The organism is Rhizobium sp. OAE497 (genome assembly GCF_040546565.1).
Classification (GTDB): Bacteria; Pseudomonadota; Alphaproteobacteria; order Rhizobiales; family Rhizobiaceae; genus Rhizobium.
On record NZ_JBEPOA010000002.1, the window covers coordinates 396,379 to 622,177 of the forward strand.

The window sequence follows — 225,799 nt, forward strand, 5'->3', positions numbered from 1 at the left end:
TGCGGGCCGAGAATATTGAAGGTGATCAGGATGTCTTCGAAGCCGGCGGCCGCGAAGACCTCGGCCTCGGTCACCTTCTGGCAATTGATGCCCTTGGCGCCGGCCGCCACCTGGGCAACGGCGAGCGCCGGGATCTTGTGCGTCTTGATATGCGGGCGAAAATTCAGGCCGTGCTCGTCCATATAGGACTGAACCCGCTGTATATTGGCGGCCAGCTTGTCTTCGTCGATAACGGGGCGGGGGGTCGAGAGATCCGCGATCCTGTCACCGGCCTTGGCGACGACGGCAAACTGGTTGTCATGCATCTCAGGCGGCTCCGCGTTCGCTTCCATGAGGATCGGCCACGATCGGCCAGATATTCTTCGGCGCCCGGCGGTAAGGCGTCGTCGCCGGGTTATTGGGATAGGGCGTTCCCGCCGAGCAGTAAAGGATCTCGGCCGCAATCTTCGAGAAGGAGGCGAAGAAGTGGTTGGTCGACTTTATGACCAGGATCTTCTGTTTGGCCGGATCGATACCCATCACCGAAAACAGGCTCGGATCAAAGCTCTGCGCGCGTGTCGAGTTGAGAATGATGTCGATACCGTCGAGCACGATATGCGCGGCATCGCCGAAGGGCGCCAGGCTCTCGCCGAACTGCATTTCGGCATTCTTCACCAGCTTGACGACCTTCACCGTGCCATCGACGGGATTGCCGGTGCCGGGTGCGGATTTGGCGCCGAAGCGGAGCGGGATTTCGGCGCCCTCGCCCGCCGCAAAACAGATCTGGACGGCAATCGGATCCCAGATCGTGCCGATCGCAGCGCTCGTCACACCGCGGGCCAGCAATTCCTCGAGGATGACGGTCGCATCGCCCGCCGTGCCGCCGCCGGGATTGTCCCAGACATCGGCGATGACCACAGGCCAGGCCTTGGCGGCGATCGCCCGCGATACCGCTTCCTTCTCGTCGATCTGCGGCACCATGAACGTGCCACGCTTGGAAAACAGCTCCATGCCGAGTTCACGCGCCAGCGCCGCACCCTTTTCCGGCTTGTTGTCGGTGACGACCAGAAGCTTGGTGCCCATCTCCGGCACGTCGCCAACCATGAAGCCGTGAACGACCGAGATCGACAGGACGTCCGGGTCTTCCTTCTCGATGCGCATGATCTTGTCGACGAAGGAACGCATCGGGTCGCGCGAAGTCGGGAAGACGTCGATCATCCGACAATCGAACACCGAATTCACAGGCTTTACCCGGCCCTCGAGCGCATCGACGGCGATGCGCCACAGGTCTTCGGCGCGATCGACGAAATCGGTATGCGGGAATTCCTTGAAATAAACGGCGAAGTTCAGCGCTTCGATGCGCTTCTTCGTCAGATGGCTGTGCGGATCGAGTTCGGCGCAGATCAGCACGTCGGGGCCGACCATCTCACGCATGCGGCTCAGGAGGTCGCCTTCGGTATCTTCATATCCGGCAGCGACCATGGCGCCGTGCAGGCCCATGACGATGGCATCGACGGGCATCGCGGCGCGCAGCTGTCCGAGGATCTCGTCGCGCAGCTCTTCATAGGTATTGCGGTTGACGAGGCCGGCGGGATCCGCCCAGGTGGCCGTGCCCTCGATCAGCTCCCAGCCCTTTTCGGCAGTGACGCGGCGGCCGACGGTGATCGGCGCGGTGCAGAGCGTCGGCGTTTCCGGATGCTGGCCAGGCGGCGCATAGAGGGATGCCTCGAAGGCGCGGCGATCCACACAGATCGGGGAAAAGGTATTGGTCTCGGTCGCCAGTGCTGCCGTGAAAATGCGCAAGTGAGTTGGCCTTGTTTTGTCGGCCCTGCGTCAACCCATCGGGTTCGGCAGGTAGCCGGTGAATCCGCAGATTTTCCACCGTCCTTCGTGGAGCCTGCAATAATAGAGCGTCTGCCACTGCATGATATCGCGGCTGCCGTCGCTCTTCGTCAGGCCTCCGTCGAACTTCTTGCGGACAAGCGCCATCTCGCCTTCGATCTCGATGTCTTCGAGGGTCGTGGTGGTGAAGATCGCCGTGCGCGTATCCTCAGCAAAGCTCTGCGTCGCGAAGTCCTTGGCCTGCTTCAGCCACTCGTCGCGATAGGCTTTCAGCGTCGGGAAAGCGAGGCGCCATTTGTCCGGGCTGACTTCCTTGCGGCCATCGATGCCGATGAAGCCTTCCTCGACGAAATCATGCTCGACGGCGGACCAGTCGGCGGCCAGAAACGCATCGATATCGCGCGTCACCAGCATCTCCCAAATGGTATGCCTGGCGGCATCGGAGGCGGGGAAAGGATTCTTGAAAGGATCACGCATGTTCGCCCCCGATTTAAATAGTTTTCATAAATGGCGTTTTTCGCTGGTCAAATTCCGCTTTCTATGGTCACTTGTCAACTTATCAAGAAAATAATTTGCAGGGATCCGCGTATGTCCATCAAGCGATATGGCACTGTTCAAACCGGCGCCGGCGGCAAGCCGCTGCCTTTCGCGCGTGCCGTTGAAGCCGATGGCTGGCTCTATGTTTCCGGCCAGGTTGCCATGGAAAATGGCGAGATCATCGAAGGCAATATCATCCCGCAGACGCACAAGACGATCGCCAATCTGATCGCCATCCTTCATGAGGCCGGTTACGGCGTCGAGGATATCGTGCGCGTCGGCGTCTGGCTCGACGATCCCCGCGACTTCTGGACCTTCAACAAGATCTACCAGGAATATTTCGGCGAGCACCCGCCGGCACGCGCCTGCGTCCAATCGTCCATGATGGTGGATTGCAAGGTCGAGATCGACTGCGTCGCCTATAAGAAGAAAGACTGACGGCGGCGATTAAGGGGGGACCGGCTTGGATATCTTTTCTACATTGCAGGAAGACAAGAGCCGGCTCTCAGCCTCCGAGAGCCGCATCGCCGAAATCATCGTCAATGATTTCGAATTCGCGGTGAATGCCTCGATCATCGAGCTCGCCGAGCGGGCGGCGGTCTCGCCGCCGACGGTGACACGCTTCTGCCGCCGGCTCGGCTGCGAGAGCTTTTCCGATTTCAAGGTTCAGCTTGCCCGCACCGCCCATATCGGCGTGCGCTACCTGAAGCCGGAATCGAAGAGCGGCGATCCGGCCGATGTCGCCCAAGACATCATCACCAAGGCGCAGAACGCCCTCTTCCTGCTGCACCGCTCGCTGGATCTCGCCGCGATCGAGGCGGCCGTCGGGCTGATCTCCAAGGCCGAGATGATCTACGCCTTCGGCTCCGGCGGCAACTCCTCGATGATCGCCGACGAGCTGCAGAACCGCCTCTTCCGCCTCGGCCTGCGCATCACCGCCAGTTCCGATCACAGCATGCAGCTGATGATGGCCGCCGCAGCGAAATCCGGCGACGTTATCATCGGCTCCTCCTTCTCCGGCCGCAATGCCGAGCTGGTGCGTGCTTTTGCACTGGCGCGCGAGGCGAAGGTGAAGACCATCGCGCTGACGCAGACCGGCAGTTCGGTCGCCAAGGCGGCCGAGGTCGTCGTGCCGATCGACCTGCCCGAGGGCACCAATATCTACCGTCCGACCTCGACGCGCATCGCCTATATCGCGACCGTCGACATTCTGGCGAGCCTCGTTGCCTACGCCATACAACCGAAGGCGACGACGACGCTGAGACGCATCAAGCAGCAGCTGGTCACCCACCGTGACGGCAGCGACGACAAGCAGCTGCTCGGAGACTGATAAACAAGAGGGAAGCAGCAATGACACAATCGGTGGCCATCGTGACGGGAGCAGCAGGCGATATTGGCGCGGCGATCGCCGCCCGGCTTGCCGATGATCATGATGTCATTCTGCTCGCCGATATCGATGCAAAGGCAGCCACCGCGACCGCCGGAAAGCTCGGCGATGCCGGCCGCTTCATTGCCGTTCAATGCGACGTGACAAGCGAGGCCAATGTCGCGGCTCTTGCCAGGCGCGCCGCCGGAACCGGCAGCCTGCGCACCCTCGTCAACAATGCGGGCGCGGCGCGAGCCGTCAGCCTGCATGATACGACGCCCGAGATCTGGCGCGCCGACAACGCGCTCAATCTCGAAGCCGCATTCCTGACCTTCCGCGCCGTCGAGGATCAGCTGAAGGCGTCCAAAGGTTCCGTCGTCAATATCGCTTCCGTCAACGGCATGAATGTCTTCGGCCATCCGGCCTATAGCGCCGCCAAGGCGGGGCTGCTGCATTTCACCCGGCTGGTCGCTGTCGAATACGGCAAGTTCGGTATCCGCTCGAATGCCGTTGCCCCCGGCACCGTGAAGACGCAGGCTTGGGAGGCGCGGGCCGCCGCCAATCCCAACGTCTTCGAGGACGCCCGCCGCTGGTATCCGCTGCAGCGCGTCGTCGACCCGAAGGACGTCGCCAATGCCGTGAGCTTCCTGGCCGGGCCGATGGCAGCTGCCATCACCGGCGTCTGCCTGCCGGTCGATTGCGGCCTGACGGCTGGTCAGGCGGAGCTCGCCCGCACCTTCTCCCAGTCCGAGCACTACTGAAAAACATAAGAGAAAGTGAGAGGAACGAGATATGAAACCGGTTTACTACCGCCTTGAGAACAGCTGGAACCCCAATGGCGAACCGAACGGCGAGTTTACCTTCACGCTTTTCAACCTGTCCGATGAGGCCCTTTCCGGTTTCAGGCTCGTCTATACCTCCCTCACCCGCGTCATTGATGCTGCCGCTTGCGGCAACGCCACCTTCCTGCGCCGCAATGCCAATTTCCACGAATTCGGCCCGCCGGCCGGCCTGAGCGTCGCACCCGGCGGGAGCTGGACCTTCACGGTCGCCGGCCTGCATCGCAAGGCGCAGCATTGCACCGATGGCGCCAAGTCCGCCTATCTGACGCTCTCATCCGGCGAGCATGTGCCGGTCGCCGTTTCCGATCTGCTGCAAGAAGGCGCGGCCAGCGAGCCGCCGCCGGTTCTGCTGCCCGAAGGACGCCTTGACCTGCCTTTCGCGCTGCAGCCCTGGCCGGCCGAGATCGATGCCAAGCCCGGCGATGGTTTCCCTGTCGTTCTCTATCCGCAGGGCGCTTCGAGCGAAGAGCTTTCGTCGATTTCGACCGTCATCTCGCTGACGCGCCGTCTTTTCGAAAGCGATCATTCCGTCTTCAATCTTGTGCCCTCGCCGCAGGGCCGGGCGCTCACTTTCAGCAAGGATGCGGCGCTCGATGCCGAAGCCTACAAGCTGACTTTCGCAGCCGATCGCGTGACGCTCACCTATTCCGGCGCGGCCGGGCGCCAATACGGCCTGACGACGCTTGCCCAGCTTCTGAACGGCGCTCGCGTCACCAAGGGCAAGTTCCGCTTCCCGATCTCCGGGACGATCTCGGACAAGCCGCGCTATGGCTGGCGCGGTTGCCATTTGGACGTCTCCCGACAGTTCTATCCGGTCGCCGACGTCAAGCGGCTAATCGATATACTCGCCTGGTTCAAGCTCAACATCTTCCATTGGCACCTGACCGACGACGAGGCCTGGCGCCTGGAGATCAAGGCCTATCCGCAACTGACGACGACGGGCGTCCTGCGCGGTCCCGACGAGCCGCTGCTGCCGCAGCTCGGCAACGGCGCAGAACCGGTTGGCGGCTTCTATTCGCAGGACGATATCCGTGACATCGTTGCCCACGCCGGCGCTCTCAATGTTGAGGTCGTTCCCGAGATCGATATTCCCGGCCACAATGCCGCGACGCTGATCGCCCTGCCCGATCTGACCGATGGCCAGGAAGCGCCTGACAGCTACCACTCGGTCCAGGGCTATCCGAACAACGCGCTGAACCCCGCCGTCGCGCTCACCTACGAATTCCTCGAAAAGGTGTTCGACGAGATGGTCGAGCTCTTCCCCTCCGCCTACATCCATATCGGCGGCGACGAAGTGGCGAACGGCTCGTGGCTCGCCTCGCCGATGGCCAAGAAGCTGATGGAAGAGGAAGGCATCACCAACGGTACCTTCGGCCTGCAGTCCTATTTCCTCAAGAAGGTGAAGGCGATGCTGACGGCGCGCGGCCGCAAGCTCTCCGGCTGGAACGAAGTGTCTCATGGCGGCGGCGTCGCTTCCGAGGACACGCTGCTGATGGCCTGGGAAAATCCGCAGGTCGGCATCGAGCTCGCCAAGGAAGGCTACGATGTGGTGATGACGCCGGGCCAGGCCTATTATCTCGACATGGTGCAGGCAACGGCCTTCCAGGAACCGGGCGCAAGCTGGGCCGGCACCGTGCCTCCGGCTCATACCTATGCCTATGAAGCGGCCGGCGAATTCCCCGAGGAATTGCAGCACAAGCTGAAGGGCGTTCAGGCCTGCATCTGGTCCGAACACTTCCTGTCGCGCGGCTATTTCAACCGCCTCGTCTTCCCGCGCCTGCCGGCGATTGCCGAAGCGGCCTGGACGCCGAAGGCCTTGAAGGATTGGGATCGCTTCGCGGCCATCGTTCCGCTCAGCCCGAAACTCTGAGGAGGAAGCGATGCGGATCGCGATCGGCGGGCTCCATACCGAATGCAGCACCTATTCGCCGGTGCTGATGTCGGTCGAGGATTTCAAGGTGTTGCGCGGGGAGGAACTTCTCCGCGCACCGCAGTTCGATTTTCTCGATGGCAGCGGCGCCGACCTTTCGCCGCTGCTTCACGCCCGCGCCGTCCCCGGCGGCCCCGTCTCGCGCGTCGCCTATGAAAGCTTCAAGGCCGAGTTTATCGAACGGCTGAAGGCGGCGCTGCCGCTCGACGGGCTCTATCTTGCCATGCATGGTGCCGTGAATGTCGAAGGCATGGACGATGCAGAGGGCAACTGGATCTCGGCGGCGCGCGATATTGTCGGCGACGCCTGCATTGTCGCGGCGAGTTATGACCTGCACGGCAATGTCAGCCAGCGCATCATCGACCAGCTCGATATCTTCGCCGCCTATCGCACGGCCCCGCATATCGATGTGCGCGAGACGATGGTCCGCGCCTGGTCGATGCTTCTGGAAGCGCTCAGGACCGGAAAGCGGCCGGGCGTCGCCTGGGCGCCGGTGCCGGTTCTCTGGCCGGGCGAGCGGACTTCGACCGAGGACGAACCGGCAAGGAGCCTCTACGCCAAGCTTTCGGATTACGATGCGCAAGACGGCATTCTCGATGCCAATCTGATGATCGGCTATGTCTGGGCCGACGAGCCTCGGGCGACGGCTTGTGCCGTTGCGACCGGCACCGACAAGGACGCGGTGTTGACTGCAGTAAACCGCATTGCCCAATCCTATTGGGACGCGCGGTCCGATTTCCGCTTCGGTCCGGTGACCGGTCCACTGGACGAGATGCTCGATATTGCCGGAAAATCCGCGACAGCGCCCGTCATTCTCGCCGATTCCGCCGATAACCCGACCGGCGGCGGCGTTGGCGATCGCGCCGATGTGCTGAGCGCCGTCCTCGCTCGCGGCTTCGACGATGCCCTCTTTGCCGGCATTACCGATCGCCCGGCTGTCGAGGCCTGCTTTGCGGCGGGCAAGGGCGCGCAAATATCGCTTTCCGTCGGCGGCAATCTCGATCCGTCGAGTGCTCCGGTCCGCTTCGACGCCGAAGTCGTGACGCTCCACGATCCCGGCTCCGCTGCCGAGCGTGAAGCCGTGGTCAGAACCGGTGGTGTAACCGTCGTGCTCGCGGCGCGCCGCCGCCCCTATCACAACATCGCCGATTTCACCCAGCTTGGCCTCGATCCGAAAGCGGTGCGGCTGCTCGTCGTCAAATCCGGATATCTCTCCCCGGAACTGGCGCCGATCGCCAACCCCAACCTGATGGCCTTGACCGAGGGTGTGGTCGGTCAGGACATCGAAAATCTGGTAAGTCTGCGGCGCAGCCGTCCAGCCTTTCCCTTCGACAAGAATTTCAGCTACACGCCGCAGGCGCGCCTGTCCTCCCGCTGGCGCGACTGAAACCGATCTGCCGCGATCCGAGTGCGGATGGGATCTCCCTCCCCGTCCGCCTCGGCGCGGCTCTAGCCTCGAACGACGACAATGAAACGCCTGATCCCCGACGTCTTCCGCAACCCGGCTATCCGGGTGAGCATGATTGCCATCTTCACCTTCGGCTTTGCCGGAGCCACGACCTCGCCCTACCAGTCCGTCGTCGGCATCCGTGAGCTCGGCCTGTCGAACGCGCTCTACTCGGCGCTGATCTTTGCCGCAGCCACGGTGAACGTCATTGTCAGCATCCTGCTCGGCAATCTGGCGGACCGGCTCGGCGAATACCGAACGATGATGCTGGTTGCGGCGGTCTTTGGCATTATCGGCTACGGCGCGATCTTCGTCTTTCCGACGCAGGAGATCTTCGTTCTCAGCGCCCTGCTTCTGCTTCCCGTTTATGGCTCTCTGAACTCGCTGCTCTTCGCCAATGTTCGTGCCGCGACGGGAAAGATGGAGCGTAGCGAAGTCGCGACCGTCAATTCCGGTGTCCGCGCGATGATCTCGCTCTCCTGGGTGCTGGTTCCCGGATTGACCGGCATCCTGCTGTCCGGTTCGCCGACCATGCTGCCCGCCTATCTCTTTGCCTGCATTTCCTGCCTGGTCTGTCTCGGGCTGATCGGCCTCTTCCTGCCGCGGCAAAGCGGAACCGATCGCGCTGCCACCCATCACCTCTCCTATCTCGCAGCCCTCGGCCAGGTGATCTCGCCGAAGATCTTTGGACGCGTCGTCGCCATTGCGCTGATCAGCAGCACGCTTCATGTCAACGGCGCCATCCTGCCGCTGGTGGTGACCGGTGCTGCGCATGGGACGGTTGCCGATGTCGGTATTCTCGTCGGCATCGTCGCCTTTCTCGAAGTCGTCTTCATCATCGTCTGGTCGCGCATGCTGCGGGTCATCAGCCAGCTCAAGGCATTGGCGGCCGGCGCCGTCATCTACGCCGTCTACCTGCTTCTTCTCGCCGTCGCCTACGAACCATGGCATGTCTACGCCCTCACCCTCATCAGCGGCATCGGCGCCGCGGCTCTGATCAGCATTCCGATCACCTATCTCCAGGACCTGATCGCCGAACGCCCTGGCCTTGGGAGCGCGCTGATCTCGGTCAACATCTTCCTCAGCGCCGGTTTGAGCGCCCTGCTCTTCGCTGCCGGCACCGCCGTGACCACCTATTCCGGGACCGCGCTGGTCGGCGCCTTGTCCGGCCTCATCGGCACCGGCTGGCTGCTCTATCTCGATGGAAACAGACGCAGCCTCTAGAAGCCTGAATTCATTGGATTTCTTCGGGTTTGAGCACTCCGGTTGCGTTTTCAGCCGAACGAGATGCAATTGTTTCTATTCGATTTTCTTTTCGCAACGGAACTGAAAAGCAATTTTCTTTCCCTCAGTTCGGCGGAGGTGCATACGGTGGTGTTTGCGCACCTCTTTCACCGGAAACCGAGTTTCGCCTTAGAGCCGCCAGCATTGGCCACGCGTTAAACCGTCCCTGCTCCGCAAGCCGTGCCAGAGAGCGCAGATATCCGCCGGGAGACGCCACGCTCTCGCCTTTCTGGAGAATGCAGGCGACGACGGCAGCGGCGTTTTGCGGTCCCATTGCCGCTGATGCTTGCCGATAGGCTGATGGCCCGATCTGCAGCATGGTGCTGACGAGCGTGGTGGCCTGAATGAGATCCTGCCAGTTCCGTACTCTCGCATTCGGTCCGTAGAGGGCGATGTCGGGGCAATAATCGATGATGGTACTGAGAGACACAGACCTGGGGATAACATTCTCTGCTGTAACGGAAGCGTCATCTTCGGCATGCATGGTGTCAGCGTGGTTGACGGAGTTTACGGTGGTAAACTCAATCTCTGCGCTTTCCGGCCGCGCTTCAGAATCAAGATAAGATTCGGATTCTGTTATCTGTATGTGCCGCTCATTTTGAGAGTCATTGGCGCTCGAATTTTCCGCTTTAATCTGCGTTTCCAGCCGCTTGAGGATTTCGGTGCGGAGATCTTCGAGTTCTGCCAGAACCGATGCGATCAGATGTGGCGGAGCGACCCGCGGAAGCTTGTTCAGGATCAGGTGAAAGGCTTCCTGGACGCGCCACCAATCGCCTCCGGCGTCTTCGGTGATCGCGGCGCTAATCAGCTTGGAAATATCCCGGCGGCACAAGGTTAGCCGCTCCTTGATCAGCTGCACATGCAAACGCTCGGCAGCGACCTTTTCCGCCAGACGCTCGATCTCGGCAGCGCGCGCAAGCAATGGCGCCAGCGAAAATCCGTAGGCCTCGCTGATATCGCCCTGCCGGGTCTTGCGTGCATAGCGCTTGCCGTTCGGGCTATCCTTGCGGATGACGAGACCGGCGGAAACGAGTGCGGCCATATGACGGCGAACCGTCGGCTCGGCCATGCCATGGCAGCGGATCGACAGCTGCGTATTGGAGGGAAAGACAACGAGATTGCGCTCGCTGGAGAGCTCGTTGTGGGGATAAAAAGATAAAAGCGCATTCAGCACAGCAAGCGCTCTGTCCGAGATATCGAGCAGAGGTTTGGCCTGGCAAAGGGCGCGATAGATTTTCCATTTGTCGACCGAAGGGCTTTCCTCGATCTTTTGTGCCTTGATCTGACTTGCGAGCAAGCCAAGTGTCATCGGCCGCCGCCCGAAAGGCGTCGTCACACGTCCGCTGTCCATTTTTCTTCGCCTTCTTCAAGGCAAAAGATATGGGCTCACCAAAAATAGGTGCCGAAGACTCTTGACTATGGGGAGTGGAAATGTGATTCTCTGGGTGTCTAGATCAGAGAGGGCTTCCACTACGGCAACGTTTTGGGGGCCTTTTCTTTTGCTATTGATCTCCGTTCTTTCCTGACAACTGATCCTTCTCGAACGCCTCGAAGAGACGATCCAGATTGTCTGCGATATAGGCGCCGAAGGCCGATGCCCTAGCTGCCTTCAGCGCGATCGTGAATTGCTTCCCGTCATTCTTGATCTTCGCCTTGACCGAGCCGTCGCGGCGCTGCCACTGCGTTACGGCAGCGGGTTCAGCATGCGTCGCGGCAGTCGAAGACGGCTTGCGGCTGAGGAATCCGGCAAGCAGATCGAAGCGGATGTCGGGCTCAGCAGCGATGAAATCATCGGTCTCGACAAAGAGCTTGGCGCGCTCTGGCGCATTCTCTTTTTCGAACTTGACCGAGAGCTCATGCCAGCGGTCACGGCCAATCGCACGAGCCGCACCGATGGCTGAGAGCACATCGGCGGGAATACGGCGGGTGACCGACAGCATCTTCGAGATCGTCGTTTTGTCAGCACTGAGCGCCGACATGATGGTCTCGCGGTCGAAACCGAGCTTGTCGAGCTTGTCGGCAAACATCGTGCGTTCGATGAAGGAGAGATCGGCGCGGGCGGAATTTTCCTGGCCCTGGGCGATGACGTGATCGCGATCGTCGAGCTTCTTGACGACGGCGCGAACCGGCCGGCCGAGCTCTTTCGCAACGCGGGCGCGGCGATGGCCGAAGGCGATCTGATACTTGCCGTCTTTCTGCGGATGCGGACGCACGAGAATAGGGGAGTCCTGCCCGCGCGTACGGATCGCTTCCAGAAGCTCCTGGAACTGCTCGTCGGTCTGCACCAGGCGGTCGGCGACGAAGGAATCCTCGATCAGCGCTGTGTCGAGATCGATTACCGTCTCGCCATGCGCCAGCTTTTCTTCGATATCGCGTGCGGCATCGGCCCGGGCAGCGAGCGCATCGATGCTGCGCGTCACCGCACCGAGCGCGCCAATACCCTTGAAGGTGATCTGTTTCTCGGCACCCGATTCAGGTTCGTTGTTTACAGCGGTAAACTTCTTGGAATCGTCCATCAGGCCCGAGAGGATGTTCTTACGTGCCATTTATCTCCCTCCGGCCCATCGATCTGTCTGCTGTGGTCAATTGCGCCCGGGTCATTTGCGACCCCAGGCTTTGTGGATCAGATCGGCAATCTCGCCATTGACGGCATCCATGGCCTCCATCGCGCGGTCATAGGTGGCGCGGGTAAAGGCGCTGCGCTCGACTTCGTAAAGCGTCTGGTTGGTCATCGCCGCATCCGAGATTGCCACGCTGCGCAGCATCGGATTGGTGAGAACGTGGTTGCGGAACATCGAGCGCATGAAGGCGACCATCTGTGTCTGCGGCCCGTCCTGCGGATCGTAGCGGGTCACAAGATAGCGCAGCCAGTCGAGGTTCATGTTGCCGCCGGCGCCCTTCAGCGTGTTCAGCACTTCGCCGAGCATCTGCAGGAACTGGCACATCGACATGACGTCGAGCATCTGCGGGTGAACCGTGATCAGAACCGCGGTCGCGCCGCAGATGGCGCTCATCGTCAGGAAGCCGAGCTGCGGCGGGCAGTCGATAACCACGACATCATAATCATCGGCAACGGAGGACAGCGCCTCGTCGAGACGGGCAAAGAAGATACGGCCGTAATCGCTGGTCTTGCCCTGCGCCAGAACGCGCGGCGTATCATGCTCGAATTCCATGAGCTCGAGATTGCCGGGCACCAGATCGAGGTTCGGGAAATTGGTCTTGCGAATGATTTCCTTGAGCGGCCGGCGCTCGTCATCGTAACGGATCGCCGCATAGAGCGTCTCGTTCTCGTTGACGTCGAATTCCGGCTGGAAGCCGTGGATCGCCGAAAGCGATGCCTGCGGGTCGAGATCGACGGCGAGCACGCGGTGGCCGGTGAGCGCCAGGTGCTGGGCGAGATGGGCGGCACTGGTGGTCTTGCCGCTGCCGCCCTTGAAGTTGACGACGGCGACGACCTGTAGATGCTCGCTGCCCTTGCGGTGCGGTACATAGCGCGTGCCGCCGCGGGCGTTCTGATCCAGGAACTGGCGCATTTCGTCCATTTGCTCGGCCGTATAGGAACGGCGGCCCGATGACGTGACCTGGGGGAGGGGGCCTTTGCCCTCCAGCGACAGATTTCTCAAATAGCCGCTGGTGACGCCCAGAAAGCGCGCGGCCTCGGCGAGCTGGAACTCGCGCAGATCCTTCATCGCCCGCGGCGGGAACATTTCCAGACGATGCTGCTTCAGCTTGTCTGACAGTTCCTGGGCCTGAGCGATGATCAGCTGATCGACGTCAGAAATTGCCTTATCAATTGTCGTTGCCATATTCATGGAAATCTCGAAAATGCGATTTAAACGCCTTACGGGCTTTGAAAGCGCATTTAGCTCCGATTCTCATTTTCTTGCAAGGCAATTAGGGTTAACAGGGGCTTAACCCGCTTTGTTCGAGGCCTTTTCACCGTGAAAATCGTCGCCGGCTAAGAATCGGCAGCGATTCAGCGGTGAATCCGGAGGCAGTATGGGCAGCGGAAGAAATGTGGATCTTCATTTCCGTTGGAGAATGAAGATTAACCATATCAGCGCATTAGCATCTGGCCGTTTTGGGTCCCGAAAGCTGCGAATCGAATCACATCCGCTAGCTGATGGTTCATTCTACACCTGATTTGCGCTGTTTGAGCAATGCGAAACACCCGCCAGCCACAGCTTTGCGAGGGGTATACCCGGTCGAGCGAGATCGGCGCGAGCCGGACAGTGGTGTCTGAGCGCAGCGATCCAAGAAGCGTGCCGTGATGGTCCTGGCACGCTCCTCCCTCTCTAACTCATGCACTTCGCAGATCAGCCGTCCGGCGTGAGCACGATCCGGCCGTTGAGTGCGCGGCTCTCCATGCGCTCATGTGCGGTGACGGCTTTGCTGAAAGGCAGCACGTCGATTTCCATTTCGCCCAGGCCGTCCGCTGCGACCCTCAACGCCGCTTCCAAAGCGGGGCGAATGGTGTGCGGATGTGTCGGCAGATAGGCGCCGGCATTGAAACCGGTCACCGAAACGCAACCGAGCCAAAGATCATTGGTCTTCACTTCGTGGCTCCAGTCGCCGCTGGCGTTGCCGGCAACGATGAGCCTGCTGCCCGGCCTCATCAATGCGAAGCTCTGGCTTCGGACCGCTCCGCCGACAGCGTCGATGACGACATCGAACTTCTCGTCCGCCAAGGCACTGGTCAGATCGGCTGAATCGACGATCCGGTCATAAGGCAGCTTCGTTCTGGCGGCGGCTTCAAGCTTGCTCGCGCGCACCGAGCCGACAACGCGCGAGGCACCAAGTCGCTTGGCAATTCCCGGGAACGCAGCGGCAAATCCCCCGAGCGCGCCGTGGACGAGCACCGTCTCTCCCTCGGCGAGATGGGCGACACGAGTAAGGGCAACATGGGCCATTGCGGCGTTGGGAATGACGGAGACGGCAAGGGCCGGATCGATCGCATAGCCTTCGGTTGAAATGACAACGTGCGTCGGAGCGATATAGACGGATGCGTAGCCGCCCGTGCCCGTGCCGGACATTGCGACAACCTTCTCCCCAACGTTAAAGCCCGTCACGCCTTCACCAAGCGCCCGTATCGTTCCCGCCACTTCGAGCCCGGGGACAAACGGCGGCTGCGCCATGCCGGGCACATCCTTGAACTGGCCTTGGCGGAAGAGCAAGTCGATGAGGCCGACAGCGGCGTGGGTGACATCGATCGCCACCTGGCCCGGATCGGGCGCGGGATCAGGAAGATCAACCATCTTGAGAACGTTTGGATCACCGAAGCCAGTAGCTTGGACAGCCTTCACGGGAAATTTCCTTTTTACTCGACCATCATTAATAACGCACCTAATGATGCGTTAAATGCATTTAACGAACATTGCGATGTGTTACAAGGGGTGGCTCTCTCGTTTTGGATAGCGTAAGGAAGACGAATGAGAGAGAGAGCTCGGTCGATCGAAGACAAACAGCAGCGTTCGGAGGCTTTGCTTGATGCCGCCGAAGCTTTGGCTATTGAGCTCGGCGGCATCCGGTTCATCACCGTCGCTGCCGTGACCGAGCGCGTTGGGCTGCACCGTACGGGCGTGCTGCGATATTATGCGAGCAAAGAGGAACTGCTGCTCGAACTCGCCGAACGTGGTTGGCGGCGCTGGCGGGATGCGATCGTGGCCACACTTAGCGGCCGAGCTGGCTTGGGACCGGCGGAGATTGCTGGACTGTTCGTTGACACCATCACGTCCATGCCGGTCTTTTGCGACCTGCTGACCCATGTGACGCTCAGCCTCGAGGGGGACGTCGATATCGAGCGTGCTCGTCGTTACAAGACCAACGCCTTCGCCGCGCATGATGATATCGTCGCTGCGGTGGAGGGGGCGGGAAGCATGACCGGCGAGCAAATCGCGGGCCTTGTCGCTACGACACTAATGTTGGCCTCAGGTCTCTGGCAGGTGTCGCACCCGACACCGACGCTTGCGAGATTATATGCGCAGGAGCCGAGGTGGGGTCATGTCGCGCTCGATTTCGCGCCGCGCCTGCGCCAGCTATTACAGGCGACAGCGCTAGGGCTTGCGAGCGATACCGGAGCGGCCTGAAAGCGGCTCCGTTGTGATGACCGCCATCACCTTCCCGGAATCGCAACCTTCGCCTCGATCGCCCGGAAGATACGGCCGAAGACTGCGCCCATCAGCAGGTAGCAGGTGCCGGCGATCAGGAAGGTTTCGAAGGGGGCGTAGGTCTTGGCGACGAAGACGCGGGCGGCGCCGGTCATTTCCATGACGGTGACGGCGCTGGCGAGCGTCGATCCTTTCATCACCAGGATGAGCTCGTTGCCGAGTGCCGGGAGGATGGCGCGGTAGGCCTGTGGCAGGATCACCTTGATCAGCAGGATGCGGTGGTGAAGGCCGAGCGCCTTGCCCGCTTCCCATTGGCCTGCCGGTAGCTGGCGGATGGCGCCGGCAATCAGCTCGCCGGCATAGGCGGCCGAGTTCAGGCCGATCGCCAGGATGGCGCAATAGACGGGATTGCGCAGCAGCGGCCAGAAGATGCTGTGGCGCACGGCGTCGATCTGCCCGAGGCCGTAATAGATGATGAAGAGCTGGACGAGTAGCGGGCTGCCGCGCACCAGGAATGTATAGGTCGATAACGGCGCGCGGATCGCCTTCCGGTCCGAGGTCAGCGCCAGCGCGATCGGCAGGGCGAGCAGCTGGCCGAGCGCGAAGCTGGCGATGGTGATCAGGATCGTCAGAAGGAAGCCGTTCTTGACGGCCATGAAGGCGGGCAGGAAGAGATCGAAGGACAGCATGGCTTACCTCATATGCGGCGTCAGCCGCGTCTCGTAGGCCTTGAGCAGCAAGGTCGAGATCCCGGTCACGATGACGTAGAAGCCGGCGGCTGCGAGATAGAAGGCGAGCGGCTGGTGGGTCGCTCCTGCTGCCACCACCGATTTGCGCATCAGCTCCTCGAGGCCGATCACCGAAACGAGGGCGCTTTCCTTGAGGATGACCAGCCACTGGTTGGTGAGCCCCGGCAGCGCCTTCACCATCATCTGCGGCAGGACGACGAGCAGGAAGGCGCGCGGGCGGCGGAAGCCGAGCGAGAGTGCCGCCTCCCATTGTCCTTGCGCGACGCTCAGAAGCGCGCCGCGGAGGATCTCGGTGAGATAAGCGGCGGAGACGACCGAGAGCGAGGCGATGCCGGCGGTCAGCGCGTCGACCTCGACATAGCGGCCGGCAAGCTTGGTCAGCAGTACGGTGCCGCCGTAGAAGATCAGGAAGATTACCAGCAGTTCCGGAAGGCCGCGGATCAGTCCGACATAGCCCATGATGATCCGCCGGGTCAGGGAATTGCCATAGACGGCAGCGGGCGCCAGTACGGCGGCGATGACGAAACCGACGACAAAGCTGCCGAAGGCGACGATCAGCGTCGTCGTCAGCCCCTGCAGCAGTTGTCCCTGATATTGGTAGAGCGCCTCAAACATGCGGTTCTGCCTCCGGCGCCGATCCGAAGCGGCCGGCCAGTGCGGCAAAGAATTCCGCAGAGAAGCCGATCATGTTTTCGAAATGCGAGACGAGGATGTTTTCGTCGGGCGAATGCAGCATGGCGCCATGATGCGTCAGGCCTGCGCCGAAGAGTGTGGCGCCGAATTTGTGGATGAAGGGATGGGCAAGGCCGGATGCGGCCGAACTTGGCTGGATGATCGCCGGGCGGCCGAACCATTTCTCCAGCAGCTCGGCGCCGAGATCGACAGCCGCATGCGACGGATCGCTTCGGACCCCCAGCACTTCGGCATCGAGAACCTTCAGCGCGATATCGTCAAATCCTTTGGCGTCGAGATGGCGGCGCAGCAGCTCGGCGATCTCCACCGGGTTCTGGCCGGGCGCCAGGCGGAAGTCGAGTTTCGCCATGCCGGTGCAGGGCAGTACGGTCTTGGCGCCTTCGCCGTCATAGCCACCGTGGAAGCCGTTGACGTTGAGGCAGGGCTCGAAATTCAGATGTTCATAGAAGGTCGCGGCATCGACGCCTTCGAGCAGCCGGCGTCCGCCAGTCTCCTCCTGCAGGCTTTCGAGCGGGAAGGGGGGCTTTGCCGCAAGCTCGCGGCTGCGCGGATCGGGCGCGATGACGCTGTCGTAGAAGCCGTCGATCAGGATATGCCCGGAGGCATCGCGCAACGACGAGATCGCAGTCGCAAGCCGCCAGAGCGGGTTGTCGAAGATGGCGCCGAGGCTTGAATGAAGATCGGCGCGGGCCGTGCGGCATTCGAGTTCGACGGCGAGGATGCCCTTGAAGCCCATCAGGATGATCGGGCGGCCGGATTTGTCGACCTCGCCATATTCCCACCAGCAGAGATCGGCCTTGGTGTCGGGGAAGCGCTTGTCGAGGAAGCGGTTGAGCGACGGGCTGCCGATCTCCTCTTCGCCCTCGGCGATCCAGATCAGCTTGAAGGGCAGGGGGCAGGGATGTGTCTTGCGGAATTCGCGCCAGCCGGCGAGGCGGCTGATGAACTCGCCCTTGTCGTCGGCCGAACCGCGGCCATAGAGGCGGCCGTCGCGTTCGGAGAGCGTGAAGGGCGGCGCGGTCCAGAGATCGACCGGATCTTCCGGCTGCACGTCGTAGTGATTGTAGATCACCAGCGTGAAGGGGCCTTCGCCGGTTTCGCCGACCACGAAGGGGCCGACATCGCCGGAATGTTGTTCGGTGGCAAAACCCGCCTCGGTCAGCAGCCGTTCGATGCTGTCGGCGCAGGCTTCCATGCCTTCGCCACGGGCGCTGACGGACGGGATCGCGACGAGATCGGACAGGTCTTTGACGGCGGCGGCAAGAATGTCGGCGGGAATGCGCATAGTGTCTCCTGAAAACGGGAGGCGGGATTACCGCCTCCCGCCTGCCATCACTTCTTGGAGATGTCGTAGCCGAACCACTTTTCGGCGATGGTCTTGACCGTGCCGTCCTTCAGCATCGCATCGACAGCGCCATCGACCTTGGTCTTCAGCTCGGTCTTGCCCTTGCCCATGGCAACGCCCTGGCCCTTGCCGAATTCCGGGAAGTCGGCGCTGGTCAGTAGCGGGCCGGCATAGGCGAGCTTGTCGGCGCCGCGGTCCTTGATGAGCGGCTCCCAGGCGGAGCGTTCCATCAGGCCGGCGTCGATGCGGCCGGCAACGAGGTCGTCGGCGATCTGGTCGGGACGGTCGTAGACGCGCACGTCGGCATCCGGGAAATGCGCGCGGATGACCTGCTCGTGGGTCGAGCCGGACTGTACGCCGATGGCAGCCTTGCCGAGCGCCTTGGCGAGATCGGCAGCGGACTTGGCGGAGGCGGCATCGCTGCCCGGAGCGGTGACGATGGCGTTCGGCGCATCGGCATAGGCAACCGAGAAGTCGACCTTCTGCGAGCGCTCGTCATTGATCGAGACGCCGGAGATGACGAGGTCGAACTTGCCGACCTGCAGGCCGGGCAGCAGGCCGTCATAGGCCTGGTTCTGCCAGTTGCATCTTGCGGCGATGCGCTTGCAGATCTCGTCGCCGACATCCTTGTCGAAGCCGATGATGTTGCCGCCGGCATCGACGGATTCCCACGGCGGGTAGTCGGCGCTGGTGCCGATCCGCAGTTCGTCGGCCGAGGCGGCGCCGGCGAGCATCGAGAGAGCGAGTACGGTCAAAAGTCGTTTCATGAAATTCCCCTTTTGTTTGGAAACGGACTCAATCCGCCGCCCGGGACGGGCGGCAGGAATTCTTGGGATGGGTGGAGATCAGGCGGCCGAAGCGGCGGCTTCCTTCAGGAATTGCGAGATGCGCTTCAGGCCTTCCTTCAGCACGTCTTCGCCATTGGTGTAGCCGATGCGCAGATAGCCCTCCATGTCCATGGCGCTGCCCGGCGTCAGCATCACGCCCTTCTGGTCGAGCAGACGCAGGCAGAATTCTTCGGAGGTGATCGGCAGGTCGTATTTCAGAAGCGCGGTCGTGCCGGATTTCGGCTTGATCCAGGAAATCAGCGGTTCGGCATCGACCCAGTCGGAGAGGATTGCCAGCGCCGAGCGGGTGATCTCGTGGCTGCGCTTCAGGATCTTGTCCTTGTTCTCCAGCGCGATCGCCGCGAAATGGTCGTCGAGACGGCCGACGCTGATCGTGTTGTAGTCGCGGTGGACGGAGACCGCGTGGATCAGCTCTTCCGGCGCGACGATCCAGCCGAGGCGCAGCCCCGCCAGCGAATAGGTCTTCGACATGCTGCCGGTGCTGATGCCCTTTTCGTAGAGATCGGCGATCGAGGCGGTCATTCCGTCTTCGCCTTGCTGATCCGTGCCGCGATAGACTTCGTCGCAGAGGATCCAGGCGCCGCATGCGCGGGCGATCTCGACGATCTTTTCGAGATAGGCGCGGTCCATCAGCGAACCGGTCGGATTGTTCGGGTTGTTGATGGCGATCAGCTTGGTGCCCGGCGTTGCCAGCTTCTTCAGCTCTTCGAGATCGGGCAGGAAGCCGGTCTTTTCGGTGAGCTTCAGGATCTGGATATCGGCGCCGATGCTTTCGGGGATCGAGTAGTGCTGCTGATAGGTCGGCAGCACGGAGATGACGCGGTCGCCGCGCTCGACGAGCGTCAGGTGAACGAGTGCATTGGCGCCGATCGCGCCATGGGTGATGACGGTGTTTTCGAGCTTCTGGTTTTCATAGAGACCGGCCACCAGATTGCGCAGGCGAACGCTGCCTTCGATCTCGCCATAGGTCAGCTTGAGCGGCAGCAGTTCGGCGGCGATATCGGTCTTGCCCGCCATGTCGAGCAGTTCGGCGACGGTCAGGGATTCGACGCAGGTCTCGGCCAGATTGAGCTCGCACGTCGTCTCGTACTTGTTCATCCAGATTTCGACGCCGAAATTGCGGATCTTCATGTCATTCTCCTCGGTATTACGATTATTGGCCGCGTGCGGCGGCGAGCAGGGCGACGGCGGCGGCGACATCCTCGAGGCCAAGGCCGATCGAGCGGAAGAAGGCCGGGCGTTCGCGGCTCGGGGCCTTTGCCCGTCCGGCAAGCAGTTCCGGAAGGTCGCCGCAAAGCGCATCCGGGCTCCAGGCGCCGGAAGCGGCAGCAAGCTTCATTTCACCGGCCGAAGCAGGCGTTGTGGCGCGGTAGTCGCAGTACACGTCGAAGCCCGAAAGTGCTGCCGGATCGACTTCATGGGCATTGGCAACATTGGTGCTGATCGAGGTGACGACGGCGGCCTTCGAGAGCGCGGCCGTATCGATGACCGGCTTGCCCGATGAGGTGCAGAGCAGAACGACATCGGCGCCGCGCACTGCCTGGTTGACGTCGGTAAACTTGGTGATGGTGCAGCCGCCAGCGCTCTTCTCGGGAATGCCGGTGCGGCCGGCGATATTCGGCGAGGCGATGCGGATCTCTTTCCACGGCCGGATCGCCTCGGCATAGCGCAGGTGCGCCAGCGCGACCGGGCCGGAGCCGACGATGGTCAGTACAGAGGCACCGGCATCAGCCAGGGCATCGGCGGCGATGACGGAGGTCGCGGCGGTGCGCTCGGTCGTCAGCTTCTTGGAGTCGCAGAGGAGAACCGGCTCGCCGGTTTCCATCGACATCAGTAGCGTCCAGGCCGTGACCAGCGCCTTGCCGTCGCCGGGGATGTAGGGAGAGAGCTTGGCGCCGAAGACCTTTTCGCCGGCGAGAACGCCGAGATAGGTGATGAAGTCACCGGCATCGCGCGGGAAGAGGCTGAGCGTCTGCGGCGGCTGCACGGCATCGCCGTCGGCCAGCGCCCGGAACATGCGCTCCAGCACCGAGCGGACATCGACTTTCGGAAGAAGCGCCGTGATATCGGCTTCGTGGAGAACGATCGGTTGCGTCATGCTTTCCTCGCCTTTACATGCGGAACAGCCGATGGAACGCAGCTATCCGTTCGCGCGGCCGGATAGGACGCACGGCGAGATCGCGATTGATCTGACTGCCCAATGTGATTAGAGGAAGCCTATGAGCAATATATTGCACAGTCAAGGCGGGGGCGATGTCTTGTCGCATGTTTCTGGGAATCTTCGCAGACTAAGGCAGGCCTCGGGTCTGAGCCAGGTAGCGCTGGCGGAAGCTTCGGGCATCAGCAGGCGAATGATCGTCGCGGTCGAGGCGGGCGATGCCAATATCAGCCTCTCCAGTCTCGACAAGCTGGCGGCGGCCATGGGGGTCGGCTTCGTCGATCTCGTTCGCGATCCGAACCGCACGTCCTCATCCGATATCAACGAAGTGACCTGGCGCGGGCGCGGAGCGGCAAGCTCCGGCGTGCTGCTCGGCACGGCACCCGCCGCGCATGAGACGCAGATGTGGCATTGGTCGCTCGAAGCCGGCGAACGCTACGATGCCGAGCCTGATCCGCAGGGCTGGCACGAAATGATCTTCATCATCGAGGGCGTTCTCACGCTGTCGCTCAGCGGCACCGAGACCGATTATCCGGCCGGGACATTTGCGATCTACAGCTCGGCGCAGATCTATTCCTATCTCAACAACGGCAGCGAGACCGTTCGCTTCATCAGGAATGTCGTCTCTTAAACGCAGCCGGATGATCTGCTGTAACGTTTAATCAAATCGAGCGGCAAAATCCGAGAGATCGTCTCACTCCGGCTTTCCGGAGTGAGAGAATGTCTCGTTCAGTGGCGTACTGCGAAAGCTGCCTCGATACGCTGACCTTCTTCGGCGATAGCGGGCGCCGCGCTGTTCTGAAGGTCCTGAAGCAGGGAATTGAGCGCCAGGTCGAGGCAATGCGCCGGGAATTCGGCACTCAGCTCCTTGGCATTTTCGCGTGCGAAAGCAATCAGTCTTGCCAGCGACGCCAGCTCCTTCAGCTGCTCTTCGCTCTTCGCATGGGTGACGTCGATGACCGCATCTTCCATTGTCAAACCTCGTCAGATCGCCGCCTTGGGACGTGGCGGCAATGTGACGTTAGGGGAAGTTCTCGCGCGGCGCGCGTGACACAAGCGTGACACACCTGCAGGCATCAGAAAACACTTGCAGATTCAACTTCAAATTCCGCAATGTGACATCGCCGCTACAGGACATGACAAAGGCGCGAACCTTTCGGCCGCGCCTTCGAAACTTTGATACTGACGGCTGCTTAGCCGTTCAGCGGCTGGCTGGTTTCCGAAGCGGAAGCGCCGACCGCGGTGTCGCGATGGCCTTCGGCCTGCGCCATGGCCTTGACCAGCGAGACGATCTTTTCGCGGATCTGCGGGTCGTTGATCTTCAGGAAGGCGCGGTTGAGCGCGAGGCCTTCCTTGGAGCGCAGGAATTCGGAGACCGGATCGGCCTTCTGCGGCATTTCCAGGCCTTCGAGCGTCAGCGGCTGAGAGTCTTCCTGCTGGAAGAAATAGCTCGGCGGCGCCGAAAGCACTTCGGCGATCTTCTGCAGGCGGCTGGCGCCGATGCGGTTCATGCCCTTCTCATACTTCTGGACCTGCTGGAACGTCACGCCGATCTGATCGGCCAACCTTTCCTGGCTGAGGCCGAGAAGGAGCCGGCGCATTCTTACTCGGGAGCCGACATAGACGTCGATTGCATTCGGGGCCTTGGCGTTCATTTGTTTTTTCCGTTTACCGCGAGGTTCGATGGGCGTCCTTGCGGGAGACCGATCACTTGGGGGGCCAATAGATAGTGTATGAGCTAAGTGAAAAATTCAATCACTACTTCTGGGGATGGACCATTCGCCGCTGCGCGCTTGTGTATATAGTACTTACGGGTGGTTTTGGACATTTTCCGGGCGCTGCGCTTCTGCTTCCAGCCAGGCCCGAAATGCATTTGTTTCCAAGCTCTTCGTTTCCAAGAGGTCGGTCATAACGACGAGCGGGTTCGCGAGGTCAAGGCCGTGCACCCGCCTTCCATGCAGCCAGCTCGCGGCATCGGCCGATATCACGATTGCGAGATTCGCAGGCGACGCCGCGGGCACAGCGCGCAGATGGGAGAGCAGATCGGCAAATTCGGCGGTCGGGGCGAGCCTGACCTGCAGCTCCGGCACGTCCTGCCGGCGGCCGAGGAAATAGGTGGCGGCATATCGGCCGGTCACGGCATAGCCGATCCGATGACTACGGCAGAAGCCGTCGAGTCGCTGCGGAAGTGCCGCCAGATGGTCCGGCGCCAGGGCAAAATGCTGCCAGCGGTTCGGCCGTGACGACGCGGCGTGAGGCAGGTTGTCGACGATCGCTTGGGGATGGTCGAGGCGGTAGAGATGAGCGCCGACATCGCGATTCCGGCTGACCCACCCGGCCTGTATTGCCTCAGCGATGGCGGTGCGGGCCGACGTTGCCGAGATGCCGGCGGATCGGCCGAGTTCCGCTGCCGTGAAGGGTCGATGGCGAAGATGCCAGAGGGCGCAGAGCAGCGAGAGTTTGGTTTTTGAAGCGGGGATCGGCTTTGCGTCCAGCATGAGCTCGCCGCGCGGGCGGAGATCGACACCGTCACGAAACACACCCCATCCGGCGTCACCGAGCGCAATTGCCAGGGAGGAGGCGGGATCGCCGGTCACGAGAACCGGCGTGACACCGATCTTTCCGAGTGTTTCAGCGGTGCGCCGGGCTCGCGCCTTCAGGGCCGGCCAGTTGGGGATAGGGGATGCAGGTTCGCGAACCAGCAGCAGCCGCGTCCGCTGCCCGAAGAGTTCGAGTTCCGGCAGACCGGCCGCTGCAACGAGATCGGCGCGCCGGGACGACAGAAGCGTCTCGAACTCGCCGATCACCGCCGCGGCCGGCCGCAACTGCATCAGCCACCGGCCGGAAGCGGAGCGGCGGGATCGATCAGGCCCTGCGCCCGCAGATCCGACCAGAGCGCCGCCGGGATCGGCCAATGAAGATAGGAGAGGTTCTGCTCGAGTTCCTCCACCGAGCGGGCGCCGGGAATGACGCTGACGACGAGCTTGTGCGCCAGCGGAAACTGTAGTGCTGCCGCAGCGAGCGGAACATCGTAGCTGTCGCAGACGGCCGCGAGCTTCGCGACCTTATCTAGCACTTCGGCCGGTGCATTGCGGGTGTTGAAGGTCGCGCCATTGACCGCGCCGGTCGCCAAAATCCCGGAATTATAGGGGCCGCCGATGACCAGCTTGGTGCCCTTGCGCTCGCAGGCGGGCAGCAGGGTCGCAAGCGGCTCCTGTTCGAGCAGCGTGTAGCGTCCGGCGAGCAGGAAATAGTCGAACTGACCGGCCTCGACGAAATCCGACAGCATCTGCCACTGGTTGATGCCGACGCCGATCGCCTTGATGACGCCTTGCGACCGCAGTTCGTCGAGCGCGGGGTAGGCGCCGTCCATCGCTTCCTTGAAACGGCTGCGGGCATAGGGATCCTCTCCCTTCGCAAAATGAATTGCCTCGTCGGGATCATGGATTGCCAGCATGTCGATATAATCGGTGCCGAGCCGTTTCAGCGATCCCTCGATCGAGCGCAGCACGGCATCGCGCGAATAGTCGAAATCGGCCCGGAAGGGTGGTGCCTCGTCCCAGAGCACGGGTTTGACCTCGCTCTGGGGGATCGGCACCAGATCGTAGCCGACTTTGGAGGAAATCACGATCTCGCTGCGCGGCAGCGTGCGGATCGCTTCCCCCAGCCGCGTTTCGGCAAGGCCGAAGCCATAGACCGGGGCGGTATCGAAATAGCGCAGCCCGTTTTCAAAGGCGGCATGCACGGTCTCGTGCGCCACCTTCGGATCTGTCGCCCGGTACATATTGCCAAGGCCCGTTCCTCCCAAGCCCATGGTGGTGACCGCAAGGCCGCCTTTGGTTACGCTTCTCTTCTCCAGATCGGGCATTGCTCTTCCTTGACCATCCTGTTCATCCGGGCGCCAGCGGAGCGGGCCGCGGTGCCATCACGAATGGCATAGTGGCACAGAATTTGTCGTACAACAATGTAACCGGACGAATAGATTTTTGACGGCAGAGATCGCAGCGCGCGGGCTTGCCTTCGGCCCGGGCGGCATATTTTCTTTGCTAAATCGAAATTGCGCTGTCGGATTGTGGCGGCGACGCACGTCCTTGGGATGTCCATGCAATCAAAGGAGGAAACCGAACCATGCCGAGTACCATCCGTCTGCACCGCGTGCTGGCCACCAGCCCTCAGAAGATCTATCGCGCCTTCATCGAGGCCGATGCACTGGCGAAGTGGCTGCCGCCGAACGGCTTTGCCTGCACCGTCCATCACATGGAGCCGAAGGTCGGCGGCACGTTCAAGATGTCGTTTCGCAATTTCACCAACGGTGACAGCCATTCCTTCGGCGGCGAATTCAAGGAGCTGATCCCGGGCGAGCGCGTGCGCTACACCGACAAGTTCGACGATCCGAACCTGCGCGGCGAAATGGAAGTCACGGTGATCCTGAAGAAAGTGTCCGTCGGCACCGAGGTCGACATCACCCAGGCCGGCGTTCCGGATCTCATTCCGCCGGAAGCCTGCTATCTCGGCTGGCAGGAATCGCTGCGCAACCTCGCGAAACTGGTCGAGCCGGAGATCACCAACTGATCTTCCTTCATCGCAAGACGGCGCGCCGAGAGGCGGGCCGTCCTGCCGCGCAGCAAACGCGTAATTGAAAATATCCAAGCTTTAGACATGCTTAATCGCTAATTAACGCTGTCCCCCTACTGTTCACCAAAAGGTCTTTGGCTGCTCTTTGCGTGCGGCGGAGAAGCCTGTGGTCACCGGGGGTTCTTACTGCATGTCTCGCTTTTCCATTCTCGGCCTGGATGCGTCGGCTGTTATCGATGCGCTGAGCCGCTCGCAGGCCATCATCGAGTTCGATCTGAAGGGCAATATCCTGACGGCGAACGAGAATTTCTGCAAAGCGGTCGGCTACCAGCGATCCGAGATCGTCGGCCGCCACCACAGCATGTTCGTGCTGCCCGACGAGGCGAAATCCGAAGAATACCGGGCCTTCTGGGCGAAGCTGGCGCGCGGCGAATACGACCAGTGCCAGTATCGCCGCCGCGCCAAGAGCGGCCAGGAAATCTGGATCGAGGCTTCCTACAATCCGGTCTTCCGCCGCGGCAAGCCCTACAAGGTCGTCAAGATCGCCACCGACATCACCGCGATCAAGCGCAAAAGCGCCGAGGATGCCGGCAAGCTCGCGGCGCTGTCGCGCGTTCAGGCAGTCATCGAGTTCACGCCCGACGGACGCATTCTCGGCGCCAACGAGAATTTCCTTTCGGTGCTCGGATATTCGGCCGACGAGATCGTCGGCAAGCACCACTCGATGTTCTGCGAGCCGGGCTATGCCCAGTCTCAGGAATATCGCGACTTCTGGGCCGACCTGCGCACCGGCAAGTTCTCGAATGGCCAGTTCATGCGGCTCGGCAAGGATAACAAGCGCATCTTCATCCAGGCCTCCTATAACCCGATCCTCGATCACAATGGCGAAGTCTTCAAGGTCGTGAAATTCGCGATCGACGTGACCGATCGCATGCATGCCGTCGAAGAGCTCGGTTCGGCGCTGGAGCGTCTCTCGCAGTGCAATATCCGCATCACCCTCGACGAGCCCTTCGTCGGCGAATTCGAGCGCCTGCGCCGCGACTTCAACAAGTCGATCGGCGAATTCCAGAAGACACTCGTCAACGTTCTCGGCCAGACCGGCGACCTGAGCAAGAGCAGCCAGGAAGTACGCGAAGCCTCGGAGCATCTGGCGGAGCGCTCCCGCGAACAGGCAGCCGCCCTCGACGAGACGACGGCGGCGCTGAGCGAGATCACCGCGACGGTCCGTTCGTCCACTGAAAATACCAAGGAAACGCGCCAGCTCGTCCAGAGCGCCCGCGTCTCGACCGCCGCTTCCACCGAAGTCGTTCAGCAGACCGTCGATGCCATGCAGCGCATCGAGGCGGCGTCGCGCGAAATCAGCCAGATCATCGGCGTCATCGACGAGATCGCCTTCCAGACCAATCTGCTGGCGCTGAATGCCGGCGTCGAGGCCGCGCGTGCCGGTGAAGCTGGCAAGGGCTTTGCGGTCGTGGCGCAGGAAGTGCGCGAGCTCGCCCAGCGTTCGGCCAATGCCGCCAAGGAAATCAAGGTGCTGATCAACAATTCGGGCGCCGAAGTTCTCGAAGGCGTCCGTCTCGTCGGCGAGACCGGCGAGGCGCTGAAGGAAATCGACGTCCTCGTGAAGCGCATCGACGGCAATGTCGACAAGATTGCCAAGGCCGCGGACGAGCAGACGACGGGTCTCGGCGAAATCAGCAAGGCGGTTGGCCGTCTCGATCGGATGACGCAGGAAAATGCGGCGATGAGCGCCCGCACCACGGCGATCTCGAGCACGCTGGCGCTCGGTGCCGACGCGCTGTCGCAGCTCGTCAGCCTGTTCAAGCTGAACCGCCGCGCCGTGCAGCGCGACGACGGTTCGTCGGTCAAGTCCAACTGGAAGCGCACGGCGGCCTGATGCCGCCGCCCCGCCGGGCGGGCTGACTAGCCCTTGGCGGCCATCTCGGCTTCCATTTCCGCAATATCCTGGAAACGGTCGGCGATGCGGGCATGCGGCCTGCCGCCATCGGCGGCGCCGATCGCCACGACGATTTCGTCCGGGCCGGGTGCATCGGCAATCAAGAAATTGGCGGTCAGGAAATGCGAGCGCTTGCCGCTCTCGCTCTTGTGCATCATCGGCAGCGACAGAAGCGCGCCCGGGCCGTTGCGGGTATTGGCGAATTCCAGGTAGTTGGTGCCGCCGATCGCTTCGCGGAACGGATTGCCGAAGCGCAGCGTGTGAATCATCGCCGAGGCGTGCTCGATCTCGCCGTTGATTCCGACCGCTGCCGCCTTGCCGCAAGCCTCGATCTTGCCGGCATCCATCTGGCGCAGCAGTCGCGTCGTCATCTCATGGCTGAGGTCGCCGGCGATGCGGATGATTTCCGGCCGCAGATCCTCGACGAAGCCGCGCCCGGCCCAGGGGTTGTGGATGACGGCCGCGACGACGACCATGGTCACCGGCCGGACTGCCGCCTTGCCGCCTTCGACATGCGTTTCTTCGAGGAAGGTGGAAATCTTTCTGATGCCGAGTGTCATGCCTTGCGCCGATACGAAATGTTGAAACTCCCAAAAGCCTAGCGGCTAAACGGCGAACGTCTTCCTCCGATCGGCGGAAGGGCGTTGCGTCGGCTTCCATCGAAACGGAGTAGATTTCCGCCGAATGCGCGCGCATGATGCGGGCAGCTGGAGGGAGCGAGGCAGTTTGGATCAGAAGTCTCAGATATTAGCGCTCCGCGACGTCGCAAGCCAGATCAACAGCGGCGGCGATCTGCAGACCGTGCTGCAGCATCTGATCGCGGCGGCGTGCCGCCATGCCCATTGGTCGCTCGGCTCGATCATGGGCATCGATGCGGCGCATGGTTATGCCTGTGTCATCGTCCGCTACGATCCGACGCTGATCGAGCGGCAGCTGCCCGAGAAGTGGGAGCTCGCGACCAGTCCGTCGCTGATTGCCCTGCAGCGCAACGAGCCCGTCTATCTCCGCGACGCCCGCGAGTCCGTCGAGTTTCCCGGCTACCGCAAGGAAGCCTTCGAGCGCGATTACCGCACCGTCGTCGTTATGCCGATGAACTGCAAGGACGCCGAGGGCCGGCCGATGGTGCTGAGCGTCATCTCGCGTCAGATCACCGACGTCTCCGAGGACGACCTCGCCTTTCTCGGCGCCATCATCCACATGGGCGCCATCGCCGTCGAGCGCGAACACCGGCTGGAGGCCGAAAAGCGTGCGGCACAGCGGCTCGAGCGGGCGCTGCAGGCGCATACCTCGCTGCTCGAACATGTGCTCAGCGACGGTGCCGTCGCGCCGCTCTCGGCCATGGTCGGCATGATGCTGCCGAACCCGACCGTCGTCGTCGATTTCACCGCCAATCAGGTCATTGCAGGACGCCCGCCGAATGCGCTCTACGATGAGGCCTCCTGGCAGGAGGCGGCAGCGACGACGCTTGCCCGTCCCTTGATGAAGACGGCACGCGAGGCGATCGATCGCGGTGCGACCGATGCCGCCAGCCTGTTTCTCGATGATGGCGCGCAACGTTTCAGAATCTCGGCGCGCATCGAGCCGCTGACGGTCGATAATCAGCTGGTCGGCGCATTGATCATCTTCCCGACCTCGCGCGAATTCAGCGATCTCGATCTCTTGATGCTCGACAGCGCCAAGTTCGCGCTCAGCGTCCAGATGATGCGCAGCTTCATCCGCTTCCGCTTCGAAACGAGAACGCAGACCGAACTATTCTTCGAGATCGTCGAGGCACGCTGGCGCAATGCCGGCGATGTCGCCCAGCGCGCCCAGCGCCTGGGGCTGAATTTCGCCACGCCGCAGCAGATGATCGTCATCGATTTCCCCGACAAGACGAAAGCCTTCGGCGGTGCCTCCGTCGATGTCGAGCATACGCTTGCCCGCATCATGCAGCAGGCCTCGTTGCAGGCAAACCTGATCGCCATCGATGGCGGCGTCGTCTGCCTCGTGCCCCACGACGCGAGCAAGCGGCAGGAGCGCACGGTCAAGCTGACGCGCCGCATCGCCGAAGAACTCGGCCGCTATTTCGACGAGCCGCCTGTTGTCGTCGCGGGCAATCGCTGCGCGGCGCTGTCCGATTATCCGGCGGCCTGGGAACGCTGCAGCCGGATGATCCGCATTGGCCGGTCCTTTGGGCTCACCGGTGCCGTCTCGGCGCAGGATTTCGGGCCGCTGCCGATGCTGGTCGCGGCATCCGAGGCAGGCGACGTGCGCAGCTTCGTGCAGGAAAGCGTTGGCGCCATCGCCGAGCATGACCGCGAGAACGGCACGCCCTATCTCGAGACGCTCTCCACCTACCTGCAGGAAGGCTGCCGCAGTCAGGCCTGCGCCGATACGATGGGCCTGCATGTGACGACGCTGCGCTATCGGTTGTCGCGCATCCAGGAGCTTTTCGGCGTCGATGTCGAGACGCCGGAAAAGCGCTTTGCCGTCGAGCTGGCGATCCGCCTGCACGGCGTCATCGACAATCGGGTCAGCGCTGAAAAGTAACCTCTGACAGCCGGTATCTGTGGTTTTGCAGCGCCTGCCTCTGGCCGTTTTCCCTCTCCTACGGATCACAGCAGAAGTTTTCCGCTCACTCCGTCGAAGCCAAGGAAGAACGGCTGCACCGGCAACGATAGCCTCTCTTCATCAAGCACGAGGAGGCGCTGAGAGATGGTGGAGATAGCGGCAAAGGCGGATGCGCCGATCGACCCGATCGCCCTGCGCCGGGCCTTCGGAACCTTCGTGACGGGCGTCACCGTCATCACCACCCGTGACGAGGATGGCACGCCGCGTGGCATGACAGCGAATTCCTTCACCTCCGTCTCGCTCGACCCGCCTCTGCTGCTGGTCTGCATCGCCAAGTCGGCGTCCAGCTATCAGGCTTTCACTGGCGCCGGTTGCTTCGCGGTCAATATCCTCCATGAAGGACAGGTAGGCGTATCCGCGACCTTTGCCTCCAAGTCGCCGGACAAGTTCCAGTCCGTCACCCACGACCATATCCATACCGGCGCACCTGTCCTGACCGACAGTCTCACCTGGTTCGACTGCACGACCTACAATACCGTCGATGCCGGTGATCATGCGGTTCTGATCGGCGAAGTCCGTGCTTTCGGCACCAGCCCGACGGCGCCGCTCGGCTTCTGCCGCGGCCGCTATGCCAGCGTCAAGGATCCGCTGCCATCAGGCTGGCTCGCCTCGCATGGCATGATCATCGGCTATCTGATCGAAGCCGGCGATGGCCTGCTGTTGCGCTCGGATGGCAAGGGCGGCTGGGTGCTTCCTTCGGCGCGCCGCCGCAAGGCCGACAGCCAGCTGGTGGTCGAAGGCGGCGATGCGCTGAGCCTCGTTCCGGAAGAGACCTTCCTCTATTCCGTCTTCGACGTAGCCGACAGCGATCCCGGCTATCTCGTCTATCGTGCCCGGCTGGCGGGCGAGGGGGCGGGCGTCAACCTGCCTGCCGACCTGCGTTTCTTCGCCATCGACGATCTGCCCTACGAAGCGATCGCCACCCACGAACTGCGCTCCATGCTGCGCCGCTACGTCCGCGAGCGGCAGGCCGGCCGGTTCGGCATCTACATGGATTCGGACGACGGCGGCCGCGTCGCGATGATCGACGGCGAAGCGCGTGCCTGGATCCAAGCCTCCCAAGACCAAGGACAGTGACATGAAGACGACGGTAAGCTCCATCGAAGGGTCGCGACAGGGCCTGTTTATCAATGGCGAATTCGTGGCGCCGAAGAACGGCAACTACATCGCCAGCTACGACCCGACCACCGGCGCGCGCTGGTACGACCTGGCCGAAGCCGATGCCGACGACGTGGCAGCCGCCGTCGCTGCCGCGAATGCTGCCTTCCGCAATCCGGCCTGGCGGCGCATGACGCAGACGGACCGCGGCGCGCTGGTGCGCAAACTCGCGGAACTCGTCCGCGCCAATGCCGATACGCTCGCCGAGATCGAGACGCGCGACAACGGCAAGCTGCTGAAGGAAAGCCGGGCGCAGATGCGCTCGATGCCGGATAGCTATCACTATTTCGCGGGCATGGCCGACAAGCTGCAGGGTGACACCATCCCGATCAACCGGGCCGATACGCTGAACATCAACCTGCGCGAACCGCTCGGCGTCGTCGGTATGATCACGCCCTGGAATTCGCCGCTGATGCTGCTGACCGGCACGCTGGCGCCATGTCTGGCGATCGGCAACACCGTCGTCATCAAGCCGTCGGAGCATGCGACCGCCTCGACGCTGGCGCTGGCCGAACTGATCCATGAAGCCGGCTTCCCGGCGGGTGTCGTCAATGTCGTCACCGGCACCGGCAAGAGTGCCGGCGAGGCGCTGACCCGCCATTCGGGCGTTGCCAAATATGTCTTCACCGGCAGCACCGCGACCGGCCGCCGTATCGCCGGCAATGCCGCGCAGAACCTCGTGCCCTGCTCGATGGAGCTCGGTGGAAAGTCGCCGCATGTGGTCTTCGGCGACGTCGAGATCGAGCATGCCGTCAATGGCGTCGTCTCTGGTGTCTTTGCCGCTGCCGGGCAGACCTGCGTTGCTGGTTCGCGCTGCTTCGTCGAAGCCAGCATCTACGACAAGTTCATCGATGCGCTGATCGCCCGCACCGCCCGCATCCGCGTCGGCCTGCCGACGGTCGATGATACCGATATCGGCCCTCTGGCGCTCGCCGACCAGCTTTCCAAGGTCGAGGGTTATGTTGCCTCGGGCGTCAAGGAAGGCGCCAAGGTCGCGGCCGGTGGCCGCCGTCCGCAGAAGGCAGGTCTTTCGAGCGGCGGCTGGTACTACGAGCCGACCGTCATGGTCGATGCGCAGAACGACATGGGCTTCATGCGCGACGAGATCTTCGGCCCGGTGGTCGGCGTCATGCCGTTCCGCGACGAGGCGGAGATGATCGCGCTCGCCAATGACAGCCATTACGGCCTCGCCTCCGGCATCTGGACCAAGGACATCGATCGGGCGCTTCGCTTCGCCAACCAGATCGAGGCCGGCACCGTCTGGGTCAATACCTATCGCTCGGCCTCCTTCATGTCCGCCAATGGCGGCTTCAAGGAAAGCGGCTACGGCCGGCGCGGCGGCTTCGAGGTGATGCATGAGTTCTCACGGCTGAAGAACGTCATCATCGATTATTCCGGCGCCATGCAGGACCCCTTCGTCATCCGTCTGAAGTGACGGCACGCACAAAATTGAACCCGAAAGGGAGGCTAGCAGATGAAATTCGCAGTATCGCTGACCATGGAACGCTTCTCGCCCGACATCCCGATGTCGACGGTCAAGAACAATCTCCTGCAATTGGCACGGATGGCCGACGAAGGCGGCTTCGAGGCGCTCTGGACTGCCGAGCACCACACGATCGAATGCACGATCTCTCCCAATCCGTTCCAGACGCTGGTCTGGCTGGCACAGCACACTGAGCAGATCCGCCTGGGTACCTCGACGCTGGTGGCGCCGTACTGGACGCCGATCCGTCTCGCCGGCGAATCCGCGCTCTGCGATCATCTGACCAACGGTCGCCTGGAATTCGGCATCGCCCGCGGCTCCTATCAGTATGAGTTCGACCGGATGGCCGGCGGCATGCCGCAGCAGGAAGGCGTCGCCTACATGAAGGAGATCGTCCCGGCGGTGAAGAAGCTCTGGGCCGGCGACTACGCCCATGACGGGCACTACTGGAAATTCCCGACCGCCACGTCGGTGCCGAAGCCACTGCAGCAGCCGCATCCGCCGATCTGGGTCGCGGCCCGCGATCCGGGCTCCTTCGACTGGGCGATCGCCAATGGCGCCAGCATCCTCTCCACGCCGCTTTCGCAGCCGGCAGCCGAGATCCAGGTTCTGGCCGACAAGTTCAACAAGGCGGTTGCCGATCATCCCGAGGTTCCGCGCCCGCGCTTCATGATGCAGCGCCGCACCTGCGTCTACGACAAGGCCGACGGCTGGGAACTGGCCGTCAAGCACAGCATGGATTACGGCCGTGCCTTCGAAAACCTGATGCAGAATATCGGCAATGTCCGCGAAGGTTTCCCGGAAGCGGTGCCCTATGAAGCGGTCAAGGGCAAGGACAACTACAATCCGGACAATATCCGCAAGAACCTGATGTTCGGCACACCCGACGAGGCGATCGAGAAGCTGCTGGTCTATGAAGAAGCCGGTGTCGATCAATACTGTCTCGGCCTGACCTTCAACCTGCCCTTCGAGCTGCAGAAGCGGACGATTGAGCTGTTCGTCAAGGAGATCATGCCCTTCTTCGCCGCACGCGAAAAGGACAAGCAGCGCAAGGCGGCGGCAGGCTGACATGGCAGAGGCACAGCGCCATACCGTCGGAGACGTGACGCTCAACTACCGGATCGACGGTAGCGGCGATCCGCTGGTCTGCATCCACGGCGTCGGCTCTTATCTGGAGGCGTGGTCGGGTGTGGTCGAGCGCCTGAAGGACAGTTTCACCATCCTGACCTTCGACCTGCGCGGCCACGGCCAATCGAGCCGGGTGAAGGGCCGCTACGAGATCGACGATTTCGTCAACGAGGCGCTGGCGCTCGCCGACAAGGCAGGCTTCACGAGTTTCAATCTCGCCGGCTTCTCGCTCGGCGGGCTGATTGCCCAGCGCCTGGCGCTGACCCACCTGGACCGGCTGCGCAAGCTCGTGCTGCTCTCCACGGTGGCCGGGCGCACGCCGGAGGAGCGGACGCGGGTTCTGGAGCGTCTCGCGGCGCTGCGGGCCGGTACGCCGGCCGACCATCACAATGCCTCGCTGTCGCGCTGGCTGAGCGAAGAATTCCAGGCCGCGAACCCCGAGGTCATAGCAAGGCTTCGCCAGCGCGATGCGGAGAACGATCCGGAATGCTATGCGGCGGCCTACCGGGTGCTCGCCGAGACCGACTTCGGTGGCTTCCTCGACCAGATCCGCTGCCCGACGCTCATTGCGACGGGTGAGGACGATGCCGGATCCAATCCGCGCATGGCCCGCTACATGCACGAGCGCATCCCGGGCTCGACGCTGTCGATCCTGCCTGGCCTGCGCCATTCCATTCTCATCGAGGCGCCGGAAACGGTGGCGAACCTGATGCGCGGCTTCCTGGCCGCCAAGGAGACGAACCATGGATGAGGCGCTCAGAAAAAGCGGCGAGGCCGTTCGCCGCAAGGTGCTGGGTGACGACTATGTCGACCGCGCCATCAACGGCGCCGACAGCTTCTCGGCACCGTTCCAGGATGTGCTCAACGAATATTGCTGGGGCACGGCCTGGACCGACGAGGGGCTCGACCTCAAGCAGCGCAGCCTCCTCAACCTCGGCATGCTGGCGGCGCTGAACCGCATGCATGAATTCGGCATCCATTTTCGCGGCGCGATCCGCAATGGCCTGACCGATGACGAACTGAGGGCAGCACTCGTGCAGATCGCGGTTTACTGCGGCATTCCGGCCGGCGTCGAAGCCTTCCGGGTCGCCCGCTCCATTCGCGAAGAGATGCGTCAGAAAGGAGAGCTCTGACTTCCATCGATTCAAGGAAGCGACCGGCCTGCGGCTGCTTCAAATCGCCGGAAGACGAAAAGGTCTCTTCGACATCAAGATTGCATGACGGTACGGGAATGAGCCCGGGCCAAAAACCAAGAATGACAATAAAGGGAACCATCGCATGAACAGACTGACCAAGATTTCCGCAGCGGCAGCATCGCTTGCCGTGGCCTTCGCCGCCCTCCCGGCCAATGCCGGTGCCGTCCTCGATCGCGTCATGGCGGCCAAGGACCTGAAGGTTGCGACCGACGCCAACTGGGCGCCGCAATCCTTCATGAACGAGAAGAACGAACTCGACGGCTTCGACGTCGATGTCGCCAAGGATATCGGCAAGCGTCTCGGCGTGAAGGTCGAGTTCGTGACCCCGGGCTGGGACATCATCACTGCCGGTAACTGGGCGGGCCGCTGGGACATGCATGTCGGCTCGATGACGCCGACCAAGAAGCGCGCCGAGATCTTCGATTTCCCGGCCGTCTACTACTATACCCCGGCAGCCGTTGCCGTTCACAAGGACAGCAAGGCGACGAAGCTTTCCGATCTTGACGGCAAGGTGGTCGGCACGACGGCAACCTCGACCTTCGAAGCCTATGCCAAGGGCGACCTGACGCTCGATGCCGCCGGCGCGCCTCCCTTCAAATACGAGTTCAAGCCGAAGGAAGTGAAGTCCTACGCCAACTCGACCACCGCCTTCGACGACCTGCGTCTCGGTGACGGCACCCGTCTCGATGCCGTCGTCTCCTCGCTGCCGAGCATTCTCGACGCGGTGAAGGCCGGCTACCCGATCAAGCAGATCGGCGACCCGGTCTTCTACGAGCCGCTTGCCGTTGCGATCGAGCATGGCGACAAGGAATTCAACGACAAGATCGCTGAAGCCGTGAAGGGCATGCAGGCCGATGGCACACTGAGCAAGCTCTCCGTGAAGTGGTATGGCGTAGACTATACGGTCGTAAAGTAACCACCGCCAGAAGCGGACGGTCCGGGCAACCGGACCGTCGATTTGCCGCAAGGGACAAGAGATGCTTTATCCCGATACCGTCGAGTCTGAAGTGCTCGTCCATAAGCCGTGGTTCATCGCGACGATGTTTGCGGTCGTGCTGGCTTTCTTCCTGATGTTCAACATGACCGGCACGGCGATGGGCGAATTGATGCGCCCGGTGATCGGCGATCCCTCTGCCAGCGGCCTGTACGGACGTTTCGCGATCGCCTTCGTCATCGCCGTCATGTTCGTGCTCAATGTCGTGCTGATCGGCTTTGCGCCGCTCAGAGTGCAGATCGCCGTCGTCTGGCTGGAACTGTTGCTTCTGTTCCTCGCCTTCTTCGCGACCTTTCATCTGAGCCTGCCGTTCATCGCCGAAAAGCTGCCCTTCATGATTACCCAGGGCCTGGTGACGACGATCTATGTCTCGGCAATCTCGATCGTCATCGCCTCGGCTATCGCCATTCTCGGCGCCGTCGCCAAGCTCTCGACGAATGGCTTCGCCTATGCGATCGCCAGCTTCTACACGTCGTTCTTCCGCGGCCTGCCGCTCCTCATGCAGGTCTATCTGATCTATCTCGGCCTGCCGCAGCTCGGCTTCGTCATCGATGCGGTTCCGGCCGGTATTCTCGCCCTGTCGCTCTGCTACGGCGCCTACATGACGGAGATCTTCCGCTCGGGCATCCAGAGCATCGACCGCGGCCAGTGGGAAGCCTCGCGCTCGATTGGCTTCGGCTTCGGCATCACCATGCGCAAGATCATCCTGCCGCAGGCGCTGCCGGTCATCATTCCGCCGACCGGAAACCAGTTCATTTCCATGCTGAAAGACAGCTCGCTGGTCTCGGTCATCGGCGTCTGGGAGCTGATGTTCCTTGCCCGCACGCTCGGCCAGAAGACCTTTCAGCACATGGAAATGCTGATCTCGGCCGCCATGCTCTACTGGATCATGTCGATCTGCCTGGAGCTCATCCAATCCCGCATCGAGCGTCATTACGCCAGGAGCAAAGTCCGATGAACGGCGACAAGATCATCGAAGCGAAGAACGTTTCCAAGTGGTACGGCGCCTTCCAGGTGCTGAAGGATATCAACCTGACGGTCAGCAAGGGCGAGCGCATCGTCGTTTGCGGTCCTTCGGGCTCCGGCAAGTCGACGCTGATCCGCTGCTTCAACCGGCTGGAAGCGCATCAGGAAGGCGAGATTTCGGTCAACGGCATCACGCTGCACAACAGGATGCGCAATGTCGGCGAGGTCCGCAAGAATGTCGGCATGGTGTTCCAGCACTTCAATCTCTTCCCGCACATGACGGTGCTGATGAACTGCATGGTCGGGCCGATGTGGATCAAGGGCGTGCCGGAGGCGGAAGCCAAGAAGACGGCGCTGAAATTTTTAGAGCGCGTGCGTATTCCCGAACAGGCCAACAAATATCCGATCCAGCTTTCGGGCGGTCAGCAGCAGCGCGTCGCCATCGCCCGCTCGCTCTGCATGCAGCCGGCCGTGATGCTCTTCGACGAGCCGACCTCGGCGCTCGACCCGGAAATGGTTTCTGAAGTGCTGGAGACGATGACCGGGCTTGCCAAGGACGGCATGACGATGGTCTGCGTGACGCACGAAATGGGCTTCGCCCGCGCCGTCGCCGACCGGGTGATCTTCATGAATTCAGGCCAGATCGTCGAGGAAGGCAAGCCGAACGACTTCTTCACCAATCCGCAGCACGAGCGGACCAAGCTGTTCCTCAGCCAGATCCTCAAGCACTGAGCGGCTTCCACCGCTCAGGCCCTGGCGAAACGCAGGCACATCGGCGTGCCGATGCGGATGCTCTTGCCGCTATCAACAAGTGCTCCGGTTTCCGGATCGCGGGCAAAGATGCTGACGACGTCGCCGTCTTGATTGGCGCAAAGCAGATGGCTGCCCTGCGGGGCGATCGCGAGATTGCGCGGCGTCCGGCCACCGCAGGGGACCTGACCCATTGGCGAGAGCCTGCCGGTCTCGGCATCGACCGCGAAGACAGCGATGCTGTCATGGCCGCGATTGGCGCCGTAGAGAAACCGTCCGTCAGACGAAATCTGCAGGTCGGAGGCGTGGTTTGCGGCAGCGGCCTGTTCGGGAACGGTCGGATAGACGGCGATCTCTTCGAGTGACTTGCCGCCTGCGCCGATCCGGTAGCTTGCCACCGTCGAGTCGAGTTCGTTGATGACGAAGACGAAGCGCCCGGACGGATGCAGCGCGACATGGCGCGGTCCGGCGCCTGGTCTTGTCGCGGTCACGCTGATCTTTTCGAGTTGCCCGTTTTCCAGGCTGTAGACCGTCAGCCTGTCGGTGCCGAGATCGGCGACCAGCAGCAGATTGGGCGCAATCTCGGTGACGCTGTGCGGATGGCTGCGTTCCTGGCGGGCGGCATTGGGGCCGGTGCCGGATTGCGCGGCGCTGATGCGGCCGGGCGCCAGCGAGCCGTCTGCCCGGCGATCGAAGGCGACCAGTGCCTGATCCGGGCCACCCGCACCCATCGCGTAATTGACGACGAAGAGATGCCGTCCATCCCGGGAAATCGCGTTATGCGCCGTCGTTGCGCCAAGCGAAGGCTGCATGTTGAGGTGGTCGAGGCGTCCGGTCTTCCTGTCGAAGGACAGGGCAGTGACCAGACCCTCGTACCAGCCCTCGATCTCGGAATTGGCATAGACGAGGCTGCCGTCCGGCGTCGGCGAGAGGAAGGTCGGATTGACGATCTGTGGGGCGGAAGCCAGCCGCTCGGCCGTCAGGGTCTCGTCATCGAAGAGGTGGACCGAGAGACCGTCGCCGTTGGCGCCTTCGAAATAGGAGGTCGGCTGGTTGAGCGTGCCGATGAAGAGCAGATGTTTCATGGCGGGTCGCCTTACAGGATCAGGATGGCTCTGAAATCGTTGACATTGGTCCCGGTCGGGCCTGTTTCGAACAGGTCGCCGATCGCCTGGAAGCCGCTATAGCTGTCATTGCCGTCGAGCACGCGGCGCGGATCGAGAGCGGCGGCGCGCAGGCGCTTGACGGTGCCGCCGTCGGCAAAGGCGCCGGCATTGTTCTCCGAGCCGTCGATGCCGTCGGTATCGGCAGCGAGCAGGTGGATGTCGTGGCCGTCGAGCGCAAGGGCGGCGGCGAGCGCGAATTCGCCGTTGCGGCCACCCTTGCCGCCCTTGGCGCGAAGCGTCACCGTCGTCTCGCCGCCGGAGAGGATGACGACCGGCTTCGTGAAGGGGCGATTGCGGCCGAGCACTTCCCTGGCGATCGCCGCATGCACAAGCGCCACGTCGCGGGATTCCCCTTCGATCGCATCGGACAGGATCGCTGCTTCGATGCCGCTTGCGCGGGCAAGCGCGGCGGCCGCTTCCAGCGAGACGCCGGCCGAGGCGATGATGTGATGGCTATTGCGGGCAAAGGCCGGATCATCGGGCAGGGGAGCATCGGCCCTCTTCGAATTCAGGTGATCGAGCGCCGCCTGCGGCAGCTTCAGTCCGTACTGCGCGATAATCTCCAGTGCCTCATGCCGGGTCGAGCGATCGGGTACGGTCGGGCCGGACGCGACATGGGCCGGGTTGTCGCCCGGAATGTCCGAAACGATGAGGCTGACGACACGAGCCTTCGTCGCGGCGGCGAGACGGCCGCCCTTGATCGTCGAGAGATGCTTGCGCACGACATTCATCGCCGAGATCGGCGCGCCGGATGCCAGCAGCATCTCGTTCAGCGCAATCTCGTCATCGAGCGTCAGTCCCTCCGGCGGCGATGGCAGCAGTGCCGAACCGCCGCCGCAGACCAGCGCGATGACGAGGTCATCGGCCGTCAGGTCCCGGACCGTTTCGAGCAGCCGCTTCGATGCGGCAAGACCGGCGGCATCCGGCACCGGATGGGATGCCTCGATGATCTCGACATGCTCGGTCTCGCAGCCATAGCCGTAGCGGGTAACGACGACACCTTCAAGCGGGCCGTCCCAGAGGCTCTCCAATGCCCGCGCCATCTGCGCCGCGCCTTTGCCCGCGCCGATCACCACCGTTTTACCCTTTGGCTTTTCCGGCAAATGTGCCTTGATCCCCGTCAGCGGGTCGGCGGCCTTGACGGCGGCGTGGAAAAGCGAGGTGAGGAATTCACGCGGCGAGGAGATGGAATGGGTCATGGAATGATCTGCGCTTGATGTCGTTACTATGCGTAATCGTGCTGCGGCTGCCGCTGCAAGACGCCTTTGAGAATATCGGCCGCTTTCTCGGCAATCATGATCGTCGCGGCATTGGTATTCGACGAGATCAGCCGCGGCATGACGGAACTGTCGCAGACCCGGAGCCGATCGATGCCGCGCACCTTGAGATCCGGATCGACGACGGCATCTTCGCCACCGCCCATGCGGCATGTGCCGACGGGGTGATAGGCCGAGCGGCCGTACTGCCGGGCGAACTGCCGGTATTCCTCTTGCGTGCGGATATTGCCGTCAGGCAGATGCAGCCGTCTGACGAAGGGCCGGAAGGCCGGCTGGGAGAGGATTTCCTGGCAGATCTTGATGCCGTCGACGGCGCGTTCCAGATCGTAGGGCTCCGCAAAGGCATTGGGGTCGATTGCCGGGGGAACGGATGGATCCTTCGAGCGCAGAGTTACTGTCCCACGCGAGCGCGGCCGGACGTGATAGGAATTCAGCGTGCAGCCATTGCCGCCGGGCACGCCGCCGATCCCTTCCTCGACACCAGCCCCCGGCAGGAAGTGGAACTGCAGGTCCGGGGTCTTCTCAGCCTTGTCGCCCCACCAGAAACCGCCGCCCTCAACGATGTTCGAGGCCACCGGCCCCTTGCCGAACAGGGCGTATTCGATGCCGGCCGCGACCTGCCAGTGACGCTTCTTGTAGCGGTCGATGCCGTGCGAGCCGCTGAGTTCGGCGAGAACATCGACATCCATGTGGTCCTGCAGGTTCTTGCCGACCTGCGGCAGATCCCTAACGACATCGATATCGAGCGCCCGCAACTCGTCGGCAGGGCCGAGGCCCGAGAGCATCAGCATTTTCGGCGAACCGATGGCGCCCGATGTCAGGATGACTTCGCGTTCGGCCCTCAACAGCACCGGCCGGCCGTTCTCGATGATCTCGATGCCGACGGCGCAGCCGTTCTCAATGACGATCCTGTTGACGGCGGTATCGGTGCGCACCGTCAGGTTCTTGCGATGCACAGCGGGCTTCAGATAGCCGACGGCGGTGCTGCTGCGGCGTCCATTCTTCGTGGTCGTCTGATAGAAACCGGCGCCTGCCTGCGATCCGGCATTGAAATCGGGATTGAAGGGAAGACCGGCTTCCTGTGCGGCGCGCACGAAGACGCGCGTCAGCGGATGCGGGTTCTGCGAGCTGACGCCGAGCGGTCCTTCGGTGCCGTGGTGAGCGCCGCCGAATGTGTCATTGCCTTCGGACTTGCGGAAATAGGGGCGCACATCCTCGTAGCCCCAGCCGGCGCATCCTTCGAGGTCGCGCCAGCCGTCGTAATCCTCGGGGCAGCCGCGGGTGAAGACCTGTGCGTTGATCGAGCTGCCACCGCCGAGCACGCGAGCTTGCGGATAGACCATCTTGCGCCCGGCGATCTCGCGCCCGGCCACCGTCTCATAGCCCCAGATCAGCGGGCCGGCCGTCATCTTGAAGAAGCCTACGGGGAGATGGATATACATATTGCTGTCGCGCGGGCCGGCTTCCAGCAGGGTCACGGAAACATCAGGGTCCTCGCTCAGGCGCGCAGCAAGCACGCATCCCGCCGAGCCGCCCCCGACGATGATGTAATCGGGCATTCTCTCCTCCGTAAATCCGCTCGATACCGATCGCTCCTCGTTGTCCCGGCATCAATTCGCGATCACAATCTCAAGTCTCTTGCCCCTCGTCAAGAGAAAGGGTACGGTTATCGTCTTGAAGGGTTGTCGTACAAATGCTATGACGACGTCGCTTCAGATGGAGGTGCCGGGGAAAGAAGGACGGCATCGCCATCTTCGTCATTCAACGGGAGGTTTTCGAATGATCGATAAGATAAATTCGCATTTCGGCAGCATGAACCGCAGATCGTTTCTGGCAACAGTCGCGGCGGGCGCAACCGTCGCAGCGCTACCGAAACAGCTTTTCGCCGCAGACAAGCCGACGCTTGTCACGTCCATCCGCTCGCTCTCAAATCCTTATCATGCCGTCTGGAAGACCGGTGCCGAGGCCTTCGCCTCCGCCATCGGCCTCGACCACGTCACGCTTGTCTCCGAAGGCAACAGTGAAAAGGGCATTGCCGACATCAAGGCCATGCTCGCCAAGACCGGCGGCAACATGGTGCTGAATTCCGACCCGAATGACACGCCGGATGCGCGCCCGATCGTCGAGGCCTGCGCCAAGGCCGGCGCCTACGTCGTGACCCAGTGGAACAAGCCGGCGGACCTGCATCCGAAGGACTTCAATCCGAACTACGTCTCGCATATCGAGTTCGACGGTATCTCGAGCGGCAAGCAGATCGCCGAAATCCTCTTCAAGTCGATCGGCGGCTCCGGCGGTATCATCGCGCTCGGCGGCCAGATTTCCAATACGGCGGCGATCGAACGCAAGAAGGGCCTGGAAGACGCGCTGGCGGCCAACACCAACATCAAGCTCCTGGATTTCCAGGTGGCGAACTGGAAGTCTTCGGAAGCCTATGACCTGACGAGCAACCTGCTGACCCGCTTCGGCGACGACGTGAAGGGCATCTGGGCCGCCAATGACGACATGGGCACCGGTGCGCTCGAGGCGCTGCGCGCCGAAAACCTCGCGGGCAAGGTCCCGGTCGTCGGCGTCGACGGCATCAAGGCTGCGGTCGATGCGGTGCGCAAGGGCGAGTTCGCCTGCACAGTGACGTCCGGTCCGTTCTGGCAGGGCGGCATGGGCCTGGCGATCGGTCTCGCCGCGCTCCAGAAGAAGTTCGACCCGGCCAAGGAGCCGGCCGACCATCGCGAATTCTACGGCAAGGCCGTGCTGATCGCGAAGGAGAACGTTGAGGAATATTACAAGACCAACATCGACTCCCATCCGACGCTCGACTGGAACGATCTCTGGGGCCGCGTCACGGGTGCGATCCGCACCTAACCCGAGCTCGTGTCTCCTCCCGCAGCCAGCGGCTCCTCCGCGGCTGCCTCCTCGCTGGCGGGCGCTTCGGCGCCTGCCAGCAACTCCGGATGACGCAGCGAGGTGCAGTCTGTTGACCATCAATGCCGAAAACATCAAGACTATGACCAAAAGCGAACAGGCAGGTGACATGCCGACTGTTGGAAGCCGCCTGTTCGGCGGGCTCGATCGCAAGCGCTTGCGCGCCTATGCCCCGGCATTGGTGCTGATCGCACTCTGCATTCTGATCACCATCGCCAATCCGAATTTCATCGAACCGCGCAATCTCGTGCGCATCGCCAATTCCGCCGCGGTGCCGCTGACGCTTGCCATGGGTCTTACCTTCATCATCCTGCTCGGCAGCATCGACCTTTCGGTCGAGGGATCGCTGTCGGTGGCCGCAATGGTCACCGTGCTGCTGGCCACCAATGATGCGAATGCCAATGCCTATGGCTGGCTCGCCGTGATCGCCGCCATCGCTGCCAGCACGCTGATGGGCTTCACGACCGGCATCATCCAGACGTTTCTGAGGATCCCCTCCTTCATGGCGACGCTCGGCGTCTGGTTCATCGGGCTCGGGATCTCCGTCTATATGCTCGGCGGTTCGGCTGTGCGCCTGATGGATCCGTCGATCCGCGATCTGGCGCTGGCGCGCTTTCTCGGATTGCCGGTGGCAGTCTGGGTGGCGCTTGCCGCCTTCCTGATCGCCTGCACCGTTCAGTATTATACCCGGCTTGGACGCCACATCATGGCGATCGGCGGCGGTGAGGATGTGGCCGAGCTTTCGGGCATCAATCTGCGCCGCGTCCGCATCATGGCCTTCGGGCTCGCCGGCTTCTTCTTCGGCGTTGCCGGCGTGCTGGCCGCCGCCCAGCTTGGCCGTTCGGATGCGGTCATCGCCGACGGCCGCCTGTTTGCCGCCGTGACCGCCGTCGTCGTTGGCGGAACGGCGCTTACCGGTGGCGAAGGTGGGGTCATCAATACGCTGGTCGGCGTGCTGATCGTCACCGTGCTCAGCAACGGCATGATCCTGCTCGGCGTCTCCCCCTATGTGCAGCAGACCGTCCAGGGCCTGATGATCATTGCCGCCGTCGCGCTGTCGCTCGACCGCCTGCGCCTCCAGATCGTGAAGTGACCGCCATGTTGTCAGCCAACGAAATCAGCAAATCCTTCGCCGGCGTTCACGCATTGAAGAACGTCTCGCTCGAAATCCGCCCGAACGAGGTCGTTGGCCTCATCGGCGAAAATGGTGCCGGCAAATCGACGCTGATGCGGATCCTCGCCGGAACGCACCAGCCCGATGGCGGCACGCTCATGCTCGACGGGCAGCCGTTGAAGTTGCGCAATGCGCGTGATGGCGCGGCCCACGGCATCGGCATGGTGTTTCAGGAACAATCCCTGCTCCTGAACCTCTCGGTCGCCGAAAACATCTATCTCGGCCAGGAAGACCAGTTCGTCCGCTTCGGCATCATGGACTGGAAGGCAATGCGCGCCGCCGCCCGCCGCCAGCTCGAAAAGATCGGCGTCGATATCGATGTCACGGCGCGGACCTCGGAACTGACCTTCGCGGCACGTCAGATGGTCGAGCTCGCCAAGGCGTTGACGCTGGAAGAGACTGTCTCGCGCCCGCTCGTCATCCTGCTCGATGAGCCGACCTCGGTCTTGAGCGGTAGCGATATCGACGTGCTCTTCAAGCGGGTGCGCTCGCTGAAGTCGCGGGCAAGCTTCGTCTTCGTGTCGCACCGGCTCGATGAAGTCCTGCGCATCTCGGACCGCGTCTACACGATGAAGGACGGCCAGGTGGTGGCCGAGCATCGGGCGGCCGATGTTACCGGTCCTGAACTCCACGAGATCATGGTCGGCCGCGGGCTGCAGGCAACCTATTACAAGGAAGACAAGCAGCTGCCGCCGAAAAGCGAGATCGTCGTCGATGCCAGCAGGCTGTCGATCGACGGCGCTTTCCACGATGTCGACCTGCAGATCCGCTCCGGCGAGATCGTCGGCATTGCCGGTGTCGTCGGCTCCGGCCGCGAAGAGGTGACGCGGGCGATTGGCGGCTTCCTGACGCATACGGCCGGTACGCTCAAGATCAATGGCGAGCCGGTGCATTTCCGTTCGCCCGAACAGGCGGTGCGCAAGAGCATCGGCTATATCCCCCGCGAACGGCGCGTCGAGGGGCTGGTGATGTTCCTGTCGATCGCCGAAAATATCAGCCTTGCCGATCTCTCCTCCGTCATGCGCGGCGGCGCAATCGATTACCGGCGTGAACGCAAGCTCGCCGCCGACTGGATCAAGCGCCTTCGTATCAAGGCGCCTGGGCCGGATATCGCCTGCCGTAAACTCTCGGGCGGTAACCAGCAGAAGGTAGTGCTGGCACGCTGGATGACGGCGGGCTCGCGGATCCTGATCCTCGATCATCCGACCCGCGGCCTCGATGTCGGTGCCAAGGAAGAGGTCTACGAGCTCGTCCGGCAGCTCTCCTCGGAAGGCGTCGCGATCCTTTTGATATCGGACACGCTGGAAGAAACGATCGGCCTGTCGCATCGCGTGCTGGTGATGCGCGACGGGGCTGTCACCGCCCATTTCGATGCGGCTCCGGGCGCCAAGCCGGATCAGGTCGATCTCGTTGCGGCAATGGTGTGAGGAGGCAATCATGTTCAAGGACATCAAATCCCTTCTCACTGCAGGCTGGATGCAGGGCGCCATTCCGCCGGCGTTGCTGGTCGTGCTGGTGCTGGTCATCGAGATTGCCGCACCCGGCTTCCTCACCGGCGATACGCTGATCCTGCTGCTGTCTAACACCGCCGTCCTCTTCATTCTCGCGGCGGGCGTTACCTTTGTCATCCTGATCGGCGGTATCGACCTGTCGATCCAGTCGGTGGCATCGCTCTCGAGCGTCATCCTGGCGCAGCTCTTGCCGCAGATCGGTATGCTCGCCTTCCCGGTCGCGATCCTGTCGGGCCTCATCTTCGGCGTGCTCAGCGGCTACGTCCATGTTCGGCTGAAGGTGCCATCCTTCGTTGCTACCTTGGCGACTGGTGGCGTCGTTGCCGGTATCGCGCTCTGGGCCGCGGCCGGACGGGCGATCACCATCGAAGAGGGTGGCCGTGAAAACACGGCCTGGATCAACGGCAATTTTGCCGGTCTGCCGACTGTTATCTGGATTGCCGCGATCATCGGCGTGCTAGCCTTCGTTGGCCTGCGCTATACCCGCTTTGGCCGCCACAGTCTGGCGATCGGTGCCGGTGAGCCTGCGGCGATTGCGGCCGGCATCAATGTCGAGCGCACCAAGATCGTCGCTTTTGCGATCTCGGGCATGCTAGCGGCGATTGCCGGCTGCATCCTTGCCGCCCGTCTTTCCAGCGGCTCGCCGAATCTGGCCAACCAGCTGCTCCTGCCCGCGATCGCTGCCGTCATCGTCGGCGGTACCGCCATCACCGGCGGCCTCGGCGGTGTGGCGCGAACGGCGGTCGGCGCGCTGATCATCTCGATCGTGCGCATCGGCATGACCTTCATCGGCATCAATATCTTCGCCGAAAACGTCGTCTTCGGTTCGGTGCTGATCCTCGCCGTCGCCATCACCATCGACCGCAGCAAGATTGCGATCATCAAATGAGGATGGCACTCAACAAAAAAAGCCGCGCCCAGGGGCGCGGCTCTCAGAAAGCGGGCCGATCGTTACATCGTGTCGAGGCCGATCAGCTCGATCTTGTAGCCATCCGGATCTTCGATGAAGGCGATATGGGTCGTGCCGTGCATCATCGGGCCCGGCGGGCGCGGGATCTTGGCGCCCTGCTTTTCGAGCGCGGCGCAGACAGCGTAGATGTCGTTGACACCGAGCGCCAGGTGGCCGAAGCCGGTGCCGAGTTCGTAGGGCTCTTCGCGGCCCCAGTTGTAGGTCAGTTCGATGACGGTGTCGGTCTCCTCCGGACCGTAGCCGACAAAGGCGTTGGTGAACTTTCCGCCCGGATAATCATCCTTGCGCAGAAGCGTCATCCCGAGCAGTTCCGTGTAGAACTTGATCGACCTGTCGAGGTCGAACACGCGGATCATGGTGTGCATATTTCGAAATTGGCCGGACGCTGCGGTCATAATACGGATCCTCCTGCAAGTTATCGATTTTACACTGGTTTTTAGCGAATGGCGAGCAGCGGAAAGTAACCCTGCACTTGATGTTCGAAACCAGTGTTGTATGATAACCATGTAAGTGACCCAATTGTCCAGATGTTTTCCCGCTGAACCGGAGCAACCGCATGAATGCCCATTCGCCCCTGCAGGAAAGAGCGCTCGCCGCCCTCGCTGCCGCCATGCCGGCAGACCTGTTGCTGACGGATGGCGAGGCGCTCGAGCGCTATAGCCGTGACTGGTCCGGCGAGCATTACGGCCGCCCGCTGGCGGTCGCGAGGCCCCGCTCGGCCGAAGAGCTCAGCCAGCTGATGGCCTTCTGTCACCAAGAGAAAATCCACGTTGTTCCCCAAGGCGGATTGACCGGTCTCGTCGGCGCGGCGGTGGCGAGCTATCCGGGTGGTGAAGTGGTCGTCTCGCTGGAGCGGATGAACAAGGTGCGCTCCGTCAATCCGATCGATTATGCCATGGTCGTCGAAGCTGGCTGCATTCTTGAAGATGCTAAGCGCCATGCGGAAGCCAAGGACTGTATCCTGCCGATCACCTTCGGCGCGCAGGGGACCTGCCGCATCGGCGGCAATGTCTCGACCAATGCCGGTGGCTTCAATGTGCTGCGTTACGGCATGACCCGCGATCTGGTGCTCGGCCTCGAGGTCGTGCTTGCCGATGGCCGCATCTGGAATGGCCTCAGGACGCTGCGCAAGGACAATCGTGGTTATGACCTGAAGCAGCTTTTCATCGGCAGCGAAGGCACGCTTGGGATCGTCACGGCCGTAGCGCTAAAAGTCTTTCCGAAGCCGGAACAGGTCGAGACCGCGCTGGTCGGCCTCTCCTCGGTCGATGACGCGATGCAGCTCTATGCCCGGGCGCGCCGCCAGTGCAGCGACCTCCTGACGGCCTTCGAGCTGATCCTGCGCGGCGGCCTGGAGATCGCCATCAACTCCCGGGACGACCTGCCCGATCCGTTGAGCGAGCCCTATCCCGTCTATGTGCTGATCGAGGCGTCGGCCGCCGGGCGCGTCGATCTCCGCGCACTGCTCGAAGGTTTCCTTGCCGATGCATCCGATCTCGTCCTCGACGGCGTCATCGCAAGCAGCAAGGCACAAGGCGACCGCCTCTGGCTGCTGCGCGAAATGATGGTGGAGGCGCAAGGGCGCGGCGGACGATATCTCAGGACGGATGTGTCCGTTTCCATTTCGAGCCTCGCGGCCTTCGTGACCGACACGCTGGAAGCGCTTTCTGACAAGTATCCGGAAGCGATCGCCGTGACCTACGGCCATGTCGGCGACGGCAATATTCATCTGAACATCGTGCCGCCCGTCGGCATGCCTGCCGATCAGTACGATGCTCTCTTTCACGCGACGGAAGAGGTGATCTTCGACGTGACGGACAAGCATGGCGGCTCGATCAGTGCCGAGCACGGCATCGGCCGGGTCAAGCAGAGCGCCTTCCTGAAACGCGCCGACCCCTTGACGCTGGAGCTTTCGCGCCGGATCAAGGATGCCTTCGACCCGAAGCATCTGTTGAGCGAGGGGCGTGTATTGGCAAGTGCAGCAGGCAGTGCAGAGGGGTAGGAAATGACGTTGAAACTCGACAAGGTCAATCGGGGGCCGCATCTGTCGACGCTGGTCGCGAGCTCGATCTCGCGCGAGATCGCCCAAGGGCGTCTGCGGCCGGGCGATCAGCTTCCGACCGAACAGCAGCTTGCCCAGACATTCGGCGTCAGCCGCAACGTGGTGCGTGAGGCCATCGCGCGCTTGCGCTCCGAGGGGCGCATCTGGTCGCAGCAGGGCCGCGGCGCCTTCGTCGCCGATCAGCCGAACGCCACCGTGCTGACTATCGATTACGAGGCGCTGCAGCAGGCAAACGCCTTCCAGTCGCTCTTCGAGCTTCGCGGCATCCTCGAAGTCGAGGCAGCAGCGCTTGCCGCCAAGCGGCGGACAGCCGACGATCTCGGCGCCATGAAGGAGGCGCTGGTGACGATGCGCGATGCGCCCTATGGCAGCGTCATGTGGCTGAAGACCGATCTCGAATTCCACAAGACCGTCGCTGCGGCGACCGGCAATGTCTACATGGTGCAGTTCCTGATGTTCGTTTCCGAGCGGGTGCGCGAATCCATTCTCGCATCGGGCAACCAGCAGCGCTCGGAAGACCTTGCGGCCGTCACGCTCGGCGAACACCAGCGTATCCTCGATGCGATCGAGGCCGGCGATGGCGACGAAGCCCGCGATGCGATGCGCGACCATCTCCATGGCGCCGCAAGCCGCGTCGGTCTTGCCGGAGAACAATCCGAGTAATCTGTTGAGGATCAGACATGACTGGAAGACTTGAGGGAAAGACGGCCGTCGTCACGGCGGCCGGGCAGGGGATGGGGCGTGCCACGGTGCTGGCCTTCCTGCGGGAGGGCGCCCGCGTCTGGGCGACCGATATCGACGCTGCCAAGCTTGAAACGCTGAACGAACATGCCGGTGTGACGACGCGCAAGCTCGATGTGCTGAACCCCGCGGAGATCACCGCCTTTGCCGGTGAGATCGGTGCCCCCGATATCCTCTTCAACTGCGCCGGCTTCGTGCATCACGGCTCGATCCTCGATTGCGACGAGGACGCCTTCGATTTTTCCGTCAACCTGAACATCCGCGCCATGTACCGGATGATCCGGGCCTTCCTGCCGGGCATGATCGACCGTGGCGGCGGCTCCATCGTCAACATGGCCTCGGTCGCCTCGACCGTCATCGCCGCGCCGAACCGCTTCATCTACGGCACCACCAAGGCTGCCGTCATCGGCCTGACGAAATCCGTAGCGCTCGATTATGTCGGCAAGGGCATCCGCGCCAACGCCATCTGCCCGGGCACGGTCGAAAGCCCGTCGCTGCAGGATCGTATGCGTGCGCTCGGTGACTACGACCAGGCGCGAGCCGGCTTCATCGCCCGCCAGCCGATGGGACGGCTTGGAACGGCGGAAGAAGTCGCCGATCTCGTCGTCTACTTAGCCAGCAATGAATCGGCCTTCATGACCGGCAATGCCCTCGTCATCGATGGCGGCTGGGCGAACGCCTGAAGACAAACCCCTTGAACGGATAATCGATATGAAGCTTCTGAGATACGGCCAGCGCGGCGCCGAAAAGCCCGGCATCCTCGACAGGAACGGCAAGGTGAGGGACCTGAGCGGTCAGATCGATGACATCGCCGGCGCCAATCTGACGGCTGCGGGCCTCGCGAAGATCGCTGCCATCGACATCGAAAGCCTGCCCGTCGTCGCCGAGCCAGGCCGCCTTGGTCCCTGCGTTTCTCGCACCGGCAAGTTCATCTGCGTTGGCCTGAACTATGCCGACCATGCTGCAGAGACGGGAGCGGCCATTCCCGAAGAGCCGATCCTGTTCATGAAGGCGACGAGCGCCATCACCGGCCCCAACGACAATGTGATCATTCCCCGCAAGTCGAAGAAGACCGACTGGGAAGTCGAGCTCGGCATCGTCATCGGCGATGAAGCCCGCTACGTCTCGGAAGCCGATGCGATGAAGCATGTCGCCGGCTATTGCCTGATCAACGACGTCTCGGAGCGCGAGTTCCAGGCGGAGCGCGGTGGCCAGTGGACCAAGGGCAAGTCGGCCGACAGTTTCGGCCCGATCGGCCCCTGGATGGTGACGCGCGACGAAGTCGCCGATCCGCAGGACCTGAAGATGTGGCTCTCCGTCGATGGCGTGATGCGCCAGAACGGCTCGACGAAGACGATGATCTTCGGCGTGTCCTTCCTCGTCCACTATATCTCGCAATTCATGAGCCTGCAGCCCGGCGACATCATCTCGACCGGCACGCCTCCAGGCGTCGGCCTCGGCATGAAGCCGCCGGTCTTCCTGACGGCGGGCCAGACGATCAAGCTCGGCATCGAGGGTCTCGGCGAGCAAACGCAGCTGACTGTTGACGCTGCCTGACGATAACGGGGAGCCGCATTTGCGGCTCCCCGTTCACCGCAGCTGCATGGTGTTGAGCAGCCGAAGGGCGGCGCAGGCTGCCCCGTAGCCATTGTCGATATTGGTAACGAGAAGGCCGGGCGCGCAGCTGGCGAGCATCGCATTCAGCGCCGTACGCCCCTCTTCGGCCGCCCCATAGCCGACAGAGGTCGGGACGCAGATGAGGGCGCCGCCATAGAGGCCGCCAAGGACGCTTGCGAGCGCCGCATCCATCCCGGCTACGGCTATGACGATTGGAAAGCGCCTGATGTCCTCGACCCTGTCCATCAGCCGCCAGAGACCGGCGACGCCGACATCGATGATGAAGGTGGACTCGACGCCGGCGTGGCGAAGGGTGCGTTCGGCCTCGCGCGCTGCCGGGGCATCCGATGTTCCCGCTGAAACGATCGCGACCTTTCCGGTGAGCGATAGCGGCGGCAGCTGTCCGAAATAGGCGGTCTTCGACGTCTCGCACCAGTCGGTCTGTGCCTTGAGATGCGCCGGTAGCGCATCGTATTTCGCCGCACCGAGACGGGTCAGAAGCAGGCTCGCATCACGCTGCCTTGCGCTTTCGAGAATGCCCGCGATCTGCTGCGGCGATTTCCCGGCGCAGAAGACGGCTTCGCTGAGGCCGATGCGGTCGGCCCGGGTGAAATCGAAGACGGTATCGGTGCTGCTCATGGCCGCGCACCGATGAAGGCGCTGCCGTTTCGGTAGGGCTCGAAGGTCACCGGCCTATCCTGATAGGCTTCAGGCAGCATCTCGCTGATAACGGCGCCCATGTCCCCTGTGCGCTGAAGGCTGCCGGTATCAAGTTCGATGACGACGCCGCTGCGGCGGATGCGGCAGCGGACAGTCTTCGGACCTATCGCTTCTGTGAGAAACGTCTCGATGCGATGCACCGCTGCCAGCGTTCCGGCATCGATGGCGAGCGATGTCTCGATCCGGCTGGAAAGGCAGGGCGAGGCGGGCAGTTCCGACAGGTCTCCGAGACCCGCCTCACGGGCGAGACGCCGCACATCGGCCTTGCCGATCCCGGCCTCCACGAAGGGGTGCCTGACGCCGAAATTGCGGGCGGCATCGAGGCCCGGCCGGTATTCGCCGAGATCGTCCAGATTGGTGCCCGACAGCACCTGCCGGGTGGTCCGTGCGGTGATGGCGCCGTAGAGATTGCCCTTGCAGAAGAAGCAGCGATTGACGGGGTTGGCGATGTAATCAGGGTCGGAGAATTCGCCGGCATCGATCAGCTGCAGGTCCCAGCCTTCCCTATCCGCGAGTATTCGTACCCGCTCCGTCGCCTCCGGCGGCACGGCCGGCGAAACGGCGTGCATGATGCCGGCGTGCCCGGCGCCCAGGCGCTGGACCGCGATCGTCGCCAGTGTCAGCGAGTCGATGCCGCCGCTGACGGCGATCGAGACGTCGCCCAAGGTGTCGAGTACGGTGTCGAGCGCCTGACTCACATCAAATCTCCTCTCTTCTGCCTCAGCAAACCTTCCAGCAGTCGGCGCAACCCGTTGCGGGCCGCCGCGCTCGACGTCGAGGCCAGCGTATCGGATTCGAGCTTGGCGCTTCGCCCGGATGGGCGTTCGACAACCTTGAAGGCATAGATCTGGCCGCCGTGCTCGACGGTTTCTTTTTCGCGGCGCAGCGTCATGCGCGCCGCCGTCGAAAGCCGCAGGCCGATCGTCGTCGTCTCGTCGAGGATGGCATTGGCGACCTCTTCCTTTGCGGCCGGGTCGGCAAGCACGCGCAGATGCGTCATCATCCGGCCCTTCTTGCCGAACACTGGCGCCTGGATGACATCGCGCACGCCGTCCTGGCTGCGCAACCTGTCGATCGCCTGGGCGATGTCCTCGCCGGTCTGGTCGTCGATCTCGCATTCGAGGACGGCAACTGCCTCCTCGCTGATAGCTGCGTTTTCCCGCCGCTCGAAGGAGAGCACCCGCAGGCAGTTGCTGACGCCCGGTAGCCGCTTGCTGCCGAAACCATGGCTCGATGCCTTCAAGATCCTCCGCCTTGGAGCCGCCGATTTCCCGCAGAGATAGGCGAGGATTGCCGCACCGGTCGGCGTTACGCGCTCGCCGGCAATGCCGTCGTCGATGACCTCGAAGCCCTCGAGCAGGTGAACGGTTGCCGGTGCCGGGACAGGGAGGAGCCCATGCGCGGTCTTCACCCGGCCGCTGCCAAGCGGAATGGGGCCGACGGTCCAGCCGGTCGCGCCGATCCGGCCGATCAGCCATCCGGCCGCGACGATATCGGCGATCGAATCCCAGGCGCCGACCTCGTGGAACGTCACGTCGTCAGGTGCTCTGCCATGCACCCGCCCCTCGGCCTCGGCGAGCTTTCCGAAAATGCCGGTGGCATGGCGTATGGTTTCGGCATCGAGTGCCGATTGCGCCAGCGCATCGCGGATCGTCCGCCACGCCACGTGGTCGTGTTCGTGGTGATCTGCTTCGTGATCGTGGGCCTCATGTTCATGGTGATGACGGCCATGATGGTGATGATGATGCCCGTGGCCGTGATCATGCGCGTGGTCAGGCCCGTGATCTCGATGGCGGACGGTGAAGCGGCTGCCGGTGAGGATGCCGTCACTATGGGCAACAAGCGCGCAGTCGACGCGCTCGATCAGCGGGCAAAGCTTTAGTGCGGCCTGCAGGCCTTCCTGCAGGTCTGGCCGGAAATCGAGCAGGGCGGCGACGAACATGTCGCCTGCAATGCCGCCCACCGGATCGAGATGAATTTCGAGCACGTTTCCGTCCCTATTTTCCGGTCCTGTGGGCGGTCAGCGACACGCCGTTGGCGGCCGCGATGACATCCGAGAGCGCCGGTACGAAGGATTGGCCCTGGCCGGCGGCAACGGCGGTTGCAAAGCTGTTGCGCACGGCTGCTCCGACCGGGTTGACCGCCTGCAGCGCCTGCGCGAGCGAGGCGAGGTAGGACATGTCCTTCAGCGCATTCGCCATCGCGAAGCGCTGGGCGTTCTCGTTGCGGTTCAAAACGAATTCGAAGAAGGCCTGGTAGAAGCCGCAATCCATGCGGCTGCCGCGCAGCACGCTGTCGAAGACCTCTGGTGTCAACCCCGCCTTGGCGGCGATCATCGGCGCTTCGGAATAGATCGCCGAATAGCCCATCGACACGAAGTTGTTCAGAAGCTTCATCGTGTGACCCGTTCCGGCGGGACCGGTCTCGATGATGCGGGCGGCGAAGGCTTCGAGGATCGGCCGGGCGCGGGCAATGCCATCGGCGGAGCCGCCCGCCATCACATCCAGCTTGCCCTCGGCCGCTTCCTTCGGCGTGCGGGCGAGCGGCGCATCGACGAGCGTGATGCCCTGCTCCGAAAGCTCAGCGGCAAGCCTGATCGTCACGGCCGGGTTGGATGTCGAGCAATCGATCAGCAGCATCCGCTTGCCGGAGGCGAGCAGGCCATCCGCACCCGGCAGCAGCTGCTGGACCTCTTCCGATCCGGTGACGCAGAGGATGACGACGTCGGATGCCAGCGCCAATTCTTTCGGCGTTGCCGCTTCGCTGGCACCCTGGGCCTTCAGCGCCTCCACAGCCTCGCGCCTGCGATGCGCCATCACGGTTAGCGGCCAGCCCTTGCTCAGAAGATTGGCCGCCATGCCGGAGCCCATGGCGCCGAGACCGATGAACCCGATTTTCTCTTTCATGCTTTCCTCCCGGTTGGTTTCGGTATCCCGGTATGCGGGCTTTTGCTTTTTCTAGTGGTATGGTTTAGCAACGGCAGTATTGGCAGCCCGGCGCCGGACGGCGAGATTGGACTTCGGAACGGAATGAAGGACAGGGACAGCGCGGTTTTCAACACCATCCCGCAGACGCCCAATCTGCGCAGCGGACTGGCCGACAGCCTGATCGCGCAGATCGAATCCGGCGATCTGAAGCCCGGCCAGCGTCTGCCGACCGAGCAGGCGATCATGGAAGCGACGGGCGTCAGCCGCACGATCGTGCGTGAGGCGCTGGCGACGCTCAGGGCCAAGGGGCTGATCACCACGCGCCAGGGGCTCGGCGCCTTCGTTTCCAACGATCCGACGCCGCGCTCCTTCTCCATCATCCCGAACGACCTGGAATCGATCGACGAAGTGCTGCGCGTTCTCGAACTGCGCATCGGCATCGAGTATGAGGCCGCCGGCCTTGCGGCCCTGCGGCGCACGCCGGAGGATATCGCCCGCATGCAGGCGCGGCTGGATGCGCTCGATCAGGCGATCGAACAGGGTGGCTACGGGGCCGAAGAGGATTTCGCCTTCCACCGCTCGATCCTGGTCGCAACGCAGAATTCCTATTACGGACGGCTGTTCGATACGTTCGGAACGGCCATGGTGCCGCGCCAATGGGCGCGCCTCGACAACATGACGGCGCTCGAGCGCGAGGGACATGCAGCCCGCATGCGCAAGGAACATCACGCGATCTTCCAGGCGATCCGCGACGGCAATGAAGCGGCGGCGCGCAAGGCGCTGCGCGCCCACCTGTCGAAGAGCACGGCGCGCTTCGAAGAGCTCCGCGACGCCCGCCTTCATCGATAGCCGGTCAGCCCGCATAGCGAGGCACGACATAGGGCCCCTCCGGAATGATCGCGACATCGGGATCGCTGCTTCGTGAAATGCTGCGGGCGATCGCGGCCGTCAGGTCGTCGATTACGCCGACGCCGGTCAGCTCCCTGTCGCCGCCGGAAAGCCCGCTCGTATAGAGTTCGACGCGCCCGAGCCGCATCGACTTCAGCTGCATCTCCGTCTGCCATTCATCGATCTCGGCAAGGCTCTTGGCCGTCAGCGTCGCCAGAAAGCGTTCCGGGCCGAGCTCGACGAGGCGTGCCTGCGCCTCGCGGAATTCGGGCGAGCCGAAGCCTTCGGAACATTCCGACGCGATGATCAGCGTGCCGCCGGGTTTCAGGATATCGAGCGGCGTCACCATGCCCTTGATCGTCTGGTAATAGGTCTTGTCGAGCGGATAGCCGGCTGACGAAGTGACGACGGTGGAGAATTTGCGGCCGAGCGGGATCTGCGTCGCCCCGCTGACGAAATCGACGGCCGCCTGATGGCTGGCGATGATCTCGCCGAAGGTGACGCAGACGAGATCGCGATCCTCGTCGAGAACGGTGTTCAGCGCATAGACCTCGCCGAGCATGCGGACGATCTCCAGCTGCTCTTCGTGCAACGGATTGCCGATCAGATTGCACTGGACGGCGAGCGGATCTTCCATGAAGCGGGCCGAGTGGAAGGTGCGGATCGTCTCGTGATGGGCGACACCCGGCGCGATGACCTTGCGCCCGCCAGACCATCCGGCCATGAAATGCGGCTCGACTAGGCCGGTGGCGATCTTGAGATCGGCCTCGGCAAACAGCCGGTCGAGCTTGACCGGCGTGTTCCGTGTTTTCGTGAAACCGAAATCGATATGGGCGTCTTCGTCGCGGGCGTAGTGGTTCTCGACGCGGACATTTTCGAGAACCCAGGGATCGCCGACGAGCTCGGCCAGTTCATCGCCGAGATTGGGACGGTGGAGGCCGGTCGCGACCAGCACCGAGATTTTTTCGCGAGCAATGCCCGAGGCGATCATCGTCTCGATCATCGGGCGCAGGAACAGCCGATTGGGCACCGGCCGGGTGATGTCGCAGATCAGAATGCAGGCGCTTCTGCGTTCCCTTGCAAGCTCGGCAAGCGGTGCCGAGGCAATCGGATTGTCGAGAGCGCCCCGAATGGCCGCCTTGGGGTCGGCGAGCTTCGGAAGCGCCTGCTTGCGGATCACCGCCGGGCGGGCGCCCGGTGGAAGGGTGATGTCGAGATGGCCGCGGCCATAGGAGAGGGCGATATCGGTCATATCAGGCCTGCTCCGCCACGCCGCCGAGATAGAGCTCGCGCATCAGCGACATGTCCTTGAGTTCGGCAATCGGCCCCGATGTTGCGATGCGGCCATTCTGCATCAGGTAGCCGCGGCTGGCGACCGAGAGCGCCAGCCCGGCATTCTGCTCGACCAGCAGAACGGAGGCGCCGAAGCTCTTGCCGATATTCAGGATGATCTGCTGGATTTCTTTCACCAGCAGCGGCGAGAGGCCCAGCGAGGGCTCGTCGAGCAGGAGCACGCGCGGGCGCGCCATCAGCCCGCGGGCAATCGCCAGCATCTGCTGCTGGCCGCCGCTCAGCGATCCGCCTTTCTGCTGGCGTTTGGTCGCGAGGATCGGAAAGAAGCTTTCCATGGTCTTGACGTCGGTCTCGACGGCATCGGTATCGCGCCGCGCATAGGCGCCAAGCCGGAGATTTTCCTCGACCGACATGTCGGCAAAGATCCGCCGCCCCTCGGGAACGAGGACGACGCCGCGCTTGGCCATGATGTCGGGCGTGCGGCCGGTGACGTTCTCGCCGGCGAAACTGACGCTTCCCGACCGCGGTTTGACGAGGCCGACGATGGTGCGCAGCAGGGTCGACTTGCCTGCGCCGTTCGGGCCGAGAATGGTGATGATCTCGCCTTCGCCGAGGGTGAGCGAGACATCGCGATTGACGACCGTCGCGCCGTAGCCCGTCGTCACGTTTGAAACACTGAGCAGCGTCACAGCGCACCTCCGAGATAGACTTCCAGCACTTTCGGATCGGACAGAACGGCCTGTGTCGGCCCGTCGGCGATCTTCGAGCCGAAATCGAGGACGACGAGGCGCTTGCAGAGCATCTGCATCAGCTTCATGTCGTGATCGATGACACAGACGCTGATGCCGTGGGCAGGGAACTGCTTGACCAGCCCGACCAGCGTTGCCGTCTCCTTATCGTTCAGCCCGGCGGCGGGTTCGTCGAGCAGGATCAGCGATGGCCGTGTCGCGAGCGCCAGCGCGATGCCGAGCAGACGAAGATTGCCGAAGGGCAGGACACCGGCACGTTCATTCGCGAGCGCCGTCAGGCCGACGAAATCGAGCAGTGCCGCCGGCGTCGTCCACGGATAGGGACGACTGGTCTTGCGGGCGTGTTCGCAGGCGATCTGGACGTTTTCGAGCACGGAGAGCCCGGGAAAGGCCATCGCCTGCTGGAACGTATAGCCGATGCCCGCTCCCGATACTTCGTGGGCCGCAAGGCTGGTGATATCGCGGCCGCGCCAGGTCACGTGTCCCTCGGTTGGTTTGTAGACGCCGGTGATGACGTTGAAGAGCGTCGTCTTGCCGGACCCGTTCGGGCCGACGATGCCGAGGATCTCTCCCTCTTCGATCGAGAGATCGACGCCGGAGAGCGCGGTGACGCCGCCGAACTGCTTCTTCAAGCCCGATATTTCGAGAATGGCGTTCATCGTCCGGCCTCCGAAGCGTGGTTGCGTCCGGCGGCAGGGGACGGCGCCTGTTTGCGGCTGGCGCCGAACAGCCGCTGCCATCCATCGGCGAGGCCGGCAATCAGGCCGTTCGGCAGAAGCAGGATGACCGCGATCAGGCAGACGCCGTAGAGAATGCGCGACTGGACCGGGTCGAGGTTCAGAACCTCTGGCAGGAAGGATACGAGGATGCCGCCTGCAATCGGCCCGAGAAGCAACCGGGCGCCGCCGATCATCACCATCAGTGCCAGATAGATGCTGGGGAAGGAGGCGAACTGGCTTGGTGAGATGTGGCGCAGGAAATAGGCGAGAAGCACGCCTGAGACGCCGGCAAAGACGCCGCTGACGACGAAGGCGCCGATCTTGTGGCGTCCGACATTGATGCCGAGCGACGCCGCCAGTTTTTCGTTCTCGCGGATGGCGCGCAGCGTGCGTCCATAGGGCGAGTTGATGATCGCCCAGCTGGCGATGGCGCTGAGCGTCACGAAGGCCAGGACGACGAAGTAGTACGGCACGAGATCGTCGGCGCGCATGCTGAAGAAGCCGACCGGCAGCTGCAGGTCGAGCCCGGTCGCCGCCCCGGTGAAGTCACCGCCATTGGTCAGCACGATGGTCAGGAGCTGGCCGAAGGCGAAGGTCATGATGACGAAGTGGTGGCCGCTGACGCGCAGCGACGGCACGCCGATGACCGCCGCAAAGGCCGCTGCCGCAATGCCGCCGATCGGCAGCGCCAGCCAGAAGCCGATGCCGGTGTCGCGGGCAAGCAGCGCGGCGGCATAGGCGCCGACGCCGACGAGTGCCGCATGTCCCATCGAGAGAATGCCGGTCTGACCGAAAAGTACCGAGAGACCGTAGAGGGCGACGATGTTGATGCCGGCCGAAATGGCGAGCGACAGCATGCGGTTGCTGGCGCCGATTGCCGGAACGAAGGCGAGGATCGCCAGCACGACGAGAGCCGGGGCCAGCGAGCGGAGCGACGAAAGAGGGGTGTTCATAGCATGTGCCTTTCGTGCGTCACGCCATCTTCGGGCCGCTGGTGCCGCCGAACAGGCCGTTCGGGCGGAAGAGCAGCACGAGGATCATCAGGGCGAAGGAATAGGCGTCGGTCCACGCGGAGAAGCCGTAACCGGCGCTGAAACCCTCGACGATGCCGAGGATCAGGCCCGCGACGACGGCGCCGGTCAGGTTTCCGAGGCCGCCGATCAATGCGACAGCAAATCCCTTCATGACCATGGTGCCGCCGGTGAACGGCGTGATCGGGAAGAGCGCGATCAGCAGCGCGCCGCCGAGACCGGCAAGGGCGCTGCCGAGCACGAAGACGCCGGTGATATAGCGGCGCACGGGGATGCCCATCAGGGCCGCGGTATCGCGATCGTCGACGGCGGCGCGAAGCGCGCGGCCATAGCGGCTGCGGGTGACCATGACGAAGGTGAGCGCCACGACGGCGATGGTGACCAGGATGACCATGACGCGAACCGAGGCGATGCGCACGCCCGCGACATCCCAGATGCCGGTCAGCGGCCGCGGAATGCTCTTCTGGTTCGGATCGTAGAAGAAGATGACGATGTGCTGCAGTACGACGATCAGGCCGAGCGAAACGATGAAGCCGTTGGTCGGGCGCGTGAGCGTGAAGCGGAAGAGCGCGCGCTCGAGAACGAAGCCCATGACCCCGACGGCAAGAATGGCGAGCACGAGAGCCAGATAGAAGCTCAGGCCTGCCTGCACGGCGAGCCAGGTCACGATGCTGCCGATCATCAGGAATTCGCCATGGGCGAAATTGATGATGCCGGTCAGTCCGAAGATCAAGGTGACCCCGACGGCGATCAGCGTGATGACGCTTGCGATCGACAGACCGTTGAGGATTTGCTGAATGAGAATGTCCACAGCCCTGTTCCGCTGTTGCGCGGACCGCACGGGCGGCCCGTCGGTTTTCTGAATGAAAGTCCCGCCGGCGCAGGGGGCCGGCGGGAGGCGCATCGGCAGTTTATTCCGCAGGGGCTTCGGCGGGTGGCTGCTGCATCGCGCAGGAGATATCGCCGCCCGGAGCTGCGGCGCAGACCTCGGTCGCGTGGGTCACCTGATGGCTCTTGTTGAAGGAGAGATCGTCGGAGACGACGCCCTTGTGGTGCAGCGATTCAAGCGCTGCGACCGTCTTGTCCGGATCGAGCGAACCGGCCTTGGTCCAGGCTTCGGCGAGCATGTGCACATAATCGTAGTAGAGCAGCGAGACCGAGGAGGTCACGCCCTTCGGGGCGCCGGCGGCGAAGTAGGCCTTGAAATAGGTCTTCGCATTGGCGTTGGAGGATTCACCCCAGCAGATCGGCACGCAGCTCATGGCGACCGGGACGTCGGCACTGAGACCGCGCTCCTTCCAGATGCCCGGGTCGACGCCGAACAGGAAGTAGCTCGGGGCAACGCCGAGTTCGAGCGCCTGCGGCAGGGCCGTCAGCGTCGAGTCGCCATTGTACCAGAAGTGCACGACGTCAGGATTGAGGCTCTTGGCGCGCGTCAGGAACGGCGAGAAGTCGGTGGTATCAGGCGGATAGGAGATGACCTCAGGCACTTCCTGGCCCTCGGCCTTCAGTGCCTTGACGTAATAGGAGGTCAGGAACTGGCCGGTCGCGTCGTTGCCGACGATGACGACGGATTTTTTCAGCGGATGGCCGACAAGCGGCGTCAGCAGGCTGAGAACGCCGCGGGCGGTCGAGCCGGAGCGCTGGAATTCCTGCGGCTCGGACTGGAAGAGGTAATGGTTTTCAGCGCCGGGGGCGATGGACTGCGGGTTCAGGATCTTGGCCAGCGTGCTGTTGCCGGCAAACTGGATGACCTTGGCAGGCTGGGTGATCTTGGTCATCGCCAGCGTGAAGTCGTGGGTTTCGGAACCGAAGATCGCCGAGACCTTTTCGTCGCGGACCAGCTCCTGCGTTGCCGCGATTGCGGTGGAGATATCGGTGCGGTCGTCGCGCTTGACCATCTCGACCTTGTAGGTCTTGTCACCAACCTTGACGCCTCCCGCGTCGTTGATTTCCTTGACCGCGAGGCCGACGCCTGCCGGCAGGGTGTGACCGGCCGAGACGAAAGCGCCCGATTCCGCCGCGACGACGCCGATCTTGATCGTGTCTTCGGCGGCTGCCATTTGCATAGACGCGCCGAGGCCCAGCGCTAGAGAAATGCCTCCCAAAACAAGTGATCGCACGGTCTCATCCTCCCGATGCAGATTTTGCGTACTTACCGGGTTGTCGTACAACCCTGTTTTCTGATAATTGGGTTGACGGAGAATGTCAAGCAAGTCCAACCAAGCGGCGCCGGCTCGGCCGGCTACCGCAAAAACGAGGGAGTGAGTTATGCGAACCAAGGAATTCGGCCGTACCGGCCGGAAGGTCAGCGAGATCGGATTTGGCGCCTGGGCGATCGGCGCAGCATGGGGGGAAGTGAATGACGAGGAGGCGCTTGCGGCCCTTCACGCCGCTCTCGATACCGGCGTCACATTCATCGATACGGCCGACGTCTATGGCGACGGCCATTCGGAGCGGCTGATTGCCAAGGTGATGAAGGAGCGGGGCGGTGCGCGTCCGTTCATCGCCACCAAGGCCGGGCGTCGCCTGCCGCAGCAATCGGTCGAAGGCTATAGCGCAGAAAACCTCGACGGCTGGATCGATCGTAGCCTGAACAACCTTGAGACGGATTGCCTCGATCTCGTGCAGCTGCATTGCCCGCCGACGGATCTCTACTACCACCCGGAGGTCTTCGGCCGCCTCGACAAGCTGGTCGAGAAGGGCAAGATCCGCAATTACGGCGTCAGCGTCGAGCGCGTCGAGGAGGCGCTGAAGGCGATCGAATATCCTGGCGTCGTCAGCGTCCAGATCATCTTCAATGCCTTCCGCCAGCGTCCGATCGAGCATTTCTTCAAGCAGGCTCTGGAAAAGAAGGTGGCGATCATTGCCCGCGTGCCGCTGGCAAGCGGCCTTCTGTCCGGGAAGTTCAAGAAGGACACCAAGTTCGAGGCCAACGACCACCGACTGTTCAACCGTAACGGCGAGGCCTTCGATGTCGGCGAGACCTTCTCCGGCGTGCCCTATGAAGTCGGTCTCGAAGCCGTCGAGAAGGTTCGTCCGCTGGTCTCCGGCGATACGACCATGGCGAAATTCGCGCTGCGCTGGATCCTGATGTTCGACGCCGTGACGGTGGCGATCCCCGGTGCCCGCAACCCGGCGCAGGCGAGCTCGAATGCGGAGGCCGCGGGTCTTCCGGCCATTTCCGACAGCGCGATGCAGGAGATCAAGTCGATCTACGACACCTACATCAAGCACTATGTGCATCAGCGCTGGTAGGGGATTTCAGCCATGACGAGCCCTATCATCGATTCCCATCATCACTTCTGGGACCCCGCCAGCGGCGGCGACTATGGCTGGTTGAGCGGCCCGTTCGAGCCGATCAACCGCGTCTTCGAGCCTGATGATCTTCGCCCGGCGCTGCAGAAGAATGGCGTCTCCGGCACTGTCCTCGTCCAGACCTGGAACGATCTTGGCGAGACCTGGGACTTTATCCGCACGGCCGAAGCCACGGATTTCGTCGCCGGCGTCGTCGGCTGGGTGGACCTGACGGACCCGAAGCTCGGCCGGACGCTTGCCGAGCTCAAGTCTTCGCCCGAAGGCAAATGGCTGGTCGGCGTCCGCCATCTGATCCAGACGGAGAGCGATCCGAACTGGCTGTTGCGCGCCGATGTGAAGGCTGGGCTGCTGGCCGTTCAGGCCTCCGGTCTGGTCTACGATCTGGTGCCGAACCTGCCGCAGCTGCCCTCCTGCATCACCACAACGCAGGCCTTTCCGGATATGCGCTTCGTGCTCGATCACATCTCGAAGCCCGAGATCCGCAATCGAGGCTTCGACGAATGGGCGGTGCTGATCCGGCAGTTCAGGGGGCAGCGTGATCACGTCTGGTGCAAACTCTCCGGCATGGTCACTGAAGCGGACTGGCAGAGCTGGACGCCGGAGGATCTCAAGCCCTACGTCCATGAGGTGCTCGACGTCTTCGGCACGGATCGCTGCATGTTCGGCACCGACTGGCCGGTCTGCCTCGTTGCGGCCAGCTACGATCGCGTGGTCGAGGCGCTGCAGGAATGCCTCAAGGATCTCTCCAGCGCCGAGCGGGAACGGATCTTCGGGCTGAACGCCATCGAGGCCTATCGTCTCCCCGGCTTTCAGGAGCGCAAGGCATGACTGGCGCTAAGACCTCAAGCAAGATCGGCTTTGCCTCGCGCCTCGGCTTCGGCGCGAGCGGCATCGGCACGCTCTATCGCGACGTCACCGAGGCGCAGGCGGCCGAGGTGCTGGCTGCGGCCTATGGCGGCGGGATGCGCTATTTCGATACCGCGCCGCTCTATGGTCATGGGCTGAGCGAGTTGCGTCTCGGCACCTTCCTGCGAACCATCGATCGCAAGACCGTCACCGTCTCGACCAAGGCCGGCCGCTATATGGCGCCGCCCTATGGCGAGGCGGTCGATTACGGCCTCTGGGCCTCGCCGCTGCGGCTCAAGCCGGTCTTCGACTACAGCTATGCCGGAACGATGCGTTCGCTGGAGCAGTCGGCGAGCCGGTTGGGCATTGCCGATTTCGATCTGGTCTATATCCATGATGTCGACCGCTTCACCCATGGCGATGCCTATGAGCGGCGCTTTAACGAGGCCGTCGAGGGCTGCTACCGGGCGCTCGACGATCTCCGCAAGGCCGGTCACATCAAGGCGATCGGCGTCGGCGTCAACGAGAGCGATGTTGCCACGCGCTTCATCAGGGCCGGGTCGTTCAATGCGGTGATGATGGCCGGGCGCTACACCCTGCTCGACCGGGCCGCCGAGGCTGACCTTTTGCCGGAAGCTCAGCGCCAGGGCGTCGAGATCGTCGTTGCCGGGGTGTTCAATTCGGGCATTCTCGCAACAGGCCCCGCAAGCTCGGGAACGACCTTCGATTATGGCGCGCCGCCCGAGCATGTGGTCGCAAGGGCAAAGCGGATCGAGGAGATCTGCACGCGTCACGGCGTTCCGCTGCAGGCGGCGGCGATCCAGTTCGCCTTCCGCAATCCGCAGGTCTCCGCCGCCGTTCTCGGCATGAGCCGGCCGGAGCGCATCGCGCAGAATCTCGACTGGGCGAAACTGCCGATCCCCGAGGCTCTGTGGCAGGAAACCGACGCGCTCTTCGAGCGTGAAGGCTAAGATCAGGCGCCCGCGTGGAGATCGCGCGGGCGTCCTTCAGCGCCTGGTGCTGCCGACCCGCGAGAGCAGGATGACCGGCAGAAGGCTGACGAGCACGATCGCGAGCGCCGCGATCGATGCCTCTTCATAGGTGCCTCGGGCCGCCTCGCCGTAGAGATGCGTGGCGAAGGTCTCGACATTCAGCGGGCGCAAAAGCAGCGTCGCCGGCAGTTCCTTGACGCAATCGACGAAGACCAGCAGCGCGGCGGCGGCGATCGCCGTCTTCGACAGCGGCAGATGCACGAGGCGGAATGTGCCCGATGGCGTCTGTCCCAGCGTGCGCGATGCGTGGTCGAGCGAGACAGGAATGCGCGCCAATCCGGCATCAATGCCACCCGCGGAAATCGCCAGGAAGCGGACCGTCAGCGCATAGACGAGCGCCGCCCCCGATCCCATGAAGAACAGGCCGGTCGCGATGCCGAACCATTGCGCACCGGCATGAAAGATCATCCGGTCGGCGCCGCCGAGAACGATCAGCACGCCGATCGCGACGACCGTGCCTGGCGCGGCATAGCCGGTTGCGGCAAGCCGCAGCATCGACGATGAGCCGGTACCGGGCCGCAGACGGGCGGCATAGGCGAGCATCAGGCCGAGAAGGATGGCGGCGGCGGTGGCGAGCGAGGCGAAGAGCACGGTGTTGACCGCTTCGCTGAGGAAATTGGCGGAAACGCCGGCGAAGCGAAAGCGCTTCCAGGCTTCGGAAGCCAGATAGATAGCCGGCGCGCCGAAGCCGAGGATAACAGGTAGGAAGCCGAGAACCGCGAGCAGGATGCCTTTGGGCAGAGACACGTTTTGCGGCTGCAGACCGCGGCTGCGGCGGCTGTCGGTGGCGTAGCGCTGATTGCGACGCGCCCAGCGCTCGATGGCGATCAGCGCCACGACGATGAAAAGCAACGCCAGCGCAATCTGAGAAGCGCCGGGCAGGTCGGTGCGGGTGATCCAGGTCGTGTAGATCGAGACGGTCAGCGTTCGCACGCCGAGGAATTCGGCGGCACCCACATCGTTCAGCGTCTCCATCAGCGCCAGGCTGACACCGACGGCAACGGCCGGGCGGGCGAGCGGCAGTGCAATGTGCCAGAAGACGCCGCGTCTGGTGATGCCGAGCATCCGCCCGGCCTCGATGAGATTGGCCGACTGCGTCAGGAACATCGCCCTGACAGGGATATAGACATAGGGATAAAGGACAATGCCGAGAAGCAGGATGCAGCCGGTCATCGAGCGGATATCCGGCAGGCGGAATTGCCGCGGGCTCTCATAGCCGAGAATCCAGCGGATCGCGCCCTGCACTGCGCCGATCGGGTGCAGGATATCGAGATAGGCATAGGCGATGATGTAGGTCGGCACCGCGAGCGGCAGGAGCAGCGCCCATTCGAGAATGCGCCGGCCGGGAAAATCGTAAGCCGTCACCAGCCATGCCGCCAACGTGCCGATGGCTGCCGTCATCAACCCAACACCGGCAAGCAGGATCACGGTATCGGCGAGCGCGACCGGCAGGATGGTGGAGAACAGATGGCTCCAGAGCGAAGGCGAGCCCTTGAAGGCCACGAAGGCAAGGCCGCCGAAGGGCAGCAGGACGAGAAATGCAACAAGCCCGGCTCCGGAAAGCCAGGCGCTGACGGGCCGCCTCGCCGGGCGGTTTGCCGCTGATATCAGGGACATGCGATCATCCGGGAAGGGAAGGGGCGCCGGCTAACCAGCGCCCCGATCGCCTTAGTTGTCGAAACCGACCTTGTCGACGAGCGCGCTCGCCTCCTTGCGGTAGCCGACGATCTCGGCAAGCGGCTTGCTGTCGATCTTCAATTCGCCGAAGGAGGCGATGATCGGATCGACCGAGGCGCCAGCCTTGACCGGATATTCGTAGTTGGCTTCGGCATAGATCTTCTGCGCCTCGTCGGAGACGAGATATTCGAGAAGCTTCACGGCTTCGGCCTTGTTCGGCGCGTGCTTTGCGACAGCAGCACCGCTGATGTTGACCTGCGTTCCGCCGTTCTTGAAGGTCGGCAGGACCACCTTGATCGCCTCGCCCCACTTCACCTGGTCCTCGCCGCCCTTGCCGGAGCGCATGAGGCCGACATAGTAGGAGTTGGCAATGGCGATGTCGCAGACGCCGCCGAGGATGTCCTTTGCGCCGTCGCGGTCACCACCGGCCGCCTTGCGGGCGAGGTTGTCCTTGACGCCGGAAAGCCACTTCTCGGTTTCCGCTTCGCCGTAATGGGCGATGTAGTCGGCAAACAGCGCCGTGTTGTACGGATGCTGGCCGGAGCGGATGCAGATCTTGCCCTTCCACTTGGGATCGGCGAGATCCTCGTAGTTGAAGGCCGTCAGATCGACATCCTTGGCGGCGTAGAGCACGCGGGCGCGCATCGACAGACCGAACCAGTAGCCCTTCGCATCGCGAAGCTGTTCCGGAATGGCGGCGTTGAGCGTTGCGGATTCGATCGGCTGGGTGACGCCCTTTTCGGCGAGATCGACCAGATTGCCGGCGTCGACGGCCATCAGGATATCTGCCGGAGAGGCTTCGCCTTCGCTTGCCACGCGTTCGGCAAGACCATCCTTCAGGAACACGGTGTTGACCTTGGTGCCGGTCTTTGCCGTGTAGGCTTCCAGAAGCGGCGCGATCAGCGCCGGCTCTCTTGTCGTGTAGAGATTGAGCTCGGCGGCCGAAACAGTGACCGGAAGAGCGCACAGAGAAACAGCGGCGAATGCCGCAGACATTTTAACTTGCATCATATCTACCCCCGTAAATGAATGCGCCCCGTAGCTGCAGTTCTTGAGGATGATAGTCAAGTTTTAAGCCGAAGCATCACGAAGACGTGATGTGTCGACGGCTCTCAGACGGAAGCGAAGACGCGGGCGTTTTCGACCGAAATCGTCACCGCACGCGCCGTCTCCGGCAGGCGCCGCATGGTCCGCGCCTTCAGTGGTGCGGCAAGGCCGTCGACCGCAAGCGTCAGTTCCTCGACCTCGCCGTGGAAGGCCCGTCCCTCGATCCTGGCGGCGATGGCGCCGTCGCCGAGCGAGACCTCGATATCCTGAAGTCGGATAAAGACTGTGGCCGCGTCCTGCTCCCCAAGGTCGAGCTCGTGGGCGAAGCTGCCGATCGCCGTTTCCATCCGCCCGTTCCTGTTGACCCCGGGGATCTTGTTGGAGGGCGAGAAGAAATCGGCGGCATAGGCGCAGTTCGGCCGGTCGTGCAGGTCGTAGCCGGAACCCTGCTGGACGATCTCACCGGCGCGCATCAGCACGACACGGTCACCGGCCGACAAAGCTTCCTGCGGATCGTGGGTGACGATGATCGCGGTCGTGCCGAGCGAGCGGATCAGCGCGATCGTCTCGCCGCGCACCTGGTCGCGAAGACCCTGGTCGAGATTGGAGAAGGGCTCGTCCATCAAGAGGATACGCGGCCGCGGGGCAAGCGCCCGCGCCAGCGCGACACGCTGCTGTTCGCCGCCCGAGAGCATATGCGGATAGCGATCGGTCAGATGAGCGATGCCGGCAATGCGGACAACCTCCTCGGCCATCGCTGCTGCCTCGGCCTTCGGGCGCTTGCGCAGGCCGAAAAGAATGTTCTCCATCGCCGTCAGATGCGGAAAGAGCGCGTAGTCCTGAAATACGAAGCCGATATTGCGCGCCTCGGGCTCAATGAAGCGCTGCGCCCCAGAGACTTCCTCGCCGTCGAGCCGCACCGATCCCGCATCCGGCCGTTCGATCCCGGCGATGACGCGCAGCAGGGTCGACTTGCCGCAGCCGGAATGGCCGACCAGCGTGACGATCTCCCCGCGATCGACCGTCAGCGACAGTTCGGCAAGGGCTGCCTGCGCGCCGAAGCTGCGGCTGATGGTGCTGACTTCGAGAGCGGGTGAAGACGTCGTCGCCTGCATGCGGTTCCCTGAATTTTCGGTTCGATACCCCTTACTTCAGGAAGGCCGCGAGATGCAAACCGCGCGCCGGCGAAACAGGCGCAGCAAAAATGGCGCAGCCGCGCAAAATTTAGGCATCGGCGTACCGCTCCTGCCCAAAGCGGGCTGTGCCGCAAAGAGAAGTTGCGATACATGCTCTGTCAGCGAACGCCATCGAGCCCATCAGCCCCCGATCCCGAACGCTTCCATTTCTTCAGCACATGACCGCAGCACAAACCTTTGCTGCAGGAGGAATACCTATGGCCGTAGTGAGCGAAACCGCGCCGCGTTTCCAGAAGACGACAATGTCGATCCTGATGGCAGTCAGCTTCTGCCACATGCTGAACGACATCATGCAGTCGCTTCTTGCGTCGCTCTATCCGCTCTTCAAGGCCAATTATAACCTCGACTTCGTGCAGATCGGCCTGCTGACGATGACCTTCCAGGTCACGGCGTCGCTGCTGCAGCCCTTCGTTGGCATCTTCACCGATCGCTGGCCGATGCCCTATTCGCTGCCAGTCGGCATGGCGAGCACCTTCTGCGGCCTGATCCTGCTCGGCAATGCCGGCAGCTTCGAGCTGCTGCTCGTCGCCGCCAGCCTGATCGGCTTCGGTTCGGCCGTTTTCCATCCGGAATCCTCGCGCGTTGCGCGTCTGGCCTCCGGCGGTCGCCACGGCTTCGCGCAGTCCTTCTTCCAGGTCGGCGGCAATGCCGGCCAGGCGATCGGCCCGCTGATTGCCGCCTTCATCGTCTTCCCGCTCGGCCAGCACAGCGTCTCCTGGCTGTCGGGCATCGCGCTGATCGGCATGATCGTGCTCGGCTGGGTCGGCAACTGGTACATGAGCCACCGCCGCCAGAATGCCGGCAAGCCCGCCGTCAGCCGCACGCCGCCGCTGCCGCAGAACAAGGTCGTCGTCGCCCTGCTCATCCTCGTGCTGCTGACCGCGACCAAGAACGTCTACATGGCGAGCGTCTCCAGCTATTTCACCTTCTATGTGATCGACCGCTTCCAGCTTGGCGTTCAGCAGGCGCAGCTGATGCTTTTCCTGTTTCTCGGTTCCGTTGCCGTCGGCACCTTCCTCGGCGGCCCGATCGGCGACCGTCTCGGCGCCCGCTTCGTCATCTGGTTCTCGATCCTCGGCGTCATTCCCTTCGCGCTGATGCTGCCCTATGCGAACCTGTTCTGGACCGGCGTGCTCAGTGTGGTCATCGGCCTGATCTTCGCCTCCGCCTTCTCGGCAATCGTCGTCTTCGCGCAGGAGCTGGTGCCGGGCCGTGTCGGCTTGATCGCAGGCGTGTTCTTCGGCTTCGCCTTTGGCGCCGGCGGTCTTGGCGCTGCTTTCCTCGGCGACTTTGCCGATAGCCACGGCATCGAATTCGTCTACCGCATCTGCTCCTACCTGCCGCTGCTCGGCCTGCTGACGATCTTCCTGCCGAAGATCCCCAAGCACGCCCACGCATGACCCGACACGCTCGCGCGTGACGCAGAGCCCGGCGTAAATTATCCTAAGGCCCTATCGCGCCGCATGCGTTCCAGGTGATAGCGTGCGGCGCAATGACATGCCGGAGGATGACATGACGAAGAAGACGGTTGGCGATTGGCGGGCTTTGGCCGAGAAGGAACTGAAAGCCTCGCCGGAGACGCTCGTCTGGAAGACGCCCGAGGGCATCGACGTCAAGCCGCTCTACACCCCAGGCGATCTCGCCTCTGCCGATCATCTGGACAGCATGCCGGGCCTTGCGCCCTTCACCCGCGGACCGCGCGCCACGATGTATGCCGGGCGTCCCTGGACCATCCGCCAATATGCCGGGTTCTCGACCGCTGAGGCCTCCAACGCCTTCTACCGCAAAGCGCTCGCCGCCGGTCAGCAGGGTGTGTCGGTCGCCTTCGATCTCGCCACCCATCGCGGCTATGACAGCGACCATCCGCGGGTCGAGGGCGATGTCGGCAAGGCCGGCGTGGCGATCGACAGCGTCGAGGACATGAAGATCCTGTTCGACGGCATTCCGCTCGAAAAGATCTCGGTTTCGATGACGATGAACGGCGCCGTCATCCCGATCCTCGCCTCCTTCATCGTTGCCGGCGAAGAGCAGGGCGTGTCGCGCGCCGATCTCTCGGGGACCATCCAGAACGACATCCTCAAGGAGTTCATGGTCCGCAACACCTACATCTATCCGCCCGAGCCCTCGATGCGGATCGTGGCCGATATCATCGAATATACGGCCAGGGAGATGCCGAAGTTCAACTCGATCTCGATCTCCGGCTATCACATGCAGGAAGCCGGGGCGACGCTGGTGCAGGAGCTCGCCTTCACGCTGGCCGACGGGCGCGAATATGTCCGCGCCGCGATCGCCAAGGGCCTGAACGTCGACGACTTCGCCGGCCGCCTCTCCTTCTTCTTCGCGATCGGCATGAACTTCTTCATGGAAGCCGCGAAGCTGCGTGCCGCCCGTCTGCTCTGGACGAAGATCATGGAGGAATTCGAGCCGAAGAAGGCGTCGTCGCTGATGCTGCGCACGCACTGCCAGACGTCGGGCGTCTCGCTGCAGGAGCAGGATCCCTACAACAATATCGTCAGAACCGCCTTCGAGGCGATGTCGGCCGTGCTCGGCGGCACGCAGTCGCTGCACACCAATTCCTTCGACGAGGCGATCGCGCTGCCGACGGAATTCTCCGCCCGCATTGCCCGCAACACCCAGCTGATCCTGCAGCACGAGACCGGCGTCACCAAGGTCGTCGATCCCCTGGCGGGCTCCTATTATGTCGAGAGCCTGACCAAGGAACTTGCCGACAAGGCCTGGGCGCTGATCGAGGAGGTCGAGGCGCTCGGCGGCATGACGAAGGCGGTCAACGAAGGCCTTCCGAAACGGCTCATCGAGGAAGCTGCGACGCGCCGTCAGGCGGCGGTCGACAAGGGCGACGAAGTGATCGTCGGCGTCAACAAGTACCGGCTGGAGACTGAGGAAGAACTGGAATTCCTGGCGATCGACAATGCGGCGGTGCGTGCTGCGCAGGTCAAGCGGATCGAGGACACCCGCCGCCGCCGTGGCAGCGGCAAGGTGCGTGAGACGCTGGAAGCGCTCTCGGAGGTCGCCCGCAGCGGAGAGGGCAACCTGCTTGCCGCTGCCGTCGAGGCGGCGCGGGCGCGGGCCACTGTCGGCGAGATATCCGACGCGATGCGCCAGGCTTTCGGCGATCATGCGGCGGTCCCCGAGGTGATCAGGGATGTCTATGGCGAGGCCTATCGCGACCAGCCGGAACTCGAAATCCTGAAGGCGCGTATGGCCGATATCAGCGCCAGCCTCGGGCGCAAGCCGAAGATCATGGTCGCCAAGCTCGGCCAGGATGGACACGACCGCGGTGCCAAGGTGATCGCCTCGGCCTTCGGCGATGTCGGCTTCGATGTGCTGGCCGGTCCGCTCTTCCAGACGCCTGATGAGGCGGCCGGCATGGCGCTGAGCGAGAAGGTCAATGTCATCGGCGTCTCGTCGCTGGCCGCCGGTCACAAGACGCTGCTGCCGCAGCTGGTCGATGCACTCAAGGCCAGGGGCGGCGGCGATGTCATCGTCGTCTGCGGCGGCGTCATTCCGCGCCAGGACTATCAGTTCTTGACCGACCACGGCGTTGCCGCCGTTTTCGGCCCCGGCACCAATGTGCTCGACGCCGCAAATTCGGTGCTCGACCTCCTGCAGGGGATCAGGCGCAATACCTGATCCGTCTCAGAAGCTGTCCTCGTCGCGCGACAGGCTCTTCTTGAAATGGGCGATGAAGCTCTTGATGATCGGCGAAGGCTCGACCTTTCGGTAGGCGATCGCCAGATCCGAGGTGACCGAGCAGCCCTTCAGCCTGGTATAGGCAATGCCCGGAAGCTGCACGCACTGGAATGAGCTGGGCACCAGCGCCACGCCGGTGCCGAGCACGACCATGCTGGCAATGGTGATGAAGTCGCGGCCGGAACTGTTGATATCCGGCTCGAAACCCGCTTCCCGGCAGGCGGCGATCGTATTGCGGTGAAAGCCGACATCGGGCGGCTGGCGCGGGGTGATGAAGACTTCGCCGGCCAAGGATTTCAGCGCGACGGACGGCGATGCCGCGTGAGTGTGGTTCGCCGGCAGCGCCACGACGAATTCCTCGCGCATGGCGATCTCGGCCGCCAGCCCCGCTGGCAGCGCGATCGGTGGGCGGATGAAGCCGAGATCGAGCGTCTTGTCGGCGATCTTTTCCAGCTGCTGGCGCATCTCGATCTCGATCAGCTGAAACTCGACGCCAGGCCGCGACGCCTTGAACTTCGACAGCGCATCGCCGAGCACGCCGGAATAGGCCGCCGAGGCGACATAGCCGACGGCGACGCGCTCCAGATCGCCTTTCGCCGCCCGGTGGACGGCCTCGACGGCGCTTTCCGCAAGTCCAAGAACACGCCGGCCCTGCTCTGCGAGCTCCAGTCCCGGCCGGGTCAGGCGCAGCGAGCGGCGGCTGCGATCCAGAAGCGACACGCCTAACAGCGCCTCGAGCTTAATGATCTGCTGGCTGAGACCCGGCTGCGCAATCCCGAGCCGCGCTGCGGCACGCTCGAAATTCTGCTCCTCGGCGAGGGCTACGAAATATCTCAGATGCCTGAGCTCGAGAGCTGCGCTACTGACCAAATGCCACCTCTGTTCATAATCGGCGCTTCTGAAAAACGCTGACTACCTTATTGGATCATGGAAATGAATCCGTCTAGTAACGTGACTGAAATTGTCAAGTTTTGAGACGGATCGCCCCCGTCCGGGTCTCCATGAGGTTGCCGTGCGCCTGAAGAATGTTTCGCTCGTCCTGCTGTCCACCGTTTGCTCAGCAGCGCTTCTTCCGGCCGCGGCCTTTGCACAGGAGGCCACCGAGCTTGCGCCGATCACCGTGCAGGGTCAGACCAAAGAAGATCCGAAGGCGCCGGTGAAGGGCTTCGTCGCCAAGACCAGCTCGACGGCGACGAAGACGGGAACGCCGATCCTCGAAACGCAGCAGTCGATCTCGGTGATCACGGCCGATCAGCTGAAGGCGCAGAACGCCCAGACCGTCGGCCAGGCGCTCGACTATACCCCCGGCGTCGTCAGCCAGCCAGGCGGCTCGGATCCGCGCTTCGACGCGCCGCGCATCCGTGGCTTCGATGGCCGCCAGTCGCAATATCTCAATGGTCTGAGACTGATGCGCACGGCCGGCGCGCCGGCGATCGATCCCTACCAGCTGGAGCGCATCGAAGTGCTACGCGGCCCGGCCTCCGTGATGTTCGGCCAGGGCAATCCGGGCGGCATCACCAACCTGATCAGCAAGCGCCCGACCTTCGACAGCTTCGGCGAGGTCGGCCTGCAGTTCGGCAGCTACGATACCTATGGCACCTATTTCGACGTCGGTGGCCCGGTCACCGACGGCTCGGACTTCGCCTATCGCGTCACGGGTCTGGCCCGCACCGCAAGCGCCCAGGTCGACGAGCTCGACAACGACCGCTATTTCATCGCCCCCGCTTTCACCTGGCAGCCCGACGAAGACACCAAGCTGACGATCCTGACGAGTGTGCAGCACGACAATCCAAGCACGCCGTCCGGTGTCCCGGCGCTCTTCGCCGATACGCTCGGCCGCGACTTCTATGTCGGCGACAAGAGCTTCGATCACTCCAACCGGACGCTGACCAATCTCGGTTATGAATTCGAGCACCGCCTCAACGACACCTGGACCTTCCGCCAGAACCTTCGCTACTCGAATTTCGACTGGAACTATCAGGCGCTGGGGATGTCTTCGACTGTTGCAAATCCCGCCTACGGTCCGGGCGTCGGAGCGGATGGCCATTCAATTCTTCGCAATGCGACCTTTCAGGACGAATTGCTCAATACGTTCAGCGTCGACAACAACCTGCTTGGTGAGTTCGAGACAGGTGATTTGGAGCATAAGCTCCTGGTGGGGCTCGACTACCGATATTTCAGCAACAACGTTCACACGCGATTCTTCCGGGCGACGCCGCTCGATATCTTGAACCCGGTCTACGGTGGTCCGATCAGTCTGCTCTCGCGAACCACTGACACGATAGTGGACACCGATCTTAGCCAGGTTGGCATCTATATTCAGGACGAGATGGCCTACAATAATTGGCGGGCAACCTTCGGGCTGCGCCAGGATTGGGCGAGCACCGAGGGCGACACGACCAATTTCCTGCCGGCAACGCCGGTCAGCAGATCACTGGATCAGAACGACCACAAGCTGACGGGCCGCGCGGGCCTGGGCTATGTCTTCGATAACGGTATTGCCCCTTACATCAACTATAGCACGTCGTTCGAACCGGTTGCGCCGTCGACCAGCTTGGCAAACCCTGTGCCGACCGAAGGCAAGCAGCTCGAGATTGGCGTGAAATATCAGCCTGATGGTTGGGACGGATTTTTCTCTGCAGCGGTCTACGATCTCCGCCAGAAGAATGTTTCGAACACCCAGAGCATTGGCGGCACTTCCGTGACCAATCAGATCGGCGAAGTCCGTGCCAGAGGTGTTGAGCTCGAAGGTGTAACGAGCCTGACCGATGGCCTGAATCTTCGCGCAGCCTACACCTACACTGATACCAAGGCTGATGCGCCCGGGACATTGCTGAACGGCCTTCCGCTCGACAACGTTCCCGAACACGCCGCCAGCCTCTGGGTCGATTACAGCTTTGCCGAAGGCTCTCCGCTCGAAGGTGTAGGCATCGGTGCCGGTGTTCGCTATGTCGGCGAGCGCTATGGATATGCCACATACGGCAGCCCTGCAGCGCTGCATATCTACAACCTCGACGCCGTCACCCTCTTCGACGCCGCGCTCACCTACAAGAAGGAAGGCGTCACCGCCTCGCTCAATTTCCGCAACCTTGCCGACAAGGACTATATCGCCAGCTGTAGCTCGTTCGGCTGTACCTATGGCGACGGGCGCACGGTGATGGGCAAGCTGACGTTCAATTGGTAACCAGCAGCCGGCTGCGATCTGCAGCCGGCTTAAGCCTCGTCGAGCGCGGCTCAGCGGAAGGCGGCGAGGTTTTCCTTCAGCCATTGCGGCAGGCTCTTCGGCGGCGTGCCGGTCAGCGCCTCGACGGTCGAGGTCGTCTCGCCGAGGACGGATTCGCGAAAGACCTGGTCGAGACCTAGCAGCAGTTCGGCGACGAAGGGCGGCAGGCCGCCTGCCAACAGTGCCGCATGCTGCTCTTCCGGCGAGCGATGTCCGTAAGTGACTGGCCGTCCGAGCTGGGCGGAAAGCTCGGCGGCGACTTCCGCCATCGTCCAGGCGCGCGAACCGGTCAGGTGATAGGCGCGCTGCGACCAAGGCCAGACTTCTTCCAGCAGGGCGGCGCGTGCCGCTCTTGCAATGTCGGCGGTGTCGATGAAATTCACCCGGCCGTTTCCGGCCGCGCTCGCCCATTGTCCGGTAGCGATCTCGGCCGCCGACCGTTTCAGGATATCGGGAAAGGCGGATGGCCGCAGCACGGTGGAGGCGACCGGCTGGCGCGCGAGATGCGCCTCGATCTCCATGTGCCAGGCGAAGGGGTTGAGCCGGGTTGCCGGGCCGAGTGCCGAGAGCTTGACGATATGGCGCACCCCGGCGCTAACGGCGGCATCGATCAATGCGATCTCGTTGGTCACCTGCCGCGGAGAGGTGCCATGCGAGAGAAACAGACGGTCCGCACCCGAAAGCGCTGACGCCAAAGTCTCCGGCCGGTCGAAATCGATGACGGCGATCTCCGCGCCTTCGGCTATGCCGGTGGCGTCGGGCCGGCGGGTCAGCGCCACGGGGGTGATGGGATCAGCGGTCAGAAGCCGGGTAAGTTCGGCGCCGACGCGGCCGGTGGAACCGGCGATTGCGATGCGGCTGGTCGAAGCGGATTGCAAAGATTCGTTTGGCATGGAGGCACAACCTATGTATCTTGGAACGACTGTTCCATTATTGTTGAACCGATCGTTCCAAGATGTCAAGCGAGGATGCATGAGCGGAAAACCGCAATTCGACGAGGCTGCCGTTATCGATGCCGCCCTGATCGTCTTCTGGCGCCAGGGCTATGCGGCGGCCTCGATCAGCGACCTGACGGAGGCGACCGGCCTTTCGCGCTCAAGCATCTATCAACGCTTCGGCGACAAGGACGGACTGTTTCGCGAGGCGCTGGCGGCCTATACGCGGCGCGTGCTTGCGCGCATGAACGGCGCCGAGGCGCCCTCCGCACGTGGCGCCATCGAGGCGATCCTGCGCGGCTTCGTGCCGGAACAGCCGATGAGCCGTCCGGCCGGCTGCCTGATTGCCCGAAGCTGCGTGGAAAAGGGTGAGTTGAGCGCGGAAGGGCAGGAGGCGGCCCTGCAGGCGGCAGCCGATCAGCTGCAGATCTTCGCTGCGCTACTGCGCCAGGCGATTGCCGCGGGCGAGCTCAGCCGGGATGCGGATGTGGAGGCGCTCGCCTGGTACTATCTCGGCGTGCTGCAGGCAGTGCTGAATTTCCCGAATGCCGGCGCAGACAGCAGCGCGCTCCATCATATGATCGATGTCGCGATGATGGCCTGGCCGCGCCCGTGAATCTCAAACGCCCGGCTGGGCGCCGAAATAGTTGAAATAGGCCCAGGCGATGGCGAAGAGGGCCACGATGGTCAGCACCACGATCAGCTTGCGCAGCGCCGGGTTGATCTGGCGCGGGGGCTTCGGCTTGTTGGGCTTTTTGAATTTGATGACGTTGTCGTTCATGGCACGGTTCTAACCCGATTTTCCGGCGCAGGGCAATCGGCGGTCAGAGGAGACCGCGCTTTGTGAGATTGCTCATCAGCGCCGAGATGCCGAAGGTCCAGGGCGGGCATTCGGTGGAGAGGCGCACGGTATTGGCAAGCGTCCCAAGCCCCGCCGAGGAGATCTCGACGATATCGCCGATCTTGTGGGTAAAGCCCTGATTCTTGGTGTCGCGATCCTGCGTCGGCGCAAACAGCGTGCCGAGGAACAGCATGAAGCCGTCAGGATACTGGTGATGGGCGCCGCAGGTCTGCTTGACGAGATCGGCCGGGTCGCGGCTGATCTTCGACATCGAGCTCTTGCCGTGCAGCACGAAGCCGTCCTCGCCGGTTACCTTGAGGTCGAGCTCGGCCTTGCGCACGTCATCCAGCGTGAAGCTCTGGTCGAACAGGCGGATGAACGGGCCGATCGAGCAGGAGGCGTTGTTGTCCTTCGCCTTGCCGAGCAGCAGCGCCGAGCGGCCCTCGACGTCGCGCAGGTTGACGTCGTTGCCGAGCGTCGCGCCCTTGATTTCGCCGCGGCTATTGACCGCGAGCACGATTTCTGGCTCCGGATTGTTCCAGGTGGAGATCGGGTGCAGGCCGACATCCGCACCCCAGCCGACCGAGGACAGTACCGGCGACTTGGTGAAGACCTCGGCATCCGGACCGATACCGACTTCCAGATATTGCGACCACATGCCCTCTTCGATCAGCGCCTGCTTGACCTTGGCGGCTTCCGGCGAGCCGGCCTTGATATTGGCAAGGCTGCCGCCGATCAGCGCGCCGACGCGGTCGCGGATCGAGGCGGCGCGGTCAGGATTGCCGGCCGCCTTTTCCTCGATGACGCGCTCGATCATCGACTGCGCGAAGGTGACGCCGCAGGCCTTGATCGCCTGCAGGTCTGCGGGCGCCAGGAGATAGAGCTTCGATGCATCCGGCTTGCCGTTGCTGTTCTTCGAAACATCGTCGAGCGTACCGATGGCTTCGCCTTTCGCGGCGCGCACGAAGGCGGCGGGATCGTCCCGCTCGAGAAGCGCGCTCAGCGTCGGTGCATCCCTTGAGGTGATGTCGATCAGCTGTCCGTCGCGGATGGTGACGATCGACGGGCCTGAAACCTTGGGGTTCCAGACGCGGCCGACGAAGAGACCGGCCGAGGCGGCGGCGTCGAGAAGCTGAGACATGATGAGCCCTCCAATGCTGATGAGCGATCGCTCATTTTATCATCTGATTGCCGCCCTCCAGCAGCGCCGGAAATCGATCACATTCGCTCCGCGGCGGCAAGGCCGGTTGCCGGAAAAACAGACTGCACGTTTGGTTGAAAGGCTAGATTTCGGACTTGCGGCAGAGCTCTCAGCGGCTAGGGTCGGCATCGGCTTTCAAACATGTACCCGGGGAGAGGAGGCCCCGTTCGCAATGCTGAAATCCTTCGAACATGTCGGCATGACCGTCAGCAATATGGACCAGGCCGTTGCATTCTATTGCGATCTTCTCGGCCTGACGCTGCATCTCAGGAAAAAGACCGATGACGGCTCGGATCTCGCCTTTCTCGATGCCGGCGGCGGCATGCTGGAGATCATCGCGCCGGTGAATGGCGCCAAGCGGGCCGTCGATGTGCCCGACGATACCGCCGGGCTCCGCCATCTGACTTTCCTTTACGCAAGCGTCGATGAAACCTTTGCCAAACTCGAGGCGGCCGGCGTCGATCTCAAGGAGCGGCCGCGCTTCACCTACAATCCCGAAGTGTTGCACAAGGTGGCCTTCGTGCGCGATCCCGACGGCATCATCATCGAGCTTGCCGAGCGTAAAAACTAAGGCCCCGCGACAAACAATTCTTGCTCGGATTTTACATGCGCAAGTAACGACTCCGTAAGTCTGCTCTGGCAGTCTCCTCTGTAGATTAAATTACATATTTCAGTTGGATACCATGAGCCGTAGCAAAGACGATTGGATCAATCAGCGCGCCTATTCCATCTGGGAAGAAGAGGGCCGCCCGCATGATCGCGGCGGCGCTCACTGGCAGCAGGCCGCTGCCGAATACGAGCAGCTGGAAAGAACACGCGCCTCGGCGGATGGAAATGAGCTGATCGAGATGCTGCGCCGAACCGGCCGGCTGATGCGCGCTGCCGAAAACGATGCTCTGCGCGTGGTCCGGCCGGAACAGAAGCCGGCACGCAAGGCCATCAAACGCGCATAAAAATTCTCATATTGCGGGAACTTTAGTTCTCCTTCCGCGTTTGACCGGATCGGTTTGCGCGGCTGGGAGGGCCTGATCCGCAATGCGAGCCATTCGCGTTCTCTCTACGATCATCACGCTTTTCATCATTCTCGGCATCGCTTTCTTCTTCCTTGCCTGGAATTCGGAGATCGCGCCGCAGAAAGTCGCCGACCGGCAGCCGTTCGATCCCGCCTTGGTCGCCCATGGCGCCAGCCTTGCAGCGGTCGGAAACTGTATCGCCTGTCATACGGTCCCCGGGAAGGAGGCGTTTTCCGGGGGCCTGAAGCTGCCGACGCCTTTCGGGACGATCTATTCGACGAATATCACCCCGGATGAAGAGACCGGCATCGGTCTCTGGAGCGAGGCGGCTTTCCAGCGCGCCATGCGTCATGCTGTCGATCGGCAGGGGGAACACCTCTATCCGGCTTTCCCCTATGATCATTTCACCCGGGTCACCGACGAGGATAACAAGGCGCTCTATGCCTATCTGATGACGCGCACGCCGGTGAAGGCGACGGCGCCGAAGAACGAGCTGCCTTTCCCGCTCGATGTCCGCCCGATACTTGCAGGCTGGAAGCTGCTGTTCTTCGATGACGGCGCCTTCACCCCCGATCCGCAACAGAGCGATGAGTGGAACCGCGGCGCCTATCTCGCCGAAGGTCTCGGCCATTGCGGCGCCTGCCACACTCCGCGCAATTCGCTCGGCGCCGAAGACAAGGCGAAGCATTTCGCCGGCGGCGAGGCCGAGGGTTGGCAGGCCTATGCGATCAATGCCGATAGCCGCGCGCCGATCCCCTGGGACAAGGATGCGATCGCCTTCTATCTGCGCCACGGCTATCACGAATTGCACGGCGTCTCGCGCGGACCGATGGCGGAGGTCACCGGCAATCTCGCAGCGCTTCCGGATGCCGATGTCGAGGCGATCGCCACCTATGTCGCTTCCGGCATGGGCGAGCCGTCCGCCGATCGCGCCGCCAAGGGCGAGGAGCTGAAGAAGCAGTTCGGCTCGGAGGCCGACGGCATCGTGACGGCAGCCGTCGACGCCAAACCATCCGGCGATCTCGCTTCACATCCCGGCGCGCAGATCTACACGGCCACCTGCGCCAGCTGTCACGAGGCGGGCAAGAAGCCGCCCTTCGGCGGCATGAACTTCCACCTCAGCACCGCGGTCAACGCGCCGAACCCGCAGAACATCATCAACGTCACCCTGTTCGGCCTGCCGCCGGCCGATGGCCAGGCAAGCGCGGTCATGCCCGCCTTCGGCGGCGCATTGAACGACCAGCAGGTTGCCGATCTGCTCGGCTATCTCCGCCAGCGCTTCGCCGATGGCAAGCCGGCCTGGGCCGATCTGCCGCAACAGGTGAACCGCACCCGATCCGGCGATTATTTCGTCGCCGTCCGTCCTTCCGAAGGCATTGAAAGGGCGCCGTCCAATGTCGGCGCAAAGGCAGCGCAATGACGACACTCAATGTGAATGGACAGAGCCATCAGATCGACAGCGAGCCGGATACGCCGCTGCTCTATGTTCTCAGAAACGACCTCGAGCTCAATGCCGCTAAGTTCGGCTGCGGTCTCGGCCAGTGCGGCGCCTGCACCGTCATGGTCGATGGACAGGCGGTGCTTTCCTGCGTCACGCCGCTGATCGCGGTCGATGGCAAGGAGATCGTCACCGTCGAGGGTCTCGGGACGATCGACAAGCCCGGAACGCTGCAGGCCGCCTTCATCGAAAAGCAGTCGGCGCAATGCGGCTACTGTATCGCCGGGATGATGATGAGCGCTGCGGCACTGCTGAAGCAGAACGCCAAGCCGAGCGACGACGAGATCCGCAACGCGCTGCGCACCAATCTCTGTCGATGCGGCACGCATATGCGCATTCTCGCCGCCATCCGGCGTGCGAGCGAGCTCATGGAGGCCGCCGAATTGCCGGCAGCAAACAGGAGTGCCGGCTGATGGATATTCTCACCAGGGACGAAATCACCCGCCGCGGCCTGCTTGCCGGAACCGGCGCCCTCGTCGTCAGCTTCTCCGTTGTCCGGGCCTTTGCGCAGGACGCGCCCGCTGCGGCACCTGACAAGCCCAAGTTGCCGGGCAGCCTTGATGACGACCGCTATCTCGATAGCTGGATCAGGATCGATGCCGATGGCAGCATCACCGTGTTCACCGGGAAGGCCGAGCTCGGACAGGGCATCCGCACACCGCTGATCCAGGTCGCCGCGGAAGAGCTCGATGTCGAGCCCGGCGACATCACGCTGGTGACCGCCGATACCGGCCGCACGCCCGATGAAGGCTTCACGGCCGGCAGCCAGTCGATGCAGAACAGCGGCACGGCGATCCGCAATGCGGCGGCGCAGGTGCGCGAGATGCTGATCGCCGAAGCCGCGCGCCGCTTCTCGCTGCCGCCTGAGCAGCTGAAGGCGGAGAAGAAAGCGGTCACTGGTCCCGATGGAAAATCGGCGACATACGGCGAGCTCGTCGCCGGGCAGTTTCTGCATGTCGAAGCGCAGCCGAAATCGAAGCTGAAGGCGCCCGACATGCTGCGCGTCATCGGCCGGGATGTGCAGCGCGTCGATATTCCCGGAAAGGTCACCGGTGGCGTCGCTTATGTCCAGGATCTGAAGCTGGAGGGCATGGTGCATGCCCGCGTCATCCGCCCGCCAAGCTATGGCGCGACGCTGAAGGAACTCGATGCGACGCCGATCGAGGCCATGCCCGGTGTCGTCTCGGTGATCCGCGACGGCAATTTCCTGGCCGTCGTTGCCGATCGCGAATGGCATGCCGTCAAGGCGATGCGCGCGCTGGAGAAAGTAGCCCGCTGGGATGAGCCGGCGACGCTGCCGGATCAGGCCGATCTCTACACCGTTCTTGTCGGCATGGAGAAAGAGGTCGGTACCGTGGCGGAATCGGGGGCACCCGCCTTCCCCAATGGCGCAACCTATGAGGCGACCTTCACGCGGCCCTATCATATGCATGGCTCGATCGGCCCCTCCTGCGGTGTTGCGCATCTGAAGCAGGATGGCACGATCGATGTCTGGTCGCATACGCAGGGTGTCTTTCCGGATCGCACCGCGATCGCTCAGATGATCGGCCTGCCTGAGGACAAGGTGCGGGTCATCCATATGGAGGGCTCCGGCTGCTACGGCCATAACGGCGCCGATGACGCGGCGGCGGATGCAGCGCTGATCGCCATGAAAATCCCCGGCCGTCCGGTCCGCGTCCAGTGGATGCGCGAGCAGGAGCATGGCTGGGAGCCTTATGGGCCGGGTATGGTGACCAAGGTCAGGGTATCGCTCGACGCTTCCGGCAAGATCGACAACTGGACCTACGATCTCTGGAGTAACTCGCATGGCACCCGTCCCGGCGACGCCGGATCGCTGCTTGCCGGGCGGACCAAGGCCGATGCGGTGCCGCTGAAGTTGCCGAAGCTCTCGATCAATCCGAACGGCAATGGCGACCGCAATGCCGATCCCCTCTATGCGATCCCGAACCGGAAGATCCTGTGGCACTTCCTGCCGGATATGCCGATCCGCGTTTCGGCGCTCCGCGGGCTCGGCGCCTATGCCAATGTCTTTTCGATCGAGAGCACGATGGATGAACTGGCAATCGCCGCCAAGGCCGATCCGGTCGAATTCCGCCTGCGCCACCTTCAGGACAGCCGCGCCAGCGATGTCGTGAAAATGGCGGCGGAGAAATTCGGCTGGGGGCAGGGGGAGGTGCCGCAGGGCCATGGCCGCGGCTTCGCCTTTGCGCGCTACAAGAACCACGCCGCCTATCTGGCGCTGGCGCTCGAAGCGCGCATCGAGCCGGAAACCGGCCGCGTCCAGGTGATCCGTGCCGTCGCCGCCATCGACAGCGGCCAGGCGGTTAACCCCGACGGCATCCGCAACCAGACGGAGGGCGGCATCCTGCAGTCGATCAGCTGGACGCTCTATGAGCAGGTGACCTTCGACCGCACGCGGATCACCAGCACAGACTGGTCGAGCTATCCGATCCTGCGCTTTGCGAGCGTCCCTGAAAGCATCGAGGTGCATGTGATCGACCGCCCCGGCCAGCCCTTCCTCGGCACCGGCGAGGCGGCGCAGGGGCCAACCTCGGCAGCCGTCGCCAACGCCATCCGCAACGCGACGGGCAAGCGCCTGACCGATCTGCCGCTGTCGCGCAGCCGCGTGCGTCAGGCGGCGGGTTTGGGATGAAAGGAGGTCAGCGGCCCGCGCTGCGATAGCGGTCGCGGGCCGAAGGCTTTGCCGTCGGTGATTTCAGGCGAAAGCGAACCAGAACCTCGGCGCCATCGAGCGAGGCGCGCGTGCGCTCCAGCTCGTCGCGTTCCCGGACGGCCTGTATCCAGTGTTCCGCATCATGTCCGCTCAGGTGGCCGGAAAGTTCCCAAAGCGCATAGGCGCGCTTGGCGATCCACTCGTCTCTGGCATCGGCCATCACGTTCTCCAGCAATGATTTAATGAATGGATGTCGCTTCCGAAAATTCGGTCTCGCCGAGCATTTCCAGCAGATGGCAGCGGGCGCGATTGACCCGGCTCTTGATCGTGCCGATTTCACAATTGCAGATGACCGCCGCCTCTTCATAACTAGCGCCCGAAACGACGAGGAGAAGGGCGACGCGATGCGTGTTGCGCAGTTTGGCGATCGCCGCCTGGACATCGAGCGCCCGCATCGCCCAATCCTGCGTCGATTTCACCGGCAGCTGGTATTCGCTGAGATCGTCGACGGAGCCGACCGGCTCGCGCCGGCGACGCCGGTAGGCGCTGCAATAGGTGTTGCGCATGATGGTGAAAAGCCAGGATTTCAAGCTGGTACCGTCGTGAAACTGGTCCATATGCCCGAGCGCCCGCGACAGCGTCTCCTGCACAAGATCGTCGGCATCGTTCTCTCCGCGCTCGAAGCGCCGGGCGAAGGATTTGAGGGCGGGAAGAAGAGAGACGATTTCGGCCTGGTGGCTGGACAAGGCAACTGCGGTCTGGGTCATGGCGGTTTCCTTCTGGTGGAAGGGTAATGCCGCTTGATGGGCTGCGTTCCGGGGGGGGTGCCGTTGGGTACGAAAGCGTACTGCGATTTATTGGCCGGCGGCTGGAAATGACGGCCGAAGGCCGGAAAACAAGAAAGGCGCGGCTTGTGGCCGCGCCTTTCCGTTGTCCCTAGGGGACGTTCTTATGCTTCGCCGTAGGCAGCGATTGCCGCTGCGACTGCGCCGATCTGCGTGTCGTTCATCGCCTGGATCTGGTCCGAGGTGAAGGCCTTCAGCGGATCCTCGTCGAGGCCAGCGATATCTTCGGCAGCGATGCCGGAGATTGCCTTGACGTTGATTGCTGCGATGTCTTCTTCGGAGAACTCCTTGAGGTCTTCAGGCGACATGGCGGCGATCTGCGTGGCGGTCAGCTTTGCAGTCTGGTCGGAGGTCAAGCCGCCGATCTGCTCTGCCGACATCCCGGTGATCTGGGAGGCCTTCAGACCGGTGACGGCCGTCACGCTGAGCTTGCCGATCTGGGCAGCAGAGAGACCAGCGATCTGCTCGTCCGTCAGCGCGCCAACCTGGACTGCCGAGAGGGCACCGAGCTGGGCATCGCTGAACTTGCCGAGCTGGCCAGCCGTAAAGCCGGTGATCTGCTTGGCGGAGACCGCACCGATCTGGTCGACCGACAGCTTGCCGATCTGGTCGTCGCTCAGTGCACCGATGGCGGTGTTGCTCAGACCTGCGACTGCAGCCTTGGTGATCGCAGCCACACCATCCTCGGAGAGGCCGGTGATGTTGTCGGCGGTGAGGCCGGCAGTCTGAACTGCGGTCAGGAGACCAGCCTGGGTCGCCGTCAGGCCACCAACCTGCTCGTCGGTCATCGCAGTGATCTGCGTTGCCTTGAGGCCGGTGGTGCCTGCGTTGCTCAGCTGGCCGATCTGGTCAGCGGAGAAGCCAGCGATCTGGTCAGTGGTCAGAGCGCCGACCTGTACTGCAGAGAGGGCACCCATCTGTGCGCTGCTGAACTTGCCGAGCTGGGCAGCCGAGAAGCCAGCCATCTGGGTCGAGAGCAGGCCGGAGATCTGATCCGTGCTCAGCTTGCCGATCTGTTCTTCGGTCAGAACACCGATGGCGTCGTTCTTAAGGCCGTTGATTGCCTTGGCGCCGATGGCGCCAATTTCATCGGCAGAGAACTTCTTGACGTCATCAGCCGACAGGGCGCCGACCTGGGCAGCCGAGAGAGCACCTGCCTGAGCGACGCTGAGCCCTTCGAGCTGCACGTCGGACATGCCGGAGATCTGGGTTGCCTTCAGTCCGCCGACAGCGGCGTTGCTGAGCTTGCCGATCTGGGCGGCCGAGAAGCCGGCGATCTGCGTATCGCTCAGAGCGCCGACCTGAGCGGCCGTCAGGGCACCGATCTGCTCATCGCTGAACTTGCCGAGCTGACCTGCGGTGAAGCCGGCGACCTGCGTGGTCGTGACTGCACCGATCTGTTCGGCAGAGAGAGCGCCAAGCTGGTCATCGCTGAGGACGGCGATTGCCTCGTTCTTCAGGCCAGGGATGGCCTTCGTACCGATCTTGGCAACTGCGTCTTCAGACAGGCCGGTGATGTTGGTAGCGCTGAAGCCGCCAACCTGGGCTGCCGTCAGGAGGGCCGCCTGGGTGTCGGTGATGCCGCCAACCTGTTCGTCGGTCAGGGCAGTGATCTGCGTTGCCTTGAGACCGGAAACAGCCTTGTCGCTGAGCTTGCCGATCTGGTCGTCCGTGAAGCCACCGATCTGCGTGGTCGTCAGAGCGCCAGCCTGAGCCGCCGTCAGGGCGCCGACCTGTTCATCGCTGAACTTGCCGAGCTGACCTGCGGTGAAGGCAGTGACCTGCGTGGTCGTAACCGCGCCGATCTGTGCAGCCGAGAGCTTCGCAACCTGACCGTCGGTCAGAACGGCGATGGCTTCGTTCTTCATGCCGCTGATCGACTTGGTGCTGATCTTCGCAACAGCATCCTCAGACAGCTTGGTGACATTCGCAGCTGTGAAGCCGCCGACCTGAGCCGCGGTCATGAGACCGGCCTGAGTGTCGGTGATGCCTGCCACCTGGGTATCCGTCATCGCAGCGATCTGCGTTGCCTTCAGACCCGCGACCGCCTTGTCGCTGAGCTTGCCGATCTGAGCGGCAGAGAGACCTGCGATCTGATCGTTGGTCAGCGAGCCGACCTGAGCTGACGTCAGGGCGCCCATCTGTTCATCGCTGAAGTTGCCGAGCTGATCAGCCGTGAAGGCGGTGATCTGCTTGGTGCTGAGTACGCCGACCTGTGCAGCGGACAGTGCGCCGAGCTGATCATCGCTGAGAACAGCAATCGCTGCGTTTGCGAGGCTGGTGATCGACTTCGTGCTGAGCTTGGCAACACCGGTCTCGGAGAGGCCGGTGATGTTGTCAGCGGTGAAGCCGGCAACCTGTGCTGCGGACAGCAGGCCAGCCTGGGTGTCGGTGATACCGCCAACCTGTTCGTCGGTCATTGCAGTGATCTGCGTAGCCTTCAGGCCAACGACGGCCTTGTCGCTGAGCTTGCCGATCTGATCTGCCGTCAGGCCACCGATCTGATCGTTGGTCAGCGAGCCGACCTGGACTGCCGTCAGAGCGCCCATCTGTTCATCGCTGAACTTGCCGAGCTGCGCTGCGGAGAAGCCGGTGATCTGCTTGGCAGTCATCGCGCCGATCTGGCCAGCGGAGAGCTTGCCAACCTGTGCTTCGGTCAGGACGCCGATCGCATCGTTGCTCAGGCCGCCGATGGCTTTGGTGCTGATCGCACCGATTTCGTCGGCAGAGAACTTCTTGATGTCGTCAGCCGAGAGAGCACCAACCTGGGCAGCCGACAGAGCGCCGGCCTGAGCAACGCTCAGTCCTTCGAGCTGCACGTCTGTCATAGCGCTGATCTGCGTAGCCTTGAGGCCTGCGACGGCCTTGTCGCTGATCTTGCCGATCTGGGCGGCAGAGAGACCCGTGATCTGGTCGTTGGTCAGCGAGCCGACCTGAGCTGCAGTGAGAGCGCCGATCTGTTCATCGCTGAACTTGCCGAGCTGAGCGGCCGTGAAGCCGGTGATCTGCTTGGTGCTGAGCACGCCGACCTGAGCAGCCGAGAGAGCGCCAACCTGATCGTCGCTGAGGACGCCGATTGCTTCGTTCTTCAGGCTGATGATTGCCTTGGTGCTGAGCTTGGCGACACCGGTTTCGGAGAGGCCGGTGATGTTGGTTGCGCTGAAGCCGCCAACCTGAGCTGCCGTCAGCAGGCCAGCCTGGGTGTCGGTCATGCCGCCAACCTGTTCGTCGGTCATGGCAGCGATCTGCGTAGCCTTCAGGCCAGCGAATGCCTTGTCGCTGAGCTTGCCGATCTGATCAGCCGTCAGGCCGCCGATCTGGTCGGTGGTCAGCGAGCCGACCTGAGCTGCCGTGAGAGCGCCGATCTGTTCGTCGTTGAACTTGCCGAGCTGCGCTGCGGAGAAGCCAGTGATCTGCTTGGTGGTGATCGCGCCGATCTGGCCAGCGGAGAGCTTGCCAACCTGTGCTTCAGTCAGAACGCCGATCGCATCGTTGCTCAGGCTGCCGATCGCCTTGGTGCTGATCGCACCGATTTCGTCGGCAGAGAACTTCTTGATGTCGTCAGCCGTGAGAGCGCCGACCTGGGCAGCCGACAGAGCGCCGGCCTGAGCAACGCTCAGTCCTTCGAGCTGCACGTCCGTCATAGCGCTGATCTGCGTAGCCTTGAGGCCCGCGACAGCCTTGTCGCTGATCTTGCCGATCTGGTCGGCAGAGAGACCGGTGATCTGGTCATTGGTCAGCGAGCCGACCTGAGCTGCCGTCAGGGCACCAATCTGTTCATCGCTGAACTTGCCGAGCTGAGCGGCGGTGAAGCCGGTGATCTGCTTGGCGCTGAGCGCTCCAACCTGAGCAGCGGAGAGAGCGCCGACCTGGTCGTCGCTGAGGACAGCGATTGCTTCGTTCTTCAGGCCAACGATGGCCTTGGTGCTGAGCTTGGCGACACCGGTTTCGGAGAGGCCGGTGATGTTGGTTGCGCTGAAGCCGCCAACCTGAGCTGCCGTCAGCAGGCCAGCCTGGGTGTCGGTCATGCCGCCAACCTGTTCGTCGGTCATGGCAGCGATCTGCGTAGCCTTCAGGCCGACGACAGCCTTGTCGCTCAGCTTGCCGATCTGGTCGGCAGAGAGGCCGCTGATCTGGTCATTGGTCAGCGAGCTGACCTGAACCGCCGTCAGGGCGCCCATCTGCTCATCGCTGAACTTGCCGATCTGCGCCGACGTGAAGCCGGTGATCTGCTTGGCGGTCATCGCGCCGATCTGGCCGGCGGAGAGTGCACCAACCTGGTCTTCGGTGAGGACGGCGATTGCTTCATTCTTCAGGCTGACGATTGCCTTGGTGCCGAGCTTGGCAACAGCATCTTCGGAGAGGCCCGTGATGTTGGTGGCGGTGAAGCCGGCGACCTGCGCAGCACTCAGAACGCCTGCCTGGTCGGCGGTAAAGCCTTCAACCTGAGACGACGTCATGGCGGTGATCTGGGTTGCCTTGAGACCGGCAACAGCCTTGAGGCTGAGCTGGCCGACCTGGTCACCGCTGAAGCCACCAACCTGGGTGGTGCTGAGAGCGCCGACCTGTACGGCCGACAGGGCGCCCATCTGTGCTTCGCTGAACTTGCCGAGCTGGGCCGAGGTCAGCGCAGTCATCTGCTTCGTGGTCAGCGCCGCGATCTGGTCGGTGCTGAGCTTGGCGATCTGGTCGTCGGTCAGGCCGGCGACGGCGTCGTTGCTCAGGCCTGCGATTGCCTTGGCGCTGATGGCGCCAACTTCATCAGCCGAGAACTTGGCGATGTCGTCTGCGCCGAGCGAACCGATCTGCGCGGCGCTCAGGCCCTTGATCTGGTCGGAGGTCAGGTTTTCGACCTGATCGGCGGAAAGCGCGGCCATCTGGGTGGTGCTGAAGGCAGCGATCTGGGCGTTGCTCAGGTCCTTGAACTTGGTGGCATCGATTGCACCGAGCTGGGCGGCGCTGAGGCCGCCGATCGCGGCTGTGGAGATCGCGCCGAGCTGGTCGGAACCGAGAGCGCCCACATCTTCGGCTTCGAACGCAGCAACCTGCGTCTTGTTGAGAAGCTTCAGCTGGTCGACGGAGAATGCTGCAACGTCGTCCTTGGTAAAGGCTTTGATGGTTGTAGCGGAAAGAGCTTTGATTTGATTTGCAGAGAGAGAAGTAACGATCGAGGTCATGAAAGGTGCCCTTGCACTGGCGTTAGCGGTGACAGTGTCATTCGTCCGCGCGTCGTTCCCAAGAAGTTGGCAGATCCCCAACTGCAGACACGGGGGCTCGTGCCGTGCACAACTGCAAGGCCGATCGGCTTAGACGAAATGTTTCGGAAGACATCGCTCGAGAGAGCAGTCGCTTAGGACAAGCATCATGCGTACGGCGCCTCGCATTTGAGACGCCGGTTCCTAAACCGAAGACGCCCGGCAGGAAGCCGCACATCTCTAGCCTTGGTTTCTGAGACCCCCACGGCCAAAAATAGAAATATGTTGGAAGCCCTAATTATGGGTTAATTTTCGCGTAATGCTGGCACGTGCCGGGGCACCAAAAGTCTAACTTCTTGGATTACCCCAAAAAAGGGCAGTATAAATTCTTGTGTTATTTTTATAACACTGCGAAGGATATGCATATCAATATCTATTGAATTATGAGCTACTGATTCAGCCGCGACAATGCCACTCCGAGCAACCTGCGGTACTCCTCTTCCGCCGCGCCATAGGAGCCGTTCGCCTCTTCCATCAGGCCCCGGCGGCTGAGGATAGTGATCTGGCCGCGATTGGCGCGAACAAGGCCTTTTCCCTCGAGAATATGGAGTGCGACGGTGATGCCGGGGCGGCGGACACCCAGCATGACGGCCAGGAATTCGTGGGTCAGCGAGATGGTATTGCCGTCCATGCGGTCATGGACCATCAACAGCCAGCGCGCGAGTCGCTCTTCGAGTTTCGCATGACCGTTTGCCAGCACGGTCGACGACATTTGCGCCAGAAAGGCCTGAACATAGGCAAGCAGCTTGGCGCGCAATGTGGCGCTCGTGTCGATTGCCGCTTGCAGCGCTGCAGAGGTGATTCGGTAGCCGGTGCCGGAGACCTGCATGAAGGTCATGTTCGGGGATTGCTCGCCGCCGAGTACGATCGCGGCCCCGGTCATTCCCTCGCGTCCGGCAATGCCGACCTCGATGTCCCGCCCGCCCGAGAGGCGGGCGACGATCGAGGCGAGACCTGATTCCAGGAAGATGACGAAATCGACGGGCACATGCGCCTTTTCGATCTGGTAGGGGATATCGAGCGTCACGAATTCGAGATGCGGGGAAAGAAGTGCCAGATCGCTGGCATCGAGGCTTTTCAGCAGTTCATTGCGGTAGTGGCGCTCTTCAGTCGGCATTCTCGTCCCCACGGCCGGCGGGGTAAAGCCGACTCGATTGAAAAGGAACCTACCGCCTTGAAATTGCAGTACAACCGACTGTCTCTTACCGTACAAAGATGAGCGATCGCCGGAATGGAACAACATCACCGGTTTTGAAGTTCGGCACCCAAAGAACGGAGTGTCCGGCGTGGCGGCGAGAACGTTCCATCGATATGCGCGATCACAGGATGTGCCCAACACAGCCGTGCGCCTGATCCTGCGGGTCATCGAGGATAGTGTCGTTGCCGATGTCGAATGGCCGGCAAATGCCGAGACGGATGCGGGAAACTATCTCTACCCGACCTATGTGCCGCTGGCGATCGAGCGGGCCGAGGATGTCCGTGTGCACTACGGATTCATCGAGGTCGCCGTCGTGACCGGCAATCCGGATTTCTGGAACGAAGCCTGGGGCAGGCTGGTCTGATCAGCGGATCTTCCAGCCGAGCACGCGCTCATATTCCGCTTCTGTGCGGCCATAGCTTCCATTGGCCTGCTGCTTCAGGCCCTCGCGGTCGATGATGGTGATCTCGGAGCGGTGCGAGCGGATCAGCCCCTTTCCCTCCAGCATATGCAGCGCGACGGTGACACCGGGGCGGCGCACGCCGAGCATGATCGACAGGAATTCATGGGTCAGCGCCAGTTTCTGCCCCTCGATGCGATCGTGAACCATCAGCAGCCAGCGGGCCAGCCGGTTTTCCAGCACGGTATGGCCGTTGGTCCAGGCGGTCGAGGCGACCTGCAGGTTCAGCGCCCGGGTGAAGCGGCCGAAATGGCGGCGCATCTGCGGCCGGGCGTCCATCAGTTCCATGAGTTCTCCGGACCGTATGCGATAGGCCTCGCCGGGGATCTGGATATAGGTCTTGAATGGCCCCCGGTCGTCCCAGAGCACCAGTGATGAGCCGACGAAGCCTTCCCAGCCGATGACGCCGACTTCGATATCGCGGCCGCGCGACATCGAGGCGATGGTCGAGGCGAGGCCGCTTTCCATGAAGTAGGCAAATTCCAGCGGCTGGTTGGGCTTCTCCACCTCTTCGCCGAGCGGCAGTAAGACGCGCTCCAGCAGCGGCTCCAGCTTGGCGAAATCGGCGGCTGGCAGCGTCGAAATCATGAAATTCCGGAAGATCGCTTGCCGGGTATTCACAGTTCAAAGCTCCAGAAGTGCGTAGGCCTTGCCCGTCGGTTTCTCGATATGGGCAGCAACGTTGAAAACAGGGGCACCGCCCGGTGTGCGGCCCTCATAGGTGCCGCGATGGGCATGGCCGTGGACGACGGCATCGACCTTGAAACGGTCGATGGTCTCGGCAAGGCGCGAGGAGCCGAGAAATGGATAGATTTCCAGCGGCTCTCCGGCCACGGTCTCGGCGATCGGCGCATAGTGCAGGATCACCATGGATTTCTCGGCGCGGACCTGCCGCATGGCATTTTCCAGCCGCATCGATTCCTCGACGCTTTCGGCCACCATGGCCTTGATGGCGCTTTCGCCGAACGAGCCCAGCATGTGGCGGCCGAAGCCGCCGGCGAAACCCTTGACGCCGACGAAGCCGACGCCCGAAATCTCGGCGGCCTGGCCGTTGAGAAGCTTGACGCCGGCATCCGTCAGAATCTGCGTCACGTCATCGACCGAGCCGCTTTCATGGTCGTGATTGCCAAGCACGGCGACAACGGGAACGGTGCAGCTGCGCAGGTCGGCAGCGAGAAGCTCAGCCTCTTTCGGCTTGCCGAGATCGGTCAGGTCGCCGGCCATGACGAGAACATCGGCGACGCTCGATATCTCGCCGAACAGCTCCTTGTAGGATTTGCCGCCGTCTTCCTTCACGTGCAGGTCGGCGACGGCGGCGACGCGGACCTTTCTATTCTTCTCAGCCATCTCGATCTTCCCATTCGCCTCGGGGCTGTCCCTCGCCGCCGACATCGGCAAAGCCCCATTCCTTGACGTCTATTTCGAAATCGACGCGCGAATACATGCGGCCGCGGCAGATGCGCATCTGCGGCAGGGGCAGTTCGCGCTGGGCAGCCAGGCGCTCCAGGAGTTCGTCGAGCAGCCATTGCGGAACCTTGTCTCGCTCGGTCGGGTAGATCCAGCGGAAGTTCAAAATGGCGATCAACAGCACTTCCCAGTGCACTTCCATGTATCCGAGCAGCTTTCGCCAATCGATCTTGTCATGGGCGCGCAGGATGACATGGGCGATGTCGGCGCCGTCATAGCGGTGGCGCAGCTGCACGAAGAATTTCGACCATAGAAGCTCGGTCGGACTGATGATCCAGACAGGAGAACCGCACATCTCCACCTGCCGGGTATCCTGAAACCAGTCGTCGCCGACCGGCATGGTGCCGTTGGTCGAGGCGAAGATCACGTCGAAGAAATGCTTGCCCTTGAAGACCTTGCCGAGCCAGCGCTCGTCTTCGACCTCGACGACATAGCCCTTCTCCTTGAAGTGCCCGAGGATACGGCCGTAGTCGCCCGCCTTGCAAAAGATGTCGAAATCCTTCGTCTGCCGGGTGATGCCGGTATAAGCGCAGACAGCATAGGTGCCGGCCACCAGGAACGGAATCTTGCAATCGACGAGTTCGCGCACGGCATCGGCGACAAAGGGTTCGGCGTCCGGATCGATCAGCTGCGGAACGGCCCGCGCCTTCATCAGCGCCGGGTTCGCCTTGCCTTTCTTTGTCGCTGTCGCCGTGGTGTTCATCACCCGTCCTTTGCGTCACAAACCGGCATGTCCGGCCGAACTGAAGGCCCGTCTCAGAGCAGGACCTGTTCAAGCCGGATCGGAGGACGGCGCTTGGCGGCCATCAGCAGATCGAGTTCGATCGAGGACGGTCCGAAGCGCGAGAAGAGGTCTTCTGCCTGGTCATCTTCCAGGCCATATTTTTCCGCAAATTCGCTCAGACTGTAGGGACGGCCACGCAGGGTGCGGCCGCGGCGTTCGGTTTCACGGATCTGTGTCATGAGATAATTCTCCCCAGGCTCGTTGAGGAGAAGGAACCGGCGAGGCGGACAAAAGTTCCCTGTGGATGACGCGTCGAGTTGTGCCGGGGTGAGGCTGCACGTGCAGGAAGCGTTAACGCGCAGCCCCGATAATCGTGCAGGTTTAGGCGCTTGGAGACAAGACGTGAAGCGCAGTGATATCAGGCAGTTCTACATGCGGCATCGGGTTTCGATACACGATCTTCTCATTCTCATAGCGGCGATGTTCGTCGTCGCCTATGTCGCCTTCGAGGTCGATATCTTCGTCACCGAAGGCGCGGTCAGCGCGGCCGAGGAGACGATCGAGCTCGATGAGGCGCTGATGCTGGGCGGGCTGCTCGCCGTCGGAATGCTGGTCTTTGCCGTGCGCCGCTACATCGACCAGAAGCGTGAGACGGCGCGCCGCATCGTTGCCGAACGCAAGGCACGCGAACTCGCCTTCCAGGATCCGTTGACGGGTCTCGCCAACCGGCGCCAGTTCGACGACGCGCTGCGCGTCGCGGCTTCCTCGCCGCCGGCGGCCGGCCAGCAGCACGGCATTTTCCTGCTCGATCTCAACGGTTTCAAGAAGATCAATGACAGCTACGGCCACGGCGCCGGTGACGAGGTGCTGCTGATCGTCGCCCAGCGGCTTCTTTCCGCAGTGCGGCCCGGCGATCTCGTTGCCCGTCTCGGCGGCGATGAATTCGTCATTCTGGCGCCGCATCTCTTGGGTGCGGAAGCGGCGACGACCCTCGCGATGCGCATCGTCCAGGCCTTTGCCGAGCCGATCGCCACCGGCTCGATCATCCACCAGATCGGCACCGGAATCGGCATCTCGCTCTATCCGCGGGATGGCGAACAGCCGAGCGAACTGGTGCGAAAGGCGGATGTGGCGCTCTACCGCGCCAAGGGCGAGCAGCGCTCGGCGATCCGCTTCTTCGAAGAGGAAATGGATCTGCTCCTGAAGGAGCGGGGCCGCATGGAAGTGGCGCTACGCAAGGCGATGGCGGACGGCGCCATCGAACCGCGCTTCCGGCCCTCCTTCGATCTCAACACCGGCGAAGTGACCGCTTTCGAGGCCGTGCCCTATTGGGAAATGGAAGAGACGGAAGTGCCTGTCGAGCGCTTCCTGGCAATCGCCGAAGAGACCGGCATGATCCATGCGCTGTTCGAAAGCGTGCTCAAACGCGCCTGCGCCGGAGCACGAAACTGGCCGCCCGAAACCAGGCTGTCGATCGATATCTTCCCCGGTCAGCTGCGGGATGCCAATCTCGGCCAGACCATCCTGTCGATCCTGAAGACCTGCAATTTCGATCCGCACCGGCTGGAAGTGGAAATCGCCGAGGCAACGCTGGTGCGCGATTTCGAGACCGCCAAGCAGGCGCTGGCGCCACTGCGCGAAACCGGCGTGACGATGACGCTCGACCATTTCGGCACCGGCTATTCCAATCTCTACCACATCCAGGAATTCAAGCTCGACAAGGTGAAGATCGACCGGCGCTTCACGGAAAATCTGAACGACGACCGCTCGGCGCGGATGATGCGGGCGCTTGCCGGTCTCGGCCATGGATTGGGGCTAACGGTGACCGCCGATGGCATCGAGGGCGATGCCTCGCCGCTGATCTCCTCGGGCATCGAACATGGCCAGGCGGTGACCGCCCTGGTGACCGTCGACGAGGCGGCGATGCTCTTCCGCAAGGCTAGCGTGTAGCGGTTCGAAGGCGTCCCGGTACACGCCTTCCTCCCGGAAATGTCAGAAGAGAACTGAAAAATATCCGCAATTCCGCGGATCGTTTGCTTTCATTGTCAGCGCTTTGCCCTTATCTTGGGCCATCCTTGTCGATGTTATAGGCTTCTTTTGTTAGTCGAAATCATTATCGTGGTATTGCTCACCGTTCTGAACGGTGTGCTCGCCATGTCCGAACTTGCTGTCGTTTCTTCCCGTCCCGCCCGTCTTAAAGTTCTCGCCGATCACGGAAGCCGGGGCGCCACTCAAGCCATCAGACTTGCTGAAAATCCCGGACGCTTTCTGTCCACCGTGCAGATCGGCATCACGCTGGTCGGCGTTCTCTCGGGTGCCTTTTCGGGCGCCACCCTCGGTGGCCGCCTGACACAGTGGCTCTCCGAGCAGGGCGTCGGCCCCGCACTCTCCGATGCGCTCGGCGTCGGTACCGTCGTCGTCGCCATCACCTATCTGTCGCTGATCGTCGGCGAACTGGTGCCAAAGCAGATCGCGCTGCGGGAGCCGGAAGCGGTTGCCGCCAAGGTGGCGCCGGCCATGGTCGTGCTGTCGAAATTCGCGCTGCCGCTCGTCTGGCTGCTCGATGCATCGGGCAAGCTGGTGCTGAGGCTGCTTGGCCAGTCCGGCAAGGTCAGCGATGGCGTGACCGACGAAGAGATCAAGACTGTTCTTGCCGAGGCGCAGAGCGCCGGCGTTATCGAGAGCGAAGAATCGGCAATGATTTCAGGCGTCATGCGCCTGGCTGACCGCACGGCGCGCGCCCTGATGACGCCGCGCCGCGATGTCGAGGTCGTCGATATCGACGACACTCCGGAAGAAATCCGCAAGCAGCTGCAAGAGACGCGCCGTTCGCGCGTTCCGGTGCGCCGTGGCAGTTCCGACGAAGTCTTCGGCGTGCTCTTCGTCAAGGATTACTATGACGCGATGAGCAGCAACGGCCATGCCGATATCCAGGCGCTGGCCCACGAAGTCCCCGTTATCTCGGACCTGTCGACCGCCACCCACGCGATCCAGGCGATCCGCAAGTCGCCGGTGCATATGGTGCTCGTCTATGACGAATATGGCCATTTCGAAGGCATCATCTCGTCCGGCGACATCATGGAAGCGATCATGGGCGCGTTGCTCGAAGGTCCGTCCGAAGAGCAGGCGATCGTTCGCCGCACCGATGGTTCCTACCTCGTTTCCGGCTGGACGCCGATCGACGAATTCGCCGAGTTCATGAGCTTCAAGCTCGATGACGACATCGAGTTCCAGACGGTGGCCGGCCTGATCCTCGAGGAGCTGAAGCATCTCCCGGAACTCGGCGAGAGCTTCGTCAAGAACGGCTGGCGCTTCGAGGTCATCGATCTCGATGGCCGCCGGGTCGACAAGATTCTCGTCTCGGCGGAGGCCGAGGAAAGCGAAGCGCGGTCGGCCTGACGTCGGCCACCTGTGGAAATCTTACCCGGCTTACCGCGCTGCTTCACGTCCGCCTAAAACGCGGCTAGGTTTCTGCAACCCTGAATGCAGGAACCTCGATGCAAGACTTGCGACGTTTCTTAGCCAAGCCTGCAGCGGTGGCGATCGTGCTCTTTGCGCGCGCCATCACCGCGGTGCGTGCCATCTGGTCCGCGGAGGGGCTGCCGCCCCGGCGCTGCGTCTATTTTGCCAATCATTCCAGCCATGGCGATTTCATCCTCGTCTGGGCGGTTCTGCCTCCCAGGATGCGGCGGCGCGCCCGGCCGGTCGCCGGCGCCGAATACTGGCTGAAGTCATCGCTCAGCACCTTCATCGGTCGCGATGTTTTCAACTCGGTATTGATCCAGCGCGACAGGGAGCATCGGACCGAGGACCCGATCGAGCAGATGGCGGCGGCGATCGACAGCGGTTCGTCGCTGATCGTCTTCCCCGAAGGCACGAGAAACCAGACCGAGGAGCCGCTCCTGCCCTTCAAGAGCGGCATTTTCCATCTCGCCGAGGCGCGGCCGGAGCTCGATTTCGTGCCCGTCTGGATCAACAATCTCAACCGCGTCATGCCGAAGGGAGAGATCGTGCCGATCCCGCTGATCTGCACCGTCACCTTCGGTAGTCCGATGCGGCTTGAGGCGGGCGAGGCCAAGGAGGCATTTATCGAACGGACGCGGGGGGCATTGCTGGCGCTCTCTCCCAAGCATGCAGGGGCTGCGGAATGAACGAGGCTCAATCCGATCTCATCACCCTGGTTCTCGGCATCTTTGGCATCCTGATCGTCGCTTCGGCGGTCGGCTATGTGCTGCAGAAGAAATTCTCGCCTGACGGCGCAAACAGCGCCATCGAAAACCTGAATGCCCGCATCAAGGCCTGGTGGATCATGGTGATCTTCATCGGCATCGCCTTCCTGGCGGGCCGGGCAGGGGTCATCATTCTCTTCGCCTTCTGCTCGTTTGCGGCACTGCGCGAGTTCATCACGCTCACCAACACCAAACGGGCCGATCACTGGGCGCTGGCCTCCGCCTTCTTCGTCGTCCTGCCGATCCAGTATTATCTCCTCTGGGCCGAGGAATACGGCATCTATTCGATCTTCGTGCCTGTCTATGCCTTCCTGCTGATGCCGATCGTCTCGGTGCTGCGCGGCGATACCGAGCGCTTCCTGATCCGCATCGCCGAAGTGCAATGGGCGCTGATGATCTGCGTCTTCTGCGCCTCGCATGTGCCGGCGCTGTTGACGCTGACGATCCCTGGTTACGAGGGCCGCAACGTTCTGCTCATCGCTTTCCTGGTCATCGTCGTGCAGCTTTCCGACGTGCTGCAATATGTCTGGGGCAAGCTCTTCGGGCGCACCAAGATCGCCCCGAAACTCTCGCCGTCGAAGACGGTCGAGGGCTTCGTCGGCGGCATTGCCAGCGCCACGCTGATCGGTGCGGCACTCTGGTGGATTACCCCGTTCACGCCGTTTCAGGCCGGCCTTCTGGCGCTGATCATCACGCTGATGGGCTTCTTCGGCGGCCTCGTCATGTCGGCGATCAAGCGTGACCGCGGCGTCAAGGACTGGGGCCATATCATCGAGGGCCATGGCGGGCTGATCGACCGGCTGGATTCGGTGGTCTTCTCGGCGCCGATCTTCTTCCACCTCGTCCGCTACTGGTGGTCGCTGACATGAGCGGCCTCGTCGCGCGGCTTGGCCGAAGCAGCGCCGTCCATGTCGCCTTTGCGTTTGTGGCGATGGGGAGCTGGGCGCTGTTTGCCAACCGCGCCTATCCGCTGCCGCGCATGCTCTTGGCAGGCCTGGTGCAAGGCGCCCTGTCGGGTTGCCTGACGCTGTTTCTGAAGCGTGTGGTCGAAAGGCTCTCGGCGATATTTTCCGGCCCGCTCCGCCTCGTCGCGCCGCCGGTGATCGCCTTGTTGGGTTCGGCGACGCTGCTCGTCACCTTCCACATACTGAGCGGCACGCCTGAAATCCTGAAGACGATTGCCGTGCCGCTTCTGGTTTCGACGAGCTATGCGGCGCTCTATAATTATTCGATATCGAAAGGGAGGAGCTGACGTGACCGAGACCGGAGACCGCCGTCCGCTGACGAGCCGCAACAGCTGGTGGGCGCAGTCGACCGCGCGCTGGCTCGCCGGAAAATCAGTCACCCCGAACCAGATCTCGCAGGCGAGCATTCTTGCCGCGGCGTTCGCCGGTCTGTTCTTCTACCTCGCGGGACAGGGGATGGGCTCCGCCCGGATCATCTTTCTGCTGCTCGCAGCGCTCTCCTGCCAGCTCCGCCTGCTCTGCAACCTGTTCGACGGCATGGTCGCCGTCGAGGGCGGCAAGGCGGCGGCCGACGGGCCATTCTGGAACGAGTTTCCGGACCGTGCCGCCGATATCCTGATCTTTGCCGGCATCGGTCTCGGCATCGGCTATCCCGGCCTCGGCTGGGCGGCGGCGGCCTTCGCGGTGCTGACCGCCTATGTCCGCGAACTCGGCCGCGCCTCGGGGCAGGGCGCCGATTTCTCCGGCCCGATGGCCAAGCAGCATCGCATGGCGACCGTTACCGCCGCCGCCGTGCTGTCCGTCTTCGAACCGCTCGCCGGGTTTCACAACGACATCTTGTGGGCAGCGCTCTGGATCGTCGCGATCGGCGCCGCATTCACGGCGCTCAGGCGCAGCCGCAATCTGATCCGCTCGATGAAAGGCCGGGTCTGAGGGCTAGCAGCCGTTCATCAGCGCGAACACGGCAGCCCGATCAGGTGCACCGAGACGTCCGCCGAAGACGGTGCATTTCAACGCTGCCGCGGCCGATGCCACGCGGATCGACTCCTGCGTCGCCAATCCCTCCGCGGTCAGCAGTGCATAAGCGCCGTGGAAGATATCGCCGGCCGCGAGCGTATCGACGGCTTTGACGGGGAAGGTCGCGACATGGGCGACTGCCCCCGTCGCCTCGTTCCACCAGTAGCAACCATGCTCGCCCGCGGTGACGGCGACCAGCGCGTGCGGATAGCGTTTCTTCAGGATCGCTGCGGCTTCGGCCGGATCGGGGCTATCCGACAGCAGATGCGCGGCGGGCTCGGAGAAAAGCAGGTGGTCGCCCTCGGTTGCCAGCATATCGAGCGTGGCCGCGGGCGCGACGTCGCCGTCGAGGATTGCCGGTATTCCGGCCTGTCTGGCTGCACGCAATACATTTACCGCCAGCGCAGGCCAACGGACGTCCACCATGACGGCATCGAAGCCGGCGAGGTCGCCGGGCGTGACGTCGCGAATCTCGTGGTGAAGGCGCTTGTCGTAAAAGGGCACGATCAGCCGCTCGCCGTCATCGTCGATCAGGATCGTCGACACCGCCGAGCGCGCTCCGGCCGCCTGCAGCACGCCGCCGACATTTATGCCGGCATCCGCAAGCTCCGATGTTATCTGCTGACCGGCGGCATCATCCCCGACGGCAGCCCAGAGGCTTGCCATGCCGCCGAGCCTGACGGCAGCATAAGCGGCGCTCGACGCCATGCCCTCCGCGACCTGAAGCATTTCATCAGGCAGCACCTTGCCGGGTCGCGCCGGAATGGAGCGCACGCGAAACAGCGTGTCCAGGACGGCAGCGCCGACGAAGAGCACATGGCGGGCGTTGGCCGGGTGGTTCATCGCTAAGGTCAAATCCGATGGCCGGTGGCTTTGTCGAACAGGTGGATATGAGCAGGATCGATCGAGACAGTCAGGCGATCACCGAAGCCGATCGTCAGCCGCTCGCGAAACAGGCAGGAGATTTCCTCGCCGCCGCAGTCCAGTTTGGCGAAGATCTCCGATCCCGTGCCTTCGACCAGCCCGACCGTTCCGGCAATGCCGGTTGCGGTGCTGCGGATATGTTCCGGGCGGACACCGTAGACCAGGGGGCCGGACGGTGGGGACTGCTTGATGCTTTCAGGGAGCGGCAGGACAAGACCCTTGTCCGTGCAGAACACGCCTTCCTCGATACGGCCGTCCAGAAAGTTCATCGACGGCGAGCCGATGAAACCCGCGACGAAGAGGTTGGCGGGGCGGTCGTAAAGCTCCAGCGGTGCGCCGACCTGCTCGATGACGCCGTCATGCAGGACGACGATCTTATCGGCCATTGTCATGGCCTCGATCTGGTCGTGCGTGACATAGATCGTCGTCGTCTTGATACGCTGATGCAGGGACTTGATCTCGGCGCGCATCTGCACGCGCAGCTTGGCGTCGAGATTGGAAAGCGGTTCATCGAATAGGAAGACCTGCGGATCGCGCACCAGGGCCCGGCCCATGGCAACACGCTGGCGCTGGCCGCCGGAGAGCTGTTTCGGATAGCGGTCCAGAAGCTTTTCGAGCCCGAGGATTGCCGCCGCCTTGTTGACGCGCCCGGTGATCTCAGCCGCATCGGCCTTCTTCAGCTTCAGCGCAAAGCCCATGTTGTCGGCAACGCTCATATGCGGATAGAGCGCGTAGTTCTGGAACACCATGGCGATATCGCGGTCGCGGGCCGGCAGATTGCTGACATCGCGGGCGCCGATACGGATCTCGCCATCGCTGGTCTCCTCGAGGCCGGCGATCATCCGGAGCAATGTAGACTTGCCGCAGCCCGACGGGCCCACAAGGACCACGAATTCGCCGTCGGCGATATCGACATTGATGCCATGGATGACGTTGACGGCGCCGAAGCGCTTCTGGACATTCCTGATATTGACGGTTGCCATATAATCGTTCCCTGTATGCGGCCTGTCAGCCGCCCTTGACTGCGCCGGCCGTGAGGCCCGCAACGATCTGTCTCTGCGCGAACATCGTCAGCACCAGCACCGGCAACGTGACGATCAATGCGGCTGCGGCGAGCGGCCCCCAACTGACCTGCTCGAAGGACAGCATGTTGTAGACGGCAACCGGCAGCGTGCGGGTCTCGCGGCTTGCCAGCACGATGCCGAAGACGAAGTTGTTCCAGGAGAAGATCACCGAGAGAATGAAGGCCACGACGATGCCAGGCTTGGCGATCGGCAGCGCCACCAGCCGGAAGACCTGCCAGGGCGTGGCGCCATCGATGCTGGCGGCTTCCTCGAGCTCCATTGGGGTCGTCTCGAAATAGCCGATCATGATCCAGACGACGATCGGCACGGTGACGACGAGATGGATGATGATCTGCGGCCAGAGCGTCCCAAGCAGGTTCAGCCACTGAAACAGCAGGAAAAGCGGGATCAAGAAGGAGAGGCCGGGCGTCATGCGGGCGATCATGATCACCATCGCCGAGCGCTCGGCCTTCAGCCGCGCGATGCCGTAGCCGGCCGGAACGCCGATCAGCAGGGCGAGCAGGGTTGCGCCGCCAGTCACCAGGATCGAGTTCCAGAAATACAGGAAGAAATTGTTCTCCTGAAAGACCTGCAGATAGTTCGACCAGGCGAAGCGTTCCGGAATCAGGATCGGCGGATAGGCGCCGTTATCGATCTCGTATTTCAGCGACAGCGAGATCATCCAGAGGAAGAACAGGATGACGGGCGACACCATGACCAGTGCCACGAAGAACAGCCCGATGCGATCGATCGTCTTGCGCTTCATCATCGTGTCTCCACATCGGACCAGTTGGCGCGCTGGCGAACCATCATCAGCACGAAGGAGAGGGCGACGATGATGACGAAAAAGATGACGGCCATCGCCGATGCATAGCCGATGTCGTAGTAGGAGAAGGCCGTGTTGTAGAGGTAGATATTGATCGTCTCCGACGCCGTGCCGGGACCGCCCTGGGTCATCGCATAAATGATGTCGAAGCTCTTTACCGCATCGATCGAGCGGATGATGACGCCGATCATCAGGAAAGGGGCGATCATCGGCAGTGTCAGATAGCGGAATTTCTGCCAGGCATTGGCGCCATCGATTTCCGCGCTCTCGAACGGCTCGCGCGGCACGGCGGCTAGCCCGCCGAGCACGATCAGCATGATCAGCGGCGTCCACTGCCAGGTCTCGACGAGAACGAGCGACGGGATGACGCTGGTCTGGTTGTAGATCCATTCCTGCGGGCCGATGCCAACAAGCGACAGGAGATAGTTGAGCACGCCGAGTTGCGGATGGAACATCATCGTCCAGACCAGCGCGATGGCGACAGGGGTTGCCATCATCGGCATGACGAAGATGCCGCGCAGGAAACCGCGCAGCGGAAACTGCGCGTCAAAGATCAGGGCAGCGAGCGTGCCGAAGAAGAGAGGCGCCACGACTGCAAGCAGCGTATAGAGCGCTGTGTGCCAGAGGGACTCCCAGAAGCGGAAATCGGTAAACAGCCTGACGTAATTGTCCAGACCCGCAAAGACGACGGGCTGGCCAAGCGTCCAGCTGTTCACGCTCATCCAGAGCGTGAAAACCCACGGAAAGACGATGACCGCGGCAATGACGACAAGTGCCGGGATCACGAAGGGCCAGTAATTGGGAGCAAGCCGCAGCTTGCCCCCGTTCTTGGCGGCGCTATCGCTCCGCGCGGTTTCCATGCTCACGGCTGCCATTATCCCTCGCTTCGTGCCAGGACCGGCTCGAACTGCGCGGTTGCGGTCTTCAGTTCGGCGGCCGGATCGGCGCCGCCGATCATGTTGGTGAGGCCGACGCCATAGATGTCGCGGAACTCGGTGACCGGGATGATGACCGGCAGAGCCAGCTGCGAGACCTTTGCCGAAGCGGCAACGGCATCGACCCATGCGCTCGGCATCTTGACGCCTTCGCGGACCTTCGGATCCTCGAGAACGGAATTGCGGAACGGCACGCCGGCACCGGCCTGCAGCAGACGGGCACCCATCTCCTTGGAAATGACCCACTGACAAAACAGGTAGGCGGCTTCCTTGTTCTTGCTGGCAGCGACCACGCCGATGCCGTCACCGGTCGTGGCAGCGGCCTGAGCCTTCGGGCCCTTCGGCATCACGCCATAGCCGACCTTGCCGACAACACGGGACTTTTCCGGGTTCTCGATCGGCGGCGCGAAGCCGACGCCGTCGAGCCACATGCCGATCTTGCCCTGAAGGAAGGCCGACTGCGCCTCCGCCCAGTTGAAGCCGGAAACGCCGACGGGCGCGGCCTTGGTCATCAGTTCCTGATACATCTTTGCTGCAGCGACAGCTTCGTCGGAGGTCGTGCGCAGCTTGCCGTCGGGGCCGAGCGGCGTCCCGCCGTAACCGAGCATCAGCGTCGTCCAGACGGGAACGTTGGCGTTTTTCAGGCCGCGGGCGACGAAGCCGTAGGTATTGGTGCTCTTGTCGGTCAGGGCTTCGGCAGCCTTGACCATTTCCCCGAAGGTCGAGGGGTAGGACAGGCCCTTCTTCTCGAAGAGTTCCTTGTTCCAGTAGACGATCCAGTAGTCGACCGAGAAGGGAAGCGAACGCAGCTTGCCGTCGGAATCCTTGGCGAAGGTCAGGCCGGCTTCAGCGAAATCGCTCTCGACGAGCGACGGGTCGGTGAGCGACGGATCCTTGACGAATTCGCTGATATCGGCGAGCCAGCCGCCCTTTTCGAACTGGCGCTTCTGGACGTGATAGCTGAGATGCACGACATCGAAGCTCGGCTTGCCGGAAGACAGCTCGATCGTCGTCTTCTGACGCTGCTGCTGTTCCGGCGTTGCCTCGGCATTGACCTTGATGCCGGTCATCTCTTCGAATTCGCTGAGATACTTGAGAATGGTCTCGCTGCGCGGGCTCTTGACGAGATTGACCTCGAGCGTCGTGCCGGCGAAGCGCTTCCAATCGACGGCTGCAGATGCCGGCTTGACGCCGAGCAGACCGGCGGCGCCGATTGCGGCCGATCCCGCGAGGAACCCGCGGCGTGTGGGATTGATGAATGAAGATGCCATGCTAGTCTCTCCTCCTCCTTATGCCCTGCGATCTCCTCACCGCGGGCGTTTCGTCTATAATCTCAGCGCGCGGCTCCGTGCGTGATTGATATGCGCGGCGAGCGCCTCGACGGCTTCATTCGTGTTGCGCCGTTCGATCGCTTCCAGCACCCGCAGATGCTCGCCCATGACCGGGCCGACGCGGCCGTCGATGCGGAAGCGCTCCTGACTGATCAGGCGCATCTTGATGGAATTGACACGATAGGCGTTCGAAATGATCGTGTTGCCGAGCGCATCGATGAAGGCGTCGTGCATGCCCCAGTCGACCGCCTGCGCATAGCCTTCGAGCTCGTGCGAAGCATTGCCGCCTTCGATCGCCGCGACGATCTCACGATGGGTCGCGAGCATCGCCGCAATCGTGTCGTCGGTTGCGGATTGGGTGAAAAGCGCGACGGCTTCCTTCTCCAGAAAGAGGCGCAGCTGGAAGGCTTCGCGGATCAGGTTGAGGTCGATATGGGCGATCTGCAATCCACGCTGCGGCACGGTCTTGATCAGCCCTTCGGCCTCCAGCCGCGGGATCAGCTCGCGAATGGCGCCGAGCGTCAGTCCCGTCAGTTCCACCAGACGGCGCTGGGAGACGAATTGCCCAGGGCGGACATCGCGGGCCAGCAGATGCCGGGTAAAGCTCTCGTAAGCTTTCTCCCGCAGCGTCGGCTGCTCGTCGGCTCCATCCATGGGCTTCTCCTCGTACATTGCCGCTCAAGCCGCCTTCGTCTGGAAAAGGCTGTCGAAGGCGGCCGCAAGCTCACGCCTGCCATCGGCGGAGATTGACGTCAAAGGCGGACGGACTGCAAGCCATGTTTCGTCACCGGTCATGGTTGCTACCATGACTTTTACCGCCGGTGTCACCGGATGCTTAAGAAGCTCGGCAACGAAGCGCTCGACGCGGATATCGTCCTTGCCGTCGACAGCCATGGCCCGCACTTCGAGCGGCGCGAAATTCGCCATGCCGGAGATAGCGCCCTGGCCGCCGAGGCGGACACCCTTGGCGAGATGACGCTCGTCACCGATCAGGATGATGAGATCGCCATGCTGGCGCAGCAGCACTTCGGTGTAGGGCCAGTCGCCCGAGGAATCCTTCACACCTGTGACGATCGACGGGAAGGCACTGCGTAGCCGGCCGATCAGCTCGATGCTGAGCGCGACCATAGTGACCGAAGGAATGTTATAGACGAGAACGTCGCGCGCCTTGTCTCCGACCTGCGCAAAAACATCCGCGTACCAGGCATAGAGGCCGTCATCGGCGACGTTCTTGAAATAGGACGGTGGAGCAAGAAGGATGTTGCGCACACCCTTTGCCAGTGCCTGTCCCATCTGATGGGCAGCATCTTCGGCCGCATCGACCAGCACGCCAACGACGATCTGCGATGGCTTGATGCCTGCAGCCAGAAAGGCGTCGATAATCCGCTCGCGTTCCTGGGTGCCGACCGAGGCACCTTCGCCGGTCGTTCCAAACAGCGTGACGCTCTCGCATCCGGATGCCAGGCAGCGCTTCGCCTGGGCGAGCATCACATCCGCTGCGATGGCTCCGCTGCTCTTAAAAGGCGTCGCCAGAGCGACCGACAAACCAAATCCCGCCACCGTTTCATCTCCCTGAGGTCAGTGACATGTTCACTAACATGTCAGTATGCGACTGTAAACCTGTTTGTGGTGTTCCGCCGTTGCGCGAGCGGGCGAGACGAAAAAGATTGATCCGGTTGGCGCTCGCCCTTACTCGATAGGTATGAGACGAGGATTTTGCCGATGACCGATACCGACCTGGCCTCCGCACCCGAGCGCAAACGCGGCTCCGGGGTGAAGATGGTCTATGAAGTCGTGCGCGACGAGATCCTCGATCTGGTGCTGCCGCCGGGTAGCCCGATCGACGAGGTGCAGCTTGCCGAGCGCTTCGGCATGTCGCGCACGCCGATCCGCGAGGCGCTGGTGCGGCTTTCGGGCGAGGGGCTGATCGATACGCTGCCGAACCGCTCGACGATGGTGGCGAATATCGATTTCCTCAACATGCACACTTTCTTCGATGCGCTGGTGCTGATGTACCGGGTGACGACGCGGCTTGCGGCGCAGTATCATCGCCCGGAGGATCTGAGGGCGATCCGGGCCGAGCAGGCGCGTTTCACCGCTGCCGCCGAGGCGCAGGATGCGCTGGCGATGATCGCCACCAACGCTGCGCTGCACGCGGCGATTGCCGAGGCCGGACGCAATCCCTATTACATCAGCCTGTTCAACCGGCTGCTCGACGAGGGGCGGCGCATCCTCAGGCTTTACTATCAGTCTTATGGCGACCGGCTGCCGCAGCAATTCGTCGACGAGCACGAGGACATGATCGCCGCCATCGAGGCCCGGGACATCGATACCGCCGACCGGCTGGCCAAGGCGCATGCCGAGCAGATCGTCGCCCAGATACAGACACTATTCTCGCGAAATCAGCGGCACGATATCGATTTGTGAGACGCCGCCGATTTCTTGTCGACAAATAAAATACAAAGTGCTAGATGATATATCAGAGCTTGAAGCGCAGGTGATTTTGCGCCTTTGTAGCCACGATCATTCGCTATCCGCTGAAGGAGTTTGACATGAAGGCCAAGATCTTTTCCGGCGTCATCCCGGCGCTCATGACCCCCTGCAAGAAGGACCGCACGCCTGATTTCGATCAGCTGGTGCGCAAGGGCAAGCAGCTGATCGCCGACGGTATGTCGGCCGTCGTCTATTGCGGCTCCATGGGCGACTGGCCGCTTCTCAGCGACGAGCAGCGCATGGAAGGCGTCGAGCGCCTGGTCAAGGCCGGCGTCCCGGTCATCGTCGGCACCGGTGCGGTCAACACGGCGTCCGCCGTCGACCATGCCGCGCATGCCCAGAAAGTCGGCGCCCAGGGCCTGATGGTCATCCCGCGTGTCCTGTCCCGCGGCTCGGTCATCGCAGCCCAGAAGGCGCACTTCAAGGCGATCCTCTCGGCAGCTCCGGATCTGCCGGCTGTCATCTACAACAGCCCCTACTATGGCTTTGCCACCCGCGCCGACCTGTTCTTCGCCCTGCGCGCCGAGCATTCCAACCTCGTCGGCTTCAAGGAATTCGGCGGCCCGGCGGATATGCGCTATGCGGCTGAAAACATCACCAGCCGCGACGACGGTGTTTCGCTGATGATCGGCGTCGACACGGCCGTCTTCCACGGCTTCGTCAATTGCGGCGCGACAGGTGCCATCACCGGCATCGGCAACGTCCTGCCGAAGGAGGTCATCACGCTGTGCAACCTTTCCCAGGCTGCCGCCAAGGGTGACGTCGACGCCCGCCAGCGCGCCCAGGAACTGGAACAGGCACTCGCCGTTCTCTCTTCCTTCGACGAAGGCCCGGATCTCGTGCTGTTCTTCAAGCACATGATGGTGCTGAAGGGCGACGAGGAATACACGCTGCACTTCAACGAAAGCGACGTGCTCAGCGACAGCCAGCGCGGCTATGTCGAGAGCCAGTTCAAGCTGTTCAACAGCTGGTACGCCGAGTGGAGCAAGCTCCCGGGTGCGGTTGCGAAGTACAAGGCCTGAGGTTTTTGAGGTCTGAGTTTTGAGGCGGCTGTAGGCAACTCCGGCCGCATTTGTTTTGAGGGAAACGTGTGCGCTCGTGGCCCCCTCATCCGCCCTTCGGGCACCTTCTCCCCGCTGGGGAGAAGGGACACTGTGGCGACTTCTCGCGCGAACTCCCCCTCTCCCCTCGGGGAGAGGGTAGGGTGAGGGGGCTCCGGGCGCGACGGCCGAGCCCCCTACTTAACCAACAGAATCCAAACCAAGCGCCAGCTGACGATCAAGCTGCTCGATCTCGGGCTTGGTCAGCACAATCCCCTCGGCAAGCGACTTCACGCGTGCCGTATACCGCCGCTGCGACGGAAGCCGAGCGCCCTGGCCGGCGATGGCTTCGAAGAACAGTTCGGCGCGGGCGAAGGGATCACCCGTGCGGCCGGCGGCGAAGGCCTTCGGCGAGAAGGCAAGCACCAGTTCGCCGTGGCGCGGGGCGAGCGTCGTGGTGCCGAGATAGTCGAGGACTTCAGGGCTGGTCAGGTCGCCGATCATGATGCCGGCGAGCAGTTCGACCATGGTGCTGATCGCCGAGCCCTTGTGGCCGCCGAAGGGCAGCATGGCGCCGGCGAGTGCGGCTTCCGGCTCGATCGTCGGTTCGCCATCGGCGTCGATCGCCCAGCCCTCGGGCAGCTTCTTTCCGGCGCGGCGGTGCAGCTCGATTTCGCCGCGGGCGGCGACCGAGGTGGCGAAGTCGTAGACGTAAGGCGTCTTGTCGGGACGCGGCCAGCCGAAGGCGAGCGGGTTGGTGCCGAGCAGCGGCTTGTTGCCGCCTGCCGGCGCGACCGTCGCATAGCTTGGGCACATGACGATGGCGGCGAGACCTTCGGCGGCGACCGCCTCGACCTCCGGCCAGAGTGCGGAGAAATGCGTGCAGTCGTTGATGACGAGGGCCGCAAGGCCGGATGCGCGGGCGCGCTCGGCAAGCAGCGGCAGGCCGAGTTCGAAAGCAGGATTGGCAAAGCCGCCCCTGGCATTGACCTTGACGATCGCCGACTGCTCCGGTTGCGGCTCGACTTCGGGCACTGCATCCGGCGTCACCTTGCCCGCCTTGATGGTGCGCAGCACGCCTTCGATGCGGTAGATGCCGTGCGATTTGCAGGCATCGCGCTCGCCCGCGGTGATCACCCGGGTGACGGCCGCTGCCTGGATGGCATTCATCCCGGCCTTGCGGAAAATCGCCACGACGCGGGCTTCGAGCTCGGCGAGGGTCAATGTGGAAGTGTCGGTCATCTCTGTATCCTGTCTCTCGGCCGGCCGGATTATTTCGCTGCGGGCGCCAGCTGCTGCGCGACCAGCGCCAGCCAGTAATTGACGCCGTGAATGATCGCGCCATCGTTGAAATCATAGGCCGGGTTGTGCAGGTCGGCGCTGTCGCCATTGCCGAGCCAAATGAAGGCGCCCGGGCGCTTCTCCAGCATGTAGGAGAAATCTTCCGAACCCATGGTCGGCGGATAGTTGTCGTCGACGCGGCCATCGCCGGCGACGCGGCGGGCGGCCGATACGGCAACCTTGGTCTTCTCGGCATCGTTGACGGTCACAGGGTAGCCCGGGCGCCAGTCGATCTCGGCCTCGGCGGCGAAGGCCTTGGCGGTCATGGTGACCACGTCGCGGAAGCGGGCCTCGACGGCCTTGCGGGTCTTCGGCTGCATGGTGCGGATCGTGCCGCCGATCTTGACGGCGGGTGGGATGACGTTCAGCGCCCGCTCGCTGCCACCGTTGACATAGGTGATCGACACGACAACCGGATCGAAGGGATCGGTGAAGCGCGAGGCGATCGACTGCAGCGCGGAAATCATATGCGCCATGACGACGACGGGGTCGTGGCTGAGATGCGGAGAGGCGGCATGGCCACCCTTGCCGTTGATGGTGATGACGAAGCGGTCGCCGCCAGCCATCAGCGGGCCGCTGCGGATCGCGAAGGAACCGACCGCGAGACCCGGCTCATTATGCATGCCATAGACTTCCTCGATGCCGAAGCGCTCGAGCACGCCTTCCTCGATCATCACCCGGCCGCCGCCGCCACCTTCTTCAGCCGGCTGGAAGATCAGGACGGCCTTGCCGGCGAAGTCGCGATTGGCGGCGAGATGCTTGGCGGTCGCAAGCAGCATGGCCGTGTGCCCGTCATGGCCGCAGGCATGCATCATGTTCTCGACCTTGGAGGCATAGGGCAGGTTGGTCTGCTCCGACATCGGCAGGGCGTCCATATCGCAGCGGAGCGCAATCGTCTTTCCCGCACCGCGCGAACCGTTGATGACAGCAACGACGCCGGATGTGGCGAGCCCGGTCACCACTTCATCGCAGCCGAATTCCTTCAGCTTCTCGGTCACGAGTGCGGATGTCTTCGGCAGATCAAAAAGCAGCTCCGGGTGCTGGTGGATGGTGCGGCGCCATCCTTTGGCTTCTTCGGCAAGGGCGGCGAGGGTGGAATCGGGCGTCATGGGAGCCTCCGGAAACGCATTGGCCTTCAACTGGGTAACGGCATAGCCCGCCGCCCAGCCGTTTTCCACAGTGCAGTCGTTCCAGCCCGGACTTTTTCACCGTTTCACCCAATTGGGGGCGGTAGAATCGCGACGAATATCCGATTATACTGCAATCAGTAGACGGGGAATTTGATGTATCGCGAAGAAACAATTCCTGCACTTGTCATAAAGCTTGTGTCGGTTGCCAATAAAGTCACTGATCTTTCCGATGTCGGGAAGCGAGACCTGGTGCAGGATACGGTCCTCAAGGTCGAGAACATCTGTGAATTGCTTGGCGGCGGCCATGACAATCTCCGCGTGATCGCGGATGAGTTGTGGGATGCCGTCTTCGAACTTGGTGCCGGCAAAAGCACCGATGCACAGCTGAGAGCCGCGCTTCTGGGGCTCGCCGCCGCCGCTGCCGATCTCCACAGCAGCGCCAAACCCGTTCCCGCGACGTCCCCCACCCCGCAGCGAACCATCCACTGATCCATCCCCAAACTCTCTCCGCGCGAATTAGCATCATCGAACGCTTGACATCGCTGCGGTTAAGGACGAAGCCGCATTCGGCGCCGATTGCGCCGGCATAGCGGGGCAATGCAGGAAAAATGAAACCGAGTTCAGCGACGGCGGCAGCCGGAAACGTCATCATGACAGGCATCGTCTTCATGCTGATCGGCGATATGCTTTTCGCGCTGAACGACGCGATGGGCAAATGGCTGGTGGCGAGCTTCGCGGTCGGCCAGGTGCTCGTCATTCGCTCCGTCGGCGCCTTCATCGTGCTCGGGCCGATGATTGCCCGCCAGGGGCCGGGCGCGCTGTTCCGGGTCGAGCGGAAGCCGCTCCATCTGATGCGGGTGCTGATGACCACCTGCGATGTCGGCCTCTTTTATGCGGCGGTCGCCTATCTGCCGCTTGCCGATGTCATGACCTTCTATATGGCCGGGCCGATCTACGTCGCGGCGCTGTCGCATTTTTTCCTGGGTGAAAAGATCGGCTGGCGGCGCTGGCTCGCGGTCTTCGTCGGCTTTGTCGGCGTCATCATTGCGCTGCGTCCCTCCTCGGCGATGTTGTCGCTGCCGTCGCTCTTCGGCCTGGCCGGCAGTCTCTCCTTCGCGCTGACGCTCGTCATGAACCGCTATCTGCGCTCTACCAGCGACACGACGCTGGTGACCTGGCAGACACTTGCGGCGCTGGCGACCGGTATCGCCGTGGTGCTCCTGACTGGCGACTGGCGGCAGGCGAGCATGATCGACTGGGGCGGCATGCTGCTTCTCGGCGTCGTTGCCACCTGCGCGCATCTGCTGATTACCCGGGCGCTGAAACTCGCGCCCGCTTCGCTTCTCGCACCGTTGCAATATACGCTGCTGCTCTGGGCGATCGTGCTTGGCTATATCTTCTTCAGCGACGTCCCGGATGCGCAGATCATCGTCGGCGCTGTCATCATCGTGTTTGCGGGCCTCTTCATCTTCCACCGCAAGAACCTGAAAGAGACAGTCCCCGAGGAAGCGGTGCCGGTCGACGGCCACTGAGCTTTTAGTGGCCGCCGGGCGCAGCGCCGTGCTTCAAGTCGATGCGCCGCAGGATGAGCGCCAGCGGCACCATCAGCGCCGAGATCACCATCAGCACATGGAAGACGTCGATATAGGCGAGATAGCTCGCCTGGGTCTGCACCTGCGTGCCGATCCAGCCTGTCGCCTGCGCCTGCGCGTCGAGCAGGCTTGAGCCGCGGTCGGTGAAAAACTGGGTCGCCTGGTTGAAGGCATTGGTATAGCCGGGATCCGACGGGATCACGTGCTCCACGAGCCGGCTCTGATGCCATTGTTCGCGATGCGCCAGCACGTTCGAGGCGATCGACACGCCGATCGAGCCGCCTGTATTGCGGGCCGCATTGATCAGCGCCGAGGCCTGGTCGGTCTGGTCGGGGCGCAGGCCATCATAGGAGGCCGCGGTGATCGGGATGAAGATCAGCGGCAGGCCAAGGCCGAGATAGAGGCGCGACCAGACGAAGAAGCCGAAGTTCAGGTCGGCGTTCAGCCGCGTCATGTCCCACATTGCAAGCGCGATGATGCCCATGCCGATGGCGATCAGGTATTTCGGCTGGAACATGCCGGTCAGGCGGCCGGCCGCAAACATCATCGCCATCGTCACCAGCCCGCCGGGCGACAATGCCAGACCGGCCCAGGTCGCCGTGTAGCCGTAGTTGGTCTGCAGCACCTGCGGCACGAACTGCGTGGTGGCGATCAGGATCGCGCCCGTCGCCAGCATGACGATGACGCAGGCGCCGAACTGGCGGCTTGCCAGCAGACGGACGTCGATCACCGGGTTCGATTTCGTCAGCAGCCAGGGAATGGCGAGCAGAAGCGCGAGCGCCGAAATCGCCGATGTGACGATGATGAAATTGGAGCCGAACCAGTCCTCCGTCTGGCCACGGTCGAGAACCAGTTCCAGCGCGCCGAGGAAGGTGGCGACGAGCAGGAAGCCGGCGATGTCGAAACGCGTCCCCTTCCTGCGCATCTCGGCGCGTTCCTTCCTCAGCGATTCAGGCTCCTTCACCAGCATGTAGACGAGGATGAAGGCGAAGACGCCGACTGGGCCATTGATCAGGAAACACCAGTGCCAGGAGAAATTGTCGGAGAGATAGCCGCCAAGCGTCGGGCCAATGACAGGCGCGACGACGACGGCGACACCGAACATCGCGAAGGCCTGGCCGCGTTTGGCGGGCGGGAAGGAGTCGGCAAGGATCGATTGCGAGATCGGCACCATGCCGCCGCCGGCAAAGCCCTGGATCATCCGGAAGACCAAGAGGGACTGGAGGTTCCAGGCGAGGCCGCAGCAGATCGAGGCGACCGTGAATGTCGCGAGGCAGAGCAGATAGAAGCGCCGCCGCCCGTAGCGCTTGGCGATGAAACTCGAGGCAACCAGAATGATCGCGTTCGAGACGAGATAGGTGGTGACGACCCAGGAGGCCTCGTCGGCGCTGACGGCAAGTCCGCCGGAAATGTAGCGCAGTGCCACATTGGCGATCGTCGTGTCGAGCACTTCCATGAAGGTCGCGAGCGACACGACCATGGCGATCAGCCATGGGTTCGAGGTGCCGGACGCAGCTTTTGGTGCGCCTCCGGCCGTGGTTGCTGCACCGCTCATGTCAGTTCCTCGGCCGCACCGTCACCGTCGGGATCACCGACATGCCGGGACCGATGGCGATATCCTTCGGCCAGTTGCCGACCACGATCTTGACCGGAACACGCTGGGTGACCTTCACGTAGTTGCCCGTCGCATTCTCGGCCGGAAGCAGCGAGAAGGCGGTACCGGAGCCGGGCTGCACGGAATCGATCTTTCCCTTCAGCACATGGTCAGGATAGGCATCGATCGTCAGATCGACCGGCTGGCCGGGGCGCATGTCGGTCAGCTGGGTTTCCTTGAAATTGGCGGTCACCCAGATTTCGTCCGGCACGAACATCGATATCGCCTGACCGGCCTGAACATATTGACCCTTTGAGCCGCTGAGCTTGACGACGCGGCCCGGCTGGGCGGCGGTGATGGTCGTATAGTCGAGGTTCTGCTGCGCGGCTTCCGCCTGTGCCTCGGCCTGATGCAGGCTGGCGATAGCGCTTGCCTTCTGCGCCTCGGCGGCTGCCTGGTTCTTGACGGCCGAGGTCACGCTTGCCTGCGACTGGGCATAGCTCGCCTGCCCCTGGCGGAGCGTCGATGCGGCCTGCTGTGCCGCCTGTTCGGAGCCCGCGCCGCTCTTCACCAGCTGTTGCTGGCGGTCGTTCTCGTCCTTGGCATATTGGAGGGCCGCAGCCGCCGATGTCTGCTGCGCCTTCGCCTCGTCGATCGCCGCACCCGCAGCCGCAATCTGCGCATCGGCGCTCGCGACCGCCGCCTTGGCAACGCCGATCTGCCCGTTGGCCTGATCCAGCGCGATCTGATAGTCGCGCGGATCGATCTTGGCGATCACTGCACCAGCATCGACATGCTGGTTGTCGGAGACCGGAACATCCGCCACATAACCGGAAATCTTGGCCGCAACCGAGAAGCTGCGCGCGTCGATAAAGGCGTCGTCGGTGCTTTCATAGGGATGGAAATAGATGAGCCAGACGAAATAGCCGATCACGGCAACGGCAATGATCGCGACGACGATCAGCAGCGTTGCCAGTGGATGGCGGCGGATGATCGACGGCTTCTTCTCCTCCGTCTCGTCCGGCTGTTCTGCTTCGGGACTTGCCGTCTGCGGGCTCGCGCCCTTCCCCGTCTCCACGCGTTCGTCTTCATCCAGTTGCGGTGTCTTGCGCTTGGTCTGGGTCACGGCGGCTCTCGTTCATGAGGGAGGAACAGCCGGGAAAACGCGTCAGATCTGCTTTCTGTTCCTCGCCAAAACGCCGCGGCCTTTGAGCTGGCTATTGCGTGTCGATGCGCAATCCCTGCTCGTCGAAAAGGTGCCAATGGCCGGCCCGTGGTGCGATCTTCAGTGTATCGCCGCGCTCGACCCGGCTCTGCCCCTGCTGGTGCACGAGGATCGGCTCTCCGTTCTGCAAGGTGCAATGCAGATAGCTGTTGGCGCCATGCTGTTCTGCGACGGTGAGGTTCGTCGGCCAGCCGGTGTCGCCGACGATGATGTCCTCCGGCCGGATGCCGAGCGTCGCCTTGGCGCCGACGGGAAGGTCGATGCCGAGCGGCAGCGTCAGCGGAGGAAGGCCGTTGCCTTCGAAGGTGACGGAGCCGCCGCCTGACGCCGTGATCTTCCCGTCGATCAGGGTTCATGCGCGGCGAGCCGATGAAGCCGGCGACGAAGGTGTTGCGCGGCTTGTTGTAAAGCTCAAGCGGCGCGCCAACCTGCTCGACCACGCCCTTGCGCAGAACGACGATCTTGTCGGCCATGGTCATGGCTTCGATCTGGTCGTGCGTCACATAGATCATCGTGTTGCCGAGGCGCTCGTGCAGCTTGGTAATCTCGACGCGCATCAGCACGCGCAGCTCGGCGTCAAGGTTCGACAGTGGCTCGTCGAAAAGGAAGATTTTGGGATCACGGGTGATCGCCCGGCCGATCGCGACGCGCTGGCGCTGGCCGCCGGAAAGCTGGCGCGGCCGACGCTCCAGCAACGTATCGATCTGCAGCAGTCGCCCCGCTGCCTCGACACGCTTGTTGATCTCTTCCTTCGGCATGTGGATGTTTTCGAGGCCGAAGCTGAGGTTCTGGCGCACCGTCATGTGCGGATAGAGGGCATAAGACTGAAACACCATCGCGACACCGCGGTCAGCCGCCGGTGTGTCGATGACGCTGCCGCCGTCGATGCGGATATCGCCCCCCGTCGTCTCTTCAAGGCCGGCGATCATCCGCAGCAAGGTCGACTTGCCGCAGCCCGACGGTCCGACGAAGACGACGAATTCGCCGTCCTTGATGTCGAGGTTGATGCTCGGGATCACCTCCAGCGCACCGAAGGATTTCCTGACATTTTCGAGAACGAGATTGGCCATGGATGAAACTCACTTGATGCCTGTGGAAGCGATGCCCGTGGTGATGTAGCGCTGCAGGAAGATGAAGGCGCAGGCGAGCGGCAGCGCCGTCAGCGTCGTCATGGCGAGCAGCATGTCGTAGCGCACCTCGAATTCGCTCTGGAAGGAATTGAGAGCCAGCTGCAGCGTGTAGACCTCGCGCTTGTTGAGGACGACGAGCGGCAGCAGGAAGTCGTTCCAGCGCGACAGGATCGAGAAGATCGCGACAACGGCAAGCGCCGGCGACGACAGCGGCAGCACGATGCGCCAGAAGATCCGCCATTCGCTGGCGTGGTCCATACGGGCAGCCTCGATCAGCTCGTCGGGAATCGTCAGCATATACTGGCGCAGCAGGAAGACCCCGGTCGGTGTCGCCACGGTCGGCAGGATCACGCCCCAGAGATTGCCGACGAGACCGAGCTCGGAGACGATTAGATAGGTCGGAACGAGCACGACAGTCGCCGGGATCATCAGCGTCGAGAGGATCGAGACGAGCGCAACGTTGCTGCCGGCGAAACGGTATTTCGACAGGGCGAAGGCCGCCATCGAGTTCATGATCAGCGTGATGATCGTCGCCACGACGGTGATGAACAGGCTGTTATAGACATAGAGGCCGATCGCCTGGCCGGAGCTCGCGACAAGGTTCGTATAATTCTCGGTTGCGAGGCGCACCTTTCGGACAGGCACAGCATCCGTCACCGCGATCGTGACCCGGCCGGCGGCCGGATTGTCGGGGTCGATCATCTGGGCGTTCTTGCCGACACGGCGGATCTGCGCCAGACGATCCTTGCTGCCGTCCTTCATCGTCACGTCGAAGAGCGGCAGCGGCTGGTCGAAGCCTTCGACCGTGACCGTCTCGCTCGCATAAGGCAGAATGCTCGGCGGAAACTCCTGCAGGCTCGATTGCGTCTTGAATGACGACAACACCATCCAGGCAACCGGCGTGAACATGACCAGCAGGCCAAGTACGAGGAAGCCGTAGGTCAGCCAGTCGCTGAAATCGAGCCGCTTGCGGCCGCGGCGTGCGAAAAGCAGGCTGCGGGCCGATGTTTCGGACTTGGACAGGGCAGCATCAGCCATTCTGCGAACCTCTCGACAAGCGGAGCTGGATGCCCGTGAAGATCAGGAGCACGACACCGAGCAGCAGGGATGCCGCGGCGGCCAGTCCGAAATTGCGCGGCTGCACCGCAAAACCGACCTCGTAGATATATTGAACGATCAGCATGGTCGCCGATCCCGGGCCGCCGCCGGTCAGCACATAGAGCTCGTCGAAGGTCTGCACCGAGCGGATGACGCAGAGCACGAAGACGACGAGGAGAACGGGTTTCAGAAGCGGAAGGGTGATGCGGGTAAAGACGCGCCAGTTGGTGGCAGAGTCCATCTTCGCCGCCTCGTAGACGTCACGCGGGATCGACTGCAACCCGGCAAGCAGGATGATCGTATAGAAGCCCATATGCGCCCAGACGGTAACGAAGACCGACCAGAAGAAGGCTGTGTTCGGAAAGACCAGCCAGTTGACCGGCGAAAGCCCGGCCCAGATCAGGATGCCGTTCAGCGCGCCATTGCGCTGCAGGATCCATTGCCAGGTCAGCGCCACCACGACGGGTGACAGCATTACGGGAAAGAAGAAGACGGCACGGAAGAACCCGCGCCCGCGGATTTCCCGGTTGAGGCAGACGGCGGCGAGCAGCGCCACCCCGATCATGCAGATGACCTGGATCGGCACGAAGACCAGGCTGTTGCCGACCGCTCGCCAGAAGAGATCGGTCGTGCAGCTCGATGCATCGAGATAATTGCCGCAATCGAACAGCGTCTCGTAGTTGAAGCCGCCGATATAGGGGCGTTCGCTTGGGTAGAGCCGGTCGCTGCCGGTGACGGAATAATAGACGTTGATGGCGACGGGCAGCAGCGAGAAGAGGGTCACTGCCAGAAGGTTCGGGATGAGGAAGACCCATGGCATTCGCTTGATACCGAGGAGCTTCTGCAGCCCGGTCATCACGGGCTCCACAATCCGTGCCGGCAGCATTGCGATGCCGCCGGCGGTGTTTGCGAATTGGGCCTTTATGCCCATGCTCGTCTCCTTCGGGTCTGGGCTTATTGACCGGCGGCCTTGATGGCGGTCTCGACATCCTGCTTGACGCGGGCAAGAGCCGTGTCGACGTCAAGTTCGCCGTTCAGCACCTGGCTGATGCGTGTCGTCATCGCGTTCATCATGGCGCGCTGATAGCGCCAGCCCTGGAAGCGGTAGGCGGCAGGCGCCATCTTCGGGATCTGGCCGATATAGGTCGCAAGCGATTCCTGCGTGCGCTTCGACGCACCCGGATATTGCACGCCGCCCTCGATCAGCGACTTCGCCGCCGGGATCTCGACCGCTGCCGAGACGATCTCGGCATTGTTCTTCGACTGCGCCAGATAGTCGATGAACTTGCCGACGGCTTCGGGGTTCTTGGTATGCTTGAAGCCGACAAGCGCGCCGCCGCCGGGCATCACGGTGCAGGACGACGGGCCGCAGGGGGCCGGTGCCACTTCCCAATCGAAGAGGTCGCCCACTTCCCGGTCCATCTGGCTGAGCGTCCAGGAGCCGCCGAAGTAGAGCACGGTCTTGGCGTTCAGGAAGTCGGAGAACAACTCGCGGTGCGTCGCCCCGCCCACGGCACCCCACAGGTCCATCGGCATCGTGCCGTCCTTGTGCCAGGCAACGAATTGCTCGACGGCATCCTTCAGGCCCTTGTCGATGACCGGTTGTCCCTTGTCGTCGACGAGTTCGGCGCCGTAGCTGATTGCCAGGCTGGCGAAGCGATGGCCGGAGCGGTCCATTTCCATCGCGAATTCGGTATTGGTGGCCTTTGCGACCTTGCGGGTGGCATCCGCCCACTCGGCCCAGGTCGCTCCCTCCTTCGGCACTGGCACGCCGGCCTGTTCGAAGAGCGTCAGGTTCACATAGGCGCCGTTCACCGTCAGCGTCGTCGGCATGCCGTTGATCGCCTTGCCGTTCGGATCGAGACCGCGCAGCCATTGAAGCGTCTGGTGATATTCCTTGTCGAAATTCGCCGCATCGACATAGGGCGTGAGATCGAGATAGTAGCGGCTGAGGCCGCCGAGATCGGTGATGATTGCCGCATCCGGTCCCTGGCCGGATTCCAGCTGCACCGGCAGGCTCTCGACCAGCGACTGGTAGGGCACGACCTCCAGCTTCACCTTGATGCCTGAATTTTCCTGCTCGAAGCGTTTGACGACCGGTTCCATCGTCGGGCAGCCGAAGCCGAGGTCGTCGCAGAAGACTGTGATTTCCTGCGCCCGGGCAATACCCGTCAGCGCCGTGGCTGCAAGCAGCGCAGACGCTGCCCACAGGCCAATGCGGGTGAGTTTCATATTCAAGCTCCTCCAGCGATCGCGGCTAAGGGCCTCCCGCCCAGTTAGGCGATCTGTGTAAAACATGTCTGGTCTTACCAGATTGTCAACCGCCTTTCGGAAAGAAATTTCTAAAAGCCTGATGCACGTCAGTATGCGCCGCATTTGTCGCATATGGCGCGCAAAAACATTCTTGACAGCTGTGGGGTTTGAGTATCTGGTTTGACCAGATTGAGGAAAAGAGAGGCCGCGCTCCCACGGTCTTTGCAGGAGGAATATACCAAAATGTTGAGATTTGCCGTCGTCGGGATCGACCATGGGCATACGTTCGATCACGTGAAGGGATTGCTTGCGGCGGGTGGGGAGTTTGTCGGCTATTGCCCGAAAACTTCGGTCCCGGCGCTGCTCGATAATTTCAAGAAAACCTATCCGGATACGCCGCAGATCGATCGCGAGGCGCTGTTTGCCGATCCGTCGATCAATGTCATCTGCATCGCCGCGATCCCGCGCGATCGCGCCGGTCTGGCGATCCGCGCCATGAAGGCCGGCAAGGACGTGATGACCGACAAGCCTGGCGTCACCACTTTCGCGCAGCTGGAAGAGGTGAAGAAGACCGTTGCCGAGACCGGCCGCATCTTCTCGATCTGCTTCTCGGAGCGCCATTGCGTGCGCTCCGCCGTCAAGGCGGGGAAGCTCGTCAAGGAAGGCGCGATCGGAAAGGTCATTCAGACGATCGGGATGGGGCCGCATAAGCTGCAGCTGCCGACCCGGCCGGACTGGTTCTTCGACCCGGAAGCTTTCGGCGGCATCATCGTCGATATTGCATCGCACCAGGTCGACCAGTTCCTGTTCTATACCGGCTCGACCACGGGCGAAGTCGTCGCCAGCTCGATCGGCAATTTCGGCATGCCGGAAAAGCCGAAATTCGAGGATTTCGGCGAGGTGCTGCTGCGCTCGGATCGCGGTTCCGGTTATGTCCGCGTCGACTGGTTCACCCCCGAAGGTCTCGGCACTTGGGGTGACGGGCGCCTGACCATTCTCGGCACCGAAGGCTATATCGAGCTGCGCAAGTACATCGATATTTCCGGTCGCCCCGGCAAGGACCATCTGTTCCTCGTCAACGGCACGGAAAACAGGCACATCGATTGCAGCGACGAGAAGCTCGATTACTTCGACGCCTTCACCGCCGACGTTCGCGACCGCTCCGAAACGGCGATGACCCAGGCGCATGTCTATGAGGTCTGCCGCCTTTCGCTGGAAGCGCAGACCAAGGCCGTCCGGCTCGGCGGACGCTAGGAGGAGATATCATGACCAAGAAATTGCGCGTTGGCGTCATCGGCGCCGGTATCGCCGCCCGCCACATGATCGGCTACGACTGGAACAAGGATCTCTTCGAGGTTCCCGTTCTCTGCTCTCTCGATGAAGATCGCGGACGCGAACTGTGCGCCAAGCACGGCATCCCCGAATACACGCAGAATGCCGACGAGCTTCTTGCCCGCGATGACCTCGATGTCATCGACGTCTCGACCCCGCCGGATTCGCATTTCGAGCTCTGCAAGAAGGGTATCGAGTCAGGCAAGCATGTCATCTGCGAGAAGCCGCTTTTCGGCTCGATCGCCGATGTCGACGAGATGAGCCGCATCGTCGCCCGCTCCAATGGCAGGAAGCTGATGCCGATCTTCCAATATCGCTATGGATCCGGCCTGCAGAAGCTGAAGCGGCTGATCGAACTCGGCCTGACCGGCCGCCCGTTCATGACGACGATCGAGACCCATTGGTGGCGCGGTCCTGCCTATTACGAGGTTCCGTGGCGCGGCAAGTGGAAGAGCGAGCTCGGCGGCGGCCTTCTCGGACACGCGATCCATGCTCACGACATGCTGAACTACGTGCACGGCGCCTGCGCCGAGGTCTTCGCCTATGGCGCAACGCTGGTGAACAAGATCGAGGTCGAGGACACGATGGCGCTTGCCGTCAAGATGCAGAACGGCTCGCTGGCAACGCTGTCGATGACGCTCGGCTCCCGCAAGGAGATCTCGCGCCTGCGTTTCTGCTTCCACGATCTCGTTGCCGAAAGCATCCTCGAACCCTACACGATGGGTCGCGATCCCTGGACCTTCATCGCCGGGACCGAAGAACACCAGAAGCGGATCGATGACGCGCTTGCCGGCTATGAGCCGACGGAAGACGGCTACACCCGCCAGTTCGAGCTCTTCCATCAGGCAATCATCGACGGCAAGGAGCCGCCGGTGACGCTGCAGGATGCGCGCAATTCGCTGGAACTTGTTACCGCTGCCTATTATTCGCAGCGCACCGGCAAACCGACGCCGATGCCGATCACGGCGGAGCACCCGCTCTACCGCTCGTGGCTGCCCGAAGAAGAGCGCCGCATGGCCGCCAGCGCCTGAGGCTGGTTATCGAAACGGCGCCACCCGGCTTTAGAGGGTGGCGCGCAAGGAGAAGAAGATGGAAGCAGCCGCACCACCGCTGAGGGTCCAGGGGGAACAGCGGCTCTACCAGATCGTCGCGCGGCGCATCGCCCGGATGATCGAGGCGAATGTCAAGAATCCCGACTGGCGCATGCCTTCCGAGCGCGAGCTTGCGGAGGAGCTCGAGGTCAGCCGCCCCGTCGTGCGCGAGGCGGTGATCGCGCTCGAAATGCGCGGCCTCGTCGAAGTGAAGGGCCGCGCCGGTATCGTCGTGCTGCCGGTGCGCGGCAACCAGGTGAATTTCGACAAGATCAATGCCGATGCCGGGCCGGGACCGTTCGAGTTACTGGAAGCCCGGCTTGCGATCGAATCCAGCGCTGCGGCGATGGCTGCCGAGCGGGCGACGAATTACGATATCGCGGTGCTGGAAGAATGCATTGCGCAGATGGAACACGAGACCGATGTCACCCTGCTCAACGAAAAGGGCGACCGCGATTTCCACATGACCATCGCACGGATGACCGGCAACGCGATCATCGTCTCGATCGTCGAGGCGCTCTGGGTGCAGCGCGACGAGTCGCTGATGTGGAAGAAGCTGCATGAGCACATTCACGCACCCAGCGTACGGCCGCTGTGGATCGGCGATCACCATGCGATCCTGACGGCGCTCAAACTGCGCAATCCCGACGCCGCCTACAAGGCGATGGCCCGCCATATCCGCAATGTCAGCAACGAGCTGATGGAAGCCGACGAACGCGGCCGCTTCGCGCCTGACGTGATGCAGGCCGATGAGGGCAAGACGCGGTAATCAAAGCGAAGACGTAAGCCCAAAAAAAAGCTCCCGAGGCAAGGCCCGGGAGCTTTCTCAATGGAGCGATCCGCCTTTAGCCGCCAGCGCGCAGCGGCCCGAGATTGAGCGATGCGCTGTTGTAGGCCGGGCGCGGCGTTGGCAGGACGACGCGGGTGGGCGGGGTCAGGACATCGGCGGCGGGCTGCAGCTGTGGTGCCTGCAGGGTCTGGGGTGCCGGCTGCGCCTGGAATTGCATCTGCATCTGCGAGGCCTGCGGCAGCGAGCCTGTGGAGGCGGGCTGGAGGGCCAGGGCGGGTGCGGGCGCGGCTTCGCCGGGCATCGCGGCCGGGACCGGGCCGGTCTCCGGCAGCAGGATTTCGAACGGCGCCGGGCCATCCGGATCAGCGGCGGCGACCTGCGTATAGGCGACCTGCGTCGAAGGCGGCGGCGGGGCGCCGACGGCAGGCGCTGCCGGGGCCGGCTGCGGAGCGGCGCTATACTGCTCGACGCCGGCGAACTGGACGGCGCCCGAGCGCTGGTCGTTGGAAACGTAGTTCATCGCCACTTCATAGGAAGGCATCGGCGCCGGCGTCTGCAGTTCGCCGTCCTTGCCGCGCTTCTCGTAGAAGACGTTGCCGCCGGCGGCGGTGACATAATGCATGTTGCCATAGGGGAATCTCAGCCCCTCGGTATGGAAGAACATCGCTTCCTTGACGCCTGGATGGCGGGCGCCGCGCAGAATGTCGTCGGCGGCAGCATCGAGCTGCGGCTCGGCAACCGGCTCGACTGTGCGGGTCAGGACGCCAGGCGCAAACTGCTTCTTCTGGCCGACAACGCCGCAGATGGAATCGGAATAGGCCTGCGAGGTCAGGCGGTTCATCACCACGGTACCGACGGCCATATAGCCATCACGATCCGAATGCTCGGATTCGAAATACATCGCGCGCTTCAGGCACTCGCGGTCCTTGGCGGTGTAATTGTAGGTGACTTTGCCCGGAGCGGCGGCGACGGTCTTCTTCGCTGCGGGTGTTGCTTTGGCATCGAGTGCGTCTGGCTCGTTGGCCGTGCTGCAACCCGTGACGGCCAGTCCTGCGAACAGAATCGCGGAGATGGTTTTGCCCCTCAACGGCAGTGCCTCCCAAGTTTTATCGGTCCAGCCCCAAATCACTCGGCGAGACGTTGTACCTCACGTTCCCGATTATGCCAAACACATTTCGTGATCGGCTTTTTTAAGGCAGCTTGGCAAACAAGTCGTTAAGCAGCGGCTTTTTTCGCAATCGTGGTCGTGCATCCAGAGGCTTCGAGGGCGGCCGCTGCTACCTCGATGAACAGTCTGCGGAACCAGACGGCCCGGCTATCGGCCTGGTCGACACGGCGATACAGCATGGAGACAGGATCGGCCGGAATGTCGAAAGGCAGCCTGGCGATCGCCAGTCCGTGCAGCTGCGCCATGCAGCGGGCGATCGCTTCGGGCACCGTGGCGATCGCCGGCATTGCCTTCAGCGCCGTCGGCAGCGCCGAGAAGCGGGGCACGCTGGCGGCAACCGTCCGCTTCTGGCCGATGCGGGCAAGCGCGATGTCGAGCGTGGTCGCCGCCACGTCGCTGTCATAGGCGATCGTGATATGCGGGTTGGCGACGAAATCGGCGAGCCCGAGCGGCGCCTTGAGACGCAACTGAGTGGGGTCGTAGATCGACATCGAGCACTGCTCGAACAGCGGCTCGCGCACATGCCAGGAGGCCGGTTCGCCATGGACGGCGACACTGAAGTCATAGGCGCCGTCATCAAGAAGCTTTGCCGCCTCTCGCTTTTCCGAGGCGACGCCGATCAGCTTCGCACCGGGCGCCAGCTGCCGCAGGCGCGCCGCCAGCGGGCCGAAGAAGGCGGTCTCGAGATTGTCGCACATGCTGATGCGGAACTCGCCTTCATAGATCGCGGGATCGAAGGCGGCGGGCGGGCGGATGGCCTTTTCGATGCAGGTGAGCGCCTCCTCGATGACCGGCGCGATCGACAGCGCCCTCGGCGTCGGCTGCAGGCCGCGCCCGACGCGCACGAAAAGTTCGTCGTTCAGCGCCTCTCGCAACCGCTTCAGGGCGGCTGAAAGCCCGGGCTGCCCGAGCAACAGCCGTTCGGCCGCGCGGCTGACATTGCGCTCCTGCATCAGCACCGAGAAGGCGAGAAGCAGGTTTAGGTCGATCTTTCTGAGGGTCGCATCGTTTATCATTATCAGTAATACCTGCCATGGGTACTATCAATTTTCAATAGGATTAGGAGATGGTCATTTTCTCGTTCCCTGCCGCTTCCTCCCAACCGCGGCAGCCGAAAGGAACGATTTCGATGACACTCTCCCAATCGCCAAGGGGCGCGGGGCTGGCACTGCTGCTGCTCTGCGCCGCCAATTTCCTTGATGCCATGGACGTTTCCACCATCGGCGTGGCGCTTCCCGCCATCCAGGCGGAACTTGGGATGCCGGCCACCTCGCTGCAATGGGCCGTCAGCGCCTATGTGCTGGGCTATGGCGGCTTCCTGCTGCTCGGCGGCCGCGTCGCCGATGTCTTCGGCCATCGCCGCGTCTTCCTCTGGTCGCTCGCTGTCTTCGCCGCCGCCAGCATTGCCGGCGGCTTCGTGGACAGCGGCCCGACGCTGATCGCCGCCCGTCTGATCAAGGGCATCGCCGCAGCCTTTACTGCGCCTGCCGCGCTCGCCCTGCTGCTCTCCGTCTTTGGCGAAGGCAATGCCCGCGCCAAGGCGCTCGGCGTCTTCGCCTCGACGGGTGCCACCGGCTTCGTGCTCGGTATGGTTCTCGGCGGTGCCGCCACGATCATCAGCTGGCGGGCGACGCTCGTCATGGGCGCCCCGGTGGCCATCCTCGCGCTGATCGCCGCTCCCTATGTGCTGCCGCGTGACGTTGCGCTCGGCGGCAAGCGCCCGTCCTTCGATTGGGCCGGCGCGCTCACCATCACCCCCGGCCTGCTGCTCTTCGTCTTCGGCATCACCAATGCCGCCGCCGAGGGCTGGAATGCGGTCCCGACCTGGGGCTCGCTCGTCGCCGCCGTGGTGCTGATCGGCCTGTTCCTGGTCGTCGAATCCAAGCACAAGGATCCGATGGTGCCGCTCGGCATCTTCCGCAAGGCGAAGCTCAGCCATGCCAACCTGCTGGCAGCGCTGTTCCAGGGCGTCTATGTCGGCTTCCAGTTCATCGCCACGCTCTATTATCAGGATGAACTCGGCTGGTCGGCCTTTGCGACCGGCTTCTGCTTCGCCTTCGGTGGCGTCTGCGTCATGGTGCTGGCACCGCGCTTCGCGACGATCGCCCAGAACCGCGGCACCACGGGCCTGATGACACTTGGCGTCGCCCTGCAGGCCTCGAGCTATATCTTCTGGGTGCTGGCTGCCGGCCACGTCAATCCGGTGCTGCTCGTCGCGCTGTCGCAGATCCCGCTCGGCGTCGGTTATGCGATGACCTATCCGTCGGTGCAGGTTGCGGCACTCTCTGATGTCGAGGAAGACAAGTCGGGCCTCGCCTCCGGCCTGCTGTTCGCCGCCTTCCAGATCGGCGGCGGCATTGTGCTCGCAGCAGCCTCCGCCGTCTTCAGCGCCGCCCCGTCGATGGGCTACGACGCCTATACCGCCGGCGTCAGCTTCGTCGCCATCCTCTCGGTGCTGGTGGCCCTCTTCGCCGCTCTCGGTCCGCGCGGCTCCCGTACGGCAGTCCCGGCCGCCTATCAGGCCGCCGAATAGCGAAACCGGCCCGCGCCATCGGCGCGGGTCTCTTCACTCCGCGCCGTTCAAATTCGACCGCAGGCCTTCCAGCAGCTTGCGGATCTCCGTCATTTCCTCGAGCGTGCAGCCGATCGCTTCACCGATCGAGCCCATGATCGTATCGACCTCGCCGCGCATCGCGTCGCCCTTCGGCGTCAGCGATACCAGTACCTGGCGCTCGTCGCGGGAATCGCGAATGCGCTTGATCAGGCCGTTCTGTTCCAGCCGCTTCAGGAGTGGCGAGAGCGTGCCGGAATCGAGGTCGAGCTTTTCGCCGATCGTCTTCACCGGCAATTCCGATTTTTCCCAGAGCACCAGCATGGCCAGATATTGCGGGTAGGTGAGGCCGACCTTGTCGAGGATCGGCTTGTAGGCGCGGGTGAAGGCGTGCGCCGTCGAATAGACCGCGAAACAGAGCTGGCGCTCCAGCTTCTTTTCCTCTGCCGGTATTTCCATCGTCCTTGCCGTCTGCGCTTTCATATCCGTGTGTCCTGTCTCTGCAATTGTCGTCTTTTCAGATTCCGAATGCAATTTGCAAAATTCACTTGCGTACAATTTAATTGCGCATTATATAAATCGCAACCCCAACGCAAAGGAGACTGACATGCCTATCCTCTACACCACCCAAGCATCCGCCACCGGTGGCCGCGCAGGCCGCGCCGTAACCGATAACGGCGTTCTCGACGTCACGCTGACGGTTCCGAAGGAACTCGGCGGCGACGGCGCCACCGGCACCAACCCGGAACAGCTCTTTGCCGCCGGCTACTCCGCCTGCTTCCTGGGCGCTCTGAAATTTGTCGCTGGCCAGCAGAAGGTCAAGATTCCGGAAGACGCGACCGTCTCCGCCAAGGTCGGCATCGGCCCGCGCGAAGATGGCGGTGGCTTCGGCATCGAAGTGGCGTTGACGGTCCACATCCCGGGTCTCGATCGCGAAACGGCTGAAAAGCTTGCCGCTGCCGCCCACATCGTCTGCCCGTACAGCCACGCGATGCGCACCTCGACCGAAGTTCCGGTCACCGTTGCCTGATTGGGTTTTGCCTTCTCCTAGGGAGAAGGGGCGGAGAGCCTCGATGGTGGATGGCTCCGCACCCGGAGCCCCCTCATCCGCTTGCCAGCACCTTCTCCCCGCGGGGGAGAAGGGAGCTAGCCGCACCCGCTGAGTTTCCCCTCTCCCCAGCGGGGAGAGGGCAGGGTGAGGGGGCTCCGGGCCGCAGCCCCCACCATCTCCGAAATTGCATACCTTTTCTTCTGAAATAAAATCGCTATATTCTTTCCAAGGAAAGGATAAGCACATGCCCGTACCAAGCCCTGATCAGGCCCGCTCGACGGCCGAAGCCGCCGTCATCACCAAGGCTGCCGTCAACGCCGCCGACCGCCTCGGCATCAGCGCCAGGACGCTCGCTGCCGTGCTCGGCGTTTCCGAAGCTACCGTTTCGCGCATGAAGCGGCAGGATCATCTGCTGGAGCGCAACAGCAAGCCGTTCGAGCTCGCCATTCTATTAGTGCGCCTGTTCCGCTCGCTGGATGCGATCGTCGGCGGCGACGAGGCGGTGGCGCGGCAGTGGCTGCGCAATGCCAATACGGCGCTTGGCGCCACGCCTCTCGACAAGATCGTCAGCATATCAGGCCTCACCGATGTCCTTGCCTATCTGGACGCCCGCCGCGCTGTCGTCTGAGCTGCGTGCCGTCTCTGGCCGCTTCTGGCGGCTGGTGGAGGCGCAGCATCAGATCTCGACGCTGAAGCTCGTCGATACGCTGGAGGAGCAGTCGCTGCTCGAAAACCTGCTGGAAGAGAGCAAGCCCGCATTACCGCCTGAATGTCAGGGGCTGGATTATCTGCTGGCGACGCCCTTCCGCTATGGCGCGGTCTATCCGCACGGTTCGCGCTTTCGACGGGCAGGGCGCACGCTCGGGGTCTTCTATGCCTCGGAAAAGGTCGAGACGGCGCTGTCGGAAATGGCCTTCTACCGCCTGCTGTTCTTCGCGGATTCGCCTGATACACCGCTGCCCGCCAATGCCGCCGAATATACCGCCTTTTCGGTACCGGTTTCGACCAGGGCAGCACTCGACCTGACTATCCCGCCGCTTGATCGCGACCGCGCGGCATGGACGGACCTGCAGAATTACGAGCCATGCCAGGCGCTGGCCGAAGCCGCCCGCGCGGCCGGTGGCGAAGCGATCCTCTATGAATCCGTGCGCGATCCCCGCAATGGCCGCAATATCGCACTGCTAACCGCCAGCGCCTTCAGCGCCCGCGAACCCGCCGAGCGGCAGACCTGGCGCATCCGGCTGTCGGCTACGGGCGTCCAGGCGATCTGCGAATTTCCGAAGGTCAGGATCGGTTTCTCCAGAGCCGATTTCGGCGCCGATCCGCGCATCGCGCTCTGATCAGCAGAGCGACAGCAGCATCGCGCGCAGGCCGTCGCCATTGGCGCCAGGCAGCTTGTCTTCCAGCATCGCATGCGTGCTTTGCCAGATCGGCACGGCAGCGGCGAGCACCGATTTGCCCTCGGCCGTCAGGCTCAGGAGCCGCGAGCGCTTGTCTTTCGGGCTCGGCGTTACATTTACCCATCCACGGCGCTGCAGCGGCTTTAGAGCGGCGGTCAGCGTCGTCTGGTCCATGGCCAGCAGATTGGCGACCGGCCCCATCGGCGGCGGCTCCGGCCGGTTGAGCGACATCATCAGCGAGAATTGCCCGTTGGTGAGGCCGACAGGACGCAGTGCATCGTCGAACAGCCGTGCGAGCGCGCGCGCCGCCCGCTGAACATGCAGGCAGAGGCAGGTGTCGCGCACCAGAAGCGTTGTGGAATAGGGAATCTCGGCCGAATTTGACATGATCTATTTCTATTGATATCAATCTATTTAGTCAAGCGAAGCAGAACGAAATGCCGGTCCTTGCCGGCCACGCCGGAGGAGGGCGTGCGATCATGCAGAATGCTGTCGTTTCCCGCGAAGAATGGCTCGAAGCCCGCCGCGCCCTGTTGCTCAAGGAGAAGGAAGAGACCCGCCAGCGTGACAAGCTGCGCGCCGAGCGCATGGCGTTGCCCTGGGTCAAGGTCGACAAGGACTACCACTTCGATACGCCGACGGGTCAAAAATCGCTCTCCGATCTCTTCGATGGCCGCAGCCAGCTGATGGTATATCATTTCATGATGGGGCCGGAATGGAAGGAAGGCTGCACCGGCTGCTCCTTCCTGTCCGATCATGTCGATGGCATGCTGCCGCATCTCAACAATCACGATGTCACCTGGGTCGCTGTTGCCCGCGCCCCGGTCGAACGCATCGAAGCCTACAAGAAGCGCATGGGCTGGAAATTTCCCTGGGTCTCGTCGCTGAACAGCGATTTCAACTTCGACTACCACGTTTCCTTCACGCCCGAGGATCTGGCCAAGGGCAAGGTTTTCTACAATTTCACCGAGATCAAATCCGAAGATGCCCATGACGAGCTTCCCGGCATGAGCGTCTTCTACAAGAACGACAAGGGGGAGATCTTCCACACCTATTCCAACTATGCGCGAGGTGGCGAGGAAGCGCTCGGCACACTGATGGTGCTCGATTGCGCCCCGAAGGGCCGCAACGAGACCTCGACCATGGATTTCGTCAAGCGCCACGACGAATACGAGAGCGCCAGGAATGGTCCATCCTGCTGTCACTGACATCTGCCAGCATCATTCAAGCCAACATCATTCAAGGGAGGATGAAGAATGATGGAACCTGCAAAGGTGCGCGAGGAGCATCGGTTTCTCGAAAAGCTCGTCGGCACCTGGAGCGTCACGTCCAACGACATGAGCCCAAACGAGCAATGGACCGAGGTGGTCCGCTCGCTTCACGGCATCTGGTTCGTCGCCGAAGGAAACGGCGACGTGCCGGGTTGCGGCGCTGGAACCACGGTGCTGACCCTCGGCTACTCCGCCTCCAGGGGCAAATATATCGGCACCTGGATCGGCTCGATGATGGATCATATGTGGATCTATGAGGGGGAGATGTCGCCCGATGGCAAGGTGCTAACCCTCTATACTCGCGGTCCTGATTTCGAGTTTTCCGGCGCCGAGCAGGATTACCGCGAACAGATCGCCTTCATAGACGACGACAACCGCACCTTCACTTCATCGGCCAAGCAGGCCGACGGCAGCTGGAAGCAATTCATGCAAGCGCGCTACGCACGCAAGCCGTAATCCCCGGCGCGCGCATGCCTGGTGGAAATAACATCCGATAGTCTGAAAGGGAAAGATCATGGCATCCGATACGCATGGCAAGTTCATCTGGTGCGAGCTGATGACGCCCGATCCGGCGGCAGCTGCAAAATTCTACGGCTCGGTCGTCGGCTGGGCGACCAAGGAAATGCCGATGGGCGAGATGGGCGTCTATACCATCTTCGAGGCCAATGGCCGCGGCGTCGCCGGCATGATGCAGTTTCCGGCCGAGCTCGAAGGACAGGGCATCCCGCCGAACTGGACGGGCTATGTCGCGGTCGATGATGTCGATCAGTCGGCCCGGGATTTCGCCGCCAATGGCGGCAGCGTCCGCCGCCCGCCCGAGGATATCCCGACCATCGGCCGCTTCGCCGTGGTCGCCGATCCGAGTGGCGCCGTTCTCTGCATCATGACGCCATTCCCGATGGAAAACGATGACGGCTGGCGGCCGGACATGGCAACGCCCGGCCATGTCGGCTGGCACGAACTGATGTCCGGCGACTGGCAGCAGGCCTTCGATTTCTATGGTAAGGTCTTCGGCTGGACCAAGGATCACGACTTCGACATGGGCGATATGGGCACTTATCGCATCTTCGCCGAACACGGAAAACAGACCGGCGGCATGATGACCAAGCCGGCCGACATGCCGGTGACTTACTGGGCCTATTACTTCAACGTGCCCGAAATCGACAGTGCGATCGAGCGCGTTACATCGGGAGGCGGCAAGATCGTCTTTGGTCCGATGGAGGTTCCGGGTGGCAGCTGGGTGATCAACGGCATCGATCCGCAGGGGGCCTATTTCTGCCTCGTGGCACCCAGGCGCTGACCTCGTAACAAGGGGTGCCCGGCGACCTCTTAAAACCCCGAATCGACGCCTCTCAAGGTTAACGGCGGCCCCACAGGGGTCGCCGTTAACCGTTTTGGGGTCCCAAACCCCTTGCTACTTCCTTAATTTTATTCAAATTTTAGCGTTCTGACCCCAAAAGGCCTTTCCAAGGTTAACTGTCCCTGAACATTTTTGGGTGGAAGCATAATCGGCTATATCTTGGTGGTTAAGGAAGTATTGCAATTCGACGGCCCGCGTAATTGATTGCACCTCAATTGTTCATTGGGGTACTGTCATGTCTATCGAAGATCTGCGCAATTCGAACGTTGATGGCGATCACGCTTCCCACGAGATGATCTCGGACGTTCACGAAACTGCAGGACGCGAAGATGCCAAGCTTCCTGAGGTCGAGCGCGTCGAGCTCGCCCAGGCTCAGAGCACGCCGCAGGTAACCGATCAGACCCAGGGTGGCGAGCAGTCGCCGAAGACCGACCGCGTCGAAGCCGCCCCGCCGGCTCCGCAGGCCGCCGCCAACCCGAACGAGATTGTTCCGGATCAGAACAACGTGGCGCATCTCGCCGCCAACGTTTCGCTCGACGATATCCGCATCGAGGGTGCCAATCTGGTACTCGTCCAGCCTGACGGCACCGAGATCGTCATCGTCAACGGCGCAGCCCACGTCCCGACCTTCCTGCTCGGCGACGTCGAACTGCCCCGCGACACCGTCATCGCCGCGCTGAACGACAGCCACATCAACGTCGCAGCCGGCCCCGACGGCGGCGACAGCGCATCCGCCGCAGCCCCGAGCTCCGGTGCCGAATTCCAGGACACCACGCCCGGCGGCGACGATGCCCCGACGGAACTGGCGGCACTGCTGGCCGATACGCAGCAGCTGGATGGCGGGCCGGGTGGCAATGAAGAACTTTTCAACGGCAAGCCGTTCATCATCCCGTCGGGTCCGTTCGGTCTTGCTGAAACGACGACCGAAGGTGACGTCTTCAAGGAGCTGGTGCTTGAAGGTACGCTCGGCTTCAACGGCGGCAAGGACGTAGGCACGATCACCTCGATCGCGTTCAAGGGCGCTGTCGATGTTGATGGCCAGGACGATGGTGCTGATGTGCCGACCGGGCTGAAGTCTGGTGGTCACGATGTCACGATCACCGTCAACGGCCTGACGATCACCGGTACGATCCAGGTTACGACGATCGTTGATGGCCAAGAGACGACGAAAACCGAGACTGTTTTCCAGTTGACGGTTACCAATGCAGCTACCGGCGCGTTCACCTACACGCAGTCGCTACCGCTTGATCATCCGGATCACGGCCAGACTGGCGCCGACGATCGCCTGAGCCTCGACTTCAGCTACACGGTCACCGACAAGGACGGCGATAGCGCGACTGGCAGCGTTTCGGTTGTTGTCGCCGATGATGCTCCGACCGCGCATGATGTCACCGCGGGAATGACCGAAAACCAGGGTGCCGGAAACGACGAAGGCGCTGGTTTCACGGTAAGCCTTTCTGACGGCAAGGATTTCACCTTCGGTGCCGACGGCGGCTCGATCGCCTTTCATGCGCCGACGGTTACCGATGCGCCTGAAGGCGTCAAGCTCGGTCTGCCGGAGATCCAGGTAGGCAAGGACGGTCAGTCCATCACCATCATCCCGGGCACGGCGTTCGATGCTCTGGCCAAGGGCGAGACGGCACTCCTGCACATTTCCTACACCGTTACGGACGGCGACGGCGACACCGTCACCAAGGAGATCGCAGTTACGGTCACTGGCACAAACGATGATGCTGTCTTCTCGGTCGTTCCCGAAGTGAACACCGATGTCGGTGCAGTCGTCGAAGACGCGACGCAGCCTACGGAAGAATCGGCAGCCGTCGAAAAGACCTCGGGCACGCTTTCCTTTAGCGACGTCGATGTTCATGACACCCACACGGTCACCGTTGCTGCTCCGGAAGGGGCTGTCGGCACGCTGACCGCTGTCGTTACCAACGACACCACCAACGGCGGCGCTGGCAAGGTCACTTGGAGCTACCAGGTCGACGACAGCAAGATTCAATATCTCGGTGCTGGCGAGACCAAGGAAGAAACCTTCACGATCCAGCTCAACGATGGCACCAGCATCGTTGAGAAGGCGGTGACCATCACCATCACCGGCACGAACGATGATGCGATCATCTCCGTGACGCCGGACATTGATTCCGTCACAGGCTCCGTTGTTGAAGATGCTACCCAGCCGACTGAAGAATCGGCGGCAGTTGAAAAGACCTCTGGCACGCTCTCCTTCAGCGACGTCGATGTTCGTGACACGCATACGGTCACTGTTGCTGCTCCGCAAGGAGCGCTCGGTGCTCTGACGGCAAGTGTCGCAACCGACAGCGCCAACGGCGGCGCTGGCAAGATCGCCTGGAATTATGAAGTCGACGACAGCAAGATCCAGTACCTTGCTCAGGGGCAGACCAAGGTCGAGACCTTCACGGTTCAGCTCTTCGATGGGCACAGCACGGTCACGCAGACGGTCACGATCACCATCACTGGCACCAATGATGCGCCGGTTCTGGTTGCGGATACGAATTCAGTCGAGGCGTGGGGCTACGATCGCGGCAACCATTTCGATCTGGGCGACCCTCTTGCGTCGGGCAATGTCCTGTCGAACGATTCCGACGTGGATCAGGGTGACAAGCTGACGGTAACTGGCGTCTCTGCCGGTACCAACAACGGCGACGTCAGCGGTCATGTGGCCGACATCATCACGGGCAAGTACGGCTTCCTGGTGATGGGGGCGAACGGCAAGTACGTCTACACCTTGAACAACCTCGACGCCGATACCAACGCGCTTGCCAAGGGCGAGCACGACTCCGACGTGTTCACCTACACCGTCACCGACAAGTACGGCGCGTCGACGACGACAACGCTGACCATCGATGTGACCGGTCAGAACAACCGACCGGACGCCAACAATGACGTCAACACCGGCCCCGCCGTCGTCGAGTCTGGCGTCGGCCCGGGCAATACGCCGGTTGACGGTGTATCGTCTGCAAGCGGCAACGTTCTGACGAATGATACTGACGTCGACCACGGCGATACGAAGGTGGTGACCGGTGTTTCGGCCGGACAGAGCTGGCTCGGCTCGGACGTTTCGGGCAAGGTTGGAACGGTTGTCACCGGCACCTACGGCACGGTGACTATCAACGCCGACGGCACTTGGACCTACAAGCTCAACAACGCCGATACAGATACCCAGAAGCTGGGGCAGGGCGACCACGGCAAGGACGTGTTCACCTACACGATGCAGGACGCCAACGGCGCGACCTCGACGGCGACGCTGACCATCGACGTCACCGGCACCAATGACCGCCCTGTCGCAGTTGCCGACAGCAACGCTTCGATCATCGAATCCGGTGTGAGCCCGGCTGACGTCGCTTATGCCGGCGTTTCATCGGCGACCGGCAACGTGCTCACCAACGATACCGATATCGACAAGGGGGACACGAAGACTGTGACCGGCGTTGCTGCTGGCGGCAACACTGCGGCAGACGTTCTCGGCCAGGTTGGCTCGGTTGTTGCAGGCAAGTACGGTACGGTGACAATTGGCGCCGATGGCAAGTGGACCTACACGCTCGACAACGCCGACAAGGATACCCAGGCGCTGACGGTTGGCGAAAAGGTCGACGACGTCTTCACCTATACAATGCAGGACAAGTATGGCGCGTCCTCGACGACGACGCTGACCATCACGATCACCGGTACGAATGATGCGCCGGTGGTTGTTGCCGATACGAATTCGGTTGAGGCTGCGGGCGTCAACCCGGGCAACTGGCCGGATCTCGGCGATGCGTTCGCTGGTGGCAATGTTCTTTCGAATGATTTCGATGTCGACAAGGGCGACAAGCTGACCGTGACCGGTATTTCAGCCGGCAGCAACGGCGGAAACGATGTCAGCGGCCATGTCGCCGACATCATTGCCGGCAAATATGGCTCCCTGGTTATGGGATCGGACGGTAAGTACCTTTATACGTTGAATAATTTCGATGCCGACACGATCGCGCTTGCCAAGGGCGAACACGGCACTGATGTTTTCACCTATACGGTCACCGATAAGTACGGTGCCACCTCGACGACCACGCTGACAATCGATGTTACCGGTGCTAACAACCGGCCCGTCGCCAACGACGATGTCAACACCGGTGCAGCGATCGTCGAATCCGGCGTCGGTCCAGGCAATACGCCGATTGACGGCAACGCCTCGGCGACCGGCAACGTGTTGGCGAACGACACCGATGTCGACCACAATGACACGAAGGTGGTGACCGGTGTTTCGGCCGGCCCAAGCTGGCTCGGCTCGGACGTTTCGGGCAAGGTCGGAACGGTTGTCACCGGCACCTACGGCACGGTGACTATCAACGCCGACGGCACTTGGACCTACAAGCTCAACAACGCCGATACAGATACCCAGAAGCTGGGGCAGGGCGACCACGGCAAGGACGTGTTCACCTACACGATGCAGGACGCCAACGGCGCGACCTCGACGGCGACGCTGACGATCGACGTCACCGGCACCAACGATCGTCCCGTTGCCGTTGCCGACAGCGTTTCGACAATCATCGAGTCGGGCGTCGGCCCGGGCAATAATCCGATTGCGGGCGTCTCCACCGCGAACGGAAACGTTCTGACGAACGATACCGACGTCGATACGGGCGACAAGGCCAATCTCAAGGTTACGGGCGTTGCTGCCGGCAACAACACGGCGTCTGACGTTTCTGGCCATGTGAATGTGCAGGTAGCGGGCACGTACGGCACCGTGACGATCGGCGCCGATGGCAAGTGGACCTATACGCTCGACAACGCTGACAAGGATACGCAGGGTCTCGGCGCTGGCCAGAAGGCTACCGACGTCTTCGTCTACACGATCCAGGACACGAATGGCGCTTCGTCGACCACGACCCTGACCATCAACATCACCGGCACCAACGACAAGCCGGTCATTGCGAATTCCGATGCCACCGGCTCTGTCACCGAAGACGGCTTCAACGCCGCTGGCGCACATGTTGGTCAGAGCACGATCTCCGACACGCTGGTCAAGTCCGATGTCGATGCTGACGACAACACCACCAACGACCACTGGGGTGTTCTGGTCAAGCAGGGCCAGAACACGGTCGAGCTTTCGAACGTCAACGGCAAATACGGCACGTTCTCGGTCGATCAGAACGGCAAGTGGACCTACACGCTCGACGACGATCGCCAGGCGACGCAGGAACTGAACCTCAACCAGACTGCGACCGAAACCTTCACTGTGCAGGTCACGGACAGCCATGGCGCGACAGCGACCCAGCAGGTTGTTGTCACAATCACAGGCTCCAACGACAAGCCGGTCATTTCGGGTGGCGACACGAGTGGAACCGTCACCGAGGCCGGCGTCGACCGCTTCAACAACTACTATGCCGGCGATGCAAGCGAGAGCGGCACGCTGAAGAAGTATGATGTTGACGCCGAAGACGACGACACCAATGACAAGTGGTCGGTTCTCGCCCACGACCAGCAGACGCAGAGCAGCGTCACCTCGGTCTCCGGTACCTATGGTTCACTGACGATCAATCAGGACGGCAAGTGGACCTACAATCTCAACAACAGCCTTGCAGCAACACAGGGGCTGGGCCGTGGCGACACCGAGGTCGAGCGCTTCTACGTTCAGGTGACCGATACCCACGGCGCCACCACGACCGAGGTCGTCAAGATCACTGTCGTCGGCACCAATGATCGCCCGGTCGGAAACGACGACAGCTTCACCGTTACTGAATCGCAAATCGAGGCAGCGTCCGCCGGCAATAGGCTGACTGTCGGCAACGTCCTGACGGGCGCCGGCAAGGATACCGACGTCGATGGCGATACGCTGAAGGTGAGCGATGTCTCCAACGTCAAGTTCACCATCGGTGGCCATACCTTCAATGCTTCGGCGGTTCAGGGCCAGAATGACGTCTACAAGATCCACACCGGGAATGGTGATGCCTATCTGACGGTTTCGGAAAACGGCACGGTCAGGGTCTGGTCGGACTCGAACGAGGATCCGTTCAAGGAACTGGGCGTCAACGACACCGGCAAGATTACCTTCACCTACGAAGTGTCCGACGGCAACGGCGGCAAGGACACCGCGACGGCAACCATCAATGTCACGGGCACCAACGACACCCCGATCGGCAAGGCTGACAGCTACACGGTCAACGAGGACAACACGCTCACCGTCCAGGCAAATGCCGGCGTTCTCGCAAATGACAAGGATCCCGATCACGATGCGCTGACGGCGGTTCTGGTAACCGGCCCGGCCCACGGCACGGTGACCCTCAATGCCGATGGTTCGTTCTCCTACGTACCCACGACCAACTATAACGGTGAAGACAGCTTCAGCTACAAGCCGAACGACGGCATCACCAATGGTGCCCCCGTCGTCGTCAAGATCACCGTCGGTTCGGTCCTTGACCAGGTCTTCACCAACAATGGCGAAACGGTCAACCTGCACAACTTCGCAGCCGACCAGACGATGACCAGCCCGAACAATCCTTACTTCGAGGACGGCAACTATCTCAACGCCAAGGATGGCGACGACACGGTCTATCTGCCTGACGCAAAGGACGGTCTCGGCAAGACCTACGCCGACCTCTACGCGGCAGGTGGCACGTTCAACGCCGGCGACGGCAACGACAAGGTGATCGGTGGCGATCTCAACGATCGTATCGACGGCGGTGCCGGCGATGACGACATTTCGGGCGGCCTCGGCGCCGACAACCTCTCCGGTGGCACCGGCGACGATACCTTCCGCCTCGGCGTCGACCTGGTTGCTTCGGGCACGCGCTACATCGAACTCGGCGACGGCACGAAGCAGGCGATCGACATCACCGGCTACGCCGGCACCATGGATGTCGTCCAGGGCGGCGACGGCACGGACAAGATCGTGCTCGACAGCGGCGACCTGACGAAGGGCTTCCTCTACGACGCCTACAGCGCACCGAGCTACATCAACAGCGTCGAGGAAATCGACGGCACCGCGAAGGATGACATCATCCTCGTTGGCGCAGACTACCGCAGCGGTCTTGAAAACGGCGGCATCACGATCGAAGGCGGCGCCGGCAACGACATCATCGGCGGCGGCGCAGGCGACGATACGCTGCGCGGCGGAACCGGCGACGACCTGATCTCCGGCCTCGGTGGCAATGACACGATCGACGGCGGCGACGGCGACGACACGATCATCGGTGGAGCCGGAGCCGATCACATCCAGGGCGGTGCGGGCAACGACACCATCATCTACACCATCGGCGACGGCGCCGATGTCATCGATGGCGGCGAGGGCGATGACACGCTGAAGGTCACAACACCTGATGGCGGCCCGACCGTGACCGAGTACATCAAGGCTGTGGACGGAAACCTGCTGATCGCGCCTAGCGACGGTACCGACGCCAGCCTGCCGGAAGAACAGGTGCTGACGGTCAAGAACGTCGAGACCCTGGACATTGATGTGAAGGGTTATAACTGGCTGGTCTTTGGCCAGGGAGGCTCCGATCTCCATTCTGCAGGCATCGAGACGGTCAAGATCACCGGCGATGACAACGGCAATACTGTTTACTTCTCTAATGTCTCCTCGGCGACAGCCCTCGAAGCCAATCTGAACGGTGGCAACGATCTGTTCGTTTCCGGCGGTCAGGCGGCTGCGCAGCACGTCGATGGCGGCGATGGCGTCGACAAGTTCGACTTCACGCAGATCAGCGAGCAACTGAATATCGATCTCGAAAGCGGAGTGGCGATCCGCTCGTCGCTCGACGGCAAGACTGTCATTGCAACGGATTCGATTACGAATTTTGAAGATGTGTCCGGCAGCACCGGCAACGACACGATCCTCGGTACCTCCGGCGCCAACGTCATCGATGGCGGCAACGGCAATGATATCATCGAGGGCCGCGGTGGTGCCGACACGCTATCGGGCGGCGAAGGCAACGACCGCATTACAGCCGGCAGCGAACTGATCGCCAACGGCGGCTTCAAGGGCCCGGCTGAAGTGATGGTCAGCGGCGGTTCGGACGCGATCAATCTCGGTGGCGGCTGGAATGTCACCGACGGCAGCGTCGATCTGCTTTTCGTTCCCGGTGCTCTCAACGCCAAGTTCCCGGCGGGTGTGAACGCCGTCGACATGCAGGGCGTGTCGCAGGGCACGATCGCGCAAACCTTCGCGACGGTTGCGGGTCAGACCTACACCGTCACCTTCCTGCAGGCGACCAACCCGGATGCGCTCACTCATGGGCTGACGGAATCGTCGGTTACCGTCAATGTCGGCGGTTCGTCGCAGACCTTCGTCGATCAGGCGGACGCCGGAACGACATGGCAGACGGTCGGCGGCACCTTCATCGAGCGCACCGTTACCTTTTACGGCAACGGGCGACTCGACCACGCTGCAATTCGTGGCGGGCGGCAGCTCGGCTTACGGCTCGCTGATCGCCGAAGTTTCGGTCACCAGCGATGCTGCAAGCGCAGGCGCAACGCTCAACGGCGGCGGTGGCAATGACATCATCACCGGCGGCACCGGCAACGACATCATCGATGGCGGCACCGGCGACGACCTGATCCGCGGCGGTGCCGGCAACGACACCATCCACGGCGGCGACGGCGACGACTTCATCTCCGGCGGCAAGGGCGACGACACGATCTTCGGCGATGCCGGCAACGATACCTTCTCCTACAGCGCCGGCGACGGTAGCGATAAGATCGACGGTGGCGACGGCAACGACACCCTGCATATTGCAGGCAGCGACACCGGCTCGACCTTCAACATCAACGACGTGTTGATCGACGGCGTGAAAAACCTCGCCGTCAACATCGAAGAAGGCTCCACGGCCAACGCGGCAACGGCCGGCAACTACGAAGTTGCCACGACCAATGTCGAAGAATGGGTCGTCGAGGGCGGCAAGGGCGACGACACCTTCGTCGTCAGCGGCGACCTCTCGGGCACCGGCCTGGCAACCTCGACGATCACCATCAATGGTGGTGCGGGTAACGACACACTTGACGTGCGCAACTTTGCGTCCAGCCAGCATATCGTCTTCAATGGCGGCGAAGGCGGCCAGGACACGATCATCTTCAAGGCCGACTGGAAGGATGCAACGGTCACGCAGACCGCCACCGGCTTCGAAATCAAGATCGGCGACAATGTCTACGACGTTAACGGCACCGAGCAGTTCAAGTTCAACAACGGTACCGCAACGGTTCAGACCCTCATGGAAGCCGCGCCCACGGGCGTCGAGGGAACGCTGACCGTCGCCGAAAACTCCGTAGCAGGAACGAGCGTCGGAACGCTTGCCGGCACGGATGTCAACGGCGGTCTGGACAAGCTGACCTACGCATTCGTCGATGCCAACGGCCATGCGTCGCAGACCTCGGCCGACGGCAAGTTCGTCATCGATGCAAGCACCGGCGCCGTGACGGTCGCCGCCAACGCGTCGATCGACTACGAAACGACGCCTTCGCTGACGGAAACCGTGCGCGTCACGGATGTTCACAACAACTTCACCGACACGTCCGTCTCGATTGCGGTCACGGATGTCAACGAGGCGCCGCATATCACCGGTGCTCTTTCATCGACCGTAGCCGAGGGCGGGCAGCATATGCTCACCCTGGCCGAGCTCGGCGCGAGCGATCCGGATGCTTCTGACACCGGCGCTGCGCTCACCTTTACGGCAAGCTCGATCACCAACGGCACGATCCTGGTCAACAACCAGGCCTCGTCCACCTTCACCGCGGCTGATGTGGCAGCCGGCAAGGTCGTCTTCGTTCACGACGGAAGCGAAACCAGCTCCGCAGGCTTCAACGTTTCGTTGGCCGATGGCGGCGAGAACGGCGTTGGTCCTGACACCGGACACTTCAGCTTCAACGTAACGCCCGTCGACGATGGAAAGGCGACGCTGTCGATCAACGACAGCACGCAGCAGTCGGGCGCGCCGGTGGTCGGCGACGTCATCCAGGCTGGCATCGCGACGCATGATCCTGACAAGGGAGAAGGCACGGTTACCTACCACTGGCTGCGCGGCACGACCGAAATCAGCGGTGCGACCGGCTCGAGCTATACGCTGACATCGGCAGATGTCGGCTCGAAGATCTCCGTTTATGCGACCTATACGGATGGCCAGGGCTTTGCGACGACGACGGATGCGGTGGGTCTGTCCACCGCGGTTGTATCGCCGAACCACGCGCCGTCCGCTGCAGATGACATCGTCATCACGAATGCATCGAATATCTCGATCCCGGATTGGGCCCTGTTGCTGAATGACCGTGATCAGGATGGCGACAGCCTGCAGATTACCAAAGCAACCGGCCTCTACGGCGACACGGCAAGTCACTCTGCTGGAGCTGTTTCATTTGCGGATACTGTCACGGCATACTGGCCGCTGCCGATCGCAGACGGTGGTTCGCTCAAGTACACGGTGTCAGACGGTGCGGTGCCGACTGCCGGGACGACTACTGCGGAAGCTGACATCGAGCGCCAGTTCGGCGACCTTTCCGGCACTGACAAAACCGAAATCTTCGTCGGCAGCGATTTCGGTGAAACCATCGATGCCAAGGGCGGCGACGACGTCCTCCTCGGAAACGGCGGCGATGACGTGCTGAAGGGTGGCGCTGGCGCCGACTGGCTCTTCGGTGGTTCGGGCAACGACAGCCTGTACGGCGACCAGAGCGACGTTGTTCTGGATGGCGGTACCGGCACCGATACCCTCTATGTCGCAGGCGGCTTCAACAGCACCAGCGACGCGCAGATCGTTGCTGTCGAAAAGGTCGTGATGACCTCGGCAGGCACGCTCGACCTGTCGAAGCAGACCGAAGGCTTCATCATCAGCGGCTCCTCCGGCAACGATACCATCAAGGCTGGTAGCGGCGACGACACGATCAACTACGACATCGGCGACGGCGCCGACAACGTGGATGGTGGTGCCGGTAACGACACTCTCGCAATCCTCGGCGGCAGCGCCAGCGAGACGTTGGGTGTGACCGTCAGCGGCGGCAAGATCACGACGGTGGCAGGCGGTAATATCGCCAATGTCGAGCATATCACGCTGAACATGGACGGCGGTGGCGATGACGTGCTGACCTACGCCGGTACGGTGCAGGATGTCGCCGTAAACCTGTCGAACGGCACCGCAACTGGCTTCGACTCGATCGCTGGGGTGGATGATGTTACCGGCGGCTCTGGCAACGACAGCCTCACCGGCAACAGCAGCGCCAATACCCTGATTGGCGGCGCTGGCGACGATACGCTGACTGGTGGTGGCGGCAACGACACGCTGACAGGCGGCACGGGCAACGACACGTTCAATGTCGATAGCGGCACCGACGCCGTGACGGATCTGTCGGGCGGCGACATCCTGAAGGTTTCGCAGGGCGCCACGGCAAATGTGACCGCCACTGGCGACTGGACGGCGGCAAGCTCGAGCGTCAACAACGGCAGCGCCACGATCACAGCGAATGGCAACGACATCAACCTCGCAGCCGCTACTGGCAGTAACGGTTGGACGCTGACCAATAGCGGCAGCTCGACGGGTGTCACGTTGACGGGTTCGGCCAAGTCTGACTTGATCACCGGCGGTAGCGGCAATGACATCATCAACTATGTCGTTGGATCTGGCGCCGACACCGTAAATGGTGGCAGCGGTACCGACAAACTCGTCGTTACCGGCACTGCAAACAACGACACGCTTTCGGTCATTGTCTCGAGCGACAAGATCACCCAGCTTGCCGGCGGTTCGATCAGCAGCATCGAGCAGGTCACGGCCGATCTTGGCGGCGGCACGAGCGATACTCTGAGCTATGCCGGAACCAGCCAGGCTGTTACGATCGATCTGTCGGCAGGCACTGCGACCGGCTTCACGTCGATTGCCGGTATCGAGAACTTCGTCGGCGGCAACAGCAGCAACGACGTTCTGAAGGTGGGCGCTGGTTTCACCAGCACCGGCGACGGTCAGCTCTCGAGCATCGAAAATGTCGCGCTGACCTCTGCTGGCAAGATCGACCTGTCGAACCAGACGGAAAGCATCAACATCACCGGCACATCCAGCAGTGATACGATTATTGCCAGCACTGGCGGCGGCACCATCAATGCCGGCTTTGGTGGCGACACCGTCGTGATCAATGCGGGAACGCTTTCTGACAAGACCTGGATTGTCAATCTAGGCTCTGGCGACTCGGCCTCGGATACGCTGGTATTCAAGCATGATACAATCGCAAGCGGCCGGGACACTTTTGTCACCGTCAACGATTTTGGAACGAGTACGCCTGACAAGATCGCGCTTGTCGTCGGCGGTACGAGCGTAAGCGGCACGCTTCAAATTATTGATAGCCAAAATGAGGATGTTACATCCAGCAAGGTGCTGGAATTCTACAAGGCGAGCGGAAGCGTCGGGGCCTATATTACCAACAATCTGAATGACGATACCAATAATGGGGACGTCAAGACGATGATCGCCAATGGCATTCGTAGTATAGCCGCTGGTGTTTATGAGGTGGTTATCTATTCGGATGCTGGCAATAAGGCCGACGCTGGTATCTACTTGATGAATGTCACATCTTCGACAGGCGATCTGAGGACCAGCGGATTTACGCTCGATCACGTCATGACTATCGCCAATGTCGGTTATGGCAACCTGAGCGCCGCTAACTTTACGACCGCTCCATCCGCAATCGACCCCATCATCCTCGACCTCGATCACAACGGCGTCGCGCTGACCTCGCTCGACCAGGGCGTGCAGTTCGATATCAATGCCGACGGTCACAAGGATCAGATTGCCTGGACGGCCGGTAGCGATGGCATTCTGGCGCTGGATGTCGATGGCAATGGCAAGATCGACAATGGCAGCGAGATCTTCTCGCCGCACTTTGCCGGCGGCAACTATGCCACGGGTCTCGCGGCTCTGGCGACGCTCGACAGCAACCATGACGGCAAGATCGATGCGGCTGATGAGGCCTTCTCGAAGCTCACCGTCTGGCAGGACCTGAACCATAACGGCGTGACCGATGCCGGCGAGCTTTCGAGCCTTGCCGACCAGCATATCACCAACATCAGCCTGGACGCTGCGGCATCGAACACCTCGATCAACGGCCAGACGATCCTCTCGGAAGGCAGCTACCAGACGGCTGACGGCGGTCATGGCAGCTTCGTCGAAGTCGCCTTCGACACGACGCTCGGCGGCAGCGAAGACGGCGCTCATGCCTACTCGCTGATCGGTAGCAGCGGTGACGACGTGCTCTCTGGCGCCGGCGGCATGTACACCATCACCGGCGGGGCAGGGGCCGATACGTTCGTCCTTGATACCGACGCGCTGAAGGATGTGAAGCTTGCCGACGTGATCACCGACTACAAGGCCAGCGAAGGCGACACGCTCGATGTGTCGAAGCTTCTCGATACCTTGCTCGGTCACCAGGCGACGGAAGCCGAAGCCCTTGCCAGCGTCAAGACGACGGTCACCGGTTCGGATACCGTGGTCAGCGTCAACGCAAATGGCGGCTGGCACGATGTGGCGGTTCTCCAGAACACCACCGAGGCGGTCAAGATCCTGTTCGACGACAAGCACGACACGACGACCGCGCCGCACGTCGGCTAAACCGTCCTCATCTCAGACCATTGGAAAAGGCGCGAAAGCGCCTTTTCTGCTTTCAAGCGGCCGGCAACCGCCCGATCGAGATCGGCTCGTCGTCGCCACCCGCATCCATCGCCAGCTCTCCCGCCATCTGCCTGATCCGATTGAACTCCGCCGGGCCGTCGAAGATCGCGCCACCGAGCTTCAGGTCGATGGAGAGCGGGTTCTCGTCGGCGGCGAAGGCGGCGGCGGAGACGCGCTCGCGGATGCGGTTGGCGATGTCGACGGCGCTTTCGGGGGCGGCGCCCGGCAGGAAGATGCCGAGCTCGTTGGTGGCGAGCCGCGCCACCAGATCGCCGCTGCGCACCGAGGACTGGATAATGGCGGCGAGCGACTGCATTACTGTATCGGCCCATTGCGGCCCGTAGCGGCGGCTGATCGCGTCCAGCGGATCGACGACGGCGGCGATCATGATGCCGCCTGAGTCGGTGGCGATCCGCTTGCGCCGGTCGATGTAATGCTCGACGGATGCGGCAAAGGCGGTGCCGTTGAGAGCGCCCGTCGCCGCGTCGTGGCGGGCCGAGTAATTAATCCGTTCGTGTAGCTTCCGGATTTCAGCGTTTTTGCTTCCGATTGCTGCAAGCAGCGGAAATGCAACAAACAGAGAAATTGAGCATGTACTGATTAAACCTACCAAAAATGGTCGGTCCGGCATAAGAAGGTTTAAGATAAGTAAAACCCCAGCGGACCCAACGAGGCATCCTGATGCTCCGAATGCGGCCGTCCGCAGGGCTTTTACTGAGGGCAGGGAGTAATTCTTTCGGAAATTCATGGCGCGCAATATCCGTTTCCAGTACGGATAGAGCTAATCAGCTGCGGGAAAATTGGGGATTAAAAAATCCTGTAAAATTGTTCCTTTAGTGTGTGATCTCTGTGAATTAACTGTCTTCGAAGGAATGTCCCGCTCTACAGTTGGAGTGTGGAAATGTTGGTGATACTTGTTTGCCGAAGAACAGCTTCGGTATATGGGTTTCGCCCGGTGAATCTGAGATGTTGAGGGGCATCAGTCTTGTTTAAAGGCAAAAGAATTTTTGCGGCTCTGTCCGCTACCGTTGCTTTCAGCTTCGCGTTTTCGATTAACGCCGATGCAATGACCTTGCAGCAGGCGATCGAAAAGACGATGAAGACGAACCCGCAGATCTTGCAGGCTGCCAAGGATCGTGAAGCTGTCGAATTTGAACTGCGCCAGGCACGCGGCCTTTACTTGCCGTCCGTGGATCTTGAAGCTGGTGTCGGCCGCCGCAGGCTGTCCAATTCCAGCACAGGTACGCTGACGTCGGACCATGATTACCTGAAGCCGGGCGAAGTTGGTCTTACCGTTACGCAGACGTTGTTTGACGGCGGCAGCCGCCGCTCGCAGGTCGAGCAGCAGGCCGCCCGCGTCGATGGCGCCTCGTTCCGCGTTCTCGAACGCTCGGAAGCGCTCGCCCTCGAAGTCACGCAGGATTATCTGGAATACATCCTCCAGAACCAGATCGTGAAGGCGGCGCAGGATAACGTCGGCTTCCACAACCAGATCCTCGGCAATATCGAGCAGAGCATCAAGGGCGGCACGCTCACCGATGCCGACCGTCTGCAGGGCGTCGAGCGCCAGCAGGCTGCTCAGGCCCGCCTCCAGGAAGCCAAGGAAGAGTTGGAAGCGACCCGCATCCGCTTCCTCCAGGCCGTCGGCGAGCCGATCACCAATGCGTCCACCCCGCCGTCGGTCAGCAAGTTCCTGCCGAAGACGCTGAATGACGCGGTCTTCGTCGCTGCCAAGAACAGCCCGCGCATCTACTCGGCCAATGCCGATGTCGATGCCGCTGATGCCGGCGTTCGCGGTTCGCGCGCCAACTACCTGCCGAAGGTCGATCTCGAAGGCACCGCCCGCGTCGGCGATGACATCGATGGCGACGAAGGCAACACCAACGACTATCAGGTTCGTGTCGTTGCCCGCTGGAACCTCTATCGCGGCGGTATCGACACGGCCCGCGAGCAGGAGCAGATCCGCCGTGCCGGCGAGCAGCGTTACGCGCTGGCTCAGGTGCAGCGCGAAGTCGAGCAGTCGGTCCGTTCCGCCTGGAACGAGCGCACCAGCCGCGGTACCCTTGCCGGTATCCTCGGTAAGCAGGCGCAGACCAACGCCCAGCTCGTTTCGTCCTACCGTCAGCAGTTCGGTGTCGGCCAGCGGTCGCTGCTCGACGTGCTGGACGCGCAGAACACCAATTTCAACACCAGAGTTCTGGCAGACACGGCGCGCGTTGCCTCGCTGTTTGCCGAATACAAGATCCTGGCCGCCTCCGGTAACCTGCTTCAGACCATGAAGCTGCGTCCGGTCGAGCAGGCCAAGGCTTATGCGCGGGAAGAGTTTGTTGTCCCCGCGGGCGTCGCTGATCCGGGTTATGTCGAGCTGCAGTCCACGCAGAAGGCTGGCATGCCCCTGGACCTCCTAGCGCCAATTCGACAGCAGTAGTCGACACGGCCATGGAACAATGCTGAACGTAGCGCTCGAAACTTCCAGCGGCACGCCGCTGCAAACATTCAAAGCCGCTTTCAAGTCTGTGGCTGCGTTCTATGGCCGTCCATCCTCGGACACGGTGCTCTTCTCCGGCCTGCCGGATGAGATCACCGAATCGCTCGAGGTCGACGATGTCGAGCGCATGGCCGAGCGTATCGGCCTGCAGGTGATCAAGCACGAAGAGCGCGATTGCCGCACCGGCAATTTCGACTGTCCGGCGATCGTCGCGTTCGCCGATGGCGGCGTGCTGCCGCTGCTCGAGATCGCTGAAGACGGCTCTTACGTTACCGATATCGTCGCGATCCCGGGTGCGCCGATCCGCATCACGCGGCAGGAGCTCGCGGCGCTGAAGCCGCATACGGCTTTTGCCTTCACGCTCTATTATCAGAACGCTTCGGAAGAGGCGCTTGTCGGCAATGCCGTCGAGATCGAGAAGCGCCACTGGCTGGCAACGACGCTGGCGCCCTACTGGCGCACCTATGTCCGCGTCATGGTCGCCGCGCTGTTCATCAACCTCATTGCGCTCGGCTCGCCGCTGTTCACGATGAACGTCTATGACCGCGTGCTGCCGAACAAGGCGATCCCGACGCTCTGGGTTCTCTCGGCCGGCATTTCGCTCGCCTATCTCTTCGATTTCCTCCTGAAGACCGCGCGTTCCTCGCTGATCGATTATGCCGGCCGCAAGGCGGATCTGCGCCTGTCGCAGATGATCTTCGACAAGGTGCTGAACTCGACGCTCGCCTCGCGGCCGATGTCGACGGGCGAATATGCCAACCGCGTCACGCAATATGAGTTCGTCCGCGAATTTTTCACCTCGAACACGATCGGCGTCCTCATCGACAGCCTCTTCGTGTTCATCTTCCTGTTCGTGATCTATCTGATCTCCGGCTGGCTCGTCGTCATTCCCGCCGTCGCTCTGGTCGCCTCCGTCGCCATCGGCCTCTGGGCGCAGGCGGCGATCGGCAAGCGCATGGCAACGGCGGCGAACGAGGCCTCGCGCCGCCAGTCGCTGCTGGTCGAGACGATCTCGACCATCGAAACGCTGAAGAGCCTGCGCGCCGAAGCCACCATGCTGCGCCGCTGGCAGGAACTGACGAAATATTCGAGCCGCACCAGCGAAGACATCAAGCATATCTCGACCAATGCGATCAACACGACGATGCTGATCCAGCAGATGGTCAGCGTCTTCATCGTCATTGCCGGCACTTACGAATTCTCCGAGGGCCGCATCGCCATGGGCGCTATCGTCGCCACCGTGATGCTGGCTAGCCGCGCCGGTGCGCCGCTCGGCCAGATCGCCATGACGCTGGCGCGTTTCCGCCAGGCCACCATGTCGCTGCGCATCCTCGACAAGATCATGGAACAGCCCGACGACCGGCCGTCCACGGTCGGCTTCGTCAACCGCCAGATCGCCCATGGTGGCTTCAGCTTCCAGAACGTGTCGTTCCAGTATCCGGGCTCGGATCACCCTGTCATCAACGGCCTGTCCTTCAATGTCCGTCCCGGCGAAAAGATCGGCATTATCGGCCGCATCGGCTCCGGCAAGACGACACTCGGACGCCTGCTCGATGGCCTCTTTGCGCCGGCTGCCGGCCGCGTGCTGATCGATGGCGTCGATATCCGCCAGTATCACATGGCGGAAGTCCGTTCGGCCGTCGCTGTTGCCGGCCAGTCATCGGATCTCTTCTCCGGCACCGTCAAGGAAAACCTGCTGATCGGCCGCGCCGATGCCACCGATGAGGAGCTGCTGCAGGTTGCCCGCATCACCGGCGTCGATGAATTCGTCGGCAATCATCCGCGCGGCTTCGACATGCCGGTCGGCGAGCGCGGCACCAATCTGTCGAGCGGCCAGAAGCAGGCTCTGACCATTGCCCGCCTGTTGCTCACCAAGCCGAAGATCGTCTTCCTCGACGAGCCCTCCGGCGCCATGGACCTTGCGACCGAACGCCACCTGATCTCGCGCCTGTCGAATGCCTTCGGCCCCGAGACGACGCTGCTGATCGCCACGCATCGCCACAGCATGCTGGAACTGGTCGATCGCCTGATCGTCATCGACAAGGGCAAGATCATTGCCGATGGCCCGAAGCAGGCCGTCATCCAGGCGATGCAGCAGCCGCGTCCGGCCGCCGCTGCCCCGGCAGCTTCGGCTGCCGCAGGAGTTGTCCGATGAGCCGCGCCCAGATCGACAATCCGCCGCTCTTTGCCCGTGCCATTCTGGCGCTCTGCGCCCTGCTGATCGCGAGCTTCCTTGCCTGGGCAGCCTTCGCCAGCATCGATGAGATCGCCCGCGGCGAGGGCAAGGTCATCCCGGTCTCGAAGACGCAGATCATCCAGTCGTCGGAGCCCGGTGTCGTCCAGCAGATTGCCGTCACGCTCGGCCAGGTTGTCCGCAAGGGTCAGCTGCTGGTGCAGCTCGACAATACGACGACCGCCTCGACGCTCGGTGAATCCGTTGCCAAGGCCCGCGCGCTCGGCGCCAAGGTCGCCCGTCTGAAGCTCGAGGAAGCCGGTCTCTACGACACGAAATTCGTCTGCCCTGCTGAGATTCTCTCCGTTGCCAAACCGGTCTGTGACAACGAGGAAAACCTCTTTGCCGCCGACCGTGCGAGCTATGAGAACAAGCTCGGCGTTCTCCAGGAGCGCGTCAAGCAGCGCGAGAACGAGCTCAACGAAGCGCATGCCAACATCGCCCGCCTGACCGACAACATCGACGGCGCCAAGCGCCAGTACGATCTGATCAAGCCGCTGAGCGACAAGAAGCTGGTCGCCCAGACCGAGATGCTCAAGGTCGAGCGCGATCTTACCGACCAGCAGGGCCAGCTCAAGGTCTATCAGGAAAGCATCGATCGCCTCGAAGCTGCCGTTCAGGAAGCCAAGCTGCAGGTCGGCGATCTGGCGCTGGAGCTGCGTCAGCAGGCGCTTACCGAAAAAGCCACGACACTGGCCGAGCTCTCCGTTGTCGACGAGACGATCCGTGGCGCTTCGGACCGCGTCAAGCGCACCGATATCCGCTCGCCGGTCGATGGCATCGTCAATACGCTCGAAGTCAACACGATCGGCGCCTATGTCGATCCCGGCCGCGTCATCGCCGGCATCGTGCCGACAGCCGATACGCTGCTGATCGAAGCGAAAATTTCGCCGCGCGATGTCGCTTTCGTCCGCCGCGGCCAGCCGGCCGTCGTCAAGATCACCGCCTACGACTTCTCGATCTTCGGCGGCCTCGAAGGCGTCGTCGAGAATATCTCGGCGGACAGCCTCGTCGAGAAGGAAAAGGGCGAAACCTATTACCTCGTGCAGGTGAAGACCGACAAGTCGGAGCTCTCGCGCAACGGCAAGGCCTATCCGATCATCCCGGGCATGGTCGCCTCGGTCGAGATCATGACCGGCAACAAGACTGTGCTGAGCTACCTCCTGAAGCCGATCAACAAGGCGCGCTCTGAAGCGCTGACGGAGCGGTAGATGCTGATCAGCAAGGCCGCCGCAACAGATCTCGCCAATGCTGAGCCCGTCGAGGAGCAGCTGCCTGCTATCGACGCCGAAGAGATCGAGCCGCGTTTCCGCGCCGTTGCCGGCCGGGGCGGGGAGCGCCGTGGCATTCGCCTGGAACGGATCTATTGGGACGGTCTCGGCCGCATGTCGTCGGCCGGCAAGATGACGACTGCCGATCTCGTGCATCACACCGCGGCACAAATGCCGGAAACCGGCAATCTCGCCTCGTTGCTGCGCGTGCTCAGCTTCAAATGGGCGCTGAAGCGTCTCGATACGGTTGAGGACGTCTCTTCGATGGCCAATCTGAATGCGCTGATCCAGGCCTCGCCGTCACCGACCATCCTGCTGACGCTGGACAAGAAGATCCAGCTCTTCAACGACGCCTTCCTATCGATGCTGCGCCACCGGCTGCCGATGGGCGATGCGGCGCAGCTGACCAAGAGCCTGCGATTCTCGATCGATACGCAGATCGAGGATGCGATGGCAACGCTTGCGATGAACAAGGGCAAGACGCTGAACACCGGCTTCAGCATTGCCGCCGGTTCGCAGGCGATGAAGGGCCAGATCAACCTGGCGCTGGCGCCGACCCACGAAAAGCCGATGCTGGTCGGCTATATCTCCCGCTACTGATCTAACTATTTGATTTCGGTGTGATCGTCAGATCCGAGCCATGGGCTGCGCGCAGTTCTGTTGCGGCTTCCGGCGTGCGGTCATCGGCCTTGTGCAGCAGCATTGAGCTGTAACCTTCGGCATGGGTGCCCTCGATCAGCGTCACGTCGGCATTGCCAGGGTTGTCGGAGTGTTCGAACCAGTCGATGCCGTGATGCAGGAAGTTCATCTCGAAGGCCCGGTTGGTGACGCCGTGGCCGACGATGATGGCGGTATCGTTGCCGCGGCCGATATCGTGCATCACCGTCAGCAGGAAGAGCCGCACGCGCTGCGCCACATCGGCCCGGCTCTCGCCATCCGGCGGGCGGGCATAGAACTTGCCGCTATTGTTGCGCAGCCGCGCCCATTTCTCGAATTCCTCCGGAAATTTCCGCCGCTGCTCGGCGCGATCGTAGATCTCGGTGAACAGCCCGAAATCCTGTTCGCGCAGCAGGTAGTCCTCAAGCACCGCGCCGACGGCGGCCGTAGGCAGCGCTTCCAGGATCGCATCCTTGGTCTGGCGGGTGCGCAGATAGGGCGAATGCCAGACGGTGGCCTTTGGCGCGGCGTCGGTGAGACCGGCGAGATAGGCCGCGATGCTCTCTCCTGCCGCCAGCGCCTGCCGGTAACCCCACTCCGTCAGCGGGACGTTGTGATCGCCGAACTGGCGATAGGCGCTGTCGCTGAGATTGCCGAGAGATTCGCCGTGTCGAACGAGAAAGATGCGCATGTGATGCCATGGTGTTGCGGATGGCCGCTATCATACGGGGGTAGAAGTGGGGTGCAAGGTTCCTCCACTTCCCTCATTCGTGTTGCAAGCACAGGGATGGGGAGTGACGTTCGGAAACAAAAAGCCGGCCTCAAAGGCCGGCTCTTGCACTCCGCTCGATATCGCCTGAGGCTCAGTAGGGGACACCTTCGCCAGGGGCGACTTTCTCAAGCGGCATGGCGGAAGCCACCTGTTTGTTGCCGGCGCGCAGGCCGTGGAGATAGCCCTTGCCCGATGTGATCGAGTAGAGCGGCTGGTAGTCGGGCAGGCGATTGTCGGTAAGAACCTGGTCGCGCATGTTGTCGAGGATGAAGTAGTTGCCGTTAACGGCGACCGAGAGCACGGCGTGGTAGAAGTGACGCTTCTGGTCGAAGAGAACCACGATCGACATGTCCTTCATGTCGACGCCTTCGGCCTTCAGCGCCGCCATCTTCAGGATCGCGAAATCTTCGCAGTCGCCCTGCTGGCGGGCGAGCGTTTCCGATGGCGTCGCCCAGTAATCGGCGACCTTGTAGGTCTCGATATCCTTACGGTAGCGGATCGCGTGGTTAACGGCGGCGTTGACAGTGTTCAGCTTGTCGCGGATCGAGGCCTGCGATGCCTGGCCGAGGGCGGCCTTGATCACCTGCGCGGCGTTGGTGCAGCCCTTGGCGTTGCAGCTGATTGCCGCACCGCTTTCCATTTCGGCGAGCGACGGCGCGAAGCGCTTCACGGCTGCAAGCCGCTTGAAGGGAATGGTTACCGAGCCGAACACCGCATCCTTCGAGGCCGCGGGCTTGGCCGGCATGTCGGGCTTGATCGAGGCGGTCGTCTGCGGCTCGTCCACCTGTTGCGGCCGTGCAATGGCGGCAAGATCAATGCGCTGGAAGCTTGCCGCGATGCCGCTGTAAGCGGTCTCAACCATGCCGTAGAGGCCGGATATACTTGCGGCACTTGCAAGTGCAGCCAGTGTATTTTCCGAAGCAACGCTGGCATAGGTCGTTGCAGAAATCTGCGGGGAAACCAACGGTCCGGCGTTTGCAGGCGCCGAACCAAGAAGAGATGTTAAAGATGCGAAAGTAAAAGCTGCAAGTATTTTTGATTTTGTGCTGCGCTTCATCGGATTTTTCTCTCACTGTTTGAGAGTAATGTACCGATTAGCTATAAATATGCGGTGTGGAAGCTTGGGAAATGCAAGTATAAATATTCCGGTCAAAGACGCATAAAAGTTTAGCGTTTGCGTCAACCAAGTTTGGGGGAATGGTTTGATTTTCGCGCCCGCCCGGTGCAGAAATAAGCCCATTCTAAAAAGGCCGCCAAAGGCCGCGACATCGCATCCTCGGGGGAAACAGTGACGCCGCATCTGAATGTGAACACCGGGCGCCCGCATGGTTTACGCCAGGCGGCTCTCAAGACGTCTGGTGCGATGCGCCGCATGGTTCCGGTTCTGGCGCTCTTGGCTGGCGGCTTTCTTGCCGGTTGCCAGGCGGATGGCGATGGTCTCTCCAACACGGTCAAGAACACCGATATCAAGGCGCCGTCCAGCGATGTCGAGGAAAGCTTCGGCGAGACCGGCGCCGAGATCACCCTGCTGATTCCGAAGGGCGCAAGCGGCATCTATGAAGGTGAGGCCCGCGATATCCGCGATGGTGCAGCGCTCGGCACCGGCGAAGTCGGCAACGGCCAGGTCTTCGTCAAGGTGATCGATGTCGGCAGCGGCCCAGCTGCGGTGGCGTACGCCGTTTCCGCCGCCAAGGGGCGCAATTCGGCGCTGCTCGTCAGCTTTGCGCCGCAGGCGACGGCCGCCGCTGTCGCAGCCATTCCCTCGGCTGAGCGTCCGCCGCTCATCAATCTCGGCGCCCCGGTCCCGACGGCGACGGGGAGTGTCTATAATTTCGTCTCCGACGAGACCGACAGCGCCGCCGAAGGCGCGCGCACGGCCGTAGCCGGCGGGCACAAGAAGGTTTTCGTCTTCGCGACGACCGAGCTGACGGCGATGGGCGAGGCGGAGATTTCGAATGCCGTTCGCGCCGGCGGCGGCACCTATCTCGGCTCGGCGCGTTATGCGCTCTCGGATGCTTCGGCCGCCGATGCTGTCGCCAAGAGCAAGGCGCAGATGCAGGGCGCCGATACCGTCGTCGTGCTCGGCAAGTCGGTTATCGTCACCACGGTTGCGGGCGCGATCAAGGCCGCGGGCTTCAACAATATCACGCTGGTCGGCACCAGCGGCTGGCCGCAGCAGTCTTATACGAGCCCGTCGGTGCAGGGCGCGCTGATCGCCATGGTCGATCCCGAGGGCGCCTCGATGATCTCGGAGCGCTACCAGCGCCACTACCGCCGCCCGCTGACAGCCAATGCCGCCTATGGTTACGACGCGGTGGCGATCGCCTCCGGCATCATCCGCACCAAGGACGCCAAGGCGCTGACCGCGGAGAACCTGACCAGCAAGACCGGCTTCCGCGGCATTACCGGCCTCTTCCGCCTGAACGCTTCAGGCGGCGTCGAGCGCAAGCTCAGCCTGTTCACGCTGACGGGCGGCAAGCCGAACCTGTTCGTGGCGGCCCCCAAGGCATTCTGAAGCCATCCCGCGGTTTGCCCGGCGGCGGCTTTGGAGCCCGCCTCTGTCTGCAAACCAAGGAGATGGCCATGAAGCGCCTGGCATCCTGTTCCTGCGGCAAGCTCTCGGCCACTGCCGAAGGCGATCCGCTCACCATATCCGTTTGTCACTGCACCGCCTGCCGTCAGCGAACCGGCAGCGCCTTCGGCGTCGCCGTCTTCTTCGACAAGGGGAGGGTGGACTGCGCTGGTGTCTCGGAGACCTACAGCCGCCTCGGCCGGAGCGGCAAATCGATCACCTTCCACTTTTGCCCGTCCTGCGGCTCGACGGTCTATTGGCTGCCGGAATTTCGCGACCAGCTGATTGCGATTGCGCTCGGCTGTTTCGAGGAGCCGGAAACGCTGACGCCAAGGCAGAGCGTCTTCAATGAAAACGCTTTGCCCTGGGTCGCACTCGATATCCCCACCTGAGCTCACTGCCCGTCCGGCAGCGGTGCCTCGGGGTTGATGACGCCGGCCTTGCGCAGATCCCGCCAGAACTCAGCAGGAACCGTCTCGTTCAGCGCCGCGCTGTCTTCGGCGATACGGTCGGGCTTGCTGGCGCCCGGGATGACGGCGGCGACGGCCGGGTGGGCGAGCGAGAATTGCAGGCCTGCAGCCTTCATGCTGACGCCGTGGCGGTCGGCGATCGCCCTGATGCGCGCCACCTTGTCGAGGATCGCAGGCGTGGCCGGCGCATATTCGAAATTCGGCCCGCCGACCAGCGCGCCGGAGCTGTAGGGGCCACCGGCGACGATGCCGAGCCCACGTTCGGCAACCAGCGGCATCACCCGCTGCAGCGCGCGGTCATGGTCCAGCAGCGTGTAGCGCCCGGCAAGCAGGAAGCCGTCGGGGCGTGGCCCCTGCAAGCCGAGCAGCAGCTCGATCGGCTCGACACGATTCACCCCGAGACCCCAGGCCTTGATCACGCCCTCGTCGCGCAGCCGGTCGAGCGCCTTGAAGGCACCCTTGCGGGCGGTCTCGAAGACATCGAGCCATTCGTCGCCGTAAAAATCCTGAGCGACGTCGTGCACGAAGGCGATATCGATCCGGTCGGTCTTCAGCCGCTTCAGGCTGTCCTCGATCGAGCGCAGGGTGGCGTCCGCCGAGTAGTCGTTGACGATCTTGTTCGGGCGGCCGTACTTGAAGACCTCGCCCTTCTCGCCAAGATCGCGGGCGCTGACATCCTCGATCTCGTCAAGGATGACGCGGCCGACCTTGGTGCTGATCACGTAATCGTCGCGTTTCTTGCCGGCCAGCGCATCGCCCATGCGGATTTCCGCAAGACCAGCGCCATAGAAGGGCGCGTTGTCGAAATAGCGGATGCCGTCGTTCCAGGCGGCATCGACGGTTGCCTGTGCTTCCGCTTCCGGAATGTCGCGGAACATGTTGCCGAGCGGGGCGGCGCCGAAACCGAGCTTGCTCGGCAGAATATCCTTGAGTGCCATTGGTCTGTCCTCTCCTTGTTATCAGGGTCAGCCGATATCGGCGGGATCGAGCACGAGCGCGGTGCGTTCGGCGAGATCGTTGATCTTTGCGAGATAGGCCTTGAAATGCGGGGTCTGGCGGTGGGCGGCCACCGCCTCACTATCCTGGTAGAGTTCATCAAGCGCGAAACGCGTAACATCAGCCTGATCGCGCCAGATGTCCCAGCGCAGATTGCCCGGCTCCGCCCGGCAGGCGGGTGCCATGCCGGAAAGGAGCGCTTCCAGTTCTTCGGCCTTGCCAGGCCGGGCGGCGAGGATCGCCATGATCTTCACGGGATGCGGCATGGCTGTCTTCCCCCCAGTCTCAGGCTGCCGTCGCGCGGTCGAGAGCCTCGACCAGCCTGGCGGCGAGCGGATGGTCGGAACGCGGGTTCTGGCCGGTGATCAGTTCGCGATCGACGATGACGTGCGGTTCGAAATCGACCGCTGTCGTCACCACCTTGCCCCCGGCCGTCTGCAGCGCATCGACCACGTTGAAATAGAGCTTGGCGTGAAGAATGTAGTCCTCGACGATCTTTTCTTCGCTGTTGGAGAAGACGGTCATCTGATAGCCGGCATATTGCCAATCCCTGGCCCATTCGGCAGCCTTGGCCAGGTCGCCGGCAACAAGGGCGGCGCGGAATTCGCGGGCATGCGGCATGGCCGAGGCAACGGCAATCGGGCCATGGCAGAGAAGCGCGGTCGGCTTGGCCTTCTCATGGAAGTGGCGCAGGATTTCGCCGAGATCGGGGTCCTGCATCAGATCGACAACCGGTGCCTGGCCGCCCGGCACGAAGACGCCGGCATAGTCATCCAGGCCTTCGGCAATCACGGCGGCCAGCGTCCTTACATTGTTCATCGAGGGATCCTCGGCGTAGAAAGCCTTGGCCTTGCGGTAGGCCGCCTCGTCGCCGCCGAAGTGATCGGCCTTGTCGGAGACTTCGTCGATATGCGGCTTGGTGCCGTTGGGGGTGGCGAGCACCACCTCGTAACCGGCTGCGATCACCGCCATCGCCGGAACCACGGTTTCGTTGAGATACTGGCCGGTTGCGCCGGTACGGCCGCCCCTGGTTTCGATGCGCGTTGCATTCGAACCGACTACGAGAACTTTACCCTTGCTCATTGTCATCTCCTTGGCCCTCTGGCCTCGTTTCGATGACTGGATGATGCCGTTTCTCAACGTATTTCGGAAATTTATTTGTTCTATTCCAGATATTCGCATGGCATTATAACTGGATGCGATACGACCTGAACCTGATGCCCGTTTTCCTCGCCCTCATGGAGGAGCGCAACGTCACCCGCGCCGCCGAGCGTCTGGGGATTACCCAGCCGGCGCTGTCGAATGCGCTGAACCGGCTGCGCGACACGCTGCGCGATCCGCTGTTCATCCGCGAGCGCTACGGCATGCGCCCGACGCAGCTCGCCGAAGAGATGGCCCCGGTGATCCGCACGGCGCTGGCGCAGTTCGACGAGCTGATCCTCGGCCAGCAGGAATTCGATCCGGAAAAGGCATCCCGGCTCTTCACCGTCGCGCCCAACAGCTATGTCGAATTCGTGCTGATGCCTGAAGTGGTCGCGCGGCTTCGGGGGCGCGCCGATGGCATCAAGCTCCGCCTCATCCCCTTCGGCAGCGATCTTTCCGAAACCGGTGCCGTCTCGGGCACGACGGAGATGGTGCTCGGCCGCATCACCGATCCGCCGGACAATATGGTCGTGCAGCACCTGATGGATGACGGGCTCGCCTGCGTGGTCCGCGCCGATCATCCCGAGATCGGCGACAGCATTTCGAAGGAAGATTACGAGCGGTTGAAGCATGTGAACGTCCTGCCGCCCGGGCGCCTGCGCGCCGGCCTCTTCCAGGCGCTGGAGCAGCGCGGCCTGCGCCGCGAAGTCGCCGTATCCGTCACCCATTTCCTCGCCGTGCCGGAAATGATCGCCGCCACCGACTATTGCACCACGCTGCCGCGCCAGATCTGCCGGCGGCTCGCCCGCGACACCCGGCTGAAGATCCTGCCAGCCCCCGCCGATCTCGGGACCTTCCCGGTCGAGATCGCCTGGCACGTCCGCTACCGCCACGACCCCGCGCACCGCTGGCTGCGTTCGCTGATATCGGAGGTGGCGAAGGAGATTGCCGGGCAGGCTGACGCCTAATCCGACCAGGGATCGTCCTGGAGTTCCACCCCATCCTGCAAACCATGCAGAATGCCGATCAGCCGTGGCGCCAGGTCGCGGATCTCGGTGAGGTGAATGGCGGTCAGCCGCTTGAGCACGGTTTCGGCCTTGTCGGTCAGCGCCAGCGTCTGGCGGCGCTTGTCGTTCGGGTCGGCGGTGCGCGACACGTAGCCGGCGGTTACCAGGCGGCCGACGAGCTCGGTTGCCGAATGCGGCGCGATCAGCAGCCGCTCGGCGAGCAGGCCGATGGTCATCGCCTCCTCGCTGCGGTGGCCCCTGATTGCCAGCAGTGCCTGATGCTGCTGCACCGGCAGGCCTTCTTCCTGGGCTGCGGAGGCGCTGAAATCCATGAAGCGGCGCAGCGTGTAGCGCAGATTGGAAAGCGCCTCGTAATCGGCGTCCGTCAGATCGTCCTTCGGCTTCCTGGCCATCAATCCTCCGCCGTCACTGCATCCAAGCCGCCATCTCCATCCGCCGATGATCCTGCAGCGCGCGTAGTGCCTGCATCAGTTCCGGCGCCATCTCGCGGATTTCGTGGAGGTGAGCAGGTGTCAGCCGACGCAATAGCTCTTCTGCCTGATCTGTCAATCGCACATGCGCGCGGCGTTTGGGCTTGATGTGCACAGTCAGATGGCCGCGCGCCTGCAGCGTTGCTGCCAGTTCTGCCGCGGCTGCCGGTGTGAGGAAGAGCTTTTCCGCGAGGCTGGAAACGCTCATCGCGCCACCAATGCCGAGCCCCTTGATCGCGAGCAGCGCCTGATGCTCCTGCGGCGACAGCCCGAGGCGATCTGCGGCTTCGGCGCTGAACTGACGGAACTTGCGGATCCGGTATCTCAGATTGGCAAGCGCCTCATATTCCATCTCTGACAGGCTTTCTCCGGGCATCTCACTCATCCTCAAACCATGACTTGATTTATATCGCAATACGATATATCTGGCCCGGCATTGCCAGCCTGTCAACAGGAACCCCGATGTCTCCACACAGCAAACACCGGCCGCATGATTTCATGGGCGGCCTTTCCCGGCGCGAGGCCGGAGATTTCACCACGGACAAGCGCGTCATCGCCCTCATCGGCATGGCGGTGATCGTCGGCACCGGCGGCGCCTTTGCCGCCTGGGTGCTGGTCAGCCTCATCTCGCTGGTCACCAACCTCGTCTGGTTCGCCCGCTTCAGCATCCATGCGGTATCGCTGGCCGAGGCGCCGCGTTCGCTCTGGATGGTCGCTGTCCCGGTTCTCGGCGGCCTCGTCATCGGCCTAATGGCGCGTTTCGGCTCCGAGAAGATCAGGGGCCACGGCATTCCCGAGGCGATCGAGGCGATCCTGATCGGCGGCAGCCGGATGTCGCCCAAGGTCGCGATCCTGAAGCCGGTCTCCTCGGCGATCTCGATCGGAACCGGCGGCCCCTTCGGCGCGGAAGGCCCGATCATCATGACCGGTGGGGCCATCGGCTCGCTATTCGCCCAGTGCTTCCATCTGAGCTCCGCCGAGCGCAAGACGCTGCTCGTCGCCGGCGCCGCTGCCGGCATGACGGCGATCTTCGGCTCGCCGATCGCCGCCATCATGCTTGCCGTCGAACTCCTGCTGTTCGAATGGAAGCCGCGCAGCTTCATTCCCGTCGCCGTTGCAGCCTGCGTCTCGATCTGCTGGCGTCCGTTCCTTTTCGAGGCCGGAGCTCTCTTTCCCAAGCAGTTCCACATGGACCTGCCCTGGTGGGGCATCCTGCTCTGCGCCGGCATGGGCATCGTCTCCGGCCTGCAGTCGGGCATCCTGACGACACTGCTCTACAAGATCGAGGACCTCTTCGAGGCATTGCCGATCCACTGGATGTGGTGCCCGGCGCTCGGCGGGCTGATCATCGGCCTCGGCGGGTTGATCGAGCCGCGCGTCCTCGGCGTCGGCTACGATATCATCGACGGTCTCCTGAGCAGCAAAATGCTGCCGCAGGCGGTGCTGACGATCCTGCTCGTCAAGGCGGCGATCTGGCTCGTGGCGCTGTCGTCAGGCACGTCAGGCGGCGTGCTGGCGCCGCTGCTGATCTTCGGCGGCGCGCTCGGCTGGCTGGTCGGCCTGGTATTGCCCGGCGATCCCGGCTTCTGGGCGCTGCTCGGCATGGCCGCGATGATGGGCGGCACGATGCGCGCGCCGCTGACCGGCACCTTCTTCGCCGTAGAGCTGACCGGCGACGTCTCCGCGCTGCTGCCGCTGCTGGCGGCGACGGTTTCGGCCTATGCCGTCACCGTGCTGCTGCTGCGCCGCTCGATCCTCACCGAAAAGATCGCCCGCCGCGGCCAGCACATCACCCGCGAATACGGCATCGATCCCTTCGAATTCTCCCGCGCCCGCGACATCATGATCTCTGACGTCGACAGCTTCCGGGCCGACATGACGGTCGCCGAGGCTATCGGCCATTTCACGACGAAGGAGAAAACCCACCGCGTCTATCCCGTTGTCGATGAGCTCGGTATTTTCAAGGGGTTGGTGTCGCGCGGCGATGTGCTGCGCTGGCAGCAGGAGAGGGCGGAGCTCGATCAGCCGCTCGCCGATCTCGTCTCCGATGCCTCCCTGCCGCTCGCCCATCCCGATGACACGGTCGGCTACGTCGCCGACCTGATGCTGGCGACCGACGCCGGCCGTATTCCGATCGTCGATCCCGAGAGCGGCCAGCTTGCCGGTCTGGTCGCCCGCAAGGACCTGCTGCGGCTTCGCCACTCCCTGCAGGCCAACGAAACGGAACGACAGCCCTATTTCGGACGAAGCGCCAAGGCGCTATCCTGAAGCCATCAGGCAGTCGCGGCCACTGAGGCCGCGACTGTCTTCCACGCTCAGCCCGCGCCTGCAGCCGCCGCTGCGGCAAAGAACCCTTCGGGGCTCTCCACCTCCACCAGCCGCTTGCGCTCGATCTGCCAGAAGCGGTTGCCCGTGGCGCGCACGAAGCTGCGGTCGTGGGAAACGAGCAGGCAGCTTGCCTGATGCGCCATCAACTCGCCCTCCAGCGCTTCCTGCCCATCGATATCGAGATGGTTGGTCGGCTCGTCCAGCAGGTAGAAGTTCGGCTCCGTCAGTCGCAGAACCAGCATGCCGAGCCGCGCTTTCTGCCCGCCGGAGAGACGTCCGAGCGGCTTCGACTGCATGTCGATCGTCATTCCCGCGCCGGCGAGCAGCGCGCGTGCCCGCTGGTCGCCGATATCGAAGCGGCGGATGATCGTCTCCATCGGCGTATCGGCATCCCTGAGATCGGCCAGCGCCTGATCGGCATAGCCGAGCACCAGCGAGGGCGTCGCCTTGATGCCGTCCTGCGCGGCCTCGGGGTTGCCGATCGCCTTCCGCAGCATGGCGATGAAGCGCGACTTGCCGGCTCCGTTCTCCCCAAGCAGCACGATCCGGTCGCCCTGGCAGATGAACTGCTTGCCGGTCTTGAACAGCACGGTTCCATCCGGTGTGCGCACCTCGGCATCATCGAGGGTAACAAGCACCTTGGCATGGGTGCCGCGATTGCCGAGCTTGATCGCGCCTGCCGAGCGTTCCAGATGCGCGGGCCTTGCCGCGTCCTCCAGCTTCTCCGCCCGCTGCTTCAGCTGCTTGGTCTTGACCACCAGCAGGTCGCTGCCGGAATTGACACCGATATTGTGAAGCTTGGCGGCCTGCCTGCGCAGCTGATCGGCCGCCTTCATGTCGCGCTCGTAGCGCTTGGCATCGGCGGCATCCGTCTCGTCGAGTGCTGCGCGTGCCTGCGAATAGGGCAGCGAAAAGAGCTGCGAATTCTCGGGCCGCAGGAACAGCGTCCGGTTGCTGACGGCATCGAGAAAGGCGCGGTCATGGCTGGCGATGACGACTGCCGTGTCACGCGGCAGGGCATTGAGCCAGATCTCGAGCATGGCGATCTTGCCGAGATCGAGATGGTTGGTCGGCTCGTCCAGCATCAGAACGTCGGGCTCGGTCACCGCGACGCGCGCCAGCATCGCCAGCCGCTGCCAGCCGCCGCTCAGGGCCGAGAGTGCACGGGTACGGAACTCCTCCGGCACCTCCAGCCCTTCAAGCGCGACATCGACGCGCCAGCTTTCGCTCTCCGCCTGTTCCGCAGGCAGGGCATCGAGCACCGCCTCGTAGAAGGAGAGGGGAAGGAGCGGGGCGGGCACATTCTGCTCGACATAGCCGACGGTCGCCTCGCGGGCGCGGGTGATCTCGCCCTCAGTCGCCTCCAGTGCGCCGGCCATGCAGCGGAACAGGGTTGATTTCCCCCGCCCGTTGGCGGCCACGAGCCCGATCCGGTCGCCGGCGTTGACGGCGAGGTTGAGCCTGGAAAACAGCGGCGACGACAGGGTGATGCCGAGGTTGCGGATATTGATGAGGGTCATGTCAGAAACTCTCTGGTCGGTCCGCGCGCCGAATTCATCGAGGGCATCAGGCCATCATCGATGAATGCGTCAGCGGCGGTGGATAGTTAATTGCAGCCGCAAACCACGGGGGTTCAGGCGCTGCATGCCACGAGGGGGCAGACCAGGAAGATGTGTCTCGAGAAACGGTCTCTGGTCAGCCCTGCAAACGCATCTGCAGGGCGTTGACGGGGCCACGCTGCCGGTAATACCGGAAATAGAAATTCTGCACGTGACCCTCCTTTCTCTTTGAGCGCACGCCAATGAAATAGCATCGCACCGCCCGCTTCGCAACTGTACGCTGCGGCTACCCCGGTCTTGCCGCCGCCCTCCCGCTCCTGTAAGCGCCGGTCTCATACTGACATTCATTTCAAGGAGAGCGGCCGATGGCAGCCGGTGACGACGATTACGTTTACGACGAAGCAACAGGCGAATGGCGCCCGGCATCCGAACTGGCAGCCGCCGCCGCTGCCGCCGCAGAAGTCCGCGACGCCTCTGGCAACGTGCTTCAGGACGGCGATTCCGTGACACTGATCAAGGACCTGAAGGTCAAGGGCGCCGGCCAGACGCTGAAGCAGGGCACGGTGATCCGCTCGATCCGGCTGACGGATAATCCTGAGGAAATCGACTGCCGCCATGATGCGATCAAGGGGCTGGTGTTGCGGACGGAGTTTGTGCGGAAGCGGTGAGGGGCGGGGCACCCCCCTCTGCCCTGCCGGGCTACCGGCGTCGAGCCACGGGTCTCGACGCGCTCTTCGAGCCCCCACAAGGGGGAGATTGGCCGGGGAGCGCTCTCGCTAGGCTATTGGACAGGAGCCGCACCCGAATTTTTAGGCGCGACAGCCACCCAGATCTCCCTCATCTCTGTGCTCGTCACAGGGATCCAGCCACCGCGCGTCTGCGCGGTGAATGACTCATATGCTTACTGAAGAAGTCTCCCGCGCCCCAGGACTGGGGCGCACTGGATTCCTGTGACAAGCACAGGAATGAGGGTGGTTGAGGCGCCGCCCTCAGCCAATCTCCCCCCTTGTGGGGGCTCGAAGAGCGCGTCGAGACCCGTGGCTCGGCGCCGGTAGCCCGGCAGGGCAGAGGGGGGTGAACCCGCCCGAAAAGCCTACCGCTTCAAACTCCCCAAGATCCCACGCACCAGCGCCCGGCCGACCTGCGTCGCAACCGTCCGCGCCACACTCTTCATCGCCGCTTCCACCACGGTCTCGCGCTGGTAGCCCGACGAACGTCCGCGGCCCTGGCCGCTCTGCTTGTCGTCGTCACCGCCGCCGAAGCCCGGCAGGCTCCAGCCCGAGGTCGTCCCGGCTTCCGTCGGCTGGGCCTTCTGCGCCTGCTTGGCGGCCTCGGAATCGGCCGCTTTCTTGGCGCGGGCCGCGAGGATTTCGAAGGCGGATTCGCGGTCGACGTCTTCGTCATAGACGCCGAGGACAGGGCTGTGGTCCATCACCTGCTGGCGCTCTGCGTCGGTCAGCGGGCCGACGCGGCCCGACGGCGGGCAGATCAGCGTGCGCTCGACGATCGACGGCGCGCCCTTGGCCTCCAGCGTTGAAACCAGCGCCTCGCCGGTGCCAAGCGTGGTGATGACGGTGGCGCAATCGAAAGCCGGGTTGGGGCGGAAGGTATCGGCGGCGGTCTTCACCGCCTTCTGCTCACGCGGCGAATAGGCGCGTAGTGCGTGCTGCACGCGGTTGCCGAGCTGGGCGAGCACCGTCTCCGGCACGTCGAGCGGGTTCTGCGTCACGAAATAGACGCCGACGCCCTTGGAGCGGATCAGGCGCACGACCTGCTCGACACGCTCGGTCAGAACCTTCGGCGCGTCGTTGAAGAGCAGATGCGCCTCGTCGAAGAAGAACACCAGCTTCGGCTTGTCGGGATCGCCGACTTCAGGAAGCTCCTCGAAGAGTTCGGAGAGCAGCCACAGCAGGAAGGTGGCGTAGAGCCGCGGGTTCATCATCAGCTTGTCGGCGGCCAGCACCGAGATCTGGCCGTAGCCGCGGTTGTCGGTGCGCATGATGTCGGAGATCTTCAGCGCCGGTTCGCCGAAGAAGTGCTCTGCGCCCTGCTGCTCAAGCACCAGCATGGCGCGCTGGATCGAGCCGACAGAGGCCTTGGAGATCAGGCCGAACTGGTTGGAAAGCTCGCTGGCGTTCTCGGCCATGTAGTTCAGCAGCGAGGAGAAATCCTTAAGATCGAGCAGCGGCAGGCCGGCCTTGTCGGCGATCTTGAAAGCGATGTTGATGACGCCTTCCTGCGGCTCGGAGGCATCCATCAGCCGCGCCAGAAGCAGCGGCCCCATCTCGGCGATGGTGGTGCGCACGCGATGGCCCTTCTCGCCGAAGAGATCCCAGAAGATGACAGGGAACTGGTCGAACTCGTAATCGGTGAAGCCGATCTGCTCGGCGCGCTTGGTCAGGAAATCCTTGGCTTCGCCCTTGGCGGCGATGCCCGAAAGGTCGCCCTTGATGTCGCCGCAGAACACGGCCACGCCGGCCTTCGAAAAACCCTCTGCCAGCACCTGCAGCGTCACCGTCTTGCCGGTGCCGGTGGCCCCGGTGACGAGGCCGTGGCGATTGCCGAATTTCAGGTCCAGATATTCCGGTTTGTTGATGCTATCATCAGGATTGCGGCTGGCGCCGATGAAAATCTTGCCGTCTTCGAGCATTGCGAAATCTCCCGTGGGCCAAGGCCGCCGCTACAGCTGGAATGCGAAGATCAGCCGCATTCATTTTCCTATCTTGTACCTGTTATAAGCAGGGAGTGTGATGGCAGCAACTGTTTGCATTAAAAGCAATTCTGGACGATACGCGGTCCTGTCGAAGGCCGCTTGAGTTGCGGAACAAGTTCGATTAACGTTGACGTTAACGTCAAATAACAGGAGGCTGACGATGAATGAAGTTGTGACCCAGATTGCCGACCGCGTAGGCATTGCGCCCGACCTCGCCGAAAAGGCGCTCGGCATGATGCTCGGTTTCCTGCAGCGCGAAGCCGATGACGGCCCGGTTGCCAAGATGATCGAGGCGATCCCCGGCGGTTCCGATCTTGTCGCCCAGTTCAACGGTGAAGGCGCCGGCGGCGGCGGCCTGCTCGGCGGCCTGATGAGCGCGCTCGGCGGCGGCGGCGGCATCATGGGCCTCGGACAGCAGCTGATGAGCGAAGGCCTCGGCATGGGCGAGATCACCGCGCTCGCCAAGGAAACCATCGCCGTCGCCAAGCAGTATGCCGGCGACGAAATCGTCGACCAGGTGGTGGCCTCGGTACCGGGCCTGAGCCAGTTCGTCTGAGTGAATTGATTTCTTAAGATGAAAGCCTCGCGCATCGCGCGGGGCTTTTTGTATCTAAGGGAGTGCCCGCGGCCCCCTCATCCCCAGCGGAGAAGGTGACATCAGGCGGGCGCCGCAGTTTTCCCTTCTCCCCCGCGGGGAGAAGGTGCCCGAAGGGCGGATGAGGGGGCTCCAGCCTCAGCGCCCACCGTCCCAAAAAACCACCACCGCAAGCCACCGCTTACCCCCCCGTTTCCAATCGCCCAAATTTGATCGAACCGGCCCTCCGTCACAGCGGAACAAAACGCCCATTTCCACTGTTTCCGTCGCGATGATCACACCGGAAGGATAACGATCATGCGTAAGCTTATTTCAGTGACATCCATAGTGCTTCTCATTGCAGCTCCGGCCTTCGCTCAGTCGAGCATGGGCGTCGATACCAACGGCCGTTTCGACGGCAGCCCGCCTCCCGGCACGTCGCCGGAATATGATGCGCAGCAGAGCGGTCTGGAAATCCCCCTGGACCCGATCGAAACCGGCACGATCACCATCGTCCGGCCGTCGAGCTGGACGGCGCCGTGCGAGCGCGAGAACACCCGCACCAGCCGTCACGACGGCACCGTGAACGCGGCCTGCCCGGACCGCGCCAACTAGGCTGGTGGTCAATTTAGAGCCCAAGCGGCCGCCCGCAGTGTTGCGGGCGGGCAGGGGTGATGTATGCTTACCGTTGAGGCCGCTTGAGTTGCTTCAGGCGCACATAGGGGTTCTGGGGATCGTATGATGCGATCGGAACGCCCTTGCCCGCTCTGACCAATCCTGGAGCAAGATGCCCTTCAGGGCCAAACAGATAGTCGGTGCCGGCACAGAGATGCGCGAGTGCTCCGAAATTGAAATACTTGAAGCTGTCGTCGGCCAGAAATGCTGCGTCGTCATAGGCCTTGCCTTTTATTCCGGCATAGCCCGTCGACTTCTTGTAGGCTCGCATCGCCTTGCTGTTGAGCGTTGCGCCGCGGCATTGCGTAGCGGCAACGCTGGCGAGCTGGACGACGCGCAGCGTCTGCGCATCGCTGCTGCCAAGCGGCTTCATCGACTGGGCAACGAAGTAATTCGTCGCCGGATCATTGGTCATTGTCTTTTGCCAGTAGGAAGGAAATTTGGCGGCGTCGCAGGTTCCATGGGATAATGCCGTCAAGATGATCGCCAGAATGCCGACTTCGATTTTCATTTCATCCTCTCCCAGGTTGCGACGGTGTCAGGGCTTTATTCCAGCCATCAGCTGCAACTCGCCCCTGGCGCCATCAAACTCCATGTATGTCTTCGGGCACCAGGCCAGCGCCTTGGCAAAATGATCTCTGGCCACGTCGCGCTTGCCGTGAAGGAGATACCACTCGCCGACATAGAACGTCGCCTCGCATCTTTGGTTGTCGTTTCCGGCTGCTGCTATGGTGGCCTCTTCGCTTGCCTCGCCGAGCAGCAATTTCGAGACCGGCTTCGGCCAGACGTCGGGTGCGGCCGCGAACGCATTTCGCAGATTGCTGCTCGCCTGTGGATCTGCGCCGCGAACCTGAGCGAGGTATCGCCAAAGGAGGTAATAGGGCGCCGGCTCTCCGCCCTTCTCCGATTTCTCCATGAATATCGAAGCCGCCTCCGTGTAGCGGCCGGCAAAGAAATTCAGGAACGGATCTGCGACAATATCCTGCCTGGCAACGAGAATGGGGAAGAGCGCCAGCAACAGGACCAGACAGTAGGCGCCGCCCAGCAGGGAGGCGACCCGCGGAAACCGCGGGATATTTGCCTCAAGAGGCCAGATTCTGAGCAGGGCAAACATCGCGATTGCGCCGGCAATCGCGCCGCCGGTATGGCTGGCGTAGTCGATCTGGTTTCCGTCTCTGGCCGCATGGATGAGCGGCAGGAGTGAAGGGATGAGAACTCGGGCGGCCGAAATCTGCAATCCGGTTCGCGTCGCGCCTGCGGGAAATCGGAAGCTTGCGACAATCAGGGCGCTGAACAGACCGACAATGCCGCCGGACGCGCCGATCCCGACGAGGTTCGGCGGGTTGAAGAGAATGGAGGCCAAGGAGCCGCCCAGCGCGCTGACCAGGAACAGCGCTGTAAACCAGCGGCGCCCGACGAGCGGCTCAAGCCGGCGTCCCGCCAGCCACAGGCCGACCAGATTGAACAGGATGTGGAGAAAGTCGGCATGCAGGAACGGGGCGGTAAACAGGCGCCAATAGTTGTGATCGATGAAGATGCTGTCGTGCATCGTGCCGCCGAAGACGAACAGCGTTTGTATCGATGGCGCCCCGTGGTCTCCCGCATCGACGCCGAACACCACTTCGCAGGTGTAGATGGCGCTCAGCAACACCATCAGAAGGTAGGTGATCAGCGGGCGATCGCGCTCCAGCCTTCCGGACATCGCCTGTTCCGCCGCCGCCTGCGCCTGCTCGACCGGCGACAGTGGACGGGTCACCTGCGCCCTTGCGAGATAGGCATTGGCTTCGCGCACGATGACATCCGGCTCTGCCCGCATATGTGCGATCATGACGGTGGCCTTGTTGCGTGACCTGCCGAGGCACCGCTGCATCAGCCCTTTCAGGCCAGCGAGCCGGAGGGTCTTGGCGACGTCGCGGTCGAGCTCGAAAATGAGATTGTCGGCGTGTCTTGAGCGGTGCCTCACGGCATCACGCACGGCCGTCCAGGGAACCCGGTCTTCAGAAAACTCGGCGAGCCTGAAGCCCTCGGCATCCATCGTCAGAGCAGGTTCACGCTGCAGCAATCGTCTCGTCCAGACCACGACGGCCAGCGCGAAAAACCCGGCGCAGGCATAGGCGAGGTAGGCGAATGCAGCCGCTTCGCTATGGGATCGGAATCCTGCCAGGCCGAGGCCGACGGCGAGGGTAAGGCCAATGAGAAGCGGCTTGGCAACTTTGCCGCGATTATAGAAATAGTGCTGAGGCTCACGCCGTTCATCCGCCAGGGGTGCGTCTGTCAGCCAACCTTCGTTTCCTGGAATCCGGGTCTCTGCGGCCTCGGCCAAGGTCGTCCTATCCGTCGCAAATGCGGTCGCAATCGAGCGCCAGTCACTGTCAGGCCCGGTGCGCACCTTTGTCCCCGGCGTCAGTTGACCGCTTTCGAGCAGGATACGAATTTCGGTTTCTGAGACCGGGCCGACTTCCCCGTTGAGATGCTTGTAGAACCAGGCCGTCAATTCAGTCACCGTCGTTTGGTCCAACCGTCTCGCGCGATCGATTCGCTGATCGGTTGCCGCGGGGCAGCATATGCATGGTTGTTTATACAACGCTAACGGTCATTTTATACTCCTGAAATTTCGGGAGGACCAACCGATGACCGCGGCGCTCGGTCGCGATTGTGGGCCGATGGCGTTATGCTATTGTCCGGTTGCGGAGGGCGCGAACATGTCTCAGCAGATGGATGCCAAAAATATCGTGCTCTCCGAATTGCAGCCGGGCGAGGTCCTGCGATGGAGCGGCCAGCCGACTGCTTTGGCGATGCTCTTAAGCAACGCCATGAACATCGGTTTCGGCATTGTTTTTGCGATCGTTGGGGGTACCCGCTGGGTCCGTTCCTGCTGGACGGCAGCCGGCCCGATAGTATTCCTCTGGCCCTTTTCTCCTCTCTTTTCGTTTTCGTCGGGATTGGAATAGCCGGCAAGGCGATCATGGAAGCCATCGCTGCGCCGTGGACAGGCTATGCCATTACAGATCGGCGCGTTCTCATCGTGTCCAAGCTTTTCCGGAAGCGCGTCCTGACTTTTGGACCAAACGCAATCAACGCCATCGAGTTTCGCGAAAATCTTCTCGGATGGGGCAACGTCGTCTTCCGCCAGGAGGTTCAGGACACATCCGATGGCAAGACCATGCTGAGACTGGCTTTTGTTGGGATTGAAGACACAGTCACTGCGATGCGCGAGCTTCAGAGCCTTAGAGATCGGACAAGCCCGACTGCAAGAGCGTGAGGTGCCCGAACGGCAACGGCACCCGTATCGCCATCGCCGCACGGGCGCCCTAACCATCAAGCCAAGATCGCCCGCGGCTCCAGAAACGCCTCCAGGCCGAAGACCCCGAACTCGCGCCCGATCCCCGACTGCTTGAAGCCGCCGAAGGGTGCCAAGGGCTCGTGCGGCGCGCCGTTGATGACGACGCGGCCGGATTCCATTTGTTCGGCAACGCGCCTGGCGCGGGCCGGATCGCTGGAATGGACATAGGCCTGCAGGCCGTAGCTCGTGTCGTTGGCGATCCGGATGGCGTCTTCCTCGTCCCTGTAGGGAATGACCGAGAGCACCGGCCCGAAAATCTCCTCGCGGGCGATCCGCATGCCGTTATGGACATTGGCAAAGATCGTCGGGCGCACGAACCAGCCGCGCTCCAGCCCCTCCGGCCTGCCGGGGCCGCCGGTCAGCAGTTCGGCGCCTTCCTCCTCGCCGAGGCGGATATAGGATTGCACGCGGTCATATTGCTTCTGGCTAACCATCGGCCCTATCTTGACCTCCGGATCACTGGGATCACCTGTCTTGATCGCTTCGGCCCCGGCCTTCAGCCGCGGCAGGATCTCGGCCATCCGGCTTTCGGGTGCCAGAATGCGCGTTCCGGCGATGCAGGCTTGGCCGCTATTGGCGAGCCCCATCATCAGCACGGTCGGGATCGCGCTGTCGAGATCGGTATCGTCGAGAATAATGTTCGGCCCCTTGCCGCCGAGCTCCAGCGTCACCCGCTTCAGCGTCTCGGCGCCGGATCGCAGGATCTGCTTGCCGACGGCGGTGGAGCCGGTGAAGCTCACCTTGGCGATATCAGGATGGGCGCTGAACTCGGCGCCGACCACATCGCCGCGGCCGTTGACGATGTTGAACACGCCCTTCGGCAGTCCCGCCTCGTGCAGGCATTCGGTAATCAGCTGCGTCTGGATGGCGCTCATCTCGCTCGGCTTGATGACCACGGTGCAGCCGGCGGCGAGTGCCGTGGCGAGCTTGGCGCAGATGAAGCCGTAATTGCTGTTCCATGGCGTGATCGCCGCGACGACGCCGAGCGGCTGCATGGTCACTTCGGCGCGGCCGATCACGCGGGTGAAATCATAGGTCTCCAGCACTTCGGCCATCTTCAGAAAGGCGGAAGCGGCGTAGGGAACGGAGAAGCCGGTGAAATATTGCGGCGCTCCATATTCCTCCGCCATCGCCGCCGTCATCTCCCCGGCGCGGGCCGAAACGGCCGCGGCCAGCCGCTGCAGCATGTCGATCCGCTCCGCCTTGCCGGTGCGCGAAAAGGCCGGGAAGGCGCGCTTGGCGGCGGCAATCGCCGCTTGCGCGTCTTCGCGGTCGCCAAGCCGGACGGTGCCGATCTTCTCCTCGGTCGAGGGGTTGAAGAGTTCGGCGATCTCCTCGCCATGCGGCGTCACGAAGGCGCCGTCGATATAGATCTCGGTAATGTTGCGCATCGCTTTTCTCCTGTCTGCGATACGCCCTATCTGGCATCGGCCGATTGCTCTGATAAGCTGTCGAATAAAGGACGAGCTGATAAGGAAATCGGGACAATGATGCGCGGCACGCTGGCGGAGCTGGAAGCGGTGGTGACGGTGGCGGCAAAGGGCGGCTTCCGCGCCGCCGCCCGCGAGCTCGGGATATCCTCCTCGGCGCTCAGCCAGCAGATCGCCGCGCTCGAGGCCCGGCTCGGCGTGCGCCTGTTCAACCGCACGACCCGCAGCGTCACGCTTTCATCGGCGGGCGAACAGTTCGTCGCCGAGATCACCCCGGCGCTGACGGCCATCCGCAATGCCATCGATCTCACCGACGAGCACCGCTCGGAACCCTCGGGCCTCCTGCGCATCAACACCTCGGTCGGCGCCGCCCGCATGGTGCTGGCGCCTCTGGCGCTGGAATATCTGAGACGCTACCCCCGCATGCAGCTGGAAATCGTCACCGAGGGGGCGCTGGTCGATATCAACGCCCAGGGCTTCGACGCCGGCATCCGTATCCTCGAAGCCGTACCCCCAGATATGATCTCGGTGCCGATCAACCGTCTGATCCGCCCCGCCATCGTCGGCTCGCCCGCCTATTTCAGCACCCGCCCGCGGCCGAAGACACCGGCCGACCTCGAAACCCACCGCTGCATCCGCGCCCGCATGGCCAGCGGCACCATCTACCGCTGGGAGTTCGAAAGACGCGGCGACGCCTTCACCATGGATGTGCCTGGTAATCTCATCCTCGACGAAAGCGACCTCATCCTGCGCGCCGCCCGCGAAGGCGCAGGGCTCGCCTATCTCAGCGAATGGCAGCTCGGCGAAGATTTGGCCGCCGGCCGCCTGATCCGCGTGCTCGAGGACTGGACGGCGCCCTATCCCGGCTTGTGCCTCTACTATCCCGGCAGGCGGCATATTCCGGCGAAGCTGAGGGCGTTTGTCGAGGTGGTGAGGGAGATGCGGTGGGATTGAGGGGCAACGGCGGGGCGCTCAAAGCTAGGAAAAATACCCGAACTCAGGGTGTGGCCTGTTGCGTTCGGCCATAAGTGGAGCGGTTATATTAATCTCTCCTTTAAGTTTTATTCCTAAAAATCAACTTTTGCGGGAGTTTTTGGGAGTGTTTATGGAGAGATGTCGTCCAAAGCGTGTGCTCGAAGTTTTTATCATAGTGACCTATGTTTCGACATTTGGATTGGCGGCGATAGGCGGCTTCAAGATCGATTTCATTGGCATCGCACCCCTTGTTGCCCTCGTTTGCATATTTCTGATGATCGGCGCTTTCTGCACTCGTTTCGGCATGCTCGATATACGGGCCGGTATCCGGTGCGTTGTCTATGCGCTCCTGCTGGCGCCGCCGATCACGCTCTCGACCTACCTTGGTGTTTGGCTGAGCATGCCTTTGCAAGACCAGAACCTTGCGTTTGCGGATGCCGCACTCGGGTTTGATTGGGCAAGTACGATATACTTCGTCGACAGCCAGCCACTGCTTGCGGCGATCTTCAACGTGGCCTACCTGACGTTTTCGTTTCAGCTATTGCTTTGGCCGCTAATACTTGCTGCCTTCAAACACGAAGCCCGGGCAAGATTGATGGTGGCAGGATTTGCGGTCATCTGCTTCCTGTCCAGTTTTATCTCGATTTGGACGCCGGCAATTGGGACCTATGCGTATTACGGCTTTGACGGCGCAACGCTGAAGAATCTGGACATACTCTACGGCTATTATTTTCTGGATGAGTTTAACGCGGTGCGCGAGGACAGCAACTTCGTATGGAACCTGGCTTCAAGTAAAGGCATTTTGACCTTTCCTTCAGTGCATGTCGCAACCGGGCTTCTGTGCGCATGGGCGGCATGGCCGCTGAAAGCACTTAGATATCCAGCGATCCTCCTGAATGTCGCCATGGCATGTTCGGCCGTCACTTCCGCGGGTCATTACGCAATCGATGTCATTGCTGGTTGTGGCGTCGCAATGGTGTCGATAGCATTCCTTGTCTGGATTACAGGTGCGGGACGTTCGTCAGCAGGTGGCCCAGAGGTATCTCGCTCGGCTATTTCCCTTTCCAAGTGATCTTCCCCCGTAAGCGGCCGAGGCCCCTGAATACTGTGAATTGTGGGGAACGTTATGACGGAAATCCAGGTTATACCGACACTGCCAATGTGATTGAGAAACGGTGCTGATTTATCGCCCCGGCCGCTTTCCCGCCAGCCCCGCTATCCCGGCCCCAACCAAAAGCGTCCCCGCCGCCGCGAAAAACACCAGCATCGGTGGTCCGGCATCCGCCCACAAGCCGCCCAGCGCCATCCCTGCCGCTCCGCCTGCCGTCAGCATTGCATTGAGCAGCGCCTGGCCCTCCGATGTCCGTCCGGGCGGCAGTATCTGATCGATCATTTGCTGCATGACGAGCAGGCCTGGGGAGATGAAGAGCCCGGCAAGTGTCAGCATGGGCAGCAGCAGAAGCGGCGGGAGTGCCAGCCTTAGGCCAAGTCCGGCGGCGGCGAGTCCGATGCCGAAGCCGCCGAGCGATGCGGCGAGCAGGCGATAGGCGGAAAAGTGCCATTCCCTTGCGCCGAAGAACAGGCCGCCGCCAATGCTGCCGATGGCGACAGCGGTAAACATCAGGCCGAGCATCAGGCCATGTGTGGAGATCGCCGGCGCCGCGGACGTCAGCGCGACGTCCATCTGGCCGAAGCCGACCGCCATGGTGGCTGCGATGATTGCGACAAGCAGGATGCCCGGCTGCAGAATGATGGCGCCGAGAGCGTCGCCCGCCGATCGGCCGCCCGCCTCGCCGCTGACGCGCCCCGCCGGAGAGGCGGCGTAACCCACGCCACCCGTCGCAAGCAGGATGCAGGTGGCGATCACGGGAAAGGTGGGGCCGCCGCCATAGAGGCCGCCGACCACCAGCGGTCCAAGGACGAAAAGCGTTTCAACCGCGACCGCGTCGAGTGCATAGGCTGGCGCCAACAGGCCGGAACCGTCAGGGACCAGACGCCGCCAGGCGACGCGCATCGCCGGGGTGACCGGCGGAAAGAACAGGCCGACGCCGAGCGATAATCCCGCGATGGCGGGCAGGCTCCAGTGCTGCGCGGTGCCGATCAGCGCGAGGGCGAGGAAGGCGGCCGAGGTGAGCGAGGTTCCTGCTATGACGCGCCGGTGGGAGCCTCTATCAAGCGCCCGTCCCCAGAAGGGCACGGACAAGGCGCTGCCGAGCGCAAAGGCGCCAGAGACGAGACCGCCATGCGCGTAGGATCCTGTCGCTGCCTCGACGAGGATCAGCAGGCTGAGCGGCACCATGGCAATCGGCAACCGCGCGACGAAGGCGGCGATATAGGACCAGCGGGCTGCGGGCATGGCTAGAATGGCGAGGTAGGCTTTCACGACGCAGGCCGCCCTGCCGGTGTCTGGCGTGCTCCACTCGTCATCCCGATCACAAATCCATCTCCCGAATCGGCGCGTTGCCGCCTATAAAAGCGGGACCGGAACGAAATAGCAACATCTGGCCATCAGGCGGGAGGAGCCACCCGCTCAAACAAATGCTCATAAAACACCACCAGCCCCCGCTCATCCACCCTGAGATCCGCCTCGAAGCCAATCGATAACCCGAGATCGACGTAGCGCACGCGCCCCGGCCCCTGCCGGTCGTAGCGCTGCTTCGAGCGGGTCACGGTCATGGCCGGGCCGTCGATGAAGGCGGTGTCGAGGGGGAGGGTACTGCCCGGTGTTTCCGGTGTGCGGCGGATCGGGAAGGTGTTGCAGAAAGGGGTGACGGAGAGGTCGGGTTCGTCGGCGCCGTCGAGGTCGGGGCGGGGCAGGCCGTCGACTTCCCAGCCGCCGGGCACGCGCTCCAGCGTCAACTTCCTGTGGTCGCGACCGTTCCAGCGCTCGACGGTGACCGATTGCGCGCTCCAGCCGCCGTCGAGCCGCCAGTGGTGATCAAGGCGGAAACCGCCGTCTTCGAGACAGAGAACGGTCGACGATGCCGTCACGCTCTCGGCGCCGACGCTGAGCGTCAGGCGCTCGAACCCTTCGATATCGGTGCGGCGCCAGAACAGAACTGAAGTCTGCATGCGAATGCCTCCCTTTTTAACACGCGTGCGCGCAATGCGGAGGCGGGCAAAGGGGGCGTCAGCCGGGCTCCGGGTCTTTTTGCCTCGGACCGATCGGCATTCAGCCATGCTGGATGACTGTCGACTGATCCTGAGGAAACCTAGCATTTCTGCCGCGTGGGTTGAACCGTGCTTACGTCTTCTTGGCGATCGCGCCGATATCGTGCCAGTGGCGGTTGTCGCGCTCGATGAGTTCGTCGGCGCAGGCCGGGCCCATCGTGCCCGGCGCATAGGCTTCCGGCTCGCCTTCCTTCGCCCAGAGATCGAGAAAGGGCTGGACGGCGGCCCAGCCGGCCTCGATGCCGTCGGCACGCTGGAACAGCGTCTGGTCGCCGATCATCAGGTCGTAGATCAGCGACTCGTAGCCGGTCATCTTGCCGATATCGAACTGGTCAGCGTAGCGGAAATCGAGTGAGACCGGCACGGTATCGACGGAAAGGCCGGGCGACTTGATGGAGATTTCCATGCTCATGCCCTCATCCGGCTGCACCTGGATGATCAGCCGGTTCGGCGGCAGGCGGCGGTTGACCTCCGTCTCGCGGAACTGCGCGAAGGGCACCGGCTGGAAGGTGACGACGATCTCGGTATCGCGCGCCGTCATCGCCTTGCCGGTGCGGAGATAGAAGGGCACGCCCGCCCAGCGCCAGGTATCGGCATAGAGCTTCAGGGCCACGAAGGTCTCGGTCTTGCTGCCGGGCGCCACCTGCGGCGTGTCGTGATAGGCGGTGATATCGGCGCCGTTGAGCTTGCCCGCGCTATAGACGCCGCGAACGCCATGGGTCTTCGCCTCCTCCGGCGTATAAACGCGCAGCGCCTTCAAAACCTTGCTCTTCTCGTTGCGGATCGCCTCGGCGTCAAAGCTGTTCGGTGGCTCCATGGCGATCATCGCCAGCAGCTGGAAGAGGTGGTTCGGCACCATGTCGCGCAGCGCGCCGGTCGCGTCGTAGAAGGCGCCGCGCGTGCCGACATCGACGATCTCGGCGGCAGTGATCTGCACGTTGTCGATATAGCGGTTGTTCCACAGCGCCTCGATCATCATGTTGGCAAAGCGCGCCGTCATCAGGTTCTGCACCGTTTCCTTGCCGAGGAAATGGTCGAGCCGGTAAACTTGGCTTTCCGCCACCTTGGAGAGGATCTGCGCGTTCAGCGCCTTGGCCGAGGCGAGATCGGTGCCGAAGGGCTTTTCGATGGCGATGCGGCGGAAGCAGTTCTCGCCTTCGCCGGTCAGCTTGTTGGCGGCGAGACGCTCGACGATCTCGCCGAAGAAGCGTGGCGGCACGGCGAGATAGAAGGCGGCATTGCCATTCAGACGCTTGCCGATCTCGCCATAGATCTCGTCCTTGGTGAAATCGCCGGCGAGATAGGAGATGCGCTTGCGGAGCTTCAGCCACGCCTCGTCCTTGGAAAGCGGCTGGTCGCCGCCGAGGCTCGCGAGAAAGTCGTCCAGCTTCCCACGCAGCATCTCGTCGTCGCCCTGGTCGATGCCGATGCCGAGAATATTGAGGTCGTCGCCGACGAGGCCGCTGCGCGTCAGGTTGATGATCGCCGGAATGAGCAGGCGCCGCGTCAGGTCGCCCGTGGCGCCGAAGATGACAAGCGTTGCGGGCGGGGTGGGCACGGCATCGGTCATGGCGTCTCGCTCCTTGGCTGGTCAGGCGAATATAAGCGGCCCTACGGCGCGGGCAAGCGGGGCGGCGTGACGCAGACGCCGCCACCCGCCGTTAGGCTCAGCCCTCCTGCGGCGCTGGCGCCAGAATACCCTGTTCGACGGCGAGCGCGATCAGCTGGGCGCTGAGATCGCCGAGCGTATCGGAAGCCATGCCGATCGGCTGCATGCGGCGCTCGACGCTTTTGGCCGTTATGCCGCCCGCGCTCCAGGTGCCGCCTTCGGTGAAGAAATTGTGCAGCAGCGGCTGCAGCCGGTCCATGGCATTGGCGAAGCGGGATTCGGCTGAAGCCTTCGCTTCGAACTCGTCCCACAGCGCCCGGAATTCTTTCGCCTGATCTTCCGGCAGCAGCGCGAAAATCCGCTCGGCGGCCTTCAGTTCGCGTTCGGCCTGGCTGGCGGCAAGCACGGTGTCGTAGGCGAAGGTGTCGCCGGCATCGATCTCGACGATATCGTGGATCAGCAGCATCTTCAGAACGCGGACGAGCTCGACCTTCTCGCGCGAATGCTCCGAAAGCACCATCGCCATCAGCGCCAGCTGCCAGGTGTGCTCGGCATCGTTTTCGACCCGCGAGCGATCGAGAAGCAGCGTTCGGCGCAGCACCGTCTTCAGCTTCTCGACTTCGAGGATGAAGGCAATCTGCTGGCTGAGGCGGCGATTGCCGAGAAAGCTTTCCAGATGATCGGCGGTAGGGCTGGACATGTCGAACTCCTTGGGCTGCAGGCGGGATGCTGCGGGCGGGCGAGGCCACCGGCCTATCACCGAAGCCATGCGAGCGCCATATCGCCATCGCCGCCTGAAGCCGCATCCGGACTGGAGAAATTCAAGACGGCCCTTATGTCTTGAGGCAATGGCAAGCGAATGGGAGAAAACGCATCATGGCCAAGAACACCATCTGCCTCTGGTACAACGGAGATGCCGAGGAGGCTGCCGGCTTCTACGCGGCGACCTTTCCAGACAGCGCCGTGACCGCTGTGGTCCGCGCGCCGGGCAATTATCCGGATGGCAAGGAGGGCGATGTCCTGGTCGTCGAGTTCACTGTCGCCGGCATTGCCTGCATCGGCCTCAACGGCGGCCCGGCCTTCAAGCACAGCGAGGCCTTCTCCTTCCAGATTGCCACCGAGGACCAGGAAGAAACCGACCGCTACTGGAACGCCATCGTCGGCAATGGCGGCAAGGAAAGCGATTGCGGCTGGTGCAAGGACAAATGGGGCCTGTCGTGGCAGATCACGCCGCGGGCGCTGAGCGAAGCGCTGAAGGCAAACCCGGCGGAAGCCAAGCGCGCCTTCGACGCGATGATGACGATGCAGAAGATCGACATCGCCAAGATCGAGGCGGCGCGGCGGGGGTAGGGTGCATCTGGTTTGTAGAATGCGGCGAAGCTTGATATGATTTAATCGTATCGAGGATTTCGTAATGCGCACCACGCAAGCACTCAGCATCACGTTGCCGGTCGAGATGGCGCAGATGGTCAAGGACAAGGTTTCGTCCGGCGAGTATGCCAGCGAAAGCGAGGTCATCCGCGCCGGACTGCGTGCGCTGAGCGCGCAGAATGCGGCCATCGACAAGTGGTTGCTGGAAGAGGTTCTTCCTGCTGCCGATGCGCAGGATGCCGATCCCGGCCGGGCGATACCGATCGCCGAGACGCGAAAGCGCCTTCAATCCTTCATGGACGGCCAACGCGCCGGCAAGTCCGAACGGAAATGAAATACGCTGTCGCCTTCGATCCTCTGGCCGAAGCGGACTTGCAGCAAATTTATCTGTATCTGGCCGATGTGGCGGGTCATCAGGTCTCCCGGACGTACGTTGATCACATCATCGACGATTGCGAGGAATTCGAAACCTTCCCCGAACGCGGCCGCAGCCATGATCATCTGCGGCCGGGCTTGCGAACGGTAGGGTTCAAAAGGAAGGCGACGATCGCCTTCCTGGTCGGAGCGGGCAAAGTGACGATCCTGCGAGTATTCCATCACGGCAGGAACGTCGTCCTTGATGACGACGGGGATGCCCCTGGCAATCCCTAAGCCTTCACCGCCACCATGAAGATCCGCGGGAAGCGCAGCAGCACGCGGCCATCGGCCATTTTCGGATGGGCCTTTTCGATACGCGCCAGGTAATCTGCCAGGAATGCCTCGCGATGCTCCTCGCCGGCCTGCGCGAGATAGGGCATCAGGCCGGTTCCTTTCAGCCATTCGACGATCGCGGCGGCATCGGCCATCGGGTGGTTGTAGATCGTGTGCCAGATATCGACGCGGGCAGCCTTGGGGGAGAGGCGGCTGTAATAGGTCGATGCCGGCGGCAGCGGGTTGCGGCGGACGCTCTTCTTTTCGAAATTGGCCTTCCACGGCCCGGCATGGGCGGTCTCTTCCATCGCAAGATGCGTCGGCTCGGCGAGATTATCGGGCATCTGAACCGCGAGAACGCCGCCCGGCGCCAGGCCATCGATCAGGCGCTCGAAGATGTCGAGGTGATTGGGCAGCCACTGGAAGACGGCATTGGCAAACAGCAGGTCGGGCTGGCCGGAGGGCTGCCAGGCCGAGAGATCGGCCTTGTCGAAGCGCGTCTGCGGCAGGCGCTTGCGGGCGGCTTCCAGCATGTTGTCGTCGCTGTCGAGACCGGAAACATTCTCGACGCCGTAGCGGTCGATGATCAGCTCCGTCGAATTGCCGGGTCCGCAGCCGAGGTCGATGGCATTCTTGACGGATGCCAGCGGCACCTGCGCCAGAAGATCGCGCGCCGGGCGCGTCCGTTCATCCTCGAATTTGACGTATTGGCTGGCAGACCATGCCATGGGGAACCTCCTGCTTGGCTTTCTCTCTGCGGATCGCCGGCTGGCGCGCCGCGGCTCTTCTCTATCAGCAATTCACTGGGGCTTATATGCGCTGCCTGATGACATCCAGGTGAACTGCCCGGTGAACTGCAATGAAAAAAGGCGCCTGCAATGAGGCGCCTTTTCAAAGGTTTATGCGGCACGGATGGTTGTGCCGTCGCTGTTTGCGGCAGTCCCGATCCGTTGGATCGGGCCGGGCAATGCGGGTGCCTCGCCTGCGGTGACCAGAGCCTCGCCGCTGGCGCTGTCGATGGTGGCGGAAAACACCGCCTCGGCGCTATCGGGGTTGGCATAGCCATAGGCCTGATGCGCGCCGATCGAAACGATATCGCCGGCGAGTGCGGCAATCTCTTCGCGCCGTCCATCGGCTATCCGCCAGATCGACAGGCGTCCCTCGATGATACGCAGCACCTGCGGGCTGTCGATCACATCTGGCGTGGCGCTGCCGCCGGCCGGAACGGTGACGTCGACGATGCTCAGCCAGGAGCCCTGCAGCCGGACCTGCCGCTCGATGCGGTCGCCGGCCACGAAATAGACCTTCGCGCCCGTCTGCGCCAAAGTCTTAACACTGGAGTTGGACATTAACGTCCCTTTCATTCTTTTTCTTACGGCACGCCCGTTAGACCTTCGCGGCGCGTTTGGCAACGGCCGATATGTCGCGTGCTACCGTCGCGAAGCGATCGGCAATCTCGGCAAGCGCCGTCCTCTGGACCGTTTCGGCCGGGATCACGCCGTCCAGCGGGTCGGGCAGATCGCGTGTTGCCGTCGCCGAGGCGATGACCGTCGACTTGAAGCCGAGATCGAGTGCCGCGCGCGCCGTGGCGCCGACGCACATGTGGGTCATGAAGCCGGTAAGCACAAGTTCGCTTCTGCCGGTTTCCTTGGCTATGCCGGTCAGGACGGCATGGAGGTCCGTTCCGGCAAAGGCATTCGGCAGCGTCTTTTCGACCACGTGTTCGCCGTTGACGGGCGCCAGCGCCGCCATGATTTCGGCGCCGTGCGAGCCGGGGTCAAAGAGCCAGCTTCCCGCTCCCGACTTATGGATGACATGAACGACGGGAACGCCGTCTTCACGCGCCAGATCGAGCAGGCTGCGGATTTCGGTGACCGCCGCTTCCACGCCGGTGAGCGGCAGGCTGCCATCGACATAGTCGTTCTGCGCGTCGATCACGATGATGACGGCTTTCTGCCAGTCGGCGGCTTCGGCGGTGGCGCCGCTGCGCTGAAGAAGGGTGAGGGGAGCCATGGATCTATCTCCTGTTTCGGTTGGCAGCGTAGGACTAGCGGCTTCCATCATGAGCGAATATTCGCTATTTCAGCGCAATGGCTGAGCAGAAACGCACAGATATCGACTGGGAAGACCTCCGCTTCTTTGCGGCGCTCGCCCGCCATGGCAGCCTGTCGGCAGCGGCCCGCGCGCTCAAGGTCAATCACGCCACCGTTGCCCGCCGGATATCGGCGCTGGAAATGACGCTCGGCGTGCAGCTCTTCGAGCGACGTCCGGATGGATATGTCCTGACCGTGCAGGGGCAGTCGATATCGGCGGAGACGACGTCGATGGCGACCGCGGCCTCCGTCATCCGCGATCGGCTCGTATCGCCGGAAGGGCCGAGCGGGCGCGTGCGGCTGACGACCATCCGCTCGGTCGCCGATCTGCTTCTGGCGCCGCATCTTGGCGAAATCCTCGATGGGCTTCCAGGCATCGAGCTTGAGATCCTGACCGATGTCCGCGTCCATAGTCTTGCGCATCGCGAAGCCGATATCGCGCTGCGGCTCGGCCGCCCTGCGGATAGCGACCTCACCGGCAAGCGTGTCGCAACGATTACCCACGGCTTCTATGCCAGCGAGGCGGTGGCTGCCCGCTGGAGGAATGGCGAAGCCATGCCGTTGATCGGATTCGACCTCGACAGCGACTTGCTGATCGCCGAAGCCCGCTGGCTCGAGACCCACCATGCGCGCCATCGCTATTCGGTGCGTTCCGGCAGCGCCATCGCCCAGGCCGTCGCCGCCGCGGGCGGCATGGGTGTCGCGATGCTCCAGCGGTTCCAGGCACGGCAATATCCCTCGCTCATCGAGATCGATTTCGGCGCCGTCATGCCCGATCGCGAACTCTGGATGCTGGCGCCGGCCGGCCTTAGGGATGTGCCGAGGGTCAGCGCCATTTGGGAGCGTCTCTCGGCGCTGTTCGCGGGTATGGAGACCCTCTAGATCTTCTTCTCCGCCTTGATCCGGCCCACCACGGCGTCGAGCACGGCGCCGTTATCGGCAATGAACCGTTCAGCCACGGTCCTCAACTGCTCGATATTGGTGGTGCTGGCATCGTCGAGATCGTCATTGGCGCCCTGCAGCCTCCCGTCGATGCGGAAATAGGCGAGCGTTTCAGGCTTTGCAAAGCTCATGTCGGTGGAGCCCTCGGCGTTCAGCTTGGCGCCCTTCGGGTTCAGCAGCTTGTTTGTCTGATAGGCTGCCGTGCTCGCCTGTCCCTGCATCAGCACGGAGATCAGCGGCGTGCCGTTCTGCGGATTGATCCAGCCGAAGGCGCCCCAGTCCTTGGCCTGCTGATAGGGGATCCTGCGGTTCTGCCGCCCGGTGCCGAGCGAGAGCACGACGAAACTGTCGCTCGCCGCCTGCCAGAGCTTGCGGGCCTCGACATAGGCGGCGAGAACCGGATCGTTGGCGAAGACGCCGCCGTCGATCAGCGGGATCTTCCGCTGTTCGTCGCCGGCGGGTTTCGCCAGGTTCTCGACCAGCGCCGGCTCGAAATAGGTGGGTGCCGCCGAAGAGCCGCGTGCCGCTTCCCAGAAGCGGAATTTGGCATTCTCCATATCGCAATTGGTCATGAACACCGCTTCGCGCTGGTGGATGTCGTAGGCGGTGATCAGCACCTTCGTCAGACCGTCGGCGATCAGCGTGTTGGCGCCGAGCCGTGCCTGCAGCTTTTCTTCCAGGGTCGCCGCGCTGTAGCGTTCTTCCTGCCAGCCGCCGATATTGATGATCCGCGAGATCAGTTTCGAGTAGAAGATATCCTTGCCTTCGTCGGCATAGAGCTTGACGAGATCGCCGGGCGTGCAGGCGGCGGTCTTCTTGTTCTTCGGGTTCGGGCAGGTGAGCCCTGCCGCGATGATGCCGCCGGTCGAGGTGCCGCCGATCAGGTCGAAAACCTCGTGCATCGCCGGCCCCTTCAGGCGCCTGGCGAGCTCCTCGATGATGATTGCTGGAATGAGGCCGCGAATGCCGCCGCCATCGATCGACAGGATGAATCGAACTGTCATGGTCCCCTCCGCGCCGGAGTCATTCCGGGCGAGCGGGATTATGCCTCATGTATTATAAATTGCAATTCGACTAAATACACCAATAAATAGTTAACGATTGCGCCTCGACTGTCCCGATCCCGGACATCGAGGCTGAAGATCAGAATTGGGTGATGACGCTGATGCCGAGCCCTTCGGAGCGCTCCATCGCCACCAGCGCCGGTACTCCCTCCTCGAGACTGATGCGCTTGCCGATCAGCTTCTGCGGCGCGATCTTGCCGGCCGAAAGCATGGAGAGCATCGCGTCGTAGCGCCAGGCCTGCATGCCGTGGCTGCCGTAGATCTCCAGTTCGTGGCCGATCACCTGCGCCATCGGGATCTGCGGCGTCGAGTGGTCGCCGAGCATCAGGCCGATCTGCACATGGCGCCCGCGGCGGCGCAGATTCTTGATCGAGTTGAAGCAGGTGACGGGGTGGCCGAGCGCATCGATCGAGACATGCGCACCACCCTTGGTGATCTCGCGCACCGCTTCCGGCACGTAGCCGACGGTCGCCGCATTGATCGTCGCCACCGCGCCGCATTCGCGGGCAAAGGCGAGCTTCTCGTCGGAGATGTCGATGGCAACAGGATTGGCGCCGAGTGCTGCGGCGATCATGATCGCCGAGAGGCCGACGCCGCCGCAGCCGTGAATGGCGATCCATTCGCCGGGGCCGGTCCGCGCCTGGTCGGCCACGGCGCGGAACGAGGTGGCGAAGCGGCAGCCGAGGCTCGCCGCCGTCGCGTCGTCGATCTCCTCGGGCAGGTGCACGAGATTGGTCTCGGCATAGTCGATCGCCACATATTCGGCGAATGAGCCCCAATGGGTGAAGCCCGGTTGGAACTGGTTGGGGCAGACCTGCTGGTTGCCGGAATGGCACTCGCCGCAATGGCCGCAGCCGGACACGAAGGGAACGGTGACGCGGTCGCCGACCTTGAAGCGCATCACGCCCTTGCCCGTTGCCACCACCTTGCCGGCAAGCTCGTGGCCCGGCACATGCGGCAGGCGGATGTCGGGGTCGTGGCCCATCCAGCCGTGCCAGTCGCTGCGGCAGAGCCCGGTGGCGCCGACGGCGATGACGACGCCGTCTTCCGAAGGCGAGGGATCGGCCACGGTGCGGATCTCCGGCGTCTTGCCGAAGGCGTCGTAATACATGGCTTTCATCGGGCTCTCCTTCGTCTGCGATTCCGTCCGTATCATCGCACGCGGATGCGACAGGATTCCATCATTTTTGCTGATAGATCCATCGCATCCGCGTGAAGCGCGACGATGGATTGTTGCGGCCTGTGATGCGCCCGCGCCATTTTCTTGCGTCCGGTTTTGGCGAACCAGTTTCTCCTTGACCCTGCCAGTGCGGAAGGATTTTGCTGCTGCAACTTGTTTGAGGAGAAGAAAAATGGCCGTCAATACAGCGCCCCGCTCGACCACCTGGACCTATGTCGATGGTGAGTGGCTTTCCGGCAATCCGCCGCTGATCGGCCCGACCTCGCATGCGATGTGGCTCGCCTCCACCGTCTTCGACGGCGCCCGCTGGTTCGATGGCATCGCCCCGGATCTCGACCAGCACTGCCAGCGCATCAACCGCTCGGCGCTCAACATGGGCCTGAAGCCGACCAAGACGCCGGAGGAGATCGAGGCGCTCGCCTGGGAAGGCATCAAGAAGTTCGACGGCAAGACGCCGATCTACATCAAGCCGATGTACTGGGCAGAGCACGGCGCCCCCTTCAGCGTCGTCACCGCCGATCCGGAATCGACCCGTTTCGTCCTCTGCCTGTTTGAAGCGCCGATGGGCGGCCATGGCGGCTCGTCGCTGACCGTCTCGCCCTTCCGCCGCCCGACGCCCGAGACGGCGATGACCGATGCCAAGGCCGGCTCGCTCTACCCGAATTCCGGCCGCGCCATCGCCGAGGCCCGCTCGCGCGGCTTCGACAACGCGCTGATGCGCGACACCAACGGCAATGTCGTCGAGACCGCATCCTCGAATGTCTTCATGGTCAAGGACGGCGTGGTCTTCACCCCCGTCGCCAACCGCACCTTCCTCGCAGGCATCACCCGCGCCCGCGTCATGGGCCTGCTACGCCAGGCCGGCTTCGAGGTGCGCGAGGCAACGCTCTCCGTCGAAGACTTCATGGCCGCCGACGAAATCTTCACCTCCGGCAACTACTCCAAGGTCGTCGGCGTCAACCGCCTTGATGGCCGCGATTTCCAGGAAGGCCCGGTCACCCGCAAGGCGCTCGAGCTTTATATGAGCTGGGCTTATGGGCGGACTGCAAGCGGCGAATGAGCCGTAGGTAAGGCCGCAATCGCCAAGCCAGCGCCCGCGGCCCCCTCATCCGGCCCTATGGGCCACCTTCTTCCCGCGGGGAGAAGGGAATACCGTTTCGCGTCGCGCGCCTACATCCCCTCTCCCCTCGGGGAGAGGGCAGGGTGAGGGGGCTCACCCACTGCCGTCAATTCCTCAGGGCGAAAGCACCAACTGCGCCCTCACACCGTCAGCATCCGCGCACGCTCATCCTGCGTGATCCCGTAATCCTTGCAGGGCAGGCCATCCGAGACCTCGTCGCTCAGGAACTTCATCCCGAGCTTCTCCGCCACCTTGATCGAAGCATCGTTGCCGGCGAAGATATTTGCGACGATCCGCGGCAGGTTCAGCGTGTCGAAGCCGTGGTCGAGTACCGGGCGGGCGGCCTCCGTCGCGTAGCCCTGGCCCCAGGCGTGACGGTTCAGGCGCCAGCCGATTTCGATATCGGGGCCGATCGTGTCGTAGGGGATCAGCATGATCCAGCCGAGAAACTGCTTCGGCGCCGTTTTGGAAAAGATCGACCAGTAGCCGAGACCTTCGCCGAAATCGCTTTCCATGCGGTTGATGACGAAACGGCGATGCGCTTCCGGATCGGCCCAGGGGCCGGGGATGTAGCGTGTCACCTCGGGGTCGCGGTCCATCGCCATACAGTCATCGAGATCAGCCAGCGTGCGCGGGCGCAAGATGAGACGATCGGTGACGAATATCTGCTGCAAACTCCGTTTCCCCCGTTGCATGCGGTTTCGTTCTGAAACGCAATCATAGCGGCGGGAGTTGCAAACGATAGTCTCAGTTTTCGTCTTTTGGCTTCACAATCCACGTGAAGACCGCGCCGCCGGCCAGCAGCACGCAGGTTCCGAGGAACACCGAGGGCATGCCGATATGGCCGCCGACGAAGCCGCCGAGCACGGGACCGGCGACCTGGCCGACATATTGCGACGAGACCGAGAGACCGAGAATGCTGCCTGCCGCGCTGTCTGGAACGCTATGGCGAATGACGGCGGAAATACACGGAAGCAGGCCGCCGAGCGCGATCCCCATCAGGAAGCGCAGGATGATCAGCTGCCAGGAGCTGGTGACGAAGGCCTGTGGGATCAACAGCACCGCGGCGACGGCCAGCGCTCCGGCGATAACCGGCCAGTGGCCGATCCGGTCGGCAAGCTTGCCGAGCCGCGAGGCCGACAGGATGCTGCCGAGGGCGGCTGCCGACATGACGACGCCTGATATCATCGTCACCTGCGACTGAACCTTGGCGAGCTGTGCCACATAGACGGTGATGATCGGCTCGATCGACATATTGGCAAGCATCAGCAGCATGCCGGTCAACAGCATGGCGATCACCGGCCCCTTGTCGGGGATGGAGCTCCAGCCGCCGCTCGCCTTCGCCGCCTGCTTGCGGGAAGGGGATTTCTCTTCCTTGATCAGGAAGGCCGTCGCCAGGAAGGCGAGGAAGATGATGCCGCCGGCCGCCAGAAATGTGCCGCGAATGCCGATGATGGGTGGAAGCACGCCGCCGATCAGGGGGCCGACGAGATTGCCGGCCATGATGCCCGAGGAGAGCATGCCGAGCGCCCAGGCCGAACGGTCCTTCGGCGTCTGCGTCGCGACCAGCACCATCGAGCCCGAGGAATAGCCGCCCGCCAGGCCGACGAAGAGGCGCAGCGCCACCAGCTGCCAGACATCGCCCGCCATGCCCATCAGCGAGATGGCGATGGTCATGCCCAGGCTGGCGCGCACCAGCATCAGCTTGCGGCCGTAGATATCGCCGAGCCTGCCCCAGAGCGGCGCCACGAAGGCGGCGGCAAAGAAGGTCGCCCCATAGGCGATGCCCGACCACTGCACGATAGCGGCATGATCGCTGACACCGAGCTCTTCGACATAGAGCGGCAGGAAGGGAAGCAGCAGCGTCATCGCCACGATCGTGGTGAAGGAGCCGATCAGCGAGATCGTCAGGTTGCGCTTCCAGTAAACGGACCCGGCCGCGGCATTTGCTGCGTCCATCGGGGTGTCGGTCATATCAGGGGCTCGTGCATTGCATTCTTGGGGGAGGGCCAGGTTACGCCGGGCTTGGAGCCCTGCCAAGGACGGTTCGGCCCCGAACCGTCGGCTGGTTTGCCCTAAATGCCAATTTTTGCTATAAACCAATTGCGAAATGCAATCAGATAACGGAGGTTGCAATGAGCAGCAGCAACGAGCACGAAGCCATCATCCGTGGCCTGTTCGCCGCCTATGTCCAGGGCCGCAAGGATCTGGTGCGGCCGATGCTGGCGGATGACTTCACCTTTTCGAGCCCGCGTGACGACCATATCGGCCGTGATGCCTATTTCGAGCGCTGCTGGCCCGAGAAGCCGCCGTTCAGCGCCATCGAGATCGAGTATCTCTCGGTAGACGGTGACGAGGCGGCCGTCCGCTACCGCGCCGTCAAGCATGACGGCACCGCCTTCCGCAACATGGAAAGCTTCCGCTTCAAGGGCGGCAAGGTCGCTTCGGTGGACGTCTATTTCGGTCGCGAAGCCTAGCGCTCGATGACGATCTCAGGGGCCGATCGTGTCGCCGGGCCGTGATAGACGGCCTCGATATTGTTGCCATCGGGGTCGAGCAGGAAGGAGGCATAGTAGCCGGCATGATAATGCCGCTCGCCCGGCGCGCCGTGCTCCCGCCCGCCATGCGCCAGTCCCGCCTCGTAGAAGCGCTGGACCGCGTCCTGATCCGCGGCCTGAAAGGCGAGGTGCAGGTGGCTGACATAGCTCTCGGCGGCATCGACATAGAGCTCGTCCGACGAGAAGAAATTCTCGCCCTCATGCGTGAAACGCCGTCCAAGCGCGCTGAGGACCGCCTGGTAGAACACCCGGCTCTTTTCCAGATCCCGCACTCTCAGATGCACATGATCGATCAATCGTCCCTGATGATACTGCATCGCCTTGCCCTCCCTGGGTCCTAGAACAAGCGGATCGCCGACGTCGCAATGATGATGATCGAGACGGCGATCATCAAGGGCTTTACCGGCAGCCGCTTGACGAGCAGCGCGCCGAAGGGGGCGGCGATCACGCCGCCGATGATCAGCCCGATCGCCGAATCCAGCTCCGACCAGCCGAGCGTCAGCACGAAAGTCAGCGAGATCACCAGCGTCACGGCAAATTCGGTCAGATTGGTCGAGCCGATCACCTTCTTCGGATCATGGCCGCGCCCGACCAGCGTGCTTGTCACAATCGGCCCCCATCCGCCACCGCCGATCGCATCGAGCACACCGCCGCAGAGACCGACCGGCGGCACCGCCCAGTCATGTACATCGCGCGGCCAGCGCGGCCGGAAGGCCTTGTAGAGAATGATGAGGCCGATGGCGATCAGATAGGCGGAGACGAAGGGCTCGATCACCTTGCCGTCGACATTGGCAAGAATATAGGCGCCGACCGCGCCGCCGATCATCCCTGCCGGCGCCAGCCGCGCCACGAGCTTCCAGTCGACATTGCGGTGATAGGCATGCGACGCGCCGGAGGCAGCGGTGGTGAACATCTCCGCCACATGCGTCATGGCGCTGGCGTTTGCCGCCGGCACGCCCAGCGCCAGAAGGCTCGTCGTCGACAGCACCCCGAAAGCCATGCCGAGCGCCCCATCGACGATCTGCGCACAGAAACCCACCAGCACGAAAAACAGGAAATCGAGCGTCATGAAACTCCCCCGAAACCGACGTTCGGGAGACAACACGCAGGGGCTGAGAAAAGTTCCGGATGAACCCGGATCGTGCCCCTTCATCCCCCGCGCTGTTCCTTAACGGGAAAAACACGTGGGTTTAACCATGTTGCTTAGGCTTTGATTCATCCTCCCGGAGCAGTTTGCGCGCCAGGGTGGCTGGGAACCAACCCCGAAGGATCGAAGCTCATGACCTATGCACTCGTGCTCTTCTCGGCCGTAACGGCAATCGTTGTCTCCATCTCGGCGATGGGCAGCGCGCCTGCGCCCAACAGCAACTGGCCGCAAATTCATCCGGAAAAGACCTCCAGGCTGGTGCAGACGCATCAGCAGTGAACTGCCTTATTTCAGATGAACGTCAGGTTCATCACCGGTTCAGCGCGATCGGCAGAAGCTCCATCCTGGCTGGAAATTTTGGAGATTCGCAATGAAGATCATCACGCTGGCAGCAGCGCTCGTTATCGGAGGCCTCTCGGCGATATCCGCTGAAGCGATGCCGGTTGCGCCGCTTACTGCAAACACGACTGTCACGTCCGACGTGACCAAGGTCGACTATGCCTGCGGCCGCGGCTGGCACATGACCCGCTGGGGCGAATGCCGCCGCAACGAGTATCGCCGCTACGCACCGCCGGTCCGCTACTGGCACCGTCCTCCGCCGCCGCGCTGGGGCTGGGGTGGCGGCTGGGAACGCCCGCGCCCCTATTACCGTGAGCGCGGCTGGGGCGGCTACGATCGCTACTGAGCCGAACGGCTTGAAAAGGAAACCGGGGCACTCGCCCCGGTTTTTGTTTGCATTCAGAAGAAAGCCGATCCGGCTCACTTTGGCTTCATCGCCGCCGCGGTCACCTTCGCCGGTCCCGTCACCAGCGCGAATTCCTTCATTTCTTCGGGCTTCAGGTAGTAGAGGCGGTCGGGCGGCGTCTCCATCGCGTGGATCCAGAGGCCGGGCTTGATGCCCATCTCGTCGAGATGACGGGTGACGTCGGCGGTGGTCCGCTGCGCATCGGACATGGCGCGTTCTGGCGAGAGCTTCTCCTTCGAGCCGTTGAAGACCTGATGGACGCCGATGACAGCGCCGTCCTCGGCGCTGCGGGTAACACCGCCGGCCAGGATGATAGGGCAGGAGGAGGCGCAGAGCGCGCCTTTGGCGACCTTCGTGCCGATCTTCTTCTCGCGGATCAGCTTCGACATGGCGAGCGCATCACCGACGGCGCCACCGGGCGAATCCAGCGACACCGTTTTCACATATTCGCCGCGCGCCTCGATCTCCTTCTGAAAACGTCCGGCTGCGCCATAGTCGATCGCGCCGCGTGCCAGCAGGATGCCGCCGGGCTGGAGCTCGAAGGTGATCGGCTGTTTCAGCAGCTCGACGCTGGTGGTGATTTCGGATGGCGCGTTGTCGGGCTCGCCATCGGTCAGCACGGGCGGCAGGACCGGCATGCTGTCGGGGGCCGCCGGATCGAAGACCGGCAGCTCGGTATTGGCAATCATGAGGTTGCGGAAGTCGATGACGAGGAAGGCGACGGCGGCGGCGATCAGCGCATGCAGCACCAGCCGCGGCAGCGTCGAATCGTCGATCGAAAGCAGCCTGCGTTTCAGCTGGTCTCCCGCCGCCTCGATCTTCATGCCTGCGGTCCCTTGCGCGGCGGCTTGCCGGGCAGGTCGAGGCTGGTGACGTTGGAAGGCTCCGTCTCATGCGCATCGGCGGCATGCGCTTCGGACGTCGCTTCCGCGTGACCCGCCACCTTGGCATCGGCCTTCGCCTCAGCGCGGGCGACGACCGCCTCGATATCGATGCCGCGGGCCTGCAGGGCACGCTGCACCTCGATGGCTTCCAAGAGTTCGGCGGCGGTGATCCGCTCGGCGAATGGCATGGCCTGCTCCTGCCGCCTCAGCGCCCCGTGCGCCACGGACAGCATCAGCACCAGCACGCCGGGCAGAAGATCGATCGAGATCGCGCCCGCCCAGCTGGGTATGAAGTCGGAAGCATAGCGCAGCACGGCTTCTGCCGAGGACAGCGGCACGAAGCGCCGCTCGCCGACTGGTTCGCGCGCCAAAATCTGGTCAGCGGCCTGCGACAGCACCTTGGATTGCGCCGCGACCGAGGAGCGGATCGTCTCCATCACCTGGTCCTGCCGGTTGGCGAGATCGACTTCGCGGCCATCGGCAACGGGTGCGATGAAGCCGAGCGACAGGTCTTCCGCCGCGCGCTTCACCGAAGGCGCGATCGAGGTCTGCTCCAGCGAGGTGATGACGCCGGTCAGCGTCACGACCTCGGCAGCGAACTGGTCGGCGCGCTGATCGATCGCGCCGGGCGCCGAAACCAGCGTGCGCATCGTCTCCAGATGCTTGCGCCCTTCATCGAAAAGGGTGGTGACGCGTTCGCGCGAGGCATTGATGTTGTTCTGCAGCTCCGTCAGCTGCGAGGCCATCTGCGACAGGAGCTGCACGACGCTGCCGGCGCCGGTCGTGCCGGTCAGCGCGCCGGTTTCGCGTTCCTGGTCGGCGAGCCGCTGGAAGCGTTCCTGCGTGCGCTGGATATCCGGCAGCAGGCTCTGCGCCGCCAGCGCATTCTGGTGCGCCCGGTCGAGGTCGCCGGTATAGTCTTCCAGCGTTTCGGCAAGGTGCTGTTCGAGGGCTGCCGAACCCGCAAGCGCCGCCGCATTCAGCCAGCTCGCCATGGCGATGATCATCGCGCAGCCGAGCGCCATGATGCCGAGCAGGGCGGTGCGCGCCGCCACCGTCGTCACATGCGGATAGAAGCGGGCGAGATAGGTCCAGAAGGCATAAATGGCCACCGAGACCGCCGCCGAATAGATCAGCGCCGCGAAGAAGGTGGAGGTCGGCGAGCCGTCGAGCAGACTGCGCACGCCGAGATAGGTATAGACGCCGGATGCGAGCGCGAGGACCGCGAGCGCAAAGCGCGTCATCGTTTCCACGGCTTCGATGCCGTCGTGCAGGCGGTGAGATGCGCCAAGCGCCATGGTTTTCCTCCGGTCGGTATCCTCTTAAGAAACCCTTAAAATCCCGGCGAAAACAAGGCCTTCAAAATGAGCGTAGCGCCTTACTCCGCAGGCGGTACGCGCATCGGCTCGCCGGACATCTCCCGTTCGCCAGCAAAACCATCGGCAGCGGAGCGCAGCGACTTCTCGGAAATATCGATCAGCGGCGAGTAGGTGGCTGCTGGCATGCGCAGCTCTTCCGCTTCTTCCATGACCGGCGCTGAAGGCCTGTCGCCGCGGGCGACTTCCAGCTGGCCGTTGAGGATGGCGCGCTCGGCGCGCAGCTGGCGGATCTCCGACTTGGCGATCTCCAGGCTGGTTCTGAGCTGGCCGATCTCGTGGCGGTCGCTGTCCATGCGGGTGTCGAGGTCGCGCTTCATTGCATCGGCCTCGCGGTCCCGGCGGGTGCGCAGCGTTTCGGCTTCGCGCAGCTTCGCGGTCAGCTCGTTGTTATAGGCGGAGAGTTCGCGGCGGGCCGTCTCGTTCTCGGTGCCGGTCACGCGCGTGCGGCGCAGCTCGTCCTCGACACGCTCGGCGCGCGAAATGGTTGCCGCCAGCTCCGATTTCAGCCGCTTCATCTCGCCGCGCGCCGACTGCAGTTCCTCGTCGGTCATCTTGTTGCGGCCGTTGGCCGTGATCAGCAGCTTTTCGACAAGCTCTGCCTTGGAGCCGACAGCGTCGCTCTTCGTCGTCAGATGGGCGATCTCGAGTGCCGAGGAGGTGGTGATGGTGTGCAGCTCGACCTCGGCGCGCTTGTGGCGCTCCTCGACCAGCGACAGTTCCTGCTTCAGCTTGGCGATCGCCGTTTGCAGGTTGGAAACCAGGCCTTCCTGCTCCATCAGGCCGGCCTTCAGGTGGCCGCGCTCTTCCGTCAGCCGGGCGATGTCGCGTGCCTGCGAGGCGCTTTCGCGCCGCGAGGTTTCGGTGAGCAGCTGCAGCGCGGTGGTCTCGCTGTCCAGCTTGTCGCGGGTGGCGGAAAGTTCGCGGCTGCGGCTGTCCAGATCCTGCTGGGCGCGCTTCAACAGCGTCGAGGCCTCGTCATACTGCATGGCGCGGGCGGCAAGCTCGCGCTCCGCGTCGATCAGCCGGCTTTCGATGATCGAGAATTCCTCGCAGGTCACGCCATGGACGTTCTGCAGCTTGGTCAGCTCGTCGCGCACTGCCTCGATCTCGATGCGGTACTGGCCGTTGGCGGTGCGGATGTCCTTGTTTTCAGAGGCGAGCCGGGCATTGTCCGCATCGGCCTTGCGCCGCGCGCTGCTTTCGTAATCGAGCAACGAGCTGATACGCGCGCATTCGGCCTGCAGCCTGCCGGTATCGTTGAGGGACTGGTCATGGGCGCCGATCAGCGCCGAGACGCGATCCTGCAAGGCCGAAAGGCCGGCGACGAGTTCCTTGGAATTGCGCTGGTTTTCTTCGAGCACCGAGCCGAAAGCCTGGAAATCGTCGATCTCCGGCATCTGGTAGGGTTGCGGGGCTGCCGGCTGCGGCGCCATCGGCTGCTCGGTGATGGAGACCGGCCGGTAGGCCTGGTCAGTGCTGCGAATATCCGTCTTGCCCGGCTCTTCACCCCGGCGGAAAAAACTCATGACCATCACGCGCCCCAGAAAATGGATGTCAAAAAGCAGTCTGAAATTATCAATTCACGCTAATTAAGTTGATCCTATCAAAGGTTGCTCTAACGATCTTTGCCCGGATAACTTGTGGCGTATCTAGGCCGCGAAAACCCGCGCCTGTCAAAGCATCGTTCCATGAAATCAACAGTTTTTTAAGATTCGTTACTGCCGCTGCCAGTCTTCATTCGTCGGGCAGCAGGTCGAGCTCGTCGGTCTTCAGTTCGGTGCCGATCTCGGCCGCCTTCGACTGCTTGTCGTAGACGCAGATATGGGTGACGAAGCCATTGCCGCCCTTCGGCTTGCCCGTTACCAGCGCCAGCCCGTAATGCTCGCTGCCGAACGGATCGACGACGGCTCTTGCAAATTCGAGCGAGGGTGTCGCCGCCTCCTTGCATTTCGCCGCCACGTCATCGGCAAAATCCTTCCAGGCGTCGTCCGAGGAGGCGAAGGCGCTGCCGGCGGCAAAAGTCAGGAGGAGGGCGGGGAGAAAGCGGATTTTATTCCTCTGCATCATGGCCTCGTTCAGTTCGCTGTTGCGGATCCTGCCGGTTTTGCATCGGCATCATCGGTGATTTGGGGGGAGAAAGCCAAGCCCGCAATCAAGGCAATTTTTCCTCTGACGCTCCGTTTTTTGATCGTTCCGCCGTTGCCACGCCCTGCTTCGGCTCCTATGTTCCGCCTCACCTGCCGATCACGCAACCCATTGCCAAGAGGAGACTTACAATGGCTTTCGAATTGCCCGCACTCCCGTACGACTACGAAGCGCTTTCGCCCTTCATGTCGAAGGAAACGCTGGAGTTCCATCACGACAAGCACCACAAGGCTTATGTCGACAACGGCAACAAGCTGGCTGCTGAAGCAGGCATGGCCGACCTTTCGCTCGAGGAAGTCGTCAAGAAGTCCTTCGGCACCAATGCCGGCCTCTTCAACAATGCTGCCCAGCACTACAACCACGTCCACTTCTGGAAGTGGATGAAGAAGGGCGGCGGCGGCAACAAGCTGCCGGGCAAGCTCGAAGCTGCCTTCAACTCCGATCTCGGCGGCTACGATAAGTTCAAGGCCGATTTCGCCAATGCCGGCGCCACGCAGTTCGGCTCCGGCTGGGCTTGGGTTTCCGTCAAGAACGGCAAGCTCGAAATCTCCAAGACCCCGAACGGCGAAAACCCGCTCGTCCACGGCGCCACCCCGATCCTCGGCGTCGACGTCTGGGAACACTCCTATTACATCGACTACCGCAACGCCCGCCCGAAGTACCTCGAAGCCTTCGTCGATAGCCTGATCAACTGGGACTACGTCCTGGAGCGCTACGAAGAAGCCACGAAGTAATCGGTTCGGACAGAACGGATTTGCTGACACCCGGTGCGAGAGCGCCGGGTGTTTTCGTTTGCGCTCGTGCCCTCCGGCACACAGGGAGCTCGGCTTGATCGCAAACCGCGTTTGGTGTATCCAGTAAATGAGGTACGTACATCAGATTTTTTGCCGTGAGGAGGAGAGGTACTATGATGAAGGGGTTTGAACTCGATCCTGCATTTGCAATAGCGGACGAACAGGCCCTGCGCGGTCTGTTCGAAGCAACGCATGCCCTGGCGATCCAGAAGTGCCGCGACACGCTCGGCCCGCACGCGCAGGATTTCATCCGCCGTTCGCCTTTCCTCTGCATCGGCACGCAGAACATGGACGGAAGGGCGGATGTCAGCCCACGCGGCGATCCCGCCGGTTTCGTCCAGATTCTCGATGAGCGGACGTTGGTGATACCCGACCGGCCGGGAAACAATCGTCTCGACACGCTGGTCAACATACTCGCCAATCCCAGCGTCGGCCTGCTCTTCATCATCCCCGGCTTCGACGACACGCTGCGCGTCAATGGCCGCGCGAGACTGACGACGGAGCCCGCGCTGCTGGAGGGCATGGCGGTAAACGGCCGCGCGCCGAAGCTCGCTATCGTCATCGACGTCGACGAGGTCTTCATGCATTGCGCCAAGGCCTTCCGCCGCTCCCATCTCTGGGACCCGGACTACCGGCAGGACCGCAGCGAAATGCCGTCGCTGGTCAAGATCATCCTTGACGAAACAACCGGCGCGCCGAGCGACGAACGCGAGATGCGCGACATCGACGACCAGTTGGAAGCGGACTATAAGCGAACGCTTTATTGAGGCGTCTTAACGGGCGTGATCGCTCTTTTGATGACGGGCCGCGGAACACAGCGGCATGATAGCGTTCGCCATGAAAGAGCAGGACAGCTCGTCCCCGAGAGCCATCGGAATCGAAGGAGGCGTGGATGCGCGAAGGCGAAAATATTGTCATCAGTGAATGGTCGAACAACTGGAGCCATGCGTTTCACAGGAAGGCCGGGGTGCTGCGCAAAGAATTGGGTGAGCTTGCGGCACGGATCGACCATATTGGCTCCACATCTATCGTCGGTCTCGCCGCCAAGCCGATCATCGATATCCAGATATCCGTCGCCACCTTCGAGCCGATGGAGGTTTTGACCGCCGCCTTGGGCCGGTGCGGATATGTGTGGCGCTCTGCCAATCCCGAACTGACCAAGCGCTATTTCCGCGAAGCGCCGGAGAGCGAACGGACTCATATTCATGTCAGACTCGCGGGAAGCTGGCACGAGCAATGGGCGTTGTTGTTTCGTGACTACATGCGCGGGCATGCGGCGGAACACGCGCCTTATGTTGAGCTCAAGCGTGCGCTGGCCGAACGCCACCGAAACGACAGGGTAGCCTATACTGACGGTAAGGACGATTTCTTCTGGAGCGTCATCCGCAGAGCCGACCGCTGGGCAGCCGCAACAGGATGGCAAACGCCTGCGAGCGATGCCTGAAATGCCGTGACGGTGCCTAGCCGCCAGCCAAAATCACATGCGCCTGGATCTTCGCGGCCACCGCGCCGTCGCCGTGCTTCCGCGCGAGTTCGAGCGCCACGTAATCCGTGACCGCCTGCAGCTCGCCCGGCTTTCTCGCCTCGATCTCGGTTCGCAGCAGCGTGCCCTGGCAATAGGCGAGCGCGACGATGCGCACCGAGGCGGCGTGGCTTTCTTCGGCGCGCGTTTCGATCGTGATGGAAGAGAAGCCTGCGGCTTCCAGATCGCTGCGGATCAGCGCCTTGTCGTGATAGCCGTGCGGCGTGCGGGCCAGAAAACGCGGCGGGTCGTCGGGGAAGATATCGGCGAGCTCCTCGGTGACGTCATTGGCGAAGACATTCTCCTCGATCCGGTCCCAGACGCTGAAGAGGAAATGCCCGCCGGGTTTCAGCACCCGCCTTGCCTCGCGATAGGCGGCCGGCCGATCGGGGAAAAACATCGTCCCGAACTGGCAGCAGACGAGATCGAAACTCGCATCCTCGAAGGGCAGCGCCAGCGCGTCCGCCTGGCGCCATTCGACAGTGTTGCCGCCGTCCTGCTGCGAAGCGGCATAGTCGAGCATCGACCGGTTGAGGTCTGTCGCGACATAGCGTGCCCCGACCGCCAGTCGCGGTGCCAGGGCGCGCGTCACGACCCCAGTCCCCGCTGCCGTTTCCAGCACCGCTTGCGGCGAAAGCGCCACCGCTCGCCGCCCCAGATCCGCCGCGAAGGGCGCGAAGATCAGCGGTACCATATGGCGGTCGTAATTCTCGGGAATCGAGCCCGCAAAGACGTCGTCGCCTTCCCGCATCGCCATGCCCTCCATCGGCTGATGGGCCCAGATTAGCACGCGCGGCGATTTTGCGTCAGGAGAGGGTTCACGCTCTTGCTATTTTCGTCGAATGGGATGCTAGCTAGGCCTTCAACCGGAGGAGACGATCATGGCTAAGGGGCAGGTTCGCAGCAACAAGGAGGCACGCAAGCCGAAGAAGGACAAGGCGGCGCCAAAGGCTGCCCCCACTCTTGGCTCGCAGGTGAAATCGAGCGAAAGCGACACCAAGAAGAAGTAGACCGGCAACAGCCTCGCCATATGCGGCGGGGCGCAGGCTGGATGGAATGAGAGCAAACGGCGCCCGGAGAACCGGCGCCGTTTTTTATTGCCGGGGCGGGGATGATTCGCCGCCGCTCAGCCCATTGAAAAACCTGGCAAGATTGTGCCTTGATGCCATCGGGCCGGACCTTTTTTGGCATTTGGCGAGAGGTTTTGACCTCGGTCCTGTGCCGCTTTGAAACTAATCAAGCTCTTGAGCACGTTCTTGCCGAGGCTGCGGCGGCGCAGGTTGCGGCGAATATTAGCGCAGAAATTGCGCTAATACAGCAACCTTTTGTGTAATTCATACTGAATTGCAACCATGTTGACATGCCCTTTTCGCCTTGCTCGAAAGCAGCTTGGCCGCGCGTTTGCGTGTGGCCGGAAGTTGGGGATGCGTAGTTAATTTCCTTTTTAAGCTATTGAAAAAGCAGGGTGAGCTTTTGACAATGATCAAGAAAATTAAAGATCGGACGGGCGCCGGATTTGGGCGGCGTCTTCTGGAAACCTCGGCGCTGACGCTGGTTTTCTCGGCGGGATTGCTTGCAGCTGGCATGGGCGTCGCGCGGGCGGGTGAAGCGGGAAATAGTGAGTTGTGGGACCCTATTCCCGGATCTGACGGGATTGCCAGCTCAGGGATCAGTGGCAACGGCAAGGTTATCGTTGGCACCATAGATGAAGAGCGCGCCTTCTACTGGAGCACCGTCGACCGGGAATGGATCGCCCTTCATGCGCTTCCCATCTATTCGTTGATGGCTACGAGCAGCTCCGTGAGCAGCTTGACGGAAGCTTGGGCGGTCAACGAAGATGGTTCGGTCATCGTCGGTACTTCACAAAGCTGGGATGGTATGCATGCCGTGAGCTGGACGAATGGCGTGATCAAGGACCTTGGCGGGCTGGATGATGCGACAGGATCCTACGCGACTGGCGTCAGCGGAGACGGTTCGGTCGTTGTCGGATATTCGAACTTCAGCAGCACGGTCAACTCTGCAAGCCGCCAGGCTTTCCGCTGGAAGAATAACCAGATCCAAGGTCTCGACGGGCTGAACGGCGACGGATTCTCGCAGGCATTCGGCGTCAGCAGCGATGGAAAAGTTATCGTTGGCATCGCTGCGGATGGCGCAAATGGCGGCATAAGCCGTGCGGTCAGCTGGACCGACGAGGGCCAAGAAGTCCACGATCTCGGCCATCTTGACGGGGGGCAGACGTCGAGCGCAAAGGCCGCCAGTGAGGACGGCTCCGTCATTATTGGCAACTCCGCCGTTGGCAGTGCCAATCATGCTTTCCGCTGGACGGCCAGTGGGATGAAAGACATCAACGGGTTGGACAGCGATTTCTCTGTCGCCAATGCCGTCAGCGGCGATGGATCGGTCGTGGTCGGTCAAGTGGGTCTTCTCAACGCCTCCCATGCATTCCGCTGGACGGAAGCCTTTGGCATGGAGACCGTCGAGGACTGGCTGAGCCGGCAAGGTGAGGACATCGGCGACGACGTGACGAAGACGGCAACCGGCATCTCCGCCGACGGCACCGTCATAGTCGGTGACTTGGATAATGGAGGCGTCTTTATCGCTCGCGGCGGCTCCGGCATCATCGACGTCGACCAGTACAACACCACCATCGCCGCCAAGCCCTCGGCACAGGTCGGTCTCGGCTACGCCAATACGGTTCTCCAGGGCGCCCATGGCGAGCCTATGCGCGACCTTCTTGGCCTCGGCCAACGCTCTGTCGCCTTCACAGCCGACATCGGCTATGACGACAGCCGTGTTTCCAACGGCGGCGTCGGCATCGGCGACGTGACCTTCGGCTACGGCCTTGCCGAAGGTGTCACTGCCCGCTTTGCCGGCGGTGGTCTCTATACCAAGCAGGACATCGAAACCGGCGGCGACTTCCATCAGGCGGCTTTCCACATGGCGCCTGAAGCCACCATCGCGCTCGGGAGCAGCAACGTCTATGCCACGATCGGCGGCTACTACTCGACCGGCCGGATGAACGTTCACCGCGGCTATATGAACGGCGCCGCCATGGATTATTCGCATGGCGAAACCGACGTCGACACCTATGGCGCCAAGATCCGCTTTGACTGGCTGAATGCTGCGACGATCGCGGGCACCAAGCTGACGCCCTATGCCAGCTTGACCTATGCGCACTCGCATATGGACGGCTACACGGAAGAGGGCGGCTCGTTCCCATCGGCCTTCGATTCCGTCAACGACCACTCGACCGTCGCCCGTGTCGGCGTCGACTTCCTCCACGAGCTGACGGACACTGTCCGCCTGACGGCCCGTACCGAAGTCGACTACCGCTTCGAGAAGAACACGGCTGGCATCAGCGGCGAAATCGTCGGCCTCTCGGCCTTCGACTTCGCGGGTGAGGACGTCAAGCAGCTCTGGCTGCGCGGTGCCGTCGGTACCGAGTTCGACGTCGCAGGCGGCACCGCCTCGCTCGGCCTCAACGTCACGACCGAGGGCGACGACCCGAACGTCTGGCTGCGCTCCGGCTGGAACGTCAAGTTCTGATTGTCACCAGTCTGGCGAGTATCCAGACTGCAAGATCAAAGGACCCGCCGGTTATGCCGGCGGGTCTTTTCGTTTGGGCCTTAACCTTCCGCCGCTGCCCGCAGATAGGCTGCAGCCAGCAGTCGCGCCTCGTCGCTAAACCTCTCCAGAACCTCGGGACCCGCCACCAGGCCGGCGAAGCTGCCGCGCGAGAGGCCGGCGAGGGCTGAGAGGAGGGTGAAGGATGCACGGGCGGGGTCGCGGAAGGAGGCGTCGGCCGCGTTGGCGAGTGCGCGTGTCACTGCCGTTTCCAGCCTTTTGAAGACGTCGGTCGAGAGGCGGAACTGGTCGATGGCGCCGGCAACGCGGTAGAGCGCGGTCGTTGCTTCAGGGCGGGCGGTTTTCACCGAGACATAGGCGTCGGCGATCGCGTGGGCGATGGTGCTGAGCGGTTGCCGGTCGCGGGTCAGCGGAATGGCCTCGAGCGCTGCGGCGATCTCTTCGAAGTGGCGGCTGAGGATGGCAAACAGCAGCGCCTGCTTGTTGGGGAAATACTGGTAGAGCGTGCCGACCGAGACCCCGGCGCGGTCGGCCACCCGGGTCGTCGTGAATTTCGCCAGTCCATCCGCCAGCAAAACCTGAATCGCGGCTTCGTGAATGGCTTCGACGGTCGCGCCTGAGCGCGCCTGGATCGGGCTTTTGCGGGGTTTCAGGCTCTGCGGAACGGGGTCATTCAAATGCGAATACCGAACTGAAGGATTGTTCAGGTATATTTTTGAGCAGCATCCCGGTCAAGCAAGGGGCCGGGCGAGGCATCGATATGAGAGGTGAGACGATGAGCGAGGCAGACAGCATGACAGCAAATACCGGCATGAGCCGCAGGCTCTTTCTCGCTTCCGCCGCGGGAGCCGCCGCCTGCGCAGCGCTGCCGTCGGAGGCGGCCGCGCAGCCGCGCGTCCTCAAGTTCAGCGACCACGAACCGCTTGGCGGCATGCGCACGCGCTTTCTCTGCGATGTCGTGTTTCCGGCGATCGAGCGGGAATCCAATGGCCGCCTGAAGATCGAAGCTCACTGGAATGGCGAGATCGCTGCCGCCTATGACGCGCTCAGCGCTGTCAGCAAGTCCGGCGCCGATATGGCGACCGTCGTGCCGGAATATACGGCCAAGGAATTGCCGCTGCACCAGATTTTCAAGAGCTTTCCCGTCGGTCCGGCCGGTGGTCGGCAGATCGATTTCTTCAGCCGTGTCTATGACGAGGTTCCGGCCTTTGCGGCAGAGCTGGAGCACAACAACATCGTGCCCGTCTTCTTCGGGACTGGCTATCCAGTCGCTTTCTTCAGCACGGCGCCGATGGCCGGTCTTGATGGTCTGAAGGGCGGTAAATGGCGCTCGGCGAGCTTCTGGCATCTCGATTTCCTGCGCAATGCCGGGGCGACGCCCGTCACCATGCATTGGGGGCCGGAAATCTACGAGGCAATGAAGCAGAAGACGCTCGATGGCCTGATGGTCAATGTCGATAGCGGCTTCATGCTTGGGGTTCACGAGGCGGCACCGCATGTTCTGGTGTCCGACGACCTGTGGCTCGGTCACGTCTACCTGCTGGCGATCAACAAGACCGTCTGGGATAGCCTCGCGGCAGAGGACCGCGATGCTATCCGCCGCGCGGCTCGCAGCTCCTACCACACGCTCGGTTCGGTGATGGCATCAAGCCTGGAGGCGCAACTCGATGACCTCCGCAAGGCAGGTGCGACCGTGCGTATTCTTGAGCCCGGCGAAGTCTCCCGCTGGAGCGACGTCACGCGATATCGGGAAGTCCAGTCCGCCTGGGCGAAGGACCAGATGAGCAAGGGTGTCGCCGGGGCTGGTCCGGCGCTGGACACTGTTACGGCCATCATGGCCGACGTGATGGGCTAATGGAAGATGCCCGGGGCGACCCCGGGCATTCTGCGTTCAGATTGCCTCGAGCGCGGTCAGCGCCTCCGGGGGCAGGGCAATATCCGCCACCGCGAGATTTTCGCGCAGATGCGCCCGCGACGATGTGCCGGGGATCAGCAGGATATTCGGCGCTCTCTGCAACAGCCAGGCGAGCGCCACCTGCAGCGGCGTGGCGCCGAGGCGCGCGGCGACGTCCGAAAGCGTTGTCGACTGCAGCGGCGAGAAGCCGCCGAGCGGGAAGAACGGCACATAGGCGGTGCCGGCCGCCGCCAGCGCATCGACCAGCGTATCATCGCCGCGATGGGCGAGATTATACTGGTTCTGGACGCAGACGATCTCGGTGATCTTGCGCCCATCAGCCACCTGTTTGGCGGTGACGTTGGAGAGGCCGATATGCTTGATCAGCCCCTGGCGCTGAAGATCGGCGAGCACCGTCAGCGGCTCTTCCAGCGATCCCTCGGCCGGTCCGTGCACATCGAACATGGCGCGCAGATTGACCACCTCGATCGCATCGAGGCCGAGATTGCGCAGATTGTCATGCACCGCCAGGGTCAGCTCTTCCTTCGAAAAGGCCGGGTTCCACGAGGCATCCGGCCCGCGCTTGGCGCCGATCTTGGTGACGATCACCAGATCGTCTCTGTAGGGATGCAGCGCTTCCTTGATGATCTGATTGGTGACGTGCGGCCCGTAGAAATCGCTGGTGTCGATATGGTTGACGCCGCTTTCGACGGCTTCGCGCAACACCGCGACCGCCTCGGCGCGGTCCTTCGGCGGACCGAAGACGCCCTTGCCTGCGAGCTGCATGGCGCCGTAGCCGAGCCGGTTCACCGTGCGGCTGCCGAGCGTGAATGTTCCTGCTTTTGCGAGATTGGACATGGTCTGCCTCCGTTTCGGGATAGACGAGAAGTAGGCCGGTTTGGTTCCCGGCATAAGCGGCGACAATCCGCACGGGCTGTACGAATAACCGGACAATCGCGTCGGCCGCGGTGACGGAGAGTCTGAAAAGACAATCAAAAGCTGTCTTCAGGTGCGGCTTTCAGCCCATATCGCCCTCTCCGCCGTGTATTTTCTAATTGAGATTGCAGCCGATCGATGCTCCTATGCGCCCCCACGTAACTGAGTTTCTCGTCCTATCTCGATCCCTCACACGAGCGAGCCATGTCGATTTCAGATACGATCTACCGTCCCTTCGAACGCCTTATAAGGCCGCTCGACATTCCCTACAGGCCGCTGCCCGCCAAGGGGCCGGTGACGGTTCTGCTGCATTTCATCGCAATGTTCCGCGGCGTGCTGTTTTCGCTGGCCGGCGCCTCGATGGCCATGGAGGCGATCAACCTGTCGGTCGTCTGGGGGCTGTCCGTCATCGTCGATGGCGTCACGCAGAAGGGTGCCGTGGCCTTTCTGGAAGACGAGCGGCTGCTATTGACCTTCCTCGGCCTGCTGATCTTTCCGGCGATGCCGGTCGCCTCGTTCCTGGTCAATACTTTCACGTCGCACACGCTCGGCATCGGCATGCCCGCTGCCATACAGTGGCAGGGGCACAAGGCGGTGGAGCGGCAGGATCTGGCCTTCTTTCACGATCTCTACGCCGGGCAGGTGGCGTCGCGCCTGTCGCAGGTCGCCTCCGCCGTGCAGCAGCAGATCATCGCCGCCTTCCAGACCGTCCCGCGCTTCCTGCTGCAGCTGGCCGGCTCCGTCATTCTCCTGTTGACGCTCTCCTGGCAGATGGCGCTGCCCGTCGTCATCTGGATCGCGCTCAACGTGCTGCTCGCCATCCGCATGGCGCCGGTCTTTGCCGAGCGCTCGCGCCGCTCAGCCAAACAGCGCAGCATCGTCGCCGGCGCCATCACCGATCTCTACACCAACATGCAGATGATCAAGCAGTTTGCCGCCGAAGACAGCGAGGCCGGCGCCATCCGCCGCATCATCGGCAAGTCGGTGCGCATCCAGCACGAGGAACAGCGGATCTACCGCACCTCGGAGCTGATCGTCGTCGCGCTCAACATGGCGCTCTGGCTGACGGTGCTGGCGATCGGCTTTTCTGGTCTCGTCAGGGGCTTCATCAGCATCGGCCAGTTTGCCGCCGCCGTTTATATCCTGCAGCGGCTCTCCGGCCACACCTACACCTTCCTGCAGATGGGCGAGCAGATCTTCCGGGCGGTCGGCACGATCAAGGATGCCATGCCCGTCATGACGACGCCGCCTGATATCATCGACCGGCCGGATGCCGCGGAGCTGAAGGTCGGGCGTGGCGAAATCCGTATCGAGAATGTCAGCTTCGCCTACAAATCGGGACCTTCAGTGATCGATGGGCTCTCGCTGACGGTCCGGCCCGGGGAGAAGCTTGGTCTTGTCGGTCTGTCGGGTGCCGGCAAGACGACACTCGCAAATCTGCTGCTGCGCTTCTACGATATCCCCGATGGCCGCATCCTGATCGACGGTCAGGATATCCGCGCGGTAACGCAGATGAGTCTCCGCCGCAATATCGGCGTCATCGCCCAGGATGTCGCCCTGCTGCACCGCTCGGTCGGCGACAATATCCGCTATGGCCGCCCGGAGGCAGAGCAGGCCGAGATCGAGGAAGCGGCGCGTATGGCCAAGGCCGATGCCTTTATCGCCGACCTTGCCGATAGCGACGGTCGCAAGGGCTACGAAGCCTTTGTCGGCGACCGCGGCATCAGGCTGTCCGGGGGACAGCGCCAGCGCGTCGCGATCGCCCGCGTGCTCCTGAAGAATGCGCCGATCCTTGTGCTCGACGAGGCGACCTCGGCACTCGACAGCGAATCCGAGGCGGCGATCCAGGAGCGGCTCAATCTGGTGATGCAGGGCAAGACGGTGATCGCCATTGCCCACCGCCTCTCGACCATTGCCAGCATGGACCGGATCGTGGTGCTCGATCAGGGCCGGATCATCGAGGAGGGCGCGCCCGTTGAGCTCGCCGAACGCGACGGTCTCTTCGCCCGCCTCTGGCGCCGCCAGACCGGCGGTTTCATCCCGGAGGATCTGGATTGAGAGATGCCGCTGGACCATTTTTGGGCAGATGGCGCGAAACCGGCATCGCGATGCGAAACATCCTGATTTCCATTAACTGAGCTGCGCTATGGCTTGTTGCCCCCCAACTCCCATAGAGGACACCATACTATGAAATTCTTGCTTGCAGGCGCCGTCATCGCCGCGCTGCTGCCCGGTATCGCTCAGGCTAAGACGCTGCAATTCCCGGGCGACGCGCCGATCGCCGAAATCGCCATTCCCGACAGCTGGAACCCTGAGGAAACCGATACCGGCATCCAGGCGACCTCCGAAGATTCCGCCATCTACCTGTCGATCGATGTTGCCGACGAGAAGACCACCGACAAGGTCATCGACGACGCCATCGCCTTCCTCCAGAAGAACGGCGTGAAGATCGACGGCTCGACGCAGAAGAAGTCTGACGAGCAGATCAACGGCATGGACATGACCAATTTCGACTGGACCGGCAAGGACGACGACGGCGACGTCAATGTCGGCCTCTCGCTGCTCTCGCCGAAGGCCGGCAAGCTGCTGGTCATCACCTATTGGGGCTCGCAGGGCACGCAGGAAGCCCACGGCGCCGAGCTGCAGGGCATCATTTCCTCGCTGAAGGCTGCCGAATAACCAACAAGGCAGATGCTTCGTTGCCGGAGCATCTGCCAATTCCAGGCGGTTTCAGGCAACCGCCTGGAACGGCATTGCCTTGATTTCCGTCACATCGCGTTTCGGCGGCGTGCCGAAGGTACGGGAATATTCGCGGCTGAACTGTGAAGTGCTTTCATAGCCCACCTGATAGGCGGCGCTTGCGACGCTCGCGCCATCCGCCACCATCAGCCGCCGTGCCTCGAGCAGCCGCAGGTTCTTCTGATATTGCAGCGGCGTCATCGCCGTCATGTCCTTGAAATGCTGGTGGAAGGAGGAGGGGCTCATGCGCGCTGCCGCTGCCAGCTGCTCGATGCGCATGGGTGCGGTGAAATTGTCGCGCAGCAGGTTGATCGCGTCGGTCATCCGCCGCGCATGGCTGCCGGGCAGCGCCAGCTTGCAGACCTCGCGGCCGTTCGGCCCGGTCAGCAGCCAGTAGCAGATCTCGCGCATGATCGCGGGATAGAGAACCGGGATCGCCTTCGGCGTTTCCGTCAGCTTCACCAGCCGCAGCACGCAATCGGCCAGCACCCCGTCGAAATCCTGCACGAAGACGCCGGCCGCCCCTTCGCCCGCTGGGCGCGGCGGCTCTTCCATCGCTTCCATCACCTCACGCAGGATCGCCACATCGAAATCGATGTTGAGGCCGATATAGGGCGCCTCCTTGCTGGCCTCGGTGATTTGCCCGAGCGCCGGCACCTCGAAGGTGACGACCAGCGACTGCATCTCGCGATAATCGAACACCCGGTCGCCGACCATGATCTGCTTGGCGCCCTGCACCACGATGCAGATCGTCGGCCGGTAGATCATGTGGCGGGGCATGACCGGCTGGCTGACGCGCGAGACGGAGAGGGCCTTCACGGGCGTCTCGAAGCGCCCTTCGGCATCGCCGGCGAGCCTGTCGATATAGTCGAGGATGGCGTGTCTCAATGGTGTCAGCATGGCCTGGAACTCCTTGCAGCAAGCTATGCGCCGCTGCGCGCCATCCCGCAAGGAGGTTGGAGGAATAGGCAAGAAATTCGAGAGTTCCGGCATCAACAAAAGACGGCCGCGGGCCTACCGTCTAGGCATCCACTCCAACAAGGGAATGCCAGGATGTCCAGCGAAAACCAAGTGAATTCAAAGCATAAGATCGCAATCGTCACCGGCGGCAGCCGCGGCATCGGCCGCAACACGGTCGAGGCGCTGGCAAGCCGCGGCGTCGACGTGATCTTCACCTACCGCGCAAATCAAGCAGAAGCCGAAGCCGCCGTCGCAACCATTGAGGCGCATGGCGCAAAGGCCGTCGCCATCCAGCTCGATACCGGTCGTATCGCCGATTTCGACGCCTTCGTCGGCAAGGTGAAAGAGGCGCTGCGGGCGCTTGGCGCCGATCGCTTCGACTACCTCGTCAACAATGCCGGCAACAGCTATCACGCGCCGATATCAGAGACGACGGAAGAGGCTTTCGACGAGCTCGTCAACGTCCACTTCAAGGGCGTTTATTTCCTGACGCAGAAGCTTCTGCCGCTGATCAACGACGGCGGCCGCATCATCAATATCTCCAGCGGCCTTGCCCGCTTCACCGTTCCCGGCATTTCCGCCTATGCCTCGGTGAAGGGCGCGATCGAGGTATTCACCCGCTATCTGGCCAAGGAGCTCGGCCCGCGCGGCATCACCGCCAACACGGTGGCGCCTGGCGCCGTCCAGACCGATTTCAGCGGCGGCATCGTGCGCGACAACCCCGTCTACAACAAGATGGTCTCCGACCAGACGGCGCTCGGCCGCCCGGGCCTAGCAGAAGACCTTGGCCCGATGATCGCCTCGCTGCTCTCGGCCGAAAACCGCTGGGTCAACGGCCAGCGCATCGAAGTCTCCGGCGGCGCCAACCTCTGAAACGGAAGGCGCGCGGCAGCTCAGCCGCGCGCCGCCTAGATCGTTAGGCGGCAAGCTTCTTGAGGCTTGAAACGGCCTGCATCTCGTCACCTCGGAAGAAACGTGCCTCCAGGCCACGATTTATGGCCCTTTGATAGCGGCGCTCACCGACAATCTGCAGCTTCTTCATATCCTCGATTAAAGCGACCGCTCTCAAATTGCTATAATGGCTATGTCTTTCAATCTCGGTATGAAGGAGCTCTGCCTCCAGAAGCTGAGTTGAGCTGTTTACGAGAAAGAGACCGATCTTTCGCATTCCGGCGGCTCTCGGCGTCAGGACAATGTCAGCGGGAAATTCCGCTAGGTCATTGCTCAACGCGGCGCGCTCCTGAATACTGAAAAAATCGGAAAGCGAACTCTCGATTGCGGATGTTGCATCGTCCTTGAACGTAGACCGAATTGTCTCTTTGGTTAGCGATTCCAAGGTTCTGACACGCAGCAACGCAGACAGAAAGCGTACACTTGCTGGCCCAATTTTCTCGTTTGAAATCGGGTGCGAGCGTATCTCAAAAGTCTCTTTATCCCAGTAGGCGCCAGATTCCGAAAGTATTCCATCAAGCAGTTGGCGGCGTTGGCCAACTTCGATGTCGATGCCCGATGCCACAAGATGAGGCAAGAAATCGCCGCCGTCCTCAAGTATGACACCGTCCTCCACATCTCGGACATAAAACGAAATATGGTCTCCGCTTTCATCGAAGAAGGGGGAGTTCACTGCGAGGCCAACGGGAACCGCGCGCACTGAAACGGCATCGCTGAAGGAGCGATGGAGCGAGCTTTCAACGGCGCTGATGTCGGTCATATTAGCGATCCTACTGCGTAATCCATTCTGAAATATGTCCTCGCGATATCCCAGAACAGATCTCGACGGCTTGGCGGCGGCCTCATCCGATCCGAGTTTACAGCCGGAATTCGTAAGGTGACATTAATACTCGATGGGCCGGTTTCGATCCCACCGCGGATACAGTCTGCGTGAACATGAATGCCTGGATGGCTTCCATGATATTCGTATCGCGCAACGATAGATCCTTGATCATTCAGTTTGAGTATCAGCCATGCGCGCCAATTGTCTGTCTCCTCGTTAACTTCGCAGAGGAGAATGTACTCGTCATTGCCACAGTGCGCTTGTGCGCTTCGCCATTTCCAATTTGGCTTTGGGGGTCGTGTCTTAGGATAGATACCAGAATGTCGTGGCGGAAGCGGATCATCCCGCCATGTAGTATCGCTCGTAATAGTTTTTGCCTGCCTTACCAAATGCCTGACACGCATTCATTACACCCGGGCTAGGAATATGGTCTCATACTAGCTCACGTCCAAAAACTTGCATAGATCGGATTTGCAGCTCAGTCGCGCGCTGCCCACAAGAGGCCGCGGCGCAGGATTTCACGCATATGCGGATGCTCGTATTCGGCCGCCACATGGCCGAGTGCGGAGTAGAACACCCTGCCGCTGCCGAAATGGCGCTTGAAGACGACTGGCATCACGACATTGCGGGCCGCCTCGTCGTGTTCGCCGGAAAAGGTCGTCGTCGCCAGCACTTCGACGGTCGGGTCGTAATGCAGGTAATATTGCTCCGAGCGGTAATCGAAATCCGGAATTCCGGAGACAAGCGGATCGCTCTGCCTGGTGATGTTGACGCGGAAGTCGATGATGTTGCCGGGATGCGAGACCCAGGTGACGCCGGAGACGTAGCGGAACGGCGCGCTTTCCTTGAAGGAGGTCGCCAGCGCCCCATGCGGGCCGCCGAGCCCCAGCCCGCCGCGCACCGCCTCGACCAGCGCATCGGCATGTGCCTTTTCCAGCTTCTCGCCGGTGATGATCGGCACCAGCAGGTCGGCTCTGGCAACGTCAGGCGAGCCGAAGATACCGAGATCGCCGGTCACTTCGGTCGAAAAGCCCTCCCGGCGCAACATGTCGCCGACAATTGCGGCGCATTCCTCCGGCTCGTGGCCCTTCCATCCGCCCCAGACGACGATTGCCTTGCGCATTCCTCCACTCCCATGCTGATTCCTCGGGGATAACCGCAACATAGGGCGAAGATTGCCTGATGTCAGGCCGGAGGATTGGCCCAGCCGCTCATCCAGTCGGCGCGCAGCCTGTCGCCATCGCCGCGGAAGAAGGCGTCGCCGGCCTCGCAATGGGCGATGCGGTCGCTGCGGAAATTGCGGATCGCCTGGCGCAGCTCGCACCAGCCGACCAGATTGGCATAGTGCGAATAGTAGATCAGCGCGATCGGCCGGATGACGCGCTCGGTGGCGCGGCCAAGCTCGTCGCGATAGTCGAGCACCAGTTTCTGCTCGTCGCGGATCGCCCGGCGCGCCAGCCCGAGATCGAAGCTTGCGGGCGGCGGCGCCACCGTGCCCCAGGCGTAGAGCGCCTTGCTTTCCATCGCCTGGCGCAGCGGCGCCGGGACCGCGCCGGCGATCTTCTGGTTCACGCGCCGTGCCGCCTGCTTCAGCTCCTCGTCGCCGGTCCGCTCGAGCAGCGCCAGCGACAGCACGATCGCCTCGGTCTCCTCGATCGAGAACATCAGCGGCGGCAGGTCGAAGCCGGGCCGCATGATATAGCCGATGCCGCGCCCGCCCTCGATTGGCACGCGCATCGCCTGTAGCGCGGCGATATCGCGGTAGATCGAGCGCACCGTCACTTCCAGACGGTCGGCCATCGCCTGCGCCGTCATCGGCTTCTTCGAAAGCCGGAGAATCTGGATGATCTCGAAAAGCCGCGATGCCTTGCGCATTTTGCCCGCCCGTTGAAACGCTCCTGACAATACACTGTCAGTTGCCCACGCGTATAGCACCTGCCTATCGGATTGAAATCACAGGTGGAGAACAGGAATGCGCCGCCTGATATCGAATGGGCAACTGACATGACCTACAGCGAAAACCTCTGGCTCTACTTCACCCTTCTCTTCGGCATCATCATCGTTCCCGGCATGGATATGCTCTTCGTTCTCGCCAATGCGCTGACCGGGGGCAGGGGCCGCGGCATGGCGGCAACGGCGGGCATCATGGCGGGCGGGGCGGTTCATTCGCTCTATGGCGCGATCGGTGTCGGCATTCTCGCCAGCCTGCTGCCCTCGCTCTTTGCGCCGCTGCTCTTCATCGGCGCCGCTTACATGGTCTGGATCGGCTTCACGCTGATCCGTTCTTCGATCCGGGTGGAAACCGTCGGCGACGGCGCCGTGCGCACCGACTGGCGCGCTTTCCGACAGGGCGCCATCACCTGCCTGATCAATCCGAAGGCCTATCTCTTCATGCTGGCGGTCTATCCGCAATTCCTGAAGCCCGTTTATGGCCCGATCTGGATGCAAGGCGTCATCATGGGGGCCATGACACTCGCCACCCAGTTCGCCATCTACGGCGCCGTCGCCTTCACCGCCGACCGCAGCCGCACGCTGCTGATCGCCAACCCCGCCGCGACGATCCTGATCGGACGTGTCGCCGGTGCGCTGCTGATCTTGGTTGCGGTGCTGACGGCCTGGCATGGATGGCAGACGGAAGTGTCATTCTCGGCGGGCGGCAATTGAGCTATCATCTGATTCTGGCGCCGCCCGTGCCTCCCCCCTCCAAAGGGAAAGTATCGATCATGCAGGGCATCTGACTATCGAACCCACTGTTCGGGCATGACGCATAAGGAGGGAATGCAGCATTTGCTCGCATCAGGAGGTTTTGATGAAACTGTCTGCACCTGTCTATCGCCTGAAACGCAAGGCAAGACTGCTTTCCTGCAAAGAGAAGATCCCGCTTCACGAAGCGCTTGACCGGATCGCCGCCGGTGAAGGCTTCGGCGGCTGGAGCCTGCTCTCCGCCAGGATGACCGAAGTCCTGCCCGGCAGCGCGCTTTTCGCGCGTCTTGACCCCGGCGATCTCGTGCTGCTCGGCGCACGTCCGGGCCATGGCAAGACGCTGATGAGCCTGGAGCTCGCCGTCGAGGCGATGAAATCCGGCAATCGCAGTGCTTTCTTCACGCTCGAATATACCGGCCGGGACGTTCTCGATCGCTTCGCCGCGATCGGCGCGGATTTCGAGCGTTTCCGGGACCTGTTCGAGTTCGATACATCCGATGCGATCAGCGCCGATTATATCGCTGCCCGCCTTGCATCCGCGCCGCGCGGCACGCTCGCCGTGATTGATTATCTGCAGATCCTCGACCAGAAGCGCGACAATCCTGATCTGATGACCCAGGTCCGCGCCCTGAAAGCCTTCGCGCGGGAAAGGGGCATCGTCATCGTCTTTATCTCGCAGATCGACCGGTCCTATGATCCGGCACTGAAGCCTTGCCCTGATATCGGCGACGTCAGGCTGCCGAACCCGCTGGACCTCGGCCTGTTCGACAAGACCTGCTTCGTGAACAACGGGGCGATCGAGTTCCGGGCGGCATAAGGAAACTTTGCGCCTGAAACCTTCAGGCCCCTTCTTCCCTCGGGGAGAAGGTGGCGGCAGCCGGATGAGGGGGCTCCGGGCGCGACGGCGCGCAATTTCGCTAGCTCCCTACCAATTTGAAATCCCTGTCATATCACCCACTTGTTACTTCGCGGCCCGCATAAATTTGCCATCATGCGGCCGCGAATAAGAGGCGCCGGGATTCTAAGCCCTCGGTATCCAAGAGGAGTCGACACTATGAAATTCAAAGCGATAGCGGCAGCTGTCATGGTTGCCGGAATGGCGGCCACGGCGGTCTTCGCACAGGACGGCACGCATGAAGCGCGTGAAGCCATGATGAAGAAGATCGGCGGTTCGGTCGGGGCCATGACGGCGATCGCCAAGGGCGAGAAGCCCTACGATGCCGAGGCCGTCAAGGCTGCGCTCACCACCATTTCGGAAACCGCCAAGGCCTTCCCGGACCAGTTCAAGCCGGGTACCGAGCAGGGCGACAAGGAAGCCAGCCCGAAGATCTGGGAAAACATGGCGGACTTCAAGGCGCGGGCAGACAAGCTGAGCGCTGACGCAGACACCATTCTTGCCCAGCTTCCGGCAGATCAGGCCGGTGTCGGCGGTGCGCTGAAGACGCTCGGCGCCAATTGCGGCGGCTGTCATCAGGCCTACCGCATCAAGGAATAGCGGTAGGTCTTCCCCATCCTCAAAGCTTTCGGTCCGCCCCTGCCTTGCCGCGGGTGCGGACCGGTTTATGTTCAGCCGGGATATCCGGTAAAAAACATGGGGGTAGCGGCCGATGGTCCGCAGGTTCATCCGCTTCGTGCTCTGTCTGATCGGCGTCGTCATCATCGGCGGCGCGGCGTTCTATTTCGTCACCGCGCCCAATCCGCTGCCCGAAAGCCATTGGGCCGATCTCGGCGCGCCCGATGTGAAGAATGGCGAGATGGTGTTCTGGGCGGGCGGCTGCGTCAGCTGTCACGCCGCGCCCGGTTCTGAAGGCGATGCCAAGCTGACGCTCTCGGGCGGTCTGGCGCTGAAGAGCCCCTTCGGCACCTTCCATGTCCCGAATATCTCGCCCGACGAGACCGCCGGTATCGGCACCTGGACGCTGGCGCAATTCGGCAATGCCATGAAGCGCGGCGTCGGCCCGCAGGGCCAGCATCTCTACCCGTCCTTCCCCTACGGCTCCTATGCGCGCCTCAGCGACAAGGACGTCAACGACCTCTTCGGCTACATCAAGACGCTGCCGAAGAGCACGAATGTCGCCCCGCCGCACGAACTGCCGTTCCCCTATAATATCCGACTGGCGCTTGGCGGCTGGAAGTTCCTCTATTTCAACGACCAGCCGCGCGTCGTGCTGGCGAACGCCGACGACAAGCTGAAGCGCGGCCAGTATCTGGTCGAAGGCCCCGGCCATTGCGGCGAATGCCACACCCCGCGCGATGCGCTGGGCGGCTTCAAGCCCGACATGTGGCTCGCAGGCGCGCCGAACCCGGAAGGCGAGGGACGCATCCCCAACATCACCCCCGGCGGCCAGGATGTCGGCAACTGGAGCGAAGCCGATATCGCCAACTACCTCGAAACCGGCTTCACCCCGGATTTCGACTCGGCCGGCGGCTCGATGACCGAAGTCCAGCAAAACATCGCCCACCTGCCGAAGAGCGATATCGAGGCAATCGCCGCCTATCTAAAGGCGGTGCCGAAGCGGTGATGCTTCTCTATTATCAAATAAAGAAGGCGGCATCCGAGATGCCGCCTTTTCTGTTTTACGACGGGATTGAGCCCAGGGCGTAGAGAATGCCTCTAAGCTCTGCGAGACCGCGCATGCGGCCGATCGCCGGATAACCGGGCGTCACCGTCTTGTTGAGGTCGTCGAGCATGCGGTGGCCGTGGTCGGAGCGGAAGACGATCTGGTCGCTGGCGCCGCGCTTATTGTCTTCGGCGACGAGTTCCTTGAGCACGGCGACCATGTCGACATCGCCCTCGAGATGGGCGCTCTCGTGGAAGGAGCGGCCGTCGCCTTCGCGCTTGGTGGCGCGCAGGTGGGCGAAATAGATCCGCGAGGCAAAGCGGCGGGCGATTTCAGGCATGTCGTTTTCGGCGCGCACGCCGAGGCTGCCGGTGCAGTAGCACATGCCGTTTGCCGGTGAGGGCACGGCGTCGAAGAGAGCGGCGTAATCCTCGGCGCTGGAAGCGATGCGCGGCAGGCCGAAGAGCGAGCGCGGCGGATCATCGGGATGCAGCGTCAGCTTGACGCCGCGGGCTTCGGCGGCCGGGGTGACGGCCTGCAGGAACTCGATCAGGTGCTGGCGCAGCTTCGCGGCATCGATGCCGGCATAGGCAGAGAGGACCTCGCGGAAACCGGGGATTGTCAGCGGCTCGGTGGTCGATCCAGGCAGGGCCGAGGTGATGATGCGGGTGATCTCGGCGACTTCCTCCTCGCTCATCTCGTCGAAGACCTCGCGGGCGCGCTTCTGGTCCTCTTCGGAATAATCGTTGCCGGCGCTCTGGCGTTGCAGCACGAAGAGATCGAAGGCGGCGAAACGCTCGTGATCGAAGCGCATGGCGGTCGCGCCTGTCGGCGTGATGTAGTCGAGCTCCGTGCGGGTCCAGTCGACGACCGGCATGAAATTGTAGCAGATGATCGGGATATCGCAGGCTGCGACCGCTTCCATGCTGGCGATCCAGGCTTCGATCTCGGCCTTGGCCTTGCCGCCCTTGCGCTTGACGGCATCGGGGATCGGGATGCTTTCGACGACCGACCAGACGAGCGGAGAGCGCCCTGCCGGCGTCGTCTCGATCATCGATTTGCGCTCGGCGACTTCCTTTTCCGTCCAGGCGCGGCCGATCGGCACCTGATGCAGCGAGGAGACGATATTCGTCGCGCCGGTTTGGCGCACCTCGTCCAGTGTCACCGGGGCTTCAGGCCCAAACCATCTCCATCCTTGCCGCATCGGTTTCCTCCTCGTCTGTCTTCTGTTTCTTGTTTCGTTGCTCTGCCGGGATCAGCAGAAATAATCGGGATAGCGGGTGCGCAGCTCCGCCACGTCGGGGATGACGGCGCTGAGGTGATGCAGCATCGCCTCGCGGGCGGCCTCCACGTCATGACCGGCAATCGCGTCGCGGATGACGATATGCTCGCGCACGACATTGTCCATGCGCCCAAGCGCCGGCAGCGTCAGGCGGCGGGCGCGGTCGATCTGCACCTTTACCGTCTTCAGGATCGTCCAGATGCCGGGATAGCCGGCAATCCGGGTGATCGCCTCATGAAAGGCTTCGTCTTCCTCGTGGAAACCCGAGGTGTCGCCGAGCGAGGCCAGCGATTTCTGCCGGCTGATGATCATGTCGAGCCGCTGGATATCGGCCGGTGTCGCGCCTCGGGTTGCAGCCTCGACGGTTGTCGTCTCCAGCGCCTTGCGCACCACGACCGCTTCAGGGATGGCGGAAACCGGCACGCGGGAAACGACGGTCGCCGATTGCGGGTAGATATCGACGAGGCCGCCTTCGGCGAGCCGCAGCAGGGCCTCGCGCACCGGCGTGCGGCTGACGCCGAATTCCTCGGCGATCTTCTTCTCTTGCAGCGGCATTCCCGGCGGCATGCGCAGCGAGACGATATCCGCATAGAGCTGGTTGAAAATGGCATCGGCAGTCGTCACGCGGCGCAGCTTCGCCGGTCTTTCCGTCATAGGCGGAAAGTCGATCGCTTCGGAACCGGATGCCTGCCGCATGCTATTTCCTGCACGTTGACTCTGTTGTGCATACTAGTATATCAATCCTCATCCATTGCCAAGGCTTGCCGAAGAGGAGCGGTCGCTTTGCAAGGCTTTCAACCGCTTTTCGGTGGTTGAGCCGGCGCTTTGATCTCGCCTGGCAGATCACGGGAGAGCTGGTTGTCCGGGTTCATTCGCCGACAACAGCACAAGAGGAGGAGAGACCGTCATGAACATCACACGCAGAACATTCGTCAGCACCGCGGCGGGCGTCGCGGTTGCCGGCATGCTGCCGAACCGTCTGTTTGCGCAGGCGAAGAAGCCGGCAAGCCCGGTGACCATCACCATCGCCGACGTCGCCGGTAACCTGGCGCTGACCCAGGGCATGTTCGAAGCCTATGCTGCCGAGAAGGCCGACTGGGTATCGAGTTTTGCCTTCACCAAGGCGCCGGCACCGGAACTGCCGGGCAAGATCAAGGCTCAGCAGGCCGCCGGCAAGGTCGATATCGATCTGGTTCTGACCGGCACCGACGCGCTGTCGGCCGGTGTCGACCAGGGCCTCTGGATCGATCTCGGCGCCCACAAATCCGAACTGCCGAACCTCGAAAGCATCCTGCAGCCGCAGGCTTTCAAGATGCAGGGCCTCGCCAAGGATCAGGGCGTCGTCGTCACCTATTATCCGTCCGGCCCGCTGATCGAATATATGCCCGACAAGGTCGCGACCCCGCCGAAGACGGCGCAGGAACTGCTCGACTGGACAAAGCAGAACAAGAACAAGTTCCTCTATGCCCGCCCGGCCAATTCCGGCCCCGGCCGCACGCTGCTCATGGGCCTTCCCTATCTGCTCGGCGACAGCGATCCGCGCGATCCGGCAAAGGGCTGGTCGAAGACCTGGGAATATCTGGCCGCTCTCGGCGAGAATATCGAGTATTACCCGACCGGCACCGCCGTCGTCTTCAAGGAGCTCGGCGAAGGCACGCGTGACATCGTCGCGACGACCACCGGCTGGGATATCAACCCGCGTGCGCTCGGCATCGTTCCGGCTGAAGCCAAGGTGCAGAAGCTCGATGGCTTCCACTGGGTCACCGATGCTCACTACGCCGTCATTCCGAAGGGCGTTTCCGACGAGAAGGTCGCGGTGCTGATGGATGTTCTGAATTACATCCTGCAGCCGAAGCAGCAGGCGATCGCTTATGACGCCGGCTATTTCTATCCGGGTCCGGCCGTCAAGGACGTGACGATCGACATGGCGCCGCAGGAAAGCCAGGACGTGATCAAGGAATTCGGCCGTCCTGAATATGCCGACTGGATCGCCAACAACCCGCTGGAAACGCCGCTCGAGCCGAAGCAGCTCGTCGAAGCCTTCCGCATCTGGGACGAAAAGATCGGCGCCAAGAAGGGCTGATCTCAAAAACTGCGCCGGCCGGTTGAGCCGGCGCCCCTCATTGCTTTTGACATATGGAGCTTGGATTGAACGCGCCAGTCCAGAACGCTGCGCCGTCTTCGCGCAACAATGCCCGCCTCGAACTCGACGGCATCCGCCGCTCGTTCGGCGCCTATAACGCGCTCGACGGTATCGATCTCGCCATCGAGCCCGGTGAGTTCATCGCATTGCTCGGCCCGTCTGGCTGCGGCAAGTCGACGGCACTGAACTGTATTGCCGGATTGCTCGGCCTTTCCGGCGGCGAAATCCGTCTCGGCGGCAACCGGATCGACCAGCTGGAGCCTGAAAAGCGCGGCTTCGGCATGGTGTTCCAGAGCTATGCGCTTTTTCCGCATATGAGCGTGCGCAAGAATGTCGGCTTCGGCCTTGCGATGCAGGGCATCAAGGGACTGGAGGCGGACAAGCGGATCAATGACGCGCTGGCGCTGGTGCGACTGGAAAGCCAGGCGGAAAAACTGCCCGGTCAGCTCTCCGGTGGCCAGCAGCAGCGCGTCGCGATTGCGCGCGCCGTCGTCATCCGCCCGCCGATCGTCCTCATGGACGAGCCGCTGTCGAACCTCGATGCCAAGCTGCGTCTCGAGATGCGCGCCGAAATCCGCGGCATCCACGACCAGATCGGCTCGACCACGATTTACGTCACCCACGACCAGGACGAGGCGCTGTCGCTTGCCGACCGCATCGTCGTCATGAGCCAGGGCCATATCGAACAGATCGGTACGCCGCAGGATCTCTATCAGCGGCCGGTCAATCTCGACGTCGCCGACTTTATGGGCTTCCGCACCCGCATTCCCGGCAAGGTCGTTTCGGTCTCCGGTGACGAAGCAATGATCGAGGCTGCCGGCGCGCGGTTGACGGGCACGATGCGCACGCCGCTGCAGGTCGGCGAAAGCGCTGTCCTCTCTGTTCGCCCGGAAGATCTGGTCGCGACGGGCACCGCAGATGGGATCCCGGCGACGGTTGCGAGCATGGAATATCGCGGCCGCGCCTTCTTCGGCATGGCCAAGGCCAAGGATGGGTCGGACCTCTATTTCCGCGCCGATGACCCGCTGGCGCGCGGCGCCGAGACGAGGCTGCAGCCGGTCGCCGGACGGGCGCTGCTCTTCAAGGGAACTCCCGCATGAGCGGGCCGTCGCTCCGCACCCGGCTTGCCGCCCGCGGCCTCGACGGCACGACCTTGCTGGTCCTGCCGGGCCTGATCTTCATGATCGCGCTGTTCGTCTATCCCTTCCTTTATGGCGTCGTGGATTCGCTGACGCCGAAGGATGGTGGGGCGTGGTATGCGAATTACGTCAAGTTCTTCAGCGATCCCTTCCAGTACAACACCATCGGCGCGACCATGTGGCTGGCGCTGCCGGTGACCATCGTCAACCTGGCGCTCGCCGTGCCGATTGCCTTCCGCGTGCGCCTCATGCGCCGCCAGCGGCTGCTGACAACGATCCTTGTGCTGCCGATCACGCTCGGTACCGTCTTCGTCGCTGATGGTCTCCTGACGTTCCTCGGGCCGCGCGGCTGGTTCAACCAGACGCTGCTGGTCCTCGGCCTTCTCGATTCTCCGATGAAGCTGACCAACAACTACTGGGGCGTCTTCGCCTCGCTGCTGATCACCGGCTTTCCCTTCGCCTTCCTGCTGACGCTCTCCTATATCACCGGCATCGATCCGGCGATCGAGCAGGCAGCGGCGACGCTCGGCGCCAGCCCGCGCCAGCGCTTCTTCCGGGTCTTCCTGCCGCTTCTGGTGCCCGGCCTTGCCGTCACCTTCTGCCTTGCCTTCGTGCAGGCCTTCGCGGTCTTCCCCTCCGCCGTGCTGCTTGGCGCGCCGGCGGGGCCGACGCGCGTCATCTCGATCGCGGCCTATCAGGCGGCCTTCGAGCAATATGATCATTCACTGGGTTCGGCGATCGCGCTCATCATGGGAGCCGTCGAACTCGTCGTCGTGGTGGCGATCCTCGGCTGCCGTTCCTTCTTCTATCGCGGCCCTGCCGGCGGCACGAAAGGCTGAGCCATGATCCGTGATCAGGGACTGACATCGAAAATCTGGCGCTTTGCCGTCTGGGCCGTTGCCGCGCTCTTCATCCTCAACCTGCTTGCCGTCATCGCCGTCGTCATCATCAATTCCTTCTCGACGCGCTGGCTCGGCACCTGGCTGCCGGCCGGCTGGACGACGCGCTGGTATTTCAGCGCCTGGAAGGAGTTCCAGCTGTCGAGTGTCGTGCTCGTTACCTTCGAGATCGTGTTCACCGTGACGCTGATCTCGGGGATCCTCGGCGTGATGACTGCTTACGCGCTGGCGCGGCGGGATTTTGCGGGCAAGAAGCTGATCGTGCTGCTTTTCCTGCTGCCGCTCCTCATTCCGCCACTGACTTACGGCATTCCGCTTGCCACCGTGCTCTATCAGCTTGGTCTCGGCGGTACGTTCTGGGGCGTGGTGCTGATCAATCTCGTGCCGTCCTTCCCCTTCGTCGTGCTGGTCATGATTCCGTTCATCGAGCAGATCGATCCGCGTATCGAGGCGGCGGCCCGCGTCTTCGGGGCGGGAACGACGAGCCTGTTTATCCGCATTCTACTGCCGCTGCTTCTGCCCGGCATGCTGGCCGCACTGCTCTTGGTGCTGGTGCGCACGATCGCCATGTTCGAGCTGACCTTCCTGATCGCCGGGCCGACGACGCAGACGCTTGTCGTCTCGCTCTACTACGCGGTCTTCGCTTCAGGTGTGCGCGCCGCGCAGTCGATCGACGCCATGGCGGTGATCTACATGATCACGACGCTCTTCTGGCTCATCATCGCGCTGCAGTTCGTCAACCCGACGCAGATCGTTGCCCGCGCCAAGCAGCAGTCTTCGCACTAAGCACTCTGGTTCGCGCTTCGCATGAAGCCGATGGTCGCGAACCAGAGGACGACGCCGATGCCGATCAGGACCGCGGCAATGGCATACTGAACGGGGTCGCGCCCGGTCCACGGGCCGACCAGGAACAGGCAGGTGGCGGCGCCCAGGATCGGCACGATGGTCGGCGTGCGGAAATGCGGGTGATCGACCTTGTCCTTCCGCAGCACGAGGACGGCGATGTTGACGACGGCGAAAACGCCGAGCAGCAGCAACGCCGTCGTGCCGCCGAGCGCGGGCACGCCGCCGGCAAACAGGATCAGCCCGACGGCGAGCAGCGACGTGAAGCCGATCGCGATGTAGGGCGTCTTGCGGCCGGCATGCACCTTGCCGAGCACTTCGGGCAGCACCTGCTCGCGGCTCATGCCGTAGATCAGCCGGCTCGCCATCATCATATTGATCAATGCCGAATTGGCGACCGCAAACATGGTGATGATGCCGAAGACGCCGATCGGGAAATTCGGCGCTCCTGCCTGCACGACCTTCAGAAGCGGGGTCTCGCCTTCGCCGAGTTCGGCGGCCGGCACCAGCGTGATCGCCGAAATGGCGACCAGCACATAGATGACGCCGGTGATGAAGAGGCCACCCAATAGCACCTTAGGAAAGATCCTGCTTGGCTGCTTGCACTCCTCGGCCATGTTGACCGAATCCTCGAAGCCGACCATCGCAAAGAAGGCGAGCGTCGTTGCCGCGATCACCGACCAGAAGACGCCGTGCTCGCTGCTCGGCTGGAAGGTCCAGGCGCGCGACACATCGCCTTCGCCGCCGGCAATCGCCCAGAAGCCGATGCCGATGATGATCAGCAGTCCCGTCAGTTCGACTACGGTCAGGAGCACGTTAAGCTTCACGCTCTCGCCGACCCCGCGGAAATTGACGGCGGCGACCAGGGCGATGAAGGCAACGGCGATGAAGGTCACGCCGTAATCGCCGAAATCGAAACCGAAGGCTTCCGAGAAATTGGCGGCGAAAGCGCGCGATGCCGTCGACGCCGAGGTGATGCCCGAGGACATGACGGCGAAGGCGATCAGGAAAGTCAGGAAGTGGATGCCGAAAGCCTTATGCGTATAGAGCGCCGCACCGGCCGCACGCGGATATTTGGTGACCAGCTCGAGATAGCTGAGCGCCGTCAGCAGCGCGACGACGAAGGCGATCAGGAAGGGCAGCCAGACGACCGCCGCCGACTTCGGCCGCGACCTGTCCGGTCAGCGCGTATATGCCGGTGCCGAGGATGTCGCCGACGATGAACAGGAGCAGCAGTCCCGGCCCCATCACCCGCTTCAGCTCCGGCTGCTCTGGCAAGGTTTCCAACGGCACACCGCTCATCAACGCCTCCTTGAATGTCAGCCGCTCAGGCTCCCTTTTTGGAACTAGAGCGGGAATTCTGGAAGAAAAGCAGAGATTTGCCCGTCAGGCGTGCCGCGTCTCAGATCGAGAAGGCTTCCTTGAGGCCGAAGCCCTTGCGCTCGCGAAGGTCGAGATCGGCTTCGATATGGGAGATGTGATGCACCATCAGATGGCAGGCGCGGTCGAGATCTTTGGTCTCGATGGCGGTGACGATATCGCCATGTTCGGAATGGCCGCAGCTCGAAACGGCGGACTGGCCGTAGAGGGCAATGACCAGCGAGGAGCGGGCGACCAGCTCCTCCATGAAGCGCAGCATGATGGCATTGCCGGAGATCGTTGCCAGCGTCAGGTGAAAGTCGCCGGATGCCTTGATTTCGGCGCGCCGCGCCGTCTGGCCTCTCTCGCCGATCAGCCGGCCCTCTTCCTGCAGGAGCTGCTTCAGATGCTGGATCTGCGACGGCGTGATCCTGGTGGCCGCTTCGCGCAGGATGCCGGGTTCGACGAGCCGCCTCGCGGCAAAGATCTGGCGTGCTTCATCAGGAGAGGGGTAGGCGACGAAGGCGCCGCGGTTTTTCTCGACATTGACCAGCCCTTCATAGGAGAGTGCCTGGAGGGCGGCGCGTGCCAGTGTGCGGCTGACGCTGAAGAGGTTGCCGACATCGGCTTCCGAAAGCTTCGTGCCCGGCGCAAGCCGCCGCTCGACGATCGCTTCGCGGATGGCGTCGCGGATCTGCTGCGTGCTGCTATCGGCTGAATCGTCCGCCTGCGAAAGCGCGGTGGCTGATGGGGTCATGGAAAAGGCACCTGATTGCAACCGTGATGATAGCCAGCTTCGGGTCAAAAGTTAAACGAATTTTGCGCGCAAAATGGCGCTCAAATTGTATACGATCCTTTGCGCAAATTGCAGACGATAGCCTATTTCCTGTGCAGAATTTGTGTCGCCTCTAAATTGGGCTTTCGTCGGCCCGGCACCGATTTCCATTGAATTCTAGGGCTTTGACGCAGTGCAATAGAAACTGGCACGGCAGATGCATTGTCTTAACCGAACAGGGGAAGACATGATGTCGAAAGCGGCAGAGATCGATATTGCATCCGTTTCCAAGGTCTATGGCTCCACGACAGCGGTGCATGCCATCAGCCTCAAGATCCCGGCAGGGTCATACTGCTGCTTCCTTGGCCCGTCGGGCTGCGGCAAGACCTCGACACTGCGGATGATCGCCGGTCACGAGACCATTTCGTCGGGCGACGTGCGTCTCGGCAACACCGTCGTTACCGACTTTCCGCCGGCCAAGCGCGGCACGGCGATGATGTTCCAGTCCTATGCGCTCTTCCCGCATCTCGACCTTGTCGACAACGTCGCCTTCTCCTTGAAGATGAAGGGCGTCGACAAGGAAGAGCGCCGCGCCAAGGCGCTCGAGATGCTGAAGCTGATGCAGATGGACGTCTATGCATCCCGCCGTCCGGCGCAGCTCTCGGGCGGCCAGCAGCAGCGCGTGGCGCTGGCGCGCGCGCTGATCACCGATCCCGAAGCGCTGCTGCTCGACGAGCCGCTGTCGGCGCTCGATCCCTTCCTCAAGATCCGCATGCGCGCCGAGCTCAAGAAGCTGCAGAAGTCGCTCGGCATCACCTTCGTGCATGTGACGCACAGCCAGGAAGAGGCGATGGCGCTCGCCGACCTGATCGTCATCATGAACGACGGCAAGATCGAGCAGGCGGCTTCGCCGCGCCAGGTTTTCGAGCAGCCGGCAACCGCTTTCGTCGCCCGCTTCATGGGCGATCACAACGTGCTCTCCGGCCGCGTTGTTTCGGTCAAGGACGACATGCTGATCCTGGAGGCGCCCGAGGGACAGACCTTCTCGGTGCGTGGCAACGGCAAGCTTGCCGGCGAGCCGGTCGATATCGGCGTGCGCACCGACCGCGTCCGCCTCGAGGCGGCGAGCGACAAGACGCTCGGCTTCGGCGGCATCGTCTCCAACATCGAATATCGCGGCGCGACGGTGAAGATCACCGTCATCGGCGCGGGCAGTGACGACTTCACGGTCATCGCGAGCGACGGCGATTACTTCGCCAAACCCGTATCGGTCGGCGATGCGGTGTCTCTGAGTTGGGCTCTGGAGGACGCCGTCCTCCTCGGCCGTGCATGAACCTCACCACCATAAGAAGGGGAACTGACATGACGACTGAAACGAAGACGACAAAGCCGCAGACGGGTATCTCCCGCCGCTCGCTTCTCAAGACCGGCGCTGCCGCGATCGGCGCTGCTGCCGGCTCCGGCCTGATCACTGGCTTTCCGACGATCTGGGCGCAGTCCAACATCACGCTGCGCCAGTTCGGTACCGGCGTTTCGAACATCAATGCGATCGCCGAACAGTGCAAGAAGGATCTCGGCATCACGCTCGAGATGACGGCGACCGATTCCGACGCCGCTGCTCAGCGCGCTGTTACCCAGCCTGACAGCTACGATATTGCCGACATCGAATACTGGATCCTGAAGAAGGTCTATCCGACCGGCGTCATCCAGCCGATGGACGTCAAGAAGCTGAAATATTACGACAAGGTCGTTCCGCTCTTCAAGAACGGCAAGCTGAAGCCGGACAGCGTCATCGCCCAGGGCACCGCGCCGCACACCGTCGGCTATGTCGAGAGCGCCGATGCCAAGACCTTCGCTAAGGGCGAGACCGAACTCTTCACCATGATGCCGACCATCTACAATGCCGATACGCTCGGCATCCGTCCCGATCTCGTCGGCCGCGATATCACCAGCTGGGCCGATATCATGGATCCGAAGTTCAAGGGCAAGACCTCGATCCTCAACATCCCGTCGATCGGCATCATGGATGCCGCGATGATCATGGAATCGCTCGGCAACATCAAATATGCCGACAAGGGCAACATGACCAAGGAAGAGATCGACAAGACGATCGAGTTTCTGATCAAGGCCAAGGGCGACGGCCAGTTCCGCGCCTTCTGGAAGAGCTTCGACGAGTCGGTCAACCTGATGGCCTCGGGCGAAGTCATCATCCAGTCCATGTGGTCGCCGGCCGTCGCCGCCGTCCGCTCCAAGGGCATCGCCTGCAAATATCAGCCGCTCAAGGAAGGCTACCGCTCGTGGGGCGGCGGCCTCGGCCTCGCCTCGCACCTCAAGGGCGCAGAGCTCGATGCGGCCTATGAATACATCAACTG

At 62.6% G+C, this 225,799-nt stretch carries 211 protein-coding genes and 2 pseudogenes (2 of these 213 running past the window's edge); 105 read left to right on the forward strand and 108 right to left on the reverse strand.

Going from position 1 to position 225,799, the window contains the following annotated elements; genetic code table 11:
- The 3 genes in view from ABIE40_RS21390 to ABIE40_RS21400 are tightly spaced (at most 30 nt apart) and all read right to left on the reverse strand, a layout consistent with a single transcriptional unit that may run on beyond the window.
- Positions 1–305, reverse strand: the 5' end (the start) of a protein-coding gene (locus ABIE40_RS21390; protein WP_199625660.1) for a D-TA family PLP-dependent enzyme. Its footprint begins 796 nt before the window's first position; only the first 305 of its 1,101 coding nucleotides appear in the window; the start codon lies at positions 303–305; the stop codon falls past the left edge of the window.
- A gap of 1 nt (position 306) precedes the next feature.
- Positions 307–1,782 carry a M81 family metallopeptidase gene (locus ABIE40_RS21395; protein ID WP_199625661.1) on the reverse strand — a complete coding sequence of 492 codons (1,476 nt, stop codon included), beginning with the start codon at positions 1,780–1,782 and terminating at the stop codon, positions 307–309.
- Positions 1,783–1,812: 30 nt separating this feature from the next.
- The gene (locus ABIE40_RS21400) at positions 1,813–2,298 is read right to left on the reverse strand and encodes a hypothetical protein (protein ID WP_199625662.1); all 486 of its coding nucleotides are present in this window, start codon (positions 2,296–2,298) and stop codon (positions 1,813–1,815) included.
- A gap of 111 nt (positions 2,299–2,409) precedes the next feature.
- On the opposite strand from ABIE40_RS21400, the gene ABIE40_RS21405 reads away from it, so the two are divergent.
- The 6 genes from ABIE40_RS21405 (at position 2,410) to ABIE40_RS21430 (ending at position 9,167) form a co-directional block, all read left to right on the forward strand.
- A complete protein-coding gene (locus ABIE40_RS21405) occupies positions 2,410–2,796 on the forward strand; it encodes a RidA family protein (RefSeq protein WP_130280459.1) in 387 nt (128 codons plus the stop codon).
- Positions 2,797–2,821: 25 nt separating this feature from the next.
- Positions 2,822–3,688, forward strand: coding sequence for a MurR/RpiR family transcriptional regulator (locus ABIE40_RS21410; RefSeq protein WP_199625663.1), 867 nt, complete (start codon positions 2,822–2,824; stop codon positions 3,686–3,688).
- A gap of 20 nt (positions 3,689–3,708) precedes the next feature.
- Positions 3,709–4,485, forward strand: a complete 777-nt coding sequence (locus ABIE40_RS21415; RefSeq protein WP_199625664.1) for an SDR family oxidoreductase — start codon at positions 3,709–3,711, stop codon at positions 4,483–4,485.
- 31 nt (positions 4,486–4,516) lie between these two features.
- Positions 4,517–6,436, forward strand: coding sequence for a beta-N-acetylhexosaminidase (locus tag ABIE40_RS21420; protein ID WP_199625665.1), 1,920 nt, complete (start codon positions 4,517–4,519; stop codon positions 6,434–6,436).
- Between the two features lie 10 nt (positions 6,437–6,446).
- Positions 6,447–7,883, forward strand: a complete 1,437-nt coding sequence (locus ABIE40_RS21425; RefSeq protein ID WP_199625666.1) for a M81 family metallopeptidase — start codon at positions 6,447–6,449, stop codon at positions 7,881–7,883.
- Positions 7,884–7,964: 81 nt separating this feature from the next.
- Positions 7,965–9,167, forward strand: a complete 1,203-nt coding sequence (locus ABIE40_RS21430) for an MFS transporter (protein WP_199625667.1) — start codon at positions 7,965–7,967, stop codon at positions 9,165–9,167.
- Between the two features lie 124 nt (positions 9,168–9,291).
- On the opposite strand, the gene repC is transcribed toward ABIE40_RS21430, so the two are convergent.
- The 4 genes from repC to ABIE40_RS21450 all read right to left on the reverse strand — a co-directional run bounded on the left by repC (position 9,292) and on the right by ABIE40_RS21450 (position 14,443).
- Positions 9,292–10,578 (reverse strand): plasmid replication protein RepC, encoded by a 1,287-nt coding sequence (repC, locus tag ABIE40_RS21435; protein ID WP_199625668.1) that lies wholly within the window; start codon positions 10,576–10,578, stop codon positions 9,292–9,294.
- A 151-nt stretch (positions 10,579–10,729) separates the two neighbouring features.
- Positions 10,730–11,773 (reverse strand): plasmid partitioning protein RepB, encoded by a 1,044-nt coding sequence (repB, locus tag ABIE40_RS21440; protein WP_199625669.1) that lies wholly within the window; start codon positions 11,771–11,773, stop codon positions 10,730–10,732.
- A 51-nt stretch (positions 11,774–11,824) separates the two neighbouring features.
- Complete coding sequence (gene repA / locus ABIE40_RS21445) at positions 11,825–13,039, reverse strand: plasmid partitioning protein RepA (protein ID WP_112714731.1); 1,215 nt, start codon at positions 13,037–13,039, stop codon at positions 11,825–11,827.
- 504 nt (positions 13,040–13,543) lie between these two features.
- On the reverse strand, positions 13,544–14,443 hold the full coding sequence (locus tag ABIE40_RS21450) for a quinone oxidoreductase family protein (RefSeq protein ID WP_199625670.1): 900 nt from the start codon (positions 14,441–14,443) through the stop codon (positions 13,544–13,546).
- A gap of 213 nt (positions 14,444–14,656) precedes the next feature.
- Here ABIE40_RS21450 and ABIE40_RS21455 point away from each other — a divergent pair, with 213 nt between their 5' ends.
- Positions 14,657–15,313 (forward strand): TetR family transcriptional regulator, encoded by a 657-nt coding sequence (locus ABIE40_RS21455; RefSeq protein WP_130280475.1) that lies wholly within the window; start codon positions 14,657–14,659, stop codon positions 15,311–15,313.
- Positions 15,314–15,339: 26 nt separating this feature from the next.
- Here the strand turns inward: ABIE40_RS21455 and ABIE40_RS21460 are convergent, their stop codons facing one another.
- The 6 genes from ABIE40_RS21460 to ABIE40_RS21485 form a co-directional block, all read right to left on the reverse strand.
- A complete protein-coding gene (locus tag ABIE40_RS21460) occupies positions 15,340–16,023 on the reverse strand; it encodes an ABC transporter permease (RefSeq protein WP_199625671.1) in 684 nt (227 codons plus the stop codon).
- 3 nt (positions 16,024–16,026) lie between these two features.
- On the reverse strand, positions 16,027–16,698 hold the full coding sequence (locus ABIE40_RS21465; RefSeq protein ID WP_199625672.1) for an ABC transporter permease: 672 nt from the start codon (positions 16,696–16,698) through the stop codon (positions 16,027–16,029).
- Complete coding sequence (locus tag ABIE40_RS21470; RefSeq protein WP_199625673.1) at positions 16,691–18,061, reverse strand: M20/M25/M40 family metallo-hydrolase; 1,371 nt, start codon at positions 18,059–18,061, stop codon at positions 16,691–16,693. The genes ABIE40_RS21465 and ABIE40_RS21470 overlap by 8 nt, the downstream gene beginning before the upstream one ends.
- A 47-nt stretch (positions 18,062–18,108) precedes the next feature.
- Entirely contained in the window at positions 18,109–18,888 is a 780-nt protein-coding gene (locus ABIE40_RS21475) for a transporter substrate-binding domain-containing protein (protein WP_199625674.1), read from the reverse strand.
- 78 nt (positions 18,889–18,966) lie between these two features.
- Positions 18,967–20,100 (reverse strand): aminotransferase, encoded by a 1,134-nt coding sequence (locus tag ABIE40_RS21480; protein ID WP_112714741.1) that lies wholly within the window; start codon positions 20,098–20,100, stop codon positions 18,967–18,969.
- 22 nt (positions 20,101–20,122) lie between these two features.
- Positions 20,123–21,067, reverse strand: a complete 945-nt coding sequence (locus ABIE40_RS21485; protein ID WP_199625675.1) for an ornithine cyclodeaminase family protein — start codon at positions 21,065–21,067, stop codon at positions 20,123–20,125.
- A 160-nt stretch (positions 21,068–21,227) separates the two neighbouring features.
- On the opposite strand from ABIE40_RS21485, the gene ABIE40_RS21490 reads away from it, so the two are divergent.
- Entirely contained in the window at positions 21,228–21,758 is a 531-nt protein-coding gene (locus tag ABIE40_RS21490; RefSeq protein WP_354541104.1) for a helix-turn-helix domain-containing protein, read from the forward strand.
- Between the two features lie 98 nt (positions 21,759–21,856).
- Here ABIE40_RS21490 and ABIE40_RS21495 read toward each other — a convergent pair whose 3' ends face one another.
- The 4 genes from ABIE40_RS21495 to ABIE40_RS21510 all read right to left on the reverse strand — a co-directional run bounded on the left by ABIE40_RS21495 (position 21,857) and on the right by ABIE40_RS21510 (position 24,995).
- Entirely contained in the window at positions 21,857–22,099 is a 243-nt protein-coding gene (locus ABIE40_RS21495) for a hypothetical protein (RefSeq protein WP_112714747.1), read from the reverse strand.
- A 221-nt stretch (positions 22,100–22,320) separates the two neighbouring features.
- Positions 22,321–22,782 (reverse strand): helix-turn-helix domain-containing protein, encoded by a 462-nt coding sequence (locus tag ABIE40_RS21500; RefSeq protein ID WP_112714749.1) that lies wholly within the window; start codon positions 22,780–22,782, stop codon positions 22,321–22,323.
- A 153-nt stretch (positions 22,783–22,935) separates the two neighbouring features.
- The gene (locus tag ABIE40_RS21505; RefSeq protein WP_354541105.1) at positions 22,936–24,042 is read right to left on the reverse strand and encodes a hypothetical protein; all 1,107 of its coding nucleotides are present in this window, start codon (positions 24,040–24,042) and stop codon (positions 22,936–22,938) included.
- Positions 23,958–24,995 (reverse strand): aldo/keto reductase, encoded by a 1,038-nt coding sequence (locus ABIE40_RS21510; RefSeq protein ID WP_199625677.1) that lies wholly within the window; start codon positions 24,993–24,995, stop codon positions 23,958–23,960. Before ABIE40_RS21510 ends, ABIE40_RS21505 begins: the two co-directional genes overlap by 85 nt.
- 260 nt (positions 24,996–25,255) lie before the next feature.
- Here ABIE40_RS21510 and ABIE40_RS21515 point away from each other — a divergent pair, with 260 nt between their 5' ends.
- The gene (locus tag ABIE40_RS21515) at positions 25,256–25,699 is read left to right on the forward strand and encodes an SRPBCC family protein (RefSeq protein ID WP_199625678.1); all 444 of its coding nucleotides are present in this window, start codon (positions 25,256–25,258) and stop codon (positions 25,697–25,699) included.
- Positions 25,700–25,892: 193 nt separating this feature from the next.
- On the forward strand, positions 25,893–27,599 hold the full coding sequence (locus ABIE40_RS21520) for a methyl-accepting chemotaxis protein (RefSeq protein ID WP_199625679.1): 1,707 nt from the start codon (positions 25,893–25,895) through the stop codon (positions 27,597–27,599).
- 26 nt (positions 27,600–27,625) lie between these two features.
- Here ABIE40_RS21520 and ABIE40_RS21525 read toward each other — a convergent pair whose 3' ends face one another.
- Positions 27,626–28,219 carry an amino acid synthesis family protein gene (locus ABIE40_RS21525; protein ID WP_199625680.1) on the reverse strand — a complete coding sequence of 198 codons (594 nt, stop codon included), beginning with the start codon at positions 28,217–28,219 and terminating at the stop codon, positions 27,626–27,628.
- A 166-nt stretch (positions 28,220–28,385) separates the two neighbouring features.
- Here ABIE40_RS21525 and ABIE40_RS21530 point away from each other — a divergent pair, with 166 nt between their 5' ends.
- From ABIE40_RS21530 to ABIE40_RS21570, 9 genes are all read left to right on the forward strand, one after another.
- A complete protein-coding gene (locus ABIE40_RS21530; RefSeq protein ID WP_199625681.1) occupies positions 28,386–30,188 on the forward strand; it encodes a helix-turn-helix domain-containing protein in 1,803 nt (600 codons plus the stop codon).
- A 165-nt stretch (positions 30,189–30,353) separates the two neighbouring features.
- Complete coding sequence (locus ABIE40_RS21535) at positions 30,354–31,346, forward strand: flavin reductase (protein ID WP_199625682.1); 993 nt, start codon at positions 30,354–30,356, stop codon at positions 31,344–31,346.
- A 1-nt stretch (position 31,347) separates the two neighbouring features.
- The gene (locus tag ABIE40_RS21540) at positions 31,348–32,862 is read left to right on the forward strand and encodes an aldehyde dehydrogenase (RefSeq protein ID WP_199625683.1); all 1,515 of its coding nucleotides are present in this window, start codon (positions 31,348–31,350) and stop codon (positions 32,860–32,862) included.
- 39 nt (positions 32,863–32,901) lie between these two features.
- Positions 32,902–33,978 (forward strand): LLM class flavin-dependent oxidoreductase, encoded by a 1,077-nt coding sequence (locus tag ABIE40_RS21545; protein ID WP_130280507.1) that lies wholly within the window; start codon positions 32,902–32,904, stop codon positions 33,976–33,978.
- A gap of 1 nt (position 33,979) precedes the next feature.
- A complete protein-coding gene (locus tag ABIE40_RS21550; RefSeq protein ID WP_199625684.1) occupies positions 33,980–34,789 on the forward strand; it encodes an alpha/beta fold hydrolase in 810 nt (269 codons plus the stop codon).
- Complete coding sequence (locus ABIE40_RS21555) at positions 34,782–35,171, forward strand: carboxymuconolactone decarboxylase family protein (protein ID WP_199625685.1); 390 nt, start codon at positions 34,782–34,784, stop codon at positions 35,169–35,171. Before ABIE40_RS21550 ends, ABIE40_RS21555 begins: the two co-directional genes overlap by 8 nt.
- 145 nt (positions 35,172–35,316) lie before the next feature.
- A complete protein-coding gene (locus tag ABIE40_RS21560; protein ID WP_130280511.1) occupies positions 35,317–36,150 on the forward strand; it encodes a transporter substrate-binding domain-containing protein in 834 nt (277 codons plus the stop codon).
- A 61-nt stretch (positions 36,151–36,211) separates the two neighbouring features.
- On the forward strand, positions 36,212–37,186 hold the full coding sequence (locus ABIE40_RS21565; protein ID WP_199625686.1) for an amino acid ABC transporter permease: 975 nt from the start codon (positions 36,212–36,214) through the stop codon (positions 37,184–37,186).
- A complete protein-coding gene (locus ABIE40_RS21570; RefSeq protein ID WP_112714777.1) occupies positions 37,183–37,926 on the forward strand; it encodes an amino acid ABC transporter ATP-binding protein in 744 nt (247 codons plus the stop codon). Before ABIE40_RS21565 ends, ABIE40_RS21570 begins: the two co-directional genes overlap by 4 nt.
- A gap of 14 nt (positions 37,927–37,940) precedes the next feature.
- Here ABIE40_RS21570 and ABIE40_RS21575 read toward each other — a convergent pair whose 3' ends face one another.
- Genes ABIE40_RS21575 through ABIE40_RS21585 form a run of 3 tightly spaced genes read right to left on the reverse strand, consistent with a single transcriptional unit; the run spans position 37,941 to position 41,946 of the window.
- The gene (locus ABIE40_RS21575) at positions 37,941–39,029 is read right to left on the reverse strand and encodes a lactonase family protein (protein ID WP_199625687.1); all 1,089 of its coding nucleotides are present in this window, start codon (positions 39,027–39,029) and stop codon (positions 37,941–37,943) included.
- A gap of 11 nt (positions 39,030–39,040) precedes the next feature.
- Positions 39,041–40,309, reverse strand: a complete 1,269-nt coding sequence (locus ABIE40_RS21580; protein WP_199625688.1) for a glycerate kinase type-2 family protein — start codon at positions 40,307–40,309, stop codon at positions 39,041–39,043.
- 26 nt (positions 40,310–40,335) lie between these two features.
- The gene (locus tag ABIE40_RS21585; RefSeq protein ID WP_199625689.1) at positions 40,336–41,946 is read right to left on the reverse strand and encodes a GMC family oxidoreductase; all 1,611 of its coding nucleotides are present in this window, start codon (positions 41,944–41,946) and stop codon (positions 40,336–40,338) included.
- 220 nt (positions 41,947–42,166) lie between these two features.
- On the opposite strand from ABIE40_RS21585, the gene ABIE40_RS21590 reads away from it, so the two are divergent.
- The 4 genes from ABIE40_RS21590 (at position 42,167) to ABIE40_RS21605 (ending at position 46,880) form a co-directional block, all read left to right on the forward strand.
- Positions 42,167–43,246 (forward strand): sugar ABC transporter substrate-binding protein, encoded by a 1,080-nt coding sequence (locus tag ABIE40_RS21590; protein WP_199625690.1) that lies wholly within the window; start codon positions 42,167–42,169, stop codon positions 43,244–43,246.
- A gap of 112 nt (positions 43,247–43,358) precedes the next feature.
- The gene (locus ABIE40_RS21595) at positions 43,359–44,399 is read left to right on the forward strand and encodes an ABC transporter permease (RefSeq protein ID WP_354541106.1); all 1,041 of its coding nucleotides are present in this window, start codon (positions 43,359–43,361) and stop codon (positions 44,397–44,399) included.
- A 5-nt stretch (positions 44,400–44,404) separates the two neighbouring features.
- On the forward strand, positions 44,405–45,907 hold the full coding sequence (locus tag ABIE40_RS21600) for a sugar ABC transporter ATP-binding protein (RefSeq protein WP_199625691.1): 1,503 nt from the start codon (positions 44,405–44,407) through the stop codon (positions 45,905–45,907).
- 10 nt (positions 45,908–45,917) lie between these two features.
- Positions 45,918–46,880, forward strand: coding sequence for an ABC transporter permease (locus tag ABIE40_RS21605; RefSeq protein ID WP_112714789.1), 963 nt, complete (start codon positions 45,918–45,920; stop codon positions 46,878–46,880).
- 62 nt (positions 46,881–46,942) lie between these two features.
- Here the strand turns inward: ABIE40_RS21605 and gloA are convergent, their stop codons facing one another.
- Positions 46,943–47,356: a lactoylglutathione lyase gene (gene gloA, locus ABIE40_RS21610; RefSeq protein ID WP_112714791.1), complete on the reverse strand. Its 414-nt coding sequence runs from the start codon at positions 47,354–47,356 to the stop codon at positions 46,943–46,945.
- A gap of 161 nt (positions 47,357–47,517) precedes the next feature.
- On the opposite strand from gloA, the gene ABIE40_RS21615 reads away from it, so the two are divergent.
- Genes ABIE40_RS21615 through ABIE40_RS21630 form a run of 4 tightly spaced genes read left to right on the forward strand, consistent with a single transcriptional unit; the run spans position 47,518 to position 51,321 of the window.
- The gene (locus tag ABIE40_RS21615; RefSeq protein ID WP_199625692.1) at positions 47,518–48,963 is read left to right on the forward strand and encodes an FAD-binding oxidoreductase; all 1,446 of its coding nucleotides are present in this window, start codon (positions 47,518–47,520) and stop codon (positions 48,961–48,963) included.
- A 3-nt stretch (positions 48,964–48,966) separates the two neighbouring features.
- Positions 48,967–49,686 carry a FadR/GntR family transcriptional regulator gene (locus tag ABIE40_RS21620; protein WP_199625693.1) on the forward strand — a complete coding sequence of 240 codons (720 nt, stop codon included), beginning with the start codon at positions 48,967–48,969 and terminating at the stop codon, positions 49,684–49,686.
- A gap of 17 nt (positions 49,687–49,703) precedes the next feature.
- On the forward strand, positions 49,704–50,447 hold the full coding sequence (locus ABIE40_RS21625) for an SDR family oxidoreductase (RefSeq protein ID WP_199625694.1): 744 nt from the start codon (positions 49,704–49,706) through the stop codon (positions 50,445–50,447).
- Positions 50,448–50,475: 28 nt separating this feature from the next.
- The gene (locus tag ABIE40_RS21630) at positions 50,476–51,321 is read left to right on the forward strand and encodes a fumarylacetoacetate hydrolase family protein (RefSeq protein WP_199625695.1); all 846 of its coding nucleotides are present in this window, start codon (positions 50,476–50,478) and stop codon (positions 51,319–51,321) included.
- Positions 51,322–51,354: 33 nt separating this feature from the next.
- Here ABIE40_RS21630 and larB read toward each other — a convergent pair whose 3' ends face one another.
- The 4 genes and pseudogenes from larB to ABIE40_RS21650 form a co-directional block, all read right to left on the reverse strand.
- Positions 51,355–52,020: a nickel pincer cofactor biosynthesis protein LarB gene (larB, locus tag ABIE40_RS21635; RefSeq protein WP_199625696.1), complete on the reverse strand. Its 666-nt coding sequence runs from the start codon at positions 52,018–52,020 to the stop codon at positions 51,355–51,357.
- Positions 52,017–52,799, reverse strand: a complete 783-nt coding sequence (gene larE, locus ABIE40_RS21640; protein ID WP_199625697.1) for an ATP-dependent sacrificial sulfur transferase LarE — start codon at positions 52,797–52,799, stop codon at positions 52,017–52,019. Before larE ends, larB begins: the two co-directional genes overlap by 4 nt.
- On the reverse strand, positions 52,796–54,088 hold the full coding sequence (gene larC, locus ABIE40_RS21645) for a nickel pincer cofactor biosynthesis protein LarC (RefSeq protein ID WP_199625698.1): 1,293 nt from the start codon (positions 54,086–54,088) through the stop codon (positions 52,796–52,798). Before larC ends, larE begins: the two co-directional genes overlap by 4 nt.
- Before the next feature lie 10 nt (positions 54,089–54,098).
- Positions 54,099–55,022: pseudogene (locus ABIE40_RS21650) on the reverse strand (NAD(P)-dependent oxidoreductase); the annotation flags it as partial.
- Positions 55,023–55,130: 108 nt separating this feature from the next.
- On the opposite strand from ABIE40_RS21650, the gene ABIE40_RS21655 reads away from it, so the two are divergent.
- Positions 55,131–55,877 carry a FadR/GntR family transcriptional regulator gene (locus ABIE40_RS21655; protein ID WP_112714809.1) on the forward strand — a complete coding sequence of 249 codons (747 nt, stop codon included), beginning with the start codon at positions 55,131–55,133 and terminating at the stop codon, positions 55,875–55,877.
- A gap of 4 nt (positions 55,878–55,881) precedes the next feature.
- On the opposite strand, the gene ABIE40_RS21660 is transcribed toward ABIE40_RS21655, so the two are convergent.
- From ABIE40_RS21660 to ABIE40_RS21685, 6 genes are all read right to left on the reverse strand, one after another.
- A complete protein-coding gene (locus ABIE40_RS21660; RefSeq protein WP_199625700.1) occupies positions 55,882–57,168 on the reverse strand; it encodes a nickel-dependent lactate racemase family protein in 1,287 nt (428 codons plus the stop codon).
- A 1-nt stretch (position 57,169) separates the two neighbouring features.
- Entirely contained in the window at positions 57,170–57,898 is a 729-nt protein-coding gene (locus ABIE40_RS21665) for an ABC transporter ATP-binding protein (protein ID WP_199625701.1), read from the reverse strand.
- Positions 57,895–58,617: an ABC transporter ATP-binding protein gene (locus ABIE40_RS21670; RefSeq protein WP_199625702.1), complete on the reverse strand. Its 723-nt coding sequence runs from the start codon at positions 58,615–58,617 to the stop codon at positions 57,895–57,897. Before ABIE40_RS21670 ends, ABIE40_RS21665 begins: the two co-directional genes overlap by 4 nt.
- Complete coding sequence (locus tag ABIE40_RS21675) at positions 58,614–59,630, reverse strand: branched-chain amino acid ABC transporter permease (RefSeq protein WP_199625703.1); 1,017 nt, start codon at positions 59,628–59,630, stop codon at positions 58,614–58,616. The genes ABIE40_RS21670 and ABIE40_RS21675 overlap by 4 nt, the downstream gene beginning before the upstream one ends.
- A 19-nt stretch (positions 59,631–59,649) precedes the next feature.
- Positions 59,650–60,519: a branched-chain amino acid ABC transporter permease gene (locus ABIE40_RS21680; RefSeq protein WP_199625704.1), complete on the reverse strand. Its 870-nt coding sequence runs from the start codon at positions 60,517–60,519 to the stop codon at positions 59,650–59,652.
- A gap of 100 nt (positions 60,520–60,619) precedes the next feature.
- Positions 60,620–61,777, reverse strand: coding sequence for an ABC transporter substrate-binding protein (locus tag ABIE40_RS21685; RefSeq protein ID WP_210340989.1), 1,158 nt, complete (start codon positions 61,775–61,777; stop codon positions 60,620–60,622).
- 202 nt (positions 61,778–61,979) lie between these two features.
- Between ABIE40_RS21685 and ABIE40_RS21690 the strand changes: the two genes are divergently transcribed.
- The 3 genes from ABIE40_RS21690 to ABIE40_RS21700 are packed head-to-tail and all read left to right on the forward strand — an operon-like array spanning position 61,980 to position 64,843.
- Complete coding sequence (locus tag ABIE40_RS21690; protein ID WP_199625705.1) at positions 61,980–62,966, forward strand: aldo/keto reductase; 987 nt, start codon at positions 61,980–61,982, stop codon at positions 62,964–62,966.
- 12 nt (positions 62,967–62,978) lie between these two features.
- A complete protein-coding gene (locus tag ABIE40_RS21695) occupies positions 62,979–63,854 on the forward strand; it encodes an amidohydrolase family protein (RefSeq protein WP_199625706.1) in 876 nt (291 codons plus the stop codon).
- The gene (locus tag ABIE40_RS21700; RefSeq protein ID WP_199625707.1) at positions 63,851–64,843 is read left to right on the forward strand and encodes an aldo/keto reductase; all 993 of its coding nucleotides are present in this window, start codon (positions 63,851–63,853) and stop codon (positions 64,841–64,843) included. The genes ABIE40_RS21695 and ABIE40_RS21700 overlap by 4 nt, the downstream gene beginning before the upstream one ends.
- Before the next feature lie 36 nt (positions 64,844–64,879).
- Here ABIE40_RS21700 and ABIE40_RS21705 read toward each other — a convergent pair whose 3' ends face one another.
- The 3 genes from ABIE40_RS21705 to ABIE40_RS21715 all read right to left on the reverse strand — a co-directional run bounded on the left by ABIE40_RS21705 (position 64,880) and on the right by ABIE40_RS21715 (position 68,763).
- Entirely contained in the window at positions 64,880–66,541 is a 1,662-nt protein-coding gene (locus ABIE40_RS21705; protein ID WP_199625708.1) for an ABC transporter permease, read from the reverse strand.
- Between the two features lie 51 nt (positions 66,542–66,592).
- Positions 66,593–67,597, reverse strand: coding sequence for an extracellular solute-binding protein (locus ABIE40_RS21710; RefSeq protein WP_246777591.1), 1,005 nt, complete (start codon positions 67,595–67,597; stop codon positions 66,593–66,595).
- A 116-nt stretch (positions 67,598–67,713) separates the two neighbouring features.
- Entirely contained in the window at positions 67,714–68,763 is a 1,050-nt protein-coding gene (locus ABIE40_RS21715; RefSeq protein WP_199625709.1) for an ABC transporter ATP-binding protein, read from the reverse strand.
- Between the two features lie 278 nt (positions 68,764–69,041).
- On the opposite strand from ABIE40_RS21715, the gene ABIE40_RS21720 reads away from it, so the two are divergent.
- Positions 69,042–70,244 (forward strand): MFS transporter, encoded by a 1,203-nt coding sequence (locus ABIE40_RS21720; protein WP_199625710.1) that lies wholly within the window; start codon positions 69,042–69,044, stop codon positions 70,242–70,244.
- A gap of 112 nt (positions 70,245–70,356) precedes the next feature.
- A complete protein-coding gene (scpA, locus tag ABIE40_RS21725) occupies positions 70,357–72,495 on the forward strand; it encodes a methylmalonyl-CoA mutase (protein WP_199625711.1) in 2,139 nt (712 codons plus the stop codon).
- Positions 72,496–72,501: 6 nt separating this feature from the next.
- Here the strand turns inward: scpA and ABIE40_RS21730 are convergent, their stop codons facing one another.
- The gene (locus ABIE40_RS21730) at positions 72,502–73,425 is read right to left on the reverse strand and encodes a LysR family transcriptional regulator (protein ID WP_199625712.1); all 924 of its coding nucleotides are present in this window, start codon (positions 73,423–73,425) and stop codon (positions 72,502–72,504) included.
- Between the two features lie 142 nt (positions 73,426–73,567).
- On the opposite strand from ABIE40_RS21730, the gene ABIE40_RS21735 reads away from it, so the two are divergent.
- Positions 73,568–75,739: a TonB-dependent siderophore receptor gene (locus ABIE40_RS21735; RefSeq protein WP_199625713.1), complete on the forward strand. Its 2,172-nt coding sequence runs from the start codon at positions 73,568–73,570 to the stop codon at positions 75,737–75,739.
- Positions 75,740–75,789: 50 nt separating this feature from the next.
- Here ABIE40_RS21735 and ABIE40_RS21740 read toward each other — a convergent pair whose 3' ends face one another.
- Complete coding sequence (locus ABIE40_RS21740; protein WP_199625714.1) at positions 75,790–76,671, reverse strand: NmrA family NAD(P)-binding protein; 882 nt, start codon at positions 76,669–76,671, stop codon at positions 75,790–75,792.
- A 79-nt stretch (positions 76,672–76,750) separates the two neighbouring features.
- On the opposite strand from ABIE40_RS21740, the gene ABIE40_RS21745 reads away from it, so the two are divergent.
- Positions 76,751–77,329, forward strand: a complete 579-nt coding sequence (locus ABIE40_RS21745; protein ID WP_199625715.1) for a TetR/AcrR family transcriptional regulator — start codon at positions 76,751–76,753, stop codon at positions 77,327–77,329.
- Positions 77,330–77,332: 3 nt separating this feature from the next.
- Here the strand turns inward: ABIE40_RS21745 and ABIE40_RS21750 are convergent, their stop codons facing one another.
- On the reverse strand, positions 77,333–77,494 hold the full coding sequence (locus ABIE40_RS21750) for a hypothetical protein (RefSeq protein ID WP_199625716.1): 162 nt from the start codon (positions 77,492–77,494) through the stop codon (positions 77,333–77,335).
- A 43-nt stretch (positions 77,495–77,537) separates the two neighbouring features.
- Entirely contained in the window at positions 77,538–78,695 is a 1,158-nt protein-coding gene (locus ABIE40_RS21755; protein WP_199625717.1) for a fumarylacetoacetate hydrolase family protein, read from the reverse strand.
- Positions 78,696–78,927: 232 nt separating this feature from the next.
- Between ABIE40_RS21755 and ABIE40_RS21760 the strand changes: the two genes are divergently transcribed.
- The 5 genes from ABIE40_RS21760 to ABIE40_RS21780 all read left to right on the forward strand — a co-directional run bounded on the left by ABIE40_RS21760 (position 78,928) and on the right by ABIE40_RS21780 (position 83,919).
- Positions 78,928–79,326 carry a VOC family protein gene (locus ABIE40_RS21760; RefSeq protein WP_199625718.1) on the forward strand — a complete coding sequence of 133 codons (399 nt, stop codon included), beginning with the start codon at positions 78,928–78,930 and terminating at the stop codon, positions 79,324–79,326.
- 112 nt (positions 79,327–79,438) lie between these two features.
- Entirely contained in the window at positions 79,439–79,708 is a 270-nt protein-coding gene (locus tag ABIE40_RS21765) for a DUF2934 domain-containing protein (protein WP_112714845.1), read from the forward strand.
- Between the two features lie 82 nt (positions 79,709–79,790).
- Entirely contained in the window at positions 79,791–81,188 is a 1,398-nt protein-coding gene (locus tag ABIE40_RS21770; protein WP_199625719.1) for a c-type cytochrome, read from the forward strand.
- Positions 81,185–81,679, forward strand: coding sequence for a (2Fe-2S)-binding protein (locus ABIE40_RS21775; protein ID WP_199625720.1), 495 nt, complete (start codon positions 81,185–81,187; stop codon positions 81,677–81,679). The genes ABIE40_RS21770 and ABIE40_RS21775 overlap by 4 nt, the downstream gene beginning before the upstream one ends.
- A complete protein-coding gene (locus ABIE40_RS21780; RefSeq protein WP_199625721.1) occupies positions 81,679–83,919 on the forward strand; it encodes a xanthine dehydrogenase family protein molybdopterin-binding subunit in 2,241 nt (746 codons plus the stop codon). Before ABIE40_RS21775 ends, ABIE40_RS21780 begins: the two co-directional genes overlap by 1 nt.
- A 7-nt stretch (positions 83,920–83,926) precedes the next feature.
- Here the strand turns inward: ABIE40_RS21780 and ABIE40_RS21785 are convergent, their stop codons facing one another.
- From ABIE40_RS21785 to ABIE40_RS21800, 4 genes are all read right to left on the reverse strand, one after another.
- Complete coding sequence (locus ABIE40_RS21785) at positions 83,927–84,160, reverse strand: DUF2934 domain-containing protein (RefSeq protein ID WP_112714853.1); 234 nt, start codon at positions 84,158–84,160, stop codon at positions 83,927–83,929.
- A 19-nt stretch (positions 84,161–84,179) separates the two neighbouring features.
- Positions 84,180–84,707 (reverse strand): sigma-70 family RNA polymerase sigma factor, encoded by a 528-nt coding sequence (locus tag ABIE40_RS21790; protein WP_199625722.1) that lies wholly within the window; start codon positions 84,705–84,707, stop codon positions 84,180–84,182.
- Between the two features lie 182 nt (positions 84,708–84,889).
- A complete protein-coding gene (locus ABIE40_RS21795; RefSeq protein WP_199625723.1) occupies positions 84,890–89,962 on the reverse strand; it encodes a beta strand repeat-containing protein in 5,073 nt (1,690 codons plus the stop codon).
- A gap of 466 nt (positions 89,963–90,428) precedes the next feature.
- Positions 90,429–91,157, reverse strand: coding sequence for a Crp/Fnr family transcriptional regulator (locus ABIE40_RS21800; RefSeq protein WP_199625724.1), 729 nt, complete (start codon positions 91,155–91,157; stop codon positions 90,429–90,431).
- A 211-nt stretch (positions 91,158–91,368) separates the two neighbouring features.
- On the opposite strand from ABIE40_RS21800, the gene ABIE40_RS21805 reads away from it, so the two are divergent.
- Positions 91,369–91,602, forward strand: coding sequence for a hypothetical protein (locus ABIE40_RS21805; RefSeq protein WP_112714861.1), 234 nt, complete (start codon positions 91,369–91,371; stop codon positions 91,600–91,602).
- On the opposite strand, the gene ABIE40_RS21810 is transcribed toward ABIE40_RS21805, so the two are convergent.
- The 4 genes from ABIE40_RS21810 to ABIE40_RS21825 all read right to left on the reverse strand — a co-directional run bounded on the left by ABIE40_RS21810 (position 91,603) and on the right by ABIE40_RS21825 (position 94,128).
- Positions 91,603–92,319 carry a Crp/Fnr family transcriptional regulator gene (locus ABIE40_RS21810; protein ID WP_246777593.1) on the reverse strand — a complete coding sequence of 239 codons (717 nt, stop codon included), beginning with the start codon at positions 92,317–92,319 and terminating at the stop codon, positions 91,603–91,605.
- A gap of 3 nt (positions 92,320–92,322) precedes the next feature.
- Positions 92,323–93,045: a metallophosphoesterase family protein gene (locus tag ABIE40_RS21815; protein ID WP_112714863.1), complete on the reverse strand. Its 723-nt coding sequence runs from the start codon at positions 93,043–93,045 to the stop codon at positions 92,323–92,325.
- Positions 93,038–93,817 carry a nucleotidyltransferase family protein gene (locus ABIE40_RS21820; protein ID WP_199625901.1) on the reverse strand — a complete coding sequence of 260 codons (780 nt, stop codon included), beginning with the start codon at positions 93,815–93,817 and terminating at the stop codon, positions 93,038–93,040. Before ABIE40_RS21820 ends, ABIE40_RS21815 begins: the two co-directional genes overlap by 8 nt.
- A gap of 104 nt (positions 93,818–93,921) precedes the next feature.
- Positions 93,922–94,128, reverse strand: a complete 207-nt coding sequence (locus tag ABIE40_RS21825; protein WP_130280599.1) for a hypothetical protein — start codon at positions 94,126–94,128, stop codon at positions 93,922–93,924.
- A gap of 163 nt (positions 94,129–94,291) precedes the next feature.
- Here ABIE40_RS21825 and ABIE40_RS21830 point away from each other — a divergent pair, with 163 nt between their 5' ends.
- The 6 genes from ABIE40_RS21830 to ABIE40_RS21855 all read left to right on the forward strand — a co-directional run bounded on the left by ABIE40_RS21830 (position 94,292) and on the right by ABIE40_RS21855 (position 100,016).
- The gene (locus tag ABIE40_RS21830) at positions 94,292–95,839 is read left to right on the forward strand and encodes a putative bifunctional diguanylate cyclase/phosphodiesterase (RefSeq protein ID WP_199625725.1); all 1,548 of its coding nucleotides are present in this window, start codon (positions 94,292–94,294) and stop codon (positions 95,837–95,839) included.
- A gap of 147 nt (positions 95,840–95,986) precedes the next feature.
- Positions 95,987–97,288, forward strand: coding sequence for a hemolysin family protein (locus tag ABIE40_RS21835; protein ID WP_199625726.1), 1,302 nt, complete (start codon positions 95,987–95,989; stop codon positions 97,286–97,288).
- 98 nt (positions 97,289–97,386) lie between these two features.
- Positions 97,387–98,040 (forward strand): lysophospholipid acyltransferase family protein, encoded by a 654-nt coding sequence (locus ABIE40_RS21840; protein WP_413712113.1) that lies wholly within the window; start codon positions 97,387–97,389, stop codon positions 98,038–98,040.
- Positions 98,037–98,987, forward strand: a complete 951-nt coding sequence (locus ABIE40_RS21845; protein ID WP_130280605.1) for a phosphatidate cytidylyltransferase — start codon at positions 98,037–98,039, stop codon at positions 98,985–98,987. The genes ABIE40_RS21840 and ABIE40_RS21845 overlap by 4 nt, the downstream gene beginning before the upstream one ends.
- Positions 98,984–99,370, forward strand: a complete 387-nt coding sequence (locus tag ABIE40_RS21850) for a hypothetical protein (RefSeq protein ID WP_199625727.1) — start codon at positions 98,984–98,986, stop codon at positions 99,368–99,370. The genes ABIE40_RS21845 and ABIE40_RS21850 overlap by 4 nt, the downstream gene beginning before the upstream one ends.
- Before the next feature lies 1 nt (position 99,371).
- Complete coding sequence (locus tag ABIE40_RS21855) at positions 99,372–100,016, forward strand: CDP-alcohol phosphatidyltransferase family protein (protein WP_199625728.1); 645 nt, start codon at positions 99,372–99,374, stop codon at positions 100,014–100,016.
- Positions 100,017–100,019: 3 nt separating this feature from the next.
- Here the strand turns inward: ABIE40_RS21855 and ABIE40_RS21860 are convergent, their stop codons facing one another.
- Genes ABIE40_RS21860 through ABIE40_RS21890 form a run of 7 tightly spaced genes read right to left on the reverse strand, consistent with a single transcriptional unit; the run spans position 100,020 to position 106,740 of the window.
- Positions 100,020–100,943, reverse strand: coding sequence for a PfkB family carbohydrate kinase (locus tag ABIE40_RS21860; protein WP_199625729.1), 924 nt, complete (start codon positions 100,941–100,943; stop codon positions 100,020–100,022).
- Between the two features lie 8 nt (positions 100,944–100,951).
- Entirely contained in the window at positions 100,952–102,007 is a 1,056-nt protein-coding gene (locus ABIE40_RS21865; protein WP_199625730.1) for an ABC transporter ATP-binding protein, read from the reverse strand.
- Positions 102,008–102,032: 25 nt separating this feature from the next.
- A complete protein-coding gene (locus tag ABIE40_RS21870) occupies positions 102,033–102,854 on the reverse strand; it encodes a carbohydrate ABC transporter permease (protein WP_112715124.1) in 822 nt (273 codons plus the stop codon).
- Positions 102,854–103,789 (reverse strand): carbohydrate ABC transporter permease, encoded by a 936-nt coding sequence (locus ABIE40_RS21875; protein ID WP_199625731.1) that lies wholly within the window; start codon positions 103,787–103,789, stop codon positions 102,854–102,856. Before ABIE40_RS21875 ends, ABIE40_RS21870 begins: the two co-directional genes overlap by 1 nt.
- Positions 103,789–105,120 (reverse strand): ABC transporter substrate-binding protein, encoded by a 1,332-nt coding sequence (locus ABIE40_RS21880; RefSeq protein WP_199625732.1) that lies wholly within the window; start codon positions 105,118–105,120, stop codon positions 103,789–103,791. The genes ABIE40_RS21875 and ABIE40_RS21880 overlap by 1 nt, the downstream gene beginning before the upstream one ends.
- A 54-nt stretch (positions 105,121–105,174) precedes the next feature.
- The gene (locus ABIE40_RS21885) at positions 105,175–105,834 is read right to left on the reverse strand and encodes a GntR family transcriptional regulator (protein WP_112714885.1); all 660 of its coding nucleotides are present in this window, start codon (positions 105,832–105,834) and stop codon (positions 105,175–105,177) included.
- Between the two features lie 24 nt (positions 105,835–105,858).
- Positions 105,859–106,740 carry a dihydrodipicolinate synthase family protein gene (locus ABIE40_RS21890; protein WP_199625734.1) on the reverse strand — a complete coding sequence of 294 codons (882 nt, stop codon included), beginning with the start codon at positions 106,738–106,740 and terminating at the stop codon, positions 105,859–105,861.
- Positions 106,741–106,902: 162 nt separating this feature from the next.
- On the opposite strand from ABIE40_RS21890, the gene ABIE40_RS21895 reads away from it, so the two are divergent.
- A complete protein-coding gene (locus ABIE40_RS21895; RefSeq protein WP_199625735.1) occupies positions 106,903–107,607 on the forward strand; it encodes a GntR family transcriptional regulator in 705 nt (234 codons plus the stop codon).
- Between the two features lie 125 nt (positions 107,608–107,732).
- Positions 107,733–108,695 (forward strand): dihydrodipicolinate synthase family protein, encoded by a 963-nt coding sequence (locus tag ABIE40_RS21900; RefSeq protein WP_199625736.1) that lies wholly within the window; start codon positions 107,733–107,735, stop codon positions 108,693–108,695.
- A 219-nt stretch (positions 108,696–108,914) separates the two neighbouring features.
- Here the strand turns inward: ABIE40_RS21900 and ABIE40_RS21905 are convergent, their stop codons facing one another.
- Complete coding sequence (locus ABIE40_RS21905) at positions 108,915–109,955, reverse strand: Ldh family oxidoreductase (RefSeq protein WP_199625737.1); 1,041 nt, start codon at positions 109,953–109,955, stop codon at positions 108,915–108,917.
- A gap of 29 nt (positions 109,956–109,984) precedes the next feature.
- Complete coding sequence (locus tag ABIE40_RS21910; RefSeq protein WP_199625738.1) at positions 109,985–111,163, reverse strand: M20 aminoacylase family protein; 1,179 nt, start codon at positions 111,161–111,163, stop codon at positions 109,985–109,987.
- A gap of 174 nt (positions 111,164–111,337) precedes the next feature.
- On the opposite strand from ABIE40_RS21910, the gene ABIE40_RS21915 reads away from it, so the two are divergent.
- Together ABIE40_RS21915 and ABIE40_RS21920 are read left to right on the forward strand one after the other, a co-directional pair.
- Complete coding sequence (locus ABIE40_RS21915) at positions 111,338–111,673, forward strand: hypothetical protein (RefSeq protein ID WP_130280617.1); 336 nt, start codon at positions 111,338–111,340, stop codon at positions 111,671–111,673.
- A 119-nt stretch (positions 111,674–111,792) separates the two neighbouring features.
- Positions 111,793–112,716 carry a DMT family transporter gene (locus ABIE40_RS21920; RefSeq protein WP_199625739.1) on the forward strand — a complete coding sequence of 308 codons (924 nt, stop codon included), beginning with the start codon at positions 111,793–111,795 and terminating at the stop codon, positions 112,714–112,716.
- A 4-nt stretch (positions 112,717–112,720) separates the two neighbouring features.
- Here the strand turns inward: ABIE40_RS21920 and ABIE40_RS21925 are convergent, their stop codons facing one another.
- The 6 genes and pseudogenes from ABIE40_RS21925 to ABIE40_RS21950 form a co-directional block, all read right to left on the reverse strand.
- On the reverse strand, positions 112,721–114,331 hold the full coding sequence (locus ABIE40_RS21925) for a DHA2 family efflux MFS transporter permease subunit (RefSeq protein WP_199625740.1): 1,611 nt from the start codon (positions 114,329–114,331) through the stop codon (positions 112,721–112,723).
- 1 nt (position 114,332) lies between these two features.
- Positions 114,333–115,496: an HlyD family secretion protein gene (locus ABIE40_RS21930; RefSeq protein ID WP_199625741.1), complete on the reverse strand. Its 1,164-nt coding sequence runs from the start codon at positions 115,494–115,496 to the stop codon at positions 114,333–114,335.
- Positions 115,497–115,587: 91 nt separating this feature from the next.
- Positions 115,588–116,665: pseudogene (locus ABIE40_RS21935) on the reverse strand (ABC transporter ATP-binding protein).
- A gap of 9 nt (positions 116,666–116,674) precedes the next feature.
- Entirely contained in the window at positions 116,675–117,763 is a 1,089-nt protein-coding gene (locus tag ABIE40_RS21940; protein WP_199625743.1) for a carbohydrate ABC transporter permease, read from the reverse strand.
- Positions 117,756–118,754, reverse strand: a complete 999-nt coding sequence (locus ABIE40_RS21945) for a carbohydrate ABC transporter permease (RefSeq protein WP_502944814.1) — start codon at positions 118,752–118,754, stop codon at positions 117,756–117,758. Before ABIE40_RS21945 ends, ABIE40_RS21940 begins: the two co-directional genes overlap by 8 nt.
- 23 nt (positions 118,755–118,777) lie before the next feature.
- Entirely contained in the window at positions 118,778–120,055 is a 1,278-nt protein-coding gene (locus tag ABIE40_RS21950; RefSeq protein ID WP_199625744.1) for an ABC transporter substrate-binding protein, read from the reverse strand.
- 264 nt (positions 120,056–120,319) lie between these two features.
- Between ABIE40_RS21950 and ABIE40_RS21955 the strand changes: the two genes are divergently transcribed.
- The 3 genes from ABIE40_RS21955 to ABIE40_RS21965 are packed head-to-tail and all read left to right on the forward strand — an operon-like array spanning position 120,320 to position 123,268.
- Positions 120,320–121,330 carry a Gfo/Idh/MocA family protein gene (locus tag ABIE40_RS21955; protein ID WP_199625745.1) on the forward strand — a complete coding sequence of 337 codons (1,011 nt, stop codon included), beginning with the start codon at positions 120,320–120,322 and terminating at the stop codon, positions 121,328–121,330.
- Positions 121,331–121,341: 11 nt separating this feature from the next.
- Positions 121,342–122,439 (forward strand): Gfo/Idh/MocA family protein, encoded by a 1,098-nt coding sequence (locus tag ABIE40_RS21960; RefSeq protein WP_199625746.1) that lies wholly within the window; start codon positions 121,342–121,344, stop codon positions 122,437–122,439.
- Between the two features lie 58 nt (positions 122,440–122,497).
- On the forward strand, positions 122,498–123,268 hold the full coding sequence (locus tag ABIE40_RS21965; protein WP_199625747.1) for a FadR/GntR family transcriptional regulator: 771 nt from the start codon (positions 122,498–122,500) through the stop codon (positions 123,266–123,268).
- A gap of 76 nt (positions 123,269–123,344) precedes the next feature.
- On the opposite strand, the gene ABIE40_RS21970 is transcribed toward ABIE40_RS21965, so the two are convergent.
- Positions 123,345–124,376 (reverse strand): cell wall hydrolase, encoded by a 1,032-nt coding sequence (locus ABIE40_RS21970; RefSeq protein WP_354541107.1) that lies wholly within the window; start codon positions 124,374–124,376, stop codon positions 123,345–123,347.
- Between the two features lie 128 nt (positions 124,377–124,504).
- Positions 124,505–125,473, reverse strand: a complete 969-nt coding sequence (locus tag ABIE40_RS21975; protein WP_199625748.1) for a LysR substrate-binding domain-containing protein — start codon at positions 125,471–125,473, stop codon at positions 124,505–124,507.
- Positions 125,474–125,586: 113 nt separating this feature from the next.
- On the opposite strand from ABIE40_RS21975, the gene ABIE40_RS21980 reads away from it, so the two are divergent.
- Positions 125,587–126,990, forward strand: a complete 1,404-nt coding sequence (locus tag ABIE40_RS21980) for an MFS transporter (RefSeq protein WP_199625749.1) — start codon at positions 125,587–125,589, stop codon at positions 126,988–126,990.
- Positions 126,991–127,023: 33 nt separating this feature from the next.
- Here ABIE40_RS21980 and ABIE40_RS21985 read toward each other — a convergent pair whose 3' ends face one another.
- Positions 127,024–127,491 carry a MarR family winged helix-turn-helix transcriptional regulator gene (locus ABIE40_RS21985; RefSeq protein ID WP_199625750.1) on the reverse strand — a complete coding sequence of 156 codons (468 nt, stop codon included), beginning with the start codon at positions 127,489–127,491 and terminating at the stop codon, positions 127,024–127,026.
- A gap of 124 nt (positions 127,492–127,615) precedes the next feature.
- On the opposite strand from ABIE40_RS21985, the gene ABIE40_RS21990 reads away from it, so the two are divergent.
- The 3 genes from ABIE40_RS21990 to ABIE40_RS22000 all read left to right on the forward strand — a co-directional run bounded on the left by ABIE40_RS21990 (position 127,616) and on the right by ABIE40_RS22000 (position 129,399).
- Positions 127,616–128,038, forward strand: coding sequence for an organic hydroperoxide resistance protein (locus ABIE40_RS21990; protein WP_130280639.1), 423 nt, complete (start codon positions 127,616–127,618; stop codon positions 128,036–128,038).
- Positions 128,039–128,303: 265 nt separating this feature from the next.
- On the forward strand, positions 128,304–128,687 hold the full coding sequence (locus ABIE40_RS21995) for an antitoxin Xre/MbcA/ParS toxin-binding domain-containing protein (protein WP_199625751.1): 384 nt from the start codon (positions 128,304–128,306) through the stop codon (positions 128,685–128,687).
- Complete coding sequence (locus ABIE40_RS22000; protein ID WP_199625752.1) at positions 128,647–129,399, forward strand: RES family NAD+ phosphorylase; 753 nt, start codon at positions 128,647–128,649, stop codon at positions 129,397–129,399. The genes ABIE40_RS21995 and ABIE40_RS22000 overlap by 41 nt, the downstream gene beginning before the upstream one ends.
- Here ABIE40_RS22000 and ABIE40_RS22005 read toward each other — a convergent pair whose 3' ends face one another.
- Positions 129,400–129,846: a MarR family winged helix-turn-helix transcriptional regulator gene (locus tag ABIE40_RS22005; protein WP_130280645.1), complete on the reverse strand. Its 447-nt coding sequence runs from the start codon at positions 129,844–129,846 to the stop codon at positions 129,400–129,402.
- Between the two features lie 92 nt (positions 129,847–129,938).
- On the opposite strand from ABIE40_RS22005, the gene ABIE40_RS22010 reads away from it, so the two are divergent.
- The 5 genes from ABIE40_RS22010 (at position 129,939) to ABIE40_RS22030 (ending at position 145,664) form a co-directional block, all read left to right on the forward strand.
- Positions 129,939–130,667: a DUF899 domain-containing protein gene (locus ABIE40_RS22010; RefSeq protein ID WP_199625753.1), complete on the forward strand. Its 729-nt coding sequence runs from the start codon at positions 129,939–129,941 to the stop codon at positions 130,665–130,667.
- A gap of 48 nt (positions 130,668–130,715) precedes the next feature.
- Positions 130,716–131,186: a DUF1579 domain-containing protein gene (locus ABIE40_RS22015; protein ID WP_199625754.1), complete on the forward strand. Its 471-nt coding sequence runs from the start codon at positions 130,716–130,718 to the stop codon at positions 131,184–131,186.
- A 58-nt stretch (positions 131,187–131,244) separates the two neighbouring features.
- Positions 131,245–132,030 (forward strand): VOC family protein, encoded by a 786-nt coding sequence (locus ABIE40_RS22020; RefSeq protein ID WP_199625755.1) that lies wholly within the window; start codon positions 131,245–131,247, stop codon positions 132,028–132,030.
- A gap of 295 nt (positions 132,031–132,325) precedes the next feature.
- A complete protein-coding gene (locus tag ABIE40_RS22025) occupies positions 132,326–140,584 on the forward strand; it encodes a cadherin-like domain-containing protein (protein WP_354541108.1) in 8,259 nt (2,752 codons plus the stop codon).
- Positions 140,481–145,664 carry a beta strand repeat-containing protein gene (locus ABIE40_RS22030; RefSeq protein WP_354541109.1) on the forward strand — a complete coding sequence of 1,728 codons (5,184 nt, stop codon included), beginning with the start codon at positions 140,481–140,483 and terminating at the stop codon, positions 145,662–145,664. The genes ABIE40_RS22025 and ABIE40_RS22030 overlap by 104 nt, the downstream gene beginning before the upstream one ends.
- Positions 145,665–145,716: 52 nt before the next feature.
- Here the strand turns inward: ABIE40_RS22030 and ABIE40_RS22035 are convergent, their stop codons facing one another.
- On the reverse strand, positions 145,717–146,472 hold the full coding sequence (locus ABIE40_RS22035; RefSeq protein WP_199625905.1) for a GGDEF domain-containing protein: 756 nt from the start codon (positions 146,470–146,472) through the stop codon (positions 145,717–145,719).
- A gap of 318 nt (positions 146,473–146,790) precedes the next feature.
- Between ABIE40_RS22035 and ABIE40_RS22040 the strand changes: the two genes are divergently transcribed.
- From ABIE40_RS22040 to ABIE40_RS22055, 4 genes are read left to right on the forward strand one after another with little or no spacing between them, the layout of a single operon-like run.
- Complete coding sequence (locus tag ABIE40_RS22040; RefSeq protein ID WP_130280653.1) at positions 146,791–148,152, forward strand: TolC family outer membrane protein; 1,362 nt, start codon at positions 146,791–146,793, stop codon at positions 148,150–148,152.
- 19 nt (positions 148,153–148,171) lie between these two features.
- Entirely contained in the window at positions 148,172–150,367 is a 2,196-nt protein-coding gene (locus ABIE40_RS22045; protein ID WP_199625757.1) for a type I secretion system permease/ATPase, read from the forward strand.
- Positions 150,364–151,656: an HlyD family type I secretion periplasmic adaptor subunit gene (locus ABIE40_RS22050; protein WP_199625758.1), complete on the forward strand. Its 1,293-nt coding sequence runs from the start codon at positions 150,364–150,366 to the stop codon at positions 151,654–151,656. Before ABIE40_RS22045 ends, ABIE40_RS22050 begins: the two co-directional genes overlap by 4 nt.
- Positions 151,657–152,316: a ribbon-helix-helix domain-containing protein gene (locus ABIE40_RS22055; protein ID WP_199625759.1), complete on the forward strand. Its 660-nt coding sequence runs from the start codon at positions 151,657–151,659 to the stop codon at positions 152,314–152,316.
- A 1-nt stretch (position 152,317) separates the two neighbouring features.
- Here the strand turns inward: ABIE40_RS22055 and ABIE40_RS22060 are convergent, their stop codons facing one another.
- A complete protein-coding gene (locus tag ABIE40_RS22060) occupies positions 152,318–153,064 on the reverse strand; it encodes a histidine phosphatase family protein (protein WP_199625760.1) in 747 nt (248 codons plus the stop codon).
- 172 nt (positions 153,065–153,236) lie between these two features.
- Entirely contained in the window at positions 153,237–154,007 is a 771-nt protein-coding gene (locus tag ABIE40_RS22065) for a transglutaminase-like cysteine peptidase (protein WP_354541110.1), read from the reverse strand.
- Positions 154,008–154,433: 426 nt separating this feature from the next.
- On the opposite strand from ABIE40_RS22065, the gene ABIE40_RS22070 reads away from it, so the two are divergent.
- Both ABIE40_RS22070 and ABIE40_RS22075 read left to right on the forward strand, forming a co-directional pair.
- Positions 154,434–155,660 carry a type 1 periplasmic-binding domain-containing protein gene (locus tag ABIE40_RS22070; RefSeq protein WP_354541111.1) on the forward strand — a complete coding sequence of 409 codons (1,227 nt, stop codon included), beginning with the start codon at positions 154,434–154,436 and terminating at the stop codon, positions 155,658–155,660.
- A gap of 68 nt (positions 155,661–155,728) precedes the next feature.
- Positions 155,729–156,109, forward strand: coding sequence for a GFA family protein (locus ABIE40_RS22075; protein WP_199625762.1), 381 nt, complete (start codon positions 155,729–155,731; stop codon positions 156,107–156,109).
- 2 nt (positions 156,110–156,111) lie between these two features.
- On the opposite strand, the gene ABIE40_RS22080 is transcribed toward ABIE40_RS22075, so the two are convergent.
- Genes ABIE40_RS22080 through ABIE40_RS22090 form a run of 3 tightly spaced genes read right to left on the reverse strand, consistent with a single transcriptional unit; the run spans position 156,112 to position 158,266 of the window.
- Complete coding sequence (locus tag ABIE40_RS22080; protein WP_199625763.1) at positions 156,112–157,125, reverse strand: aldo/keto reductase; 1,014 nt, start codon at positions 157,123–157,125, stop codon at positions 156,112–156,114.
- A gap of 27 nt (positions 157,126–157,152) precedes the next feature.
- Positions 157,153–157,449, reverse strand: a complete 297-nt coding sequence (locus ABIE40_RS22085) for a putative quinol monooxygenase (protein ID WP_199625764.1) — start codon at positions 157,447–157,449, stop codon at positions 157,153–157,155.
- Between the two features lie 19 nt (positions 157,450–157,468).
- Entirely contained in the window at positions 157,469–158,266 is a 798-nt protein-coding gene (locus ABIE40_RS22090; RefSeq protein WP_199625765.1) for a type 1 glutamine amidotransferase domain-containing protein, read from the reverse strand.
- Positions 158,267–158,379: 113 nt separating this feature from the next.
- Between ABIE40_RS22090 and ABIE40_RS22095 the strand changes: the two genes are divergently transcribed.
- Complete coding sequence (locus ABIE40_RS22095) at positions 158,380–159,294, forward strand: LysR family transcriptional regulator (protein WP_199625766.1); 915 nt, start codon at positions 158,380–158,382, stop codon at positions 159,292–159,294.
- Here ABIE40_RS22095 and ABIE40_RS22100 read toward each other — a convergent pair.
- Positions 159,291–159,746: a MarR family winged helix-turn-helix transcriptional regulator gene (locus tag ABIE40_RS22100; RefSeq protein WP_199625767.1), complete on the reverse strand. Its 456-nt coding sequence runs from the start codon at positions 159,744–159,746 to the stop codon at positions 159,291–159,293. The two genes, ABIE40_RS22095 and ABIE40_RS22100, sit on opposite strands and share 4 nt — an antisense overlap.
- 13 nt (positions 159,747–159,759) lie before the next feature.
- Positions 159,760–160,200: a winged helix DNA-binding protein gene (locus ABIE40_RS22105; RefSeq protein WP_130280677.1), complete on the reverse strand. Its 441-nt coding sequence runs from the start codon at positions 160,198–160,200 to the stop codon at positions 159,760–159,762.
- Positions 160,201–160,286: 86 nt separating this feature from the next.
- Between ABIE40_RS22105 and ABIE40_RS22110 the strand changes: the two genes are divergently transcribed.
- Positions 160,287–162,092: a chloride channel protein gene (locus ABIE40_RS22110; RefSeq protein ID WP_199625768.1), complete on the forward strand. Its 1,806-nt coding sequence runs from the start codon at positions 160,287–160,289 to the stop codon at positions 162,090–162,092.
- Positions 162,093–162,139: 47 nt separating this feature from the next.
- Here ABIE40_RS22110 and ABIE40_RS22115 read toward each other — a convergent pair whose 3' ends face one another.
- Complete coding sequence (locus tag ABIE40_RS22115) at positions 162,140–163,672, reverse strand: ABC-F family ATP-binding cassette domain-containing protein (protein WP_199625769.1); 1,533 nt, start codon at positions 163,670–163,672, stop codon at positions 162,140–162,142.
- 404 nt (positions 163,673–164,076) lie between these two features.
- Here ABIE40_RS22115 and ABIE40_RS22120 point away from each other — a divergent pair, with 404 nt between their 5' ends.
- Positions 164,077–164,379: an alkylphosphonate utilization protein gene (locus tag ABIE40_RS22120; protein ID WP_112714957.1), complete on the forward strand. Its 303-nt coding sequence runs from the start codon at positions 164,077–164,079 to the stop codon at positions 164,377–164,379.
- A 425-nt stretch (positions 164,380–164,804) separates the two neighbouring features.
- Here the strand turns inward: ABIE40_RS22120 and ABIE40_RS22125 are convergent, their stop codons facing one another.
- Positions 164,805–166,361 (reverse strand): helicase HerA-like C-terminal domain-containing protein, encoded by a 1,557-nt coding sequence (locus ABIE40_RS22125; RefSeq protein WP_199625770.1) that lies wholly within the window; start codon positions 166,359–166,361, stop codon positions 164,805–164,807.
- Between the two features lie 223 nt (positions 166,362–166,584).
- Here ABIE40_RS22125 and ABIE40_RS22130 point away from each other — a divergent pair, with 223 nt between their 5' ends.
- Both ABIE40_RS22130 and ABIE40_RS22135 read left to right on the forward strand, forming a co-directional pair.
- Complete coding sequence (locus ABIE40_RS22130; protein ID WP_199625771.1) at positions 166,585–166,980, forward strand: hypothetical protein; 396 nt, start codon at positions 166,585–166,587, stop codon at positions 166,978–166,980.
- Between the two features lie 336 nt (positions 166,981–167,316).
- Positions 167,317–167,613 carry a hypothetical protein gene (locus tag ABIE40_RS22135; protein WP_199625772.1) on the forward strand — a complete coding sequence of 99 codons (297 nt, stop codon included), beginning with the start codon at positions 167,317–167,319 and terminating at the stop codon, positions 167,611–167,613.
- Positions 167,614–167,680: 67 nt separating this feature from the next.
- On the opposite strand, the gene ABIE40_RS22140 is transcribed toward ABIE40_RS22135, so the two are convergent.
- Entirely contained in the window at positions 167,681–168,184 is a 504-nt protein-coding gene (locus ABIE40_RS22140; protein WP_199625773.1) for a hypothetical protein, read from the reverse strand.
- Between the two features lie 27 nt (positions 168,185–168,211).
- Positions 168,212–170,176, reverse strand: coding sequence for a rhomboid family intramembrane serine protease (locus ABIE40_RS22145; protein ID WP_199625774.1), 1,965 nt, complete (start codon positions 170,174–170,176; stop codon positions 168,212–168,214).
- A 199-nt stretch (positions 170,177–170,375) separates the two neighbouring features.
- Here ABIE40_RS22145 and ABIE40_RS22150 point away from each other — a divergent pair, with 199 nt between their 5' ends.
- Both ABIE40_RS22150 and ABIE40_RS22155 read left to right on the forward strand, forming a co-directional pair.
- Positions 170,376–170,624 (forward strand): hypothetical protein, encoded by a 249-nt coding sequence (locus ABIE40_RS22150; protein WP_199625775.1) that lies wholly within the window; start codon positions 170,376–170,378, stop codon positions 170,622–170,624.
- 14 nt (positions 170,625–170,638) lie between these two features.
- Complete coding sequence (locus ABIE40_RS22155) at positions 170,639–170,935, forward strand: PH domain-containing protein (protein ID WP_199625776.1); 297 nt, start codon at positions 170,639–170,641, stop codon at positions 170,933–170,935.
- A 56-nt stretch (positions 170,936–170,991) separates the two neighbouring features.
- On the opposite strand, the gene ABIE40_RS22160 is transcribed toward ABIE40_RS22155, so the two are convergent.
- Positions 170,992–172,407, reverse strand: coding sequence for an aldehyde dehydrogenase family protein (locus ABIE40_RS22160; RefSeq protein ID WP_199625777.1), 1,416 nt, complete (start codon positions 172,405–172,407; stop codon positions 170,992–170,994).
- Between the two features lie 99 nt (positions 172,408–172,506).
- Here ABIE40_RS22160 and ABIE40_RS22165 point away from each other — a divergent pair, with 99 nt between their 5' ends.
- Together ABIE40_RS22165 and ABIE40_RS22170 are read left to right on the forward strand one after the other, a co-directional pair.
- Entirely contained in the window at positions 172,507–173,400 is an 894-nt protein-coding gene (locus tag ABIE40_RS22165; protein ID WP_199625907.1) for a LysR family transcriptional regulator, read from the forward strand.
- A gap of 58 nt (positions 173,401–173,458) precedes the next feature.
- The gene (locus ABIE40_RS22170) at positions 173,459–174,493 is read left to right on the forward strand and encodes a phosphatase PAP2 family protein (RefSeq protein ID WP_199625778.1); all 1,035 of its coding nucleotides are present in this window, start codon (positions 173,459–173,461) and stop codon (positions 174,491–174,493) included.
- A gap of 111 nt (positions 174,494–174,604) precedes the next feature.
- Here the strand turns inward: ABIE40_RS22170 and ABIE40_RS22175 are convergent, their stop codons facing one another.
- The 4 genes from ABIE40_RS22175 to ABIE40_RS22190 form a co-directional block, all read right to left on the reverse strand.
- The gene (locus ABIE40_RS22175; RefSeq protein ID WP_199625779.1) at positions 174,605–175,804 is read right to left on the reverse strand and encodes an MFS transporter; all 1,200 of its coding nucleotides are present in this window, start codon (positions 175,802–175,804) and stop codon (positions 174,605–174,607) included.
- A 125-nt stretch (positions 175,805–175,929) separates the two neighbouring features.
- Positions 175,930–176,493 carry a putative glycolipid-binding domain-containing protein gene (locus ABIE40_RS22180; protein ID WP_199625780.1) on the reverse strand — a complete coding sequence of 188 codons (564 nt, stop codon included), beginning with the start codon at positions 176,491–176,493 and terminating at the stop codon, positions 175,930–175,932.
- Positions 176,494–176,665: 172 nt separating this feature from the next.
- Complete coding sequence (gene zwf, locus ABIE40_RS22185) at positions 176,666–178,162, reverse strand: glucose-6-phosphate dehydrogenase (protein ID WP_199625781.1); 1,497 nt, start codon at positions 178,160–178,162, stop codon at positions 176,666–176,668.
- 97 nt (positions 178,163–178,259) lie between these two features.
- Positions 178,260–178,901, reverse strand: coding sequence for an HD domain-containing protein (locus ABIE40_RS22190; protein WP_199625782.1), 642 nt, complete (start codon positions 178,899–178,901; stop codon positions 178,260–178,262).
- A 176-nt stretch (positions 178,902–179,077) separates the two neighbouring features.
- On the opposite strand from ABIE40_RS22190, the gene ABIE40_RS22195 reads away from it, so the two are divergent.
- From ABIE40_RS22195 to ABIE40_RS22205, 3 genes are all read left to right on the forward strand, one after another.
- On the forward strand, positions 179,078–179,551 hold the full coding sequence (locus ABIE40_RS22195; RefSeq protein ID WP_199625783.1) for a VOC family protein: 474 nt from the start codon (positions 179,078–179,080) through the stop codon (positions 179,549–179,551).
- A gap of 64 nt (positions 179,552–179,615) precedes the next feature.
- Positions 179,616–179,906 (forward strand): type II toxin-antitoxin system ParD family antitoxin, encoded by a 291-nt coding sequence (locus ABIE40_RS22200; protein ID WP_199625784.1) that lies wholly within the window; start codon positions 179,616–179,618, stop codon positions 179,904–179,906.
- Entirely contained in the window at positions 179,903–180,223 is a 321-nt protein-coding gene (locus ABIE40_RS22205; RefSeq protein ID WP_199625785.1) for a type II toxin-antitoxin system RelE/ParE family toxin, read from the forward strand. Before ABIE40_RS22200 ends, ABIE40_RS22205 begins: the two co-directional genes overlap by 4 nt.
- Here the strand turns inward: ABIE40_RS22205 and tam are convergent.
- The 3 genes from tam to ABIE40_RS22220 form a co-directional block, all read right to left on the reverse strand.
- Positions 180,220–180,990, reverse strand: coding sequence for a trans-aconitate 2-methyltransferase (gene tam, locus ABIE40_RS22210; protein ID WP_199625786.1), 771 nt, complete (start codon positions 180,988–180,990; stop codon positions 180,220–180,222). The genes ABIE40_RS22205 and tam overlap by 4 nt on opposite strands.
- Positions 180,991–181,161: 171 nt before the next feature.
- Entirely contained in the window at positions 181,162–181,611 is a 450-nt protein-coding gene (locus ABIE40_RS22215) for a cupin domain-containing protein (RefSeq protein WP_199625787.1), read from the reverse strand.
- A 37-nt stretch (positions 181,612–181,648) separates the two neighbouring features.
- The gene (locus tag ABIE40_RS22220; RefSeq protein WP_199625788.1) at positions 181,649–182,275 is read right to left on the reverse strand and encodes a cysteine hydrolase family protein; all 627 of its coding nucleotides are present in this window, start codon (positions 182,273–182,275) and stop codon (positions 181,649–181,651) included.
- 77 nt (positions 182,276–182,352) lie between these two features.
- Between ABIE40_RS22220 and ABIE40_RS22225 the strand changes: the two genes are divergently transcribed.
- On the forward strand, positions 182,353–183,237 hold the full coding sequence (locus ABIE40_RS22225) for a LysR family transcriptional regulator (RefSeq protein WP_199625789.1): 885 nt from the start codon (positions 182,353–182,355) through the stop codon (positions 183,235–183,237).
- On the opposite strand, the gene ABIE40_RS22230 is transcribed toward ABIE40_RS22225, so the two are convergent.
- Entirely contained in the window at positions 183,234–184,301 is a 1,068-nt protein-coding gene (locus ABIE40_RS22230; protein WP_199625790.1) for a patatin-like phospholipase family protein, read from the reverse strand. The genes ABIE40_RS22225 and ABIE40_RS22230 overlap by 4 nt on opposite strands.
- A 139-nt stretch (positions 184,302–184,440) precedes the next feature.
- Positions 184,441–185,481, reverse strand: coding sequence for a zinc-dependent alcohol dehydrogenase family protein (locus ABIE40_RS22235; protein ID WP_199625791.1), 1,041 nt, complete (start codon positions 185,479–185,481; stop codon positions 184,441–184,443).
- Positions 185,482–185,713: 232 nt separating this feature from the next.
- Between ABIE40_RS22235 and ABIE40_RS22240 the strand changes: the two genes are divergently transcribed.
- The gene (locus ABIE40_RS22240) at positions 185,714–186,601 is read left to right on the forward strand and encodes a branched-chain amino acid aminotransferase (RefSeq protein ID WP_199625792.1); all 888 of its coding nucleotides are present in this window, start codon (positions 185,714–185,716) and stop codon (positions 186,599–186,601) included.
- 200 nt (positions 186,602–186,801) lie between these two features.
- Here ABIE40_RS22240 and ABIE40_RS22245 read toward each other — a convergent pair whose 3' ends face one another.
- Both ABIE40_RS22245 and ABIE40_RS22250 read right to left on the reverse strand, forming a co-directional pair.
- Positions 186,802–187,335: a GNAT family N-acetyltransferase gene (locus ABIE40_RS22245; RefSeq protein ID WP_354541112.1), complete on the reverse strand. Its 534-nt coding sequence runs from the start codon at positions 187,333–187,335 to the stop codon at positions 186,802–186,804.
- A 73-nt stretch (positions 187,336–187,408) separates the two neighbouring features.
- Positions 187,409–188,635, reverse strand: a complete 1,227-nt coding sequence (locus tag ABIE40_RS22250; protein ID WP_199625794.1) for an MFS transporter — start codon at positions 188,633–188,635, stop codon at positions 187,409–187,411.
- Between the two features lie 161 nt (positions 188,636–188,796).
- On the opposite strand from ABIE40_RS22250, the gene ABIE40_RS22255 reads away from it, so the two are divergent.
- Positions 188,797–189,138 (forward strand): nuclear transport factor 2 family protein, encoded by a 342-nt coding sequence (locus ABIE40_RS22255; RefSeq protein ID WP_199625795.1) that lies wholly within the window; start codon positions 188,797–188,799, stop codon positions 189,136–189,138.
- On the opposite strand, the gene ABIE40_RS22260 is transcribed toward ABIE40_RS22255, so the two are convergent.
- Complete coding sequence (locus ABIE40_RS22260; RefSeq protein WP_199625796.1) at positions 189,135–189,536, reverse strand: VOC family protein; 402 nt, start codon at positions 189,534–189,536, stop codon at positions 189,135–189,137. The two genes, ABIE40_RS22255 and ABIE40_RS22260, sit on opposite strands and share 4 nt — an antisense overlap.
- A 20-nt stretch (positions 189,537–189,556) precedes the next feature.
- Positions 189,557–190,288 (reverse strand): sulfite exporter TauE/SafE family protein, encoded by a 732-nt coding sequence (locus ABIE40_RS22265; RefSeq protein ID WP_130280739.1) that lies wholly within the window; start codon positions 190,286–190,288, stop codon positions 189,557–189,559.
- A gap of 210 nt (positions 190,289–190,498) precedes the next feature.
- Here ABIE40_RS22265 and ABIE40_RS22270 point away from each other — a divergent pair, with 210 nt between their 5' ends.
- The gene (locus ABIE40_RS22270) at positions 190,499–190,645 is read left to right on the forward strand and encodes a hypothetical protein (protein ID WP_162708655.1); all 147 of its coding nucleotides are present in this window, start codon (positions 190,499–190,501) and stop codon (positions 190,643–190,645) included.
- Positions 190,646–190,736: 91 nt separating this feature from the next.
- Complete coding sequence (locus tag ABIE40_RS22275; protein WP_199625797.1) at positions 190,737–191,051, forward strand: GCG_CRPN prefix-to-repeats domain-containing protein; 315 nt, start codon at positions 190,737–190,739, stop codon at positions 191,049–191,051.
- A 74-nt stretch (positions 191,052–191,125) separates the two neighbouring features.
- Here ABIE40_RS22275 and ABIE40_RS22280 read toward each other — a convergent pair whose 3' ends face one another.
- From ABIE40_RS22280 to ABIE40_RS22295, 4 genes are all read right to left on the reverse strand, one after another.
- Positions 191,126–191,935: a COG3904 family protein gene (locus tag ABIE40_RS22280; RefSeq protein WP_199625798.1), complete on the reverse strand. Its 810-nt coding sequence runs from the start codon at positions 191,933–191,935 to the stop codon at positions 191,126–191,128.
- Positions 191,932–193,293, reverse strand: coding sequence for a hypothetical protein (locus ABIE40_RS22285; RefSeq protein WP_199625799.1), 1,362 nt, complete (start codon positions 193,291–193,293; stop codon positions 191,932–191,934). Before ABIE40_RS22285 ends, ABIE40_RS22280 begins: the two co-directional genes overlap by 4 nt.
- 80 nt (positions 193,294–193,373) lie before the next feature.
- Positions 193,374–194,906: a hypothetical protein gene (locus tag ABIE40_RS22290; RefSeq protein ID WP_199625800.1), complete on the reverse strand. Its 1,533-nt coding sequence runs from the start codon at positions 194,904–194,906 to the stop codon at positions 193,374–193,376.
- A gap of 202 nt (positions 194,907–195,108) precedes the next feature.
- Entirely contained in the window at positions 195,109–195,438 is a 330-nt protein-coding gene (locus ABIE40_RS22295) for a hypothetical protein (protein ID WP_199625801.1), read from the reverse strand.
- A gap of 212 nt (positions 195,439–195,650) precedes the next feature.
- Here ABIE40_RS22295 and ABIE40_RS22300 point away from each other — a divergent pair, with 212 nt between their 5' ends.
- The 3 genes from ABIE40_RS22300 (at position 195,651) to ABIE40_RS22310 (ending at position 197,757) form a co-directional block, all read left to right on the forward strand.
- A complete protein-coding gene (locus tag ABIE40_RS22300; RefSeq protein WP_112715021.1) occupies positions 195,651–196,253 on the forward strand; it encodes a superoxide dismutase in 603 nt (200 codons plus the stop codon).
- Between the two features lie 176 nt (positions 196,254–196,429).
- Positions 196,430–197,080: a pyridoxamine 5'-phosphate oxidase family protein gene (locus ABIE40_RS22305; protein WP_199625908.1), complete on the forward strand. Its 651-nt coding sequence runs from the start codon at positions 196,430–196,432 to the stop codon at positions 197,078–197,080.
- A gap of 125 nt (positions 197,081–197,205) precedes the next feature.
- Positions 197,206–197,757 (forward strand): GrpB family protein, encoded by a 552-nt coding sequence (locus ABIE40_RS22310; RefSeq protein WP_199625802.1) that lies wholly within the window; start codon positions 197,206–197,208, stop codon positions 197,755–197,757.
- Positions 197,758–197,773: 16 nt separating this feature from the next.
- On the opposite strand, the gene ABIE40_RS22315 is transcribed toward ABIE40_RS22310, so the two are convergent.
- A complete protein-coding gene (locus ABIE40_RS22315) occupies positions 197,774–198,586 on the reverse strand; it encodes a class I SAM-dependent methyltransferase (protein WP_199625909.1) in 813 nt (270 codons plus the stop codon).
- A 130-nt stretch (positions 198,587–198,716) separates the two neighbouring features.
- Here ABIE40_RS22315 and ABIE40_RS22320 point away from each other — a divergent pair, with 130 nt between their 5' ends.
- Complete coding sequence (locus tag ABIE40_RS22320; RefSeq protein WP_354541113.1) at positions 198,717–198,845, forward strand: hypothetical protein; 129 nt, start codon at positions 198,717–198,719, stop codon at positions 198,843–198,845.
- Between the two features lie 790 nt (positions 198,846–199,635).
- Positions 199,636–201,381, forward strand: a complete 1,746-nt coding sequence (locus ABIE40_RS22325; RefSeq protein WP_199625803.1) for an autotransporter domain-containing protein — start codon at positions 199,636–199,638, stop codon at positions 201,379–201,381.
- Between the two features lie 80 nt (positions 201,382–201,461).
- Here the strand turns inward: ABIE40_RS22325 and ABIE40_RS22330 are convergent, their stop codons facing one another.
- The gene (locus ABIE40_RS22330) at positions 201,462–202,097 is read right to left on the reverse strand and encodes a TetR/AcrR family transcriptional regulator (RefSeq protein WP_199625804.1); all 636 of its coding nucleotides are present in this window, start codon (positions 202,095–202,097) and stop codon (positions 201,462–201,464) included.
- A gap of 98 nt (positions 202,098–202,195) precedes the next feature.
- Here ABIE40_RS22330 and dctP point away from each other — a divergent pair, with 98 nt between their 5' ends.
- Positions 202,196–203,275 (forward strand): TRAP transporter substrate-binding protein DctP, encoded by a 1,080-nt coding sequence (gene dctP / locus ABIE40_RS22335; protein WP_199625805.1) that lies wholly within the window; start codon positions 202,196–202,198, stop codon positions 203,273–203,275.
- A gap of 36 nt (positions 203,276–203,311) precedes the next feature.
- Here dctP and ABIE40_RS22340 read toward each other — a convergent pair whose 3' ends face one another.
- Positions 203,312–204,172, reverse strand: coding sequence for an aldo/keto reductase family oxidoreductase (locus ABIE40_RS22340; RefSeq protein WP_130280757.1), 861 nt, complete (start codon positions 204,170–204,172; stop codon positions 203,312–203,314).
- Positions 204,173–204,454: 282 nt separating this feature from the next.
- On the opposite strand from ABIE40_RS22340, the gene ABIE40_RS22345 reads away from it, so the two are divergent.
- Both ABIE40_RS22345 and ABIE40_RS22350 read left to right on the forward strand, forming a co-directional pair.
- Positions 204,455–206,308 carry an ABC transporter ATP-binding protein gene (locus tag ABIE40_RS22345; protein WP_199625806.1) on the forward strand — a complete coding sequence of 618 codons (1,854 nt, stop codon included), beginning with the start codon at positions 204,455–204,457 and terminating at the stop codon, positions 206,306–206,308.
- A 129-nt stretch (positions 206,309–206,437) separates the two neighbouring features.
- Positions 206,438–206,929, forward strand: coding sequence for a histidine kinase (locus ABIE40_RS22350; protein ID WP_112715031.1), 492 nt, complete (start codon positions 206,438–206,440; stop codon positions 206,927–206,929).
- A gap of 51 nt (positions 206,930–206,980) precedes the next feature.
- Here the strand turns inward: ABIE40_RS22350 and ABIE40_RS22355 are convergent, their stop codons facing one another.
- Entirely contained in the window at positions 206,981–207,889 is a 909-nt protein-coding gene (locus ABIE40_RS22355) for an AraC family transcriptional regulator (protein WP_199625807.1), read from the reverse strand.
- Between the two features lie 153 nt (positions 207,890–208,042).
- On the opposite strand from ABIE40_RS22355, the gene ABIE40_RS22360 reads away from it, so the two are divergent.
- Positions 208,043–208,822, forward strand: a complete 780-nt coding sequence (locus ABIE40_RS22360; RefSeq protein WP_199625808.1) for an SDR family NAD(P)-dependent oxidoreductase — start codon at positions 208,043–208,045, stop codon at positions 208,820–208,822.
- Between the two features lie 43 nt (positions 208,823–208,865).
- Here the strand turns inward: ABIE40_RS22360 and ABIE40_RS22365 are convergent, their stop codons facing one another.
- The 3 genes from ABIE40_RS22365 to ABIE40_RS22375 form a co-directional block, all read right to left on the reverse strand.
- Positions 208,866–209,660, reverse strand: a complete 795-nt coding sequence (locus ABIE40_RS22365) for a DUF1828 domain-containing protein (protein ID WP_199625809.1) — start codon at positions 209,658–209,660, stop codon at positions 208,866–208,868.
- Between the two features lie 541 nt (positions 209,661–210,201).
- Positions 210,202–210,846 carry a ThuA domain-containing protein gene (locus tag ABIE40_RS22370; protein WP_199625810.1) on the reverse strand — a complete coding sequence of 215 codons (645 nt, stop codon included), beginning with the start codon at positions 210,844–210,846 and terminating at the stop codon, positions 210,202–210,204.
- 62 nt (positions 210,847–210,908) lie between these two features.
- Positions 210,909–211,598 (reverse strand): helix-turn-helix transcriptional regulator, encoded by a 690-nt coding sequence (locus ABIE40_RS22375; RefSeq protein ID WP_112715039.1) that lies wholly within the window; start codon positions 211,596–211,598, stop codon positions 210,909–210,911.
- 129 nt (positions 211,599–211,727) lie between these two features.
- Here ABIE40_RS22375 and ABIE40_RS22380 point away from each other — a divergent pair, with 129 nt between their 5' ends.
- From ABIE40_RS22380 to ABIE40_RS22395, 4 genes are all read left to right on the forward strand, one after another.
- The gene (locus ABIE40_RS22380) at positions 211,728–212,387 is read left to right on the forward strand and encodes a LysE family translocator (RefSeq protein ID WP_199625811.1); all 660 of its coding nucleotides are present in this window, start codon (positions 211,728–211,730) and stop codon (positions 212,385–212,387) included.
- A 145-nt stretch (positions 212,388–212,532) separates the two neighbouring features.
- Positions 212,533–213,243 carry a DNA helicase gene (locus ABIE40_RS22385; protein WP_199625812.1) on the forward strand — a complete coding sequence of 237 codons (711 nt, stop codon included), beginning with the start codon at positions 212,533–212,535 and terminating at the stop codon, positions 213,241–213,243.
- Between the two features lie 237 nt (positions 213,244–213,480).
- Positions 213,481–213,921, forward strand: a complete 441-nt coding sequence (locus ABIE40_RS22390) for a c-type cytochrome (protein WP_112715045.1) — start codon at positions 213,481–213,483, stop codon at positions 213,919–213,921.
- Between the two features lie 112 nt (positions 213,922–214,033).
- The gene (locus ABIE40_RS22395; RefSeq protein WP_199625813.1) at positions 214,034–214,948 is read left to right on the forward strand and encodes a c-type cytochrome; all 915 of its coding nucleotides are present in this window, start codon (positions 214,034–214,036) and stop codon (positions 214,946–214,948) included.
- Between the two features lie 55 nt (positions 214,949–215,003).
- Here ABIE40_RS22395 and uxuA read toward each other — a convergent pair whose 3' ends face one another.
- The gene (uxuA, locus tag ABIE40_RS22400; protein ID WP_199625814.1) at positions 215,004–216,191 is read right to left on the reverse strand and encodes a mannonate dehydratase; all 1,188 of its coding nucleotides are present in this window, start codon (positions 216,189–216,191) and stop codon (positions 215,004–215,006) included.
- A gap of 51 nt (positions 216,192–216,242) precedes the next feature.
- Positions 216,243–216,965 (reverse strand): GntR family transcriptional regulator, encoded by a 723-nt coding sequence (locus tag ABIE40_RS22405; RefSeq protein ID WP_112715051.1) that lies wholly within the window; start codon positions 216,963–216,965, stop codon positions 216,243–216,245.
- A 211-nt stretch (positions 216,966–217,176) separates the two neighbouring features.
- On the opposite strand from ABIE40_RS22405, the gene ABIE40_RS22410 reads away from it, so the two are divergent.
- Genes ABIE40_RS22410 through ABIE40_RS22425 form a run of 4 tightly spaced genes read left to right on the forward strand, consistent with a single transcriptional unit; the run spans position 217,177 to position 221,236 of the window.
- Positions 217,177–218,352 (forward strand): extracellular solute-binding protein, encoded by a 1,176-nt coding sequence (locus tag ABIE40_RS22410; protein ID WP_112715053.1) that lies wholly within the window; start codon positions 217,177–217,179, stop codon positions 218,350–218,352.
- Between the two features lie 53 nt (positions 218,353–218,405).
- Complete coding sequence (locus ABIE40_RS22415) at positions 218,406–219,512, forward strand: ABC transporter ATP-binding protein (protein ID WP_199625815.1); 1,107 nt, start codon at positions 218,406–218,408, stop codon at positions 219,510–219,512.
- Entirely contained in the window at positions 219,509–220,390 is an 882-nt protein-coding gene (locus ABIE40_RS22420; RefSeq protein WP_199625816.1) for an ABC transporter permease, read from the forward strand. Before ABIE40_RS22415 ends, ABIE40_RS22420 begins: the two co-directional genes overlap by 4 nt.
- Positions 220,391–220,393: 3 nt before the next feature.
- Positions 220,394–221,236 (forward strand): ABC transporter permease, encoded by an 843-nt coding sequence (locus ABIE40_RS22425; RefSeq protein WP_112715059.1) that lies wholly within the window; start codon positions 220,394–220,396, stop codon positions 221,234–221,236.
- Here ABIE40_RS22425 and ABIE40_RS22430 read toward each other — a convergent pair.
- The 3 genes from ABIE40_RS22430 to ABIE40_RS22440 form a co-directional block, all read right to left on the reverse strand.
- Positions 221,233–222,435 (reverse strand): APC family permease, encoded by a 1,203-nt coding sequence (locus tag ABIE40_RS22430; RefSeq protein WP_354541149.1) that lies wholly within the window; start codon positions 222,433–222,435, stop codon positions 221,233–221,235. The genes ABIE40_RS22425 and ABIE40_RS22430 overlap by 4 nt on opposite strands.
- Entirely contained in the window at positions 222,329–222,595 is a 267-nt protein-coding gene (locus tag ABIE40_RS22435) for a hypothetical protein (protein ID WP_354541114.1), read from the reverse strand. The genes ABIE40_RS22430 and ABIE40_RS22435 overlap by 107 nt, the downstream gene beginning before the upstream one ends.
- Before the next feature lie 100 nt (positions 222,596–222,695).
- Entirely contained in the window at positions 222,696–223,409 is a 714-nt protein-coding gene (locus ABIE40_RS22440) for a GntR family transcriptional regulator (RefSeq protein WP_199625817.1), read from the reverse strand.
- Positions 223,410–223,677: 268 nt separating this feature from the next.
- On the opposite strand from ABIE40_RS22440, the gene ABIE40_RS22445 reads away from it, so the two are divergent.
- On the forward strand, positions 223,678–224,760 hold the full coding sequence (locus tag ABIE40_RS22445; RefSeq protein WP_199625911.1) for an ABC transporter ATP-binding protein: 1,083 nt from the start codon (positions 223,678–223,680) through the stop codon (positions 224,758–224,760).
- A 29-nt stretch (positions 224,761–224,789) separates the two neighbouring features.
- On the forward strand, positions 224,790–225,799 hold the 5' portion of the coding sequence (locus tag ABIE40_RS22450) for an ABC transporter substrate-binding protein (RefSeq protein WP_112715067.1). 289 nt of this gene lie beyond the right edge of the window; the window shows 1,010 of its 1,299 coding nt (coding positions 1–1,010); it begins with the start codon at positions 224,790–224,792; the stop codon falls past the right edge of the window.

What these genes read in the sequence shown, in the direction of transcription:
- ABIE40_RS21715 (WP_199625709.1), bottom strand. Translation starts at nt 68,763, where the DNA reads ATGCAGGCGACGACGTCTTCACCCGCTCTCGAAGTCAGCACCATCAGC.
- ABIE40_RS21800 (WP_199625724.1), bottom strand. Translation starts at nt 91,157, where the DNA reads ATGCCGACTGAAGAGCGCCACTACCGCAATGAACTGCTGAAAAGCCTC.
- repA (WP_112714731.1), bottom strand. Translation starts at nt 13,039, where the DNA reads ATGAATATGGCAACGACAATTGATAAGGCAATTTCTGACGTCGATCAG.
- ABIE40_RS22265 (WP_130280739.1), bottom strand. Translation starts at nt 190,288, where the DNA reads ATGACGCTCGATTTCCTGTTTTTCGTGCTGGTGGGTTTCTGTGCGCAG.
- ABIE40_RS21560 (WP_130280511.1), top strand. Translation starts at nt 35,317, where the DNA reads ATGAACAGACTGACCAAGATTTCCGCAGCGGCAGCATCGCTTGCCGTG.
- ABIE40_RS22300 (WP_112715021.1), top strand. Translation starts at nt 195,651, where the DNA reads ATGGCTTTCGAATTGCCCGCACTCCCGTACGACTACGAAGCGCTTTCG.
- ABIE40_RS22390 (WP_112715045.1), top strand. Translation starts at nt 213,481, where the DNA reads ATGAAATTCAAAGCGATAGCGGCAGCTGTCATGGTTGCCGGAATGGCG.
- ABIE40_RS21420 (WP_199625665.1), top strand. Translation starts at nt 4,517, where the DNA reads ATGAAACCGGTTTACTACCGCCTTGAGAACAGCTGGAACCCCAATGGC.
- ABIE40_RS22255 (WP_199625795.1), top strand. Translation starts at nt 188,797, where the DNA reads ATGAGCAGCAGCAACGAGCACGAAGCCATCATCCGTGGCCTGTTCGCC.
- ABIE40_RS21710 (WP_246777591.1), bottom strand. Translation starts at nt 67,597, where the DNA reads ATGTCTGCGGCATTCGCCGCTGTTTCTCTGTGCGCTCTTCCGGTCACT.
- ABIE40_RS22190 (WP_199625782.1), bottom strand. Translation starts at nt 178,901, where the DNA reads ATGTCCAGCCCTACCGCCGATCATCTGGAAAGCTTTCTCGGCAATCGC.
- ABIE40_RS21620 (WP_199625693.1), top strand. Translation starts at nt 48,967, where the DNA reads ATGACGTTGAAACTCGACAAGGTCAATCGGGGGCCGCATCTGTCGACG.
- ABIE40_RS22155 (WP_199625776.1), top strand. Translation starts at nt 170,639, where the DNA reads ATGGAAGCCATCGCTGCGCCGTGGACAGGCTATGCCATTACAGATCGG.
- ABIE40_RS22120 (WP_112714957.1), top strand. Translation starts at nt 164,077, where the DNA reads ATGGCAGCCGGTGACGACGATTACGTTTACGACGAAGCAACAGGCGAA.
- ABIE40_RS21880 (WP_199625732.1), bottom strand. Translation starts at nt 105,120, where the DNA reads ATGGCATCTTCATTCATCAATCCCACACGCCGCGGGTTCCTCGCGGGA.
- ABIE40_RS22220 (WP_199625788.1), bottom strand. Translation starts at nt 182,275, where the DNA reads ATGGCTCCCCTCACCCTTCTTCAGCGCAGCGGCGCCACCGCCGAAGCC.
- ABIE40_RS21525 (WP_199625680.1), bottom strand. Translation starts at nt 28,219, where the DNA reads ATGACACTCGGCATCAGAAAGATTTCCACCTTCCTCGAAGAAACGCAT.
- ABIE40_RS21755 (WP_199625717.1), bottom strand. Translation starts at nt 78,695, where the DNA reads ATGTCTCAGCTTCTCGACGCCGCCGCCTCGGCCGGTCTCTTCGTCGGC.
- ABIE40_RS22025 (WP_354541108.1), top strand. Translation starts at nt 132,326, where the DNA reads ATGTCTATCGAAGATCTGCGCAATTCGAACGTTGATGGCGATCACGCT.
- ABIE40_RS22020 (WP_199625755.1), top strand. Translation starts at nt 131,245, where the DNA reads ATGGCATCCGATACGCATGGCAAGTTCATCTGGTGCGAGCTGATGACG.
- ABIE40_RS21960 (WP_199625746.1), top strand. Translation starts at nt 121,342, where the DNA reads ATGACCAAGAAATTGCGCGTTGGCGTCATCGGCGCCGGTATCGCCGCC.
- ABIE40_RS22425 (WP_112715059.1), top strand. Translation starts at nt 220,394, where the DNA reads ATGATCCGTGATCAGGGACTGACATCGAAAATCTGGCGCTTTGCCGTC.
- ABIE40_RS22050 (WP_199625758.1), top strand. Translation starts at nt 150,364, where the DNA reads ATGAGCCGCGCCCAGATCGACAATCCGCCGCTCTTTGCCCGTGCCATT.
- ABIE40_RS22205 (WP_199625785.1), top strand. Translation starts at nt 179,903, where the DNA reads ATGAAATACGCTGTCGCCTTCGATCCTCTGGCCGAAGCGGACTTGCAG.
- uxuA (WP_199625814.1), bottom strand. Translation starts at nt 216,191, where the DNA reads ATGCGGCAAGGATGGAGATGGTTTGGGCCTGAAGCCCCGGTGACACTG.
- tam (WP_199625786.1), bottom strand. Translation starts at nt 180,990, where the DNA reads ATGGCATGGTCTGCCAGCCAATACGTCAAATTCGAGGATGAACGGACG.
- repB (WP_199625669.1), bottom strand. Translation starts at nt 11,773, where the DNA reads ATGGCACGTAAGAACATCCTCTCGGGCCTGATGGACGATTCCAAGAAG.
- ABIE40_RS21400 (WP_199625662.1), bottom strand. Translation starts at nt 2,298, where the DNA reads ATGCGTGATCCTTTCAAGAATCCTTTCCCCGCCTCCGATGCCGCCAGG.
- ABIE40_RS22100 (WP_199625767.1), bottom strand. Translation starts at nt 159,746, where the DNA reads ATGGCCAGGAAGCCGAAGGACGATCTGACGGACGCCGATTACGAGGCG.
- scpA (WP_199625711.1), top strand. Translation starts at nt 70,357, where the DNA reads ATGACGAAGAAGACGGTTGGCGATTGGCGGGCTTTGGCCGAGAAGGAA.
- ABIE40_RS21510 (WP_199625677.1), bottom strand. Translation starts at nt 24,995, where the DNA reads ATGCCCGATCTGGAGAAGAGAAGCGTAACCAAAGGCGGCCTTGCGGTC.
- ABIE40_RS21575 (WP_199625687.1), bottom strand. Translation starts at nt 39,029, where the DNA reads ATGAAACATCTGCTCTTCATCGGCACGCTCAACCAGCCGACCTCCTAT.
- ABIE40_RS21995 (WP_199625751.1), top strand. Translation starts at nt 128,304, where the DNA reads ATGCCCGTACCAAGCCCTGATCAGGCCCGCTCGACGGCCGAAGCCGCC.
- ABIE40_RS21425 (WP_199625666.1), top strand. Translation starts at nt 6,447, where the DNA reads ATGCGGATCGCGATCGGCGGGCTCCATACCGAATGCAGCACCTATTCG.
- ABIE40_RS22360 (WP_199625808.1), top strand. Translation starts at nt 208,043, where the DNA reads ATGTCCAGCGAAAACCAAGTGAATTCAAAGCATAAGATCGCAATCGTC.
- ABIE40_RS22115 (WP_199625769.1), bottom strand. Translation starts at nt 163,672, where the DNA reads ATGACCCTCATCAATATCCGCAACCTCGGCATCACCCTGTCGTCGCCG.
- ABIE40_RS22040 (WP_130280653.1), top strand. Translation starts at nt 146,791, where the DNA reads ATGACCTTGCAGCAGGCGATCGAAAAGACGATGAAGACGAACCCGCAG.
- ABIE40_RS21870 (WP_112715124.1), bottom strand. Translation starts at nt 102,854, where the DNA reads ATGAAGCGCAAGACGATCGATCGCATCGGGCTGTTCTTCGTGGCACTG.
- ABIE40_RS21740 (WP_199625714.1), bottom strand. Translation starts at nt 76,671, where the DNA reads ATGCCAAACGAATCTTTGCAATCCGCTTCGACCAGCCGCATCGCAATC.
- ABIE40_RS22080 (WP_199625763.1), bottom strand. Translation starts at nt 157,125, where the DNA reads ATGGCACTCAAGGATATTCTGCCGAGCAAGCTCGGTTTCGGCGCCGCC.
- ABIE40_RS22125 (WP_199625770.1), bottom strand. Translation starts at nt 166,361, where the DNA reads ATGCTCGAAGACGGCAAGATTTTCATCGGCGCCAGCCGCAATCCTGAT.
- larB (WP_199625696.1), bottom strand. Translation starts at nt 52,020, where the DNA reads ATGAGCAGCACCGATACCGTCTTCGATTTCACCCGGGCCGACCGCATC.
- ABIE40_RS21780 (WP_199625721.1), top strand. Translation starts at nt 81,679, where the DNA reads ATGGATATTCTCACCAGGGACGAAATCACCCGCCGCGGCCTGCTTGCC.
- ABIE40_RS22280 (WP_199625798.1), bottom strand. Translation starts at nt 191,935, where the DNA reads ATGAAGATCGAGGCGGCGGGAGACCAGCTGAAACGCAGGCTGCTTTCG.
- ABIE40_RS22410 (WP_112715053.1), top strand. Translation starts at nt 217,177, where the DNA reads ATGAACATCACACGCAGAACATTCGTCAGCACCGCGGCGGGCGTCGCG.
- ABIE40_RS21950 (WP_199625744.1), bottom strand. Translation starts at nt 120,055, where the DNA reads ATGAAACTCACCCGCATTGGCCTGTGGGCAGCGTCTGCGCTGCTTGCA.
- ABIE40_RS22225 (WP_199625789.1), top strand. Translation starts at nt 182,353, where the DNA reads ATGGCTGAGCAGAAACGCACAGATATCGACTGGGAAGACCTCCGCTTC.
- ABIE40_RS21885 (WP_112714885.1), bottom strand. Translation starts at nt 105,834, where the DNA reads ATGGATGGAGCCGACGAGCAGCCGACGCTGCGGGAGAAAGCTTACGAG.
- ABIE40_RS21535 (WP_199625682.1), top strand. Translation starts at nt 30,354, where the DNA reads ATGGTGGAGATAGCGGCAAAGGCGGATGCGCCGATCGACCCGATCGCC.
- dctP (WP_199625805.1), top strand. Translation starts at nt 202,196, where the DNA reads ATGAGCGAGGCAGACAGCATGACAGCAAATACCGGCATGAGCCGCAGG.
- ABIE40_RS21765 (WP_112714845.1), top strand. Translation starts at nt 79,439, where the DNA reads ATGAGCCGTAGCAAAGACGATTGGATCAATCAGCGCGCCTATTCCATC.
- gloA (WP_112714791.1), bottom strand. Translation starts at nt 47,356, where the DNA reads ATGACCGCAGCGTCCGGCCAATTTCGAAATATGCACACCATGATCCGC.
- ABIE40_RS22110 (WP_199625768.1), top strand. Translation starts at nt 160,287, where the DNA reads ATGTCTCCACACAGCAAACACCGGCCGCATGATTTCATGGGCGGCCTT.
- ABIE40_RS22440 (WP_199625817.1), bottom strand. Translation starts at nt 223,409, where the DNA reads ATGACCCCATCAGCCACCGCGCTTTCGCAGGCGGACGATTCAGCCGAT.
- ABIE40_RS21430 (WP_199625667.1), top strand. Translation starts at nt 7,965, where the DNA reads ATGAAACGCCTGATCCCCGACGTCTTCCGCAACCCGGCTATCCGGGTG.
- ABIE40_RS22090 (WP_199625765.1), bottom strand. Translation starts at nt 158,266, where the DNA reads ATGAGCAAGGGTAAAGTTCTCGTAGTCGGTTCGAATGCAACGCGCATC.
- ABIE40_RS22215 (WP_199625787.1), bottom strand. Translation starts at nt 181,611, where the DNA reads ATGTCCAACTCCAGTGTTAAGACTTTGGCGCAGACGGGCGCGAAGGTC.
- ABIE40_RS21955 (WP_199625745.1), top strand. Translation starts at nt 120,320, where the DNA reads ATGTTGAGATTTGCCGTCGTCGGGATCGACCATGGGCATACGTTCGAT.
- ABIE40_RS22370 (WP_199625810.1), bottom strand. Translation starts at nt 210,846, where the DNA reads ATGCGCAAGGCAATCGTCGTCTGGGGCGGATGGAAGGGCCACGAGCCG.
- ABIE40_RS22160 (WP_199625777.1), bottom strand. Translation starts at nt 172,407, where the DNA reads ATGCGCAACATTACCGAGATCTATATCGACGGCGCCTTCGTGACGCCG.
- ABIE40_RS22285 (WP_199625799.1), bottom strand. Translation starts at nt 193,293, where the DNA reads ATGGCGCTTGGCGCATCTCACCGCCTGCACGACGGCATCGAAGCCGTG.
- ABIE40_RS22065 (WP_354541110.1), bottom strand. Translation starts at nt 154,007, where the DNA reads ATGGTTGAGACCGCTTACAGCGGCATCGCGGCAAGCTTCCAGCGCATT.
- ABIE40_RS22035 (WP_199625905.1), bottom strand. Translation starts at nt 146,472, where the DNA reads ATGAATTTCCGAAAGAATTACTCCCTGCCCTCAGTAAAAGCCCTGCGG.
- ABIE40_RS21990 (WP_130280639.1), top strand. Translation starts at nt 127,616, where the DNA reads ATGCCTATCCTCTACACCACCCAAGCATCCGCCACCGGTGGCCGCGCA.
- ABIE40_RS21975 (WP_199625748.1), bottom strand. Translation starts at nt 125,473, where the DNA reads ATGATAAACGATGCGACCCTCAGAAAGATCGACCTAAACCTGCTTCTC.
- ABIE40_RS21745 (WP_199625715.1), top strand. Translation starts at nt 76,751, where the DNA reads ATGAGCGGAAAACCGCAATTCGACGAGGCTGCCGTTATCGATGCCGCC.
- ABIE40_RS21790 (WP_199625722.1), bottom strand. Translation starts at nt 84,707, where the DNA reads ATGACCCAGACCGCAGTTGCCTTGTCCAGCCACCAGGCCGAAATCGTC.
- ABIE40_RS21775 (WP_199625720.1), top strand. Translation starts at nt 81,185, where the DNA reads ATGACGACACTCAATGTGAATGGACAGAGCCATCAGATCGACAGCGAG.
- ABIE40_RS22150 (WP_199625775.1), top strand. Translation starts at nt 170,376, where the DNA reads ATGTCTCAGCAGATGGATGCCAAAAATATCGTGCTCTCCGAATTGCAG.
- ABIE40_RS21625 (WP_199625694.1), top strand. Translation starts at nt 49,704, where the DNA reads ATGACTGGAAGACTTGAGGGAAAGACGGCCGTCGTCACGGCGGCCGGG.
- ABIE40_RS21985 (WP_199625750.1), bottom strand. Translation starts at nt 127,491, where the DNA reads ATGAAAGCGCAGACGGCAAGGACGATGGAAATACCGGCAGAGGAAAAG.
- ABIE40_RS21480 (WP_112714741.1), bottom strand. Translation starts at nt 20,100, where the DNA reads ATGAAGATCCGCAATTTCGGCGTCGAAATCTGGATGAACAAGTACGAG.
- ABIE40_RS21945 (WP_502944814.1), bottom strand. Translation starts at nt 118,754, where the DNA reads ATGGGCATAAAGGCCCAATTCGCAAACACCGCCGGCGGCATCGCAATG.
- ABIE40_RS21655 (WP_112714809.1), top strand. Translation starts at nt 55,131, where the DNA reads ATGAAGGACAGGGACAGCGCGGTTTTCAACACCATCCCGCAGACGCCC.
- ABIE40_RS21570 (WP_112714777.1), top strand. Translation starts at nt 37,183, where the DNA reads ATGAACGGCGACAAGATCATCGAAGCGAAGAACGTTTCCAAGTGGTAC.
- ABIE40_RS22320 (WP_354541113.1), top strand. Translation starts at nt 198,717, where the DNA reads ATGGCTAAGGGGCAGGTTCGCAGCAACAAGGAGGCACGCAAGCCGAAG.
- ABIE40_RS22355 (WP_199625807.1), bottom strand. Translation starts at nt 207,889, where the DNA reads ATGCTGACACCATTGAGACACGCCATCCTCGACTATATCGACAGGCTC.
- ABIE40_RS21965 (WP_199625747.1), top strand. Translation starts at nt 122,498, where the DNA reads ATGGAAGCAGCCGCACCACCGCTGAGGGTCCAGGGGGAACAGCGGCTC.
- ABIE40_RS22230 (WP_199625790.1), bottom strand. Translation starts at nt 184,301, where the DNA reads ATGACAGTTCGATTCATCCTGTCGATCGATGGCGGCGGCATTCGCGGC.
- ABIE40_RS22270 (WP_162708655.1), top strand. Translation starts at nt 190,499, where the DNA reads ATGACCTATGCACTCGTGCTCTTCTCGGCCGTAACGGCAATCGTTGTC.
- ABIE40_RS22060 (WP_199625760.1), bottom strand. Translation starts at nt 153,064, where the DNA reads ATGCGCATCTTTCTCGTTCGACACGGCGAATCTCTCGGCAATCTCAGC.
- ABIE40_RS21815 (WP_112714863.1), bottom strand. Translation starts at nt 93,045, where the DNA reads ATGGCTGAGAAGAATAGAAAGGTCCGCGTCGCCGCCGTCGCCGACCTG.
- ABIE40_RS22130 (WP_199625771.1), top strand. Translation starts at nt 166,585, where the DNA reads ATGAATGAAGTTGTGACCCAGATTGCCGACCGCGTAGGCATTGCGCCC.
- ABIE40_RS21920 (WP_199625739.1), top strand. Translation starts at nt 111,793, where the DNA reads ATGAAACCGAGTTCAGCGACGGCGGCAGCCGGAAACGTCATCATGACA.
- ABIE40_RS22295 (WP_199625801.1), bottom strand. Translation starts at nt 195,438, where the DNA reads ATGCAGAGGAATAAAATCCGCTTTCTCCCCGCCCTCCTCCTGACTTTT.
- ABIE40_RS22085 (WP_199625764.1), bottom strand. Translation starts at nt 157,449, where the DNA reads ATGCCGCATCCCGTGAAGATCATGGCGATCCTCGCCGCCCGGCCTGGC.
- ABIE40_RS21850 (WP_199625727.1), top strand. Translation starts at nt 98,984, where the DNA reads ATGAGCGGCCTCGTCGCGCGGCTTGGCCGAAGCAGCGCCGTCCATGTC.
- ABIE40_RS21750 (WP_199625716.1), bottom strand. Translation starts at nt 77,494, where the DNA reads ATGAACGACAACGTCATCAAATTCAAAAAGCCCAACAAGCCGAAGCCC.
- ABIE40_RS22275 (WP_199625797.1), top strand. Translation starts at nt 190,737, where the DNA reads ATGAAGATCATCACGCTGGCAGCAGCGCTCGTTATCGGAGGCCTCTCG.
- ABIE40_RS21555 (WP_199625685.1), top strand. Translation starts at nt 34,782, where the DNA reads ATGGATGAGGCGCTCAGAAAAAGCGGCGAGGCCGTTCGCCGCAAGGTG.
- ABIE40_RS21550 (WP_199625684.1), top strand. Translation starts at nt 33,980, where the DNA reads ATGGCAGAGGCACAGCGCCATACCGTCGGAGACGTGACGCTCAACTAC.
- ABIE40_RS22075 (WP_199625762.1), top strand. Translation starts at nt 155,729, where the DNA reads ATGAAGCGCCTGGCATCCTGTTCCTGCGGCAAGCTCTCGGCCACTGCC.
- ABIE40_RS21980 (WP_199625749.1), top strand. Translation starts at nt 125,587, where the DNA reads ATGACACTCTCCCAATCGCCAAGGGGCGCGGGGCTGGCACTGCTGCTG.
- ABIE40_RS22015 (WP_199625754.1), top strand. Translation starts at nt 130,716, where the DNA reads ATGATGGAACCTGCAAAGGTGCGCGAGGAGCATCGGTTTCTCGAAAAG.
- ABIE40_RS22010 (WP_199625753.1), top strand. Translation starts at nt 129,939, where the DNA reads ATGCAGAATGCTGTCGTTTCCCGCGAAGAATGGCTCGAAGCCCGCCGC.
- ABIE40_RS22250 (WP_199625794.1), bottom strand. Translation starts at nt 188,635, where the DNA reads ATGACCGACACCCCGATGGACGCAGCAAATGCCGCGGCCGGGTCCGTT.
- ABIE40_RS21895 (WP_199625735.1), top strand. Translation starts at nt 106,903, where the DNA reads ATGACCGATACCGACCTGGCCTCCGCACCCGAGCGCAAACGCGGCTCC.
- ABIE40_RS22260 (WP_199625796.1), bottom strand. Translation starts at nt 189,536, where the DNA reads ATGCAGTATCATCAGGGACGATTGATCGATCATGTGCATCTGAGAGTG.
- ABIE40_RS21605 (WP_112714789.1), top strand. Translation starts at nt 45,918, where the DNA reads ATGTTCAAGGACATCAAATCCCTTCTCACTGCAGGCTGGATGCAGGGC.
- ABIE40_RS22055 (WP_199625759.1), top strand. Translation starts at nt 151,657, where the DNA reads ATGCTGATCAGCAAGGCCGCCGCAACAGATCTCGCCAATGCTGAGCCC.
- ABIE40_RS21540 (WP_199625683.1), top strand. Translation starts at nt 31,348, where the DNA reads ATGAAGACGACGGTAAGCTCCATCGAAGGGTCGCGACAGGGCCTGTTT.
- ABIE40_RS21940 (WP_199625743.1), bottom strand. Translation starts at nt 117,763, where the DNA reads ATGGCTGATGCTGCCCTGTCCAAGTCCGAAACATCGGCCCGCAGCCTG.
- ABIE40_RS22095 (WP_199625766.1), top strand. Translation starts at nt 158,380, where the DNA reads ATGCGATACGACCTGAACCTGATGCCCGTTTTCCTCGCCCTCATGGAG.
- ABIE40_RS21630 (WP_199625695.1), top strand. Translation starts at nt 50,476, where the DNA reads ATGAAGCTTCTGAGATACGGCCAGCGCGGCGCCGAAAAGCCCGGCATC.
- ABIE40_RS21825 (WP_130280599.1), bottom strand. Translation starts at nt 94,128, where the DNA reads ATGACACAGATCCGTGAAACCGAACGCCGCGGCCGCACCCTGCGTGGC.
- ABIE40_RS21905 (WP_199625737.1), bottom strand. Translation starts at nt 109,955, where the DNA reads ATGACCGACACTTCCACATTGACCCTCGCCGAGCTCGAAGCCCGCGTC.
- ABIE40_RS22445 (WP_199625911.1), top strand. Translation starts at nt 223,678, where the DNA reads ATGTCGAAAGCGGCAGAGATCGATATTGCATCCGTTTCCAAGGTCTAT.
- ABIE40_RS21565 (WP_199625686.1), top strand. Translation starts at nt 36,212, where the DNA reads ATGCTTTATCCCGATACCGTCGAGTCTGAAGTGCTCGTCCATAAGCCG.
- ABIE40_RS22340 (WP_130280757.1), bottom strand. Translation starts at nt 204,172, where the DNA reads ATGTCCAATCTCGCAAAAGCAGGAACATTCACGCTCGGCAGCCGCACG.
- ABIE40_RS21455 (WP_130280475.1), top strand. Translation starts at nt 14,657, where the DNA reads ATGAGAGAGAGAGCTCGGTCGATCGAAGACAAACAGCAGCGTTCGGAG.
- ABIE40_RS22395 (WP_199625813.1), top strand. Translation starts at nt 214,034, where the DNA reads ATGGTCCGCAGGTTCATCCGCTTCGTGCTCTGTCTGATCGGCGTCGTC.
- ABIE40_RS21910 (WP_199625738.1), bottom strand. Translation starts at nt 111,163, where the DNA reads ATGACGCCCGATTCCACCCTCGCCGCCCTTGCCGAAGAAGCCAAAGGA.
- ABIE40_RS21495 (WP_112714747.1), bottom strand. Translation starts at nt 22,099, where the DNA reads ATGGAAGATGCGGTCATCGACGTCACCCATGCGAAGAGCGAAGAGCAG.
- ABIE40_RS22180 (WP_199625780.1), bottom strand. Translation starts at nt 176,493, where the DNA reads ATGCAGACTTCAGTTCTGTTCTGGCGCCGCACCGATATCGAAGGGTTC.
- ABIE40_RS21915 (WP_130280617.1), top strand. Translation starts at nt 111,338, where the DNA reads ATGTATCGCGAAGAAACAATTCCTGCACTTGTCATAAAGCTTGTGTCG.
- repC (WP_199625668.1), bottom strand. Translation starts at nt 10,578, where the DNA reads ATGGACAGCGGACGTGTGACGACGCCTTTCGGGCGGCGGCCGATGACA.
- ABIE40_RS22165 (WP_199625907.1), top strand. Translation starts at nt 172,507, where the DNA reads ATGCGCGGCACGCTGGCGGAGCTGGAAGCGGTGGTGACGGTGGCGGCA.
- ABIE40_RS22000 (WP_199625752.1), top strand. Translation starts at nt 128,647, where the DNA reads ATGTCCTTGCCTATCTGGACGCCCGCCGCGCTGTCGTCTGAGCTGCGT.
- ABIE40_RS22415 (WP_199625815.1), top strand. Translation starts at nt 218,406, where the DNA reads ATGGAGCTTGGATTGAACGCGCCAGTCCAGAACGCTGCGCCGTCTTCG.
- ABIE40_RS21860 (WP_199625729.1), bottom strand. Translation starts at nt 100,943, where the DNA reads ATGAACCACCCGGCCAACGCCCGCCATGTGCTCTTCGTCGGCGCTGCC.
- ABIE40_RS22365 (WP_199625809.1), bottom strand. Translation starts at nt 209,660, where the DNA reads ATGACCGACATCAGCGCCGTTGAAAGCTCGCTCCATCGCTCCTTCAGC.
- ABIE40_RS21660 (WP_199625700.1), bottom strand. Translation starts at nt 57,168, where the DNA reads ATGACCGATATCGCCCTCTCCTATGGCCGCGGCCATCTCGACATCACC.
- ABIE40_RS22405 (WP_112715051.1), bottom strand. Translation starts at nt 216,965, where the DNA reads ATGCGGCAGGCATCCGGTTCCGAAGCGATCGACTTTCCGCCTATGACG.
- ABIE40_RS22235 (WP_199625791.1), bottom strand. Translation starts at nt 185,481, where the DNA reads ATGAAAGCCATGTATTACGACGCCTTCGGCAAGACGCCGGAGATCCGC.
- ABIE40_RS22305 (WP_199625908.1), top strand. Translation starts at nt 196,430, where the DNA reads ATGAAGGGGTTTGAACTCGATCCTGCATTTGCAATAGCGGACGAACAG.
- ABIE40_RS22045 (WP_199625757.1), top strand. Translation starts at nt 148,172, where the DNA reads ATGCTGAACGTAGCGCTCGAAACTTCCAGCGGCACGCCGCTGCAAACA.
- ABIE40_RS22240 (WP_199625792.1), top strand. Translation starts at nt 185,714, where the DNA reads ATGGCCGTCAATACAGCGCCCCGCTCGACCACCTGGACCTATGTCGAT.
- ABIE40_RS21685 (WP_210340989.1), bottom strand. Translation starts at nt 61,777, where the DNA reads ATGCAAATGGCAGCCGCCGAAGACACGATCAAGATCGGCGTCGTCGCG.
- ABIE40_RS21820 (WP_199625901.1), bottom strand. Translation starts at nt 93,817, where the DNA reads ATGAAGGCGCGGGCCGTTCCGCAGCTGATCGATCCGGACGCCGAACCC.
- ABIE40_RS22315 (WP_199625909.1), bottom strand. Translation starts at nt 198,586, where the DNA reads ATGCGGGAAGGCGACGACGTCTTTGCGGGCTCGATTCCCGAGAATTAC.
- ABIE40_RS21690 (WP_199625705.1), top strand. Translation starts at nt 61,980, where the DNA reads ATGCGAACCAAGGAATTCGGCCGTACCGGCCGGAAGGTCAGCGAGATC.
- ABIE40_RS21485 (WP_199625675.1), bottom strand. Translation starts at nt 21,067, where the DNA reads ATGACGCAACCGATCGTTCTCCACGAAGCCGATATCACGGCGCTTCTT.
- ABIE40_RS22310 (WP_199625802.1), top strand. Translation starts at nt 197,206, where the DNA reads ATGCGCGAAGGCGAAAATATTGTCATCAGTGAATGGTCGAACAACTGG.
- ABIE40_RS21415 (WP_199625664.1), top strand. Translation starts at nt 3,709, where the DNA reads ATGACACAATCGGTGGCCATCGTGACGGGAGCAGCAGGCGATATTGGC.
- ABIE40_RS22105 (WP_130280677.1), bottom strand. Translation starts at nt 160,200, where the DNA reads ATGCCCGGAGAAAGCCTGTCAGAGATGGAATATGAGGCGCTTGCCAAT.
- ABIE40_RS21695 (WP_199625706.1), top strand. Translation starts at nt 62,979, where the DNA reads ATGACGAGCCCTATCATCGATTCCCATCATCACTTCTGGGACCCCGCC.
- ABIE40_RS21545 (WP_130280507.1), top strand. Translation starts at nt 32,902, where the DNA reads ATGAAATTCGCAGTATCGCTGACCATGGAACGCTTCTCGCCCGACATC.
- ABIE40_RS22290 (WP_199625800.1), bottom strand. Translation starts at nt 194,906, where the DNA reads ATGGTCATGAGTTTTTTCCGCCGGGGTGAAGAGCCGGGCAAGACGGAT.
- ABIE40_RS22385 (WP_199625812.1), top strand. Translation starts at nt 212,533, where the DNA reads ATGAAACTGTCTGCACCTGTCTATCGCCTGAAACGCAAGGCAAGACTG.
- ABIE40_RS22350 (WP_112715031.1), top strand. Translation starts at nt 206,438, where the DNA reads ATGAAATTCTTGCTTGCAGGCGCCGTCATCGCCGCGCTGCTGCCCGGT.
- zwf (WP_199625781.1), bottom strand. Translation starts at nt 178,162, where the DNA reads ATGACCGATGCCGTGCCCACCCCGCCCGCAACGCTTGTCATCTTCGGC.
- ABIE40_RS22420 (WP_199625816.1), top strand. Translation starts at nt 219,509, where the DNA reads ATGAGCGGGCCGTCGCTCCGCACCCGGCTTGCCGCCCGCGGCCTCGAC.
- ABIE40_RS21615 (WP_199625692.1), top strand. Translation starts at nt 47,518, where the DNA reads ATGAATGCCCATTCGCCCCTGCAGGAAAGAGCGCTCGCCGCCCTCGCT.
- ABIE40_RS22345 (WP_199625806.1), top strand. Translation starts at nt 204,455, where the DNA reads ATGTCGATTTCAGATACGATCTACCGTCCCTTCGAACGCCTTATAAGG.
- ABIE40_RS21520 (WP_199625679.1), top strand. Translation starts at nt 25,893, where the DNA reads ATGTCTCGCTTTTCCATTCTCGGCCTGGATGCGTCGGCTGTTATCGAT.
- ABIE40_RS21770 (WP_199625719.1), top strand. Translation starts at nt 79,791, where the DNA reads ATGCGAGCCATTCGCGTTCTCTCTACGATCATCACGCTTTTCATCATT.
- ABIE40_RS22435 (WP_354541114.1), bottom strand. Translation starts at nt 222,595, where the DNA reads ATGAGCGGTGTGCCGTTGGAAACCTTGCCAGAGCAGCCGGAGCTGAAG.
- ABIE40_RS21795 (WP_199625723.1), bottom strand. Translation starts at nt 89,962, where the DNA reads ATGACCTCGATCGTTACTTCTCTCTCTGCAAATCAAATCAAAGCTCTT.
- ABIE40_RS22140 (WP_199625773.1), bottom strand. Translation starts at nt 168,184, where the DNA reads ATGAAAATCGAAGTCGGCATTCTGGCGATCATCTTGACGGCATTATCC.
- ABIE40_RS21475 (WP_199625674.1), bottom strand. Translation starts at nt 18,888, where the DNA reads ATGAAACGACTTTTGACCGTACTCGCTCTCTCGATGCTCGCCGGCGCC.
- ABIE40_RS21585 (WP_199625689.1), bottom strand. Translation starts at nt 41,946, where the DNA reads ATGCCCGATTACATCATCGTCGGGGGCGGCTCGGCGGGATGCGTGCTT.
- ABIE40_RS21590 (WP_199625690.1), top strand. Translation starts at nt 42,167, where the DNA reads ATGATCGATAAGATAAATTCGCATTTCGGCAGCATGAACCGCAGATCG.
- ABIE40_RS21760 (WP_199625718.1), top strand. Translation starts at nt 78,928, where the DNA reads ATGCTGAAATCCTTCGAACATGTCGGCATGACCGTCAGCAATATGGAC.
- ABIE40_RS21925 (WP_199625740.1), bottom strand. Translation starts at nt 114,331, where the DNA reads ATGAGCGGTGCAGCAACCACGGCCGGAGGCGCACCAAAAGCTGCGTCC.
- ABIE40_RS21405 (WP_130280459.1), top strand. Translation starts at nt 2,410, where the DNA reads ATGTCCATCAAGCGATATGGCACTGTTCAAACCGGCGCCGGCGGCAAG.
- ABIE40_RS21900 (WP_199625736.1), top strand. Translation starts at nt 107,733, where the DNA reads ATGAAGGCCAAGATCTTTTCCGGCGTCATCCCGGCGCTCATGACCCCC.
- ABIE40_RS22135 (WP_199625772.1), top strand. Translation starts at nt 167,317, where the DNA reads ATGCGTAAGCTTATTTCAGTGACATCCATAGTGCTTCTCATTGCAGCT.
- ABIE40_RS22195 (WP_199625783.1), top strand. Translation starts at nt 179,078, where the DNA reads ATGGCCAAGAACACCATCTGCCTCTGGTACAACGGAGATGCCGAGGAG.
- ABIE40_RS21670 (WP_199625702.1), bottom strand. Translation starts at nt 58,617, where the DNA reads ATGAACGCCATTCTCGAAATATCGGGCTTGAAGAAGCAGTTCGGCGGC.
- ABIE40_RS21865 (WP_199625730.1), bottom strand. Translation starts at nt 102,007, where the DNA reads ATGGCAACCGTCAATATCAGGAATGTCCAGAAGCGCTTCGGCGCCGTC.
- ABIE40_RS21845 (WP_130280605.1), top strand. Translation starts at nt 98,037, where the DNA reads ATGAACGAGGCTCAATCCGATCTCATCACCCTGGTTCTCGGCATCTTT.
- ABIE40_RS21875 (WP_199625731.1), bottom strand. Translation starts at nt 103,789, where the DNA reads ATGGCAGCCGTGAGCATGGAAACCGCGCGGAGCGATAGCGCCGCCAAG.
- ABIE40_RS21470 (WP_199625673.1), bottom strand. Translation starts at nt 18,061, where the DNA reads ATGCGCATTCCCGCCGACATTCTTGCCGCCGCCGTCAAAGACCTGTCC.
- ABIE40_RS21500 (WP_112714749.1), bottom strand. Translation starts at nt 22,782, where the DNA reads ATGAACGCCAAGGCCCCGAATGCAATCGACGTCTATGTCGGCTCCCGA.
- ABIE40_RS21700 (WP_199625707.1), top strand. Translation starts at nt 63,851, where the DNA reads ATGACTGGCGCTAAGACCTCAAGCAAGATCGGCTTTGCCTCGCGCCTC.
- ABIE40_RS21720 (WP_199625710.1), top strand. Translation starts at nt 69,042, where the DNA reads ATGGCCGTAGTGAGCGAAACCGCGCCGCGTTTCCAGAAGACGACAATG.
- ABIE40_RS22200 (WP_199625784.1), top strand. Translation starts at nt 179,616, where the DNA reads ATGCGCACCACGCAAGCACTCAGCATCACGTTGCCGGTCGAGATGGCG.
- ABIE40_RS21785 (WP_112714853.1), bottom strand. Translation starts at nt 84,160, where the DNA reads ATGGCCGATGCCAGAGACGAGTGGATCGCCAAGCGCGCCTATGCGCTT.
- ABIE40_RS22375 (WP_112715039.1), bottom strand. Translation starts at nt 211,598, where the DNA reads ATGCGCAAGGCATCGCGGCTTTTCGAGATCATCCAGATTCTCCGGCTT.
- ABIE40_RS22380 (WP_199625811.1), top strand. Translation starts at nt 211,728, where the DNA reads ATGACCTACAGCGAAAACCTCTGGCTCTACTTCACCCTTCTCTTCGGC.
- ABIE40_RS21465 (WP_199625672.1), bottom strand. Translation starts at nt 16,698, where the DNA reads ATGTTTGAGGCGCTCTACCAATATCAGGGACAACTGCTGCAGGGGCTG.
- ABIE40_RS21675 (WP_199625703.1), bottom strand. Translation starts at nt 59,630, where the DNA reads ATGAACACCCCTCTTTCGTCGCTCCGCTCGCTGGCCCCGGCTCTCGTC.
- ABIE40_RS21600 (WP_199625691.1), top strand. Translation starts at nt 44,405, where the DNA reads ATGTTGTCAGCCAACGAAATCAGCAAATCCTTCGCCGGCGTTCACGCA.
- ABIE40_RS21580 (WP_199625688.1), bottom strand. Translation starts at nt 40,309, where the DNA reads ATGACCCATTCCATCTCCTCGCCGCGTGAATTCCTCACCTCGCTTTTC.
- ABIE40_RS22005 (WP_130280645.1), bottom strand. Translation starts at nt 129,846, where the DNA reads ATGTCAAATTCGGCCGAGATTCCCTATTCCACAACGCTTCTGGTGCGC.
- ABIE40_RS21705 (WP_199625708.1), bottom strand. Translation starts at nt 66,541, where the DNA reads ATGTCCCTGATATCAGCGGCAAACCGCCCGGCGAGGCGGCCCGTCAGC.
- ABIE40_RS21460 (WP_199625671.1), bottom strand. Translation starts at nt 16,023, where the DNA reads ATGCTGTCCTTCGATCTCTTCCTGCCCGCCTTCATGGCCGTCAAGAAC.
- ABIE40_RS21515 (WP_199625678.1), top strand. Translation starts at nt 25,256, where the DNA reads ATGCCGAGTACCATCCGTCTGCACCGCGTGCTGGCCACCAGCCCTCAG.
- ABIE40_RS21840 (WP_413712113.1), top strand. Translation starts at nt 97,387, where the DNA reads ATGCAAGACTTGCGACGTTTCTTAGCCAAGCCTGCAGCGGTGGCGATC.